Origin of the sequence: Rhizobium sp. R634, assembly GCF_002211305.1 — a bacterium.
Classification (GTDB): domain Bacteria; phylum Pseudomonadota; class Alphaproteobacteria; order Rhizobiales; family Rhizobiaceae; genus Rhizobium.
The window spans coordinates 171,245-398,058 of the sequence record NZ_LOKW01000025.1; the positions used below are offsets into that span (position 1 = coordinate 171,245).

Here is a 226,814-nt window from a genome sequence, read left to right on the forward strand (position 1 = left end):
ACGCCGGAATCCGGCGTCCCCGCTCAGGCCGACATCCGGCTCAACGGCCATGCGCTGCAGTGCCGCATCACCACAGAAGATCCCGAGCACAATTTCATTCCGGATTACGGCCGCATCACCGCCTATCGTTCGGCGTCCGGCTTCGGCATTCGTCTCGACGGCGGCACCTCCTATTCCGGCGCCATCATCACCCGCTATTACGATCCGCTGCTCGTCAAGGTGACGGCCTGGGCGCCGAACCCGTCCGAAGCGATCAGCCGTATGGACCGCGCGTTGCGCGAATTCCGCATCCGCGGTGTGGCCACCAATCTGACTTTCCTCGAAGCGATCATCGGTCACCCCAAGTTCCGCGACAACAGTTACACCACCCGCTTCATCGACACGACGCCGGAGCTCTTCCAGCAGGTCAAGCGCCAGGACCGCGCCACGAAGCTGCTCACCTATCTCGCCGACGTCACCGTCAACGGCCATCCCGAGGCCAAGGACAGGCCGCGACCGCTTGATAACGCCGCCCAGCCGGTGGTGCCCTATTCCAACGGCAACGGGGTGAAGGACGGCACGAAGCAGCTTCTCGACACGCTCGGGCCGAAGAAATTCGGCGAATGGATGCGCAACGAGAAGCGCGTGCTTCTGACCGATACGACGATGCGCGACGGCCACCAGTCGCTGCTCGCGACCCGCATGCGCACCTATGACATCGCCCGCATCGCCGGCACCTATGCGCATGCGCTGCCGAACCTCTTGTCGCTCGAATGCTGGGGCGGCGCCACCTTTGACGTCTCGATGCGCTTCCTGACCGAAGATCCGTGGGAGCGGCTGGCGCTGATCCGCGAGGGGGCGCCGAACCTGCTGCTGCAGATGCTGCTGCGCGGCGCCAACGGCGTCGGCTACACCAACTATCCTGACAATGTCGTCAAATACTTCGTCCGCCAGGCGGCCAGGGGCGGCATCGACCTGTTCCGCGTCTTCGACTGCCTGAACTGGGTCGAGAACATGCGGGTGTCGATGGATGCGATCGCCGAAGAGAACAAGCTCTGCGAGGCGGCGATCTGCTATACCGGCGATATCCTCAATTCGGCCCGCCCGAAATACGACCTGAAATACTATACCGACCTTGCCGTCGAGCTCGAGAAGGCCGGCGCCCATATCATCGCAGTCAAGGATATGGCGGGTCTGTTGAAGCCGGCGGCGGCGAAGGTGCTGTTCAAGGCGCTGCGCGAAGCGACCGGCCTGCCGATCCACTTCCACACGCATGACACATCGGGCATTGCCGCCGCGACCGTTCTTGCCGCCGTCGAAGCCGGCGTCGATGCCGTCGATGCGGCGATGGATGCGCTTTCCGGCAATACCTCGCAGCCCTGTCTCGGCTCGATCGTCGAGGCGCTCTCCGGCTCCGAGCGCGATCCGGGCCTCGATCCGGAATGGATCCGCCGCATCTCCTTCTATTGGGAAGCGGCGCGTAACCAGTATGCCGCCTTCGAAAGCGACCTCAAGGGTCCGGCCTCGGAAGTCTATCTCCATGAAATGCCGGGCGGCCAGTTCACTAACCTCAAGGAGCAGGCCCGCTCGCTCGGTCTCGAGACCCGCTGGCATCAGGTGGCGCAGGCCTATGCCGACGCCAACCAGATGTTCGGCGATATCGTCAAGGTGACGCCGTCGTCCAAGGTGGTCGGCGACATGGCGCTGATGATGGTGTCCCAGGATCTGACGGTCGCCGACGTCGTCAGCCCCGAGCGCGAAATCTCCTTCCCGGAATCGGTGGTGTCGATGCTGAAGGGCGATCTCGGGCAGCCGCCGTCGGGATGGCCGGCAGCGCTGCAGAAGAAGGCGCTGAAGGGCGAAAAGCCCTATACAGTGCGGCCCGGCTCGCTGCTGAAGGAAGCCGATCTCGATGCCGAGCGCAAGGTCATCGAGACCAAGCTGGAGCGCGAGGTCAGTGACTTCGAATTCGCTTCCTATCTGATGTATCCGAAGGTCTTCACCGACTTTGCGCTCGCCTCCGATACCTACGGTCCGGTCTCGGTGCTGCCGACGCCTGCTTATTTCTACGGGCTGGCCGATGGCGAGGAGCTGTTTGCCGATATCGAACGAGGCAAGACCCTCGTCATCGTCAATCAGGCGATGAGCGCCACCGACAGCCAGGGCATGGTCACCGTCTTCTTCGAGCTCAATGGCCAGCCGCGCCGCATCAAGGTGCCGGACCGAGCCCATGGGGCGACGGGTGCGGCGGTGCGCCGCAAGGCCGAGCCCGGCAATGCAGCCCATGTCGGCGCGCCGATGCCGGGCGTCATCAGCCGCGTCTTCGCCTCATCAGGCCAGACCGTCAGCGCCGGCGACGTGCTCGTCTCCATCGAGGCAATGAAGATGGAAACTGCGATCCATGCGGAAAAGGACGGCACGATCTCGGAAGTTCTCGTCAAAGCCGGCGACCAGATCGATGCGAAGGATCTGCTCGTCGTCTACGGCGGATAAACAGTTGGGCTGCCGGAGCGATCGAAGCCGCTCCGGCAGCCAACGGTCGCCGATCACTCGATTGTGTGCGTTCGGCTGATCGGAATAATGGAACTTTCCTTCTTTTCCTTGCCTCGCCCGGCTTGCCCGGCATGCTGCTAATTTCCTAGAAATGGCTGGCGCATAAACCCAAGGCTATGCGCCATTTCAAAGCGAGGAGTATATCGCGTCCGATCGGCCGCGGCGCTCCAGCAAACCCGCCATTCAACAGGAAAGAACCCCATGAGCCAGTTGAAAATCGCCGTCATCGTCGGAAGCACGCGTATCGGCCGCTTCGCCGAGCATCCCGCTCAATGGATCGCCGGCATTGCCAAGGAGCGTTCCGAGCTTGCCGTCGAGGTGCTTGATCTCCGCGATTATCCGCTGCCGTTCTTCGGCGAAGCTCGCGCGACCGAGGCGGAAAACGAGACGGCCGAGCGCTGGAAGAAGAAACTGCGCGAATTCGACGGCTACATCTTTACTGCCGCAGAATATAATCATGCGCCGACCGCGGTCCTGAAGAACGCCATCGATCTCGGCGAATTCATCCACAAGCCGGTCGCCTTCGTCGGTTACGGCGGCGTCGGCGGCGCGCGTGCCGTCGAGCATCTCAGGCTGATCTTCGTGGAAATGGCGGCCGCTTCGGTAAAAACGGGCGTGCACATCGCCTTCAGCGAATATCTGAGCGTGCTCAAGGAAGGCAAAAGCCTCAGCGACTACCCGCACCTCAACGAGGCGGCCAAAAACCAGCTCGACCAGCTCATCTGGTGGGGCAATGCGCTCAAGGCGGCGCGCTCGGTCGTTACCGCGGCCTGAGGCAGATCACACGGAAGCGTCTCACGTGAATTACGATTCACGTGAGAAATTTCAGATATCGTAGGTATGGGCAGCGTTAATCGTCGAGATGAAGCGCTTGGTGCGTTCGCGCTGCGGCGCGCTGAAGATCGCCTTGGCGCTGCCGGTTTCCACCACGCTGCCGGCTTCCAGGAAGACGACGTCATTGGCGATCTTCGAGGCGAGCCGCAGATCATGGGTCGCCATGACCATCGTGGTGCCTTCGCGGGCAAGCTGGCCCAGAACATCGACGACCTCGGCCGAAAGTTCCGGATCGAGCGCCGAGGTTGGCTCATCGCAGAGAAGTACGCGCGGCGACGGCGCCAGCGCCCGGGCAATCGCGACGCGTTGCTGCTGGCCGCCCGAGAGCGTCGAGGGCCAGGCATCGGTCTTGTGCGCCATGCCGACCTTGGTCAAAAGCTCCATGGCGCGGTCGCGTGCTTTCTCCTTCGGCCATTTCAGCACCGTGACGAGGCCTTCCATGACGTTCTCGATCGCGGTTTGATGCGGGAAAAGCTGGAAATTCTGGAAGACCATGCCGGTCTGGCGGCGGATCTTCTGGATCGCCGGCCAGCTCGTTCTTTTACCGGGCGCGAAGGAAAGAGTCTCCTCGCCAAGGCGGATCGTGCCCGCCGTCGGGATTTCGAGCAGGTTGATGCAGCGCAGCAGCGTGCTCTTGCCCCCGCCGGATGGTCCGACCAGGGCGGTGACGCTGCCCTCGGGAATGCGGATGCTGATGTCCTTCAGGATGACGGCGTCGCCGAAGCGCTTTTCGATGTTGGAAAGCTCGATCATGCATTTGCCTCCAGCATGCCGCCGTAACGTGCGAAGCGGCGCTCCAGGCGCACCTGCAACTGCGAAAGAATCGAGCTCAGGACGAGATAGATGAGTGCCGCTTCGATATAGAGGATCAGCGGCTCATAGGTCGTGGCGACGATGCGCTGCGCTGCCTGGAAGAGTTCCGGCACGGTGATGGCGGCGGCCAGCGAAGTATCCTTGACCAGCGAGATGAAGGTATTCGACAGCGGCGGCACGGCGACGCGGGCGGCCTGCGGCAGGATCGTGCGGCTCATTGCCTGACGCCAGCTCATGCCGATCGAATAGGCGGCTTCCCATTGGCCCTTCGGCACGGAGGAGATGACGGCGCGGATGATCTCGGAGCTGTAGGCGCCGATATTCAGGGTGAAGCCGATGAGGGCGGCGGGAAAAGCGTCGAGCAGGATGCCGGCGCTCGGCAGGCCGTAGAAGATCACGAAGAGCTGGACGAGCAGCGGCGTGCCGCGGATGACCCAGACATAGAAGCGGGCGACGGCGGCGACGGGCGCTGGCCCGAAAAGGCGGGCAATCGCGGTGATCAGCCCGAGGATCAGGCCGAAGGCGAAGGACAGCAGCGTGAGGGGGATGGTGAAGATTAATCCCGCCCAAAGGAGCGAGGGGAGCGATTCCGCCATCAGTTGGAGCCAGTGCGGCAAGGGGTAATCCCTCTCGTGGGTTGGTGCGTTCGAGGTTTACCCCTCCCCAACCCCTCCCCACAAGGGGGAAGGGCCTTTGGGTGGAGTGGGACTTACTTCGAAACGTCCTGGCCGAAATACTTGTCGGCGATCTTCTTGTAAGTGCCGTCGGCCTTGATGTCGGCGAGCGCCTTGTTGATTTCGGCCAGAAGCTCCGGCTCGTTCTTGCGGATGATGATGCCGGAATAATCGGCATTCTCCTGCTCGGCGGCGATTTTCACCGGCGCGTCCGGCTTGTGCTTCTTGAAATCGAGGAAGGACAGGCTGTCATTGATCGTCGCGTCGGCGCGCTTGGTCAGCACGAGCTGGATCGACTGGTCGAAGCCATCGGTGCCGACGAGTTCGGCGCCGGCTTCGGTTGCGAGCTTGCCGAAGTTGCTGGTCAGCGACTGGGCGGACTTCTTGCCCTTGAGGTCGGCGAAGGTCTTGATGCTGTCTTCGCCTTCGCGAACGATCAGCACCGCCTTGGAAGCGATATAGGGCTCGGAGAAATCATATTTCTGCTTGCGGGCTTCGGTGATGCCGACCTGGTTGATGACCGTGTCGTAGCGCTTGGCGTCGAGGCCGGCGATCAGCCCGTCCCACTTGCCTTCGACGAATTCGGCCTTGACGCCGAGCTTGGCGGCAATGGCTTCGCCGATCTCGACATCGAAGCCGACGAGCTTGCCGCTTTCGTCGTGGTAGGTGAAGGGCGCATAGGTGCCTTCGGTGCCGATCTTGAAGACTCCGGCCGATTTGATGGCCGCAAGGTTTTCGCCGGCATGGGCAGGCAGGAGGGCCGCAGCCTGAATGAGGGCAGCGGCGGCGACGGTTTTCAACCAGTTCATTGTTCTATCCATCCTTGGGAGGTTGTGATCGGATGAGGGATACTTTGCAGAAAACTAGGGCGGCGAAAGCGAAGAAAACTGCGAATAAAAGCAGCAACCGCAAATATTTTTCTCATGCTGCGCCCCAAGCCATGAATCCTGCAGAAACGGGCATCATGCGGTAATGCGGCGGCGCAATCTTTCGGTGACGATGATGATCAATCCGGCGCCGAGGATCATGGCCGCGCCGGCGACGACATTCGGCGTCGGCATATCGGCCCAGATCAGATGGCCGAGCAGGAAGGCCCAGACGAGGGAGGTGTATTCGAACGGCGCAAGCACGGAGACGGGCGCCAGGCGCATGCCCTCGAAGAGAGCGAATTGCGCCGCGCCGGCGACGACGCCGATGGCGATGAGAAGCGCCAGCTGTGTTATATCAGGGGTCTTCCAGGTGTAGAGGACGGCAACGCCCGTCATCGCAAGGAAGAAGATATTGGAAACGGCAAGCTGGACGACGGTCTTCTCATGCAGGGAGGTCTTGCGCAGCAGCACCATGGCGGCAGCCCAGAGGACGGCCGCCTGCAGCGCCAGATAGACCGGCCAGGAAATCGCCAGGCCAACGGGATTGCAGGCGATCATCACGCCGACGAAACCGACGCCGACGGCAAGCCAGCGCGCCGGCGTAACTTCTTCCTTCAGGATGAGCCAGGCAAGCACTGTGCCGACGACGGGCGCCGCATAATAAAGCGTGGTGACCTCGGCAAGCTGCAGACGGCTTGCAGCGGAATAATAGGAAAGCCAGGCACAGAGGAGAAGAACGCTGCGCGCGATCATCGGCTTGATGATCGGCGATGTCATGACCTGGCGGGCCAGCCTGCCGCGGCCGTAGGCCAGGCAACCGAGAAGGATCGTGAGGCTGCGGAAAAACAGGATCTGCCAGACCGGAATGCTTGAAGTCAGGATCTTGATGATCGCATCATGAAAAGTGAACGCCATATAGGCGGCGCTCGTGAGCAGAATGCCCAGGCTGACGGAGTTTTTCACGGGGAATGCACCAGGGTGGCGGATAGGCCGGCGGGAATCGGGGAATGCCCTTATCGGTATTCCCGGCCTTTGTACTGGTCAATAGCCATAATCGCTGCGGTGGCGGGTTTGTTTCATAACGTCAGAAAACGTGTGATCGTGCATATTGCCTGCACGATCGTAAGTGTTTATGCACGGTTTCATTATTTCAGCTGTTGAGCCGGTAGAAACATGCAGGATTTTCTGTTGCGAGAGCGCCAAGGTGTGATTTCCGAGAGGCTGCGGCTGAACGGCCGCGTGCTGGCGGCGGAACTGGCGCTTGAATTCGGCGTCTCCGAGGACACGGTGCGGCGCGACCTGCGCGAGATGGCGGCGGCAGGGCTTTGCGAACGGGTCTATGGCGGCGCATTGCCGGTATCGCCGGCGCATGGAAGCCTGACGCAGCGCATGGGATTTGCCGCCGACCGCAAACAGGCGCTGGCCCGCGCCGCGGCACAGCAGATCGCTGCCGGTTCGTGCGTGTTCTTCGATGCCGGCAGTACCAATCTGGCGATCGCCAATGCATTGCCGGGCGAACTGGAACTGACGGCCGCGACGAATGCGCCGGTGATTGCCGCAGCGCTGATCGACAAGCCTGCCGTCAACGTCATCCTGATCGGCGGCATGGTGGATCGGCAGACGGGCGGCGCGCTCGGCGCCAAAGCCTTGCGCGATATGGAGCAAATTTCACCCGATCTCTGCATTCTCGGCGCCTGCGGCGTCGACCTGGAAGCCGGGATCACGGCTTTCGGCTTCGAAGATGCGGAATTCAAGCGGTTTGCGGCATCCAGGAGCAGAAAAGTGCTGGCGGCGGTGACCTCCGAGAAATTCGGCACGGCTGCGCCACATAGCATCCTGCCGATCGCACATTGCGAATGCCTCGTCGTCGAGCACGATGCTGATCCGGCCATCCTTGCGGGCTATCGCGAGCGTGGATGCAGGACCGTCATCGCCGAGCAAATGAACTGAGACGCTGTCATAGAGTTTAGGAAAACCGGGTGCATACAAACCCGGCAAAGAGGAAAGACCGAGAAATGGACAGTCATGTGAGTGCACCGCGGGGAGCCAGGAGCGGCTTCATTACCAGAAGCAGGGCCGCGGTTTTCCTGCTCTTTCTCATGAACGGCTTCGTCGTCGGCTGCTGGGCGCCCAAGATCCCCGATTTCGCCGACCGTCTCGGGCTGACCAAGTTCGAACTCGGGCTGATGATCCTGATCTTCGGTGTCGGCTCTCTGGTGATGATGCCGATCGCCGGTGCGCAGATTGCCAAACACGGCTCGCGTGTCGTCGTTCGGGCAACGGCCGTCTGCGTGCTGCCGCTGCTCCTGGCGTTGACGCTCGCCCCGAACGTGATCACCGGGGCGATCGCGCTCTTCCTGTTCGGCGGCTTCATCGGCGCGATGGATGTGGCGATGAATGCCAATGCGGTTTCGGTCGAAAAATCCATGCGCCGCGCCATCATGTCGTCCTGCCACGCTTTCTGGAGCCTTGGCGGCCTGATCGGCTCGGGCCTCGGCGGCATCGTGATCTCCAAGCTCGGCATCCTCGGCCATGCGCAGCTGGCAACGGTGCTGGCCGCGATCTTTCTTGCCGTCGCCTGGCCGATGATTCTCGCCGATCCGCCGCATCCCGATGCCAAGAAGGAAAAGACCAAGCTGCCGATGGTGCCGCTGCCATGGCTGCTGGGCCTGATGGCACTCTTTTCCATGGTGCCGGAAGGCGCGGTGCTGGATTGGGGCGCGCTCTATCTCCGCCAGGAAATGAATGCGTCGGTCGCGCTTTCCGGTCTCGGTTTTGCAGCCTTTTCGGCGACCATGGCGATTATGCGTTTTGCCGGCGACCTGGTGCGTGACCGTTTGGGCGGCGTCAAGACGCTGCGCATCTGCACGCTGTTTGCCATCGCCGGCATGCTGCTTGCCAGCCTCGCGCCGGACGCGGAGATTGCCATCCTGGGCTTTGCCCTTTGCGGCATCGGCATTTCCAACATGGTGCCGATCGCCTTCTCGGCGGCCGGCAACATTCCCGGCCTCAAGCCCGGCATCGGCATCTCGGTCGTCACGACCATGGGGTATTCCGGCATGCTTGTCGCGCCGTCCGTGATCGGATTCGTCGCGGAGCATATCGGCTTTGCCGTCGTCTTCATGGCGCTGCCGGTGCTGCTGCTGTTCGTACTGGCGTTCTCCAAGCTGGCCCATTATGCCGACGGGGTCTCCGGAGGCGGCCACTGAGCGGCCTCCAAGCAAAAGTGATATGGGAGGCGGTTGACAAGAAAGCGGTCATGATCCACCTGAAAGGCACTATTTTTAGGGGTGCAAGAGCTCTTCATGTTGTCAGCCGCCGATTTTGATCCGAAACCGCGCCGTGCTTCCGTCGCCGTCGATGTCGGCGGCGTCATCGTCGGCGGCGGTGCGCCGATCGTCGTGCAATCCATGACGAACACGGATACTGCCGATATCGATTCGACCGTGGCGCAGGTTGCGGCGCTCCACCGGGCGGGCTCGGAACTGGTGCGCATCACCGTCGATCGCGACGAGAGTGCGGCCGCCGTGCCGAAGATCCGCGAGCGGCTGCTGCGGCTCGGCATGGATGTGCCGCTGATCGGCGATTTCCACTATATCGGCCACAAGCTGCTTGCCGATCATCCCGCCTGCGCCGAGGCGCTGGCGAAATACCGCATCAATCCCGGCAATGTCGGCTTCAAGGACAAGAAGGACAAGCAGTTCGCCGAGATCATCGAGATGGCGATCCGCTATGACAAGCCGGTGCGCATCGGCGTCAACTGGGGCTCGCTCGACCAGGATCTGTTGACGGCGCTGATGGACCAGAACGCCGAAGCCGGTTCGCCGCTTTCGGCCCGGCAGGTGACGCGCGAGGCGATCGTGCAGTCGGCGCTGCTTTCGGCCGCCCTTGCCGAAGAGATCGGCCTGCCGCGCAACCGCATCATCCTGTCGGCCAAAGTCAGCCAGGTGCAGGATCTTATCGCCGTCAATTCCATGCTCGCCGACCGTTCCAATCATGCGCTGCATCTCGGCCTGACCGAAGCCGGCATGGGCACCAAGGGCGTCGTCGCCTCGTCGGCGGCGATGGGCTTCGTGCTGCAACATGGCATTGGCGATACGATCCGTGTCTCTCTGACCCCCGAGCCGAACGGCGATCGCACGCGTGAGGTCCAGGTGGCGCAGGAAATCCTGCAGGTCATGGGCTTTCGTCAGTTCGTGCCCGTCGTTGCCGCCTGTCCCGGCTGCGGCCGCACGACCTCGACGGTGTTCCAGGAACTCGCCCAGAACATTCAGAACGATATCCGCAAGAACATGCCGGTCTGGCGCGAGAAGTATCCCGGTGTCGAGGCGCTGAACGTCGCCGTCATGGGCTGCATCGTCAACGGGCCGGGCGAAAGCAAACATGCCGATATCGGCATTTCGCTTCCCGGCACCGGCGAGACGCCGGCCGCGCCCGTATTCATCGATGGCAAGAAGGCGCTGACGCTGCGCGGGCCGAATATCGCTTCCGATTTCGAGGCGCTTGTCATCGATTATATCGAGAAGCGTTTCGGCCGGCGGACGGCCGCGGAATGAAGATCCGCGAGATCAGATGAGCCGGTACTGGTCTGATATCGTCAGCACGCTTCGGCCCTATGTCGCGGGGGAGCAGCCCCGCATCCCCGGCCTCGTCAAGCTCAATACCAACGAGAATCCCTACGGGCCTTCGCCGAAGGCGTTGGAAGCGATCCGGCAAGCGGCGGACGATCGCCTGCGGCTCTATCCCGATCCCGCCGCCACCGAATTGCGCGAAACGATCGCGGCGCGTTTTGGGCTCGCGGCGGAAGAAGTCTTCGTCGGCAACGGCTCGGACGAGGTTCTCGCTCTCACGTTTCAGGCGCTGCTGAAACATGAGCTGCCGCTCCTTTATCCTGATGTGAGCTACAGCTTCTATCCGACCTATAGCCTGCTATACGAGATCGAAGCGATCGAGGTGCCGGTCGATGAGCAGTTCCGAATCCGGCTGTCGGACTACGATAGGCCGTGCGGCGCGATCATCCTTCCCAATCCGAATGCGCCGACCGGTACCGGCCTGCCGCTGACCGGGGTAGAGGCGCTTCTTGCCGCCCATCCGGATGCGGTCGTCGTGATAGACGAGGCCTATGTCGATTTCGGCGGTGAAAGCGCCGTGCCGCTGATTTCCAAATATCCAAACCTGCTCGTGGTCCAGACCCTGTCGAAATCCCGTTCCTTCGCGGGTCTGCGGGTCGGCTTCGCGCTGGGGCAGCGGGATCTGATCGAGGCGCTGGTGCGCGTCAAGGACAGTTTCAATTCCTATCCGCTCGATCAGCTGGCGCAGGTCGCCGCCACGGCGGCGATCCGGGACGAAGCCTGGTTCGAGACATGCCGGCGGAAAATCATCGCCAGTCGGGAAAACCTCGTACGCGAGCTCGAAGCGCTGAATTTCGAGGTCCTGCCGTCGCAGGCGAATTTCATTTTCGCAAGGCATGAAAGCCGGTCCGGCGCGGCACTGAACGCCGCGCTGCGGGAGCGCGGCGTCCTCGTCCGGCATTTCGCCAAGCCGCGCATTTCGGAATTCCTGCGCATCAGCATCGGCACGGATGAAGAATGTGCCCGGCTGGTTTCGGCTCTGAAGGAAATATTGATCGCCTGACTTTCCGATCAGCTCTTCCGGTCGGCGATGAAATGCGCCGCTGCGGTGAGGATCGAGGCACGGGCGCCGTAGGGGGCAAGCAGATCCTCGGCATCGCGGACATGCTGGCGGAGTTCGGTCTCGGCCCAATCCATGCCGTGGAGTGCGACCAGCGTTCCCTTGCCGCGGGCCGCATCCTTGCCGGTCGCCTTGCCCATGGTCGCGGCATCCGAGGTCAGGTCGAGAATGTCGTCGGCGAGCTGGAAGGCCAGGCCGATCTTTTCGCCGAAGGCACGCAGGCGGCGGCGATCTTCCGGCGGGTTTCCAGCGATGATGGCGCCGGCTTCGCAGGCGAAGCGGATCAGCGCGCCTGTTTTCATCGCCTGCAGGCGGATGATGCCCGCTTCGTCGGGCGCCTGTTTTTCCGCCGCCAGGTCGAGCGCCTGGCCGCCGGCCATGCCGCCAAGGCCGGCGGCGCGGGCAAGAGCCAGCACCAGCGCCGCTTTGCTTGTATCGGGAAGAGCCGTTTCCGGCGCTGCGATGATGTCGAAGGCGTAGGTCAGCAGGCTGTCGCCGGCAAGGATCGCGGTGGCCTCGTCGAACTTGATATGCACGGTCGGCTTGCCGCGGCGCAGATCGTCATCGTCCATCGCCGGCAGATCGTCATGCACGAGGGAATAACAGTGAACGCATTCGAGTGCTGCGCCAATGCGAAGAGCGGCCTGCGCGTCGCCGCCGAGGAGGGCGGCACTTTCCGTCACAAGGAAGGGGCGCAGCCGTTTGCCGCCGTTCAGCACGGCATAATGCATGGCGCTGCGCAGCGTATCGGGTCGGGCAATTTCATCGGAAAGGGGGCTCGGTGACAGCAACGTGTCGAGCAGCGCCTCGGTCTCGCGGGCGTTCTTGCTGAGCCTCGTTTCGAAGGTGTCCCGGTTCGCGTCCATGGGCGCTGTTTGGCATGGGGCACCGGGGCTTGCAACGGAATTGTCGATGACTGCAGCAAGATTTCCCATGTGCTCTGGCATAAGCGGCTCACAGGCGTTATGAGAACGACAGGGAGCGAAGTGGACTGGGGACATTGGATATAGCGCCGGAGACAGAGGATATCGCCGACATGCCGGCCCGTCGGCGATGGTTCGAAGATCGGCCTGTGCTCAAGCGCATCGTTCTCGGCTTGGTGGCCGTGCTGGTCCTTCCCTACGTCCTGATCTTCCTCTACCTGCTGCCCTTCATCCATCCCGTCTCGACGCTGATGCTGCGCGATCTCCTCTTGCTGCGCGGCTATGACCGCAGATGGGTCTCCCTGGACGAGGTTGCGCCGGTTCTGGTGCAGTCGGTCATGATGTCGGAAGACGGTCAATACTGTTTCCATGGCGGCGTCGACTGGGCCGAGATGCGCATGCTGGTCGAGGATACGCTCAAAGGTCAGGCGACGCGCGGCGGCAGTACGATTCCGATGCAGACGGCGAAAAACCTCTTCCTGTGGAACAGCCGCTCCTTCGTGCGCAAGGCGATGGAGCTTCCGCTCGCCGTCACCACGGATTTCGTCCTGTCGAAACGGCGGCTGATGGAAATCTATCTCAATATCGCCGAATGGGGTCCCGGCATTTACGGCATCGAGGCGGCCGCCCAGCATCATTTCAAGGTGTCGGCCTCGAAGCTGACGCGGCGCCAGGCATCGCTGCTCGCCGTTTCGCTGCCGAACCCGATCGACCGCAATGCCGGTAAGCCGGGACGCGGCCTTCGCCGGCTGGCGGGTGTCATCGAAAGGCGTGCGCAGGGCTCAGGCGATTACATCAAGTGCATCTATGAATGAGATCAGAACTTGTCGTTAGAAGCGGCAGGCGTCATCTGACATTCTTGGTTCTGCCATATGGGCGAATACAGTCCAACCAGAACCCCCGAGTCGCCCATGACCGCCATGACCTTTTCTCCCGAGCTTCTTCTTTATTCGAAGAGGCACAATCCAAATCCGCCCGCCCATCTCGGCAGCCGTTATCGCAAGGCTGCCGGCTTCCTGCCGGAAGCCGGCAATACCATCGTCTGTCATGTCGAGGAGGCGTCGCGGACGCAGGCGGTGCTGATCGAGGCGCGCGAAAAATATCTGGCGATGCCCGAGGCTCCGCAGTTCCTCTTCACGCCGATTTCGAGCCTTCATATGACGCTTTTCGAGGGCATCATCGAGACCAGGCGGCGGCAGGAGTGCTGGCCGCGCGATCTCCCTCTCGATGCGCCGATTGACGACATGACCGCGCTGCTGGCGGCGCGGCTCGAAGGTTTTTCGATGGCGGAGCCTTTCAAGGTCGCCGTCGTCGGAGCCCGCCCGTCAGGCCTGCTGGTCGACGGGGCGACGGAGAACGACCGTCAGATCATGCGCGCCTGGCGCAATGCCTTCGCCGATCTTCTCGGCTATCGCCAGCCGAACCATCTGGATTACAAATTTCACATCACCTTCGCTTATCCGATCGAATGGCTGGAGGATGAAGCCTTGCCGCGCTGGCAGGCGATGCTCGACGCGGTGGCCGCGGATATCCGCCGCAAGGCACCCGTCCTGGAGCTGACGCCGCCGGCATTCTGCGTGTTTGACGACATGAACCATTTCCACGAACTGCTGATTTTCGATATCGACGCCTGAACGGGAGAAGCCCATGAACAGACCGACGCTTTACATCGGCAACAAGAACTATTCGTCCTGGTCGTTCCGGCCATGGATGGCGCTGACGGGCGCCGGCGTCGATTTCGAGGAAATCCTGATCCCCTTCGACTATCCCGGCGGCAATCCGGATATCAAAGCCATCTCGCCGACCGGCCGCGTACCGCTTCTGCAGCATGGCGGATTGAAGATTTGGGAATCGCTGGCGATCATCGAATATGCCGCCGAGCTTCATCCGGATGCCGGCCTCCTGCCCGCTGATCGCGCCGACCGGGCGCTCGCCCGTTCGGTTTCGATGGAGATGCTCTCGAGCTTCCGGGCCTTGCGCAATGCTTGCCCGATGAATATCCGCAGGCCGAAGGGCAAGATCGCGCTGCCGGAAGGCGTCGAAGCCGATGTCGGCCGTATCGAGACGATCTGGCGCGACCTTCTGCAGAAATCCGGCGGTCCGTTTCTTTTCGGCACGTTCAGCGGCGTGGATGCGATGTTCGCGCCTGTCGTCAACCGCTTCGACATCTATGATCTCGTCAGCCAGGATGATACGCTGGCCTATATGAAGACGATGAAGGCGCATCCGGCCTGGCGGAAATGGGAAGAGGCGGCCCGCGCCGAGTCCTGGATTGTCGCGGAAGACGAGGTCTGAGGCTCGATTCGTCGGCTTCGCAAAAAATGCGCATGGGGACTGGTCAAGGCCGCCCCTTGCATGTATAAGCGCGCAAAATTTCCGAAATCGCGACATGTCCGTTTCGGCCGCCAGTCTGGCCGTGGGAATGTTTTGCCCGCAAGTGGAGTAAGAAAAATGGCTGTACCGAAGAGAAAAACGAGCCCGTCCAAGCGCGGCATGCGCCGTTCGGCAGATGCACTGAAGGCTCCGACCTACGTCGAAGACAAGAACTCCGGCGAACTGCGCCGCCCGCACCATATCGACCTGAAGACCGGTATGTATCGCGGCCGCCAGGTTCTGACGCCGAAGGAAAGCGCATAATTTTCCGATCCGGCTCGTCCGATCGTAAAGTTTCAAGGCCGGCGTCACGCCGGCCTTTTGCATTCCGGCGATATAATCTTTGAGGTCACTTGCGGTGAGCCGACGGTTTGCGGCAGTATTCTTCCAGCCGCTAGAACAGGATGATTTTAGGCCCTTTTGGCCTAAAATATGAATCCTGTTCTAAATTAAAGAGTTAGAGCATGATGTCGCCCGAAAACCGCTCACACTTTTCGGCATCATGCTCTAAGGAGATTGCCGATGATTGCCGCAATGCCGCTGATGATTATCCCGTTTATTCTCTACAATCTGGCGATGCTCGGCATGATGGGCGACGGCGGCATTGCAGCGCTGCAGCATGACATTATCGTATTGTCGATGCTATCGGGCGCGATCTGGAGCATGGCGCTCGGCGATCTCTTCATCGTCATAGCGCTTGTGGTTCTGTTCTTCGAAATCCTGAAGGCAACCAGAACCGGCCCCGGCAACCTGCTCAACCACATCTTGTCGATGCTGGTGTTCATCGCCTTCCTGGTCGAGTTTCTGCTCGTCCAGGATGCTGCGACACAGGTATTCTTCATTTTGATGACGATCGCTCTGATCGATGTGATCGGCGGTTTTGCCGTCTCGATCCGAAGCGCCGGGCGGGATGTCTCTATCGGATTATAGGTTGTCGAGCTTGTTCTGAAGGGCGCGAAGCTGTTCCTTCAGTTCGTCGATATCCTTGGCTTCGGCCTTGCGGCTTTCCTTGGCCGGCGGCGTCATGAAGGGCGAGAACATCTGCATCGCCTGCTGAAACAGCTCGGTGTTGCGGCGTACTTGATCCTCGACCATCTGCATCGGCAATTGCAGGTTCTTGCCGAGCGGCGTTTCGCCGAAGGCACGGTTCACCTGTTCGCGCATCTGGGCCTGCTGTTCGGTAAAGGCGCGCATCGAATGTTCGAGGAAGCTCGGCACGACCATCTGCATCTGATCGCCGTAATAGGTGATGAGCTGGCGCAGGAAGGAAATCGGGAGCAGCGTGTTGCCGGTCTTCGATTCCTGCTCGAAGATGATCTGGGTCAGCACCGAATGGGTAATATCATCTCCGCTTTTTGCATCCTGGACGATAAAATCTTCGCCCTTCTTCACCATTTCCGCCAGATCTTCCAGCGTCACATAAGTGCTGGTGCCTGTGTTATACAGGCGGCGATTGGCGTATTTCTTGATGACAATCTGACCCTCATTCTTCGCCATATCAGTCTCCTGAACCCCCGTCTGATTTATGGATGTTCCTCCACCTCAGACTGTAAACGCAAAAGAAGGCCGGTGACAATCTCTTTGTGCGTTGCGGCAAACCTTTAACAGACCAGATGAATCGGCTTTGGTGGCGTGCCGCCGAAAAATGCCGGCGGCCGGTGTTCGCGTTTGACTTGCGCTCAAAGCTTTGCCAGTTTCCACTTATGTAAGTGGGACGAAAAAAGCGAGGAGCCTCCCCATGAGCAATTCATCCATCGTCATCGCCAGCGCAGGCCGGACCGCCGTCGGTTCGTTCAACGGCGCTTTCGCAACGGTCCCTGCACATGAACTCGGCGCGGCCGCGATCAAGGGTGTGCTCGAGCGCGCCGGCGTCGATGCCGGCGAAGTCGATGAGGTCATCCTCGGTCAGGTGCTTGCCGCCGGCGAGGGCCAGAACCCCGCCCGTCAAGCCGCGATGAAGGCCGGCATTCCGAAGGAAGCGACGGCCTGGGGCGTCAACCAGCTCTGCGGCTCAGGCCTGCGCGCCGTCGCGCTCGGCATGCAGCAGATCGCCACCGGCGACGCCAAGATCATCGTTGCCGGCGGCCAGGAATCCATGTCGATGGCGCCGCATGCCATGCACTTGCGCGGCGGCGTCAAGATGGGCGACGCGAAGATGGTCGACACGATGATCAAGGACGGCCTGACCGACGCCTTCCACGGCTACCACATGGGCATCACCGCCGAGAATATCGCGCGCCAGTGGCAGCTGTCGCGTGACGAGCAGGATCAGTTCGCGGTCGCCTCGCAGAACAAGGCGGAGGCGGCACAGAAGGCCGGCCGCTTCAAGGACGAGATCATTCCCTACATCATCCAGACGCGAAAGGGCGATGTGACCGTCGATGCCGACGAATATATCCGCCACGGCGCCACGCTGGAGGCGATGGGCAAGCTGCGCCCGGCCTTCGACAAGGAAGGCACGGTGACAGCCGCCAATGCCTCCGGTCTCAATGACGGTGCTGCCGCCGCAGTGCTGATGAGCGAAACCGAAGCGACGCGCCGCGGCATCCAGCCGCTCGCCCGCATCGTCTCCTGGGCGACGGCCGGCGTCGATCCTTCGATCATGGGCACCGGCCCGATCCCAGCTTCGCGCAAGGCGCTCGAAAAGGCCGGCTGGTCGGTCGGCGACCTCGATCTTGTCGAGGCCAACGAGGCCTTCGCGGCGCAGGCCTGCGCTGTCACCAAGGATCTCGGCTGGGATCCCTCGATCGTCAACGTCAACGGCGGAGCGATCGCGATCGGCCATCCGATCGGCGCTTCCGGCGCGCGTGTTCTCAACACGCTGCTGTTCGAAATGAAGCGCCGCGGCGCGAAGAAGGGCCTTGCCACGCTTTGCATCGGTGGCGGCATGGGTGTCGCCATGTGCTTCGAAGCACTTTAAATAGCATACGATCCGTCATTGATTGAAAAGCCCGCCGGGAGGCGGGCATAGAACAAGGAGAGGGAGCGGAACATGAGCAGAGTGGCAGTGGTCACAGGGGGTACACGCGGCATCGGTGCGGCAATATCCGTGGCGTTGAAAAATGCCGGATACAGGGTTGCCGCCAATTATGCCGGCAACGACGAGAAAGCCAAAGCCTTCCACGAGACCACCGGCGTGCCGGTCTTCAAATGGGATGTTTCGGATTACGCCGCCTGCGGCGAGGGCATCGCCAAGGTCGAAAGCGAGATCGGGCCGGTCGAAATCCTCGTCAACAATGCCGGCATCACCCGCGATGCAATGTTCCACAAGATGACGCCGCAGCAGTGGCATGAGGTGATCAACACCAACCTCACCGGCCTGTTCAACATGACGCACCAGGTCTGGACCGGCATGCGCGACCGCAGCTTCGGCCGCATCATCAACATCTCGTCGATCAACGGCCAGAAGGGCCAGATGGGCCAGGCGAATTATTCCGCCGCCAAGGCCGGCGATCTCGGCTTCACCAAGGCGCTCGCTCAGGAAGGGGCGGCGAAGAACATCACCGTCAACGCCATTTGCCCGGGTTACATCGGCACCGAGATGGTGCTCGCCGTGCCGGAGAAGGTACTGAACGAGCGCATCATCCCGCAGATCCCCGTCGGCCGTCTCGGCGAGCCTGAGGAAATCGCGCGCTGCGTCACCTTCCTCGCCTCCGACGATGCCGGCTTCATCACCGGTTCGACGCTGACGGCCAATGGCGGACAGTTCTTCGTCTAGCGCATGACGGGCTGGGAAAGCCCTCTCTTCGCCATGCCCGGCCTGTCCCCGAGCATCGGCTCCAGTCGATATGCAGCATCCTCGGCCTTCAACTAGGCCGAGGATGCCAGCAGCGAAATGAGTGCGTCTTGCACATCGTCGGTTTGGGAATTTACCGCGCTCAAACCGATCTGCCAGGCATATGCCGGCGTCGGCGATGCTGTGGGCCTCTGATTTGTTTTCACAAAACCTAAGAGCGGCGGCCAGTCTGATGACGCTTCGCGCGCACTTTGACCGGCACTTTCCGCAACGAGCGATCTTCGCCGCGAAGAGCTGAGATCGCCGTTGTCAGGAAAGCCGAGGCGATAAGGACCGCGACGGCGGAGTTCAGAAAAATCTGGGCCATGGAAGCATTCCTTTCAGAGGCACGGGCCGTTTGGCTGCCCCGGACGGCTCTTGCCTGCCCGGGCGGCTTCTGCCTGCCCTTGTGCTCATGAAAGAATATGTGCCCGTGTCGTGACCAGCGGTAGGTTTGACTTTTGCGACCGATCGTCAACGTCCTGTTGACGGAGGCAACCGGCAAAGAAAAACGGGCGCAGAAGCGCCCGTTGGGAGTCCGATATGCTTTTCGCCGATCAGTAGCGGCAACGGGCCTCGTAGCGGCGGCCGTAGCGGTCGCGATAGATGCAGTAGCCGCGGCGTTCGACCGACTGGCCGATGAGGGCGCCGGTCAGACCGCCGGCAACGGCGCCGACTGCGGCACCACCCCAGCTGTTGGTGACGGCGCCACCGATGACCGCGCCGGTGCCGGCGCCGATCGCCGTGCCTTGCTCGGTCGCCGTGCAGGATGCCAAAGCGCCGACGAGCGCGCCAATAAGAACGATCTTCTTCATCATGTCGTAACTCCCCAGGTTAGGTGGGCCTTAGATGCGGCCCATTAGTACAAGGATAATGATAATCACGAGAACTAGCCCCAAACCGCCAGAAGGTCCATAGCCCCAGCCACGGCTGTAACCCCAATTCGGCAAGGCTCCGATCAGGAGCAGAATGAGGATAATAAGAAGTATCGTGCCAAGCATGGTGTGTTTCCTTCATTTCATCCGCAATTTGGATGGATTGAAAACACGTATTGGCGATTTTTGTTCCCGGTTAAGCCAGTAAATGTGGCGGGTTCCAGCTCCCGTTATCTCGAAAACCCATTCATATGGTTAAAAAGATGTTTAAATACAATATGTTGCGGTGAACAAAGGGAGAAAGTCCCGATGTCGCCGATTCGTCAGCGATTCGTTCCGTTTTTGATCGGTACGCCGATATCGGCCGGTTCGGCTTAACGCCTTCTGAATCCGGCCCTGCAAAGATTAATGCCGATGCCGACATGCGCAACGAGATGATTTCCAGCGATCCGCATCTAGCGCTCCAGCCGAACCCGGCCACCAGATATGGCCGTGAACGAAAGGCGAAAACGGCGCGGTCGGCGATTCGTCGCCGATTCGTTCCGGCTTTGGTCGAGACGTTAATTTCGGGCGCAATTTTCGATTGCCGGCGCGGGACCGAAAATCGTCGAGCGCGGCGGCGAAAATGAGGATGAGCGTGAGTCTCGCGATTCAGCATCTAGTGGGAAAAAGTGATTCAAAATCAATACTTAGCCGTGAACAAAAGCTGAATCAGCGGGAGTCAGCGATTCGTCGCTGATTCGTTCTCAGGGTGTTCCGAATCGCGAAGTCGAGTGTTCCGGACGACTCGCAAAGGTCGTAATTCCGATCAGCATTTTGAAATCTTCCCTTGCGTTTGCGGCGGCGGCTGTCCATGTGTTCTGTGCCTCCATCCGGAGGAGCAGATTTTCCTGGGGCTGCCCGCCTCGTTTGCATGGACCGATGACTCTGACTTCGCAGCCGATGATTCTGAGCGGGCGCGGTGTGACCGCCGTGCTCGGGCCGACCAATACCGGCAAGACCCATTATGCCATCGAGCGCATGGTTGCGCACGGAACCGGCGTGATCGGCCTGCCGCTCCGGCTGCTGGCGCGCGAGGTTTATACGCGGGTGGTGGAGAAGGTCGGCGTACAGAACGTGGCGCTGGTCACCGGCGAAGAAAAAATTTCGCCGCCCAATGCGCGTTTTTCCGTCTGCACGGTCGAGGCGATGCCGCGAGAGACCAAGGCCGCCTTCGTTGCGATCGACGAGGTGCAGCTCGCCGGCGATCTCGAGCGGGGCCATATTTTCACCGACCGTATCCTGCATCTTCGCGGTCGCGAAGAAACGCTGCTGCTCGGTGCGGCGACGATGCGGCCGATCCTGCAGCAGATCCTGCCCGGCATCACGATCGTCGAGCGGCCGCGGCTTTCGCATCTGTTCTACGCCGGGCAGAAGAAGATCACCCGGCTGCCGCAGCGCTCGGCCATCGTCGCCTTTTCCGCCGACGAGGTCTATGCCATCGCCGAGCTCATCCGCCGGCAGCGCGGCGGCGCGGCTGTCGTGCTGGGGGCGCTCAGCCCACGCACCCGCAATGCGCAGGTGGCGCTCTACCAGGCGGGCGACGTTGAATATCTGGTGGCGACCGATGCGATCGGCATGGGCCTCAACCTCGATGTCGACCACGTCGCCTTCGCCCAGGACAGGAAATTCGACGGCTACCAGTTCCGCAATCTCAATCCGGCCGAACTCGGCCAGATCGCCGGGCGCGCCGGGCGGCATGTGCGGGACGGAACCTTCGGCGTCACCGGACAGGTCTCGCCCTTCGACGAGGAGCTGGTGCAGCGCATCGAGGGGCATGAATTCGACAACGTCAAGGTCTTGCAGTGGCGCACGACCGAGATGGACTTCTCCTCGATCCAGTCGCTGCGGGCGAGCCTCGAGGCCGGGCCGCGCGTGCCGGGGCTGACGCGGGCGCTGCCCGCGGTCGACCAGCAGGCGCTCGAGCAGCTTTCGCGCTATCCCGAAGTAATCGACCTCGCCGACAGGCCGGCGCGCGTCGAAAAACTTTGGGAGGCTTGCGCGCTGCCCGACTACCGGCGTATCACTCCCGCACAACATGCCGATCTTATTTCGACCCTCTTTTCCGATCTCGTGCGCTATGGCACGGTGAACGAGCAGTTTCTCGCGGAGCAGGTGCATCGCTCCGATCGGACTGATGGGGAAATTGACACGCTTTCGGCGCGAATCGCGCAGATAAGGACCTGGACCTATGTTTCGAATCGGCCCGGCTGGCTGGCCGATCCGACACATTGGCAGGAAAAGACGCGGGAAATCGAAGATCGATTGTCCGATGCGTTACATGAAAGGTTGACGAAACGCTTTGTTGATCGCAGGACATCTGTGCTCATGAAGCGCCTGAGAGAGAATGCGATGCTGGAAGCTGAAATCAGTGTGAATGGCGATGTCTTCGTTGAAGGACATCATGTAGGGCAGTTGAGCGGATTCCGTTTCACGCCGGTGGCGGGAACGGACGGACCGGATGCCAAGGCGGTTCAGGCTGCGTCGCAGAAGGCGCTCGCGCTCGAATTCGAAGCCCGTGCGGCCCGCTTGCATGCCGCCGGCAATAGCGACCTGGCGATCGGCTCGGATGGGCTGATCCGCTGGCTCGGCGATCCGGTGGCGCGGCTTTCGGGCAGCGATCACGTCATGCGCCCGCGGGTGATTCTGCTCGCCGACGAGCAGCTGACGGGCAATGCCCGCGATCACGTCGCCGCGCGGATCGAGCGCTTCGTCAATCATCATATCAGCACGGTGCTGAAGCCGCTCGACGATCTGTCGCGCGCCGAAGACCTGCAGGGTCTCGCCAAGGGGCTTGCCTTCCAGCTCGTCGAGAATCTCGGCGTGCTCTTCCGCCGCGATGTGACGGAAGAGGTGAAGTCGCTGGACCAGGAAGCGCGCGCCTCCATGCGCCGCTACGGCGTGCGGTTCGGCGCCTACCACATTTTCGTTCCCGCACTTCTGAAGCCGGCCCCGGCCGAACTCATCACGCTGCTCTGGGCGCTGAAGAACGATGGTTTGGACAAGCCCGGCTACGGCGATCTCATTCCGGTGCTTGCGGCCGGGCGCACCTCCGTCGTCACCGATCCGAGCTTCGAGCGGATGTTCTACAAGCTCGCCGGCTTCCGTTTCCTTGGCAAGCGTGCCGTGCGCATCGATATTCTCGAACGGCTGGCGGACATCATCCGTCCGCTGCTGCAATGGAAGCCCGGCCAGAGCAACCGTCCGGAAGGCGCTTATGACGGCCGCCGCTTCACGACGACGACGGCGATGCTGTCGATCCTCGGCGCGACGCTCGAGGATATGGAGGAAATCCTCAAGGGTCTCGGCTATCGCGCCGATGCCGTGAAGGCTGAGGAAGCGTCTGCCCATCTTGCGGCGCAGGATACGGCTTCCGCGCCTGCCGCCTCTGCGGAAGCGCCGGCGGACGAGACGGCCGAAAAAGCCGATCACGACGACGCCGATGCATCGGCGGAGGAGACCGCTGCCGAAGCGCCCGCAACCGAGGCGGCGGCAGCCGCCGATGCGTCGGTCGCGGACACCAGCGAGACCCAGGCGCCCACCGAAGCAGCTGAGGCAGCCGCTCCGGCGGAGGGATCCGCTGCTGAGGAAGCCGGCGAGCCGGTCGAACCGAAGCCTGTTCTTCTGTGGCGTCTCGGCGGCCGCAACGACAACCAGCGCCAGGCGCGCGGCGGTCATGGCGAACGCCGTGGTGGTCAAGGCCAGGAACGCGGCCAGAACCAGGAACGCGGCGACCGAAATCGCCGCCCAGGTGGCGGCGAAGGCAATCGCGGCGGTGACGGCCGCGACAACAATCGCCACAACCGCGCCAAGGACGGCGACGGCCGCGACGGCGGCAGGCCGCAGCAGGCAAGAGGCGATCGCAACAACCAGCCACGAGGTGACCAGCCGCGCGGCGACCGGCAGGACCGTGGCGACCGCAAGGATCGCGGCGAGCGTAATGATCGCAACGATCGCAACAACAATCGCGGCTCGCAGCCGCTGCGCTTCGAGGCCAAGCCGCCGCGCAAGGAGAAGCCGATCGATCCGGATTCGCCTTTCGCCAAGCTCGCTGCCCTCAAGGAGCAGATGAAGAAGTAATCATGAGCGGGGAGACACAGCCGGCAAACGGTTCGCGCCAGCGCATCGATAAATGGCTGTTCTTCACGCGCATGGTGAAGTCGCGCTCGCTGGCGCAGAGCCATGTGCAGTCGGGCCACGTGCGCATCAACGGCGAGCGCTGCAGTCAGCCGAGCCAGATGGTCAAGCCGGGAGACCGCGTCGAGCTGACGCTCGAGCGGCGCGACGTCGTTCTCGTCGTACGCCTTGCCGGCGAGCGGCGAGGGCCTTACGAGGAGGCGCGGCTGCTCTATGAAGACCTGTCCCCGCCAGGTGAGGCAAAACGCCTCACCCCTTACGAGCAGGCAATCAGAGCGACCGGCAGCGGCCGTCCCACCAAAAAGGAAAGACGCGCGATCGACAAGCTGATGTCGGACGAGGATTAGAAAACTCTGCCTGCGGCGGCGGTTTTTGCAGATCGTTTGTCCTTGAAATCCGGCGCCAAAGCCGATACGTGACTGACAACCCGCCGGACCGCGTGCTTGCCTCTCAAGCCTGCCTACGCTGTTCCTCCGGCACGGGGATAGGCGCGACGTTCCAGGTTGCCCGGCCCCATCTGCATGGAAATCCTGGAGTTCTTCATGACCTATGTCGTGACCGACAATTGCATCAAGTGCAAATACACCGACTGCGTGGAAGTCTGCCCCGTCGACTGTTTCTATGAAGGCGAGAACTTCCTCGTCATCCATCCCGACGAATGCATCGATTGCGGCGTCTGCGAGCCGGAATGTCCCGCCGAGGCGATCAAGCCGGATACCGAGCCGGGCCTTGATAAGTGGCTGAAGATCAACACGGAATATGCCAGCATCTGGCCGAATATCACGGTCAAGAAGGATCCGTTGCCCGAGGCCAAGGAAATGGATGGCGAGACCGGAAAGTTCGAGAAGTATTTCTCGGAGAAGCCCGGTTCCGGCGACTGAGGAACCGTCACATTCGGTGCCCGAATTCGGGCGGCCATGCGGTGAAACGTTTTAAATCCTGCGCCTGGCATATGGGTGACGTGTGTTGCCCGCATGACTCAAGCGAAGCAAATTATTGATTTCCTCATATTTTTGTGATAGGTTCCGTGCACTGTTCCATTTGTGGCATGACGCATGCCCAAAACCATCACGAAAGCAAAACAAATCCGTCCCACGGTTTCCGTGACATATCAACGCCTTGAGCGTCGCATCCCAAGATCGCGCGCAAGACATATTTGCTTTTGCCTGATGGGACCAGAGTGAAGTCACCCGACGGATCTACCCGTCTCATCCGGGCCTGACTGACCCGGCTCCGGCCGCCGCCGGAAGCGTAACAGGGAGTTTTTGAATAGAATGACGACTCAGCAGAAAAAGCCTTCTACAGCACGTCACGGCTTCAAGACCGGTGAATCGATCGTCTACCCCGCTCATGGCGTCGGTACCATCACCGCTATCGAAGAGCAAGAAGTCGCCGGCATGAAGCTCGAACTTTTCGTTATCGATTTCGAAAAGGACAAGATGCGCCTCAAGGTGCCGGTCGCGAAGGCCATGAGCATCGGTATGCGCAAGCTTTCGGAAACGGATTTCGTCGAGCGTGCTTTGAAGGTCGTGCAGGGCAAGGCACGCGTCAAGCGCACCATGTGGTCCCGCCGCGCCCAGGAATATGATGCCAAGATCAATTCCGGCGATCTGATTTCCATCGCTGAGGTCGTGCGCGATCTCTATCGTGCCGAGAACCAGCCCGAGCAGTCCTATTCCGAACGCCAGCTCTATGAAGCTGCACTCGACCGCATGGCGCGCGAAATCGCCGCCGTCAACAAGATGTCGGAAACCGAAGCCGTCCGCCTCGTCGAGACCAATCTCAACAAGGGGCCGAAGCGTGGCAAGGCAATCGAAGAAGACGATTCGCAGGACGAAGCCGCATAAGGCGGCCTGTCTACTCCATCAAAAAACCCGGCCTTCGAGCCGGGTTTTTTATTGGAACTTTTTCCGCGCTGGCGCGTTAACACACGTAATTGCGGACTGCTCGCCAGGCAATGCCTCGACGGGCGAACCGCTATTCCGTCAATGTTCGATGAGGAGCGGATCATGCCTTTTCAGTCTTGCCCATCCGGCAGCGTGAAGAAACAGGTCCAGCCCAGCCGTCTTACCGGCACATGATGAGACATAGGGCCTCCCCCTGAAAAGTCCAGGGGCGAGGCCTTTTATGCATTCAGAACCGATTCGGTCCGGACAGCGATGTTCCGGAATGTGAGTTTTATTGTTCATTTTGGGCGAGAGGCCTGTTTCAGGAGATCGAAATGAAGAACATGTCTGCAGATCGGCGCATGATCAAAATCGCGATGGCCGCTCCCTATCTCGCCCGTCAGGAAGAACACGATCTCGCCACCCGCTGGAAGGATCACGACGACCGCGGGGCGCGCAACCAGATCGCCATGGCCCATATGCGTCTCGTCATTTCCATGGCCGGTAAGTTCCGCAATTTCGGCCTGCCGATGAGCGATCTCGTGCAGGAGGGCTATGTCGGCCTGCTGGAGGCCGCCGCTCGCTTCGAGCCCGAACGCGATGTGCGCTTTTCGACCTATGCCAGCTGGTGGATCAGGGCATCGATCCAGGACTATATCCTGCGCAACTGGTCGATCGTGCGCGGCGGCACGAGCTCGGCGCAGAAGGCGCTGTTCTTCAATCTGCGCCGTCTGCGCGCCAAGCTTGCCAAGGGCGACACGCAGCTCACGCTGCAATCCATTCATCAGGAGATCGCCGCGGCGCTGGGCGTCAGCCTCGCCGATGTGCAGACGATGGATGCGCGGCTTTCCGGTAATGATGCTTCGCTGCAGGCGCCGTCGGTCTCCGGCGATGCGGAGAGTGCGGAGAAGATGGATTTCCTCGTCAGTGACGATCCCCTGCCGGACGAACAGGTTTCCAACATGATCGACGGCGAGCGCCGCCGCGTCTGGCTCGCCTCGGCCCTGAAACACCTCAACGAACGCGAGATGAAGATCATCAGCGCAAGGCGTCTGGCGGAAGACGGCGCCACGCTTGAAGAGCTCGGCGCCGATCTCGGCATTTCCAAGGAACGGGTGCGCCAGATCGAAAGCCGGGCGATGGAGAAGCTTCGCAGCGCGCTCGTCAGCGCCGACCCGCATATGGCGGCCTACGCCTGAACGTCTTTACCTTCCAGCAGCACTGACTGGCCCGGCGCGAGCCGGGCTTTTTTATTCGGCGATTATTTTGACGCGATCGCCGGGCGAAACCGCCGCACCCGTCGGCAGGGCGTTGATGAGCTTGAAGAGATCGAGCTTGCGATCGGTGCCCATCATGCGGGCGGCAAGCGTCGAGATGTTCTCGCCCGGACGGACGGTGACGACCCGGATGCGCAGCGGCTTCAGCGAGGCGGTCTCGGCCGGCGTCATGCGCCGGAAGCTTGCGCGCAGGACGTTCGCGGTCGGTTCGAGGGCGTCGCTGCCTTTCGGGACGGCCGTCAGGAAGCGGAAGATCTGCGAATTGTTGCGGATGACGGTAACGTCGAAATCCCAGCGGTCGGCGCTTGCGCGGGCGGTCGCGGCTTCCATGCCGTTGATGGTGACGGGCTGGATGGTCGACGGATCGAGGCCGGTCACCCAGCCGCTGGAGATATAATTGGTCAGGCTCTGATTCTGGTTGTCGGCAACGCCGTCGAAGCGGACGGCGATATCGTTCGGGCCGGTCGCCATGACCGCTTCGACCTTGTTGTCGATCTTGAAGTCCGGCGGCACGTCGAAGCGGATGCCGAGGCCGCCGTGCAGGAAGGTCTGGCCGCGGACATAGCCCTCTTCCGGGCTGTCGCCATAGAGCAGGCCGTCTATGCCGTCGAGATAATAGTCGCGGCCCTTGTCGCCGACGGAACCCTCCTGGCCGAAGGCGCGGGCGTGGGTGCGGGCAAGCTCGATGCGCTGGGCGGAATTCGGATGGCTCGACAGGAAGTCGAGGCTCTGATCGGCCTCTGGGTCGACCGACATGAAGCGGCTGTAGGCCGCCATGGAATCGAGGAAGCGGGCGGCGGCATAGGGATCGTAGCCGGCTTCGCCGAGCATGCGCACACCGATCACATCGGCCTGCAGTTCCTGCTGGCGGGAGAACGCGGCGAGCCGCAGCTTGCCGCGGGCAAGCGCCTGCTTGCCGGCAATATCGCTCGATAGAACCTCGGCGACGACGCGGCTGGCAATGACCTCGGCCTCTTCGCGCTTCTGCCGCTCGATGCCGTGGTTCGCAGTCACGTGGCCCATTTCGTGCGACAATACGGCCGCGACCTCGGAGGCGTCGTTGGCCAGCGCAAGCAGGCCGCGGGTGACGTAGAGATAGCCGCCCGGCAGGGCGAAGGCGTTGATGGCCGGCGAGTTCAGAATAGTGATGCGGTAGGACTGGCTGGGATTTTCCGACACCGCCGTCAGCGCTCCGGCGATGCGGGCGACGAGCCGCTCGGTCTTGGCGTCCTTGTATTCGCCGCCGTAGCTTGCCACGATGCGCGGATGCTCGCGGGCGCCCATCGCGGCGCGCGGATCGTTCTTCTGCACTTCGTCAACGATCTGCGGATTGGAAGACGGCGACACGCTCGGCTGATAGGACTGTTCGATCAGCGACTGACAACCGTTCAGCGCGATTGCCATGGCCGAAAGCAGCATCAGGCGACGCGCGAAGCGGCGCGGCGCGGAAACGGCATCACTGGAAAGCGCAAGCGATGTCCACGTCGTCAAGCAGTCCAGTCTGGTTCTCCGCATCATGTCGCTGTTTTGCCGGTTTGCCGCATGTTCGGACCGGCCGTGGCAAGGGGAATTCAACAGGTGCCTGCCCCTGATCTCGCGCTGCACAAACGGCCGATACGAGTCGTTGCTGTAGCTGATTTACGCATCGGTTGCATAGCGAGACTCTGTTTAAATGTGGCGGCGTTGCATTTTGGCAATGCCTCAGAGGTTGAAGCTCTCCTTCGCTCGGATGAAATTATGGCGAAAGTTCCATCACCAGGATGAGATTCGTCGGCGGCGCGGAAAAAGAACGGGCCGATTGAAGTAACCGGCCCGGCGAAGGCAATCCAGCGGGAATTTTACAACTGAGGATGGATGCGGCGAATTCCCGAACCTCTTCCGATGAAGCATTCCGGCGATTCGGCTATTCCGCAGCTTCCGCGGCCGGCGTTTGCGCCGCCGTCTTGCCGGCGCGAGGCAGTTGCACCGGCTTCAATAGGAATGCGGCGACGAGACCGGGTGAGAGCGATGGCACTGAAAGTCATGAAAAGCGGCGAGAAGGCGGCGGCATAGAGATCGGCGACGGCCTGGCGGCTGGCCTCGGGAAGGGAGGCCATCATCTTCGGTGTCAGCTGCTCTATGTCGGCGACGCCGGGAATGGAGACGCCGACCTTGCCGAGATCGGAGGCGATGATGGCGCCATAGATGGAAATGGCGATCGAGGCGCCTCCCATGCGCGACAGCGTCACCGCGCCGGTCGCGGCGCCGACGTCGCGGGCGGGTGCGGCATTCTGCACGCCGATGACGGGAACCTGCTGCGCGAGACCGATGCCGATGCCATGCAGCATCATGATCGCGCCGATAAAGGCGATGGGCGTTCCCGCATGGACCTGCGACATCAGGGCGAAGGCGACGGCGCTGCAGGTGAGGCTTGCGATGGCGAAGGGCTTGTAGCGTCCGGTCGTCGAGATGATGCGGCCCGCGGACAGCGATCCACAGACGAGGCCGCCGGTCAGCAGAATGAAGAGAAGGCCGGCGGCGGAGGGTGAAAGGCCGGTCGTGGTCTGTAGAAAGAGAGCGAGATAGTTGACCATGCCGATGGCGATGGCGCCGCCCATGACCGAGATCACCAGGAGCAGGCTGAAGGTCGAATTGCGAAAGAGCTGCAGGGGCACGATCGGCTCCGGCGCGCGGCGCTCGACGAGGACCCAGGCGACGGCGCAGACGGCGCCGAAGGCGACGATGCCGATACTCTGCGGCGAGATCAACGAGCCGAACAATTCGCTGCTGTCGGTGGCGAGCACGATGCTCGTTGTGGTCAGTGCGAGCAGGAGCGCGCCGGCATAATCGATCTTGGGACGGCGATGCGGCTTTCGGTAGGGCAGCATGAAGGCGAGGCCGGTGAGCACGATGAAGCCGATCGGCACATTGACCAGAAAGATCGAGCGCCAGCCGAAGAGATCGCTCATCGTGCCGCCGAGCACCGGGCCGATCGCGCCCGATGCCATCAGCACGAGGCTGGAATAGCTTTGGTAGCGCGCCCGCTCCCGCGGCTCGAACAGGTCCGCGTTGACGGAGAAGATCGAGACCATGATGCCGCCGCCGCCGAGCCCCTGCAGCACGCGCGCGGCGATCAGTGTGTTCATCGAGACCGCAAGGCCGCAGACCGCCGAGCCGGCCGTGAAGATCGCGATCGCCGTCATCATCACATATTTGCGGCCGAAGAGATCGCCGAGCTTGCCGTAGAGCGGCATGACGGCGCTGAGCGACAGGAGATAGGCCGAACCGATCCAGCCGAAGCGCTCGAGATGGCCGAATTCGCCGACAATGGTCGGCAGCGCCGTGGAAACGATCTGATTATCAAGCGTCGCCATGAACATGGCCGTCATCAGGAAGAAGAAGAGGATGAGCCGGCGACGGGGATCCGTCACGAGCGGCGCAGGCGCGAGTTGCATGTCCATGGGGATGACATTCCGGTTTGAGATGTCTTTATGTGCTATTAGCATATAATTGTCAATGGCACATGAATGACACCAGCATATTTATTTTCCGAGTCCGCTCTGATATGGTCCTATGATGAATGACGCGATGACGAAGAACCTGTCGAAAAACCCGGCCGATCCGGACGGCGAAAACGTGCCGCGCATCGGCCGGAGCATGGCGCGCATGCGGCTGATGACCGGGCGGCGGCTGATCGGGCGGTTGGCGATCCAGAGTGCTGCGCCGGGCCTCGAACTTTCGCATCTCGATGTGCTCGATGCCGTGCGCAGGGCGCAGCCGGCCGGTGAGGTCACGGTCGGCATGATCGCGGAGATGCTGCGCATCGATCCATCACGGGCAAGCCGCGTGGTGGCCGAGATGGTCGGGCGCAACGTGCTGCGCCGCGAGGCCTCGCAGGCCGACGCGCGGCGGATCGTCGTCGTCATCACGCCGGCCGGCCAGGACCTGCTTGCCGCGATCCTCGCGCAGAAATTAGCGGTCATCTCCGAAATCGTCTCCGACTGGCAGCAGGAGGATGTCGAACGCTTCGCAGCCCTTTTTGAACGCTTCATCGGCGGTTACGAGGCGGTCTTCCTGTCGCGCGACAAGGATACGCCGGGCTGAAAAAACCCGCTGATCCCTAGGCCCCTTCCCCTTGACCCCCCGTTTGCGCTAAGGGCAATGCCCATGAGCCAATCCACCTTCACCATCCTGCTCGGCGGCGAACTCAGCCTGACGGAACGGCTGCGCCATGTCGTCGCCGGCAGCCGTTTCATCGCCGCCGACGGCGGCATGCGGCACGCGGCGGCACTCGGTGTCACGCCGGAGCTCTGGGTCGGCGATTTCGATTCGACGCCTGATGACCTGGACGGCGCATTTCCCCACGTGCCGAAACAGCCTTATCCCACGGCAAAGGCAGCGACGGACGGCGAAATCGCGGTTTCGGAGGCGATCGCGCGGGGCGCCCGGTGTCTTGTCCTCGTCGGCGCGCTCGGCGGCGAACGCTCCGACCATGCGCTTCAGCATCTGCTGTCGGCCGTCAGTCTCGCCGAAGAGGGTTTCGACGTACTGCTGACCTCCGGCAGGGAAGAGGCGGTGCCGCTGCTTGCCGGCACGATCGAACTGGACCTTCCCAAGGGCAGCCTGTTTTCCGTTCCCGGTTTCAGTGAGCTGAAGGGACTTTCCATCGAAAATGCGCGTTATCCGCTGACAGATTTCCATCTGCCGTTCGGCTCGTCGCGCACCATTTCCAATGTCGCGGAAGGCAAGGTTCGCTTCTCGCTCGGCAGCGGCCGGGCGATCGTGCTTGCCCGACCCTATGATCTTTCCGGAGTCTGATTTTTGGCCCCTCCCATTCTGAAACTCGACGATATCTTCCTGAGCTTCGGCGGCGCGCCGCTGTTGGCTGGCGCTTCCCTGCAGGTCGAGCCCGGCGACAAGATCTGTCTCGTCGGGCGCAATGGCTCGGGAAAGTCGACGCTGTTGAAGATCGCCGCCGGCATGGTCGAGGCGCAGTCCGGCGAGGTCTTCCGCCATCCATCCTCGACGGTGCGTTATCTCGAACAAGCGCCCGATTTTGCCGGCTTCAGCACGGTTCAGGCCTATGCCGAGGCGGGCCTCGGGCCGGGCGACGATCCCTATCGCGTCACCTACCTTCTGTCCCATCTCGGACTGACCGGCGAGGAAGATCCGAAAAACCTTTCCGGCGGTGAATCGCGCCGGGCGGCCCTTGCCCGCGTGCTGGCGCCGGAACCCGACATTCTCCTGCTCGACGAGCCGACCAACCATCTCGACCTTCCCACAATCGAATGGCTGGAAGGCGAGCTGCAGAAAACCCGCAGCGCTCTGGTGCTGATCTCGCACGACCGGCGTTTCCTCGAAAAGGTCTCGACGGCGACCGTCTGGCTCGACCGCGGCACGTCACGCCGACTCGACAGGGGGTTTGGGCATTTCGAAGCCTGGCGCGATCAGGTGCTGGAGGCCGAGGAGCTGGAGCAGCACAAGCTCGGCAAGGCGATCGAGCGCGAGGAACACTGGCTGCGCTACGGCGTCACGGCGCGGCGCAAGCGCAATATGCGCCGCCTCGGCGAGCTGCAGACGATGCGTTCGCAATATCGCGGCCACAAGGGGCCGCAGGGCACGGTGCAGGCGACGGCCTCGGATGCGCAGGAATCCGGCAAGCTGGTCATAGAAGCCGACAAGATCACCAAGAGCTTCGGCGACCGCGTGATCGTTGCGCCCTTCTCGATCCGGGTGCATCGCGGCGATTGCATCGGCCTGGTCGGGCCGAACGGCGCCGGCAAGACGACCCTCCTGAAGATGCTGACGGGGCAGCTTTCTCCCGACAGCGGCACGGTGAAGCTCGGCACCAATCTGGAGATCGCCACGCTCGACCAGAAGCGCGAGGATCTCGATCCGGAGGATACGCTCGCCAATTATCTGACCGACGGGCGCGGCGAAAACCTGCTCGTCAACGGCGAGCAGCGCCACGTCACCGGCTACATGAAGGAATTCCTGTTCCAGCCGGAACAGGCGCGGACGCCGATCAGAAGCCTCTCCGGCGGTGAGCGCGCCCGGTTGATGCTGGCGCGCATTCTCTCGCGTCCGGCAAACCTGTTGATCCTCGACGAACCGACCAACGATCTCGACATCGAGACGCTCGACCTCCTGCAGGAAATCGTCGCCGGTTTTCCCGGCACCGTCATCCTCGTCAGCCACGACCGCGATTTCCTCGACCGCACCGTGACGTCGACGATCGCGCCGGCGGTGCCGGATGCGCCCGACGGCCGGTGGATCGAATATGCCGGCGGCTACACCGACATGCTGGCGCAGCGCAAGGGCGCGCTCGAAGAGCGCAGGAAGGCCGAAAAGGCGGCGGAGAAGCCGAAGACGCAGGAGGCAGCACCATCCGGCGGCGGCTCGAAGAGCAAGCTTTCCTTCAAGCAGAAATTCGCGCTGGAAAACCTGCCCAAGGAGATGGCCAAGGCCGAGGCAGAGATCGCCAAGCGCGAACAGGTGATGGCCGATCCCAACCTCTTCACCCGCGACCCCGCCGCCTTCAACCGGCTGGCCGCCGAGATGGAGAAGCTGCGTGCCGGCCTCACGAAGATGGAAGAGGAATGGCTGGAGCTCGAAATGCTGCGGGAGGAACTGGAGGGCTGAGCCTTCCCAGCTTCGACGGCTCACCTTTCCTTGATTCGCCTGTGTATCGCCGTGCGGCATAAGGTGCCGTCCGGCAGCCGGGAACATGCCGATCGCAATGGCGACCAAGGAAGGTCATATGTCTCGCAAGCCCCATTCCCATTTTTACAGAACACTTGCCGCCGGCAGCTTCGTCGCGCTCGCCCTGTTGCAGGCCGCCGAGGCGCAGGATGGCGAGCGCACTCGCGTTCGCGGCGTGATCGAGAGCCTCAGCGGCGATAAGCTCGTCGTCAGGACACGCGAAGGCGGCGATGCGACCATCGCGCTGAAAGCCGGCTGGAAGGTCGCGGGCGTCAGACAGTCCTCGGTCGAGGATATAAAGCCCGGCGATTTCGTCGGCGTGGCCTCGCTTCCGAAGGGCAGCGGCCCGGATGGGGCGATCGAAGTGTTGATCTTTCCGGCGTCGATGAAGGGGACCGGCGAGGGCAACCGTCCCTGGGATGCGCAGCCGAACAGCCAGATGACCAACGCGACCGTCAGCAATGCTGTCAAATCCGTCGATGGCCACACGATCACGCTGACCTATCAGGGCAAGGAAAAGACCATCACCATCGCCGACGCCACGCCGATCGTCACCCTGGCGCCCGCGACCAAGGGCGATCTGAAGGCCGGCGCAGGCGTCATCGTTACCAGGCGAGAAGGCAGTGGATGGCAGCATTTCGGCCAGCCAGGTCGCCGTCGGCCTCAACGGCATCACGCCGCCGATGTGACGGGGCCGGCAAAGGCTCCTGCAGTTCTAGGCGAAGAGGCTTTGCCAGTCTTCTCGCCCGTGCAGCACGCGAACAATCAGGATGTCTTCCTCGCGGATCAGGTAGACGATTATATGCGCATGATGAGGATGAAGCCGCATCGGCGGGTTCAATTCATGGCGCTCACGAGCCATGCGTGGATTGCGGGCGAGCAATTCAAAAGTGCTGAAGAGGTCTTCGATGTATCGTTCTGACTGCCGTACGCCGAACTGGTCGGCACCGAGAACATAAATTTCGACGATGTCCTGATCCGCCTCGACGGTTGTGCGGTATTTCATACGCGGCGCTGAGGCAGCCGTTCACGTGCAATTTGAAGGATATCTTCCTTGGAGCGATCACTGACACCGCTTTCCAACCCGTCCGTGATCAAGCGTTGCAGTTCCGCCAGTTTATCCGAACGCTCTTGGTCGCGTCGTATCAGGTCGCGAACATAGTCGCTCGCATTGCTGTAACGACCAGTTTTGGTTTGAGAATCGACCCATTCCTTCATCGGATCGGGCAGGGAAACATTCATGGTCGCCATATCAATTACCTCGCCCAGCCATTATGGCATAGTTTGCCAAAATTTGCACCGTTTTTGCTATATTGGCGAAGCGCTGTTCTAGAGCGCCGGTGCGGGAACGGCGGCGGTGCCTGCACCGGCGCTGGCGCCGGTCTGGACGACGGGCGGCGCTTCGGATTTTGCCGGCAGCGCCTGCAGATGCAGGACGCGGGGCTGCAGGGTCTCGAGATAGGTTTCCGAGCGGCCGATATAGATCATGCCGGTCTCAGGCATGGAGGTCAGCACGCTGCACATGGTTTCCTGCCATTCCGGCTCCATGCCCTCAAGCACTTCGTCGAAGACGATCCAGCGCGGGCGCACGAGAAGCAGCCGGGCAAAGCCGATCGCCTTCTGTTCGTCGCCGTCGAGCAGCTTGTCCCAGCGGGCGCGGGTGTCGAGCCTTGCGATCAGCGAGTGCAGGCCGGCCTTTTCCAGAGCCGCCTCGACGGCCGCTTTCTCATAGGTATCGGGGCTTTCCGGGAAGGCCAGCGCTTCGCGCAGCGTTCCCCCGGGGACATAGGCGATCTGTGGAACCAACAGCATGTCGTCGGCCGGCGGCAGGCCCATCGTGCCGCTGCCGCATGGCCACAGGCCGGCCATCGCCTGGAACAAGAGCTTGCGATTGACGCTGTGGTCGCCGTTGATCATGATTTTTTCACCGGCCTTGATCACGACATCCGTTTCGCGCAGGCGGAAGCCGCCGCATTCCTCGATGTCTTCGCCGACCTTCGCGTTGATGACCACATTCTTCAGGGTCAGCGTGTCGGGCGCGGTGTTCTCATAGGCGATGCTGTCCTTCACATCGAAGTCCTCGTCCATGTCGAGCAAGGCCTGGCGGAAATCGGTGACGCGCATCAGCGTGGCGCGCCATTCGGCGATCGGGCCGAAATTGGCGACGTACCAGCGCAGCGCCGTGTTGACCTGGTTGAAGGCGCCGACGGACATCATCAGCTGGCCGAGAGTGAGGCCGCCGGAGAAATAGGCGGGGGCGGCGACGATGATCGGGATGACGATGACCAGCCAGCCGTAGCCGGCCGAGACCCAGGTGAGATTGGTATTGGCCATGGCGAGCCGCTTGACGACCCTCAGCACCGAACTGATGTCGGTATTGATGCGCCGGCGCTCGTTCTCCTCGCCGCGGGCGACGGTGATCGCCGGCATGTTTTCGTTGGCATGCATCAGCGTGAAGCGAAGCTCAGCCTCTTTCGAGAAGCGGTCGGCATTGAGCTTCACGAGCTTGCGGCCGACGACCTGGCTCAGCACCGAGGCGGAGGCGGCGTAGAAGATCGCCGCCCAGACCATGTAGCCGGGAATGGAGAAGCTGTGGCCGCTGATATGGAAGATAAAGCCGCTCGACAGCTCCCAGAGCACGCCGATGAAGCTCACCAGAAGAATGGTCGATTGCAGCAAGCCGAGCACGAGGCCTGTCGTGCTTTCGGCGAGATTGCGGGAATCCTCATGCAAGCGCTGGTCCGGATTGACGCCGATCAGGCCGCTGGAGGCGAGCCGCAGCGCCCGCTTGCGCTTCAGCCACTGGTCGACGAGATCGCGTGACAGGCCCTCGCGCATATAGAGTGCGGTCATCTGGTTCAGCCAGGCCTGCAGCACGTTGAGCAGCAACAGCGTGCCGGCGATCATCGCGAAGATTTCGAGCTGATGGAAGAATTCGCCGAGGTCGCGGCGTTCGAGCGAGTCGTAGAATGGGGCGTTCCACTCGTTGAGAATCACCTGGCCATAGGCGGTCGCCAGGATGACAAGGATCAGCACGGTCGCCAAAAACAGCACCTTGCCACGCACTTCAGAATTCCAGAATGCTGAGAACATCACTCCGAGGCGATATGTCAGGCTGAAATCATACCCTACCCCATCCTGCCTTCGGATGCCCGGCCTCCCCTTGCTTTTATCTGCCATCACGCTTTTCCAACACCGCCCATACCCCTCATTATTAACATGGTGGCGTTACCGGTCTATCAACAGATTCTATCAGTCATTAAACTGTGATGATGCTTGCACGGGCCGCTCGCCCATGCATTCGGCAGTTGATTCGTCGCCCGACTGGGGCTAATTAGACACTCCGTGGTGATTTGGCCGGCCGGCTTGCAGCCACGTTAAAAAATTCGCTAAAGGGCCGCGTGCGGACCGGTAGCGATTTTTTGTCGCCGCCGGTTTTTTGTTTTTGATCGAGTGACCGCAATGCCCATCAAGATCCCCGATACGCTGCCTGCCTTCGAAACCCTGGTTCAAGAGGGTGTGCGGGTGATGACCGAGACGATGGCGATCCGTCAGGATATAAGACCGCTGCAGATCGGGCTGCTCAACCTGATGCCGAACAAGATCAAGACCGAAGTGCAGATGGCGCGTCTCGTCGGCGCCTCGCCGCTGCAGGTGGAACTGTCGCTCATCCGCATCGGCGGGCACAAGGCGAAGAATACCTCCGAAGATCACCTGCTTGCCTTCTACCAGACCTGGGAGGAAGTAAAGCAGCGCAAATTCGACGGTTTCATCATCACCGGCGCGCCGATCGAGCTCCTGCCCTATGAGGACGTCACCTATTGGTCGGAGATGCGGGAGATTCTCGCCTGGACGGAAACCAACGTCCATTCGACGATGAACGTCTGCTGGGGCGCGATGGCGGCGATCTATCACTTCCACGGCGTTCCGAAGTACGAGCTCAAGGAGAAGGCCTTCGGCGTCTATCGTCACCGGAACCTCAAGCCCTCCTCGATCTATCTCAACGGTTTCTCCGACAATTTCGAAGTGCCGGTGTCACGCTGGACCGAGGTGCGCCGCGCCGATATCGAGAAATCGGACAGCCTGGAGATCCTGATGGAATCCAGCGAGATGGGCGTCTGCCTTGTGCACGAAAAGCGAGGCCGGCGGCTCTACATGTTCAACCACGTCGAATATGATTCCACCTCGCTCTCCGACGAGTATTTCCGCGACGTCAATGCCGGCGTGCCGATCAAGATGCCGCACAATTACTTCCCGCATAACGATCCCGCCCTTCCGCCGCAGAACCGCTGGCGCAGCCATGCGCATCTCCTGTTCGGCAACTGGATCAACGAGATCTATCAGACGACGCCCTACGACGTCGAAGAGATCGGCATGGACCTCTGAGCGGCGTTTCTTTCCGATCTGCCCGGTTGCGGTTTGGAGCAAATGCGGGCAGGTTCCGGTCCGAACCCTATAGCGCCGCGCGTTTTTATCGAACGCGCATAGAATGGACGGTCGATCATGTCGGATAAGTTGGAGCGGGAAGTTTTCGGGCAGACGAAGGCGGGCGAGACTGTCCACCGTGTCGTCATCAAGGGCGGCGGGCTGACGGCCAAGATCATCACCTGGGGCGCGGTGATCCAGGATCTGCGCCTCGAAGGACATGATGCGCCGCTGCAGCTCGGTTTCGAGGATTTCGACAGCTACCCGCTCTATTCGGCCTATTTCGGCGCGACGCCCGGCCGCTGCGCCAACCGCGTCGGCGGCGGCAGGTTCACGCTCGACGGCACGGATTATCAGCTCGAGCCGAACGAAAACGGCGTCACCCACCTGCATGGCGGCAGCGACAATATCGCCAAGCGCAACTGGACGATCGTCGAGCATGACGTCGACCGCCTGGTGATGAAGATCGTCGATCCCGACGGCCGCGCGGGCTATCCCGGCAATTGCACCATCCAGGCAACGTTCTGGGTGCACGGCAACGGCGAATTGTCGGTCATTTATGAATCGACCAGCGATCAGCCGACGCTCGCCAATGTCTGCCAGCACGCCTATTTCAATCTCGACGGCCGCGAGGACGCGCTCGGCCACGACATCATGATCGCCGCCGACCACTATCTGCCGACCGACGAGAGGCAGGTGCCGACCGGCGAGATTCGTTCCGTCGCAGGCACGGAGTTCGATTTCCGCGAGATGGCGCCGATGAAGCGTTTCGCCGGCGGCGAGCAGGCGCTGTACGATCATAATTTCTGCCTGTCGGCCGAACGTACCGCCAAGCGCAGCGTTGTGCTTGCCCGCAGCCTCTATTCGGGCGTGTCGCTGGAGGTGCGCAGCACCGAGCCGGGCGTACAGTTCTATGCGGGCTTCAAGCTGAATACAGGGGCTCCCGGCCTTGGCGGGCGCAAGTACGGCCCGTTCGCCGGCTTCTGCCTGGAGACGCAGGTCTGGCCGGATGCCATCAATCATGAGGGTTTCCCGAATGCGGTCCTGCGCCCGGGCGAGGTGCTGCGCCAGGAGACGGATTATATCTTCACCAAGAGCTGAGCGTCGTAGGAAGTACGGTTGTCAAATTTGATCGCTATGAACCCTCTCCAGTCCGGAGAGGGTTTTTTCTTGTCAGCAGCCGATTTGGTCTTGCCGATTGGTTCTAAATAGGTTCTATTGTGTCTCCATGGATAGAACCAGTCTGGTAGCGGAATTGAGCAGGCGCGGGCTGCGCGACGAAGCTCTGACCGGCCCGCTCTACAAGCGGCTGGCGCAGGCGCTGACCAGCCTCATTCAGGAAGGCCTGCTGAAGCCCGGCACGGCGCTGCCGGGCGAGCGCGATCTTGCTGAGGCCTTGAAGCTCGGCCGCGTCACCGTGCGCACCGCCTATCGCGATCTCATGGCATCAGGCGCACTGGAATCGCGTCACGGAAGCGGTACTTTCGTATCGAGCAAGGTGGAGCGCATGGAACAGTCGCTCTGGCGGCTCTCCTCCTTCTCCGCCGATATGCGCTCGCGCGGGCGTCTGCCGGCCGCACGGATATTGTCGCGGGAAGTCAACACGCCGTCGCCGGAGGAATCCTTCCTGCTCGGCCTCGGCAGCGACGAGCCGGTTCTGAGGCTCGACCGGCTGCGCCTCGCCGATGGGCTGCCGCTGGCGATCGAGCGGGCCGTGGTGCCGGTCAAGTTCCTCGGCGGCGATGCCGGCGGCGAAGGATCGCTCTATGATGCGCTGGCGGCGAACGGCCATCGCCCGGTGCGCGCGCTGCAGCGGCTGACCGCCGTCACGCTCGATGCGTCCTACGCCGCGATGCTGAACGTCAAGGCTGGCGCGCCAGCGCTCCTGATCGAACGTGTTTCGCGCCTGGAAGATCAGCGCGTCGTCGAATACACCCGCTCGCATTATCGCGGTGATGCCTATGATTTCGTTGCGGAATTGAGAATTGGAGATGAACGATGAGTGAAAACCAGTCGCTGATGCTGCAGGAAGCCGGCCAATCGCCGGAGGTGGTGGCCACGCTTCTCGAAAAGGAAAAGCCGGTCTTTGCCGAGATCGCCCGGCTGTTTTCGTCGACCCGCCCGAGCGTGGTGACGACGGCGGCGCGCGGTTCCTCGGACCATGCCGCCACCTTCTTCAAATATCTCTTCGAAATCAGCTGCGGCGTTCCGGTCGCATCGGTCGGCCCGTCGATCGCTTCCGTCTATGGCGCTGCCCTCCAGCTGAAGGGCGGCGTGCATTTCACCGTTTCGCAGTCGGGTGCGAGCCCCGATATCGTGGCGCTGCAGGAGGCGGCGAAGAAGGGCGGGGCGACGACGATCGCCGTCGTCAACGTCACCGACAGCCCGCTCGCCAAGCAGGCGGATATCGTTCTCGGCCTCAATGCCGGCGCGGAAAAGAGCGTCGCGGCGACGAAATCCTTCATCGCCTCCGTCGCCGCCCTTTCCGGCGTGACGGCTGCGATCGGCGGTGCGTCCGGCCTGCAGGCCGCGCTCGCCAACCTGCCGGAGGCGCTTTCGGCAACCGCCGGGATCGATACGACAGCGGCCGAGGAGGTGCTCTTCAACGCGACCTCGCTCTATACGGCCGGCCGCGGCCCGGCCTTCGCGATTGCGCTCGAAGCGGCGCTGAAGGCCAAGGAAACCTCCGGCCTGCATGCCGAAGCCTTCTCGCTGGCGGAATTGATGCATGGCCCGATGCGTCTGGTGCAGCCGGGCTTTCCGATCGTCGCCTTCGCGCCTGATGATGCGGCCTTCGACAATAACGGCAAGGCGCTGGAGCGGTTGCAGAAACTCGGCGCCACCACCGTCGGCTTCTCGGCCCAGCCGCTTTCCGGCATCAATCTGCGCGTGCCGACGACGGGCAACGGCCTCCTCGATCCGCTGGTATCGCTGCTCGTCTATTACCGGCTGATCGAGTCGGTGACGCGCCGCAAGGGCTTCGATCCCGACCGGCCTGCCAACCTGCTCAAGGTGACGGAGACGGTCTGATGGTCCGCAAGATCTTCATCGGCGCCCGCATCTTCGACGGCGAACGCTTTCATGACGACAAGGCGCTCGTCGTTGCCGGCGGCCGCGTCGAAGCAATCGTCGCAGGCAACGATCTGCCGGTCGGCGAGACGGTGACGCTTGCGGGCGGCATCCTGTCGGCCGGCTTCATCGATGCCCAGGTCAATGGCGGCGGCGGCCGGATGCTGAACGACGAACCTTCCGCCGCCTCGATGGACATTATCGCCGGCGGGCACCGGCCCTATGGCACGACGTCGCTGCTGCCGACGCTGATTACCGATACATCGGAAGCATCGTCGGCCGCCATCGAGGCGGCGAAGGAGGCCGTCAAGGCCAACCGCGGCGTCGCCGGTCTGCATCTCGAAGGCCCGCATCTGGCGCCGGCGCGCAAAGGCGCCCACCTCGCCGAATTGATGCGGCCGGTCGAGGATCGCGACGTCAAAGCCTTCATTCAGGCGCGCGAAGCGATCGGCACGCTGCTCGTCACCATTGCCGCCGAACAGGTGACCGTTGCCCAGGTGCGCGCGCTTGCAGAAGCCGGCGTCACCGTCAGCATCGGCCATTCCGATTGTTCGAGCGAGGCGGCAGAGGAACGTTTCGACGCCGGGGCGCGGGGCGTCACACATCTCTTCAATGCGATGAGCCAGATGGGGCATCGCGCCCCCGGCCTCGTCGGCGCGGCGATCGACCATCCCTCAACCTGGTGCGGCATCATCGCCGACGGCCATCACGTCGATCCCAAGGCCTTGCGCACGGCGCTGCGGGCCAAGCGCGGCGAAGGCAAGCTGTTCTTCGTCACGGATGCGATGTCGCTCGTCGGCTCGGAAAAGGATTCGTTCACGCTGAACGGCCGCACCGTCCGGCGCGAAAGGGGCGGTTTCTGCTCGAAGCTGGTGCTTTCCGACGGCACGCTCGCCGGCTCCGATGTCGATATGATTTCGGCGATCCGCTACGGCGTCACCTATCTCGACCTGACGCTCGCCGAGGCTCTGCGCATGGCGACCCTCTATCCCGCGCGCTTCCTGAGGCTCGCCGATCGCGGCCAGCTTTCGCCGGGCGCGCGCGCCGATCTCGTCCATCTCACCGATGCACTGACCGTTGCTGCCACCTGGCTTGCCGGCGAGGCGGCCTGACATCAAGAGCAGTTCCGCTTTCAACGAAGCGCAGAACCGCTCTAACCTTTTGCTTTTACGCAATTCCGGACGGAAAACCGCTTCGCACTTTTCCTGGAATTGCTTTGGGAGACCTGGGATGACTGCGATCACGGATGCCTATTTCTCCAATCTGATCGGCCGGCTGGAGACGCTGAAGCAGGCACTTGCCGGGCCGATGGCGCAGGCGGCGGCGGTGATCCTCGATGCCGCCCGCGGCGACAAGCGCGTCTATGTCTTCGGCACCGGCCATTCGCACATGCTGGCGGAGGAGGTGCATTATCGCGCCGGCGGGCTCGCCTTCACTGTGCCGGTACTCGTCGGATCGGCCATGCTGCACGAAGGAGCGGTCATCAGCTCGGTCTATGAGCGGACCCAGGGCCTCGTGCGGCCGATGCTGGAGCGATACGGCATGCAGCCGGGTGACGTCATCATCATCGCCTCCAATTCGGGCGTGAACGCCGCACCGATCGAGGCCGCGGACTACGCGCATGAAATCGGCGCGAAAGTGATCGCCATCACCTCGATCGCCTATTCGACGGCGATCGCCAATGGCCGCCGGCGGCTCGCCGAGGTCGCCGATATCGTGCTCGACAACGGACTGCCGCCCGGCGACGCCGTCGTCGATCTCGAAGGCACCGGCCTTCGGGTCGGGCCGGTCTCGACGGCGGTCGGGGTGACGGTCATCAATGCGATCTTCGCCGAAGTCGCCTCGGAGCTTTCCAAGTCAGGCGATGCGCCTGTTTATCTCAGCGCCAACATGCCGGGTGCCGCCGAGATCAACCAGAAGCTCGTCAAGAAATACCGGCCGCGCAACCCGCATCTCTGATATCGGCGGATACAAAAAGGCCGGTCTGAACCGGCCTTTTGCGCGAGATGCAACCAGGGATCAATCCTTGGCGCGTTCGACGTAGGAATTGTCTTCCGTGGCGATGACGACGCGGGTGCCGGCGTCGATATGCGGCGGGACCGATGTGCGGATGCCGTTGGAGAGCATGGCCGGCTTGTAGGACGAGGATGCCGTCTGGCCCTTGACGACCGGTTCGGTCTCGACGATTTCGAGCGTGACGTGGCGCGGCAGTTCGAGCGCCAGCGGAATGCCTTCGTGGATCGACAGGATGCAGGTCATGCCTTCCTGGAGATAGGCCTTCTGGTCGCCCATGGTTTCCTGGCTGACGACCACCTGGTCGTAGTTCGCCGGATTCATGAAGTGGAAGCCTTCGCCGTCTTCATAGAGATACTGGAAGTTCACGTCTTCGACGAAGGCGCGCTCGACCTGCTCGGTGGTGCGCCAGCGCTCGGAGACCTTCACGCCATCGACGATGCGGCGCATGTCGACCTGGGTGACGGGCGTGCCCTTGCCGGGGTGAAAGTTCTGAGCGGTAAGAACGACGTAGAGCTTGCCGTCTACGTCGAGAACGTTGCCCTTGCGGACCGAAGAGGCGATGACCTTGACCATAAGACTTCCTTGTAACTCGGCTTTCGGCGTCGTAGAGGACTGACGAGACGCCCAGAAGACGCAAATGTTTTTCTTTGGGGGCGCAACTAACCTAAAATCCGGGAAATAGCCACCCCCCATGCCGGCTTCTCCGGCGAAGAAAGCTTGGAATGAACTCTTCGGCCAAAGCGTCCCCCTGGTGGACCCCGTCCGTGCATGCCGATCGCCGCCCTTTCCTGATCGGGCGCAATGCGATCCAGGCTGCGTTGCGCGGGTTTTTCGCGCACGAGGATTTCATCGAGGTCGACACGGCGGCGCTGCAGATCTCCCCGGGTAACGAGGCGCATGTGCATGCTTTCGCCACCGAGGCGCTGACGACGGATGGGCAAAAGGCGCCGTTCTACCTGCACACCTCGCCGGAATTTGCCTGCAAGAAGCTGCTTGCGGCGGGCGAGGAACGCATTTCCTGCTTTGCCCGTGTCTATCGCAACCGCGAGCGCGGGCCGTTGCATCATCCCGAATTCACCATGCTGGAATGGTATCGCGCCGGCGAAAGCTATGAGAGCCTGATGATGGATTGCGTGCGCATCCTGGCGCTGGCGGCGGAAACGATGAAGACCAAGACGCTCGCCTATCGCGGCGCCGAGAGCGATCCTTTCGCCGGGCCGGAGCGGCTCAGTGTCGCCGAAGCCTTCGAACGCCATGCCGGCATCGATCTCCTCGCCTCCGTCGCCGCCGACGGCTCGACCGATCGCGATCATCTGGCGGCGGAGCTCAGGCGCACCGGCATGCGCGTTGCCGAGGACGACGGCTGGGCCGATCTCTTCAGCCGGGTGCTGGTCGAAAAGATCGAGCCCCATCTCGGCTTCGGCCGGATCACCATCCTCGACGAATATCCGGTTTCGGAGGCCGCGCTCGCGCGTCCCTCGGCGCGCGATCCCAGGGTTGCCGAACGTTTCGAGCTTTATGCCTGCGGCGTCGAGCTGGCCAACGGCTTCGGCGAACTCACCAATGCTGCCGAACAGCGCCGCCGGTTCGAGATCGAGATGGCCGAGAAGGCGCGGATCTACGCCGAGACCTATCCGATCGACGAGGATTTCCTGGCCGCGCTTTCGCTGATGCCCGAGGCAAGCGGCATCGCGCTCGGCTTCGACCGGCTGGTGATGCTGGCGACGGGGGCCGCGCGCATCGACCAGGTGCTCTGGGCGCCGGTTTCGGAGTACGGAAAATGAATGCCGTCAAAGCGATCAAGAGCGTCGAGGATCTCGTCAAAGCGGGGCTCGCCGCGCCTGCCGGCCGCGCAGCGCTCGAGGCGGTTGCCGCGCGTTACGCGATCGCGCTGACGCCTGCCATCACCAGGCTGATCGACCGCGCCGATCCCGCTGATCCGATCGCGCGGCAATTCGTGCCCGACGCAGGCGAATTGACGATCGCGCCCGAGGAACGCGCCGACCCGATCGGCGATCATGCCCATAGCCCGGTCGAAGGCGTCGTTCACCGCTATCCCGACCGCGTGCTGCTCAAGGCCGTGCATGTCTGCCCGGTCTATTGCCGCTTCTGTTTCCGACGGGAAATGGTGGGGCCGCAAGGCCTTGGCACGCTCGATGCGGCTGCGATGGAAGCGGCCTTCGATTACATCAGAAACCACCAGGAAATCTGGGAGGTCATTCTGACGGGCGGCGATCCGCTGGTGCTTTCGTCGCGCCGGCTCCGCGAGATCATGGCGGCGCTCGCGGATATCGCGCATGTGAAGATCGTGCGTTTCCATACGCGCGTTCCTGTCGTCGACCCCGAGAAGATCGACGCGGCGATGATCGCTGCACTGAAGGCGAGCGGCAAGACAGTCTATGTGGCGTTGCATGCCAACCATGTCAGGGAGCTAACGGCGGAAGCACGCGCCGCCTGCGCCCGCTTCGTCGATGCCGGTATCGCCATGATCAGCCAATCGGTGCTGCTGAAAGGCGTCAACGACGATCCCGATGTGCTGGCGGAGCTGATGAAGGCTTTCGTCGAGATCCGCGTCAAACCCTACTATCTCCATCATCCGGATCTCGCGCCAGGCACCGGACATTTCCGATTGACGATCGAGGAGGGGCAGCGGATCGTGGCGGCGCTGCGCGGCCGGATTTCCGGTCTCTGCCAGCCGACCTACATCCTCGACATCCCAGGCGGCCACGGCAAGGCCGTCGTCAGCGCAAGCACAGTCCGGGCAACGGGCGACGGCTGTTATTCGGTTTCGGATTATCGCGGCGGCGAGCATTCCTATCCGCCTGCTGATTAAGGCAAAGCGGCGCTTTTCCGTGTCATTTCTGTACTCGTTTCACCGCAACCCGTGAAGAACATTGCAGCCGAAATGATGCTAGATCATTGATATAGTGAGAATATTCGCCGCTTATCCGAACGGATCGGTAAAATTCTAACTATGAGCAACAATCATATTTAACCCAACACATTAGCGGAATGTTCTGTTTTCCGCACTAAAAGAACGCTCATGATAAGGCGATGAACGCCGGTTCGGGATCATGAGAATCTTGGAGTGATGGGATGAATAAGACAATCCGCGACCTCGTAGCCAAATTCGGCAAGCTTCCTGTCGCAATCGACCAGGTTGCCGACGACGCCGATCTTTATGCGGCGGGTCTGACGTCCTTTGCCTCGGTGCAGCTGATGCTGGGCATCGAAGAGGCGTTCGACATCGAATTCCCTGACAATCTCCTGAACCGCAAATCCTTCGCGAGCATCTCGGCCATCGCCAAGACGGTCGATATCATCCAGGACAGCCGGAAGGTCGCCTGATGAACTTTCCCGTCAAGATCATGCAGGACGATCTTGTCGCAAGGGTCGCCCGTGTCGCCGAAATTGCGGCCAGACACGCCGATGCCGTCGATATCGAGGGCCGCTTTCCCCGAGAGGCCGTGGATGCGATGAAGGCCGAAAGGCTTCTCGGCATCCAGGTGCCGCGCCAGCTCGGCGGTGAATCGGCGTCGACCACCGAAATCGCCGAATTGTGCTCGATGCTGGGCCAGGCATGCGCGGCAAGCGCCATGGTCTTCGCCATGCACCACATCAAGCTGTCGAGCCTCGTCGAACATGGCGCCGACAGCGATTGGCACCGCAGTTTCATGCAGGCCATCGCTGCCGACCAGCTGCTGATCGCATCGGCCACGACCGAGGGCGGCATCGGCGGCAACCTGCGCAACAGCATCTGCGCGATCGAGGTCGACGGCGACATCTGCCGGCTGGAAAAGGATGCCACCGTCATTTCCTACGGCTCGCATGCCGACGCCATTCTCATCACGTCACGCGCCCACGCGCAGGCAGCCTCCTCCGATCAGGTGCTGACGGCTTTCCTCAGGGATCAGTACACGCTCGAAAAGACGCATGCCTGGAATACGCTCGGCATGCGCGGCACCTGTTCCGACGGCTTCCTCTTCAAGGGCGAAGCGCCGGCGCGACAGATCCTGCCGAAGCCTTTCGCTGAGATCGCCGCGCAATCGATGCTGGCTTCCTCGCATCTGCTTTGGAGCGGCGTCTGGTACGGGATTGCGGTCGATGCCGTCGCTCGCGCCCAGGCCTTCGTTCGCGCCGCCGCCCGCAAGGCGCCGGATGCGCAGCCGCCGGGCGCGCTGCGCCTCGCCGAGGTCTCGAACCTGTTGCAGATGGTAAAATCCAACGTCGTTGCCGGTCTCAAGGCCTATGAGGACGCCAAGGCGGATTCCGACAGGCTGTCGTCGATGGGCTTTGCGGTTGCGATGAACAACGTCAAGATCGCCTCTTCCGAGACGATCCTGGAGATTGTCAATCACGCCATGCTGATCTGCGGCATCATGGGCTACAAGAACGGTACGCCCTTCAGCCTCGGACGCCATCTGCGCGACGCGCATTCCGCACAGCTGATGATTTCGAACGACCGCATCCTCGGCAATACGTCGAGCATGCTTCTCGTCCACAAGCAGGACACTAGCCTACTGGGGTGACAGTCATGGATATGCAGACCTCGTTTCTGGACCGGCTCTTCGAATCCGGCCTGCTGATCGATACCGGCGTTGACGGTCTCTATGGCCGCAGCGGCCAGTTCGAAGATGTCATCACCGCCTTTGAACGGCTGATCGATACGTTCGGCGGCGCCGACGGCGCCGAAGCGATGCGTTTTCCGCCCGGCATGAACCGCGCGCTTTTCGAAAAGAGCGGTTACATGAAGAGCTTCCCGCAGCTTGCCGGCACGGTGCACAGTTTCTGCGGCAGCGAGCTCGACCATATGAGCCTGCTTGAATGCATGGAAGTCGGCGAAGACTGGACCAAGGGCCAGCAAGCGACCGATATCGTGCTGACGCCGGCTGCCTGCTATCCGCTCTATCCGACGGTCGCCAAGCGCGGCAACCTGCCGAAGACGGGCGGCCTGTTCGACCTGCAGTCCTACTGCTTCCGTCATGAGCCCTCGAAGGATCCCGCCCGCCAGCAGCTTTTCCGCATGCGCGAATATGTCTGCATGGGAACGGAAGAGCACGTCACCGATTTCCGCCAGAAATGGATGGACCGCGGTGTCGAGATGATGAAGCAGCTCGGCCTCGATGTGACCATCGATGTTGCCAACGATCCGTTCTTCGGCCGTGCCGGCAAGATGATGGTCAACAATCAGCGTGACCAGAACCTGAAGTTCGAACTGCTGATCCCGATCACATCGGCGGCGAAGCCGACGGCCTGCATGAGCTTCAACTACCATCAGGATTCCTTCGGCCTGAAATGGGGCCTCAATCTCGAGGATGGCAGCGTTGCGCATACGGCCTGCGTCGGCTTCGGGCTGGAACGCATCGCGCTCGCGCTCTTCCACCACCACGGGCTCGACGTGAAGGAGTGGCCGGCCAGCGTACGGAAAACGCTGTGGGGCTGATGACGTCGATGACATCGGTCTTCCCGGGAATCAGCCCGGAAACCTACCGGCAGCACGCGCTGCATTCCGGCGAGCGCGCATGGCCGGAAACCAATTGCTATGTCGATCTCTGGATCGAGGTGCTGGCGACGGCGGGCGTCGCCCCCGAGGCGATGCTGGGTTTCACCCTGGCGCAGGATTTCGAGGGCGATCAGTTCACCTTCTTCAAGGTGCCGCTCGAGGATCTCGAAGCGCTCTACGGCATCCGCGCGACCGAGCTTGCGATCTACGACCGCGTCGAACGGCATGTCGACGTGCAGATCGCGCGCGGCCGCCTCTGCCTGATCGAGATGGATTCCTTCTACATGCCGGATACGCGCGGAACTGCTTACCGGCAGGAGCACGGCAAGACGACGGTTGCGATCAACCGGCTGGATGTCGCAGCAAAGCGGGTCGAGTATTTCCACAATGCCGGCTATTTCCAGCTGGAAGGCGAGGATTTCGACGGGCTGTTCCAGCAGCATCTGGCGGAGAGCGATCCACCTTTTCTGCCCTATACGGAGTTTGCACGGTTTCCGGACAAGCCCGCCGATGAAGCGCATCTGCGCGCAACCGCGCGGCGGCTTGCGGACTTTCACTTCGCCAGGCGTCCGCGCGAAAACCCGATCCGTGCCTTTTCAGCCGTCTTTCCGCGGCAGGTGGAGGCAGTGGCGGAGCGGCCGTTCGGCTTCTTCCACAAATATGCCTTCAACACGCTTCGGCAGGTCGGCGCCAATTTCGAGCTGGCATCCGATTACCTGGCCTGGCTCTCTCCGGAATTCGCGGCGGCTGCCGAGGATGCCCGGCGTATTTCCGACGCGGCGAAATCCGTGCAGTTCCAGCTTGCCCGCGCTGTCGCCCGCAGGAGGTTCGAGCCGCTGCAGGCGGCACTTGATCCAGCCGCCGATGCATGGGATTCCATGATGATATCGCTTGCGGAGCGAATCTGAGGCCGGAGATCAGACCATGCGGGGGCGTTTGGCAAGCATCGGAGCCGAGGAAAGCGTGCTTTCCGAAGGCTGGAACCTGATCCTGACGGAGCCGGGCGCCTGCGCCGTGCCGCACGACATTCACCTTTCCGCGCAGTTCATTCCCGCACCCGTCCCCGGCACTGTTGCCGCGGCGCTCGAAAAAGCCGGACTATTCGACCGGGAAAATCCCGAGCCGCTGAACACGAAAGACGCCTGGTATCTCTGCCGGCTCTTCGATGCCGAGCCCGGTGAAGCGATCCTGCGTTTCGCGGGTCTCGCCACGCTGTGCCATGTCTTCCTTAATGGCGAGGAAATCCTCTTTTCCGAGAGCATGTTCACGGCGCATGAGCTCCCGGTGACGCTTCTGGGCGGCGACGAGCTGGCGCTCTGCTTCCGCGCGCTCGGGCCGCGCCTGTCCGAGCCAGGCCCACGTGCGCGCTGGCGGCCGCAGATGATCACGCCGGCGGGCCTGAAGAATTTCCGCACGACGCTGCTCGGCCATATGCCCGGCTGGTGCCCCGAGATCCATGCCGTTGGGCCGTGGCGGCCGATTTCGCTGGTGCGGCGCAAATCCATCTCGATCGACAATGTCTCCATCCGGGCCGCGCTGGATGAGAGCGGCGCCGGCCGTCTCAGCGTTTCCCTGCACAGCAATGCCGAGAAGCCGGCGATGCTGCTGCACTGCGGCGGCATGGAACAGCCCTTCGAGAAGGTCGGCGACAATCACTATTCCGCCATCCTCAAGCTTTCCGACATCGAGCCCTGGTGGCCGCATACGCATGGCGCTCCACGTCTTTATGATCTGACACTGGTTTCCGATGGGGCGGAATATCCGCTCGGCAAGACCGGTTTCCGGCGCATCGAGGTCGAGCGCGGCGCCGATGGCGATGATTTTGGGCTCGTGATCAACGGCGAGCGCATCTTCTGCCGCGGCGCGGTATGGACGACGGCCGACATCGCGCGATTGCCGGGCAGTCGGGCGGATTACGAGCCGTTCCTGCGGCTTGCGCGTGAAGCCGGCATGAACATGATCCGCATCGGCGGCACCATGGCTTACGAGACGCCCGATTTCTTTGCCCTTTGTGACGAACTCGGCCTGCTGGTGTGGCAGGATTTCATGTTCGCCAATTTCGACTATCCGCGCAACGACAAGGCCTTCCTCGGTCATGTTCATGCCGAGGTCGAGGAATTCCTGCACGGCGTCCAGGGTTCGCCTTCTCTCGCGGTCCTCTGCGGCGGCAGCGAAATCCACCAGCAGGCGGCGATGCTCGGCCTGCCCATGGAATTCTGGAGCGGTCCTGTCACCGACGAAATCATCCCGGCGATCACCGCGCGCATGCGTCCTGATGTGCCCTATGTTCCGAACTCGCCCCATGGCGGAGCGATGCCGTTCTCGCCCAATTCAGGCATTGCGCATTATTACGGGGTCGGCGCCTATATGCGGCCGATCGCGGATGCGCGTCGCGCCGACGTGCGTTTTGCCTCCGAGAGCCTCGCCTTCGCGCATGTGCCGCAGCAAAGGACGCTGCAGCGTCATCTCGACGTGCCCGCCGTGCACAGCCCGCTCTGGAAGGCGCGCGTGCCGCGCGACCGCAGCGCATCCTGGGATTTCGAGGATGTTCGCGACTTCTATCTGGAGCTTCTCTACGGTCTCGATCCGGCCCGGCTCCGCCGCGAAGACCCGGAACGCTATCTCGATCTCTCCCGCGCCGTCACCGGCGAGGTGATCGAGGAGACTTTCGCCGAATGGCGGCGCAAGGGTTCGGCCTGCAACGGAGCGCTCGTCTGGACGCTGCAGGACCTCATGCCCGGTCCCGGCTGGGGCGTGATCGATTCCACCGGCGAGCCGAAACCCGTCTGGTATGCGATGCACCGCGCGTTCCGGCCGATCCAGGTAATCTTCACCGACGAGGGAACCAACGGCCTCGACGTGCATGTCGTCAACGAGACGGACGCCGACCTCGACGTCGAACTCGAAGTTGCCTGCCTGCGCGATGGAAGGCAGCAGGTCGTCAGCGGCAGCTTGGCCTTCAAGTTGGCGGCAAGGGACACGCAGCGTTTTGCCTCGACCGCGCTCTTTGGCGCCTTTTTCGATACGACCTATGCCTTCCGTTTCGGGCCGCCGTCACATGATGCAAGTGTGGCGCGCCTGCGCTCGCTCGCCGACGGTGCGGTTCTGGCGGAAAGCTTCCATTTTCCCTGCGGGCGCGGAAAAGCGCTGCATGACGCAGCCATCGAGGCGTCGCTCGGCAGAGACGGCGACGACTGGGTCGTCGACCTCAGAACCGACCGGCTGGCGCAATCGGTGCATATCGACGTCGAAGGCTATAGGGCCGACGACGACTGGTTCCACCTTGCCCCCGGCGCATTGCGGCGCGTGAGGCTCCACGCGCTGTCCGGTATCGAGAGCGATGTTCCGCCGACGGGCGAAATCAGAAGTCTAGGCAGTTCGCATCGCGTCGCGTTCGCGGGCTAAAGCTTCCGCCGGGCGCCCATCCATTGAGAAAGACCGTGTTTTGAGAACGACATACCGCTTTCTGCGTGCTCACGTCCTGCAGCGGCTGATCCCTCGGTCGCGCCTTGCCTTCAATCCGCGCAAGCCCGTCGAAATCGTCGGCTATCTCTCGATGGCCGTCGGCGTCGGCGAATCGGCAAGGCTCTGCGCCGGTGCGCTTGCGGAGGCGGGGCAGGCAATTTCGCTGTCCGATGTGAGCACGCATCCGGATGAGAAGTCCTTTGCCGGCTGGGCGCCATCGCATCTCTCCACCGTACCGCCGGGGAGCCGGATCTGGCATCTCAATCCGCCGATGCTGCCGCGCGCCATCCTGAAGAAGGGGCTCGCGAACTTCACCCGCGCCTTCAACATCGGCTATTTCGCCTGGGAGCTTGAGGTGGTGCCGGCGGAATGGCGCAACGGATTGCGTTACATGAATGCGATCTTCGTGCCGTCGGAATTCACCAGGCGCACGATTGCCCCTCTCACCAAGGCGCCCGTTATCGTGGTTCCGCATCCCGTCACCGAAAAGGCGGCGACGGAAGGCATGCGAGAGAAATTCGGCATCGAAAAGGACGCTTTTCTGGTCAGCTTCATCTTCAGCGCCGGATCGTCGATCAACAGGAAGAACCCGCAGGCCGTAATCGACGCCTTCAGGATATTTGCCGCCGAATGCCCGCGTGCTTTTCTGCTGATGAAGGCCAGCGGCAATGTCGATAAGGATGCGGACCTGCGCGAGCTGATCGCTTCGGTTGCGGGCGACATCAGGATCAAGATCGTCACCGACAGGCTGTCGGATGCCGATATCAACGGTCTCATCCGCTCTTCCGATGCCTATCTTTCGCTGCACCGCTCGGAAGGTTTCGGACTGACGGTTGCCGAGGCGATCATGCAGGGGACGCCCGTCATATCCACCGCCTGGTCGGGGACAGTGGACTTCTGCGACCCCGACAATAGCTGGCCGGTCGCCTCTCCCCTCATTCCCGTTGTCGATACGCATCCGGAATTTGCCGGGCTCAAGGACGCGGTCTGGGCAGATCCCTCTCCTGAAATCGCGGCCGCGCATCTGGGAGAGATTTTCCGCGCGCCCGAGCTTGCGCGGGAGAAGGCCGGCAAGGCGCGGGAATTCCTGCTGCGCTACCTCGCCGAGAACAGCTACGAGAAGGCGCTCGAGAAGCTGATAGCGATGCAAGCCAGCTAAGGTGAGATCACCGCTCCGCTTTATTTTAACATTTTCGCATTAGAGATGGCGGGTATCCGGCCTTAGGCCGATCCTGGCGGATGGATAGATGTCGAAGGGTATTATCGCAAACTCGGTGATGAATGCGGCGGCGGGCATGCTGCTGCTGCTGACAGGCTTCGTCTCCTCGATCATAACCGCCCGGCTGCTCGGACCTGAGGCAAACGGCATCGTCGCCTTCTCGCTGTGGCTGGTGGTGACGGGCGCCTCGATCGCCGAGCTCGGCTCGAGCATCACGCTGCTGAAGACGCTGCCGCAGCTTTCAGCGGAGGGCTATGATGCCCGCCGCCGGCGGGGCTTTGCCTCCATCCTCGTCAGCTTCATGATGTTTTCGACCGTCGTGCTGCTGGCGCTCTACGCCCTGTTTTTCCTGACGTCCGAGAAGATGCACTGGGCGGAAACCGCGCCTTCCGTCGCTCTGGTCACGGGCGCCCTGTTCTTCGTCCAGGCGATCGGATCCTTCGTCAAATTCTACCTGATCGGCGAAAAGAAGCTTGGCAGCTTCTTCAAGCTGACGGTCGCCGTCTCGATCATCCAGCTCGCCGGGGTCGCCGGCGGCGCTGTTCTCTATGGCGTCGAAGGCGTCCTCGTCGGCTATGCGCTTGGCCAGCTCGTGCTGTTTTTCGCCACGCTGCCGATCCTTCTTGCGCGGCGCGACTGGTGCGGGGTTTCGCTCAAATACCTCGCCTCTTCCTCCGTCATCCTGTCGATCCAGTTCATCATCGATTCGATCTTTCTCAACCGGCTCGAGCTGCTCTTCCTGCAGCAGTTCTGGTCGGTGGAAATGGTCGGCTACTATGCCGTCGGCCTGTCGATCGCGAATATCGCCCTTCAACTGCCGATCCAGATGACCGGCAGCCTGCTGCCCTATTATTCCGAGCGCCGGCACAGCAGCGACGATTCCACCTTGCCGGTCGAAGTCTTCGCCGCCGTCACCCGCAGCATGGCCTATATCGTGCTGCCGATGAGCCTCGGGCTTGCGGCGATCTCCAGCGAGCTGGTGTATGTGGTGTTCGGCGAAGCGTTCCGCCGCAGCGGCACGGTGGTGGCGCTGCTCGCGCTCGTCGCGCCCGCCTATACTTTCATGCAGATCCTCAGCCTCTATCTTCTGTCGATGGACAAGGCCCGCTCCCGCCTGAACATCAGTGTGATAGGTGGCCTCCTCATGGTAGCGGGTTGTTTACTGATCGTACCTAGGCTTGCCGCCGAGGGGGCCGCAATCGTGCGCATTCTCGTGTTCGTTGCGATGTCGGTGATGATGATCAGACAGACCGGGTTCGGGTCCCAGCTTTCGGGTCTCTATGCAAGCCTGACGAAGGTGATGCTCGCCTCCGTATTGTGCGCCTGCGCGGCAATTTCCGTTCTCGAATTCGTCCATGGCCCGGTCGGCCTCGTCTTCGCGATCATCGCCGGCACCTTCGCCCATTTCGCCGCGCTTCGCGTGTTGCGCGCCGTGCCGCGCGAGGATGTGGAAGTGATGCGCTCCATTCTCGAAAAGATGCCGTCCGCGCTGCGGCGGCCGGTCGGCCACATGATCAATTTCATTGCGCCGCGGCTTCCCGACGATCCCGATCGCGCCAAGGTCGCCCCCGGCGAATTCTCGCTGGAGCCTGCCGAGGGCGCGGGGCGCAGCGCTGCCCTGCCCGTCGTCTTCGATGGCACGATCGGCCTGTTCATGCCGGAGAATGCCGACGTGAAGAAGCGTTCGGCCGCCGTGCTCTTCGTCAGCCCCTGGGGTTTCGAGGAGATGTGCAGCCGCAAATTCTTCCGTGTTGCGGCCGAGCATTTTGCCGATATCGGCGTGCCGAGCCTGCGCTTCGACTATCGCGGCACCGGCGATGCGCTCGATTTCGGCGCGCTGCCGGCAAGCCTGGAAACCTGGGAAAATTCGATCCGCGCGGCGGCCGCCAAGCTGAAGTCGCTCACCGGCTGCGATCGCGTCATCCTCATCGGGCAGGGCCTCGGCGGGACTCTCGCCCAGCGGATCGGCTCTTCGATCGACGGTGTCGACAGTCTCGTCATGCTGGCGCCGGTGCTGAGCGGGCGGGCCTATCTGCGCGAACTCAACATGTGGTCGAAGATCATCGATGCCGATCTCGGCCTCGGCAAGGAGCATGTGCAGGCCGCCAAGGTGCAGATCGCCGGGCTCGTCATGCCCGAGGAGATCGCCGCCGAGCTCGGCAAGCTCAACATCGCCTCGCCGCAGGGGCTCGCAGCGTCCCGCTACCTGATCCTCGAACGCCCGATCCGGGCCGAGGATACCGGCTTTGCCGATGCACTGAGGGCGCTCGGGGCCGATGTCGAGCAGACGGCGTTCGAAGGTTATGACGAACTCGTCACCAATCCGCTTTTTGCTAAGACGCCCATGGCCGTTGTCGAGCAGCTGACGGCGTGGCTCGATAGCGCGACGACGGAGACATCCGCCGCGCATTCGCCGGCAACGATCGGCAGCACGCCGCTCGCCGGTGAGGGTTTCGTGGAAATGCCGGTGCGTTTCGGAAGCCACGATCATCTGGTTGGCGTCGTCAGCCGGCCGGTCGGCGAGATCAAGGGCAACGGCGTGCTCTTCCTGTCGACTGCCTATGACCGGCATGCCGGCTGGGGACGGACGACAGTGGATATGGCGCGCGAACTGGCGCGCCAGGGCGTCGTTTCGTTGCGCTTCGATTCTGCCAACGTCGGCGACAGCCCGCCGCGGCCGGATGCGCCAGAGCAGGTGCTTTACTCCAAGACGCAGACCGACGATGCGATCGCCGCGCTCGATCTGCTCGAAAGCGTCGTCGCCGGTCCCGTCATGGTGGCCGGCCGGTGCAGCGGCGGCTACGTCGCCTTCCGCGCCGGCGTCGCCGACGAGCGGCTGAAGGCGGTCGTTTCGATCAATCCTTTCGTCTATTACTGGGATCCCGAGGTGCCGGTGCGCAGGGAACATGTCGTTTCCGTCCCCCGGAGCCTCGACGATTACGGCCAGCGCCTGGCGCGGCTCGATACGCTGAAGCGGCTCGTCAGCGGCCAGGTGGATGTCGTGGCGGCGCTGCAGAATATCGTCATTGCCGGCGGCCGGCGGCTGTCGCCCTTTGTCGCGCCGCTGCTCGAGCTGCTTCCCGACCGGCGCCATATCGCCCGCGAGGTCCGGCATTCCTTCGCGCTGTTCAGCAAGCGCAAGGTGCCGCTGACGCTGATCTACAGCGAAGGCGACGTCGGGCTCGACCACGTCTATTTCCACTTCGGACCGCGCGGCGCCAAGCTTTCCCGTTATTCGAACGTGCGGCTCCTGATGCTGCCGGATGCCGACCACAATCTGACGCCGCCGCAGTCGCGCAAATTCGTGCTCGACGAGATCATCCGCCTCGCCAGAGCATGATCGCAATTTTCAACGAGTGGGTTCAGAGACTTTCGGCAGCGCCGATGTTCAACGATCTGTAGAGATCGATGTAGCGCCCGGCAACGATATCCCAGGAATAGCCGCGAGCGGCGTCGAGAAGTCTCGCGCGGACGATGTCCGGTTCGCCCGAAAGTGCTTCATAGGCTGATACGATCGCCGTGGCGGCTATTTCAGGATTGGTGAAATCGGTGAGCTTGATGGCGGGATGGCGGGCGGCGAGCGTCGCAAAGGCATCGTTGGCGTTCAGCACCGGCTGGAGACCGGCGCTCAGCGCCTCCAGCGCCACCAGCCCGAAACCCTCATATTCCGAGGCGGAGGCAAAGAGCGAAGCCTCGGTGATGATGCGGCGGATGGTATCGTTGTCGGGCGACACATGCAGGGTGACGCGGCCGGTCAGGTTCCGGTTTTCGATCTCGCTTTCGACATCCCTGCGGTTCAGGTCGGATTCGGCGCCGACGATGTCGAGATGCCATTCCGGGTCGCGGGCCTTCAGCACGGCCATCGCATCGAGCAGATGGTCGAGCCGCTTGTTCACCGAGAAACGGCCGATCGTGACGATGCGGCGCCTTGCCCGGCGCGAAGCGGTATCGGCGAATTTGCCGATATCGGCGCCGTTTTCGATCAACAGGCTGTCAGGCACGATCTCGGAAAACTGCTTGAGATCGGAAGCGCTGCAGCAGACGACGCGGCGGTAGGCCATCGCCGAAGCGCGGGTCAACGTGCGGAACCAGATCTTCTTGATCGCCGCATATTTCCTGGTGTGGAAGAAACCGCCATGGGTGGTGACGATCATCGGCTTGCCGTGCAGCAGCCGGCCCCAGGCGAGCGCATCGAAGAAGAAGTCGATGGCATGGACATGCAGGAGATCGGCATCGGCGAGATGGCGGAAAACCTGTGGCGCCAGCGGATAACGGCTGCTGCCGGACCAGGGAATGCGCACGACTTCGATGCCGTCGATATCTTCGCAAGGCGGCAGCTTTTTCTCAGGGGCGGTGAAGAGCGAATCGAGGGTGACGACGCGCACGCGATAACCGCGGCGGAGGGTCTGGCGGCCGAGATTGGCGACGACGTCTTCCAGGCCGCCGCGATTGGGCAGGAACTGGCGCACGACATGGACGATCAGCGGAGCCGTTTCCGGCTGCGGATTCTCGCGCACCCTGTCTGCCTCGATGATCGCCATTTTCCACCTGTCGCTGCGCGTGCCAAGCTCGTGTTGGCGCGGATCTTATAGCAGCGACCAGATATCTCGGGCGTTAAGGCGTGGTTTCAGCCACGTCCTGCGGAGTCGATTCTTCGCGAAAAAGGTTAACCGTCTCTGATGGGAATCAGAAGGCCTTGAAAGTAAGCGTCGTCAGCGAGCGGACGATGCCTGGAATATTGGCGATGTTGTCGTTGATGAACTTGCCGATATCCTGGCCTTCTTCGATGTAGACCTTCAGCAGCAGATCGTAATCGCCGCTTGTGGAATAGAGCTCCGAGACCAGTTCGGTCTGGTAGATGGCGTCGGCGACCTCGTAGGTCTTGCCGGGTGCGCATTGGAGCTGGACGAAGATCGGCTTCATGGGAATTTCCTGAAAGATTTGTTTGCACGCATAATGGTCGAAAGCACCGTACGGATGCAAGCCGTTCGTCACGCCGCCGGGTTGGCGGCGGCTTCCGCGACGATCCAGTCGCGAAAGGCGGTAAGCGGCGCATAGTCGGCGCGCTCGGACGGGAAAGCGAGATAATAGCGCTCGCGGCTTTCCATCTCGCGGTCGACGGCGGCGACGAGATCGCCGCGCCTGAGTTCCTCCTGCATCAGAAATGTCGGCAGCAGCGCGACGCCGAGGCCGGCGGCGGCGGCTTGTGCTGCGGTGGCGAACTGGTCGAAGAGCATGCCGTGCACGCTTTCGAAGGACACGCCGTTGCCGGCGAACCATTGCTCCCAGGCGTCGGGCCGCGTCGTCAGGTGCAGAAGCGGAACGGCAAGCAGGTCTTCCGGCCGCGAGATCACGTATCGCTTGAGAAAATCGGGACTGCAGGCCGGCACCGTGCGCTCCGACATCAGAAAAGCCAGTTCGGCGCCCGGCCAATGCGGATGGCCGAAATGGATGGCGGCGTCGATCGAATCGAGGCGGAAATCGAAGGGCGAAAGACGGGTCACCAGATTGATCGTGACACCGGGATTGGCGGCGAGGAAGCGGCCGAGGCGCGGCGCCAGCCAGCGCGTGCCGAAAGTCGGCAGGATGGCGAGATTGAGCGTGCCGCCATGCGGATTGGCGCGCAGGTTCAAGGAGGCGCTCGATATGCGCCGCAGCGCCTCGCGGATCTCGCGGGCATAGCCGTCGCCGGCAAGCGTCAGCCGCATGGTCTGGCGTTCGCGCAGGAAGAGCTCGACGCCGAGCTGCTCTTCCAGCGCGCTCACCTGGCGGCTGACGGCGCTCTGCGTCAGGTCGAGCTCGCGCGCGGCGGCGGTGACGCTGCCGGTGCGGGCGACCGCCTCGAAGGCGGCGAGATGCGAGATCGATGGCAGAAAACGTCTTGAAGCGAGCATGGTCATTCCGGTTCAGAATGAGCTATTTCCGAAATTTCGATATTTCCGGCTTTCCGGAGCTTGTAAAGAGTTTCATCCTGCAAAAACGGAATGAGCCGGAGCTTCCGGATGCCGAAGGTCTTCGTGTCCCAACGGTGCCAGGCGGCCCTTCAAGTCCTCGTTTTATGCTTTAGAGTACCGTAATTCCATCCGATCGGACCGAGCCATGCTGAATGATCCGCGCTCCCACGGCCTCTGGGAAAAGACCGCCCCCGAAGCGCCGGCGACCTCGTCTCTCAAAGGCGCGGCTACGGCCGATGTCGTCATCGTCGGCGGCGGCTACACCGGTCTTTCCTCCGCCCTGCATCTTGCAGAAGCCGGCTCGAAGGTGGTGCTGCTGGAGGGCAAGGAGATCGGTTTCGGCGGCGCGGGACGCAATGTCGGGCTGATCAATGCCGGCATGTGGGTGATGCCCGACGATCTGCCCGGCGTGCTCGGCCCGGTGCATGGCGAACGCCTGCTCGACCTGCTCGGCGGCGCCCCGAAGCTCGTCATGGAATTGATCGACAGGCATCGGATTGCCTGCGAGCTCGAACGGAACGGCACGCTGCATTGCGCTGTCGGGCCGGATGGGCTGAAGGAGATCGAGGAGCGCGCGGCGCAATGGTCCGCCCGCGGCGCGCCCGTGAGACTGCTCGACGCGGCGGAGACCGCCAAACGCATCGGCAGCGATGCCTATGCCGGTTCGCTGCTCGACATGCGCGCCGGAACGCTGCAGCCGCTTGCCTATGCGCGCGGTCTCGCCCATGCCGCCGTCAAGGCGGGCGTCGCCATCCATACATCGAGCCCGGTCGTTACGACCGAGCGCAGCGGCAGCCGCTGGCGCGTGAAGACGGCCAAGGGCGAAGTCAGCGCGGATTGGATCATCGTCGCGACGGATGCCTACAGCACCGGCCCGTTCGAGCAGGTGCGCAACGAGCAGGTCTATCTGCCCTATTTCAATTTCGCCACGGTGCCGCTCGGCCATAATCTGCGCCAGTCGATCCTGCCGGGGCGGGAGGGTGCCTGGGACACCAAGGACATCCTCTCCTCCTTCCGCACGGACCAGGCCGGCCGCCTCGTTTTCGGCAGCGTCGGGGCGTTGCGCAATACCGGGCTTGCCGTACACAAGGGCTGGGCCAAGCGCGCCTTGAAGCGGCTCTTTCCTATCATCGGCGATGTCGAATTCGAATGCGAATGGTATGGCCAGATCGGCATGACCGACAATGCACTGCCGCGCTTCCACAAATTTGCGCCGGGGATCGTCGGCTTTTCCGGTTATAATGGCCGCGGCATCGCGCCGGGAACGGTCTTCGGCCGCACCTTGGCGGAGCACATTCTGGGCCGGCTTTCAGAGGCCGATCTGCCGCTGCCGCTGACTGCGCCCACCGAACCGAGCTTCCGGGCGCTCAAGGAAATATGGTACGAAGCCGGCGCGCAGGTCGCCCATTTCGCCGATGCCCGCTTCTGACAAAATCAAGATTGGAACCACGACAATGACCATCGCCGTCCTCGATCTCGCCACCGAAACCGCCAAGCTGCTTGCCGAACTCGGCGTCGATGCCGGCCGCTATCAGGGCGGCACGCTGTCCGTCACGTCGCCGGTCACGGGCAAGGAAATCGGCAAACTGAGACAGCACACCGTTTCCGAGACGAAGGCGGCGATCGAGGAAGCGCATAGTGCCTTCCTGGAATGGCGCTCGGTTCCGGCGCCGAAGCGCGGCGAGCTGGTCCGCCTGCTCGGCGAGGAACTGCGCGCCGCAAAGACGGCGCTCGGCCGTCTCGTTTCGATCGAGGTCGGCAAGATCACCTCGGAAGGCCTTGGCGAAGTGCAGGAGATGATCGACATCTGCGATTTCGCCGTCGGCCTTTCCCGTCAGCTCTACGGCTTGACGATCGCCACCGAGCGCTCCGAGCACCGGATGATGGAAAGCTGGCATCCGCTCGGCGTGGTCGGCATCATCTCCGCCTTCAATTTTCCCGTCGCCGTCTGGTCGTGGAATGCGGCGCTGGCGATCGTCTGCGGCAATTCCACCGTCTGGAAACCCTCCGAAAAGACGCCGCTGACGGCGCTCGCCGTGCAGGCGCTGTTCGAAAAGGCGCTGATGCGCTTCGTCACTGAAGGCGGCAAGGCGCCGGCCAATCTGTCGACGCTGATCATCGGCGGCCGCGACGTCGGCGAGGTGCTGGTCGACCATCCCAAGATCCCGCTCGTTTCGGCCACCGGCTCGACGGCGATGGGCCGCGCCGTCGGTCCGCGCCTGTCGCAGCGTTTTGCCCGCGCCATTCTCGAACTCGGCGGCAACAATGCGGCGATCGTCTGCCCGAGCGCCGATCTCGACCTGACGCTGCGCGGCGTCGCTTTCTCCGCCATGGGCACGGCAGGCCAGCGCTGCACGACGCTGCGCCGTCTCTTCGTGCATGAAAGCGTCTACGACCAGCTGGTGCCGCGGCTGCAGAAGGCCTACGGCTCCGTCACCATCGGCAATCCTTTGGAAACCGGCACGCTCGTGGGACCGCTGATCGACGGCCAGGCTTTCGAGAAGATGCAGGCCGCGCTCGGCGAGGCAAAATCGGCCGGCGGCAAGGTGACCGGCGGCGAGCGCGTCGACAATGGTTCGGCCGATGCCTTCTACGTTCGCCCGGCGCTCGTTGAAATGCCCGAGCAGACGGGGCCGGTCGAGCACGAGACCTTCGCGCCGATCCTCTATGTGATGAAATACAGCGATTTCGACGACGTGCTGGCGTTGCACAATGCCGTGCCGCAGGGGCTGTCGTCGTCGATTTTCACCAATGACATGCGCGAGGCTGAGACCTTCGTCTCCGCAAACGGGTCGGATTGTGGCATCGCCAACGTCAACCTCGGTCCCTCGGGCGCCGAGATCGGCGGCGCTTTCGGCGGCGAGAAGGAAACCGGCGGCGGGCGCGAGTCCGGCTCGGATGCCTGGAAGGCCTATATGCGCCGCGCCACCAACACGATCAATTACGGCAGAACCCTGCCGCTGGCCCAGGGCGTCAAGTTCGACGTGGAATAAGCCGCGATACCACAGGGCGGGCGCTCGAGGAGCGCCGCCCTTCTCAGCTGAATTGCGATTTATTCCGTTGTAATATGATATACTTAGTCAAGATATTGTGATGCTCTTTTCCTGACGATCAAACTTGAAATCGTCATTCAAGAAAAATATACGCCTCTCACCACCCCTGGGAGCTTGGGTGGCATCGCCATGGAGGCCATCATGACTGTCGCTCTTAATCATTTTTCCCACGCACTCGCGCTTGCCGCTTCTCTTTTCGCCGCCACGACGCTCGCCGGCGGCGCCCAGGCGCAGGACGAAGGTATCGTTGTTTACAACGCCCAGCACGAGAGTCTGGGCCGCGAATGGATCGATGCCTTCACCAAGGAGACCGGCATCAAGGTCACCATGCGCCAGGGCAGCGACATGCAGTTCGCCAACCAGATCATTCAGGAAGGCGACGCCTCTCCGGCAGACGTATTCCTCACCGAGAACTCGCCGGCGATGACGCTGGTCGACGGTGCGGGCCTCTTCGCCCCTGTCGACAAGGAAACGCTGGATCAGGTTCCGGAGCAGTACCGCCCGGCCGACGGCATGTGGACCGGCATTGCCGCGCGCACCACGGTCTTTGCCTATGACAAGACCAAGCTCACCGAAGACAAGCTGCCGAAGTCGCTGCTCGACCTCGCAGACCCGGCCTGGAAGGGCCGCTGGGGCGCGGCCCCCGCCGGTGCCGACTTCCAGGCTATCGTCGCGGCCCTGTTGCAGCTGAAGGGCGAAGACGCCACCAAGGCATGGCTGAAGGGCCTCAAGGACAACGCCATGCCCTACAAGGGCAACAGCGTGGCCATGAAGGCTGTCAATGCAGGCGAAGTCGAAGGCGCGGTCATCTACCATTACTACTGGTTCGGCGATCAGGCGAAGACCGGCGAAAACAGCAAGAATGTCGGCCTGCATTATTTCAAGAACCAGGATCCGGGTGCTTTCGTCAGCGTTTCGGGTGGCGGTATCCTGAAATCCACGCAGCACATGAAGGAAGCCCAGGCCTTCCTGAAGTTCATCACCGGCAAGGCCGGCCAGGCGGTTCTCAAGGACGGCACGTCCTATGAATATGCCGTCGGCAAGGATGCTCCCTCCAACGACAAGCTGGTCCCGCTTTCCGATCTCAACGCTCCCAAGGTCGAGGCTTCGACGCTGGACAGCAAGAAGGTCGTGGAACTGATGACGGCCGCCGGCCTGATCTGACCTTTCTGCCGCAGGCTTCATCCGGCCAAAACTATTGCTTTTGGCTCAAGAAAACCTTAGGGCATGACGATATCCGGCAACCGCTTTCCGAAAGCGGTTGCCTTCCTTTTTCAGCGTGTGAAGGCATCGGCCTTGCTGCAGGACAACAGATTGCTGGCATCCGGCACCGAGGCGCCGGCCGCGACGGCAGCCGTGCGAATGGTGTTGCCGCGCGGGCGCATGCCGCACGCTTCCGTGGTTCTGCTTGCAACCATCGTGGCGATCTTCAGCCTCGTGCCGCTCGGCTTCATCGGCTGGATCACCTATGATGTCGGCTGGGAAACGGTGAAGGCGCTGGTCTTCCGGCCGCGCGTCGGCGAACTCCTCGTCAACACCGTCCTCCTGGAATCGATCACCATTCCGCTGTCGATCGCGCTTGCCGTGACGCTCGCCTGGCTGACCGAGCGGACCGACATTCCCTTCGCGCGGCTCTGGGCCTGGCTGGCGATCGCTCCGCTCGCCGTGCCCGCCTTCGTGCACAGTTATGCCTGGGTCAGCCTCATTCCCGGCATGCGCGGCCTGCAGAGCGGCGTCTTCGTCTCGGTGATCGCCTATTATCCGTTTTTGTACCTGCCGGTCGCCGCCGCGTTGCGCCGCCTCGATCCGGCGATCGAGGATGCCGCGGCCTCGCTCGGCCTCGATCCCTGGCGCGTCTTCTTCCGCGCCGTGCTGCCGCAACTCAGGTTTGCCATCTGCGGCGGCTCGCTGTTGATCGCGCTGCATCTGCTGTCGGAATACGGCCTGTTCGTCATGATCCGCTTCGATACTTTCGCAACGGCGATCGTCGACCAGTTCCAGTCCTCTTATAACAGCCCGGCCTCCAACATGCTCGGCGGCGTGCTTGTCGCCTGCTGTCTCTTCCTGCTCGGCCTCGAAGTGCTGCTGCGCGGCAATGAACGCTATGCCCGCGTCGGCTCCGGCGCGCCGCGTCCGGCCGATCGCCGGCGGCTCGGCTGGTTTGCCGCGCCGGCTCTCCTGCTGCCCGCAGTGCTCGCGGTGCTCACTCTCGGCGTGCCGCTGGTGACGCTCGGACGCTGGCTCTATCTCGGTGGTCTCGAAATCTGGCGCATCGAGGTCGGCAGCGCCTTTCTGCAGACGATCGTGCTCGCCGTTGCCGGCGGCGTGCTGGCGACGATTGCCGCGGCACCCATGGCCTGGCTTTCCGTGCGCGCGCCCGGCCGCTTCCAGCGCCTGCTCGAAGCCTGCCACTATTATGTCGGCTCGCTGCCTGGCGTCGTCGTGGCGCTGGCGCTGGTGACGATCACCGTGCGTCTCGTGCTGCCGCTCTACCAGACCTTCGCGACGCTGCTCGTTGCCTATGTGATGCTTTTCCTGCCGCGCGCCATGGTGGGGCTGCGCGCCAGCATCGCCCAGGCGCCGGTGGAGCTGGAGCGCGCTGCCATGGGCCTCGGCCGCACGCCGGGCCAGGCGGTGCGGCAGATCACCATGCGGCTTGCAGCCCCCGGAGCGGCCGCCAGCGTGGCGCTCGCCGCCCTCGGCATCACCAACGAACTCACGGCGACGCTGATGCTGTCGCCCAATGGCGTCGATACGTTGGCGACGAAATTCTGGTCGCTGACCAGTGAGATCGACTATGTCTCGGCCGCCCCCTACGCCTTCATGATGATTGTGCTGTCGCTGCCGCTCACCCTCATGCTTTATACGCAATCGAAACGGACCGCCGGCCAATGACGCTGCTTACGATCGACACTATCAGCAAGCGATACGGCCCGGTGCAGGCGCTGAAGGATATCTCGCTCGAAGTGCAGGCGGGCAGCCGCACGGCTGTCGTCGGCCCCTCCGGCTCGGGCAAGACGACGCTGCTGCGCATCGTCGCCGGCTTCGAACAGCCGGATGCCGGCACGGTGACGCTGGATGGCGAAGTGCTGGCGGATGGCCCGGCAGCGGTGCCGGCCCACAAGCGCGGCATCGGCATCGTCTCGCAGGACGGCGCGCTGTTTCCGCATCTCAGCGTTGCCGACAATATCGGCTTCGGTTTCGAGAAAGGGGCTGCGGACCGCGAGAAGCGCATCGTTGAGCTGCTTGATATGGTCGAGCTTGACCGTGGCATGCTGGTCAGGCGCCCGCATCAACTTTCCGGCGGCCAGCAGCAGCGCGTGGCGCTTGCCCGCGCCCTCGGCCGCAAGCCGCGGCTGATGCTGCTCGACGAACCGTTTTCGGCGCTCGATACAGGCTTGCGCGAAAACATGCGCAAGGCGGTCGCGCGCGTGCTGCAGGCGGCCGGCATCACCGCCATTCTGGTGACGCATGATCAGGAAGAGGCGCTGAGCTTTGCCGATCAGGTGGCGGTGCTGAGGGAAGGACGGCTGATCCAGGCCGGCTCGCCGCAATCATTGTATCTACATCCCCGGGATCGCGAAACGGCGCTGTTCCTCGGCGATGCCGTGCTGCTTCCCGCCATCATCCGAAACGGGCTTGCGGATTGCGCGCTGGGCCATGTCGCCGTCGAGGGCAGCCGTCAGGGCAAGGCCGAGATCATGCTGCGGCCCGAGCAGATCCGCGTCGTTGCCGATGACAGCGACCGCAATCATGCCGGACGGGTCGTGGAGGTGGAGTTCGGCGGCGCGGTCTGCACCGTCGCCGTCTCGCTCGACGGCGTCGCATTGCCGCCGATCAGGATCAAGACCTCGAGCGTCGCGCTTCCGGCGCGAGGCGATCTCGTTCGCCTGGATATCTCAGGCAAGGCGCATGTTTTCGAAGGCTGAGGCGCCTCGCATCGATATGCCGGAACCGCTGCGCGCTTCCGAGCGGTATGCGTTGCTCAGCCGAATTTGCGCACCAGCTCTTCCGGCTCGATGCCTTCGAGCCAGCCGCCGGTGAAGCCGGCGCGTTCGAGGCCGAGACGGATCACCGGCGATTGCCGCATCAGCTTCCAGATGAAATCGGAGCGCTCATTCTCGACAGTCATGACGACGAGGCCCTGGTCGATGCCGACGGTGCGGTCGTCGACCCAGCCTTCCGGCCGCTTCGTCTGGACGGTCGGATTGAAGCCGCCGGGGAAGCCGCCTTCCAAGAGCAGGTTCGGATAGGTGGTCAGAAGCGCCTTGGTGCCGTCGAGCGCGGCTTGCCGGTCATAGGGCAGGCAGGCAAGGGCCGCCCAGGGCGCGATCGTGCCGTCATCCGGGCCGAGCGGGGCGCCGCGCGCGGCATAACCCAAAACCTTCGGCTGGCGGCCGCCGCGCATGCGCCGCGTCGGCGGCGGGCCGTCGCAGGCGGTGAAGCCCCAGATATTCCGGTTGTAGCCGACGAAACGGCCGGGATTGCGCTCGGCATAGTCGCGCTGCATGTTGATGACGACCTGCGTGTTGCGGAAATAATCCCAGTTGCGCTCGGCCATCGGCTTGTCCTGGATGCTGCGGAAATCGATCCAGGCGTGGGAGAAGAGATGGATGAAGAGCGGTCCGGCATAGAGATAGGGCTGCTCGTTGAACATCATCCAGGAATAGCTTGATGTAAAGGCGTCGTAGCAGGATTGCGGGATCGGATGCGTCGGCGAGGCGAGCGCCAGCGCGTAGAGGATGATCGCCTCGTCGAAGCCGTGATAGCGCCAGCGCAGGAAGCCGGAAGAGGGCTTCCAGCCCATGGAGATGGTGTCGCCCTTGTTCAGCGCCCAGCGCCAGTCGACGCGCTCGTAGATGAAGGTCGCGAGCTCGCGGATCTCGGTCTCCGTCTCGTCCTCACGATTGAAATATTGCGCCGCCGTCAGCACGCCGGCGAGAAGCAGCGCCGTGTCGATGGTCGAAAGCTCGCTGTTCCAGGCGCGATTGCCGGTATCCATGTGCAGAAAATGGTAGAAGAAGCCGCGATGGCCGGTCGCGTGGCGCTCTTCGCCCTGACGGGCTTCGGCGAAGAAGCGCAGCGTATTGACCGTGCGCTCGGCCGCTTCGCTGCGGCTGATCCAGGAACGCTCGACGCCGACGGGATAGGAGGAAAGCGCAAAACCGACCGCCGCGATGCTCGCCGGCACGCCGCCGATCGAAGTATCTGCCACGAGGCCATTTTCGGGATTGGAATATTTCAGGAAATACTTGAACGCTGAATGCTGCAACCTGTCGATTAGCGCGGCATCAATGTCTTCAATCCGTTGCAGCATAGGCTCCTACCCAACTGTTGCATCGCCCCATGCTTCAACATGAAAGGCGTCCCCCGGCAAATCAACCCTTTTTGATTCGCAGGGATAAGAGAACACAAAAGCGGGAGGGTTGGCGTTAACAATTATCAGTGAAATAGTATCTAGGATAAGTAATATAAGCAGTGCAGCAAAAAGACCACGCTTCACCGGCCTATTTGCGCTGTTTTCTGCAATAATTTCCTACCAGCAGCATGTAAAAGCTATCGGCCGACGGCATAGGCCTGCATCAGGCGCGGCGTCGCCGCAGCGCGCATCAGTCCGTCGGCATCGCGCCGGGCGGCGGTCAGCCGGCCGATGGTCCAGGGATCGGCGACGGTCAGCTTGTGGCCTTTGCGGGCGAGCGCATCGAGCACATCGGCCCCGAAATTCGCCTCCACCATCAGGCTGCCGGGCTCGCGGGTACGCGGATAGAAGGAGCTCGGAAAATGCGCGGTGTGGAACAGCGGCTGATCGATCGCTGCCTGCAGGTTCAGCTTGTGATGCACATGCCGCAGGAAGAAGGAGAGCTGCCATTGGTCCTGCTGATCGCCGCCCGGCGTGCCGAAGGCGAGCGTCGGGCGACCCTCATAGAGGCCGAGCGAAGGCGTCAGCGTCGTGCGCGGCCGTTTGCCCGGCGCCAGTGAGGTCGGCAGGCCTGGCTTCAGCCAAAACATTTGCGCGCGGGAATTAAGGCAGAAGCCGAGACCCGGCACGGTGGGCGAAGATTGTAGCCAGCCGCCGGAGGGCGTGACGGAAACCATGTTACCGTCGCGGTCGATCACGTCGATATGCACGGTGTCGCCGCGTTTTTCCGAGAGATGCGCCATGGTCGGCTCATAGACGATGCCGGTCTTGGAGTCGGCGCCGAGCATCTTCATCGTCAGATCGTGCTGCGCCTCGAAGCCGGCAACGACACCCGGGCGAAGATCGAAGGAAGCCTCCGCGCCGACAAGCTTGCGGCGCTCGGCCGCATAGGTCTCCGACAGCAGATGGGCGACGGGGATTTCAGAAAAATCCGGATCGCCGTAATAGACTTCGCGGTCGGCGAAGGCGAGCTTCATCGCCTCGGTGACGGTATGGACGAAGTCGGCGCCGGCGGGGTTCATCGCGGCCAGATCGAAACCCTTCAGGATCAACAATGCCTGCAGGAAGACGGGGCCTTGGCCCCAAGGCCCCGTCTTGGCGATCGTCCAGCCGTGGTAATCATAGGTCAGCGGTTCCTCGATCGTCGCCGACCAGCCCGCCATGTCATCTGCGGTGAGCACGCCCCTGTGACGATTGCCGCTCGCATCCATCACCTCGGCGGTCTTCAGGTAATCGTCGATCGCCTCGGCGACGAAGCCACGATAGAAAGCGTCGCGCGCCGCCTCCACCTGCGCCTCCCGGCCGCTCGTCGTCTCGGCTTCGGCGATGACGCGTTTCCAGGTTTCGGCCAGCACCGGGTTGCGGAAGTTCGAGTGAGCTTCTGGGACGCTGCCGCCCGGCAACCAGGTTTCATAGGAGGTCGGCCATTCCTTCTCGAAGAAAGCCGCCAGCCCTTTGATGGTGGCTGAAACGCGCGGCAACAGCGGATGGCCGTGTTCGGCATAAAAGATCGCCGGTTCCAGCACGTCGCGAACGCTCATCGTGCCGTAGTCGCGCAGCATCAGCATCCAGCCGTCGAAGGCGCCGGGGATGACGGTCGCGAGCAGACCGTCGCCGGGGATCAGCGACAGGCCTTCCCCGGTATAGTGCTCGATCGTCGCGCCGGCGGGAGCCGGCCCCTGCGCTGAGATGACTTCGACCTTGTCCTTCTTCTTCGAATAGATCAGCGCCGGCAGGTCGCCGCCCGGGCCGCAGAGGTGCGGCTCGACGATCTGCAGCACGAAACCCGCGGCTATTACCGCGTCGAAGGCGTTGCCGCCCTTTTCGAGGATGCTCATGCCCACCGCCGAGCCGATCCAGTGCGTCGAGGTGACGACGCCGAAGGTGCCGAGGATTTCGGGACGGGTCGTGAATGCGGTCATGTCGGCGTTCCTTTCCGGAGGAGCATTCCTTGAGGGATCGGTCTAGGCCGCGCGTGCGGAGAGGAAAACCTGCGGCTCGAAGGCAAAATCCTTGTCGAATGGGTAGGTCTGGCGCTGTTTGCGCAGCCGCGGCAGGCGCTCGACGAACTGATCGACCACGCCGGGCGAGAGCGCCATCAGGTTCGGATTGGCGATCGGCGCCAGCTCCGGCGAGAGATAGCCCGATTTAACGACGATGATCTTCGCCCGGTGCGGATCGAGGCCAAGCCGGGTGAAATCGACAATATTGTGATAGGGCCGGCGCTTGGCCGAAAGCACAAGATCGATGCCGCCGGTCGAAACGACGGCCTGCCGGTCAGAGGGATCGGCGGTCTCATGCAGGAATTTGACAATGAAGCGGGCGGTGACCGGCTGGCTGCCCTGGCTGTCGAGCGAGGCGCCGACGCTGAGGTCGAGCCCGGTACCGATGCCCGCGGCATAGCAGGCCTCGGTCGCCGCCTTGTCGGCAATGCCGGCGAAGACGACGTCTGTCGCGTCCTTGGCGATCAGTTCGGCCAGCACGTCGGCCCGGTCTCCGACGCCACCGCCGGTCGGATTGTCGCCGGATTCGGCGAGCACGACCGGTGCGGTCGGGCTGGCGACGGCTCTCGCCACGCATTCCTCGATCGAGCCGGTTTCGCAGCCGAAGACGAAGTCCCCGCGTGCGTCCCAATAGGCTTGGGCGAGGCGCTTTGCCTCTCGCTCCAGCACCGCGCGGTCGGTGCCGGTCATGATGGCGGCGGCCGTGGCGCGCGGTTCGTCGGCCCAGACATAGCCGACCATCAGCGACGCATCCCAGACGCCGTCCATCGCGTCGATATCAGGCAGCAAGGCATAGAGGCTGTTAGCCGGCTCATCGACGGTGCTGGTGCGCTCGCCGGGCAGGACGACCGGGATCGGCGCCCAGAGAACGACCGGACGCACGCCGGTTTTCAGGCTCTTCACCAGCATGGAGACCGAGCGGCGCATCGTTTCCTCGACATCGATATGCGGCGCGGTGCGATAAGTGGAATAGATATCGAGCGCGTCGATGATGTGCTGCGTGACGTTGCCGTGCAGGTCGTAGCTTGCCGAAACCGTGCATTGCTCCCCGACCAGCCCACGGGCAGCGGAGATCCAGTCGCCTTCCGCATCCTCCATGCCCTCGACATACATGGCGCCGTGCATGGCGAGGTAGAGCCCGTCGAGCGGCAGCATCGGTTTCAGCCGCTCGAGGAATTCGCTCTTGAAGGTCTCATAGGTGGCGCGAGACACCGGGCCGCCGGCGATGGCGCGGGCATGGATGGTCGGCAGGAATTCGGCGTCATAATCCCTGAGAAACGCGAAATAGGGCGATTCCAGCAGCGCGGCGCCGCGCAGCACGCGAAAATCCTTCTCCTCGTTCAGGACGGGATTGTAAGTGCTGCACTCGATATGAATGCCACCGATGGCGATGCGCATGATGAACCTCTGCTGACGTTGGGACCGATCAGGAAATAAGGGCGGCGATGGAGGGTTTCGATTCGAAGAGGCGCCGAATTGTCCGATCCCGATGATAGTTCGCAAAGCGAGCCAATCAACCGCAATAAATTAGAAAATGAAGCCGCTCACCAGGCGCAAAGCGACCGCGATGTCGGCGTGAGACGCGCGACTTCGATCTTCCGCCAGCACTGACCATCCATCGTCGGGTAGATCTCGTCCGTCCAAACGCGGTTCTGCCGCAACCGGTCCTGATAGGCGGTTCGGCTGTCCTGATCCGCGTGGCATTCAAGCCAGACGAACACCGTCTCGCCCTCGCGAACCGGCAGCCTGGGAAAGCCGTTCCTGCTTCGCTCGGTCACGAACAAGCCATCGATGCGCGCACCGGCCTCTTGAATGAGCGGGAGCGCATGGTCGCGGAAGAACCTGGAAAAATCCTCTTCCGTTCCAGGCGCGAGCGAGCAGATATTGACGACGATCAGGCCCTTCGCCCGGGATCGGCCTGCCTCCGCATCCCTTGGCAGGTTATGCGGGAACGGGTCGATCCCGGCAGCCGGCTTCAGGAGCAGGACGTTGTCCGAATTGAGCATCGTCGCATTGGCGGCTGGTCCATGTTCTTTCCAGACGGGGCCTGAATAAAAGGATGCGAGTGCCTCCGTCCGGGCTTCCATGTCCCTGAAGGAGCGAACCCACACGAAGGAATCAGGATCGTCGAGATCGCGGAACTCCGCTTCGACGCGCATGCCCAGCGCCTCCTGGGGTTCGACGAATTCCCGGCCGAACAGATGGATCAATGCTTCCCTGCTCTCGGGCAGAAGCCGGTAGCGGCGAAGCTCGAAGATGGTGTGCGGATTCATGGTTTCCTCAACAGGTCGATCATCCTGTTTTAAGAACAGGGCAATTGACCTGTTTTGTCAAGATGCTATTCTGCGCGCTGACCCGGTTGAGACATCATGAGCGAAAACAGAAGAACCAATGACCCCGAGGGCGTGCGCCGCCGGATCGTCGCTGCCGCCTATGATGCCTTCGTCACCCAGGGTTATCTCGCGACCGGCATGCTGGAGCTGCGCGAAAGGGCTTCCGTCTCCGGCGGCGCGATGGCGCATCATTTCCCCGTCAAGCGCGACCTTGGGCTTGCGGTCATTCGCGACCGCGTATCCGAAGCCGTTCGGCAAACATGGATCGAGCCGTTCCACACCGGCACGAATGCGCCGGCCGCGATCGATTCGATCTTCGAAAGCATCATCGGCGAGCTGACGCAGAACGGCAGGGTTTCCGGCTGCCCGCTCAACAACATGGCGATGGAAATTTCCCAGCATGACGCGGAAATGCGCGGAGCTGTCAGCGCCGTATTCGGCGCCTGGCACGAAGCACTATCCGCCAGTTTCGAGACGGATGTTAAAGAAAACCGCGCGCGGGAACTCAACCCGCAGAGCCTCGCGACCCTTGTGATCGCCAGCTATTCCGGCGCCATGGCGATGTCTAAGGCGCGCCAGGACGTCGGCCCGCTTATCGACTGCCGTGTGGAATTGGCGGCGCTGCTGGCGGCGAAATATCGCTGAAGGGCGCGAAGGAAAGACAATCGACAGCGCGCTCGGCACGAGCTTGTTATCTAAATCGTCGGCATGCACATTGGGAAAACTGGAGCGGGCGAAGGGATTCGAACCCTCGACCCCAACCTTGGCAAGGTTGTGCTCTACCCCTGAGCTACACCCGCTCAATCCGCATCGGTCCGGGGTAGTCGTTGGACCGTGGGCGCCGCCTCGTGGCGACGGGCGCTATATGGCCTAACGGATTTTCAAATGCAACAGGGAAATGACGAAGAGGCGAAGAAAAATTCTCGAGGTCGTGCGAGAGGGGCGAAAAGGCCGCAAATGTGGGGGTAGAGCGTCGGTGGCGAAGATTGCCAAATGCTGTGGACGGACTTAATCAGGACGCCTCGACCTTTTCCTATCCCATACAATGGATTGCCCGATGTCCGAAAACACCCCGAAGACAAGAGAAGAACTGTTCGCCTTCCTCGACGGCCTCGGCATCGCCCATAAGACGGTCGATCATGCGCCTGTTTTCACCGTGGCCGAATCGGTCGCGCTGCGCGACGAGATCCCCGGCGGTCACACCAAGAACCTCTTCATCAAGGACAAGAAGGACAGGTATTTCCTGCTGACCGTGGAGGAAAATGCCGATGTCGACCTCAAGCAGGTGCATAATCTGATCGGCGGGTCCGGTCGCGTCTCCTTCGGCAGGGCGGAGAAGCTGATGGAGTATCTCGGCGTCATCCCGGGCGCGGTCACCGCTTTCGGCGCGATCAACGATACCGCCCAAAGCGTGACCTTCGTGCTCGATGCCGATCTCATGCGCGAGGAGATCATCAATTGCCATCCGCTGGCCAATGATGCGACGACGTCGATTGCAAGCGGCGACCTCGTCCGTTTCATGGAAGCGACGGGACATAAGCCGCTTGTCTTGAAAGTGACGTCCTGACATACGATTTTAGCGCTGAAGCGCGTGGCGGTCTTTCAGATCCGCCAGCCGCGTTTTAGTCTTTGGTTTTGCGCATGTCCTTATCGCAAAACCGCTACATATTTTTACGCGACATGCTTTAGCAGAGATGCCGGCAGGATCGGCGCGGCGGGAGAGACCTATGAGCGGCAGCGACAACCCCTATAACAGTTCCTTCGGCAATCAGATGTCGGCGACGGCAAGCTTCGGCGCCCAGCCTGCGCCCGCGGCCGCTGCGGCCGGCAGCTATATCAAGGACACGACCACCGCCAATTTCTCCAAGGATGTCATCGAAGATTCGCGCAACCAGCCGGTGCTGGTCGATTTCTGGGCGCCATGGTGCGGTCCGTGCAAGCAGCTGACGCCTGTTCTGGAAAAGGTGGTCAATGAAGCACAGGGCCGCGTCAAGCTGGTCAAGATGAATATCGACGACCATCCCTCGATCGCCGGACAGCTCGGCATCCAGTCCATTCCCGCCGTCATCGCCTTCGTCAACGGCCGTCCGGCCGACGGCTTCATGGGCGCGGTGCCGGAAAGCCAGGTGCGCCAATTCATCGACCGGATCGGCGGCCCCGCCGGCGCCGACGAGGCGGCCGAGATCGAAGCCGTGCTTGCGGAAGCGGCCGAGCTGCTTGCCGCCGGCAATATCAACGAGGCCGCCCAGCTTTATGCCGCCGTGATGCAGGCTGCTCCCGAAAATCCCAAGGCGCTTGCCGGGATGGCCGAATGCATGATCGCCGCAAACCAGCATCAGCGGGCGCGCGAAACGCTGACCGATCTGCCGGAGGAGATCGCCAAGGATGCCGGCATTCAGGCGGTGTTGAAGAAGCTCGATCAGATCGAGGAGGCCCGCAAGCTCGGCGATCCCGTCGCGCTCGAAGGTGAGCTGGCGGCGAACCCCGATAATCACGAGGCGCGGCTGAAGCTCGCCAAGATCCTGAATGTCGAAGGCCGGCGCGACGAGGCGGCCGAGCACCTGCTGCAGATCATGCGCAAGGACCGCGCCTTCGACGATGACGGCGCGCGGCGCCAGCTGCTGCAATTCTTCGAGGTCTGGGGATTCAAGGATCCGGCGACGGTTGCTGCCCGGCGCAAGCTTTCGGCGATGCTGTTTTCCTAAGTTTACAATATCTGCCCTTGCGTTTTTGGGCGGGGGCACCACATTCTCGTCAGACGGGCACGCCCGTTACAAGAATGCGGGACGGTTTCATGCAAGTCGGGAATGCCAGATACCTGAAGCCGGGCGATCTGCCTGATGCGATCGCCGTCTTCCCCCTGACCGGTGCCCTTCTCCTGCCGGCCGGGCAGCTTCCTCTCAACATCTTCGAGCCGCGCTATCTGGCGATGCTGGATTCGGCGCTTGCCGGAAACCGGCTGATCGGCATGGTGCAGCCGGCGCTCGGCGAGCACGAGGACAAGGGCGGCGAGCACAGTCTCGCCAGCGTCGGCTGCCTCGGCCGCATCACCTCCTTCGCCGAGACCGGCGACGGGCGCTATATCGTTTCGCTCACCGGCGTTTGCCGCTTCCGGCTGCTGGAAGAGAAAGTGACGGGCGATCCCTTCCGGACCTTCCGCATCGCCCCCTTCATCGCCGACCTTTCGGCCGGGAACGAGGAGGAGGCTGTCGATCGCACGGCGCTTCTGACCGCCTTCAAGGCCTATCTCGATGCCAACAAGCTGGAGGCCGACTGGGAGAGCGTCGAACGGGCGAGCAATCTGACGCTCGTCAATTCGCTCGCCATGATGTCGCCCTTCGGGCCGGCGGAAAAGCAGGCGCTGCTCGAGGCGCCGGATCTGAAGACGCGGGCGGAGACGCTGATCGCCATTACCGAGATCGTGCTAGCGCGGGTCTTCGGTGACTCCGACACGGTTCTGCAGTAAACTCGGCCATGGACGAAAAACTCAGCCGCGTCGATCCGAAACTGCTCGAACTTTTGGTCTGCCCGCTCTCCAAGGGGCGGCTTTCCTATGATCGCGAGCACAACGAACTCGTCTCGGAAAAGGCGCAGCTTGCCTATCCGATCCGCGACGGCATCCCGATCATGCTGGTGTCCGAGGCCAGGCGCCTCGACGAATAGACTGTTCTTCAGATCGCTTAAATCGTCTGGCCGGCCAGCAGGCGCGGATTGTCTTTTGCCGTCGTTCCCGCCGCCTGGCCGATGAAGAAGGATTTGAGGCGCGGCAGGCGGTCGACGATGCCGAGGCCGACATCGCGGGCGATGCGGATCGGCGTCGCATCGTTGGAGAAGAGCCGGTTCAGCACGTCGGTCGTCACCCCCATGCGGAAGGTATCGAAGCGCCGCCAGGTCTGGTAGCGCTCGAGAATGTTGATCGAGCCGATATCGAGGCCGAGGCGGTCGGCCTCCACAATGGTTTCGGCAAGGGCCGCCACATCCTTGAAGCCGAGATTGAGGCCCTGCCCCGAGATCGGGTGAATGCCGTGGGCGGCGTCGCCGGCGAGCGCGAGACGTGGCGCGACGAAGGAGCGGGCGAGCGTCAGGCCGAGCGGGAAGGCGCGCTTGTCGCCGACAAGTTTCAGCGCTCCGAGCTTATGGCCGAAGCGGCGTTCCAGTTCTTCTTCGAAAATCAGATCGTCGGCTCTGACCAACTGGTCGGCATCATGCGTCCGCTCCGTCCAGACGAGCGAGGAGCGGTTGTTGCGGAGCGGCAGGATGGCGAAGGGGCCGGCCGGCAGGAAATGCTCCTCGGCGCAGCCTTCATGCGGCCGCTCGTGTTCGACGGTGGCGACGATGCCGGACTGGCCATAGTCCCAGGTGACGGTCTTGATGCCGGCGAGATCGCGCAGTTTGGAGCGCACGCCGTCGCAAGCGACCAGCAGCCGGGTCTCCAATTGGCTGCCGTCGGAAAGCGTGACAGTCACATGGCTATCGTGCGTCTTCAGTTCGGTGGCGCCCAGCCCGTGGCGGATCTCGATGCCGAGGCGCTCGCAGAGGCCGCGCAGCGCCGCGACCATGGCGACATTCGGGATCATGTGGGCGAAGGGCCTTCCTTCCTCCACCTCGCCGTCGAAGGTCAGGAACACCGGACGCACCGGATCGGAGGTCCTGGAATCGGTGACGATCATCTTGCTGATCGGCTGGGCCTCGGGCTCGATCTCGTTCCAGACGCCGAAGACTTCGAGCATCTTCGACGCCGCGGCGATAATGGCGGAGGCGCGCGTATCGCCTTTCCAGACATGCTCGGGGGCCGCTTCGACGACGGCGACATCGAGATGGGGGGCTGCCTGTTTGACCGCGACCGCGGCGGAAAGGCCGACATAACCCCCGCCCACAACCAGCATATCCAGCATCGCGCCGCTCCCGTACCTTGTGCCTCAGATGTGATCTATATAGATCATCGCAACCTCACTTCCTACCGCCGGGAGGCATACAAAATGACGCGCGAGACATCGGGATCTTCGGCGATGGAGACGTTGCTTTCGACGCTCGATCTGGAGCCGATCGAGGTCGATATCTTCCGCGGCCGCAGTCCGCAGGTCGGCTGGCAGCGGGTCTTCGGCGGCCAGGTGATCGGTCAGGCGCTGATGGCGGCGCAGCGCACCATCGAGGCCGAGCGCTTCGTCCATTCGCTGCATGCCTATTTCATGCGCCCCGGTGATCCCTCGGTGCCGATCATCTATCAGGTCGAGCGCATCCGCGACGGATCGAGCTTCAATACCCGGCGTGTCGTGGCGATCCAGCACGGCAAGGCGATCTTCGCGCTGTCGGCCTCCTTCCAGGGAGAGGAGCCGGGCTTCGAGCACCAGATCGTCATGCCCGAGGTGGCGATGCCGGAGACGCTGCTCGGCGAGCAGCAGATCAAGGAGCAGTATCTCGCGCACGCGCCGGAAGCGATCCGCAAATACTGGCAGCGCGAGCGGCCGATCGAGATCCGTCCGGTTTCGCTGACACATTATTTTTCCGACAAGAAACTCGACCCGAAGCAGGACGTCTGGGTGCGCGCCACAGGCCCGGTCCCCGACGACCGACTCTATCAGGCTGCGGTGCTCGCCTATCTCTCCGACATGACGCTGCTCGATACCTCGCTTTATGCACATGGCAAATCCATTTTCGATCAGAGCCTGCAAGTGGCAAGCCTCGACCATTCCATGTGGTTCCACAGACCCTGCAAACTCGACGACTGGCTGCTCTATACGCAGGACAGTCCCTCGGCCTCGGGCGCCAGGGGCCTGACTCGCGGCAGCCTTTTTACCCGCTCGGGCGTGCTGATTGCCTCCGTCGCTCAGGAGGGGCTGATTCGGAAAAAGGCAAATGATTAAATAGCGTGCATATTTAGAAATTTGCGCATTATTTGTGCGCTTATCGGCCAATCATTTGCCTGTTTATTGGCACTGTTTCACAAATTCTTTATATTTCAATAAGTTACGCCACGTCTCGAATCTGGCACGCCCTTTGAATGTCTATCGCCGGTCGCTGTTCAGGAACGTCAGCGGCAAGGAGAGTCGGCTCCGCGCCGAGGATAACGAAGGATGGGAAACCAGATGAAAATTGTGATGGCTATTATCAAGCCGTTTAAGCTCGATGAGGTCCGCGAAGCGCTTACGGCGATCGGCATTCAGGGCCTGACCGTGACCGAAGTGAAGGGCTACGGGCGCCAGAAGGGGCATACCGAAATTTACCGCGGCACCGAATATGCGGTCAGCTTCCTGCCGAAGCTCAAGATCGAAATCGCCGTTGCATCCGAACTCGTCGATCGGGCTGTCGAAGCCATCGCGGCGTCGGCCAAGACCGGCCAGATCGGTGACGGCAAGATTTTCGTCTATTCGATCGACCATGCCGTGCGCATCCGTACGGGCGAAACCGATTCAGAAGCGCTGTAAAGAACGGCAGACCAAGGAGCTTTTTTCAATGTCGATCTCGAAGTTTTCCTCCACCTTTGCGCGGGTTTGCGCAGCAACGGCTGCGCTTCTCGCGCCGGCCGTCGCTTTTGCCCAGGAGGCTGCGCCTGCCGCTGCTGCCGCCGCTGCTCCTGCTCTGACGATGGAGAAGGGTGACAATACCTGGATGCTCGTCTCCTCGGCGCTCGTCCTTCTGATGACCATTCCGGGCCTCGCGCTCTTCTACGGCGGCCTCGTGCGCGCCAAGAACATGCTCTCCGTGCTGATGCAGGTTTTCATGATCACCGCCGTCGTGGCGCTGATCTGGGTGACCTACGGCTATTCGCTCGCCTTCACCGACGGCGGCTCGCTGAACAGCTTCATCGGCGGCTTCTCCAAGGCGTTCCTCGCCGGCGTCAACCCGTCGTCGCTCGTCGAGACTTTCTCGAAGGGTGTCGCCATCCCTGAATACACCTTCATCGTCTTCCAGATGACCTTCGCCTGCATCACGCCCGGCCTCATCGTCGGCGCATTCGCCGAGCGCATCAAGTTCTCGGCCGTCATGCTCTTCGTCGTGCTGTGGGTGACCTTCATCTACTTCCCGATGGCGCACATGGTCTGGTTCTGGGGCGGTCCGAGCTCCTACACCTCGCCGGCCGGCCTGATCTTCTCCTACGGCGCAATCGACTTTGCCGGCGGTACGGTCGTTCACATCAATGCCGGTATTGCAGGCCTCGTCGGCGCGATCATGCTCGGCAAGCGCACCGGCTACAAGAAGGAGATCATGGCTCCGCATTCGATGACGCTCACCATGGTCGGCGCATCGCTGCTGTGGGTCGGCTGGTTCGGCTTCAACGCCGGCTCCAACCTCGAGGCCAACGGCTACGCATCGCTTGCCATGATCAACACCTTCGTCGCGACGGCTGCGGCCGCCGTTTCCTGGTGCATCGTTGAAAGCCTCGCCCGCGGCAAGGCTTCCATGCTCGGCGGTGCTTCGGGCGCTGTCGCCGGTCTCGTCGCCGTTACCCCGGCGGCAGGCTTTGCCGGCCCGATGGGTTCGATCGTTCTCGGCCTCGTCGTCTCGCCGGTCTGCTACTTCTTCGTCGACGTCGTGAAGAACAAGTTCAACTACGACGACAGCCTCGACGTCTTCGGCGTCCATTGCGTCGGCGGCATCATCGGCGCTCTCGGCACCGGCATTCTCGTCAATCCGGCGCTCGGCGGCGCTGGCATCGTCGATTATTCGACGCCCGATTTCGCAGCCACCTATGCCGGCACGGCAACCCAGGTCTGGAACCAGGCCAAGGGCGTGCTGACGACGCTGCTGTGGTCGGGCATCGGTTCGGCGATCCTCTACAAGATCGTCGACGTCGTCATCGGCCTGCGCGTGAGCGTCGAAGCCGAGCGCGAAGGTCTCGACCTTTCGACCCACGGCGAAGCCGCTTACCACTCCTAATACGAGCTTCGGGCGCCCTGCAGGGCGCCCTCCACAGCCCGTCGCGGCCTATCTAGAGCTTTTCTGGGTTAGACCCGGAAAAGCTGTCATAGACCGCATTTGGCCCGAACCCTCCAAGGTTCGGGCTTTTTTCTTTTTGTCGGCCGGAATGCGCTTCCGGACATGCATGGTTAACATCGCTTTAACCGGGCTCTGATTAGGTGGAGCGGACGCATTTTGGCATGGCGAGTTTCGTGATTCGCGTGCCCAGGCATTGGACGGGTTAGACATATGGCAAGAAGCACGTCGCCGGTAATGGATGGCCGTCCGGATCGGTTCTCCTTCTCGGCATTCATGCTGCGGCAGATCCAGGCGCTGATCGGCTTTGCGATCTTTCTGCTCCTGGCGTTCGGCGTCGCGGCGCTGGCGACATGGAACGTCGCCGATCCCAGCTACTCCTATGCCACCGCCAATCTGCCGACGAATATCCTCGGTTACAGCGGGGCTGCGTTCGCCGATATCGTCATGCAGTTCCTGGGGTTGGCCAGCGTCGTTTCGATGCTGCCGGTCGTCGCCTGGGCGCTGGCGCTGATCTCGGGCCGCCGCTTCAGCCGCATTCCTGCCCGGGCCGGCGCCTGGCTTGCCGGCTCGGTGCTTTCCTCCGCCGTCATCGGCTGTTTTCCGCCGCCGCTCACCTGGCCGATCCCGAACGGTATCGGCGGCGTCGTCGGCGACATGATCCTGCGCTTTCCCGCGCTCTTCGTCGGCGCTTATCCCACAGGCACTTTCGCCATGGTCGTCGGCTGCATCTTCGCCCTGCCGACCGCGTGGATGATGCTGTTTGCATCAGGCCTCGTCGGCCGCAGCGATGCCGAGGACGAAGAAATCGAAGAGGATTATGCCAATACAGCGAGCAAGGCCCGCGTGGTCGGCGACGAGGACGAGGAGGACGAATCCCGCTGGGTCGCTTTCAGCGGTGCCGTGACGCATGCCTGGTATATGAGCCACGGCCGTCTGCGCCGAATCTTCGGCATGGGACCGCGCAAGCGCCGCCAGGGCGATTTCGAATCGCCTTACGATTTCAACGATGACGAGTTCGGCACGCTCAATGAGCCAGTCCGCGCCAAGGCGCCGGCTGGGCGCGGCGAACGCATGGAACCGTCGATGGAGCCATCGATGGGGGCAAGGGCGGCTTCGCCGCGGCGCGTCGTCTCCGCGCCGTCGCTTTCCGTCAACGACGATGATGACGACGATCTGCCCTTCGATGCCGACATGCCGCCGCGCCCGGCCGATATCCTGCCCGACGACGATGACGACGACTGGATGATCCGTGCCCCGGCAAAGGTTGCCGACAAGCCTGAGCCGCGCGTCGTTCCCGCGAGCGCGCGTCCGAAGCCCAGTGCCCGTGTCGAGCGGGAAGCACAGGGTTCGTTCATCCGTCCCGAAGGTTTCCAGCTTCCGTCGATGCACCTGCTCGCCGAGCCGAAGAACGTGGTGCGCGATTCGACGCTTTCGGCCGACGCGCTGGAGCAGAATGCCCGCATGCTGGAAGGCGTGCTCGAGGATTTCGGCGTCAAGGGCGAGATCATCCATGTCCGTCCCGGCCCGGTGGTCACCCTCTACGAACTGGAGCCGGCGCCCGGCATCAAATCGTCGCGCGTCATCGGCCTTGCCGACGATATCGCCCGCTCGATGAGCGCGATCGCCGCCCGCGTCGCCGTCGTGCCGGGCCGCAACGCGATCGGCATCGAGCTGCCGAACCAGACGCGCGAGACCGTCTACCTGCGCGAACTCATCGCATCGCGCGATTTCGAGGGCAGCAAGGCGAAGCTCGCCATGGCGCTCGGCAAGACGATCGGCGGCGAAGCCGTCATCGCCGATCTCGCCAAGATGCCGCACCTGCTCGTCGCCGGCACGACCGGCTCGGGCAAATCGGTCGCCATCAACACGATGATCCTGTCGCTGCTCTATCGCATGACGCCGGAGCAGTGCCGCCTGATCATGATCGATCCGAAGATGCTCGAACTTTCCGTCTATGACGGCATTCCGCATCTGCTCTCGCCTGTCGTTACCGATCCGAAGAAAGCCGTCGTCGCACTGAAATGGACGGTGCGCGAGATGGAAGAGCGCTACAAGAAAATGTCGAAGATCGGCGTGCGCAACATCGACGGCTTCAATACCCGCGTCGAGCAGGCTCTGTCGAAGGGCGAAGTGATCTCGCGCACGGTGCAGACGGGTTTCGATCGTCACACCGGCGAGGCAATGTACGAGACCGAAGAGTTCGACTTGAAGCCGATGCCCTATATCGTCGTCATCATCGACGAGATGGCCGACCTGATGATGGTCGCCGGCAAGGATATCGAAGGCGCCGTCCAACGTCTGGCGCAGATGGCGCGCGCCGCCGGCATCCACGTGATCATGGCGACGCAGCGCCCCTCGGTCGACGTCATCACCGGCACGATCAAGGCGAACTTCCCGACCCGCATCTCCTTCCAGGTCACCTCGAAGATCGACAGCCGCACCATCCTTGGCGAACAGGGCGCCGAACAGCTGCTCGGCATGGGCGACATGCTCTACATGGCGGGCGGCGGGCGTATCCAGCGCGTACACGGCCCCTTCGTCTCGGATGTCGAGGTGGAAGAGATCGTCTCCTATCTGAAGACGCAGGGCGCGCCGCAATATCTCGACGCCATCACCGCCGATGAGGACGAGGACGGCGATTACGGTGGCGGCGGCCCGGCCGGCACGTCGAACCTTTCGGATTCGGAAGATCCCTACGATCAGGCCGTCGCCATCGTGCTGCGCGACGGCAAGGCTTCGACCTCCTATGTCCAGCGCCGGCTCGGCATCGGCTACAACCGCGCCGCTTCGCTGATCGAGCGGATGGAGAAGGAAGGCATCATCGGCCCCGCCAACCATGCCGGCAAGCGAGAAATTCTCGTTCCGACCGAGGCGGACATCCTCGACCGCTGAAATAACAGCCATATATTTCCCATGCGAGCGTTTTCGCGGGGAGCTGATAGCATGGAAGCCATCGCTTCTCGCGGGGATGATCGCGGCGCCTTGAAGACGCCGCCATTCGGCGGCATGCAGATCGCATAAAGGAGATTTAGATGAGTAACTCCGATTCCTTCCTCTCCGGCCTGACGACGCGCCGCGAATTCCTGGGCGCCTTTGCCGTAGCTGCCGTGGCGAGCACCATTCCCCTGGGCGCCCTTGCGCAGGCGGCGGCCCCGGCTTCCGGCACCGCGCAGGCGATCGCCGACCATTTCTCCGGCGTCACGACGATGCAGGGGGAATTCGTGCAGTTCGGCCCGCGCGGCGAGCAGACCGGCGGCAAGTTCTTCATCCAGCGTCCCGGCAAGCTGCGCTTCAACTATGACGACCCATCGCCGATGCGGGTGATCGCAGACGGCAAGAATGTCGCCATCGGCAATATGAAGCTCAAGACCTGGGACCTCTATCCGCTCTCCAAGACGCCGCTCAGCCTGCTGCTGGCGCAGCGGATCGACCTGTCGGCCGGCATGGTGAAGGGTGTGAAGGAGGAGTCGGATCTGACGACGATCGCGCTCGGCAACAATACGGTGTTCGGAAATTCGACCATCACCATGATGTTCGACCCGAAGACCTATGACCTGCGCCAGTGGACGATCACCGACAACCAGGGCAAGGACACGTCGGTGATGATCTTCAACGTCAAGACAGGCGTGCAGTTCGACGACCGCGTCTTCCGGGTGCCTTATGAAAGCATTCCGGGCACGGCAGCCTCGCGCGACTGACGGTTTTCGGTTGATCGCCTCAGGCTTTTGCACGCGGCCGGTTCCCTCCCGTCCGCCTTTGTTCTAAAGCCCTTTCATGAGAGCACGCCGCCTCGAAACCCGGCGTGCGGGAAAGGGCGTGGGCATGGGCTTTTCGATCACCACCTGGAACATCAACTCGGTGCGGCTGCGCATGCCGATCGTCGAGCAGCTTGTTCTCAAGCACAGGCCTGACATTCTCTGCCTGCAGGAAACCAAGGTGCCGAACGAGCTCTTCCCGGCAGCACCCTTGCGGGCCATGGGCTACGACCACATCATCATCCACGGCCAGAAGGGTTATCATGGTGTGGCGATCGCCTCGCGCATTCCGCTGACGGAGGATCACCGGCAGGATTATTGCGGCGTCGGCGATGCCCGCCACATATCGGCGATCTTCGAGCGCGGCAATCGCCGCGTCCGGCTGCACAATTTCTATGTGCCTGCCGGCGGCGACGAGCCGGACCGCACGATCAACCCGAAATTCGGCCACAAGCTCGATTTCATCGAGGAGATGAAGCAGCTGAAAGCCAATGGCGAGACCAACACCTCCGCCATTCTCGTCGGTGACCTCAATATCGCGCCGCTGGAACACGACGTCTGGTCGCACAAGCAGCTCTTGAAGATCGTCAGCCATACGCCCATCGAAACGGACGGGCTGCTGGAGGTGATGAAGCGCGGCGGCTGGCTCGATCTCATGCGTCATCACGTGCCGGCCAGCGAAAAGCTCTACACCTGGTGGAGCTATCGCGCCAAGGATTGGGAAGCTGCCGACCGCGGCCGCCGTCTCGACCACATCTGGTCGTCCTCCGATCTCGGGCCGCATCTCAAGCGGATCGAGATCCTGAAGGAGGCGCGCGGCTGGGACCGGCCTTCGGACCATGTGCCGGTGACGGCGCATTTCGATTTCTGATAGCGATCAGCTGAAGCGGTGGAACTGGCTTGCGGCCTTGGCCGCAAGTTCGGCGAGGTTGTCGCGGATGCGGTTTTCGATCAGGCGTGCCGCGTCGGGATATTCTTCCAGAAGCCGGTGGAAGAGGGCGCGGGTGATGCGGATGATGCTGGTGTCTTCGCGCGCGATCGCGGTGAACTTGCGCTCCACCAGCGTGACCAGTGCAAGCTCCGAAATCAGTGTTCCCGGGCCGGCGACGGCCTCGGCCCGCTGCATGCCGTCGCTGCTCGTCGTGCTCAGCTCCAGGCTCCCGCTGAGGACGACATAGGCGCTCTCGGCCGGCGAGCCCTGGCGAAACAGCAACTGGCCGGCGGCAATCACGCGGCGGTCGGCACCGAAGGCGATCAGCCGCAGCTGGTCCTCGCTCATGTCCTTGAACAGCGGAAGCTGAGAGAGCAGATGAATGTCGTCGGTCAGCGCCATTGGGGCTTTTCGCCTTAGAGCAATTCCAGCAAAAGCGCGGAACAGTTTCGCGTGAAAACAAAGAGATAGAGCATTTCCGTCAATCGGAGAACCGGAAATGCTCTAGGGTATGATCTTGTAGCCGCCATTCTCCGTCACCAGGATTTCGGCATTGGAGGGATCGCGCTCGATCTTCTGGCGCAGCCGGTAGACGTGGGTTTCCAGCGTGTGCGTGGTCACGCCCGAGTTATAGCCCCAGACCTCTTCGAGAAGCACGTCGCGGGTGACGACCTTCTGCTCGGCGCGGTAGAGATAACGGATGATCGCCGCTTCCTTTTCCGTCAGGCGGATCTTCTGGCCGTTGTCGGTAGTCAGCAGCTTCTGGCTCGGTTTGAAAAGATAGGGGCCGACGGTGAAGGTGGCGTCCTCGCTCTGTTCGTGCTGGCGCAGCTGCACGCGGATGCGCGCGAGCAGCACGGCGAAGCGGAAAGGCTTGGTGACGTAATCGTTGGCGCCGGCTTCGAGGCCAAGGATCGTATCGGAATCGGTATCGTGACCGGTCAGCATGATGATCGGCGCCTTGAAGCCGCCCTTGCGCAGGAGCTTCACTGCTTCGCGGCCATCCATATCAGGCAGGCCGACATCCATGATCAAGAGATCGACCGGCGTCGAGCGGGCGGTCGCAACACCCTTGCCGGCGTTGGCTTCCTGCAAAACCGTGAATTCCTCATAAAGCGACAATTGCTCCGTCAGCGTCTGCCGAAGGTCCTCGTCATCATCCACCAGAAGAATGGTGCGTGCGGTCATGCCGTTGCGTCCTCATGTTAGGTCTCCTAGTCCTACGCCAAATTGCGGGTTTGGCAAGGATCAGCCGGCGGAGCTGTTGCCGGCCAGGTTTTCATATGATTTCAATGAAAGCCTCAAGCAATGCAAGACATGCGAGAAAAATGGAAAAAGCAAGGCGGAGCCGGGGGATGAAGCCGTCCACGGTCGTGGTGCGTCCGGCGCCTGGAAAGAAGAGCCGCGCGATCGTCAGCATCGGCGCAATCACCGTTCAAGCTGCCATCGGGCGCTCCGGCCGCACCGTGATGAAACGCGAGGGCGACGGGGCCACGCCGATCACGTCGATGAGGCTGATATCGGGCTTTAGGCGCGGCGAGCGGAACGGCCGGCTCGTGACTTCGCTGCCGCTTCGCCGCATCCGCGCCGATATGCTCTGGTGCGATCAATCCGGCAACGCCAACTACAACCGCCTCGTCAGGGCGCCGTTCGGCGCCGGCCATGAGGAGATGCGGCGCAGCGATGGGCTCTACGATATCTGCCTGGTGATGGACTGGAACATTTCCTCGCGGGCGCGCAACCGCGGCTCGGCGATCTTCTTCCATCTCATCCGGCCGGGCTACGAGCCGACGGCCGGCTGCGTGGCGGTCAGTCTCAGCGATATGCGCCGCCTCCTGCCGCACCTTCGCAAGGGGACGATTGTCCGCGTGCTCTGATTGTTTTGTGAGGGCGGGCGCCTATATGCTTTCGGTGACCGGACGCGCGGGCTGAGATGCGTTCAGGGACGCCTGCAGATTGCGGGTGCAAATCCATGCCTCGTCCAATTCTTCAAACTTCCGGAGACATATTGTGACCGCTCAACCCATCATCACTTTCCATGACGGACATTCCATTCCGCAGGTCGGCCTCGGCGTCTGGCAGACGCCGCAGGAGATTGCCGCGCCGACGGTGCGCACGGCCATTGCCGCCGGCTATCGCCATATCGATACGGCGTCCGGTTACGACAACGAAGAGGGTGTGGGTGAAGGCATCCGCTCCTCCGACCTCGACCGCAAGGATATTTTCGTCACCACCAAGCTCAGGAACACCGATCAGGGTTACGACAATACGCTGCGCGCCTTCGACGGCAGCCTGAAGAAGCTCGGTTCCGACTACGTCGATCTCTATCTCGTTCACTGGCCGTCGCCGCATCGCGGCCTCTACACGGAGACCTGGAAGGCATTCGTGCGCATTCGGGAAGAGGGCCGGGCACGCTCGATCGGGGTCTCCAATTTCTATCCCGAACATCTGGAGCGGATCATCGGCGAAACCGGCGTGGTTCCCGTCATCAACCAGATCGAGCTGCATCCCGACTTCCAGCAGAAGGCGGCGCAGCAGGCGCACAGCAAGCTGAACATCGTCACCGAATCCTGGAGCCCGCTCGGCCAGGGCAAGTTCATCTCGAACAAGGTCATCGGCGAGATCGCCAGGAAACACGGCAAGACGCCGGCCCAGGTTATCATCCGCTGGCACATCGACACCGGTCTCGTCGTCATCCCGAAGTCGGTCACGCCGTCGCGCATCGAGGAGAACTTCCAGGTATTCGACTTCAAGCTCGATGCCGATGACATGGCTGCGATCGCCAAGCTCGACAGCGCCGGCGCCCGCATGGGGCCAGACCCGATGACGGCGTCATTCTGACCGGACGAACCGACCGGCAGTCGTCTGGCACATCAGGAGATATACGAAACCGCCCGATGCGTCCTCAACGCGTCGGGCGGTTTCAATTTCATCCATTGAGACGGATCAGTTCCACTCGCGGATATCGACGAAGTGGCCGGCGATCGCGGCGGCGGCGGCCATGGCCGGGGAGACGAGGTGCGTGCGGCCCTTGAAGCCCTGGCGGCCTTCGAAGTTGCGGTTCGAGGTCGAGGCGCAACGTTCGCCCGGCTTCAGGCGGTCGTCGTTCATGGCGAGGCACATGGAGCAGCCCGGCTCGCGCCAGTCGAAGCCGGCGGCCTTGAAGATCTTGTCGAGGCCTTCGGCTTCAGCCTGTTCCTTCACAAGACCCGAGCCCGGAACGATCATGGCGTTGACGGTCGAGGCAACGGTCTTGCCCTCGACGACCTTGGCGACGGCGCGCAGGTCTTCGATACGGCCGTTGGTGCAGGAGCCGATGAAAACGCGGTCGATGCTGATGTCGGTCATCGGCGTGCCCGGCTTGAGGCCCATATACTCGAGCGCGCGCCACTTTGAGGCACGCTTCGTCTCGTCCTGGATTTCATCCGGGTTCGGTACGATGCCCTGAACGGAAACGACGTCCTCAGGCGAGGAACCCCAGGAGACGATCGGCGGCAATTCGGCGGCGTTCAGTTTGACGACGCGGTCGAAATGAGCGCCTTCGTCCGATTTCAGCGTCTTCCAGTAGGCGATCGCCTGTTCGAGCGCTTCGCCCTTCGGCGCGCGCGGCTTGCCCTTGAGATATTCGAAGGTGATCTCATCAGGTGCGATCAGGCCGGCGCGGGCGCCGCCTTCGATCGACATATTGCAGATCGTCATGCGGCCTTCCATCGACAGCGAGCGGATCGCTTCGCCGGCATATTCGATGACGTAGCCTGTACCGCCCGCCGTGCCGATCTCGCCGATGATGGCGAGAACGATATCCTTGGCGGTGACGCCTGCCGGCAGCTGGCCATCGACCTGCACCAGCATGTTCTTGGCCTTCTTCTGGATCAGCGTCTGGGTGGCGAGCACGTGCTCGACTTCAGACGTGCCGATACCGTGGGCGAGCGAGCCGAAAGCGCCGTGGGTGGAGGTGTGGCTATCGCCGCAGACGATCGTCATGCCCGGCAGGGTGAAGCCCTGTTCCGGCCCGATGATGTGCACGATGCCCTGGCGCTTGTCGTTCTCGGAATAATATTCAACGTTGAACTCGGCGGCATTCTTGGCGAGCTGCTCGACCTGGATGCGGCTTTCCTCGTTCTTGATGCCGAGATGGCGATCCGGCGACGTCGGAACGTTGTGGTCGACGACCGCGAGCGTCTTTTCCGGCGCGCGAACCTTGCGGCCGCTCATGCGCAGGCCTTCGAAAGCCTGCGGCGAGGTGACTTCGTGGACCAGGTGACGGTCGATGTAGAGAAGACAGGTTCCGTCGGCCTGTTCGTCGACCAGATGGTCGTCCCAGATCTTGTCGTAGAGGGTACGCGGTGCGCTCATGGCGTTAAGTCCGTTTTTGGAAGCTTTGGAAAATCGGAAAAAGCGGATCAGGCTCCGCCGGCCGTCATTCGATCAACGAAGTCGGCTGTTGAGCGCACCGGATACGCACGCGAAGAACCGTGCCGGCAGGCGATAATGATCCTGCAGCACGAAAATATGCGCACCAGTGCATCTGAACTTGGATTCCATGGCGCTGGATATAGCGATTTTTGATCGAAACGGCAATTCGAATCGTACGGCGCCCTGAAGCGCATCGCGCTAGCGCCGCGGCATCTGTTTCATCTTCTTCTCGACCCGCCGCAGGAAGAGCGACAGGCCGATCGTCAGGATCAGGTAGATATAGGTGACGATCGAATAGGTCTCGAAGAAGCGGAAGGAGCCGGAAGCATAGACCTTGCCCATCTGCGTGATGTCGGCGACCCCGAGAACGGAGACGAGGGACGAGTCCTTCACCATCGAGACGAAGTCGTTGGAGAGCGGCGGGAAGATGACCCGGATCGCCTGCGGGAAGACGACGAGCCGGAAACGCCGGTAGCGCGAGAGACCGAGCGACTTCGCAGCCTCGATCTGGCCGAGATCGACCGACTGGAAACCGGCGCGGAAGATTTCCGCAATGAAGGAGGAGTAGCCGATCATCAGGGCGAAGATCGCGCGCCACATCAGCGACAGGTCGCGCACGAGGATCGGCTCGGCAATGCCCGCCTTCACGAGGGGCGTGATCATGAAGTTATAAGCCGCAACAAGACCGGGCGCACCGACGAAGGCGATGTAGAAGAGCAGCACCAGGATTGGGATGCCGCGGATGATCTCGATATAGAATCGGGCGATCTGGCGCAGCACGATGCTGTCGGACAGGCCGAGCAGCGCAATGCCGAGACCGAGCACCGTTGCCAGTATGAAGGCGACGAGCGTCACGAAGACGGTAATGCCGGCGCCATTCGCCACGGTCCGGAAGACCTGCGCGTAAATGTCGTTGGTGACGATGACGACGGCGAGAATGATGCCGATCAGGACTAGGACGGCCAGCCACCAGGGGCGGTCGTCCTTCTCTTGTCGCGGGGATGGTTGTGGCGCCATCTGCGATCGCTCGGGGAATTATTCGCCCATCTTATAGTCGAGGAACCACTTCTTGTTCAGCGCATCGAAGGTGCCGTCCGCCTTCAGCGCGGCGATGGCGGCGTTGACCGGGGCGACGAGATCGGACCCTTTCGGGAAGATGAAGCCGAAATCCTCGGTGCCGAGCGGTTCGCCGACCACCTTCAGGGCGCCGTTCGAGGAATCGACATAGCCCTTGGCGGCGACGCTGTCGGTCAGCACGAGATCGACGTCGCCTGTTTTCAGGGCCTGAACGGTTGCGCCGAAGGTCTCGAAAAGCTTGATGCGCGGGTTCTGTTCGTTGCCATCGAGAATTTCATAGACGGCGGTGTAGAAAGGCGAGGTGCCGGGCTGCGCGCCGATCAGACCGTCGCTGAAGGCGCCGAAGGACTTGGCGTCGGTGAAGCGCTTCTCGTCGCCGCGCACCAGCATGAACTGCTGCGAGCGCATATAGGGATCGGAGAAATCCACCTTCTGCTTGCGGTCGTCCTTGATGGTGATGCCGGTCATGCCGATGTTGTACTGGCCGTCGGAAACCGCCTGGATCATCGCGTCCCAGCTGGTGTTCTGGTACTCGACCTTGAAGTTCAGCCGCTTGGCGATCTCGTTCATCGCATCATATTCCCAGCCGATCGCCTTGCCGGATTTCGGATCGACGAACTGCAGCGGCGGGTAGGCATTCTCGGTGACGACGACGACGCTCTTGCCGCCGAGATCCGGCAGCTCGGCAGCCGCTGCGGCGAAGGGCAGAAGAGAAAGGGCGGCAAAGCTCGCAAGAACGGTACGACGAAACAGCATGGAACAGCTCCAGAATTGAAAGCGAAAATTGTCACGGAAAATAGGCTTGAGGCAAGGCCGCCGGCTGCATGGGCGCCGAAAAAATAGAAAAGGCGATCCGAAGACCGCCTTTCCAAGAAACAGAATTTTCTGCAGATCTTATTCTGCTGCCTTCTCGGCTGCTGCGGCGGCTTCGGCAGCGGCCTTGGCTTCCGCAGCTTCTGCTGCTGCCTTCTCGGCGGCGAGCGCCTGAGCTGCTGCAACCTTTTCGGCTTCGATGCGTGCCTTTTCCTCGGCAACGGCGGCGCGCTCGGCGTCGTTGAGCTTGCGGGCGCGGACGCCGGTGTCTTCAACGATACGGGCGGACTTGCCGCGACGGTCGCGGAGGTAATAGAGCTTGGCGCGACGGACCTTACCGCGGCGAACGACGTCGACGCTTTCGATCATCGGCGAGTAGACCGGGAATACGCGCTCGACGCCTTCGCCGTAGGAGATCTTGCGGACCGTGAAGTTTTCCTGCAGGCCGCCGCCGGAGCGAGCGATGCAAACGCCTTCATAGGCCTGAACGCGGGTGCGGTTGCCTTCCGTGACCTTCACGTTGACGCGGACGGTGTCGCCCGGGGAAAATTCGGGAAGCGTGCGCTTGGCTTCGATCTTGGCGGCCTGTTCGGCCTCGAGCTGCTGAATGATGTTCATCGTCTTAACCTTTGGTTCTTCTGAAACAGCCAGAGCGCTCGACACTGATCCTTTGGGATAGCCTCAGGATTTTGCCCTTGCGGACGGGAGCGGATTCGCCATTCTTTGTTTGCTGGCAGACGGGGCTAACCCCATTTCCGCGTGCGCCAATACACGAAAGGCCGGGGCTTGTCATCCCTCGCACGACATTTTTGTGAAAAGGCCGGCGGAATCAGCCGTTTTTCTCGTTTTTCGCCTTTTCGAGCAGATCCGGCCGGCGCTTCTCGGTCAGCTGCATGGCCTGCTGACGGCGCCATTTCTCGATGGCGCCGTGGTTGCCGGAGGTGAGGATCGCGGGAATTTCGCGGCCCTCCCACTCCTGCGGCCTCGTATAATGAGGATGCTCAAGCAGCCCGCCTTCGAAGCTTTCGTGAAGACCGGAAAGATCGTTGCCCATCACGCCGGGCAGGATGCGGATGATCGCGTCGAGCAGGATCAGTGCGGCCGGTTCGCCGCCCGACAGCACGTAGTCGCCGATCGAGACCTCTTCCAGTCCACGCGCCTCGATCACCCGCTGGTCAACGCCTTCGAAGCGGCCGCAGACGATGATGACGCCTTCGCCGGCCGCCAGCGCGCGCACGCGTTCCTGCGTCAGCGGCCGGCCGCGCGGGCTCATCAGCAGGCGCGGGCGGGCATCGTTTTCAGAGACGCTGTCGATCGCACGGGCGAGAACGTCCGGTTTCAGCACCATGCCGGCGCCGCCGCCGGCGGGGGTGTCATCAACCGTTCGGTGTCTGTCGGTGGCGAAATCGCGGATCTGCACGGCATCGAGCGACCACTGGCCGCGCTCCATCGCCTTGCCGGCGAGGGAAAAACCCAGATGCCCCGGAAACATTTCCGGATAGAGTGTCAGCACGCTTGCCCGGAACGTCATCACTTCTTCTTTTTCGGCTTGTCGGGAGCGAATTTCGACAGCTCTTCCGGGTCATCGACCAGTCCTGCTGCCAGCGGGTCGATCAGCAGCGTGCCGGCTTCGAGGTCGATTTCCAGCACTGAGGCTTCCGAGAAGGGGATCAGCACCGGGCGTTTGCCCGGACCTTTCAGTTCAAGCAGATCACCTGCGCCGAAATCGAAGACGCCGGTGACAGTGCCGTAGCTGACGCCCTTGTCGTCGCGCGCCTCGAGCCCTTCGAGATCGGCATAAAAGAACTCGTCGTCCTCCAGCTCCTCGTCGGGCAGGTTGTCGCGCTCGATGTAGAGTTCCAGCCCGTTCAATGCCTCGGCGGCGTTACGGTCGTTGATGCCGCGGAAGCGGACGACGACCATGTTCTTCATCTCGCGGATTTCGAGGACTTCGAAGCTGCGTCCGTCCATGCTGTGCAGATGGCCGTAATCGCCGAGCGCGGCCGGGTCGGCCGTATAGGCCTTGGCGCGCACTTCGCCGCGCAGCCCCTGCGCGCCGCCGACCGTCGCCATCAGAACGGGGTTTTCAAGCTTTGTCATGGGTTCCTTCATGTGAAGCCGGAAAGACAGGCCTCTCATAAACGAAGTGCGGGCGATTGGAAACGAAAACGGGCGGCATGTCGCCATGCCGCCCGCCTGGTAGGGAAAGGTTCCGATTATTCCGCGGCGTCGGCAGCAGCAGCTGCAGCGTCAGCGGCCTTTTGAGCCTTTTCGGCGGCGCGTTCCTGGGCGCGCTTGCCCGGCTTTGCCTTGACCGGGTTGTTCTTGGCTTCGCGCTTGGCAACGCCGGCTTCATCGAGGAAGCGCAGAACGCGGTCGGTCGGCTGGGCGCCGTTGTCGAGCCAGTGCTTGATGCGCTCGGCGTTCAGCTGAACGCGCTTCTCGTCGTCCTTGGCGAGCATCGGGTTCCAGGAGCCGAGGTTTTCGAGGAAGCGGCCGTCACGCGGGCTGCGCGCATCGGCGAGGACGACGTGGTAGTACGGACGCTTCTTGGAGCCACCGCGGGCGAGACGAATTTTCAGTGCCATGTTCTTTACTCCTTAGGCTTTTCTTGACCGCTTCGTGAGGCGGTAATGGTTATCGGGCTGCGGCGCTCTGTTCAGCGTGATCCGCAGCGATCTGCTCATGATGCCGGATGACTTCCTTGATGACGAAGTTCAGGAACTTCTCGGCGAAATCCGGGTCCAGATTGGCGGCTTTCGCCAGCTGGCGAAGGCGTTCGATCTGGTATTCCTCGCGCGCCGGGTCGGCCGGCGGCAGATTGTATTTGGCCTTCAGCACGCCGACCTCTTTGGTGCAGCGGAAGCGTTCGGCCAGCATGTGCACGAGAGCGGCATCGATATTGTCGATCGACTGGCGATAGCTCGCGAGCTGGGCTTTGACGGCTGGATCAATCATGGGGCAAGCGATCCTTTCACTTCTTCTTCGGCAAGCCGGGCAATCCCGGGAAACCACCACCGAGACCCGGCAGCTTGGCGCCGCCAAGGCCCGGCAAACCACCCGGCAGGCCGCCAAGACCGGGCATGCCCCCACCCGGCTTTCCCAAACCCGCCGCTTCCGCCTGCTTCTGCAGCGCTTCAAGCTGCTTCGGGTCGATATTCGAGAGATCGGGCATGCCGCCCATGCCGCCAAGCCCCATCTTGCCGGCAAGGCCGCTCATCATCTGCTTCATCATGCCGCCTTTGCCCTTGCCGCCCATCATCTTCATCATGTCCGCCATCTGGCGGTGCATTTTCAGAAGCTTGTTGATGGCGGCGGCATCGGTACCGGAGCCGGCGGCGATGCGCTTCTTGCGCGAATGCTTGAGCAGGTCGGGATTGGCGCGCTCGGCCTTGGTCATCGACTGGATGATGGCGATCTGGCGGCCGAAAAGCTTGTCGTCGAGGCCGGCGGCGGCCATTTTGTCCTTCATACCAGCCATGCCGGGCATCATGCCCATGATGCCGCCCATGCCGCCCATTTTCTGCATTTGGCGCAGTTGATCGGCGAGGTCGTTGAGATCGAACTTGCCCTTGGCCATCTTGGCGGCCATGGCGGCCGCCTTTTCGGCGTCGATGTTTTCCGCCGCGCGCTCGACGAGCGAGACAATGTCGCCCATGCCGAGAATGCGGTCGGCGATACGGCGGGGATGGAACTCTTCGAGCTCGCTCATCTTCTCGCCGACGCCGATCAGCTTGATCGGCTTGCCGGTGACGGCACGCATCGAAAGGGCGGCACCGCCGCGGCCGTCGCCGTCCATGCGGGTCAGCACGAGGCCGGTGATGCCGACGCGTTCGTCGAAGTTGCGGGCGAGGTTGACGGCGTCCTGGCCGGTCAAGCTATCGGCGACCAGCAGGATTTCGTGCGGGTTCGACTTCTTCTTGATGTCGGCCATTTCGACCATCAAGGGCTCGTCGATATGCGTGCGGCCGGCGGTGTCGAGGATGACCACATCATGGCCGCCGAGCCTGGCCGCCTGTACGGCGCGGGCGGCGATATCGGTCGGCGACTGACCTGATATAACAGGCAGCGTATCGATATTGGCCTGGGCGCCGAGCTGGCGAAGCTGCTCCTGGGCTGCGGGACGGCGCGTGTCGAGCGACGCCATCAGCACTTTCTTCTTCTCTCGCGTCGACAGGCGATTGGCGATCTTGGCTGACGTCGTGGTCTTGCCGGAGCCCTGCAGGCCGACCATCATGACGACGACGGGGGCGGGCGCATGCAGGTCGATGCCGACGCCTTCGCCGCCCAGCATCTCGATCAACTCGTCATGGACGATCTTGACGACCATCTGGCCGGGCTTGATCGACTTCAGGATCTCGGCGCCGACGGCCTTTTCACGCACGCGGTCGGTGAAGGAGCGAACGACGTCGAGGGCGACGTCGGCTTCCAGCAGCGCACGGCGAACCTCACGCAGCGCTGCGGAAACATCGGCTTCCGAAAGCGCGCCACGGCCTGTCAGTCCATTCAGAATGGATCCAAGACGGTCCTGGAGGTTTTCAAACATCGGCTCTTCCTTGATACGTTTCGGGCGGGTTCGATCTGCCCGAAACGTCGTGCTTTTCCTTGACGAAAACAAGACGCAAAGCCAAAAAGCACCCGAGGGCGCATCGCGCTGTCGGGTGTTGACCTCCGGGATCTCGAAGTCCCGGTCGGCGGCTCGGAGTCATGCGGCTCGTCGCGGATTGGGCGCGATAAACAGGAAAGCGCCGGGAAAGTCAAGGCGAATACGCGGAATGACCGCATGCGGGCTTTTCAGACGCCGCACGAAGTGGGCGCGACGCAGTAAAAATTCCAGTCCGCAGTCCAAATTCGCTGTAGCGGCCAGTTGCAAAATATTCTGCTTGTGATTCTACTTTCTACTTAAGTGCATCCTGTAAAATGATTCGTGAATATCCTTGATGCCGGATGATCCGGCGGAGATATCGATGATCAATGCTGATATTGAAAGCTGGGCGCTGGCACGGGCCCATCATATTGTCCTGAACGAAGGCCTGAATCTGGCAAAGGCGGCACAGGATCTGGATCGCAAACGGTCCCGCTCCATGGTCTACGAGCTGAGAAAGGTCATCACCGCCGCGATCGTCGAGGCGCATGCGGCGTCCTTCGAAGCCGAAGGCGGGCAGCGGTAGAAGCCGGGCGGTTTCAAGGCTCAGCCGGCTGCAGCGCCTGCGCGGTACTCACCCACTGGTAATTCCTTCGCATTTCCGCCATATACAGCGGAAAGACGGACGGAATATACGATGAGCGCAACAGTCGAATTCGCAAGGATGAACGGGCTTGGCAACAAGATCTTGGTCGTCGACATGCGAGGGCGGCCGGATAAAGTGACGTCCGCAGCGGCGGTCGCGCTCAATGCGGATCCTGAGACCGAGTTCGATCAGATCATGGCGATCCATGATCCGAAGGCTGACGGCACCGATGCCTTCATCGATATCCTGAATTCCGACGGCTCGAAGGCGCAGGCCTGTGGCAACGGCACGCGCTGCGTCGTGCAGGCGCTTGCCGCCGAGACCGGCCGGAAGGCCTTCACCTTCCAGACCGTCGCCGGCATCCTCAATGCCGTCGAGCACGAGGACGGGACGGTCTCCGTCGATATGGGCCGGCCGGTTTTCGATTGGGACAAGATCCCGCTCTCGGAAGAATTCCACGATACCAGCCGCATCGAGCTGCAGATCGGCCCGATCGACAATCCGGTGCTGCATTCGCCTTCGGCCATGTCGATGGGCAATCCGCATGCGATCTTCTGGGTGGACCGGGACGTAATGTCCTACGATCTCGCCCGCTTCGGGCCGCTGCTGGAAAACCATCCGATGTTTCCGGAGCGCGCCAACATCACACTGGCGCAGGTGACCTCGCCGACATCGATGACGACGCGCACCTGGGAGCGCGGCGCGGGCCTGACGCTTGCCTGCGGCTCTGCCGCCTGTTCTGCCGCCGTCAGCGCCGCGCGCACCGGCCGCACCGGCCGCAAGGTGACGATCAATGTGGCGAGCGCCAAACCGCCGGCGACACTTTCGATCGAATGGCGCGAGCGCGACGATCACGTCATCATGACCGGCCCGGCCGAATGGGAATGGTCTGGCAGGCTCGATCCTTCGACCGGCTTATGGTCGCGCGATGCGGACCGGGGAGCCGAGGCGCAGTGAGCGGCATCGAGGTCATTACCTTCGGCTGCCGCCTCAACACATATGAATCCGAAGTGATGAAGGCGCAGGCCGAAAAGGCGGGGCTCAACAATGCCGTCCTCGTCAATACCTGTGCCGTGACCGGCGAGGCCGTGCGCCAGGCCCGCCAGGCGATCCGCCGGGCGCGGCGCGACAATCCGCATGCGCGCATCATCGTCACCGGCTGCGCCGCACAGACGGAAAAAGAAACCTTCGCCGCCATGGCGGAGGTCGATGCCGTGCTCGGCAACGAGGAGAAGCTTTCGAGCGCTTCCTATCGCAGCCTGCCGGATTTCGGCGTTTCGGCCGAAGAGAAGCTGCGCGTCAACGATATCATGAGCGTCAAGGCGACGGCGCCGCAGATGGTCAGGCACATTGACGGGCACGTGCGCGCCTTCATCCAGGTGCAGAACGGCTGCGACCACCGCTGCACCTTCTGCATTATCCCCTATGGCCGCGGTAATTCCCGCTCGGTGCCGATGGGCGCCGTCGTCGATCAGGCCCGCAGGCTTACCGACAGCGGTTATCGCGAGATCGTGCTGACGGGGGTCGACGCCACCAGCTATGGCGGCGATCTGCCGGGGACGCCGACGCTCGGCCTTCTGGCGAAGACGCTGCTGAAACAGCTTCCGGATATAAGCCGACTCAGGCTTTCGTCGATCGACAGCATCGAGGCCGATGCCCATTTGATGGATCTCATCGCCGACGAGCCGCGCTTCATGCCGCATCTGCATCTGTCGCTGCAGCATGGCGACGACATGATCCTGAAGCGGATGAAGCGCCGGCATTCGCGCGCCGATGCGCTGCGTTTCATCGAAGACGCGCGCCGCCTGCGCCCCGGGATGAGCTTCGGCGCCGATATGATCGCCGGTTTCCCCACAGAAACGGAAGAGATGTTCGGCAATGCCGTGCGGCTGGCCGAAGAGGCCGGCATCGCGCATCTGCATGTTTTCCCTTACAGCCCGCGTCCCGGCACGCCGGCCGCCCGCATGCCGCAGCTTGACCGGGCGCTCGTTAAGGATCGCGCCGCACGGCTGCGCGCCACTGGACATAAGCTCCATCAATTCCATCTCGATGGCATGATCGGAACCCGGCAGTGGCTGCTTGTCGAAAACAACGGCCTGGCGCATACGGAGAACTTCACGCTGGTCGCAGCGGCCGGCCTCCGCCCCGGCGAACTTGTGCCGGCCACCATCACCGGCCACAATGGCAAGCATCTCGACATGCAATTGACGGCCGCAGCGGCCTGACTTTCACGGAATCCCCATGGCGCTCAGTTTCATCAAAAAGGTCTTCACCTTCGGCAAGCCGGCTGAAGAGCCCGTGCCCGAGGCCGTGGAAAGGGAACTCGAGCCGCGCTCGCGCGACGAAGATCTGCCGATCGCGGACGATCCCGTTCTTCCCGAGGAGATGGATACGGCCGGCGGGCCGGCGGCGGATATTGATGAAGCGTCAGTAGAGCCGGAATCTGCCGACGCCGAAACCGAAGTGCTGCCGCCGGCCGATCATCTGGGCGACATGGGCGTCGTGCCGTTGTCGCTGCTGGAGGCCGAGGCGGAAGCGGAGGAAAATACCCTCCCTACCCTGCCGGGCGTCCCCCCCACAGGTGGGGGGACTGAGCAGTTGGATGCCGCTCGCCAATCAATAGATTTAGAGAGTGCGCCCGCAGATGTGGAGAGTGAGCCGGCTGCTGCGGATGATGCCGTCAATGTGGCGGAAGACATCGCCGCTAGTTTCCCCCCACCTGTGGGGGGGATGCCCGGCAGGGTAGGGAGGGAAGCCACAGATCGCGAGCTTTCCGTCGAAACGCCCCTGCCGCCATCGGAGACGATAGAGCCAGCGCCAGTCGTCGAGCCGATTCTCCCAAAAGGCTTCGCCACCGGCCCTGCGATCGTCGAACCGCAACCCATAATCCCGCAGCCGAAACTCAGCTGGTTCCAGCGGCTGCGCAACGGCCTTGCGCGCACCTCCTCGCAGCTGACCGGCCAGATCACTGCGCTCTTTACCAAGCGCAAACTCGACGACGAGACGCTGCAGGATCTCGAAGACCTGCTGATCCAGGCCGATCTCGGCGTCGAGACGGCGCTGCGCGTCACCGATACGCTGGCTTCCGAGCGCTACGGCAAGGACGTCACCGGCGAGGATGTCAGCCGCATCATGGCGTCCGAAATCGCCAAGGTTTTGAAGCCGGTCGCCAAGCCGTTGCAGCTCGACCTCTCGCACAAGCCGCATGTCATCCTCGTTGTCGGCGTCAACGGCACCGGCAAGACGACGACGATCGGCAAGCTCGCGGCGAAGCTTTCCGGCGCCGGGTTGAAGGTGATGCTGGCTGCCGGCGACACGTTCCGCGCGGCGGCGATCGAGCAGCTGAAGATCTGGGCCGAGCGGACCAATTCCGAATTCGTCGGCACCAAGCTCGGCGCCGACGCCGCCGGCCTTGCCTATGACGCCTTCGAGCAGGCGAAGGCCAAGAAGTGCGACGTGCTGATCGTCGACACCGCCGGCCGCCTGCAGAACAAGGCCGAGCTGATGGCCGAGCTCGAGAAGATCGTGCGCGTGCTCGGCAAGCTCGATCCCGATGCGCCGCATACGGTGCTGCAGACGCTCGACGCCACGACGGGGCAGAATGCGCTGAGCCAGGTCGAGATCTTCCGCAATGTCGCCGGCGTCAACGGGCTGATCATGACCAAGCTCGACGGCACGGCGCGCGGCGGCATTCTTGTGGCCATCTCCGCCAAGCACAAGCTGCCGGTCTACTTCATCGGCGTCGGCGAGGGTGTCGACGATCTGGAGCCGTTCGAGGCCGAGGATTTCGCCCATGCCATTGCCGGGCTTCCCCAATGATGCCACAGATAAGCCGCCGAAGGCCTGCAAGGGACGCTCGGGAAACGAATTTTCAGAAATAGCAGGTTCGAAGAACGCATGACCACCGAAAGCGATATCACGCCGAGCGCGGCCGACCGCCATCATCCGATGCTGAAACTGGCGCTGGAACTCGGGCCGCTGATGATCTTCTTCTTTGCCAATCTGCGCGGTCAGTGGCTGGTGGAGAAATTTCCGGCTCTCTCCGAACTGGGCGGCCCGCTCTTCGTCGCGACCGCGCTCTTCATGGGGGCGACGGTCATTTCGCTCTCCGTTTCCAAGGTCGTGCTCGGCCATCTGCCGATCATGCCTTTCGTCTCAGGCATCGTCGTCGTCATCTTCGGCTCGCTCTCGATCTGGCTGCAGAACGAGACCTTCATCAAGATGAAGCCGACTATCGTCAACGCGCTTTTCGGGGTCGTCCTGCTTGGCGGGCTCGCCTTCGGCCGGTCGCTGCTCGGCTATGTCTTCAACGCCGCCTTCCAGCTCGATGCCGAAGGCTGGCGCAAGCTGACCATCCGCTGGGGCGTCTTCTTCCTGTTCCTCGCGGTGCTGAACGAAGTCGTTTGGCGCAATTTTTCGGATGATACTTGGGTCGCCTTCAAGGTCTGGGGCACGATGCCGATCACCATCATCTTCACCCTGGCGCAGATGCCGCTGGTGCTCAAGCATAGCCTCAACCCGGAGACGGACGGCGAAAAATGAGCACTGCAGAAGCCGAATATCGTGTGAGACACCAGAGCTTCTGGTTCGTCGCCTGCCTCGCAGTGCTGGTCGCCCAGATCGTCGCCGAATATATGATGGGCCGCGTGCCGATCTGCGCCTGCGGCTATGTCAAGCTGTGGGAGGGCGGGGTCAATACCAGCGGCAATTCGCAGCATCTGTCGGACTGGTACACGCCGTCGCACATCATACACGGCTTCCTGTTCTACGGGCTCAGCCACCTAGTCCTGCGCCGCAAACCGCTGGCGGCAAAGCTGTTGATGGCGCTGTTCATCGAATCCGCCTGGGAACTCCTGGAAAATTCACCTCTCATCATCGACCGCTACCGGACGGCGACGATCGCGCTGGATTATTACGGCGACAGCATCCTGAATTCGGCAATGGACACCGCCTTCATGTGCCTCGGCTTCTTCTTTGCCTGGCGCGCACCGGTGGCGCTGACGGTGGCGATTGCCATCTTCTTCGAGATTTTCACCGGTTATGTAATCCGGGACAATCTGACGCTCAACGTGGTGATGCTGATTTGGCCGATGGAGGCGATCAAGGTCTGGCAGGGTGGGCTATAGGTGATAATTACGAAGCCGGCTTCCCCAGCGCTTTTTCCATCGCTGGAAACAGCCCTTCCTTCAGGCTGATGTCGTCGAAGGGGCCGACGCGTTTGTAGAGGATCCTACCATCGGGGCCGACGAGGTAGCTTTCCGGAATGCCGTAAACGCCCCAGTCGATCGCCGCCTTGCCATTGGGATCGACGCCGATCGCCTGGTAGGGATTGCCGAGTTCGCCGAGGAAACGCAGGGCGTTCTCGTTCTTGTCCTTGTAATTGATGGCTACGATGTTCAGGCGCCCGTCTTTCGCCAGATCCTTCAGAATAGGATGTTCGTCGCGGCAGGGAACGCACCATGAGGCGAAGACATTGACCAGCGTCAGCTTGCCTTTGACCGCGGCGTCGGTCAGCGCCGGCAGGTTCGAACCGTCGAGCGGCTGAAGGTTCAGCGACGGCGCCTTGGTGCCGATCAGGGCGGAAGGGATTTCGGCGATGTTTTTGCCGTGGAAATCCTGGTCGTAGAGCATCTTGGCGGCCGTCGCCGCAATGCCGCCGAAGACGAGGAGCGGCAGAAGCGCCAGCGCATAGCTGGCAAATCCACGCGGCTTGATCTTGGTTTCACGCGTCTCGCTCATTCGCCATTCCTTGGGCGCGCCGAGCGGCGGCGGATGCCGGCGGCTTCGAGGGCTGCGAGTTCCCGGCGGCGCGCCCGGCCGTCTGCCCAGGTCCACAGGATGACGGCGACCACGACGAGCGCTGCAAAGCCATAGGATGAGTAGACATAAAAGGCATGCGTCACGGCCTATTCCTCCCGGCTGGCCATGCGGGCGGCAAGACGGCGCTGAGCGGCGATGCGGCGGCGCCAGATCTCGTTTCTCATTGCCATGAAGTGCAGCGTGAAGAAGAGCAGCGTGAAGGCGATCGCCATGACGAAGAGCGGGCGCAGAAATTCCGGATCGATCGCCGGTCCGTCGAGGCGCATCACGCTTGCCGGCTGATGCAGCGTGTTCCACCAATCGACCGAGAATTTGATGATCGGGATGTTGACGAAGCCGACGAGGATGAGCACGGCGGAGACGCGCGCGGCCTTCGACGGATCGTCGATGGCGCGGCCGAGCGCAATCAGGCCGAGATACATCAGGAAGAGAATGAAGACGGAGGTCAGCCTGGCATCCCAGACCCACCAGGTGCCCCACATCGGCTTGCCCCAGAGCGAGCCGGTGACGAGCGCGAGCAGGGTGAAGGCGGCGCCGAGCGGCGCTGCGGCCTTGGCGGAGACATCGGCGAGCGGGTGGCGCCACACGAGCGTGCCGATCGCGGAGATGCTCATCACCGTGTAACACATCATCGAAAGCCAGGCGGCGGGAACGTGGACATACATGATACGCACGGTCTCACCCTGCTGGTAATCGCCTTCGGTGGCGAAGCTCAGATAAAGACCCACCGCGAAACAGAGGGCGGTGATGCCGGCCATCCAGGGAATGACGCGGGCCGCCAGCGCCAGAAACCGCGTCGGGTTGGCGAGATCACTGATTTTGCTAATGGCAAGGGTGGTTTGGCTCATGAGCGCTTCCTTACCTTGATCCGGCTTTTCCCGCAATCGAATGGCATTCAATCCGACGTGTTTCGCAATGCGAGCGCAGCGGCGGCCGGGCCGATGACGGCAAAGAAGAGTGTCAGCGCAATCAGGATGAGGAAGGGCGGAAGGAAGGGCGCGGGCTCCTCGACCGCGGCATAGGTGGCGCTGATGCCGAAGATCAGCACGGGGATGGTCAGCGGCAGCACGAGGATCGAGACCAGCAGGCCGCCGCGCGGCAGCGCGACGGCGACGGCGGCGCCGACGGCGCCGATGAAGGTGATCGCCGGCGAGCCGGCGAGCAGCGTCAGCATGGTCGCGCCGATCGCAATCTCGTCCATGTTCATGAAGAGGCCGAGCAACGGCGAGGCGATGACCAGCGGCAGGCTGGTGGCCGTCCAGTGGGCAAAGCATTTGACGAGGATGGTGAGGACGAGCGGCGTTTCCTGCATCAGCATCAGATCGAGCGAGCCGTCGTCGCGCTCGGCCTGAAACAGACGGTCGAGCCCGAGAAGGGCGGCCAGCAGCGCGCCGATCCAGACGATGGCAGGGCCGATGCGGGAAAGCAGCTTGAGATCGGGGCCGACGCCGAAGGGGATGACGGCGACGACCGTGAGGAAGAACAGCACCCCGATCAGCGCACCGCCGCCGGCGCGGATCGAGAGCTTGAGATCGCGGAGGAAGAGGGCGGTCATGCGGAGTGGCTCTCTGCGTGCGTGGTAGCTATCATCCCCACACCCCCTGATCCACACCCGCAAAGCCCGTCATCTTCAATTCCCGCGCATTTTTCAGCCCCAGCGGCTGATGTGTCGCCGCCAGCACGATGCCGCCCTTTGCCAGATGCGCCTCGATCAATCCTGCGAATAGCCGGTCGGCGCTGGCATCCAATGCAGCGGTGGGTTCGTCGAGGATCCAGACGGGGCGGTGGGCGACGAGCAGTTTGGCGAAGGCGAATCGGCGCTGCTGGCCGGCGGAGAGATAGGCGAAGGGGAGATGGGTGATTCCGGAAAGGCCGACGGCCTCGGCGGCGTCCTCCGTGGAGAGGCCGGCATTGCCGAGAAAGCTCCGCCAGAAATCCAGATTCTCTGCAACTGTAAGTTCATTCTTCATCGCATTTCGATGGCCGAGGTAGTGGCTGACCTCGCCGGGATGACGGCCCTGCGGGCTCTCTTCGTCATGCAAAATCACCGTGCCCTTTTCCGGCCTGAGAAGACCGGCGGCAACGCGCAGTAAAGTGGACTTTCCCGATCCATTTTTGCCGGTCAGGACAAGCGCTTCTCCTGCCGCCAAGTAAAAGGAAACGTTAACGAAAATGAGATCTTCACCGCGCCTTGCAGCCAGATTTTCGGCGGTGAGATGCATGCGTCTGCTCTTTCTTCGTTGCGGCTTCCGGCGGGGTCAAAAAATGTCGGATTTTGATCGTTCTCGGGTATGGCAAGTTTTTAGGAAATTATCTATAAGACCGGCAACCACGCCAGCGGTCGGCGTGAATTTCATCCTTGCGCCGAACTTGGAGCGTCTCCTCCACGTGCGGACAGCGGAAATGGCCGTACCCGCATCCTGATGTGCATTAAGTGCATAGGCGTTCGCACGACTGTGTTGGCTATCAGAACGGGGTTTCTCGTGTCTAAATCTCTTGACAGTTTCAATTGTCGTTCCACGCTTTCCGTGAACGGGAAGGACTACGTCTATTACAGCCTGCCCAAGGCTGAGGCAAACGGTCTGGCCGGCGTATCGAAGCTCCCCTATTCGATGAAGGTGCTGCTCGAAAACCTGCTGCGCTTCGAAGATGGCCAGTCGGTCACCAAGGAGCACATCCAGGCCGTTGCCGAGTGGCTGAACAACAAGGGTGCGGTCGAAAACGAAATCGCCTATCGCCCGGCGCGCGTGCTGATGCAGGACTTCACCGGCGTTCCCGCCGTCGTCGACCTTGCCGCAATGCGCGACGCGATGGTGTCGCTCGGCGGCGATCCCGAGAAGATCAACCCGCTCGTTCCCGTCGACCTCGTCATCGACCACTCCGTCATCGTCGACGAATTCGGCACGCCGCAGGCTTTCGCCAAGAACGTCGAGCTGGAATATCAGCGCAACGGCGAGCGCTACCGCTTCCTGAAGTGGGGCCAGCAGGCATTCAAGAATTTTCGCGTCGTTCCTCCCGGCACCGGCATCTGTCACCAGGTCAACCTCGAATATCTCGGCCAGACCGTCTGGACCAAGGAAGAGGACGGCGAGACGATCGCCTATCCCGATACCTGCGTCGGCACCGACAGCCACACGACGATGATCAACGGTCTTGGCGTTCTCGGTTGGGGCGTCGGCGGTATCGAAGCGGAAGCGGCCATGCTCGGCCAGCCGGTTTCGATGCTTCTGCCTGAGGTCATCGGCTTCAAGCTGACCGGCAAGCTCAAGGAAGGCGTCACCGCGACCGACCTCGTTCTGACCGTCGTGCAAATGCTGCGCAAGAAGGGCGTCGTTTCCAAGTTCGTCGAGTTCTTCGGCCCGGGCATGGACAACATGCCGCTCGCCGACCGCGCGACGATCGGCAACATGGGTCCGGAATACGGCGCCACATGCGGCTTCTTCCCCGTCGACGGCGAAACCATCAACTACCTCACCATGTCCGGCCGCACGCATGACCGGATCGCGCTGGTCGAAGCCTATTCGAAGGCCCAGGGCATGTGGCGCGAAGGTGACGGTTCCGATCTCGTCTTCACCGATACACTGGAGCTCGACCTCGGCGACGTCGTGCCGTCGATGGCCGGCCCGAAGCGTCCGGAAGGCCGCATCGCGCTCGAAAACATCGCTTCCGGCTTCGCCGGTTCGATGGATGCCGACTACAAGAAGCCCGGCCAGCTTGCCAACCGCTATGCGGTCGAAGGCACGGATTTCGATCTCGGCCATGGCGACGTGGCGATTGCCGCCATCACCTCCTGCACCAACACGTCGAACCCTTCGGTTCTGATCGCTGCCGGCCTTCTGGCCCGCAACGCCGTTGCCAAGGGCCTGAAGACCAAGCCGTGGGTCAAGACCTCGCTCGCGCCGGGATCGCAGGTCGTCGGTGAATATCTTGCCAAGTCCGGCTTGCAGGCCGATCTCGACAAGCTCGGCTTCAATCTCGTCGGCTTCGGCTGCACGACCTGCATCGGCAATTCCGGCCCGCTGCCGGCGCCGATCTCGAAGACGATCAACGACAAGGGCCTGATCGTATCGGGCGTGCTCTCCGGCAACCGCAACTTCGAAGGCCGTATCTCGCCTGACGTCCAGGCGAACTACCTCGCTTCGCCGCCGCTCGTCGTCGCTTACGCGCTCGCCGGCACGGTGCAGAAGGACCTGACCAAGGAACCGATCGGCGAAGACCAGAACGGCAATCCGGTCTATCTCAAGGATATCTGGCCGACCTCGCACGAGGTGCAGGAGTTCATCCAGAAGTACGTCACCCGCGAACTTTACGAAAGCAAGTATGCCGACGTCTTCAAGGGCGACGTCAACTGGCAGGCTGTTCAGGTTCCGCCGGGCCAGACCTATGCCTGGGATGATAATTCGACTTATGTCCAGAACCCGCCTTACTTCGTCGGCATGGGCAAGAAGGGCACCGGCGTGTCCGATATCAAGGGCGCCCGCGTCCTCGGCCTGTTCGGCGACAAGATCACCACCGACCACATTTCGCCGGCCGGTTCGATCAAGGCAGCATCGCCGGCGGGCGCCTATCTCATCGGCCATGACGTCGCGGTTGCCGACTTCAACCAGTACGGCACGCGCCGCGGCAATCATGAAGTGATGATGCGCGGCACCTTCGCCAACATCCGCATCCGCAACCACATGCTCGGCCCGAACGGCAAGGAAGGTGGCTACACCATCCACTATCCGTCGAAGGAAGAGACCTCGATCTACGACGCTGCCATGCAGTACAAGTCCGAAGGCGTGCCGCTCGTCATCTTCGCAGGTGTCGAATACGGCAACGGCTCGTCGCGCGACTGGGCTGCCAAGGGTACCAACCTGCTCGGCGTCAAGGCGGTGATCGCCCAGTCCTTCGAGCGTATCCATCGCTCGAACCTGGTCGGCATGGGCGTCATCCCCTTCGTCTTTGAAGAGGGCACGACCTGGCAGAGCCTCGGCCTCAAGGGCGACGAGCTCGTCACCATCGAGGGCCTGGACAAGATCAAACCGCGCGAGCGGAAGATTGCCAAGATCACCTATGGCGACGGCTCCGTGAAGGAAGTTCCGCTGCTGTCGCGCGTCGATACGCTCGACGAGGTGATCTACCTCAACAATGGCGGCATCCTGCAGACGGTTCTGCGCGATCTCGCTGCCTGATTGTTAACAGCTTGCTATGATAATGGCCGCCGGAGAGCAATTTCCGGCGGCTTTTCTTTGCGGCAACAGTATTCGGGCAGGCTCACGATGATTTGTTTCAAGCGCATTCCCGCCGAGCTACGTCTCACCCGTTCGTGACTTTTCGTTTGGACCCGGAAGGATTATTCGTACGTTCATATGTCAGGGCCTCCGGCTCCCAACACGCCGGCGACGCTGAAAAAGAGGTGCAGGTGAATGTCCCCCCGTTTTTTGATTCCGCTGATCGCCGGCGTTGTTCTCGCAGGCTCGTTGCATGCCGAAGACGGCACGCCGAAAGGCGTCGTCGAACTCTTCACCTCGCAGGGCTGCTCCTCCTGTCCTCCCGCTGACGCCGCCTTCCGCAAGCTGGTGGACCAGGGCGACGTCATCGCGCTCGCCTACCACATAGACTATTGGAATTATCTCGGCTGGGCCGACACGCTGAGCTCGAAGGAAAACACCGAGCGGCAATATGGCTATGCCAGGGCCATGGGCCGCAGCAACGTCTATACGCCGCAGGCCATCGTCAACGGCCGTAGTCATCTCGCCGGCGCTGATCTCAACGGCATCAACAGCAAGATCGACAGTTACAGCAGCGAAGGCAATGGGCTGACCATTCCGATCAGCGCTGAGATGCGCGGCGACGAGCTGGAAATCAAGATCGGCGCAGGGCAGGGCAAGGCCAATGTGGTGATGGTCTATTTCGACAAGGAAAAGACGATCGACGTCGAAAAGGGCGAGAACAGCGGCAAGAAAATCTCCTACCTGCACAGTGTCACGAATGTCGAAACGGTCGGCATGTGGGACGGCAAGGCGACCAATCTGACGCTGCCGGCCACTGTCCTGCAGCGGCCGCAGCTCGAGGGCTGCGCGATCCTGCTGCAATCGGCGACCGCTGACGGCGATCCGGCCGAGATCCTTGGCGCGACAGTGGTGATGGCGGGAAAAAACATCTGAGATGTCATCCCGATAGGGATGAAGTGCCGGGCGGCCCGGCCGAGCGTATTCGGGGCTGGGGTTAAGGTCGATACGCTCCGCCGGGCCCTTTGGCGCGCTGGCGCCAAACCGGGATGCATAAATCCCCCGCAAATGAGGCGCTGTTTTGACTGAAATGCGGCGCTGCCGAGAAAGCGTCGGCTCTCCCCCAGGACATGTGCTGCATGCGCCGCGCTGCGGTGCGGCCGAATGTGACGGGCAGCGGTCTTGCAATTTGTGACGGCTCGGGCAAACTGTCACTCTCCTGTCACAAGCGGAGGCCTTGGGAGACTGATGACAGATCAGCCGGATTTGCGACACGGCGAAAGCCGCTCCGTCGACAATAGTTCCTCAGTCGTCGTCGATCTCAGGGAATACAAACAAAGCAAGGATCCGCTTCCGGTGACCTTCCACCGGCGCGAGCTGGACGCGATCCTCTGGATCTACGGCCGCATGGTCGGCGAGGGTGAATGGCGCGACTACGCCATCGATCACCTGAAGGACAGGGCAGTGTTTTCCGTCTTCAAGCGCGCCGGCGAAATGCCGCTTTTCCGTATCGAAAAGAACCCGAAGCTCGCCGCCAAGCAAGGCGCCTATTCCGTTATCAACATCAACGGCATGATCCTGAAGCGCGGGCACGAGCTGAACCAGGTGCTCAAGGTGTTCGACAAGGCCTTGAAGCTGGTCGACAAGTAAGTCCTCAGCCTGCGAACAGCGTGCCGGGATAGGCGGACGGATCCGGATCGGTCGTCATGCCCTCGCCGAGGCTGCGCTGCATGAGCATCGTGTCGAGCCAGCGGCCGTGCTTGTAGCCTGTGCCCTTCATCAGGCCGACCTCCACAAAACCCGCCTTGAGATGAAGCGCGATCGAGGCAGGGCTTGCGCCGCCGATGACGGCCACCATCTGACGGAAACCGAGGGCAGTGCAGCGGTCGATCAGCTCATTCATCAGCGCCTTGCCGATGCCGCGGCCGCGAGCTTCAGGCGCCAGGTAAATCGAATCCTCCACCATCCAGCGATAGGCGGGGCGGGTGCGGAAGGCCGAAGCATAGGCGTAGCCAAGGAGGTTTCCGTTCGTATCGGCTGCGGCGATGTAGGGATAGTGCTGGCCGACGATCGCTGCGAAACGCTGCATCATCTCGGCCTTGGAGGGTGGTGCGATCTCGTAGCTCGACGTGCCGTTCAGGACGGATTCACGATAGATATCGGTAATGGCGGGGATATCGGCTTGCGAGGCGTCGCGCAGAAAGAAAGACATCGGGCGGCTGGTCCAGCGGCGGGGCAGGCTCCTCTAAAACCATTCCTGCGAAACCAGTGCAACAAAAAAGCCGACGCAAACCGAGGTGCGATATGCCCATTCTGCGGCTATTCGAGAATCTTGATCCTCAAGCTTTCGGCTTGCTTGCGCGCCTTGCGCCTCACATACATGATCAGCAATGGCGACAAGACGAAAGCCATGACGACGTGCACCACACCAGAGAGCACCAGGTCATTTCCCGTATGCGGGTCGATCGGTACCAGCTGCCAATAGCCGATTGCCAGAACCCCTAAAATTGCGCCGGCCAAGGCGGCAATGACGGCGCTGAGCCAAGCAATGACCGAATAGATCAGGCTATCCGGCAACCCTTTCGCCAACAGTACGGCAACGACAAAGCACGGGATGAAAACAAATCCTTGAAGCAGCATGCCTAACCCCTTCGACATTCGTCACGACAAAAAAGGCGGCCGAAGCCGCCTTTTCGATCTCGATCTGCCCCTGCTTATTTACGGTTGCCCATGAACTGCAGCAGGAACATGAAGAGGTTGATGAAGTCGAGATAGAGCGTCAGCGCACCCATGATCGCCTTGCGGCCGGCCACAGCGACATCATCGGCTTCGTAGTAAAGCTCCTTGATCCGTTGCGTATCGTAGGCGGTGAGGCCTGCGAAGATCAGCACGCCGATCACCGAGATCGCGAACTGCAGAGCGGACGAAGCCAGGAAGATGTTGACGATCGAAGCGATGATCAGGCCGAAGAGGCCCATGATCAGGAACGAGCCCATCGCCGACAAGTCACGCTTCGTCGTGTAGCCGTATAGCGACAGCGCGCCGAAGGAGGCGGCGGTGACGAAGAACGTCTGAACGACGCTTTCGCCCGTATAGACCAGGAAAATCGACGAGAGCGACAGGCCGACCAGGGCTGCATAGACCCAGAAGGTCGTCTGCGCGGCGGCCACGCTCATGCGATTAATGCGGAAGCTCAGGAAGAAGACGGCCGCAAGAGGCGCAAGGATCACGACCCAGCGCAAAGGCGACCGGAACAGAAGCTCGCCGAACTGGGTGAGGTGACCGTCCTGAACGGCGAAGTTGAATCCGAGATATGCGGCCACACCGGTGATCGCCAGACCCAGCGCCATCAGGTTGTAGACCTTGAGCATATATGCGCGCAGGCCTTGATCAATCATCTCGCCGGTCTGAGCGCGGCTTTGATAGTTACGAAGATCAGCCATAGTTTCCTCTTACAAGCTCCGATGAAGATACGGTGTCGGGTTTTCGACCCGGGCGCCGCTGCGGAGCTCCAGCATGCCTGCAGACAATATGAGGCCTTCGCCCATTGTAAACAAGGGGCTTGCAGAGGGTCGGCCGGGTTAAATCGCCGTAAGGTGAAGGGCTTCTGGAGACCGCTGCCTCGTCAAAGTTCGCGCAGAACGGGCGCTGCCTTCTGCCCCAGGATGCGCCAGGTGCCGATGAGGCCGATGCCGACAGTCAGGACGAGCGCGGTGACGAGCGTCAGCCCCGCCACATCGGGCAGGAAGGTGGAAGGCAGGCGCATGATGCGGGCGACGATGAACCAGGCGGCGGCCGCGCCGGCGATCAGCGAGAAGATCGCGGTCGCCAGTCCGAGGATCAGATACTCGTAGCTGAAGGCGCGGATCAGCATGGCGCGGGTGGCGCCGAGCGTCTTCAGCACCACCGCGTCATGGGTGCGCGCCCGGTTGCCGGCGGCGAGCGCACCGGCAAGGACGAGGATCGAGGCGATGAGGGCCACCGACGCTGCGGCACGGATCGCCGTCGCAAGCTGGGCGACGAGCTGGTTGACGATATCGATCGCATCCTTGACGCGGACGCTGGTGATCGTCGGATAGCTGTTGGTGACGGATTTCAGGATCGCCGCATCCTCGGCCGGCGTCGAGGAGGGATCGGTCAGCGTCGCGAGCCAGGCATGCGGGGCGCCGCGGAAGGTATTGGGCGAGAAGACCATGACGAAATTGATCGACAGCGATTCCCACTCGACACGGCGCAGATTGGCGATCTTCGCTGTGATATTTCGTCCGAGCACGTTGACGGTGACGGTATCGCCGATCTTGAGGCCAAGCTCGTGCGCCTCTTCGGAGGAGAAGGAGACAAGCGGTTCGCCGCTGTAGTCCTTGTCCCACCAGCTGCCTTCGGTCAGCGCCGCATTTTCCGGCAAGGTTTCGGCATAGGTGATGCCGCGATCACCGTTCAGCACCCAGCGGCCGGCCGCCGGCACGTTCATCCTGCTCACGTCTTCCCCGTTGAAGGCGACGATCCGGCCGCGCAGCATCGGCACTTCCATCAGCTTGCCGTTCGGCGCCTGCGCCTGGACGAGATTCCGGAAGGCGGCGACCTCGGCGCTCTGGATATCGACAAAGAAGAAATTCGGCGCGCCGTCGTTCATGCGGCCGGTCAATTGCCGGCGCAGGTTGCCGTCGATCAAGGTCAGCGTCACCAGCAATGCCAAGCCGAGACCGAGCGAAAGCACGACCGAGGGCGTCAGCGCACCTGGCCGGTGGATGTTGCCGATCGCAAGTCTCAGCGCCGGCGAGTTGACGCGCGGGCTGCGGCGCGCAAGCCAGCCGATCAACGCGGCGACGAGGCGCAGGACGACAAAAGCGAAGACAATCGCACCGACGAAGACGACGGCGATGAAGCGGTCATAAGCCGTGAGGATGGCGAGGCCGGCAAGGGCTGCCATGAAGAGGGCGGCCAGCAGGATATAGGGCCAGGACGGCAGGTGGCGGGCCTCGAAGCCCTGCTCTCGGAAGAGTGCCGTCGCCGGCACTTCACGGGCATGGCCGAGCGGCAGGATGGCGAAGGCGAGCGTCGTCAGGATGCCGAAGAGGGTCGCGAGCAGCAGGGCGCCGGGGTAAAGGGCCGGTGCGGTCGAGACCGGCAGGAACTGGGCGAGGAACTGCGCCGCAAATATTGGCGAGAGGGCGCCGATGACGAGGCCGGCTATGATGCCTGCGAAAGCGATGATAGCGATCTGGAAGAGATAGATCAGAACGACGGTGGCAGCGGGCGCGCCGAGACATTTGAAGGTGGCGATGGTGGTGCGCTTGGAATCCAGGAAGGCGCGCACGGCATTGGCGACGCCGACGCCGCCGACGATCAGCGCGGTCAAGCCCACAAGGGTCAGGAATTGCGAGAAGCGGGTGATGTTTTCCGTGAGCGAGGGTGCGGCGCGGTCGCTGGTGCGGATCGCCCATCCGGCGGAGGGAAATTCCCGGGAGGCGCGCGCCTGGATGTCCGACATCGCGCCCCTGTCTTCCAGCCGGATCTTGTAGGCATGTTCCACCAGGCTTCCGGTCTGGATCAGCCCCGAGGCTTCGAGCGCTTGGCGGCTGACGAGCAGGCGCGGCGCAAAGCCGAAACCTTCCGACAGCGCATCCGGCTCGGTTTTAACGGTGCCGGTGATGCTGAGCTTGACGTTGCCGAGCAGCAGCTCGTCGCCGACCGAAATGCCGAGCCGGTCGAGAAGCAGCGGTGCTGCCACCGCGCCGTAAGTGCCGCCTTCGCCGGACAAAAGCGCCGCGAGGGGGTAGTTCGGCTCCGCTTCGAACCGGCCGTAAAGCGGATAGGCGTCGTCGACCGCCTTGACCTCGACCAGCGCCTGGTCCGAACCGTCGGGCTTGCGGGCCATCGAACGCAGGCCTGTGGAAACCGAGACCTTGCCGAGACCTTCGAGGAAATTCATTTCCTCAGGCGTGGCCTCGCGGTTGTTGAGCTCGAAGCGGACATCGCCGGCCAACAGCTCCTGGCCCTGCGAAGCGATCGTATCGGTGATCGACTGCGAAACGGAATTGACGGCTGCGATCGCCCCCGTGCCGAGCGCGATGCAGGCAAGGAAGATGTAGAAGCCGCGAACGCCGCCGCGCAGCTCGCGGAGCGCCAGGCGAAAAGCGAGCGAAACACGCGGCGTGATGATCCTCATGCGAATGCCGCCTCGCTGTGGCGGGCGGCGCTGTCGCCTTCGATCCTGCCGGAGCGAACGCGGATCTGGCGCGAGCAGCGGTTTGCCAGCGACACGTCATGGGTGACGAGAAGCAGGGTCATGCCGCGCTCGGCCTGCTTGGCAAACAGCAGGTCGGCGATCTGGCGGCCGGTCTCGGTGTCGAGATTTCCTGTGGGTTCGTCGGCGATCAGCAGAGCGGGCGAGGGGGCGAGCGCCCTGGCGATCGCTACGCGCTGCTGTTCGCCGCCGGAAAGCTGGCCGGGATAATGGTTCAGCCGCTGCCCGAGGCCGACCGAATTCAGCTCGCGATGGGCGATGTCGAAGGCATTGGGAACATTGGCAAGTTCCAGCGGCACGGCGACGTTTTCCAGCGCCGTCATGTTGGCGATCAGGTGGAAGGACTGGAAGACGATGCCGATATTGCGGCCGCGGAAATCGGCGACCTGATCCTCGCTCAGGCTGTGGAGCGGCGTGTCGTTGATGTTGATTTCGCCGCTATCGAGCTTCTCCAGCCCGGCAAGCACCATCAGCAGGGTCGACTTGCCGGACCCGGAAGGGCCGACGATGCCGACGGATTCGCCTGCTGCTATATCGAGATCGATACCCTTCAGCACATGGACGGAGGCCGCGGCGCTGCCAAGGGTCAGATCGGCGCTCTTCAACTCGATGATGGTTTTTGCCAACGGAAATCGCCCTATATAAGCCCGTAATCAAATTGCCGCATAACGGCACCCCGCCAATCTAGGGAAAGCAGGATGAGATTTAAAGTTGCCGTCCTTCAATTCACCGTCATTGCGCTTTCACTGATCTTTGCCGGCGGCGCCAATGCGCGGACGATCAATCTCGTCGGATTTGGGGACAGCCTGATGGCAGGTTATCAGCTGCCGCCCGGCGACGGCTTTCCCGAAAAGCTGCAGGCGGCTCTGAAAGCGAAGGGGCTCGACGTTGCCATCACCAATGCCGGCGTCTCGGGCGACACGACGACCGGCGGCCTCGCCCGCATCGACTGGTCGGTGCCAGACGGCACCGACGGCGTCATCCTGGAACTCGGCGCCAACGATGCGCTGCGCGGCATCCCGCCCGAAGAGAGCGAGAAGAATCTCGACCAGATGATAACGCGGCTCAAGGAACGCGGCATTGCCGTGCTCCTCGTCGGTATGATGGCGCCGCCCAACATGGGCGCGGATTATGCCGAACGCTTCAATCCGATTTACCGGAAACTTTCGGAGAAACACGGAGTTCGGCTTTATGCCTTCTTCCTTGACGGTGTGGTGCTCGATGCGGGGCTCAAACTCGGCGACGGCATGCATCCGAATGCGAAGGGCGTGGATGTCATGGTTCAGAAGATGGAAGCCGATGTCACAAATTTCGTCGGGACGATTTCTTCTGTGAAGAAATAGGGGCTTGCGCGGTCATTGATTGCGTGATTCCGTGTAAGCACCTGCAAAAGATTCGGGGAGTGCTCGTTATGCCGAGACTGTTTACCGCCCTCGAAATTCCGCGCAATGCGGCAATGAGCCTTTCATTGCTGCGCGGTGGCCTCCCCGGAGCACGATGGATCGATGTGGAGAATTACCACATCACGCTGCGCTTCATCGGTGATGTCGACGGCCGCACGGCCGATGAAATCGTCGAACGGCTCGACCGGATCGACCGGCCAGAATTCCAGTTCCGCCTCGAAGGCATCGGTTCCTTCGGCTCGAAGAAGCCGCATTCGGTCTGGGCCGGCGTTTCGCAATCGCCTGAGATGTACGCCCTGCAGGGTGAGATCGAGCGCATCTGCCAGCGCATCGGGTTGCCGCCGGACCCCCGCAAATTCACCCCGCATGTGACGCTCGCAAGGCTCAAATCCTCGCGGCTCGACGATGTCGTGCAATATCTGGCCGGACGCGGCAATTTCCATACTGCGACCTTCACGGCGCCGCGCTTCGTGCTGCTGTCGTCGCGCGAATCGGTCGGCGGCGGCCCTTACCTCACCGAGGAAGTGTTCCCGCTGCACGAGGCGCGCTCGACGCCGAGCGTCTCGAGCAGGCTGCTGCAGCCGGTCAAGAGCCTGGTGTAGACCAGCTCGAAACCATCAGCGCCGCCATAATAGGGATCGGGAATATCCTCTCCCGTTGTAAGTGCGGCATCGCCGAAGAGCCGGATATTGGCCTCGGGCGGCGCGACCTTGCCGAGCGCCGCCAGATTGTCGCGGTCCATGGCGAGGATCAGATCGAAACTGTCGAAATCACTTGGCCGGATGCGGCGAGCGCGCTGTCCTGATATGTCGACGCCGTGGCTTTTCGCGATGGCGATCGAACGGCGATCGGGTTGCGCGCCTTCATGCCAGCCGCCGGTGCCGGCGGAATCGATCGTGAAATGGCCGGCCAGGCCCGCCTCGGCGACCAGATGGCGAAAAATTCCCTCGGCGAGCGGAGAACGGCATATATTGCCCATGCAAACGAAGAGGATGCTGATGCGTTTCATCGGTAGGCCTGTCGGATAGATAAGAGGACCATGGCATGAAACGGGAAAGACTGGAACGGGCGGCGGCAGAGGCAGAACTAAGGGCGCTTCCGGGCTGGACGCTCAATGACGCCGCCTCCTCCATATCGAAAACGTTCAAGTTTTCGAATTTCATCGACGCCTTCGGTTTCATGACGGAGGCCGCGATCACGGCCGAGAAACTCAACCACCATCCCGAATGGTTCAACGTCTATTCCAAGGTGGATGTGACGCTGAACACGCACGACGCCGGCGGACTGACGGAACTGGATTTCAAGCTCGCCACAGCGATGGAAAAGGCGGCCGCGCGACGCGCCGGCTGAAGGCGTACCGATTGAAAGCGGAACCGCCATCACCATATGTTCGCTGGGACGGAAAGGGAATCAGGGATGGACGACGTCAAATTCGGGGAAATCCTGCTGCCGGGCGACGAAGATACGCAGAGCCGACGGGAGAAGACGGTGCGGCAGAAATTCTGGCCGACCTTCCGGCGGGCGGTGCGGCAGATTCCGTTTTCGCGCGATGTCGTCGCCGGTTTTTACTGCGCGCTCGATCCGCAGACGCCGACCAAGGTGCGGGGCGTGCTGCTCGCAGCTCTCGCCTACTTCGTCATGCCGGTCGATATCGTCCCGGATATTTTCGCCGTCATCGGCTTTTCGGATGACATCGCCGTGCTCTCGGCCGCCTTCGCCATGGTGCGCGGCAATATCCGGCCGCGCCACTATGAATCGGCCGACCGTGTTCTTGCCGATGGGCCTGATGAAGCGATGAAGACGATCTGACGTACGCCGCGGCCTTTCAGATTCGCTGCTGTGCTTTGGGTCTTTTTTACGCGTGTCGTTATCGCAAAACCGCGCCCACTTTTGGGCGACACGCTTCAAGCGTTCTCCTGCTCCAACACCTTGCGAAGCTTGGCGAAAGCAAGCCGGATACGCGATTTCACCGTGCCGAGCGGCAGCCCGGTCGCCTCGGCGATCTCGGAATGCGATTGGCCGAGGAAGAAGGCGGCGCGCAGCATGTCGCGCTGCTCTTCCGGCAGTTGGCCGACGGCGGCGCGTATCTTGGCGTCACGGTCGTCATTGGCGATTATTTCGTCCGCGCCGATCCCGGCCGGCGGCTGCAGGGTCGGATCGGTTTCGTCGAAGACGCGGATGCTGGTGCGGCGCTGCAGATCGATCCGGCGGTTGCGGGCGATTCGGAAAAGCCAGGTCGAAAGCGAAGATCGCGTCGCGTCGTAGAGGTGAGCCTTGTGCCAGAGCACGATCATGATCTCCTGAACCAGTTCCTCGGCCTCGCCTGCCGTCATTCTCTGGCGCATCAGCCAGGCCTTCAGGCGGGGCGCGAAATAGTCGAACAGGACGGAAAAGGCCTGCTGGTCGCGGTTGTCCGCGACGGCCTTCGCGAGGGCAGCGAAACGCTGTCTTTCCTCGGCATCCATGTCCTCTCACGAGCCCCCTGCGGCGAAAATTTTGTCCCGAATTTCCAAGTGTTAATGAGGTACAACGGAATTGAGAAAGGTCAAACTCTTGCCTGAATCTTTGTGTCTTAAATTCAGCCGAACGCACGGCGGGTGTCATCAGGACATGGTGTCACGAACGAGACCGTCAAAGGGGCGAAAGTTGATACCCGAGCTGAAATGACACAGGCCAATACAAATTGCAGCTATTGTTGACCATTTGGTAACCTGAATTAAGTCAAAATAAAGCAGATCGTGATTATGCGGCGCCCGCTATGATCGCTTCGGGCCTTGAATCGCAAGAACCGGCAGGAATCCATGTTTGTAAAAAGTATCGTATCCGCCCTCGCACTCACCCTTGGTATGGCCGGAGTGGCGGCAGCGCAGCAGGCCGCGCCGAACCGCATCCAGCAGTTCCAGGCCTGGGGTGCTTATTCCTACAAGTCAGGCAACAGCACCGTCTGCTACGTGCTGTCCGTTCCGACGGCAAAGCAGCCGGCAAGCGTCGATCACGGCGACAATTTCTTCATCGTCTCGCAGCGTCCAGGCCAGAACATCTCCTACGAGCCGCAGGCGATGATGGGCTATACGGTGAAGGAAAATTCGAAGATCAACGTCGTCATCGACAACAAGACCTTCGTGATGTTCACCAAGGACAAGGCTGGCTGGGTCGAGAACGCGGCACAGGAGCCGGCGCTCGTCGCCGCGATGAAGACCGGTCACTCGATGACGGTGAACGCCACTTCGCGCAAGGGCACGGGCACCTCCTACAGCTATTCGCTCTCGGGCATTTCGGCTGCGCTGAAGCAGATCGAAACCTGCAAGTAAGCGACATCTCGTCTGAGAAGTTTCAGAGGGCCGGCCTTGCGCCGGCCCTCATCATTTCTATCTCTAGTGACGCGCGGGCAAAATGATGCTAAAGCCCGCGCCAACAGCGGACAGATCGCGATATCAGTCGCCGTTCCGCCATTCAATTTCTGCCAATGTGCCGTCATGCGCCCCACGTCTTCCGGCTTAGCCCTGAGGTCCGCGGCTTGCGGAACGGTTACGTGTTCGAATTCGGGATGAATGCCTATGTCCGTCATGGATGCGATCGTTGTCACCAAGCCTGAGACGCCGCGCGCCTCTTCCGGCGTCGAGAAGCCGTCCCTGATCGGGCTTTCCCGCGAGGAGATGGCGGCGGCGCTCAGGGAAAAGGGCGTGGCCGAGAAGCAGATCAAGATGCGCGTCGCGCAGCTCTGGAACTGGATCTATGTGCGCGGCGTCTCCGATTTCGATCACATGACGAATGTCGCCAAGGACATGCGTGAAATGCTGAAGCAGCATTTCACCATTGCGCGTCCTGAGATCGTCGAGGAGCAGGTTTCCAACGACGGCACCCGCAAATGGCTGCTGCGCTTTCCTGCGCGGGGCGCAGGCCGCCCGGTCGAGATCGAAGCCGTCTACATTCCGGAAGAGGGCCGTGGGACGCTCTGCATTTCCAGCCAGGTCGGCTGCACGCTCACCTGTTCCTTCTGTCACACCGGCACGCAGCGGCTGGTGCGCAACCTGACGGCGGAGGAAATCCTGTCGCAGCTGTTGCTCGCCCGCGACCGGCTCGGCGACTTCCCCGATCGCGAAGCGCCGCAGGGCACGATCATGCCGGCCGAAGGCCGCAAGGTCAGCAATATCGTGATGATGGGCATGGGCGAGCCGCTCTATAATTTCGATGCGGTCAAGCAGGCGCTGCTGATCGCCACCGATGGCGACGGCCTGTCGCTGTCCAAGCGCCGCGTGACGCTGTCCACCTCGGGCGTCGTGCCGGAGATCTTCCGCACCGGCGAGGAGATTGGCGTGATGCTGGCGATCTCGCTGCATGCGGTGCGCGACGACCTGCGCGACATTCTGGTGCCGATCAACAAGAAGTATCCGCTGAAGGAACTGATCGATGCCTGCAAGGCCTATCCCGGCCTTTCCAATGCGCGACGCATCACCTTCGAATATGTGATGCTGAAGGATGTCAACGACAGCCTGGAAGATGCCAAGGGGCTGATCAAGCTCCTGAAAGGCGTGCCGGCTAAGATAAACCTTATTCCGTTCAATCCCTGGCCCGGCACCAACTATCAGTGTTCCGACTGGGAGCAGATCGAGAAGTTCGCCGATTTCATCAATTCGGCGGGTTACGCTTCGCCGATCCGTACGCCGCGCGGCCGCGACATTCTTGCCGCCTGTGGCCAGCTGAAATCCGAATCCGAACGCATGCGCAAGACCGAGCGCCTGGCCTTCGAGGCGATGATGATCGCCAATCACGGCGCCGACGACTGATCAGCAAGTTTGATCCACGCTACAATTCTCCTGCATTGATTTAAGCATGCGCTTTTCCTAATAGTGCCGCCAAAATCAATCAGGAGGACACCCATGCGCCCGATTCTGCTCGCTCTTGCCGCCACTTTAGCGCTTTCCCTGCCCGCCAAAGCCGATAACGTGACCGTTGCCGTAACGGCCATCGTCGAGCATCCGGCGCTGGATGCCGCCCGCAAGGGCGTTCTCGATGTGCTGACGGCCGCCGGTTACAAGGAAGGCGAGAACCTGAAATTCGTGTTCGAATCGGCGCAGGGCAATCCCGCGACGGCAGCCCAGATCGCCCGCCAGTTTGCCGGCGACGAGCCGAATGTCATCGTGCCGATCTCCACGCCGTCGGCCCAAGCCGTCGTCTCCGCAACGCGCGACATTCCCGTCGTCTTCACGGCCGTCTCTGATCCGCTTGGCGCCCAGCTCGTCAAGAACATGGGCAAGCCCGGCGGCAACGTCACCGGCCTTTCCGATATGTCGCCGGTCGCCGAGCACCTGGCGCTGATCAAGGAAATCCTGCCTGACGTGAAGACGATCGGCTATCTCTACAATTCAGGTGAGGCGAATTCGGTTTCGCTGCTGGCCGTGCTGAAGACCGAAGCCGAAAAGGCCGGCCTGACGGTTGTGGAATCGGCTGCCACCAAGTCGGCCGAAGTTCAGGGTGCGGCCCGCGCCCTCGTCGGCCGCGCCGATGCGATCTACATTCCGACCGACAATACGATCATCTCGGCGCTCGAAGGCGCCGTCGCGGTCGCCGAGGAGAGCAAGCTGCCGCTCTTCACCGCCGATACGGATTCGGTTTCGCGTGGTTCGGTCGCTGCCCTCGGCTTCAATTACTATGATGTCGGCAAGCAGACGGGCGAAATCGTCGTGCGCGTGCTGAAGGGTGAAAACCCTGGCGATATCGCGGTCAAGACCGCCGCCGGCAGCGATCTCGTCGTCAACAAGGCTGCTGCGGCAAAGATGGGCGTTACCCTGCCTGAGAGCGTGCTTTCGCGCGCCAACAAGGTCATCGAATAGTCGGCCGCAGGTCCATCGACCATTCACATTCAGCCGCTCCCGTTTGCGCGGGGGCGGCTGAAGTATTACAAGGCTGCGGTTTCGCGACGGGCGGAACGGTAACAAAAAGGGGCTGAAAGCCTTGAGCCAAATCGCATTCTGGGGGGCCGTCGAGCTCGGCCTGGTCTATTCCTTCGTCGCTCTCGGCGTCTATCTCGCCTTCCGCGTCCTCGACTTTCCCGACTTGACGGTCGACGGTTCCTTTCCGCTCGGCGCGGCGGTGACCGCGGTGCTGATCATCGCCGGCGTCAATGCCTGGCTTGCGGCGCTGATTGCGATGGCGGCGGGTGCGGGCGCGGGCATGGTGACGGCGCTGCTCAACGTGCGCTTCAAGATCCTCAACCTGCTCGCCTCGATCCTGACGATGATCGCGCTGTTTTCCGTCAATCTGAGGGTGATGGGCAAGCCCAATGTCGCCCTCATCAATGCCGATACGATGATCAGCCCGTTCTTCGGCCATGGCCTTCGCGATTTCTACGTGCGGCCGCTCTTTGTCGGCGTTCTCGTTGTCGTCGCGCTCATCCTGGTCTGGCGCTTCCTGGAAAGCGATGCCGGGCTTGCCATGCGCGCGACCGGCGCCAATGCACGGATGGCCCGTGCCCAGGGCGTCGATACCAGCCGGCAGATCTACCTCGGCATGGCGATCTCGAATGCGCTGGTGGCCTTCGGCGGCGCCTTGTTTGCCCAGACGAACGGCTTTGCCGACGTCACCTCGGGTGTCGGCACGATCGTCGTCGGTCTTGCCGCCGTCATCATCGGCGAGACGCTGCTCGGGCGTCGCGGCCTGTTGATCGCGCTCATCGGCTGCGTGCTCGGCTCGATCCTCTATCGCATCGCGATCCAGCTGGCGCTGTCGAGCGACGTCATCGGCCTGCAGGCCTCCGACCTCAATTTCGTGACGGCGGTGCTGGTGACCTTCGCGCTCATTCTTCCCCGCCTTCGCAGAGGTGCCGCATCATGATCAGCGTCAAGGACATCAAGGTCGTCTTCGGACGCGGCACGCCGCTGCAGAAGCAGGCGCTGAACGGCGTCAGCCTGACCATCGAGCAGGGCTCCTTCGTCACCGTCATCGGCTCCAACGGCGCCGGCAAATCGACGCTGCTCGGCGTGCTCGCCGGTGACGTCCTGCCGAGCGAAGGGCAGGTGCTGATCGGCAAAAGCGATGTGACGCGCAAATCGACGGCGGCGCGCGCCGGTCTGGTGGCGCGCGTCTTTCAGGATCCTCTGACGGGGAGCTGCGGTTCGCTGTCGATAGAGGAAAATCTCGCTCTGGCCGCCCGGCGCGGCGAGAGGCGCGGACTCGTGCCGGCGCTCGGTGGCAAGCGGCGCGACTATTTCAAGGAGCGGATCGCCGAACTCAATCTCGGGCTGGAAAACCGGCTGAAGGACCGCATGGATCTGCTCTCCGGCGGGCAGCGGCAGGCCGTTTCGCTGGTCATGGCGACACTTGCCGGTTCGGAAGTGCTGCTGCTCGACGAACATACGGCCGCGCTCGATCCCGGGATGGCCGAGTTCGTGATGAACCTGACGCAGAAGATCGTTGCCGAGCGCAAGCTGACGACGATGATGGTGACCCATTCCATGCGCCAGGCGCTGGATTACGGCCACCGCACGATCATGCTGCATGGCGGCGAGATCGTTCTCGACGTGGCGGGTGACAACAGGAAGAACCTGCAGGTCGAGGACCTGATCGCCATGTTCCGCAAGATGCGCGGACAGACGCTCGATGATGATGCTTTGCTGATCGGCTAGCGCCGACAGCGTGCTGATCGGCTAGCCCGCGGCCGGTTTTGCCGGTCCGCCGGCGTGTGGATCGGGTACGCCGACCGATTATTTCGCCTGGGTGAGCAGGATCTTGGCTGCGAAGAGCGAGAAGACGCCGGCAAAGGCATAGTCGATGCCGCGCAGCACCTTCCTGTTGTTCTGGAGCCAGGAGGAAAGCCAGTCGGCGGCGAGGATCACGCCGGCATTGACGGGCATACCGATCACGATGAAGCAAAACCCCAGGAAAAGCAGCTTCTGCGTCACGGCGGGATCGCCGGCGCTGACGAATTGCGGCAGGAAGGTCATGAAGAAGATGATGACCTTCGGGTTCAGAAGATTGACCCAGAAGCCCGACGAAATGTTCGCAAGCGCCGTGCCCTTCTGCGTCTCGACCTTGGCGACGGTGAGCTTCGAGCCGAAGCGGATCGCCAGCACCGCCAGCCAGAACAGATAGGCGGCGCCACCGGTTTTCAGGATCAGGAAGGCGGTCGGCGAGGCGGTGATCAGCGCCGATATGCCGAAGGCGACCAGCATGGTATGGACAACGATGCCGAGGCTGGTGCCGACGACGACGAAGAGGGCGGCATTCTTGCCCTGGGCGAGCGCGCGGCTGATCGACAGCGTCATATCGGGACCGGGGGTCGCCGCGAGCAGCAGCGTGGCGGCGGCAAAGCCGAGAAGCGTCGGCAGGCTGGGCAGGAAATCCATGGCACACTCCGAAAGCCGGAAAGACCTGACGATCTCTTATCCGGCTTTCGAAAAATTACCAATCAAACCTTCTCATGCCAGTCGCACTAAACTTGATTCATGCGACGCGCATTCGCTGTCTGTTTTGTGCATGCCGTCATCCTGGAACCGCTGCAGGCTGTCGGGCGACATGCAGTGTCAGCCATTACTTCTGGCCCAGGAAGGCCTTGAACTTGTCGGCATAATCCTTGTGCCAGCGCGAGAGCGGCGGGCGGTTCTCGATTATGTCGCCGGCAGCCCAGGCCATGCGGCGTTCGTCGACCGGTCGGGCAACGTCATTGTCGGGGCAGAGGATGTAGAAATCGCCGCGCTCGAGGCTTTCGACCATGAAATCGACAGTCTGCTCCGGCGTCCAGGCGCCCGCGGGCTTTTCCGCGCGGTCGCCCTTGGTGAGACCGGTGAAGACGAAGCCGGGGATAAGAAGATGCGCCGAGATCTTCCCGCCTTCGATGTTGCGAAGCTCATGTTCCAGGGCTTCGGTAAAGACCTTCACGCCTGATTTGGAGATGTTGTAGGCGGGGTTGCCGGGCGGAGTGGTGATGCCCTGCTTGGAGCCGGTATTGATGATGAGGCCGGGCTCGCCATGCGACAGCATCTTCGGGCCGAAGGTGCGGGTGCCGTTGATGACGCCCATCAGGTTGACGGCGAAGATATGGTCCCAGTTGGCCTGCGGGCTGAAGATCGAAGTTTCCGGGCCGATGCCGGCATTGTTCATCAGCACGTGCACGCGGCCGAAACGCTGCAGCACGGCGCGTTCGAGCGCTTCCAGGGAATCGCGGCTCGCGACGTCGGTCTCGACAGCCATCACGTCCTCTTCGCCGGCAATGGCCTTGAGTTCGTCCGCGGCAGCTGCCAGCCGGTCGCCACCGAGGTCGGCGATGGCGACGCTCATGCCACGGCCGGCGCAATATTTCGCTGCGGCAAAGCCGATGCCGGAGGCGCCGCCGGTGATGACGGCGACATTGGACTTCTTGAAGATGTCTTGAATATTCGTCACGGGCAGCCCCTCCTCGGACATTGTGCGGACGCAGCCGAATATGGGTTGCGCATTCGCGCTGTCAAACGCTATCGCCGCCGTCAGCCGCTGCACTTGCCCTTGCGTCACGCGTCAATCTCGCTAAAAGTGCCGCGACACCGGGTTTTCGCCGGGTTTATGTAACGGACCTCATCACCATGGCATCATACAAAGACGTGAAGAAAGTCGTGCTCGCCTATTCCGGCGGCCTCGACACCTCGATCATCCTGAAGTGGCTGCAGACGGAACTCGGCGCCGAAGTCGTCACCTTCACCGCCGATCTCGGCCAGGGCGAAGAGCTGGAGCCGGCGCGCAAGAAGGCCGAGATGCTCGGCATCAAGGAGATCTATATCGAGGACGTGCGCGAGGAATTCGTGCGCGATTTCGTCTTCCCGATGTTCCGCGCCAATGCCGTCTACGAAGGCGTCTATCTGCTCGGCACCTCGATCGCCCGGCCGTTGATTTCCAAGCATCTGATCGACATCGCCCGCAAGACCGGCGCGGATGCGATCGCCCATGGCGCGACCGGCAAGGGCAACGACCAGGTTCGTTTCGAGCTGTCCGCTTATGCTTTGAACCCCGACATCAAGATCATCGCGCCGTGGCGCGACTGGGCGTTCAAGAGCCGCACCGACCTGCTGGCCTTCGCCGAGCAGCATCAGATCCCGGTCGCCAAGGACAAGAAGGGTGAAGCGCCGTTCTCCGTCGACGCCAACCTTCTGCATTCCTCCTCCGAGGGCAAAGTTCTCGAGGATCCCGCCCAGGAGGCGCCGGAGTATGTGCATATGCGCACGATCTCGCCCGAGGCCGCGCCCGACAAGGCGACGGTGATCAAGGTCGGCTTCCGCAAGGGCGATGCCGTCTCGATCAATGGCGTCGAGATGTCGCCGGCGACGTTGCTGGCCACCCTCAACACCTATGGCCGCGACAACGGCATCGGCCGTCTCGACCTCGTCGAGAACCGCTTTGTCGGCATGAAGTCGCGCGGCGTTTACGAAACGCCCGGCGGCACGATCCTGCTCTCGGCGCACCGCGCTATCGAATCGATCACGCTCGACCGCGGTGCCGCCCACCTCAAGGACGAGATCATGCCGCGCTACGCGGAGCTCATCTACTACGGCTTCTGGTTCTCGCCGGAGCGCGAGATGCTGCAGGCCCTCATCGACAAGAGCCAGGATCATGTCGAAGGCGAAGTGACGCTGAAGCTCTATAAGGGCAACGTCATGGTCATCGGCCGCGAAAGCGAAAAGTCGCTCTATTCCGACAAGCTCGTCACTTTCGAGGACGACCAGGGCGCCTACGACCAGAAGGACGCGGCCGGCTTCATCAAGCTCAACGCGCTGCGCCTACGCACGCTCGGCAAGCGGAACCTCGCGAAGTAATCGCGTTTCGCTTTCGAACAGAGATGAGCCCGCCGGCATCGCCGCGCGGGCTTTTTCGTGTCTCTTAAGAACATTCGAGATGACCGCAGAGGTCACTCCTGTGCAAGCAATGTCCTGCCCGATGCAAATTGACGATCGTAGAAAATTCGCACCGACAGAACGACGCCGGCGATCAGCACAGCCACCCCAGCGATTTCGATCGGGGTTGGCCAGCGGGCGTGCACGACAAGTCCTCCGATGACGCCGAAGACTGTTTCCGAAACGATCAATTGCGCGGCGAGGGCGACGGGCAGGCTGCGTGACGCAATGTTCCAGGCCCAGACGCCGCCTACGGTCGCCAGCAGCGCGAGAGATGTACCCCAAACATACAAGCTGCCGGCGGCACTCCAGCCAAATCCCAATGCCGGGAGCTTGAAGAGGTCCATCGCGGCACCGAGGGGATAGAAGGCCAGCATCAAGACGCCACCTCCCACCAGTATCAGCGCCGACCACACACCGGAAGGCATTTCCGGCCGGGCGGCGAGTGCAGCCTGATTGGCAAGAGCGAACCAGACCCAAAGTCCCACGGCAGCGAGCGCCAGCGGTATGCCGACCCATAAGGATCCGACCGAATTCAGTCCTTCAGCCGTGAATGCCGTGCCATTGATCAGAACAAGGCCGATCAGCACCAGCGCCAAAGGTGGCATAAGGGACCGCCATGGCAAGGAGCCCTGCCGCTGATTGCCAATGACCATCAAGACGATCGGTACCAGACCGAGAAAGGCCGGCGCGATGACGGGGCCGGCAAAGATGGCCGCTCCGGTTACCGTGAGGAAGTAACCGACATATCCGACGAAGGCGAGCCAGAGGGCCTGCAGAACGTTCCGAAGCGTGAGATGGCGTGCGACGTGCTTCTCCGAAAACAGGATGAACAGGCCGACGAGAGCTGAGACGAGATGACGGATGAGAGCAAAATCGAAGGTGGAATAGTCGCCGATGATGAAGGGCACGACAAAGTTGAGCGAAAAGGCAAAGGCCGCAAAGAGAGCGGCCGACACGCCGATATAGAAGGATCTGTCCATAATCTTCACCCCTTTGACGTTGCGCGCGCGCCCCGAGCTTTTGCCTCCGTGACGCCGAACGTTTTGATCGAGTAGCCGAAACTTACTTGCCGAGAGCCTTGGCCGGTACTCGGTGAAAATGAGAGCCACCCTCTCGATGCTCATCGATTTCTCGAGGCCTTGCGCAACGCCCGAGCGGCCATCGCGTCGCCGAGACAGCTGTACCGCCTATTCAGCAGAACCGATTTTTCATATCCTCCGACATCGCGGCTTCTAATCGTCGGGGCGTTATGGATCGGCTTGATGCAATGCGGGTTCTGCTTGCGGTGGTGGACGCCGGAAGCTTGTCGGCGGGCAGCCGGAAGCTGAACGCGCCGCTGCCGAGCGTCAGCCGCAAGGTCGCAGATCTGGAGCGATATCTCGGCACCAACCTCATCATCCGAACGAGCCGCAACCTTCAGCTCACCGATGCCGGGCGCGACTATGTCGAGGCGGCGCGAAAGATCATCGCCGATCTGGAGGAGGTCGAACGCAGGGCGTCGGGCGAATATCAGATGCCGCGGGGGCTGCTGACCATCACGATGCCGATCGAGTTCGGCCACCGCTATGTTCTGCCGATCGCACTCGACTTCGTGAACAGGCATCCGGAGGTAACGCTGAACGTTCTTTCGCTCGACCGCTCCGTTCATCTGGTCAATGAGCAGGTCGATGTCGCCATCCGGCTTGGTGAGTTGATCGACAGTTCGCACTACGCCGTCAAGGCCGGCGAGTTCCGTCTGCTGACCTGCGCAAGTCCGGCCTATCTGGAACGGCATGGCGTTCCGCAACATCCCACCGAGCTCGCCAATCATGATGGGATCATGTTTCACAAGCGGTCGTTCTTCTGGAGTTTCGAGATCGAGGGAAAGCCCGTCGAGGTCATGCCACGGAGCCGGATCGAGGTGAACACGGCCGCCAATTGCGTTGCCGCCGCGCTGAATGGGGTCGGGATTGCCCGCCTCTTCGATTACCAAGTTCCGGAGGAGGTGTCCTCGGGCGCGCTCGTGCAGATTTTGAAGGACTACGACGGCGAACCTAAGCCGATCCACATCGTCTATTCGCGTCAGGGCTTACTCGCTTTGAAGGTGCGCGCCTTCATCGATTGGACGCTCCCCCGGCTTCGCGCGGCTTGCGGGAGCTATGGCGATGCGCCCTCGCCGGAATGAAGCGCCCCATCTTTGTAAAATCATCCTGTTCTAGACGTCACGGATGACGCGATCGATCTGCGCCTGAAGGCGAGGACCGATCAGCAGGATGGCGGGGATGACGATGAGATAGGCGATGCTCCACGAGCGGAGCCATGTCAGGACGAACCCCTTCGAGAAGCCCAGATTAAGCGCGAGCAGCGTGAAAGAGATCAGTCCTGTCGTTACGACGCCCATCGACAGAGCGAAGACAATCTTGCGTTTGAAATGCGTGTTCATGGCGGTCTCCCGGACGGATGTGAAAGCGGATCGCTTCAGCGGTCGCGATTTCGGTTGATGCCCTGAAGATCGCGTAACTCCGGCACCGGCGGTAGCGAGAGAAAATGAGAGGCTCACTCTTGCTTCTGCTCGCTACCGGACCGGCCTTGCGAAGCTCATCTTCCCGTCATCGCAGCCCAAAGCCCCATTGATCCTGGGCGGCGCGTGCCAGCCGCGGCTATCTCAGCCGGCTGAAATCCTACAAGGAGTATCCGAATGTCGACAGTCATCTACACAGGCAAAACCAGTACCACCGGCGGGCGTGACGGCGCGTCGCGCAGTTCCGATGGACGTCTCGACGTGACATTGTCCCCGCCCGGTTCCTCGGGTGCAGGCACCAATCCCGAGCAGCTCTTCGCCGCGGGCTGGTCCGCCTGCTTCCTCGGCGCTATCGGAAGAGCGGCCGCGGAGCGTCAGCTTCGCGTGCCCGCCGACGCTGCCATCCATGCCGAGATCGACCTAGTCTCGAATGACGGCGGCTATGTGCTGCAGGCACGGCTGAATGCGAAGCTGCCGGGCATCGAGGCAAATCTCGCCAGGTCCCTGGTCGAGCGGGCTCATCAGCTCTGCCCTTATTCCAAGGCCACCCGCGGCAATATCGCCGTCGAACTCAACGTCGCCTGATCGGTCTCCGATCAAGGCCTTCCAACCCGATATCGCGCCGGCGTCCGGAGGAGATGCCGGCCAGGACCGGCGCGAACACCAGAGGATATTGTCATGACCACGATCGCAAGAGCCCTCGCGGCGGCAGCTTTATTGCTTGCCGCTGGCACGCCCATCCACGCGGAAACGGCGACGCAGTTCCTTCCCATCAAGAACGAGCCCGCACCGAAACTCGTCGTGGATCAGCCCCTTGCCGGACCGCTCGCGAGCCGAGCGGTGGCCATCATTCCCTATCGAACCGAGAATTTCCGCATCCTGCCGATCTTCGGCGCCAGCGCCAGCGACGTCTCGCCGAGGGCCGGTCACCTTCATGTCAGCATCGACGACCTGCCCTGGCGGTGGGCCGATGCGGGCGGCACCGGCGCTATCGTCCTCACCGCGCTGCCGCCAGGCGAGCACAAGGTGCTCATCGAAATGGCCACGCCGGAACATGAAGTACTCGGCGGAAAGGTCGTGACGTTTACCGTACCGGCAATCGGCAGCGCGCACCACTAAAGGGCCAACTCGGCAACTTCCGCTTTGAGCCGGAAGCCGCCGCCATGCCCTTGACGGATACCGGGGATGACTTACTCTGCCGCGATTATCCTCGGAGCTTTTCCATGACGCAGTCCCTGCTCTTCGGCGCCTTTCTGGCGGCGCTCTTCTACGTGCTCATTCCCGGGCCTGCCTTCCTGCAGCTTCTCGGCATCGGCGCCGGGCAGGGCCGCAAGGCCGGCGCCCTCTTCATGATGGGGCATCTTGTGGGTGACATCATCTGGTCGTCGCTGGCGCTGATCGCGATCGTCGGGGCGAAGACGATCGGAACCTTCGTCTTCGATCTGCTCGGCCTTGCCTGCGGCTTTTATCTCGCCTGGATCGGCTGGAGCGCCGTCAATGCCAAGCCGAAAGCGGATGGGCAGGCGCTCGTCATGGTCGAGCGGCCGTTTCGCCGCGGCCTGATTTTCGGCGTCACCAATCCGAAGGGTTATCCGGTCGCTCTCGCCACCTTCACCGCGCTGGTCGCAGGCTCTGCCGGCGCGCTCGATTTCGAGGCGCTGCCGGTGCTTCTCGCCGTGTCCTTTCTGGGCTTCGTCACCGCCGACATTATCCTGATCGGCGTCATCGGCGCGGGTGCGGTGCGCCGCTTCTATCGCGCCCATGAGCGGCTGATCGTGCGCACCTCCGGCGTGCTTTTCATGGGTTTCGCGGTCCAGGCGCTATGGCACGCGACGCCCGGCCTGCTCGGCTGGCGCAAGGCTTAACTCAGCCATCCAGGAAATTGACGATCGATTTCAGGGTCTGGACTTCATGAGGATCGCCGATCGACATGGCGATCTGAAGCTGGTTTCGGTAATAGTCGAGGAAATTGAAGCTCGTGCCGTCGGTGACGCTGGAGAGGTCGATCACGTTACCGAGCGGATCGATCGCATGCATCGGCAATGGCTCGGAGATCGCGGCGTAGGTGGTCTGATCGATCACGCCGCTGTCGAAGCTTTGGCGCGCGTAAGTGCGCAGCTCTCCGGGGCTGACCGCAGTAAAATCAGGCCCTTCATCGAGGCTGTCTTCGATCTGGAACGAGACGGGGGCCGGAGCCTTGGTCTCGATGTGAATATCGGCAGTCTTCGAATTTTTTGCGTTATTAGGGTTGTTTTTAAATAGCAAACTCTGAGAAGACCGCAGGGAAAAAATTTCCATGACGCATGTCCCCTGGCAGGAAGATCACCAGGAAACTAGCGCTTGTGCCTGATTCGCGTCAATCGTTAACAAATGGTTAATTTTCACGCGTCAAAATTTGTCCACCAGATTTTACGGATGTCCACCGGATTTGGCGGGCGAGGCAAAAGGCCCTGCCTGCGACATACCAATTCCGCGGCCGTTCTCCTATATTGACGATCCATTCGCATGCCAAAAAGGATTTTCCGATGCCTTCTCCACATGATTTCAATCCGGCGCTGGTCAACTGGGACGGCCTCCACGGCCTGCCGCGTTTCGATGCCTTGAACGACGGCGATTTTGCCGCCGCCTTCGAGGCCGCGCTCGCCGAGCATGAAAGGGAGATCGACGAGATCGCCGGAAACAGCGATGCGCCGACATTCGAGAATACGATCGTCGCGCTCGAGATCGCCGGCGATGCGCTTTCGCGCGTCTCGTCGCTATTCTGGAACAGGGCGGGAGCCCACACCAACGACGTGATCCAGGCGCTGGAGCGGGAGATCTCGCCGAAAATGTCGCGCCATTATTCGAAGATCGGAATGAACGCAGCGCTGTTTGCCCGTATCGATACGCTCTGGGAGAACCGCGAGAACCTTGGACTGACGCTCGAACAGACGCGCGTGCTGGAACGCCATTGGAAAGGCTTCGTCAAATCGGGCGCCAAGCTTGAGAAGGCTGAGCAGGAGCAGCTCGCCGCGATCAACGAGAAGCTCGCCGGTCTCGGCACGCAATTCGGCCAGAACGTGCTGGCCGACGAGAAGGCGTGGGCGCTCGTGCTCTCCGAAGGCGCCGAGCTCGACGGCCTTCCGGAATTCCTGCGCGATGCGATGGCGGCGGCGGCGCGTGAACGGGGCGAAGAAGGCAAATATGCCGTAACGCTGTCGCGCTCGATCATCGAGCCGTTCCTGACTTTCTCTGAGCGCCGGGACCTGCGCGAACAGGCCTTCAAGGCATGGGTGGCGCGCGGCGCAAACGGCGGGGAGACGGACAACCGCGGCGTCATCAAGGAAACGCTCGCCCTGCGCCACCAGGTGGCGAAGCTGCTCGGCTACGGGAATTTCGCCGAGCTGAAGCTCGACAATACGATGGCCAAGACGGCCGATGCGGTGAACGACCTGCTCAAGGCCGTATGGGCGCGGGCGGTGAAGCGCGCCGGCGAAGAAGAGATCGACATCGCGGCGCTGATCGCCGAAGAGGGGCGGAACCATGAGGTGATGCCCTGGGACTGGCGCCACTACGCCGAAAAGATCCGGGCGCGGAAGTTCGATTTCTCCGAGGCGGAACTGAAGCCCTATCTGCAGCTCGAGAAGATCATCGACGCCTGCTTCGATGTGGCGGGCCGGCTGTTCGGCATTCGCGCGGTCGAGAAGAAAGGCGTGCCGGCCTATCATCCCGATGTCAGGGTCTTCGAAATCAGGGACCGCGACGACAGGCTGGTCGCCCTCTTCCTCGGCGACTATTTCGCCCGCAGTTCGAAACGGTCCGGCGCCTGGATGAGCTCGCTGCAATCGCAGCACCGGCTGGAGCTCAAGAACGGCCGCCGCGGCGAATTGCCGATCATCTACAATGTCTGCAATTTCGCCAAGCCCGCCGAAGGCAAGCCGGCGCTGCTGTCGCTCGACGATGCGCGCACGCTGTTCCACGAATTCGGCCATGCGCTGCACGGCATGCTTTCTGATGTCACCTACCCCTCGGTTTCCGGCACCGGCGTCTCGCGCGATTTCGTCGAATTGCCCTCGCAGCTCTACGAGCACTGGCTGACGGTTCCCGCCATCCTCAAGGAATATGCCGTGCACTTCGAAACCGGCGAGCCGATGCCCGAGGCCCTGCTCGACAAGGTGCTGGCGGCGCGCACCTTCAATGCCGGCTTCAACACCGTCGAGTTCACCTCGTCGGCATTGGTCGATATGGCGTTTCACACGCGCGAGGCCGTCGAAGACCCGATGGCGGTGCAGGCCGAGGTGCTGGCCGAGATCGGCATGCCGAAATCGATCGTCATGCGCCATGCCACGCCGCACTTCCAGCACATCTTTTCCGGCGGCTATTCGGCCGGCTACTATTCCTACATGTGGTCTGAGGTGCTTGATGCCGATGCCTTCGCCGCCTTCGAGGAGACGGGGGACGCCTTCAATGGCGAGATGGCGCGCAAACTCAAGGAGAATATCTATTCCGTCGGCGGCTCGGTCGATCCGGAGGACGCCTACAAGGCCTTCCGCGGCAAGCTGCCGAGCCCGGATGCGATGCTGGTCAAAAAGGGACTTTCGACCTTCGAGGAATTGACAGGCAGCGACGCCTAAGACAATTTGATGACACGCTTCGATGCGGCATGGCGACGGCCTTGCCGCAGCTTTTGCGCGTTCCCCTCTTTCGCAAACGCAAAAAAAAATGTATGGACGCCCCAAACCAATAGGCGCGTCCTCAAGAGCGTGCGCCGCAGCCTCAGAGATTTCACATATGGCACTCCGCAATATCGCGATCATCGCGCACGTTGACCATGGCAAGACGACCCTGGTGGATGAGCTTCTCAAGCAGTCCGGCTCGTTCCGCGAAAATCAGCGCGTTGCCGAACGCGTGATGGACTCGAACGATCTCGAAAAAGAACGCGGCATCACCATTCTCGCCAAGGCGACTTCGGTCGAGTGGAAGGGTGTCCGCATCAATATCGTCGACACCCCCGGCCACGCCGACTTCGGCGGTGAAGTCGAGCGCATCCTCTCGATGGTGGACGGTGCGATCGTTCTCGTCGATGCCTCGGAAGGCCCAATGCCGCAGACGAAGTTCGTCGTCGGCAAGGCGCTGAAGGTCGGCCTTCGCCCGATCGTCGCGATCAACAAGATCGACCGTCCGGACGGCCGCCACGAAGAAGTCATCAACGAAGTCTTCGATCTCTTCGCCAATCTCGACGCGACCGACGAGCAGCTCGACTTCCCGATCCTCTACGGTTCGGGCCGCGACGGCTGGATGAACGTCAATCCGGAAGGTCCGAAGGATGAGGGTCTTGCGCCGCTTCTCGACCTGGTGCTCAAGCACGTTCCGGAGCCGACCGTCGAGGAAGGCCCGTTCCGCATGATCGGCACGATCCTCGAAGCCAACCCCTTCCTCGGCCGTATCATCACCGGCCGTATCGCCTCGGGCTCGATCAAGCCGAACCAGGCCGTCAAGGTTCTCGGCCAGGACGGCAAGTTGATCGAAACCGGCCGAATCTCCAAGATCCTCGCCTTCCGCGGCATCGAGCGCACGGCGATCGACGAGGCGCATGCGGGCGACATCGTCGCGATCGCCGGCCTCTCCAAGGGTACTGTCGCCGATACTTTCTGCGATCCGGCCGTCTCGGAAGCCATGAAGGCGCAGCCGATCGATCCGCCGACCGTCACCATGTCCTTTATCGTCAACGACAGCCCGCTGGCGGGCACCGAAGGCGACAAGGTGACGAGCCGCGTCATCCGTGACCGTCTCTTCAAGGAAGCCGAAGGCAATGTCGCCCTGAAGATCGAAGAAGCCGAAGGCAAGGATTCGTTCTACGTCTCCGGCCGCGGCGAACTTCAGCTCGCCGTTCTCATCGAAACCATGCGTCGCGAAGGCTTCGAGCTTGCCGTATCGCGTCCGCGCGTCGTGATGCACAAGGATGAAAGCGGCCAGCTTCTGGAGCCGATCGAGGAAGTCGTCGTCGACGTCGACGAAGAACATTCCGGTGTCGTCGTGCAGAAGATGTCGGAGCGCAAGGCCGAAATGGTCGAGCTGCGCCCGTCGGGCGGCAATCGCCTTCGCCTGCGCTTCTACGCCCCGACCCGTGGCCTGATCGGCTACCAGTCGGAACTGCTGACGGATACGCGCGGCACGGCGATCATGAACCGCCTGTTCCACGACTACCAGCCCTACAAGGGTGCGATCGGCGGCCGCGTCAACGGCGTGCTGCTCGCCAACGCTTCCGGCGAAGCCGTCGCCTATGCGATGTTCAACCTGGAGGATCGCGGCCCGATGATCATCGAGCCGGGCGAAAAGGTCTATGCCGGCATGATCATCGGCATCCATTCGCGTGACAACGACCTTGAAGTGAACGTCCTGAAGGGCAAGCAGCTCACCAACATCCGCGCCGCCGGCAAGGATGAAGCGGTGAAGCTGACGCCGCCGATCCGCATGACGCTTGACCGCGCTCTCTCCTGGATCCAGGACGACGAGCTGATGGAAGTGACGCCGAAGAATATTCGTCTGCGCAAGATGTATCTCGACGCAAACGACCGCAAGCGTTTCGAAAAATCCAAAGCGGCCCTCTGAGAATTCGGAGATACTCTTTGAGAACCCCGGCCTTCGAGCCGGGGTTTTTTTTATTGTGCGCTGCGCTGATTCCGACTTGTGACAATCGTTAAAAAAGCGTTAAAATTTGACCATCGTCCACATGTTAAGTCTGTGGGCAATCGAGCCGAATGCGTCATCGCATATGGTTAATTGCCCCCGGCAGGACCAGAGTAAACGTTATGAAGACGTTGTCGATCGATGTCCGGCGGGCCGAGCCGCATGATGCCCGAGCCATTTCGGAGACCCACAGGCTCGCCTGGCAGCACACCTATGCGGGGATCATTCCGCATCGCGCCCTGACGCAGATGATCGAGCGGCGCGGCGAAAACTGGTGGCGCAAGGCGACGCGCGGACCTGCGACATTGCTGGTTCTCGATGTCGCAGGCACGGTCGCCGGTTATGCGACGCTCGGTCTCAACCGCGCCCGCGCCTTGCCGCAGGAAGGCGAAATCTACGAGCTTTATCTGCGCCCCGAATATCAGGGCATCGGCCTCGGCAGGATGCTGTTCGGCGAGGCGCGCCGGCTCTTGAAGTCGCTCGGATGCAATGGTTTGGTCGTCTGGTGCCTTGAGGACAACGAGAATGCCAGCCGGTTCTATCGCAGTCACGGCGGCATGGATTTCTGCGAGGGCATGGAAAATTTCGACCACAAGCAGTTGAAGAAAATCGGCTTTATCTGGAACTGAAACCGACTGGCGGGCAGTTCGCTCATCTCTCGCTAGAATTTTGATGTGGCTGCGCGCCGATGCCATCACGCATTGGTGATGTCAAATGTTGCGTTGCCGCATGAAACTGATTATCTGGCTGCGAGCAATTCAACCTCGCAGGAGTTTCGTATGCGCATCGACGCCGTTTCAATCGGTAAGAATCCCCCTGAAGACGTCAACGTTATTGTCGAGGTTCCGGTCGGCGGTCATCCAATCAAGTATGAAATGGATAAGGAAGCCGGCACGCTCGTCGTCGACCGCTTCCTCTATACGCCGATGACCTATCCGGGCAATTACGGCTTCGTGCCGCATACGCTCTCGGAAGACGGCGACCCGATCGACGTTCTAATCGCCAGCACCCGTCCGCTGGTCCCGGGCTGCGTCATCAACGTGCGCCCGATCGGCGTCCTGAAGATGGAAGACAATTCCGGCAAGGACGAGAAGATCATCGCCGTACCGTCGCCGAAGCTGACGCTGCGCTACGAGAAGGTCAAGGAATACACGGACCTTCCGGAAATCACGCTGAAGCAGATCGAGCACTTCTTCGAGCACTATAAGGATCTGGAGCCCGGCAAGTGGGTGAAGATCTACGGCTGGGGCAGCGCCCAGGAAGCCGGCGCCCTCATCCTCGAAGCCATCGAGCGTGCGAAGACGACGAAGGGCTGATCATTCAGCCGAAAAAGAGGCCTCGAGCTTTCTTGCCAAATCCTCCGGATCGCCATCGATCCGGAGGATTTTTTTACGTGCGGTTTCGCCGGAGACGAGGCTGACGGACGATTGGGGAATATGCAGGGAGTCTGCGACGAGAAGGATGAGAGCCTTGTTGGCCCTGCCTTTCTCAGGCACCGCGGTGACGCGTGCCTTGAGAAGCGTTCCGCCTTCACCATCGGCCTCGATGCCGTCGAGCGAGTCTCGCCCGGCATTCGGCGTCAGCCGAATGGCCAGGCGCAGATGATCAGCGAACAGCCTCCAGGGAGGGCTCAAGAGACCAGCGGGTAAAGCGTGGTCCAAAGGAAGGTGCGCAGGAAGAAGATGATCACCAGCAGGATGATCGGAGAAATGTCGATGCCGCCGAGATTCGGCAGCAGCCGACGGATCGGCTTCAGCGCGGGTTCGGTGACATTGTAGAGGAACATGCCCACCGAATTGACGAACTGGTTGCTGGAATTGATGACGTTGAACGCATAGAGCCAGGAGAAAACGGCACTGGCAATCAGTATCCAGGTGTAAATATTCAAAACCAAATCAATGGTTTGAAACAAGGCAAACATCGTCGTCTCCAATTGGTTGTTGACAGACATGTAGACATTGGCGACTAAACGGGCAAGTGCCGTGTCGAAACGCATGGCAGATCATGTTTAACGGGCGGCTTCGCAGCCATTCCGGCGCCCGCTTCCTCGGACAAGGCTCATGTCGTTTTCGCCCACCGGAGACCGTTTTGCCGCGTTCCGGCATTCGTCTTACACCCGCTTCTTCTTCGCGCGCTTTCTGCTTTCCTTCTCGCAGCAGATCGTCAGTGTCGCCGTCGGCTGGCAGATGTACGATCAGACGGGCAAGGCGATCTATCTCGGCCTGATCGGCCTCGTGCAGTTCCTGCCGTCGCTGCTGCTCATCCTGGTCACCGGCTCGGTGGCCGACCGGCACAATCGCCGGGCCATCGCCGCGCTGTGCTCGCTGGTGAGCGCGCTCTGCACGCTGGCGCTGCTCGTCATGACGGCGACGGAGGCTTTCGCGCCCTGGCCGGTCTTTGCGGTGCTGCTGATCTTCGGCATCGAACGCGCCTTCATGTCGCCGGCGGTGCAGTCGCTCGCGCCCAATCTCGTGCCGGAGCATGCCCTTTCCAACGCGATCGCCTGGAACTCTTCCTCCTGGCAGCTGGCGGCGATCACCGGGCCGGTGCTCGGCGGTCTGCTTTATGGCATCAGCGCCTCGACGGCCTATACGGTTGCGGTGGTCTTTTCCATCCTCGGCGCAGCCCTTCTCTATATGATCCCGAAGCCGGAACAGAAAACGACAGGCGAGGCGAAGAGTTGGGCGATGATCCTCGGCGGTTTCAGTTTCATCCGCGCCGAGAAAGTCGTGCTCGGGGCGATCTCACTCGATCTTTTCGCCGTGCTGCTCGGCGGCGCCACCGCGCTGATGCCGATCTTCGCACGCGATATCCTGACGCTCGGGCCCTGGGGCCTCGGATTGCTGCGCGCCGCCCCCGGGCTCGGCGCCATCGTCATGGCGGTCTTCCTGGCCGCCTATCCGCTGAAGCACCGCGCCGGCCTCTATATGTTCATCGGCGTTGCCCTGTTCGGTGTCGGTACCATCATCTTCGGTGTCTCGACCAGCACCGAAGTCTCCATCGCCGCCCTCGCCCTGATGGGGGCGGCCGACATGATATCGGTTTATGTGCGTGAGAGCCTGATCGCGCTGTGGACGCCGGATCATCTGCGCGGCCGGGTCAATGCCGTCAACATGGTCTTCGTCGGCGCGTCGAACGAGCTCGGCGAATTCAGGGCAGGCACGATGGCATCGATCTTCGGCGCGGTGCCGGCAGTCGTCATCGGCGGTATCGGAACGCTCGCGGTCGCGGCGATCTGGGCTTCGAGTTTCCCGAAACTACGCCGGATCGATTCCCTCGACGCGCCCAGCGGATCAGCATAACGGTCTGGCCTGCCGGGCCGCGGCGGTCTATGCGGAAAGCGTGATCGGGGAGGCTGCTTTCGCCGTCTTGCCTTCGAAGACGATATCGAGAAATTCGGTCAGCCAGGCTCTCAGCGGCGCGTCGAACAGCATGCGGCCTTCAAGATGTTCGCGGCCCTGCTGGGCGTTCGGCAGGATGAAGCGGTGCGCGCCATGCACGACCCAGCGATGCATCATCACCCGGGTGAGCTCGGCATGGAACTGCAGGCCCCAGGCATTGCCGTCATAGCGGAAGGCCTGGTTCGGATAGGCATCGCCTTCGGCCAGGAGATCGGCGCCATGCGGCAGCTCGAAGCCTTCGCGGTGGAAATGATAGACCATCTTCGGCCAGTGCATCAGCAACCTGCCTCTCTCCGTCGGTCTCAGCGGATACCAACCGATCTCCGTCGAGCCGTCGGCATTCGGCTGCACCTTGCCGCCGAGCTGATGGACCAGCATCTGCGCGCCGAGGCAGATGCCGAGATAGGGGCGCTTTTCCCGCAGCGGAATTTTGATCCAGTCGATCTCTTTCTTGACGAAGTCATCGGGATCGTTGGCGCTCATCGGCCCGCCGAAGACGACGACACCGGCATGATCGGCAAGCGTCGCCGGAAGCGGCTCGCCGAGAACCGGGCGACGAATATCGAGGCGGTAGCCCTTTTCGACGAGCAACTGGCCGACGCGGCCGGGGCTCGACCGCTCCTGATGCAGGACGATGAGGATGGGACGCCAGTCGCGGTTCGGATCTTGCTCAGTCGCTGTCATCTTGCAAAACCTGGACATCGGTCACCCTGGCGGCGGCCTCCTGCCGCTTTTGGATGCGCTCGCGCGAGGAGACGCCGAGCAGGTCGGCGATCCGCCAGATCACGTGGTCTTCCATCTCGCTGCGTTCGCCATCGGCATAGACGATGTCCCAGAGGACGCCGATCAGCTCCAGCCGCTGCTCGGTGTTGAGGTGGCGCTTGAGATCGGAGGTGAAGCGGTAATAGTCGACCGCGGTGCTTTCGGCCTCTAGGCCGGCGGCCATCAGGGCGTCGAGCTGTTTGCCGTCGAGCGCGTATTGCTCCTTCAGGAGCTTGCGCAGCCGTTTCTTTTCGCTGGTCTTGATCTGGCCGTCGGCTTCCATGACCTGCATGCAAAGCGCCGCCACCGCGATGCGCGGATCGTCGGGGGCAAAGCCCTTCCTGGCGTGATCGGAGGTCAGATTATGGAAGAAGGCCTGGAAGCGTTCGAACATGCGGTTGTCGTTCCATTTCAGAAAAGGCGGAGCCGTGTCCTGGATTCCGGTTCCGTCCTGGGATCGCGAACGCCCGGATCGTCGGGCAATCCACCGAAGAAGGGCTTGGCCTCGCTCGGCGCGGGCACCTTATCGCCGGCCGCCGGTTCGGGCTTCGGTTTCGTCGGCGCCGGCTTGGGCGCCGGCCGGACCGCCTCGGCAATGGTTGCCGCGCGTTCGAGCTCGATGATGCGATGGTCGTTGACCGGGCTTTCCGGCTTGACGTCGCGCAGAGGCGGCAGCGTCTTCAGCGCGGTTTCGATCGAAGCAGGCGCCGAACCGTCCTCGAGCGGACCCTCGATCTGACCGAAGGGTGCTTTCCATTCGAAGGCGTCGATGCGGCCGGTCACCGGCGATACCGGCAGCCACTTGTCGGAGACGAAGCCGTCGGCCACCCAGGCCGGATCGCGCGGGGCTTTCAGCGCCTGGGCGAGCCAGTGGCGCACGCGGCCCTGGTCGCCGGTTTCGGCTTCCTCGATGTCGGCCAGCAGCAGGAAGGCAGCTTCGCGTGGCTCTATGCGCGCGGCCGCTTCCGCCTTGGCGCGGGCCTTGGCGAATTCCTGCGCGTCGAGAGCGGCCTGCGCGACGACGAGAAGGGATTCGACATTGTTGGGACGCATTCCTTCCAGCCGTTCGGCTCGCTTCAGCCGGTCGAGGGTGGAATCGCCGCTGCGCGCCTTGACATAGGTGCGGCCGATCTCGGGATGAGGCGCCGATTTCCATGCCTGCTCGAGGATCGAGGCGGCCTTGCGCAAGCCGCCTTCGCGGAAGAGAGCCTTGGCGGCGATGAGGGCGGCCGGGATGAAATCGGCGGCGAGCTTCAGCGCCTGCAGGGCGTCGTCACGGGCGCCGGCCGGGTTGCCTTCCAGCCTTTCGTCTGCGCGCGCCGTCAGGAGGACGGCATGCAGGCGGTTGGCTTCGGCCTTTTCGACGACGCGGGCCGCCTTCTGCTGTTCGAGCAGGCGGATTGCATCGTCCCAGCGGCCGGCCTGGCTGCGATATTCGAGCGTCGCCTGTGCGGCCCAGGGCAGGTAAGGCGCATTGTCGGCAGCCTTCTCGGCATATTGGCGGGCGGCCTCGTTGGCGCCGAGGCGGCGGGCTTCCAGATAGAGACCGCGCAGTCCGAGTTCGCGCGTCTCGGGGTCGTTGGCCATGGCTTCGAACTTGGCGCGCGCCTCATCATGGCGGCCTTCGATCAGCGCAGCCTGAGCCTCGAGCAGATTGATCAGCGGTTCCTGATCGGCGCGGATGAGGCCGCGCGAGCGAGCGGCCATCTTGCGTGCGAGCAGCGCGTTGCCGGCGCCGGCGGCAATCAGGCCGGTGGACAGCGCCTGATAGCCGCGGTCGCGCTTGCGGGCGCGGAAATAGCGGGTCACGGAATGCGGCGAGGTCCAGATCAGGCGAACGAACCACCAGACGATCATCACGGCGGCGATGAGAGCGATGATCGCGCTCACGGCGACGATCAGCTTCGTCTGATAGATCTGACCCTCCCAGATCAGCGAGATGTCGCCGGGACGATCGGCGAACCAGGAGAAGCCATAGGCGAGAAGCAGCACCAGGACGGCGAAGACGACGAGTCTGATCATGGTCTCACCCCTCCTTGCCGGTGCCGGTGACGGCCTTCGACAGTGCCCCGCCGACCAGTTCCTCGACGCGGATGCGCGCTTCCAGCGACTGCTTGAAGGCGGCGGAGGCCTGCTTGGCGGGAGCGGGCAGATTGATCCATTCGGAAGACGCGCCGGGCAGGTCGCCGTTCTTCACCTTGTCCTCCATGCGGGCGGCGATCGCTTCGACGCTCTCGCCTTCGATATTGCCGACGGGTCGGACGGTCACCAGCGATTTCGCGCTCGCCATCAGACGGTCCGACCAGCTCTGGTTCGGGTCCGGCTGGTTGACGGCTTCGACGATCGTGGTCGCAACGTCGGGAGCCTGACGCATCAGCTCTGCGCGCGAGGGAATGCCGGTCTCGGCAAAGGCGCGCAGGTCGGCGACGGCAGGATCGTCGGGCGCCACACCGGCGAAAGTATCGAGTTCGGCAAGGAAGGGGCCGCCGCGATCGATCGCCGCCTTGAGTGCGGCTGCCGCGATCGCCCGGGCGACGGCGACATCCTCGCGCGGCTCGTTGAGCTTCTTTTCAGCCTCGGCGAGGCGCTTGGCAATATCGGCGTCGCTGCTCGTCTGCTGGTCGGAGGACTGGGCGAGCATCGAACGCAGCTGATCGACCTGACCGCTCAACTCCGCAATCTTCTGGCTGAGCGCATCGACATTCGCCGAATCGGCCGGTGCACCGGCTGCGGGAGCCTTGGCCGCCGTTTCCAGCGCGGCGATACGCTGTTCAAGCGCCGCGTCATCCGTGCTTGCCGGGTTGGCGGCCAGATTGGCGACGGCCTGTTTCAGCCCGTCGATCTCGCCGGAAAGATTGGCGGTCTCCGCCGAGGAGGTCTGTTGCGAGGAGGAACCCGGGAGGTAACCGGCATATTGAATGGCGCCTGCACCGAGCAGAGCGACGAGGCCGCCGAAGATGCCGGCGGCGATGAGGCCCGAGGTGCCGCCCCGCGGAGCCGGCTGTTCGGGAGGGGGCGTGAAGGCAGGCTCCGGTGCTGCCGGCTCTTCTTCCCGCGCGTCCATCACGGGCTCGCCTTCATGTTCGGCAGGCGGCACGGGGTCCGTTTCGGGCTGCGCACCCAGATCTGCGGTGGTGCTGTCCGCGTCGCCGGCATCCTTCTCCACCGGCTTTTCGGCATCGTCAGCAGAGGCGAAATCCTGAGATTCGAGGTCGATCGTGACCGGCTCTTCGGCGCTCTTGGAATGGCGTGGCGGATTTCCCGATACCATGAGGTCCTCTTTATCCTGCATTGCAACGAAACTAGACAGTGATGCCAGTTAAGGGAAGAGGTTAGATCAAATTTGGGCGGCTAAAGCATTCAAAGCAGCGACAAAAGACTTTTCTCATCCGGCATCGGCGCAATCGTCGCCTTGTCTTTCAAATCCGCCGGAATGGCTTGCGCCACCACCTCGCTGAGGCAGAGAAGGCGGATTTCTCCGGCTTCCGGCAAGGCTGCCCGGAAATCGGGCAGACGAAAAAAATCGTCGGCCGTCTGCCGGGAATAGAACAGAATGGCTTCGGGCCGGCCGGCCGAGAAAAGCGCTTCGATCGCGGCGGGGCCGGGGGCGGCCGGCTGCATGCGATAACATTCGGCGACGGAAAAGCGGATGCCGAGATCGCGCAATCCCCGTTCGAAAGTTTCCGCTCGCGGCAGTCCGGCAAGGTAGAGCAAGCCGTCCGCTTTCTGCGCCGCGATCAGGTCCGCGAGATCGCGGCCGTTGCCTAGGGATGAGGAGACCGATCGGAAGCCAAGGCTTTCGGCCTCTTTCGCCGTCGCCTCGCCGACCGCAAAAAGCGGGCGGGCAAGATGAGGACGAAGCGTCTCGCCGAGATCGGAAACGACCCTGAGGGCTTCGGCGCTGGTCACGGCGATCGGGCCGCTGCCGGCTGCAAGCGCGCGCGCGGCGGCGGCACTGTCGTGCAGCGGCTGGCGCAGCGGCAGCAGCAGCGGCTCGTGGCCCATATCGCGCAGACGTTGAGCGGTTTTCTCGGCCGAATGCGCGGGGCGGGTGACGAGCACGCGCATGGCTGCTTCAGTGCCAGTCGTCGAAGAAGGCGCTGCCGGCCCTGGCGCGCACGTCCTGCCCGGCGCGGGTGCCGAGGGCGGCCGCATCGCGGCGGTGGCCGTCGATCGTCACCGCATGCTGGCTGCGGCCGTCGGGCGTGATGATGAGGCCGGAAAAGCGGATGAGGTCGCCCTCGCAGACGGCATAACCGCCGATCGGCGTGCGGCAGGAGCCGTCGAGCGCGGCGAGAAAGGCGCGTTCGCAGGAGACGGTGTCGAAAGTGGGCGCGTCGTTGACCGGCGCCAGGAGATCGTCGATCCTGGTGTCGCCGATGCGGCTTTCGATGCAGATCGCGCCCTGGGCCGGCGCCGGCGGGAAGGTGTCCGGGTCGAGAATATCGGTAAGCACCTCGACCTTCCCAAGCCGTTTCAGGCCGGCAAGCGCCAGCAGGGTCGCATCCACTTCGCCCTCTTCCAGCTTGCGCAGGCGCGTTTCGACCAGGCCGCGGAAGGTGATGACCTTGATGTCGGGCCGCATGCGGCGGATCAGCGCCTGGCGGCGCAGCGACGAGGAGCCGACGGTTGCGCCATGCGGCAGGTCGATCAGCTTGGGCGCGGTGCGGCCGATGACGGCGTCACGGACATCCTCGCGCGGAAGGTAGGCGGAGAGATGAAGGCCGTCGGGCAGCTTCGTCGGCATGTCCTTGGTGGAGTGCACGGCGAAATCCAGCTCGCCCGCGGCAAGCTTCTGTTCGAGCTCTTCCGTAAAGAGGCCCTTGCCGCCGATCTCGGCGAGCGACCGGTCGGTGATGCGGTCGCCCTTGGTCGAGAGTACGACGATCTCGAACATCTCCTCAGGCAGGTGATGCGCCGCCATCAGCCTGTCGCGGGCCTCATGCGCCTGGGCAAGCGCCAGCGGGCTGCCTCGCGTGCCAATCCGGAAAGGTTTTGTTTGCATCCGCTCTGTTCCGTTGTTACCGGAGTTCTCGTAAACGGGTTTCGGCCCCATCGCAATCAACGAACAGGCCTTATGGTTCCCTTTCTGCGCATCCTTGGCATCGAAACGAGCTGCGACGAAACCGCCGCGGCGGTCGTCGAGCGCGATGCGGAAGGGCGCTCCAGGATACTCTCCGACGTGGTGCTTTCCCAGCTCGACGAGCACAGCGCCTATGGCGGCGTGGTGCCGGAGATCGCCGCGCGCGCCCATGTCGAGGCGCTGGACGAACTGATAGAGCAGGCCTTGGCGCGCGCCAATGTGTCGCTTGATGATGTCGACGCCATCGCCGCCACATCGGGGCCGGGGCTGATCGGCGGGCTGCTTGTGGGGTTGATGACCGGCAAGGCGATCGCGAGAGCTGCCGGCAAGCCGCTCTATGCGGTCAACCATCTCGAAGGGCACGCGCTGACGGCGCGGCTGACCGACGGGCTATCCTTTCCCTATCTGATGCTGCTCGTTTCCGGCGGCCATACGCAATTGATCCTCGTGCGCGGCGTCGGGCAGTATGAGCGCTGGGGCACGACGATCGACGATGCGCTCGGCGAAGCCTTCGACAAGACGGCAAAGCTGCTCGGCCTGCCCTATCCCGGCGGCCCGGCGGTGGAGCGGATGGCGCGGGACGGCAACCCCGATCGTTTCGCTTTTCCGCGCCCGCTCGTCGGTGAGGCACGGCTCGATTTTTCCTTTTCCGGGTTGAAGACGGCGGTGCGGCAGGCCGCACAGGAGATCGCGCCGCTCAGCGATCAGGACGTCGCGGATATCTGCGCCTCGTTCCAGAAGGCGATTTCGCGCACGTTGAAGGACCGCATCGGCCGCGGCCTGCAGCGGTTCAAGACGGAATTTCCTTTAACCGGCGAGAAGCCGGCGCTCGTCGTTGCCGGCGGTGTCGCCGCCAATCTCGAACTGCGCGGCACGCTGCAGGCGCTATGCGACAAGAACGGTTTCCGTTTCATTGCACCGCCGCTCAGCCTCTGCACCGACAATGCCGTGATGATCGCCTGGGCGGGACTGGAGCGCATGGCGACAGGCGCAGCGCCTGACACACTCGACGTGCAGCCGCGTTCGCGCTGGCCGCTCGATTCCAAGGCGGAGACGCTGATCGGTTTCGGAAAAAGAGGGGCCAAGGCATGAGCGAAAAGATCGCCGTCGTTGGATCAGGGGCTTTCGGCACGGCGCTCGCCGCCGTTATCGCTCTTACCGGGCGGAGCGCGGTGACGCTCGTCGGGCGCGATCCGTCGCTCATCGCCGATCTGAAGGCCGAACGCCTGCATGACGCGGTGCTGCCCGGCATCCCGTTGCCCGAGTCGCTGGAGTTTTCGGCCGAGGCGGATGCGATCGCCGGGGCCTCCATCGTGCTCTTTGCCATGCCCTCGCAAGCCCAGGCCGACGCCGCGCGGCAATATGGCCCTTGCCTCTCCAAGGATGCCGTCGTCGTCAGCTGCGCCAAGGGCATCGAGCGGGCAACGGGCAATCTTTTGACCGACATGCTGGAGCGGGAGCTGCCGGACCATCCGGTCGCCGTACTTTCCGGTCCGGGCTTCGCCGCCGATATCGCCAAAGGCCTGCCGACGGCGATGGCGATCGCGGCTGGTGACATGGAGACCGCGGAGCGGCTGGCGCAAGCGATCTCCGGCCGGACCTTTCGGCTCTATGCCTCCGACGACCGGGTCGGCGTACAGCTCGGCGGCGCCCTGAAGAACGTTCTGGCGATCGCCTGCGGCATCGTCGAAGGCGGCGGTATCGGCGATTCGGCGCGTGCGGCGCTGATTGCGCGCGGACTTGCGGAAATGTCGCGCTTCGTCGTCGCCAAGGGCGGGAAGGCGGATACCGTGCGCGGGCTTTCCGGCCTCGGCGATCTGGTGCTGACGGGAACGAGCCATCAATCGCGAAACCTGCGCTTCGGCATCGCGCTCGGGCGCGGCGAAAAGGTCGATCCCCTGCAAGGGGCACTGGTGGAAGGCGCGCTTGCCGCCTCCGTCGCCTCGCGGCTTGCGGCGGAACTTTCGATCAGCATGCCGATCACCGATGCCGTTTCCGCCATCATCGACGGCAAGCTCGACATATCGGACGCCATCGAGCAGTTAATGACGCGTCCAATCACCACCGAATAGGAGAATAGACATGCTGTTCGCCCTTCTCTGCAAGGACAAGCCGGGACATTTGAACGTCCGCATGGAGACGCGGCCGACGCATCTCGAATATCTGAACGGCCTGAACGCTGCGGGCACGCTGAAAATCGCCGGCCCATTTCTCGATGACGAGGGCAAAGCCTGCGGCAGCCTCATCGTCGTCGAAGCGGAAACGAAGGACGCTGCGCGTGCGCTTGCCGATGCCGATCCTTACGCCAAGGCCGGCCTGTTCGAAAGCGTGGAGGTCAAGGCCTTCAACTGGGTCTTCAACAAGCCGGAGGCGTGAGCATGGCGCACTGGCTCTATAAATCCGAACCCGCCTCCTGGTCCTGGGAGCAGCAGAAGGCTGCCGGCGAAAAGGGTACGGAATGGACCGGCGTTCGCAACTATCTGGCGCGCAACAACATGCGGGCGATGCAGATCGGCGACAAGGGTTTCTTCTACCACTCCAATGATGGGTTGGAGATCGTCGGCATCGTCGAGGTCTGCGCCTTGTCGCATCCCGATTCCACTGCCAAGGGCGATCCGAAGTGGGATTGCGTCGATATCCGCGCCGTCATGGACATGCCGAAGCCGGTGACGCTGAAGGATGTGAAGGCGAGCGAGAAACTCGCCAAGATGTCGCTCGTCACCTCCATGCGGCTTTCGGTGCAGCCGGTGACCGATGACGAATGGGCCGAAGTCTGCCGCATGGGCGGGCTGGACAATCCGCCGCGTTGAAAACCGATCCCGAAGCCTTCATCCGTGCCAATACCAGCGTCATGGCGCCGCCGCACGTGCCGGAGATTTCACTCCATCTCGCGAGCGAGGCGCATGACCTCTGGCTGAAGACGGAGGAGGAGCTGGAAGCGATCGGTCTGCCGCCGCCCTTCTGGGCTTTCGCCTGGGCGGGCGGGCAGGGATTGGCGCGCTATATCCTCGATCATCCGGAAACGGTGCGGGGCAAGCGCGTGCTGGATTTCGCCAGCGGTTCCGGTCTCGTCGGCATTGCGGCTGTCATGGCCGGCGCCCGGGAGGTCACGGCGAGCGATATCGATCCCTGGGCGGAGACGGCGATCCGGTTGAACGCGGAGGTCAATTGCGTTTTAGTCGAATTTACGGGCGCAGATCTGATCGGAGAGACCGTCGATGCGGATATCCTGCTTGCCGGCGATGTCTTTTACGACCGCACTTTCGCAGATGCGCTCATCCCCTGGTTCTCGCGGCTCGCGCAGCAGGGCAAACTGGTTCTGGTCGGTGACCCAGGCCGAAGCTACCTGCCGCGGGAGCGGCTGGAATTCCGCGCGGTCTATCAGGTGCCGGTGACGCGGGCGCTGGAGGACAGCGAAATCAAGAAGACGACGGTCTGGCGTTTCACCTGAGATTTCACGGCCGGATGACGCAGACATTGGCCTCGTAGCTGCAGGGGTCGTCCTGCACGGCGACGTGGATGACCTTCGCCTTCGGCATCAGCGGCTCCGGCCGCGCCGCCGGATAGAAGCCGTAGCCATTGCCGCCGACATAGGTTCCGCCATCGACCTGATAGACATAGGTCGAGCCGGAATAGGTGCCACCGCCATCCCAACCCGGCGCTTGCGGCGCGAAAATGACGAGACTGCGCGCCGTGCGATGCGTCGTCCCCGACGAGAAACGCGTCAGTGTCGGCATCCTATTCCTGCCGGGCCGATGGCCGTAAGCATGGCGGAAACGGATGCCGCGATCGCGCCAGCTCGCCCGTTCGCCGAGAAACAATCCGTTGTGAAGCGCGTGGCGATGGCCGGCAAAGCGATAATCATGACGGCGCTCGCCTGCTGTGGCCGGCAGTGCGGCAAGTGCGGCAAGCGCAAGCAGGGTGACTGCGGACAGACTGCGGAACATGGGCGCCGGACTCCGGAAATCCAACCGTTAACAAATCGTTAACGCCAGATTGCGCCAAAAGCCGCGGCTTGTCCATTCATCCGGGAGGAGCGGCTTAAATATTGAGCGTGAAAGGCCAGTTTCGGTAGGCCGCAAACTTCCCGGTAACCCGAATCGATTAAATTAAAAGCAGACAGCGATTGTGCTTGTCGTCGGGCTTTCCGGTGAGTAAACGTCGCAATTGATGCAACGCACACAGAGAATTTTGTCATTCGTGTGGTTGACTGAGCATGCTCCGAAATCCGGGAGCGCAGAGAAGCCGCCGCGAGGTTCTGATGGCGAACGTGACAAATAACCGGCCCCTGTCGCCGCATTTGCAAGTCTACAAGCTTATTCCCACCATGGTCATGTCCATCGTCCACCGCATTACCGGCGGTGCGCTCTATGTCGGCACGCTGCTCATCGCCTGGTGGCTGATCGCGGCGGCAAGCGGCCAAGCGTCGTATGATTGGGCCAACTGGGTGCTCGGCAGCCTTCTCGGCAAGCTCGTGCTGCTCGGCTACACCTGGGCATTGCTGCACCACATGCTCGGCGGTTTCCGCCATCTCATGTGGGACCTCGGCTATGGTTTCGAGAAGGAAGTCTCGACCAAGCTCGCCATCGCCAATGTCGTCGGGTCGCTCTGTCTGACCGTACTGGTCTGGGTGATCGGCTTCCTCATTCGTTTCTGAAGGTCCTCTCATGGATATGCGCACCCCCCTCGGCAAGGTTCGCGGGCTCGGCTCCGCCAAGGAAGGCACGAGCCATTTCTGGCGTCAGCGGCTGACAGCCGTCTCCAACATTCCGTTGATCCTGTTCTTCGTCATCTTCATGATCGCCTATGCCGGCGCGCCCTATGCGGATGTGGTCCGCGCGCTGTCGAACCCGTTCGTCGCCGTGGTCATGGGTCTGATGGTGATCTCGGGCGTCATCCATATGAAGCTCGGCATGCAGGTCATCATCGAGGATTACGTGCGTGGGGAGTTCGGGAAGATCGCGCTGCTGATGCTGAACACGTTCTTTGCGATCGTGATCGCCGGCCTCTGTCTCTTCGCCATTCTGAAAATCGCATTCGTAGGATAAGCTCGCTATGGCACCGACTTCACCCGCCCAGAATGGCAAGGCCTACAACTATGTCGACCACTCCTATGACGTGATCGTCGTCGGCGCCGGCGGCGCCGGGCTGCGCGCGACACTCGGCATGGCCGAACAGGGTTTCCGCACCGCCTGCATCACCAAGGTTTTCCCGACCCGCTCGCACACGGTCGCCGCACAGGGCGGCATCGCCGCCTCGCTGCGCAACATGACGCCGGACAGCTGGCAGTGGCACCTTTACGACACGGTCAAGGGTTCCGACTGGCTCGGCGATGTCGACGCCATGCAGTATCTGACCATGGAAGCGCCGAAGGCGGTCTATGAGCTCGAACATTACGGCGTGCCGTTCTCGCGCAACGAGGAAGGCAAGATCTACCAGCGTCCGTTCGGCGGCCATATGCAGAATTACGGCGAAGGCCCACCGGTGCAGCGCACCTGCGCCGTCGCCGACCGGACCGGCCACGCCATCCTGCACACGCTCTACGGCCAGTCGCTGCGCCACAACGCCGAATTTTTCATCGAGTATTTCGCGCTCGACCTGATCATGTCTGAAGACGGCAGCCGTTGCACCGGCGTCGTCGCCTGGTGCCTCGATGACGGCACGATCCATCGCTTTGCCGCCAAGATGGTGGTGCTGGCGACCGGCGGCTACGGCCGCGCCTATTTCTCGGCGACCTCGGCCCATACCTGCACCGGCGACGGCGGCGGCATGGTGGCGCGCGCCGGCCTGCCGCTGCAGGACATGGAATTCGTCCAGTTCCACCCGACCGGCATCTACGGTTCGGGCTGTCTGATCACCGAGGGCGCGCGCGGCGAAGGCGGCTACCTCGTCAACTCCGAGGGCGAGCGCTTCATGGAGCGCTACGCGCCTTCGGCCAAGGACCTTGCCTCGCGCGACGTCGTTTCGCGCTGCATGACGCTGGAGATCCGCGAAGGCCGCGGCGTCGGCAAGAACAAGGATCACATCTTCCTGCATCTCGACCACCTCGACCCGGCCGTTCTGCATGAACGCCTGCCGGGGATTTCGGAGAGCGCGAAGATCTTCGCCGGCGTCGACGTCACGCGCGAGCCGATCCCGGTTCTGCCGACCGTTCACTACAATATGGGCGGCATTCCCACGAACTACTGGGGCGAAGTGCTGAACGCCGACGGCGCCAATCCGGAGCGGATCATCCCCGGTCTGATGGCGGTGGGCGAGGCAGGCTGCGCCTCGGTGCACGGCGCCAACCGCCTCGGCTCCAACTCGCTGATCGACCTCGTGGTCTTCGGCCGCGCCGCCGCGATCCGCGCCGGCGAGGTCATCGACCGCGCGGCGCCGATCCCGCATCTCAACGTCGCGGCCTGCGACAAGATCATGGATCGCTTCGACGGCCTGCGCCACGCCAGCGGCAGCACGCCGACGGCTGACCTGCGCGAGAAGATGCAGCGCGCCATGCAGGAAGACGCGGCGGTGTTCCGCACGCAGGAATCGCTGGAATCCGGCTGCCGCCGCATCTCGGCGATCTGGCAGGAAATGCGCGACATCAAGGTCACTGACCGCTCGATGGTCTGGAACTCGGACCTCGTGGAAACGCTCGAGTTGCAGAACCTGATGGCCAACGCCATCACGACGATCTACGGCGCCGAGGCCCGCAAGGAGAGCCGCGGTTCGCATGCCCGCGAGGACTATACCGAGGGCGCATTCGCCGGCCGCGACGACGTCAACTGGCGCAAGCATACGCTTGCCTGGGTGAACGAGGCGGGCGACGTGAAACTCGATTACCGGCCAGTTCACACCGAGCTGATCGCGGAAGGCATCGATCCGCACAAGATCGAGCCAAAAGCTCGCGTATACTGATTTCAAGAGGAACCTATCATGGTTGAACTCGCTCTCCCCAAGAACTCTCAGATGCGCGAAGGCAAGGTGTGGCCGAAGCCGGCGGGTGCGACGAACACCCGCGAGTTCCGCGTCTACCGCTGGAGCCCGGACGACGGCCAGAACCCGTCGATCGACACTTTCTACATCGATGTCGACGATTGCGGCCCGATGGTGCTCGATGGTCTGCTCTACATCAAGAACAAGATCGATCCGACGCTGACCTTGCGCCGCTCCTGTCGCGAGGGCATCTGCGGTTCCTGCGCGATGAACATCGACGGCACGAACACGCTCGCCTGCACCAAGGGTCTCGACGATATCAAGGGCGCGGTGAAAATCTACCCGCTGCCGCACTTGCCGGTCGTCAAGGATCTGGTTCCGGATCTCACTAACTTCTACGCCCAGCATCGTTCGATCGAGCCCTGGCTGAAGACGGTGTCGCCGGCGCCGGCCAAGGAATGGAAGCAGAGCCATGAGGACCGGCAGAAGCTCGACGGCCTCTATGAATGCATCCTCTGCGCCTGCTGCTCGACCTCCTGTCCGAGCTACTGGTGGAACGGCGACCGTTACCTCGGCCCGGCCGTTCTGCTGCAGGCCTATCGCTGGCTGATCGACAGCCGAGACGAGGCGACCGGCGAGCGCCTGGACAATCTCGAGGATCCGTTCCGCCTCTACCGCTGCCACACGATCATGAACTGTGCGCAGACCTGCCCGAAGGGCCTCAACCCGGCTAAGGCGATCGCCGAGATCAAGAAGATGATGGTCGAACGCCGGGTTTGACCAGCGCGCATGCCGATAGTGCGATGGACGGCTTCGACCCCGAAGCCGTCTCGGTGGCGGTACGATCTTTCCGGGACATTGCGGGAGTTCGGCAAGGATCCTTGCAGAGATGAACCGCACAACACCTTGCTGACAAATTCTATGTGCAGGAAGTTTTGCAGCGAGACAGTTGAACTGTATCGTTTTTCGATTAGGTGTTGTCATCGGCAATTTATGCTGTGCGACTTGATTAACCAAAGCGAATTACGGTAATCGAACTTGTCTCACGCCCGTTTCTCTGCGGCGATAGCCGAATTCAGGAGTATGATGATGCAGTTGCGATATGCGATGACAGGTCTGGTGTTGGCTCTCGCGCTAGCCGGTTGTGATCGGACGGCATATAATTACAACTCCAACTCAAACTCGGTGCCGACGCCATTGACGGCGCAGCCGGTTCCCTCGGTGCAAGGCGGGCAGCTTCCGCCGCCGAGCGGCAGCTCGCAGTTTCCGGCCGCGCCGGCGTCCGCTTCGCCGATGCCGGGTGCGCAGCCGGGCGCGGTCGCCGCGAATGCGCTCGACGTCACCAAGGAATCGATGGTCGGGAGCTGGCGCGTCAACGGCAGCTGCGACATGTTCCTAACGCTCACCAATCTCGGCAGCGGTTCGCGCGGCGGCACGCGCGGCTGCGTCGGCGAGCTGACGGCGATGGGCTCCTGGGAGGTTGCAGGCAAGCAGGTTCTGCTCAAGGACCGTTCCGGTAACCAGATCGGCAGCGTCTACAAGACGGCCGACAACCGCTTTGAGGGACAGACCAGCACAGGCCAGCAGATCAGCCTCAGCCGGTAATCAACCGGCGCGGTAGACGATCCGGCGGATCGCCGCCGATGACTGACAGGCGGATATGCCCTCATGCAGCCAATGCCAGATTATGCCCTCAGCGTCTGCGAACAGCTCAAGTCGCTGACGCTTGCTGGTGCGCTGCAGGTAGATGCCGCCCAGATGGACGTGGCGAGAAGCCTGGACCGGGTGCTGGCCGGGCTGAAGCAGCAGCGGCCGGCGGCAAAATCGAGCGCGCTCGGCTGGCTGTTCGCCTCCAAGAAGAAGGCCGCGGGCGGCATCAAGGGTCTCTATATCCACGGCAGCGTCGGACGCGGCAAGACCATGCTGATGGACATGTTCTTCTCGATGGCGCCGTGCAGGAAGAAGCGGCGAGCGCATTTCCACGAATTCATGGCCGACGTGCACAACCGCATCGCGGCGCACCGACTGAAGCTCAAGAACGGCGAGACGAAGCAGGCCGACCCGATGCCGCCGGTCGCCGCAGCGCTTTACGAAGAAGCGGAACTGCTCTGTTTCGACGAGTTCACCGTCACCGACATTGCCGATGCGATGATCCTGTCGCGGCTGTTCTCCGAGCTTTTTGCGCGGGGATGCGTACTGGTCGCGACCTCGAACGTCGAGCCCGACAATCTCTACAAGGACGGTCTCAATCGCGGTCTCTTCCTGCCCTTCGTCGCTTTGCTCAAGCAACATGTCGATATCGTCACGCTGGATTCGCCGACCGACTACCGGATGGAAAAGCTGAACAGCCAGCCCGTCTATCTCGTGCCGATCAACGAACATAACGACATGGCGATGGAGGCGTCCTGGACGCAGGCGCTGCACGGGCGCAAGGCGCAGCCGTTGGATATCCCGATGAAGGGGCGCTCCATCCACGTGCCGCTCGCCGCCGACCGCATGGCCCGCTTCTCCTTCGCCGATCTCTGCGACAAACCGCTCGGCGCGGCCGATTTTCTCGCCATTGCCGAGCGTTTCGATACGGTCTTTGTCGATCACGTTCCGTTGCTCGGGCCGGAGAAACGGAACCAGATCAAGCGTTTCATCATTCTGGTCGATACGTTCTACGATCATGCGGTGCGGCTTTACATATCCGCGGCGGCAATGCCCGAGGAGCTGCTCGTCAACCGCCGGGGCACGGAAGGCTTCGAATTCGACCGCACGACATCGCGCCTGTTCGAAATGCGGAGCGCAGAATATCTTGCGCTGCACCATGAAAAACGGGCTGCGGAGTAACAATCCGGTGACAAAATATCTTACGTTTACGTAAGAATTTTAGTATCTAAACGATTGAAAACGCTGCATCAAAATTAATGGATTGCCATTTTTAGGCTTTGGGTCTATGCGATTGCGTCATTGAGCGGTGCCTCAGCGTCGTTCGACGAATTTGATCGCAAAGGAAACAGCGAAATGGCGCGTAACAAGATCGCACTCATTGGTTCTGGCATGATTGGTGGCACGCTGGCGCATCTCGCCGGCCTGAAGGAGCTGGGCGACATCGTCCTCTTCGACATTGCCGACGGCATTCCCCAGGGCAAGGGCCTCGATATCGCACAGTCCTCTCCGGTCGAAGGCTTCGACGCCAATCTGACCGGCGCCAGCGACTATTCCGCAATCGAAGGCGCCGATGTGTGCATCGTCACCGCCGGCGTTCCGCGCAAGCCCGGCATGAGCCGCGACGATCTTCTCGGCATCAACCTCAAGGTCATGGAGCAGGTCGGCGCCGGCATCAAGAAGTATGCGCCGAACGCCTTCGTGATCTGCATCACCAACCCGCTCGACGCCATGGTCTGGGCACTGCAGAAGTTCTCCGGCCTTCCGGCCAACAAGGTCGTCGGCATGGCCGGCGTTCTCGACTCCTCGCGCTTCCGCCTCTTCCTCGCCAAGGAATTCAACGTCTCCGTTCAGGACGTGACGGCTTTCGTTCTCGGCGGTCACGGCGACACGATGGTGCCGCTCGCCCGCTACTCGACGGTCGGCGGCATTCCGCTCACCGATCTCGTCACCATGGGCTGGGTCACCAAGGAGCGCCTCGAAGAGATCATCCAGCGCACCCGTGACGGCGGCGCCGAAATCGTCGGACTGCTGAAGACCGGCTCGGCCTATTATGCGCCGGCTGCCTCGGCGATCGAAATGGCCGAATCCTACCTCAAGGACAAGAAGCGCGTCCTGCCTTGCGCTGCCCATCTCACCGGCCAGTACGGCGTCAAGGACATGTATGTCGGTGTTCCCACCGTCATCGGCGCCGGCGGCGTCGAGCGCGTCATCGAGATCGACCTCAACAAGACCGAGAAGGAGGCCTTCGACAAGTCGGTGGCCGCCGTTGCCGGTCTCTGCGAGGCCTGCATCAATATCGCGCCTGCCCTCAAGTAATCGGCGCTGAAGCAATCCAAACAGGGATAGACCCATGAACATTCATGAATATCAGGCCAAGGCTCTGCTGAAGGGCTATGGCGCGCCGGTCGCAGAAGGCGTGGCTATTCTCAAGGCCGAAGAGGCCGAGGCTGCCGCCAAGTCGCTTCCCGGCCCGCTTTACGTGGTCAAGAGCCAGATCCATGCGGGCGGCCGCGGCAAGGGCAAGTTCAAGGAACTGTCACCCGAAGCCAAGGGCGGCGTGCGTCTCGCCAAGTCGATCGAAGACGTCGTCGCCAACGTCAAGGAAATGCTCGGCAACACGCTGGTGACCGCACAGACCGGCGAAGCCGGCAAGCAGGTCAACCGCCTCTACATCGAGGACGGCGCCGACATCGACCGCGAACTCTATTGCTCGCTGCTGGTTGACCGCTCGGTCGGCAAGGTCGCCTTCGTCGTCTCCACGGAAGGCGGCATGGACATCGAGGCCGTCGCCCACGACACGCCCGAGAAGATCCAGACGATCGCCATCGATCCTGAGACCGGCGTGACGGCTGCCGACGTCGCCAAGATCTCCTCGGCCCTCAAGCTCGAAGGCGCTGCCGGAGAAGACGCCAAGTCGCTCTTCCCGCTGCTCTACAAGGCCTTCAACGAGAAGGACATGTCCCTTCTCGAAATCAATCCGCTGATCGTCATGAAGAATGGCCACCTGCGCGTTCTCGACGCGAAGATGTCCTTCGACGGCAACGCGCTCTTCCGTCACGACGACGTCCGGGCGCTGCGCGACGAGACCGAAGAAGACGCCAAGGAAATCGAGGCTTCCAAGTGGGACCTCGCCTATGTCGCGCTCGACGGCAATATCGGCTGCATGGTCAACGGCGCAGGCCTTGCCATGGCGACGATGGATATCATCAAGCTCTACGGCAAGGAGCCGGCCAACTTCTGCGACGTCGGCGGCGGCGCCGGCAAGGAGAAGGTTGCTGCAGCCTTCAAGATCATCACCGCAGATCCCAAGGTCGAAGGCATTCTCGTCAACATCTTCGGCGGCATCATGAAGTGCGACGTCATCGCCGAGGGCGTCATTGCCGCGGTCAAGGAAGTCGGCCTCAAGGTTCCGCTCGTCGTGCGCCTTGAAGGCACCAATGTCGAGCTCGGCAAGAAGATCCTGAACGAGTCGGGTCTCGCGATCACGGCGGCTGACGACTTGGACGATGCGGCCAAGAAGATCGTCGCGGCGATCAACGGCTAATTTTGAAGGATCGGAAAGAATGTCTATTCTCGTCAATAAAGACACCAAGGTCCTCGTTCAGGGTCTGACCGGCAAGACCGGCACGTTCCACACCGAACAGGCGCTCGCTTATTACGGCACCCAGATGGTTGGCGGTATCCATCCGAAGAAGGGCGGCGAAACCTGGACAGGCGCAAAGGGCGAAAGCCTGCCGATCTTCGCGACCGTCGCCGAGGGCAAGGAAAAGACCGGCGCCGACGCGACCGTCATCTACGTTCCCCCGGCCGGTGCAGCGGATGCGATCATCGAGGCGATCGACGCCGAGATCCCGTTCATCACCTGCATCACCGAAGGCATTCCCGTCATGGACATGGTCCGCGTCAAGGCTCGCCTCGACCGCTCCAAGTCGCGCCTGCTTGGCCCGAACTGCCCCGGCATTCTGACGCCGGAAGAGTGCAAGATCGGCATCATGCCGGGATCGATCTTCCGCAAGGGTTCGGTCGGCATCGTTTCCCGCTCGGGCACGCTGACCTATGAAGCCGTCTTCCAGACCTCCAACGAGGGCCTCGGCCAGACGACGGCCGTCGGCATCGGCGGCGACCCGGTCAAGGGCACCGAGTTCATCGACGTGCTCGAGATGTTCCTGGCCGACGAAGCCACGCAGTCGATCATCATGATCGGCGAAATCGGCGGCTCGGCCGAAGAAGACGCCGCGCAGTTCCTGAAGGACGAAGCCAAGAAGGGCCGCAAGAAGCCGATGGCCGGCTTCATCGCAGGCCGCACGGCACCGAAGGGCCGCACCATGGGCCATGCCGGCGCGGTTGTCTCCGGCGGCAAGGGCGACGCGGAATCGAAGATCGCGGCAATGGAATCGGCCGGCATCAAGGTGTCGCCGTCTCCGGCCCGCCTCGGCAAGACGCTGGTTGAAGTCCTCAAGGGCTGAAACCACCTATAACCGGGCGGAGGAACGGCATCTGCGCCTTCCGCCCGGCCTTATGCACGAGACAAGCAGATGCGCCGCGGACAGGCGGCAATCGGAATGCGGCAGCCGGCGATCAAGCCGGCAAATTCATCAAAGTCAGGAGGCGGACGGAAGCGTTCGCATATCACCATGGCACGGCAAGAAGCCAACGAGCAGTTTCAGATCACCTCGTTTCTGGATGGCGCCAACGCAGCCTATATCGAGCAGCTGTATGCGCGCTACGAAGAGGATCCCGCGTCGGTGGACGATCAGTGGCGCACCTTCTTCAAGGCGCTGGAAGAAGATCCTGCCGATGTGAAGAAGGCGGCCAAGGGTGCTTCCTGGCGCAGGAAGAACTGGCCGCTGGCAGCCGCCGGCGATCTGGTATCGGCTCTCGACGGCGACTGGGGCATCGTCGAGAAGGTGATCGAGACCAAGGTGAAGGCGAAGGCCGCAGCCGAGGGCAAGCCCGCCGACACCACCGACGTGCTGCAGGCGACACGCGACTCCGTGCGCGCCATCATGATGATCCGCGCCTACCGCATGCGCGGCCACCTGCATGCCAAGCTCGACCCGCTCGGCATCGCCGCTGCCGTCGACGACTATCGCGAGCTGTCGCCGGAAAATTACGGCTTCACATCAGCCGATTACGACCGCAAGATCTTCATCGACAACGTTCTCGGCCTCGAATACGCGACGATCCGCGAAATGATCGAGATCCTCGAGCGCACCTACTGCTCGACCCTCGGCGTCGAATTCATGCATATCTCCAACCCTGAGGAGAAGGCCTGGATCCAGGAACGCATCGAAGGGCCGGACAAGGGCGTCGCCTTCTCCGCTGAAGGCAAGAAGGCGATCCTCGCCAAGCTGATCGAAGCCGAAGGCTACGAGCAGTTCCTCGACGTCAAGTTCAAGGGCACCAAGCGCTTCGGCCTCGACGGCGGTGAATCGCTGATCCCGGCGCTCGAACAGATCCTGAAGCGCGGCGGCCATCTCGGTCTCAAGGAAGCCGTCTTCGGCATGGCCCATCGCGGCCGCCTGAACGTGCTGTCTCAGGTCATGGGCAAGCCGCACCGCGCCATCTTCCACGAGTTCAAGGGCGGCTCCTACGCGCCTGACGAGGTCGAAGGCTCCGGCGACGTCAAGTACCATCTCGGCGCCTCCTCCGACCGCGAATTCGACGGCAACAAGGTGCACGTCTCGCTGACGGCAAACCCGTCGCATCTCGAAATCGTCGATCCGGTCGTCATGGGCAAGGCCCGCGCCAAGCAGGACATGAGCGCGACGGTTTGGGATGGCGACATCATTCCTCTTTCCGAACGCGCAAAGGTGCTGCCGCTGCTGATCCATGGTGACGCAGCTTTTGCCGGCCAGGGCGTCATTGCCGAAATCCTCGGTCTTTCCGGTCTGCGCGGTCACCGCGTCGCCGGCACGATGCACGTCATCATCAACAACCAGATCGGCTTCACCACCAACCCGGCCTTCTCGCGCTCGTCGCCCTATCCGTCCGACGTCGCCAAGATGATCGAAGCGCCGATCCTGCACGTCAACGGCGACGATCCGGAAGCCGTCGTCTATGCGGCCAAGATCGCAACCGAATTCCGCATGAAGTTCCACAAGCCTGTGGTGCTCGATATGTTCTGCTACCGTCGCTACGGCCATAACGAAGGCGATGAACCGTCCTTCACACAGCCGAAGATGTACAAGGTCATCCGTGGTCACAAGACGGTCCTGCAGCTCTACGCGGAACGTCTGGTTCGCGAAGGCCTGCTGACGGACGGCGAAGTCGAAAAGATGAAGGCCGACTGGCGTGCCCATCTCGAGCAGGAGTTCGAGGCTGGCCAGCATTACAAGCCGAACAAGGCCGATTGGCTGGACGGCGAATGGTCCGGCCTGCGCACGGCCGACAATCAGGACGAACAGCGCCGCGGCAAGACCGCCGTGCCGATGAAGACGCTGAAGGAGATCGGCCGCAAGCTTTCCGAGATCCCGGCGGGCTTCAACGCCCATCGCACGATCCAGCGCTTCATGGAAAACCGCTCCAACATGATCCAGAGCGGCGAAGGCCTCGACTGGGCGATGGCGGAAGCGCTTGCGTTCGGCTCGCTCGTCGTCGAAGGCCATAAGATCCGTCTGTCCGGACAGGATTGCGAACGCGGCACCTTCTCGCAGCGTCACTCGGTTCTCTACGATCAGGAGACCGAAGAGCGCTACATCCCGCTCGCCAATCTGGCGCCGACGCAGGCCCGTTACGAAGTCATCAATTCGATGCTTTCGGAAGAGGCCGTGCTCGGTTTCGAATATGGCTATTCGCTCGCCCGCCCGAATGCGCTGACCCTCTGGGAAGCCCAGTTCGGCGACTTCGCCAACGGCGCGCAGGTGGTCTTCGACCAGTTCATCTCGTCGGGCGAACGCAAGTGGCTGCGCATGTCGGGCCTCGTCTGCCTGCTGCCGCACGGCTATGAGGGCCAGGGTCCGGAGCACTCCTCGGCTCGCCTGGAACGCTTCCTGCAGCTCTGTGCGGAAGACAACATGCAGGTCGCCAACGTCACGACGCCGGCGAACTACTTCCACATCCTGCGCCGGCAGCTGAAGCGCGACTTCCGCAAGCCGCTGATCCTGATGACGCCGAAGTCGCTGCTGCGCCACAAGCGGGCGGTCTCGACGCTTTCCGAACTGGCCGGCGAATCCTCCTTCCATCGCCTGCTCTGGGACGATGCCGAGGTGATCAAGGACGGTCCGATCAAGCTGCAGAAGGACAGCAAGATCCGCCGCGTCGTCATGTGCTCCGGCAAGGTCTACTACGATCTGCTGGAAGAGCGAGAAAAGCGCGGCATCGACGACATCTATCTCCTGCGTCTCGAGCAGCTCTATCCGTTCCCGGCAAAGGCGCTCATCAACGAGCTCTCGCGCTTCCGCAACGCCGAGATGGTCTGGTGCCAGGAAGAGCCGAAAAACATGGGCGCATGGTCGTTCATCGACTCGTTCCTCGAATGGGTGCTCGCCCATATCGATGCGAAATACCAGCGCGTCCGCTACACCGGCCGCCCGCCGGCAGCCTCGCCGGCAACAGGTCTGATGTCCAAGCATCTGTCGCAGCTTTCGGCATTCCTCGAGGATGCGTTGGGCAGCTAAAACAAGGGAGGGCGTGATGGCTTACTTCTTTCTGAGACTGCAGCCGCCGCGCCCTACTTTCCCGCATGACGGGACTGGGGAGGAAATGGCGGCGATGAAACGCCATGTCGAATACTGGCATCGCAATGCCCTTGCGGGATCGGCCGTGACGGTCGGCCCCGTCTTCGAGGGGGAAGGCGCCTGGGGCATGGCAGTCGTCGAGGTCGAGGATCAGGCGGCGGCGCAGGCTCTTGCCGATAACGATCCGATCATCGCTTCCGGCTTCGGCTTCCGTTTCGATATCCTGCCGATGCCCTCGATCATCTTGCGGCCGCCCGCCGTCTGAAACGTTTAAACGAAAACACACGAAATCAGGATTTGAACAATGGCCACAGAAATCCGCGTTCCAACTCTCGGTGAATCCGTCAGCGAGGCAACCGTCGGCACCTGGTTCAAGAAGGTCGGCGACGCCATCAAGGCCGACGAGCCGATTCTGGAGCTTGAAACCGACAAGGTGACCATCGAAGTTCCCGCGCCCACCTCCGGCACCCTTTCCGAAATCGTCGCCGCTGCCGGCGAAACCGTTGGCCTCGGGGCGCTGCTCGGCCAGATCGCCGAAGGTGCCGTCGCTGCCGCCGCGCCGGCTGCTGCCGCACCGGCCGCCGCTCCTGCTGCTCCGGCACCTGCCGCGCCCGCCGCTGTGGCTGCGGCATCGTCGTCGTCCAGCGCCTCCGTCTCCACCATGCCGCCGGCGCCGGCGGCTTCGAAGATGCTGGCCGAAAACAATCTTTCCGCCGATCAGGTCGACGGCAGCGGCAAACGCGGCCAGGTGCTGAAGGGTGACGTCATCGCGGCCGTCGCCAAGGGCATTTCCGCTCCGGCACCCGCAGCAGTGCCTGCCGCTGCGCGCGGTCCGTCGACGGTCGAGGATGCCTCGCGCGAAGAGCGGGTGAAGATGACGCGCCTGCGCCAGACGATCGCCAAGCGCCTCAAGGACGCGCAGAACACCGCCGCCATGCTGACCACCTATAACGAGGTGGACATGAAGGCGGTCATGGACCTGCGCAACAGGTACAAGGACGTCTTCGAAAAGAAGCACGGCGTCAAGCTCGGCTTCATGGGCTTCTTCACCAAGGCCGTGACGCATGCGCTGAAGGAACTGCCGGCTGTCAACGCCGAGATCGACGGCACCGACATCATCTACAAGAACTACTGCCACATCGGCGTCGCCGTCGGCACCGACAAGGGCCTCGTGGTTCCGATCGTGCGCGATGCCGACCAGATGTCGATCGCAGAGATCGAAAAGGAAATCGGCCGCCTCGGCAAGGCAGCCCGCGACGGCCAGCTTTCTATGGCCGACATGCAGGGCGGCACCTTCACCATCTCGAACGGCGGCGTCTACGGCTCGCTGATGTCCTCGCCGATTCTCAATGCACCGCAGTCCGGCATTCTCGGCATGCACAAGATCCAGGAGCGGCCGGTCGCGATCGGCGGCCAGGTGGTCATCCGTCCGATGATGTATCTGGCGCTGTCCTACGATCACCGCATCGTCGACGGCAAGGAAGCGGTCACCTTCCTCGTGCGCGTCAAGGAAAGCCTCGAAGATCCGGAACGTCTGGTTCTCGACCTCTAAGGAGTTTTTCGATGCGGAACCGGATGATGCGAGCGGCACGCCTTCTTCTTTGTGCTGCCACCGCGCATGTCCCGGTTTCCGCGTCGGCGGCCGGTTGGGACATCAGCAAGGCCAGCAGCAATTTCGAGCTGGTGGCGCTTGGCGATGCCGAACTCTCCGGACGGTCGATCACTGTGATCCATATGGGCAATGTCGAGCTGACCTCGGGGCGCATCGTTGCTGCCGACCCGCTCGCCCAGCCGGATCGGCCGGCGCTCGCCAGGACGGTTGCGCCGGGCGACTATCCTGTCACGCTCTACCGGGCATTCGGGCGTATTGCCGCTGCCAGCATGCGGTTTGCCGAGGGCAAGCCGGATCATTGGGAGCTTGCCGTCCTTCCCGGCCAGGACCCCGCGACGCTGAAAGACGGCGAGATCTTCGGCTATCCCGTCGATGCCGGCCTCGGCTGCTACATGGATGCCGATACGCTTGATCTGATCGGAGAGCGTCAAGCGCAGGTTCAGGCGCAAAAGCCCGACGCGGACATCAATTATTACGACGACGTGCTGGCGTCTGACCTCGATGCCAACAAGGGCGCCTATGCGCTGCACCGGCCGGTCGCCGGCAAGAAGGGCAATGTCGCGGTGTTCTGGAGCGGCTGGGGCGACGGCTTCTATCCGGTTTTCTGGGGGCTCGACAAGGACGGCCATCCGCTGGTGCTGCTGACGGATTTCGGCGTGATCGAGGATGCCGACGGGCGGAGAGAGCAACAAGGACAATGAGCGAGGGGATCGGCATCATGACGGGATGGAAAAGCGTGGCTGCAATTGCGGCCGCCATGCTTTTTGCCGTTCCGGCCGCCGTGTCCGGCGCCGACTGCAAGCAGGAGCGGGCGGTTTATATCGATCGCGACGGCGCCTATGAACTGCGCTTTGCGCCGCTGAATTCTTCGTCGGCTGCCGCCAGCAACCAGTTCAAGGTCAGTGCGCTGAAGACATCCGTCGTGATGGAAGGCTATGTCATGCCGTCGGAAGATCCGGTGCGCGCCATCGGCATCCTGATGTTCAACTGCCCCGAGGGCGACGTGACCGGCGCCGATCTCGATGCCTGCACGGTCTGGCAGGGCGCCGTCTACGGCATGGATGAGAAGGGCGAGATGGACAATCTGCAGCCTGAGGGCGCTGCCGCCGCCGAAAGGCTGGTGCTGCCCGGCCTTGGTCCTGCCATTCGCGAATCCAGCGCCTGGGGTGAAGGCAAGGCCTCCGTGGCGCCATGGGACGTGCTGACATTCAAGGAATGCGCAACATGAGCGGTGCACCTGTCGTTCTCGTGACCGGCGGCAGCCGGGGTATCGGCGCTGCCGCCTCGCGCCTTGCCGCGCGCCAGGGCTGGCGTGTCGCGGTGAACTACGCCTCCAACCGCGCGGCTGCCGATGCCGTCGTCGCGGCGATCGTCGCAAGCGGCGGCGAGGCGATAGCGATCGAGGGCGATGTCGGCAGGGCCGGCGATATCGTTGCGATGTTTACTGCCGTCGATCGCCATTTCGGCCGGATCGACGGGCTCGTCAACAATGCCGGCATCGTCGATTATCCGCAGCGGATCGACGAGATGACAGTGGAGCGCATCGAGCGCATGCTGCGCGTCAATGTGACCGGCTCCATCCTCTGCGCGGCGGAAGCGGTTCGCCGCATGTCGAGCCGGCATGGCGGGCAGGGCGGGGCGATCGTCAATATCTCGTCGATGGCAGCGGTCCTCGGTTCGCCGACGCAATATGTCGATTATGCCGCCTCGAAGGCTGCCATCGATACGTTCACCGTCGGGCTGGCGCGCGAAGTGGCGGCGGAAGGCATTCGTGTGAACGCCGTCAGGCCGGGCATCATCGAAACCGACATCCATGCTTCGGGCGGGTTGCCGGACCGGCCGCGCGACATGGCGCCGTCGATCCCGATGCAGCGCACCGGTTCGGCCGAAGAGGTGGCGGACGCGATCCTCTATCTTCTCTCTCCATCGGCTTCCTATATAACCGGCGCGATCCTCAACGTCAGCGGCGGCCGTTAGAAGACAGGGCGAAAACAGCATGCAATATATTCTCGAATTCATGGGCCTGATGGCCGTTTTCTCGATCTTCATCGTCGTGCCGGGCGCCGATTTCGCCGTCATCCTGCGCCAGAGCATTGTGCATGGGCGCCGCGCCGCCATCATGACCGGGATCGGCATGGGCTTTTCCCTGCTCTTCCATATCAGCTACACCATCCTCGGCCTCGGCCTCATCGTGTCGAAATCGCTGATGCTGTTTTCGATGATCAAATGGGCGGGTGTCGCCTATCTGGTCTATCTCGGCATCAAGTCGTTCCGCGAGCCCGGTTTCAACGTGCGGGAGATCGAGGTGACGGCCGAAGACCGCAAGCCGGTCTCGATGCTGAAATGCCTCGGCATGGGCTTCATCACCAATGCGCTGAACCCGAAGCCGGTGCTGTTCTTCCTGTCGCTGTTTTCGACGCTGGTGCATCACGATACGCCCGCGCTCATTCAATTCTCCTACGGCATCGGCATGGCGGCGGCGCTGGTCGCCTGGTTTGCCGGCGTCTCCTATTTCTTCACGGTCAAGGCAATCCGTGACCGCTTCATCGCCAGCGGCAAATGGTTCAACCGCATCACCGGAGCGGCACTCGTCGGCTTCGGCTTCCGCCTCGCTCTGTCGCGCGCGGCCGACTAAACGAAAAATCCAAAGGGAAAAAAGCAATGTCCTACGATGTGATCATTATCGGAACTGGCCCGGGCGGCTATGTCTGCGCAGTCAAAGCAGCTCAGCTCGGCCTCAAGGTCGCCGTCGTCGAAAAGCGCGCGACCTATGGCGGCACCTGCCTGAATGTCGGCTGCATTCCGTCGAAGGCGCTGCTGCATGCTTCCGAAATGTTCCACCAGGCCGGCCACGGACTGAGCGCCCTCGGCATCGACGTGCCGGCACCGACGCTCAATCTCACCAATATGATGGCGCATAAGGATGCGACGGTGAAGTCGAATGTCGACGGCGTCGCCTTCCTGTTCAAGAAGAACAAGATCGACGCCTTCCAGGGCACCGGCAAGGTCGTCTCGGCCGGCAAGGTTTCCGTCACCGCCGAAGACGGCAAGGTGCAGGAGATCGAGGGCAAGAACATCGTCATCGCCACCGGCTCCGACGTCGCGGGCATTCCTGGCGTGCAGGTCGAGATCGATGAGAAGACCATCATCTCGTCCACCGGCGGCATTGCGCTGGAGAAGGTTCCGGAAACGCTGATCGTCGTCGGCGGCGGCGTCATCGGCCTCGAACTCGGCTCGGTCTGGGCGCGTCTCGGCGCCAAGGTCACCGTCGTCGAATATCTCGACACCATCCTCGGCGGCATGGACGGCGAAGTCTCCAAGCAGTTCCAGCGTATGCTCGCCAAGCAGGGCATCGATTTCAATCTCGGCGCCAAGGTCACCGGCGTCGAAAAGGGCGGCAAGGGCGCCAAGGTCACCTTCGAGCCGGTCAAGGGCGGTGATGCCGTCACGCTCGACGCCGAAGCCGTGTTGATCGCCACCGGCCGCAAGCCTTATACGGCAGGTCTCGGCCTCGAAGAGGCAGGCGTTGCGCTCGACAATCGCGGCTGCGTCGAGATCGACGGTCACTTCAGGACCAATGTCGCCGGCATCTATGCGATCGGCGACGTGGTGAAGGGGCCGATGCTAGCGCACAAGGCGGAAGACGAGGGCGTGGCGCTTGCCGAATTCCTCGCCGGGCAGCATGGCCATGTCAATTACGAGGCCATTCCGAGTGTCGTCTATACGCAGCCGGAAGTCGCCTCGGTCGGCAAGACCGAAGAAGAGCTGAAGGCGGCGGGTGTGGCCTACAAGGTCGGCAAGTTCCCGTTCACGGCGAACGGCCGCGCCCGCGCGATGCTGGCGACCGATGGTTTCGTCAAGATCCTCGCCGACAAGGAAACCGACCGCGTGCTCGGCGGCCATATCGTCGGCTTCGGCGCCGGCGAAATGATCCACGAGATCGCCGTGCTGATGGAGTTCGGCGGTTCGTCGGAAGATCTCGGCCGGACCTGCCATGCGCATCCGACGATGTCGGAAGCGGTGAAGGAAGCGGCGCTCGCGACCTTCTTCAAGCCGATCCACATGTAAGCTTTAAATATTCCTGGCCAAGCGCGCAGCCGCTCACTGTGAGGTGAGCGGCTGTTTTAGTTGCGGCCCATCTGCCGATGCAGAAGAAGGTTTAGTTTACGGCAGTCACTGTAAAACCCTGCTTACGCAGCAGTTCGATAACGCCGCGCTCGCCGGGCAGATGCAGGGCGCCGACGGCCATGAAGACGTTGCCACCGTCGAGAATGGGCGCGGCGCGTTCGGCCATCACCTTGTTGCGGTCGAGGATGACGCGCTGCTCGAAGGCGGCGTAATCGCTGGTTTCGCCTTCGTCTTCCGGCGTCACGGTCTTCAGCATCGGCATGGTCATGCCGATATCGCCGGAGAGATAGAGATCGGTCATCGTTTCGACGACGTCGTTCATCTTGTCGCCGAGCTCCAGGGTCTCGATCAGCGACTTCATATGGAATTCGACCGGCAGGTCGGCCATGGCCTGGATCTGCTCGGCAAGGGTCTCCAGCCCCTTGACCTGCTTGCCTTCGGCTGCGGCATCGGCGGCGATCTTCTGGTCGAGGAATTTTACGCCTTTCGCCTTGCGGGCAATTTCGCAGGCCGGCAGGGCGACGGCGCTCGAGATCATCCAGGGCCGCATGCGGGAGACGGCGCCGAGCGGAATGCCGCGCTGCTTGAGGCCGGCTTCGAGGCGCTGGTAATCCTCGGAGGAAAGCAGCTTGTCGATCGTCGTGCCGTCGGTGAACATCGTCAACTCCGGTTTCGCGAGCAGGGCAGCGGTCGCCTTGCGCTCATCGAGGATCTCGTCGGATTCGATGATGATCGTGCCGGCCGCGTCATAGGCGGCCTGGGCGCGCGGCGGCAGGGCAAGCACGCGCGGATCGGTGACATGCATGCTGCCGAGCAGCCAGGAAGGCTGGACGCCCGGCTTCTCGATCTTCCAGAAGATACCCTTGCCGTTCGGCGTGGCGTTGGCTTCCTTCTGAGCCTCGGCATAGCGGGCTGGGTCGTTCTGCTGCAGCTCGGCCATCAGGTTGCGGCCGGTGCAGGTCTCATCGCCCGCGGCTGCCGGCCGAGCCGTCAGAAAGGCGACAAAAAGGGCTGCGAGAAGCAGCATGTGAAAGGCTGCGATCAACCAGAGCAGCAGATTGCCCGGCGCGATGAAGTGGAACGTCCGGCGGCCGATTGATGTCGTCATAGGGGGTTTCCCATCATGCCTTATATCAGTCACGCTCTACATCCGGCTTGCGCATATTCCTTTAAGAAAATGCGTTAACGAACGGTTGAAACTTCATGCATCTCGTCGGTCCACGCTTTTTGGGCGACCTGCATCAGGCTCGCGGATGCGCGCGATCATACACCTCCAGCAGCCGCGATGCATCGACGCCGGTATAGACCTGCGTGGTCGACAGGCTGGCATGGCCGAGCAGTTCCTGAATGGTGCGCAGGTCGCCGCCGCCGGCAAGCAGGTGCGTGGCGAAGGAATGGCGCAGTGCATGGGGTGTGGCGGTCTCCGGCAGGCCGAAGGCGCTGCGCAGCTTCTGCATGGCGCGCTGAATGATCGCCGCCTGCAGCTTGCCGCCGCGGGCGCCGCGAAACATCGGTTCGCCGCTTTCCAGATGGTAGGGGCAAAGCGTGCGATATTTCTCGACGGCATCGAAAACCACGGGCAGCAGCGGTACCAGCCGCGTCTTGTTGCCCTTGCCGGTGATGCGCAGCGCGGTGGCGCCCTTCTGTAGATCGGCGGGAACGAGATCCAGCGCCTCGGAGATGCGTAGCCCGCAGCCGTAAAGCAGGGTCATGACGGCTGCATCGCGCGCGGCGATCCAGGGTTCGTCATGGAGCTGGGCCTCGTCGCTGACGACGGTGATCGCCTGCGTGTCGGAAAGCGGCTTGGGCAGCGATTTCGGCTGCTTCGGCGAGCGGATTGCGGCAGCACCCGCGGCATTGACCAAGCCCTTCTTTTCGAGGTGGCGCAGCAGCGAGCGGAGGCCGGCGAGATTGCGGCCGAGCGAGCGGGCGCCGGAGCCCTGCTTGCGACGGGCCGCCAGGAAGGCGCGGAAGTCGGCGGGGCGCAATTCCCTGATATCGGCAAGTGTCGCCGGTCCTGCGAGATGGCCGGTCAGGAAGGTCAGAAACTGGCGGGTGTCGCGCTCGTAAGCGTCGAGCGTATGCTCGGAAAGACGGCGCTCGCGGGCGAGGTTGTCGAGCCACGCAGCCCGTTCCGCCATCAGGCGCGGATCGGCGATGATCAACAGTTCATTCACGTGGCAGGGCCTTGAATTTGCCTTCAAGCTCGCCAATTTGAAGCAGGAACGGTTATGGAATTGCTAATGCCGGCCAAACCTTTGTCATCCCTAGATCATATTCTACTGCGATAGCTTTATACCCCATAGACAGGATCTTTCATGGCACGGCGCGATTCCATGACGGCTTTCGGACAGCTCGCGGAAGCGATCGCCCTCGTTTCACATGGAAAACCCGGTCATATCGTCGATACGCTGATTGCCGAACGCGGCCAAAGGATCGTCAAACACCCGCTCTGGCCGGCGATGCGGCCATTCCTCTACACGCTCCTGCGCTACAGCAAGGCAATCGAATTCGCCAATGCGGTTGCCAAGATGCCGGGCTTCCAGTCGTTCGAATATCTGAGCAACGTGCTGAAACTCGATATTGGCATCGCCAACGGCGAACGCATTCCCGATAAAGGCGGCTTCATTCTCGTCAGCAATCACCCGACCGGCATTGCCGATGGCGTCGCTGTCTTTGATCTCCTGAAAGCGCGCCGGCCCGACATGATGTTCTTCGCCAACCGGGACGCGATCCGCGTCAATCCGCGCTTTGCCGAGATGATCATTCCCGTCGAATGGCGGGAGGAGCACAAGAGCAAGCTCAAGGCGCGCGAGACGCTGCAGCTGACCAACCATGCGGTCAGGGAAGGCAAGGCGACAGTGCTCTTTCCCTCGGGCCGCATCGCCTATTGGGCGAATGGACGGCTGAACGAGCGCCCATGGAAGACCTCGGCCGTCGGGCTGGCGCGCAAATACAATCTGCCGATCCTTCCCGTCCATATGACGGCGCGCAATTCCGGCTTATTTTACTGGCTGGCGAAATGGTCGACGGAACTTCGCGACATGACCGTGTTCCACGAGCTCTTGAACAAGCGCGGCGACCGTTTCGATTTCGTCATCGGCAATCTCATTCCGGCCGAACATCTGGACGGCGACCTCAATGATGTGACGAAGGCGCTGGAGAAGCATACGGTGCATGATCTCGCGGCGGATGGTGACGCGGCCTTCGTGCCGGTCGGCCTGCCGGCTGCAGCAGCGTCTGACCGCGACCTGCCGGTTCCTGCGGTTTAGATAGCAGCATCGTTATGATGATCGATATCCGGGTAATACGCGATCGACTGCCACAGGAGATCGTGGCTCTCGGGAGCGAGGCCCGGTGCGAAGGCCATCTCCATATCACCCGGCTCATTCAAGAATGGTCCGCTGGCGAAGTCAGGTTTGACGATGTTGGCGAAAAGCTGCTCGGCGCTTATGCCGATCAGGCGCTCGCCGGTGTCGGAGGCATGACCGTCGAACACGCCGTGGCGGGGGCGTTGCGGATGCGGCGTTTCTATGTCCAACCTGCAATGCGCGGGCACGGCATCGGCCGGATGCTCGCCCAGGCTCTGCTGGACCATGGGCGATCCTTCTGCACGCTCGCCACCGTTCACGCGGGAAATGATCGCGCGGCGAAGTTCTGGGAGTCGTTAGGGTTCCAGCCCCGCAAGCATCACCGTTATACGCATAGTCTTGAGCTGCGTTGATCCGGCCTCATGCGCCGATCTCCTTGAGGCGGATGGCCTGGCGGGCGAGCAGCCGTTCGACATCGGCAATGTCGGGCGCCGAGAGCCGGGCGCCGGGCTTGCGCAGAGCGGCGGACTTGATGACCCCGCGCTTGGCAAGGACGTATTTGCGGCAGGCCAGGCCGATGCCCTGCTGCTGTTCATAACGGGCGAGCGGCAGATAGGCGTCGAAGATTTCATGGGCACGATCGGGATTTCCGGCGGCATAGGCCTCGACGACGCCGACCATCATCTCGGGATAGCAGAAGCCGGTCATCGCGCCGTCGGCGCCGCGGCCCATCTCCTCTGGCAGGAAAAGCCCGCCATTGCCGCAAAGGATCGAAATGCGCCGCATGGCGCCGCTGCCGCTGGCGGCGCGAAGCGCGGTGATCTTGGCAAGGCCCGGCCAATCCTCATGCTTGAGCATGACGCAATTGGGCACTTCCCTGACGATGCGCTCGATGACGCCAGCGGCGATCGTCACATTGGTGGTCAGCGGATAGTCCTGCAGCACGAAGGGCGTGTCACCCAACGCCTCGCCGACCGACTGATAAAAGGAGAAGGCCTGATCGTCGGTCCTAACAGTCCAGGGCGGCGCGACCATGACGCCGGCCGCACCCGCGCCCATGACGGCTTCGGCGAGTTCGCGCATCGGCGCGAGCCCTGGCGCCGAAACGCCGACGACGACGGGAAGGCGTCCATCCAGGCGCTTCAGCACACGCTCGACGACCACCCGTGATTCCTCGGCCGTCAGCTTCGGTGCTTCGCCGAGCTGGCCGAGGACCGTCAGGCCGGTGACACCGGCACCCTCGTAGAAATCGACCATGCTGTCGATGCTGGCAAGATCGAGCGCGCCGTCGTCGGTAAAGGGCGTGACGGCAATCACATAGACGCCCTTGGCATCTTCGGTCAGTCGGGCCATTCGTTCTTCTCCGGTTCCGCGATCGAACAAAGCGTTCCGGTAATCTATGCGGCCAATCGTTCGTCCGGCAACCCTTTCCCGAGGGGACCGTCAATTCTGGCCGCGTCTCGCAGCCATAGTCCTCGCCCGATGCGCCGCCTCCTCTTTGCGGTTCCAATTCCATTGATTTGCGGGCATGGTCTCGCGCGATGAGCACAGATTCGTCCGATCTCTTTGGCGCGCTTTTCGAGGCACCGCCCGCGAACCGAACGGTTCCCGTGCTGGTGCCGATGCCGGCGCCGAAACCCTATTCCTATTCGGTGCCGGAGGGCATGGCGGTCGAGCCCGGCTCGGTCGTGCAGGTGCCGCTCGGACCGCGTCAGGTGATCGGCGTCGTCTGGGACGGCGGCGAAGATGGCGTCGATCCGAAGAAGCTCCGGCCGATCAGCCATGTCTTCGACTGCCCGCCGCTCTCCCGCGAGATGCGGGATTTCATCGATTGGGTTGCGACCTACACGCTTTCGCCGCCTGGGCTCGTCGCGCGCATGGCGCTCAGGGCGCCGAACGCCTTCGAGCCGGAACCGATGGTGGAAGGGCTGAAGCTAGTCGGCGGCGAGCCGGAGCGGATGACGCCGGCGCGCGCCCGGGTGCTCGATGCCGCCGCGGACGGCTTGTCGTGGACGCGTAGCGGCCTCGCGCATGCTGCGGGTGTCTCGACGAGCGTCGTCGACGGGCTGATCACGCTTGGCATTTTCGAGACGATATTCCTGCCGCCGCCGCCGGTGGTGGCGAAACCCGATCCCGATTTCGCCGCCGCGCGGCTGGAAGGGCCGCAAAAGCAGGCGGCTGAGGAGATCGTCGGCGACGTTCGCAAGGGCGAATTCGCGGTGTCGCTGATCGACGGAGTAACCGGCTCGGGCAAGACGGAGGTTTATTTCGAGGCGATCGCCGAGACGCTGAAGCGCGGCAAGCAGGTGTTGATCCTGCTGCCGGAAATTGCGCTGACGGCAAGTTTCCTCGAACGCTTCCAGGACCGTTTCGGCGCAAAGCCCGCCGAATGGCACTCCGATCTGCCGCCGCGCATGCGCGAAAAGGTCTGGCGCCAGGCGGTAACAGGCGAAGTCAGGGTCGTGGCGGGCGCGCGCTCGGCACTCTTCCTGCCCTTTGAAGATCTCGGCCTCATCATCGTCGACGAAGAGCACGATCCTGCCTACAAGCAGGAAGACCGCGTTTTCTACAATGCCCGCGATATGGCGGTGGTGCGCGGCCGCATCGGCGACTTTCCCGTCATCCTGGTGTCGGCGACGCCTTCGGTCGAAAGCCAAGTCAACGGGCAGAGCGGGCGTTACAGCACCGTCCATCTGCCGACGCGGTTCGGCGATGCCGCGCTGCCGGACCTGCATCTCGTCGATATGCGCAGGCATGCGCCGGAGCGCGGCGGCTTCCTGTCGCCGGTCTTGATCCGGGCAATCGGCAAGACGGTGGAGAGGCGCGAACAGGCGCTGCTCTTTCTGAACAGGCGCGGCTACGCACCGCTGACGCTCTGCCGGGTGTGCGGCCACCGTTTCCAGTGCCCGCAATGTTCGAGCTGGCTGGTGGAGCATCGCTTCCGCAAACAGCTGCAATGCCATCAATGCGGCCATGCCGAGCGCACGCCGGAGGCATGCCCGGAATGCGGCACGCTCGACCATCTGGTCGCCTGCGGGCCGGGGGTCGAGCGCATCGCCGAAGAGGTGGAACGGCATTTCCCCGAGGCCCGCACGATCGTTCTCTCCTCCGATATCATGGGCGGCGTGAAGCGGCTGCGGCTGGAGCTGGAGGCGATCGCCAAGGGGGAGGCCGATATCGTCATCGGCACGCAGCTCGTCGCCAAGGGCCATAATTTTCCGCTGATGACGCTGGTCGGCATCGTCGATGCCGATCTCGGCCTTGCCAATGGCGATCCGCGCGCGGCCGAGCGCACCTTCCAGCTTCTGTCGCAGGTGACCGGCCGGGCCGGGCGCACGGGCCTCAAGAGCCATGGGCTGCTGCAGACCTACCAGCCGCAGCATCCGGTCATGCAGGCGATCGTCTCAGGCGATTCCGGTGCCTTCTACGAGCGCGAGATCACCGAGCGCGAACGCGCCGCACTGCCGCCCTTCGGCCGGCTCGCCTCGGTCATCGTTTCGGCCGAAACCCGCCATGACGCTGAAAACCATGCGCGCGGCATGCGCAATGCGGCGCCGCAGGTTTCGGGCATTTCGGTGCTCGGACCGGCGGAAGCGCCGCTGGCGCTGGTGCGCGGCCGCCATCGCTTCCGTCTTCTGGTGCACGGGCGGCGGAACTCCGACATGCAAGGCTTCCTGCGGGCGATGCTGTCGCAATCGCCGAGGGAGCGCGGATCGGTGCAGGTGCAGCTCGATATCGATCCGCAGAGTTTCCTTTAGCTTGCTGCGTATCGCCCACCGGCGTTTTCTGGCGCCGCCGCCATTTCATCCTTTTCCGGCCCATGCCATAAAACAGCGATTCGCGAGTGATTTGGGGCTGAAGCATGGAGTTTTATTTTCCGACCGAGCTTGGCGAGCAGCTGGCGTTCTGCTCCGCGGCCTTCACCGCGCTGGCGGGCTTCGTCATGATGTTCGCGCCGGGCCACGCCTTGCGTCTTCTCGGCCTGCAGGCGCGCGAGGGGCGGCCGGAAGGCTATGGCGAGGCGCGCTCGATGGGCGGTTTCTATCTCGGCTTCGGAGCCTCGGCGATCATGCTCGCCCAGGACTGGATCTATATGGCGCTCGGCGCTTCCTTTGTGATGGCCGCCTTTGCCCGTATCATCTCGATCCTGTCCGATAAGGGGAGTAATATCGTCAACTATTTACTCTTGGTTGTGCAGATCGCTTTGGCTGCATTGCCCCTGCTTTATGTTTTCGGCTTCATCCAGGCGTGAATTTCGCCACCTGCGGACGGCCTCTTCGGCCGGCCTCCAAGTCATTGCGCAATTTTGCGGACAGAAATTCATGTGAAAGGCGTATTCGGGCATTACGCGTGTTGCGAGTCCGAACATCCTATGTTAGACGGACCCCGAATTTCGGAAGAAGCAAGAGGCTTCTCTTGTGATTTCTGGGGGAAATCAAAACGAATTCAAAGTCATAGGCTCGGCGCCCGCCGAAAGCCGGATTTTGGATTGAAATCAGGGAAATTTGTGCCAGTGGCAGACACGTCCCAGCTTACTTCTGGTGTTGCAGAGCGCTATGCCTCGTCGCTTTTCGAGCTGGCGCTCGAAGAAGGCGCCGTAGACAGGGTAACCGCCGATCTCGACCGTTTTCAGGCGATGCTGGATGAGAGCGACGACCTGAAGCGCTTCATCCTGAGCCCGGTTTTCTCCGCCGAAGACCAGCTGAAGGCGATCGTCGCCGTCAGCGAAAAGGCCGGCATCTCCGGTTTCTTCGCCAATTTCCTGAAGGTCGTGGCGCGCAACCGCCGCCTGTTCGCCCTGCCGGGCATGATCAAGGCCTTCCGGGTGATTGCCGCCAACCATCGCGGCGAAATTTCTGCCGAGGTTATCTCGGCCCATGCTCTGACCGCAGAGCAGGAAAATGAATTGAAGGCGGCGCTGAAGGGCGTCACCGGCAAAGACGTGGCGATTGCCGTCACGGTTGATCCGTCAATTCTTGGTGGTCTGATCGTCAAGGTCGGGTCCCGTCAGATTGATACGTCTCTTCGTACCAAACTCTCTACCCTTAAGCTTGCATTGAAAGAGGTCGGCTGATGGATATCCGCGCCGCGGAAATTTCCGCAATTCTCAAAGACCAGATCAAAAATTTCGGCAAAGAGGCAGAAGTCTCGGAAGTCGGCCAGGTTCTCTCCGTCGGTGACGGTATCGCTCGCGTTTACGGTCTGGACAACGTCCAGGCCGGTGAAATGGTCGAGTTCCCCGGCGGCATCCGCGGCATGGCCCTGAACCTTGAATCTGACAACGTCGGTGTCGTTATTTTCGGCTCCGACCGCGACATCAAGGAAGGCGACACCGTCAAGCGTACGGGCGCCATCGTTGACGTTCCAGTCGGTCCGGAACTGCTCGGCCGCGTCGTCGACGCGCTCGGCAACCCGATCGACGGCAAGGGTCCGATCAACGCGACCCGCCGTTCGCGCGTCGACGTCAAGGCTCCCGGCATCATTCCGCGCAAGTCGGTTCATGAGCCGATGTCGACCGGCCTCAAGGCCATCGACGCGCTGATCCCGGTCGGCCGCGGCCAGCGCGAGCTCGTCATCGGCGACCGCCAGACCGGCAAGACCGCCATTCTTCTCGATGCCTTCCTCAACCAGAAGGCCATTCACGATAACGGTCCGGAAGGCGAGAAGCTTTATTGCGTCTACGTCGCCGTCGGCCAGAAGCGCTCGACCGTCGCGCAGTTCGTCAAGGTGCTCGAAGAGCGCGGCGCGCTGAAGTACTCGATCATCGTCGCCGCGACCGCTTCCGATCCGGCTCCGATGCAGTTCCTCGCTCCGTTCGCCGGCTGCGCCATGGGCGAATACTTCCGCGACAACGGCATGCATGCGCTGATCGGTTACGACGACCTGTCGAAGCAGGCCGTATCCTACCGCCAGATGTCACTGCTGCTGCGCCGCCCGCCGGGCCGCGAAGCCTATCCGGGCGACGTTTTCTACCTGCACTCTCGCCTGCTCGAGCGCGCTGCGAAGATGAACGACGACAAGGGCGCCGGTTCGCTGACCGCTCTGCCTGTCATCGAAACGCAGGGCAACGACGTGTCGGCCTTCATTCCGACCAACGTGATCTCGATCACCGACGGCCAGATCTTCCTTGAGACCGACCTGTTCTATCAGGGTATCCGTCCGGCCGTTAACGTCGGTCTGTCGGTTTCCCGCGTCGGTTCCTCGGCTCAGATCAAGGCCATGAAGCAGGTCGCCGGCTCGATCAAGGGCGAGCTCGCCCAGTACCGCGAAATGGCCGCCTTCGCCCAGTTCGGTTCGGACCTCGACGCTGCGACGCAGCGCCTGTTGAACCGCGGTGCACGCCTGACCGAACTCCTGAAGCAGCCGCAGTTCTCGCCGCTGAAGACGGAAGAGCAGGTCGCGGTGATCTTCGCCGGCGTCAACGGCTATCTCGACAAGCTTCCGGTCGCTTCGGTCGGCAAGTTCGAGCAGGGCTTCCTCTCTTATCTGCGTTCGGAAGGCTCCGCCATCCTCGACGCGATCCGCACGGAAAAGGCAATCAGCGACGATACCAGGGGCAAGCTCACCGCTGCTCTCGATAGCTTCGCAAAGTCTTTCTCGTAATCAGGCCCTAAGTTAGGACGGATCACGGATGCCTTCACTTAAGGATCTGAAAAACCGGATCGCCTCCGTCAAGGCGACGCAGAAGATCACCAAGGCGATGAAAATGGTCGCCGCGGCGAAGCTTCGGCGTGCGCAGGAGGCGGCCGAGGCCGCCCGGCCGTATTCGCAGCGCATGGGTGCGGTTCTGGCGAACATCGCCAAGGCCGTCACCGATGCGGACGGCGCGCCGGCGCTGATGACCGGCACCGGCAAGGGCCAGGTCCATCTGCTGGTGGTCTGCACGGCGGAGCGCGGTCTTTGCGGCGGTTTCAACTCGCAGATTGCGCGCTTTGCGCGTGACCATGTCCGCAAGCTGCTGGCCGAAGGCAAGACGGTGAAAATCTTCACCGTCGGCAAGAAGGGCTACGACATCCTGCGCCGTGAATATGCGTCGCTGATCATCGAGCGCAAGGAACTGCGCGAAGTCAAGAAGATCGGTTTCGAGAATGCCGACCAGATCGGCAAGCGCATCATCGACATGTTCGCCGCCGGTGAGTTCGACGTCTGCACGCTGTTCTACTCCGAGTTCAAATCGGTGATCAGCCAGGTTCCGACCGCGCAGCAGCTCATCCCGGCCAAGGCTCCCGAGGCCGTTGCCGAAGATGCGGAACATGCAGGCGCCGTCTACGAATACGAGCCGGATCCGGCGTCGATCCTCGACGATCTGATCCCGCGCAACATCTCCGTCCAGATCTTCCGTGCTCTCCTCGAGAACGTCGCGGGCGAGATGGGCGCCAAGATGAGCGCTATGGACAATGCGACGCGCAATGCCGGTGAGATGATCAACAAGCTGACGCTGAGCTACAACCGTCAGCGTCAGGCTCAGATCACCAAGGAACTGATTGAAATCATTTCGGGCGCGGAAGCGCTCTGAGTTAGGGAAAGAGGGTAAGAATATGGCTGAGGCAGCTACCCGCTCTGTCGGCAAAGTCACCCAGGTTATCGGCGCCGTCGTCGACGTTGCTTTCGAAGGCGAACTGCCGGCGATTTTGAACGCGCTTGAAACCGACAACAACGGCAACCGCCTGGTTCTCGAAGTCGCTCAGCATCTGGGCGAAAACGAAGTCCGCACCATCGCGATGGACTCGAGCGAAGGTCTCGTCCGCGGTCAGCGGGTCGTCGATACCGGCGCTCCGATCTCGGTTCCTGTCGGCGATGAAACGCTCGGCCGCATCATGAACGTCATCGGCGAGCCGGTCGACGAAGCAGGTCCGCTGACCACCGCTCACAAGCGCGCCATCCACCAAGACGCTCCGGCTTATGTCGAGCAGTCCACGGAAGCGCAGATCCTCGTCACCGGCATCAAGGTCGTCGACCTTCTCGCGCCTTACGCAAAGGGCGGCAAGATCGGCCTGTTCGGCGGCGCCGGCGTCGGCAAGACCGTTCTGATCATGGAACTGATCAACAACGTCGCCAAGGCGCACGGTGGTTACTCGGTTTTCGCAGGCGTGGGTGAACGTACCCGCGAAGGCAACGACCTCTACCATGAAATGATCGAATCGGGCGTCAACAAGCATGGCGGCGGCGAAGGCTCCAAGGCTGCGCTCGTTTACGGCCAGATGAACGAACCGCCGGGCGCCCGCGCTCGCGTCGCTCTGACCGGTCTGACCGTCGCAGAACACTTCCGCGACCAGGGCCAGGACGTTCTGTTCTTCGTCGACAACATCTTCCGCTTCACGCAGGCAGGTTCGGAAGTGTCGGCTCTGCTCGGCCGTATTCCTTCGGCTGTGGGCTACCAGCCGACGCTGGCAACCGACATGGGCCAGATGCAGGAGCGCATCACCACAACGACCACGGGTTCGATCACCTCGGTGCAGGCCATCTACGTTCCGGCCGACGACTTGACCGACCCGGCGCCGGCAACCTCGTTCGCCCACTTGGACGCAACGACCGTTCTGTCGCGCTCGATCGCCGAAAAGGGCATCTACCCGGCCGTCGACCCGCTCGACTCCACCTCGCGCATGCTCGACCCGATGGTCGTCGGCGAAGAGCACTATGAAGTCGCTCGTAAGGTTCAGTCGACGCTGCAGCGCTACAAGGCCCTGCAGGACATCATCGCCATCCTTGGCATGGACGAACTGTCCGAAGAGGACAAGATCGCCGTTGCCCGCGCCCGCAAGATCGAGCGCTTCCTGTCGCAGCCGTTCTTCGTCGCCGAAGTCTTCACCGGTTCGCCGGGCAAGCTCGTCGCCCTCGAAGACACGATCAAGGGCTTCAAGGGTCTCGTCAACGGCGAATACGACCACCTGCCGGAAGCCGCCTTCTACATGGTCGGCTCGATGGACGAAGCTGTCGAGAAGGCCAAGAAGCTCGCTGCTGCCTGATGAGCGATGCTCAGGACGAGATATTCTGCTGCGACTCCCTGAAAGGGGTCGTGGCGGAACTTCCGGAACCGGCAGCACCCACCGTCTACCGTGCCGATAACGGCGTGATCATGATGGTCGTGGGGTTGGTTCAGACCGAGGAGGGCCTCGGATATCTCGACCAGGCGATACTGCACTGCCCGTTCTGCGGGACCAAATTGCAAGATGCAAAAGCCATAGCCGAGAAGGTAAGTCACTGATGGCTGACAATTTCAACTTTGAGCTCGTTTCGCCGGAGCGTCTGCTGCTGTCGGAGATGGTGACGGAGGTCGTCATTCCCGCGACCGAGGGCGAAATGACCGTCATGGCGCACCATGCGCCGACGATGACGACGATCAAGCCGGGTGTTGTGAGCGTGCGTTCGGCTTCCGGCAAGAAGCAGGACTATGTCGTGTTCGGCGGCTTTGCCGATATTCTGCCGACCGGCTGTACGCTGCTCGCCGAATCCGCGGTACCAGTGGAAGAGCTCAACAAGGACGAACTGACCCGCCGCATCGAAGCTGCGAAGAAGGAACTCGAGGATGCCGAGCATCACGAACACAAGTCGAAGCTCGAGCATTTCATCATGGAACTGACGCATCTGCGCGGCATCGTCCAGCAAGACTGATCGCCATTCAACGGCATCGATCGAAGGCGGCCTCTACGGCCGCCTTTTTCGTTTCTGCTTTTCTCTCGGATATGGGAATGGCGTCATAGAACGGCTGAAATGAATGAACGGCCGTGGGTGGCCGTTCTGCGGTAGTCGTGATGAGGTCCGTCTTAGAAACCGGTGCCGCCGCGCAGTTCGATGACCAGGGTCTTGAACAGGATCTTCATGTCGAGCAGCAGGCTGAAATGTTTGACGTAGAAGATATCGCAGGCGATGCGGGCGCGGGCTTGCAGCGGCCGCGCCGTCGGGCCGCGCCAGCCGCGTGTCTGCGCAAGACCGGTGATGCCGGGGCGCATGATGTGGCGGTGGTGGTAATCCGGCACGAGCTCCTCGTAGAGCCTGCCGGCTGCCCGCATATTGATGGCATGGCAGCGCGGGCCGACCAGCGACATGTCGCCTTGGAGGACGTTCAGAAGCTGCGGCAATTCATCGATATTGGTCTTGCGGAGGATCGCGCCGATGCCGGTGACCCTGACGTCGCCTTTAACGGTCTGCTGAATACCACTGGGATCGCAGGCTTCCGTGCGCATCGACCGGAACTTGAGGACCGTGATCTTCCGGCCGTTCAGCCCCCAGCGGATCTGGCGGAAGAACACCGGGCCGCCATCGTCGAGTTTGATGAAAAGCGCGATTGCCAGAAAAAGAGGAGCCAGCACGATCAGGGCGCTGGCCGATACGATGATGTCGATGAATCGTTTCACGACCAGTCGGAACACCATCTCTCTTTTCGGATCGGGAAAGCTATCCGGCTGGCGAATATTGGAATTCGCTATAACCAGTGCCTTGATTTTGTCCTGACGCCGAGACGCATCGAAGCGCGCGTTCCTCTTCGAAGGAAAAGCATTCATTACAGAATGTCCACAAGATTATTCTAACACTGAACCGCAGCGAAACAAATACATGCTCAGCTATCGTTTGTCATCGGTATAAATAAGAAATTAGTAAGCATGAAGGCGCCAAAAATGGGAGTATTTCCCGTTAACCTTAATGCCTGTAGTTGAGGTGACGGGGAATTTATACTTTGAAAGGAGTAGCCCGATTGGGTTGGCCGCTCGCAAGCCGGCTGCCAAAATGGATCGCCGGCCTTTCCAGGAGATAGTAGCTGAGGGTCGCAACCAGGAAGAGGAGCACCAACGCCAGCCCGCAAGATTGAAGCCAGCCGGTCACGACGTTTTCGGTGGAAGCACCGAAGGAGCCGGGATCGAGCCTTTGGATCAATATCAGGATGATCTCCTGCCAGATGTAGATGCCGAAGGAGATCTTTGCCGTGTAGCGGACAGGAGCATTGTCGAGCAGCCTGCCCAGGACCAGTGAACGCGTCAATGATACCAAGGCGGTCGCGACCGCAAGCGGGAAGACCGGAAAGCCGTAAGGAATATCGAGCCAGCCGAAAGCTTCCGGCGTGCCGCCAGGCGATATGACCAACCGGTAAGCGGCAACGACGAGGGCGAGAAGTGCAGCGGCATCGAACCAGGCGGAGCGCCTCAAGGGCAGCATGACCTCGATGCCGGCGGCAAGCGCGCCGATCGCGAAGACGGCGAAAAAGCCGATCGGATTATATTTGGGCATCCATTCCTTCGCCCCGCCCTGCAGGCCGTACTGCCAGCCGCGCCCGATGTCGTCGAGCGCAAAGAAGGTCAGGATCAGCACATGGGCAACGAGCACGCCGCCGATGATGCAAAACCAGGCGGAGCGGGCAAGCAAGGGGCGCTTTCTCAAGGTCGGGGAACGAAACAGCAGGAAGAAGCAGGCGGGCAGCAGCACATAGCTGGTGACCTCGAAAGGAATGGACCAGAGCGGCCCATCGGCATCGACGGGAAAGAGGGTTCGCCAATGCCACTGGCTCATGAACAGCATGCCGGAGACGTAGCGGAGCGCAAGCTCCGGCGTCAGCGGCAGGGCAAGCAGCGTCAGGCTAAGGGCGAAGCTGACGGTGGCGGCGACCCAGAAGCCGGGGGCAATACGTGCCGCCCTGCGGATCGCATACTGCCGCAGGTTCGGCATATCGCCGCCCGCGTCGAGCGCGCGCCAGAAGGGACGAGCCAGAAGAAAGCCGCTCAACACGAAGAAAATGGCAACGCCGAAATTGCCGAAGCGGGCGATATGAGCGGCCGGCGCAAGCTCGTCGGGAATCCTGCGCATATCCAGCCGCAGCACGAGATGGTGGGCAAGCACCAGCAGACAGGCCGTCGCGCGCAGAAAGTCCGCCCCGGCCAGTCTTTCCTCTTGTCTCATCGCGCCCCCTCGCCTTGCCCGGCGATTGTGACGTGGAACGCCGCGCCGGGCAAGGCTGGGATTGGGTTCAGCCAAGGAGTTCGTTGGTATAATAGGCGGAAAAGTCCGGCTTCTCCTTGAGTGCGGCGCCGTTCGCATCGACCAGAATGCCGTTTTCGAGGAGGAAGCCGCCGATGGCTTCGGCCTTTGCCGGGTCGAGGTTGCCGATCACGCCCGCCTCCGATTTCAGGAAGTGCCCTTCGATCAGAGCCTTCTGAGAGGCCTTCACCAGTTCCGTATTCATCAATGCGCCATTGCTGCCTGACATCAGCAGGTCGCAGGCTTCGTCGGGATGGTCGATGGAATAGGCGTAGCCCTGGCGCGTCGCCTGGATGAAGGCGCGGGCATGTTCCCAGCTCGCTGCGAGATAGGCGTCGCTGGAGACGATCACCGTCGTCTGTTCGTCGGGAATGGCATAATCGGAATAGTGGAAGCGGCTGATCTTCCGGTTTTCCAGTTCGGCGGCGATGCCTTCCCAGGTGTAGATCTCCAGCGTGAAATCGATCGAGCCATTGTCCAGCGCCTCATAGGCAGAAGTGCCGAGGGTGACGGTCTTGACGTCGCCCTTGCCGCCGTCGTTGCGGATCATCGCGGAGACCAGCGCGCTCTCCCAGGTGCCGCCGAAGCCGCCATAGGTCTTGCCGTCGAGATCCTTGGGACTCTTGATGTCGTCGCGTCCGCCCTTGAAGATCAGGCGTGCGGTTTCCGTCTGGACGACGCCGTAGACCATCTTCACGTCGCCGCCGCCGGCGCGCTGCGTGATGGCTTCGATCTCGCTGCTGATGCCGAAATCGGCGACACCGTTGGACACCAGCGTTCCGGCGCTGGTGTCGGTGAAGGGAAGAATTTCGACATCGATGCCGGCGGCGGCATAGATGCCCTTCGCCTGGGCGACATAGATGCCGATATGGTTGGTGTTGGGCGTCCAGTCGAGCGCGATGCGAACCTTTGCCGGCGCCGACTGGGCGAAGGCGGCGCGGCCGGCGAGGCTTGTTGCGATGGCGGCGAGGATCGTCTGGCGACGGGTGAGAAGCGGCATGGTGACCTCCTCAGGTCTGTGGAGCGTGAGGCCGAAAAACGTGCGGTTTTTGGACGACATCATGCTCTAACTCTTTAAATGAGAATAGGATTCAGATTTTAGGCCGCCTGGCCTAAAATCATCCTGTTCCAGCGGATGAAGCAGGGTTTGCAGGATTTCAGTCTCGATCGCCTGGGCCGCCGGCGATCCGAGATCGGCGATGCTTCTCGGGCGGGGCAGGGGAACGCGGAATTCGCGGATGACGCGGGCGGGGCGGGCAGAGAGCACATAAATTCGGTCGGAAAGAAAAACGGCCTCGCGGACATCGTGGGTGATCAACAGCGCCGTCCAGCGGTGCTCGGTCCACATGCCCTGCAGCCATTCCTGGATCTGCGTGCGCGTCAGGGCGTCGAGTGCGCCAAAGGGCTCGTCGAGCAGCAGCATGTCCTGGGTCTGGACGACGGTGCGCAGCAGTGCCGCGCGTTGCCGCATGCCGCCGGAAAGCGCGGAGGGATAGTGGTGCTCGAAGCCGGCAAGGCCGAACCGCTCGAACAGAGGCGCGACGGCGGCGCGGGCGGCGCGGCGGCTCATGCCCTTTACCTCCAGGCCGAGCGCGGCATTGTCGATGATCCGGCGCCAGGGCATCAGCGCATCGCGCTGCGGCATGAAGGCGAAGGAATGTGGCGCCTGTTCCAGCGGTACGCCATTGAAGAGCATGGCGCCGGAATCGGGCTGAAGCGCCTGCGTCAGCAATCTCAGCACCGTCGATTTTCCGGAGCCGGACGGGCCGACGATCGACACGAACTCGCCGTTTGCGACGCTCAGGGAAATGTCGCCCAGAACCTTCATGCCGTCGAAGGTTTTCGAGATGTTGCGCAGTTCAAGCATATCGGTCATCGGCGCCGCTCCCGGGGTGGCTGCCAGGGCATGGCGAGACGCTGGATCATCAGCGTCAGCCCGAAGAGGCAGAGCGTCAGCACGGCGCTGACGATGACGGCGGCGAGCACCAGATCGGGCCGGAAATTGTTCTTGGCGTTGAGGATATAAATGCCGAGGCCGCTCGCGGCGCCAGCATATTCGGCAAAGATCGCGCCGACGACGGCGTAGGTGATCGAAATCCTGAGGCCGGCGAAGAAATAGGGCAGGGCGGAGGGGAGCCGGGCGAGGCGGAAAATGCGCCAGCGGCTCGCCTTCATCGAGTTCAGGAGTTCGGCGATGTCGCGGTCGGTCGATTCATAGCCCTGCAGCAAGGCGACGAGCAGAGGGAAGAAGGTTACCAGCGCCACCAGCAGGATCTTCGGCAGCAGGCCGAAGCCGAACCAGAGCACGACGAGGGGCGCGATCGCTACCAGCGGCAGGGTCTGGCTGGCGATGAAGATCGGCAGCAATGCGCGGCGCATGAACGGAACGAAATCCATGAGGATCGAGGAGACGAAGGCGAAGGCCAGCGACAGCGCGAAGCCGCCGAGCGTCGCGCTGAGCGTCGGCCAGGTATTGGCGGCCAGCGCCTCGCGGTTCAGCCAACCCTGGATGAGAATGCGGGAGGGGGCCGGCAGGATGGAAGGCTTAATACCGGAAAGATCGACATAGAGTTCCCAGGCCGCCAGGAAGGCGCAGCCGGCGAGCAAGGCGGGCATGCCCCGGTAGAGAGCGGCGCGGAGCGCGGGAAGGCGCCAATCCGATGGTTGCGGCGATGTCGTCACGTTCGATTTCAGGCTTTCGTCGGGCTGTTGGCGGAAATCGTGATGTCGAGGGTCACATGTCCCTCGGGATCGCCGAAGCGATGGAAAGCCTCGCGGATGGTCGCGAAGATAGCGCCGGCATCGCCGCTCAGCCTGGTGCAGAAATTCTTCGAGCGATCGAAGGTTCCGGAGCGCTTCAGGAAGTCGATGCAGCCATAGATCTCGTCCATATGGGTTCCGCTTCCCATGACGTAGAGCGAGAATTGGGCGGCGGTCGGCTGACCGGTTTCACCGGCGGCTTCGACGGCGGCCAGTGCAGCGTCTATGCGCCTGGCAAGCGGTTTCGCCTGTCCGGAGGAAGAATTGACGCCGCAGATGGCGTCGTCGGGCTCGCCCGGGCAGCCGCGTGAGACCGCGGCGGAGAGCACGCAATGCTCGCCGGTTTTTGCGGCGGCGACGAACAGATCGCGCAGGGCGGAAAAGAGGATGTCGGGCGGGCCGACCAGCAGCGTGGAGATATCGTCGGTCTCGATGCGCAGCCGGTCACGATAGGGATCGAGCGCCTTGACGGCATCAAGGATGATGCCGACGAAATTGCCGGACATCGGATAGAGCGACACTTGTGCGCCGGAAAACATTTGGACCTCGCTCCGCTGGCATTACCCAGATCAGCTTTGAAGGGTCCAGAAGCTTGCGCCTCACATCTCAGCCCCGGCAATACGGAGCTCCCCTGTAATCGGCGCGGAAATTATCACCGGGGGTCTCCTCCCGCAACCGCAAAGTTCGCAACCCGTCCGTGTGGTCGGGATGAGCCGAATGTAAAGGAAAAACACCCGGACGGAGGTCCTGTCCGGGTGTTTCTCGAGGTTCCGTACCTGCCGGGAACGGAACCGAAGCCTGATATTTCGACGGGCGAGGCAGGTATGCCTCCTTCCGGCGGCCGGGCTTTACGGCTGCAGGAGCAAGATTTATAAAACCTCAACTAATATTGAGGTCAACAGGCGATGGATAGATTTTCTCCGGCCGCGCTTGGCAGGCTGCTTACGGTCGGCGAAGTGGCGGAGCGCAGCGGCCTTGCCGTCTCGGCGCTGCACTTCTACGAGACCAAAGGGCTGATCTCGAGCATTCGCACCCGCGGCAATCAGCGGCGCTACGGCCGCGATGTGCTGCGACGCCTCGGCATCATCAAGGTGGCCCAGCGCGTCGGCATTCCGCTTTCGGAAATCCAGGCGGCGTTCGAATCGCTGCCGCAGGGGCGCACGCCGACAGCCGCCGATTGGCAGACGCTGTCGGGGCTGTGGAAGGACGATCTCGACGAGCGAATCAGGCAATTGAGCCTGCTGCGCGACAGGCTGGCCGGCTGCATCGGCTGCGGCTGTCTGTCGATCGAAAGCTGTCCGCTGCGCAATCCCGGTGACCGGCTCGGCAGGGAAGGACCGGGTGCTCGGCTTCTGGAGGACGAGAGCTAGTTTGCCCGGGGAAGTCTCCCCAGTAAGATTTCTCCCGTGAAGATCGATGCGCGCCTTTCTTTCGGTCTGCGCACTCATATGTTAACAGCGAATGGCGCAACCGGCGGCCATGTCCGCGAGGAGGACGGCTTCGTGTTTCATCCCAGACTGTTTGAAAATCGCAATGTCGTCGTGACCGGCGCCGGTCGCGGCATTGGCCTCGAAGTGGCCCGCCAGTTTCTGGATTGCGGCGCGAAGGTGATCGTCCATACCGGGCGCAAGCCCGGACGGGATCTGCCGGATTTCCTGCTGACGGCCGAATCCGAAAGGCGGGCGCTGTTGCTGAATGCCGATTTCTCGGCTGTCGGCGGCGCGGCGCAGTTTGCCGAAGACGCTCTCGCCTTCTTCGACAAGGTGCATGTGCTCGTCAACAATGCCGGCACCATGCTCGGCCGTTTTCCGGCCGGCACGCTTACCGATGCGGATTATGAGGCGGTCGTGCGGCTCAACCAGACATCGGTGGTGGCGCTGACACGCGCACTGCTGCCGGCATTGAAGGCGGCTCAGGGGGCGACCATCGTCAACACGGTTTCGATCTCGGCGCTGACCGGGGGCAGCCCCGGTTCCTCGATCTATTCGGCTTCGAAAGCTTTCGTGGCGACCTATTCCAAGGCGCTCGCCCGCGAGCTCGCGCCCGACGGGATCCGCGTCAACTGCGTCTCGCCGGGAACGATCGAGACCGATTTCCATGAGCGCTATTCCTCCCGCGAGAAGCTGGAGCAGACCAAAAAATCGATCCCGCTGCAGCGGCTCGGCACGGCGGAGGATTGTGCGCCGGCCTATCTCTTCCTGGCGGCTCCTTCGTTGTCCGGATACATCACCGGCCAGGTGATCGAAATCAACGGCGGTCAGCTTATCTGCTGATTTGTTTGGACCTTTTTTGGCATTTCATGACTTTTGGCCAATTCGTTTCTGCGAATATGCTATTGTACTGATCTACCTCATCGCTTCCCTTCCGAGATTTCGAATGCCGTTGCCTAAACCGGAGCCGGGGATGACCGGCCAGGAGTTGCACAAACTCGCTGGAAAAGCCCATGAAGCGAGCGATCTTCTAAAAGCGCTGGCGCACCAGACACGCCTTCTGATCCTCTGCATATTGGCGAATGAGGAGCGGACGGTGGGCCAAATCGAAACCATCCTCGGCATTCAGCAGGCGATGGTTTCGCAGCAGCTTGCGCGTTTGAGGCTCGAAGGCTTGGTCAATACGCGCCGCGAGGGCAGGATGGTCTATTACAGCATCGGCAATGTCAGCGTGCTTGCCTTCCTCGAAACGCTGTTCGAACTTTTCCCGGCTGCAGAAAACAGTTAGCTCCCGCCCTTGCGGAGTGCGGCTGCTATGTCGAAGATAAGGGGATGATCGACAAGCTGGAATTCTTTATCGCCCTTGCCAATGAAAAGCATTTTGGCCGCGCAGCCGAGGAGTGCGGAATTTCGCAGCCGACGCTTTCGGCTGGCATCCGGCAGCTCGAAGACCAGCTCGGCGTCATGCTGGTGCAGCGCGGCTCCAGGTTTCAGGGGCTGACGCCGGAGGGGCAGCGCGTGCTCGAATGGGCCCGGCGCATCGTCGGCGACACCCGCACCATGCGCGAGGAGATGCGCGCCGCACGACGCGGTCTTTCCGGCCACATCCGCCTTGCCGCCATTCCGACGGCGCTCGCCATGCTCTCGCGCATCACCACGCCCTTTCAGGAGCGGCATCCCGGCGTCACCTTCTCGATCGTCTCGCGCAATTCGCTGCAGGTGCTGAGCATGCTCGAAAATCTCGAAATCGACGCCGGCATTACCTATCTCGAAAACGAGCCTCTCGGCCGCGTCACCACCGTTCCTCTCTATGCCGAGCGCTACAATCTGATCACGGCGGCGGGCAGCCCGCTCTCCGATCGAGACAGCGTCACCTGGCGGGAGGTCGGCGATCTTCGGCTTTGTCTATTGACCGCGGACATGCAAAACCGCCGCATCATCAACCGGCACTTGATCGAAGCCGGCGCCACGGTGCATCCGACACTCGAATCCAACTCGATGATCGTGCTGTTCTCGCATGTCCGGACCGGCCGCTGGGCGAGTATCATGCCGCGCAATGTGGCGAAATCCTTCGGATTTCCCGTCGAAATCCGCATGATCCCGATCGTCGAGCCGGAGGCGCATCATCTGGTCGGCCTTGTGGCGCCTTATCGCGAGCCTTTCACGCCACTGGTGTCGGCACTGCTGCACGAAGCCAGAGTGCTGGTCCAAGAGGAAGAACTTCAATAGGAAAAAGCTATCAAGCAACGAGATAGCTTTATTGATTGCCAGCTGCTTCCTTGAGATGCTGCTTGCGAAAATGACACTCAGGCTGGGGGAGGCCGTCATTTTGCAACGAGCAAGCCGTGGGAGGGCTGCCTTATGACCATTCATATCGCCGAAGGCGATATTGCAGCGCGTACCCGTTCCATCGTCGCCGATCTTCGCTTCCTCGAAGGGCCGCTGCTCCCCATTCTGCACGAAGTTCAGGAAGAATTCGGCTATGTGCCGCAGGAAGCCCTACCGGTCATTGCAGAGGAACTGAACCTCTCGCGCGCCGAAGTGCATGGGGTCGTGACCTTCTACCACGATTATCGCAATCACCCCGCCGGACGGCATGTGCTGAAGCTCTGTCGCGCCGAGGCTTGCCAGTCTATGGGCGGCGATGCGGTGGCCGAGCGCGTGAAAAGGCTGCTCGGCATCGATTTTCACCAGACGACGCTTGATGGCAGCGTGACGCTGGAGCCGGTCTACTGCCTCGGGCTCTGCGCCTGCGCGCCGTCGGCAATGCTCGACGGCGAGGTCTATGGCCGTGTCGATGATCAGATGGCGGCGGAACTCGTCGCGGAGGCACGTCGATGACAGTAAAGATTTATGTTCCGCGCGATGCCGCTGCGCTGGCGCTCGGGGCCGAAAAGGTGGCAAAGGCGATTGCCCAGGAGATCGCCGCCCGCGGCCTCGACGCAGAGATCGTGCGCAACGGCTCGCGCGGAATGTTCTGGCTGGAGCCGCTGGTCGAAGTCGAGGTTGCCGGCAAGCGCATCGGCTACGGGCCGGTGACGGCGAAGGATGTGCCTGTTCTCTTCGAAGCCGGCATGATGAGCGGCGGAGAGCACCCGCTCTGTCTCGGGGAGGTTGAAGACCTCCCGTTCCTGAAGGAACAGACCCGCCTGACCTTCGCCCGCTGCGGCATCACCGATCCGCTGTCGCTCGCCGATTACGAGGCGCATGGCGGCCTTGCCGGCCTTCGCCGCGCCGTTTCGATGACGCCTGCCGAGATCGTCAAGGAGGTCACCGATTCCGGCCTGCGCGGACGCGGCGGCGCGGGTTTCCCCACAGGCATCAAGTGGAAGACCGTTCTCGATGCCGCCGGCGACCGCAAATATATCGTCTGCAATGCCGATGAGGGCGACAGCGGCACCTTTGCCGACCGGATGATCATGGAGGGCGATCCCTTCGTGCTGATCGAGGGCATGGCGATCGCTGGACTTGCGACCGGGGCGACCAAGGGTTTCGTCTATACGCGTTCGGAATATCCGCATGCGATTGCGGCGATGACCGAGGCTGTCGGCATCGCCCGGCAGGCCGGTATTCTCGGCCTTTCGGTGCTCGGCTCGGGCCGCGCCTTCGACATCGAGGTGCGCACCGGCGCGGGAGCCTATGTCTGCGGCGAGGAAACGGCTCTGCTGAACAGCCTCGAAGGCAAGCGCGGCATCGTGCGCGCCAAGCCGCCGCTGCCCGCGCATAAGGGCCTGTTCGACTGTCCGACCGTCATCAACAATGTGATCTCGCTGGCCTCGGTGCCCGTCATCATGGAAAAGGGCGCTGCCTTCTACCGCGATTTCGGCATGGGCCGCTCTCGCGGCACAATCCCGCTGCAGATCGCGGGCAATGTCAGGTATGGCGGTCTCTATGAGACCGCTTTCGGTCTTTCGCTCGGCGATATCGTCGACAGGATCGGCGGCGGTACGGCCACGGGGCGGCCGGTCAAGGCCGTGCAGGTCGGCGGTCCGCTCGGCGCTTATTTCCCGCGGGCGCTGTTCGACACGCCTTTCGACTACGAAGCCTTCGCCGCCAGGGAAGGGCTGATCGGCCATGCCGGCATCGTGGTCTTCGACGATACGGCCGACATGCTGAAGCAGGCGCGTTTCGCCATGGAATTCTGCGCCGTCGAAAGCTGCGGCAAGTGTACGCCCTGCCGCATCGGCTCGACGCGCGGTGTCGAGACGGCCGACAAGATCGCCCAAGGCATCGAGCCGGAGAAAAACCGGGTGCTGCTTGCCGATCTCTGCAACACGATGAAATTCGGCTCGCTCTGCGCGCTCGGCGGTTTCACGCCTTATCCCGTCATGAGCGCCATGACGCATTTCCCGGAAGATTTTTCGCCGGCGCCGATCGTGGAGGCTGCGGAATGATGACTTTCTACCCGTCAACTTCCTCCGAATCGCTCATCTCCACGTCCATACAGGAGGCCGACCATGTCTCTCATCCATGAAATCGACTACGGCACTCCCGCTTCCAAATCCGAGGCGATGGTGACGCTGACCATCGACGGGCAGCAGATCAGCGTGCCGGAGGGCACCTCCATCATGCGCGCCTCGATGGAGGCCGGCATCCAGGTGCCGAAGCTCTGCGCCACCGATATGGTCGATGCGTTCGGCTCCTGCCGGCTTTGTCTCGTCGAGATCGAGGGCCGGGCCGGAACGCCGGCCTCCTGCACGACGCCGGTGGCCGCGAATATGGTGGTGCACACGCAGACGGGGCGGCTGAAGGATATCCGCCGCGGCGTGATGGAGCTCTACATTTCAGATCACCCGCTCGACTGTCTCACCTGCGCCGCCAATGGCGATTGTCAATTGCAGGACATGGCGGGCGCTGTCGGCCTGCGCGACGTGCGCTACGGCTATGAGGGCGACAACCACGTCAAGGCGCGTAACAACGGCGACATCAATCTGAAATGGATGCCGAAGGACGAGTCCAATCCCTATTTCACCTATGATCCCTCCAAATGCATCGTCTGTTCGCTTTGCGTGCGCGCCTGCGAGGAAGTGCAGGGCACGTTTGCGCTGACGATCGAGGGGCGTGGTTTCGGCTCCCGCGTGTCATCCGGCATGCATGAGAATTTCATCGATTCCGAATGCGTCTCCTGCGGTGCCTGCGTGCAGGCCTGTCCGACAGCGACACTGACGGAGAAGTCGGTGATCCAGATCGGCCAGCCCGAACATTCGGCCGTCACTACCTGCGCCTATTGCGGCGTCGGTTGCTCCTTCAAGGCGGAAATGCGCGGCGAGGAGCTGGTGCGCATGGTGCCGTGGAAGGATGGCCAGGCCAATCGCGGACACTCCTGCGTCAAGGGCCGCTTCGCCTACGGTTATTCCACCCATAAGGACCGTATCCTCAATCCGATGATCCGCGAAAAGGTCAGCGACCCCTGGCGGGAGGTGAGCTGGGACGAAGCCTTCGCGCATGTGGCGTCGGAGTTCCGGCGCATTCAGTATCAGTATGGCCGCGAGTCGATCGGCGGCATCACCTCCTCGCGCTGCACCAACGAGGAAACCTATCTGGTGCAGAAGCTGGTCCGCGCCGGTTTCGGCAACAACAATGTCGATACCTGCGCCCGCGTCTGCCATTCGCCGACCGGCTACGGTCTCGGCCAGGCCTTCGGCACCTCGGCCGGCACGCAGAACTTCGACAGTGTCGAGTATTCCGATGTCGTCGTCATCATCGGCGCCAATCCGACGGACGGGCACCCGGTGTTCGCCTCGCGGCTGAAGAAGCGGCTGCGCCAGGGCGCCAAGCTGATCGTCATCGATCCGCGCCGCACCGATATCGTCCGTTCGCCGCATGTCGAGGCGTCCTACCATCTGCCGCTGAAGCCGGGCACCAATGTCGCCGTCATGACGGCGCTGGCGCATGTGATCGTCACCGAAGGTCTCTATGACGAGAAATTCATCCGCGAGCGCTGCGACTGGTCGGAGTTCGAGGATTGGGCCGCCTTCGTCGCCGAGCCGCAGCACAGCCCCGAAGAGACCGAGATCTTCACCGGCGTGCCGGCGGCGGATCTGCGCGGTGCGGCGCGGCTCTATGCCAAGGGCGGCAACGGCGCGATCTATTACGGCCTCGGCGTCACCGAACACAGCCAGGGCTCGACCACCGTCATCGCCATCGCCAACCTTGCCATGGCGACCGGCAATATCGGCCGTCCCGGCGTCGGCGTGAACCCGCTGCGCGGCCAGAACAACGTGCAGGGCTCCTGCGACATGGGCTCTTTCCCGCACGAGCTGCCGGGCTACCGGCACATTTCCGACGATGCGACGCGCGACATCTTCGAAAAGCTCTGGGGCGTGAAGATCAACAACGAACCGGGCCTGCGCATTCCGAACATGCTGGATGCGGCGGTCGACGGCTCCTTCAAGGGCATCTACATCCAAGGTGAGGACATTCTCCAGTCCGATCCCGATACCAAACATGTCGCGGCCGGGCTTGCGGCCATGGAATGTGTCGTCGTGCAGGATCTCTTTCTCAACGAGACCGCCAATTACGCCCATGTCTTCCTGCCGGGCTCGACCTTCCTCGAGAAAGACGGCACCTTCACCAATGCCGAGCGGCGCATCAACCGCGTTCGCAAGGTCATGTCGCCGCGCAACGGCTATGGCGATTGGGAAGTGACGCAGAAGCTTGCCCAGGCGATGGGGCTCGACTGGAACTATACCCATCCATCCGAGATCATGGACGAGATCGCCGCGACGACGCCGAGTTTCGCGCTTGTGACCTACGACTATCTCGAAAAGATGGGTTCGGTGCAGTGGCCCTGCAACGAAAAGAACCCGCTCGGCTCGCCGATCATGCATGTCGACGGTTTCGTCCGCGGCAAGGGTAAGTTCATCCGCACCGAATATGTGGCGACCGACGAACGCACCGGCCCGCGCTTCCCGCTGCTGCTCACCACCGGCCGCATCCTCAGCCAGTACAATGTCGGGGCGCAGACCCGCCGGACCGAGAATGTCGCCTGGCATGCGGAAGATCGGCTGGAAATCCATGCGCACGATGCCGAGCAGCGCGGCATTCGCGACGGCGACTGGGTGAAGCTCGTCAGCCGCTCCGGCGACACGACGCTGAGGGCCCTGATCACCGATCGCGTGGCGCCGGGTGTCGTCTACACGACCTTCCATCACCCCACGACGCAGGCGAACGTCATCACCACCGACTTCTCCGACTGGGCGACGAACTGCCCTGAGTACAAGGTGACGGCGGTGCAGGTCTCGCCCTCCAACGGGCCGACCGACTGGCAGATGGAATATGACGAGCAGGCGCGGCAATCGCGCCGCATCGCCGGCAAGCTCGAGGCGGCGGAGTGACGATGGGGGTGCGGGCTGGCGTCGACGGCAAGATCCTCCCTTCCCCCCTCGGGGAGAAGGTGCCCGAAGGGCGGATGAGGGGGCGTATGCCATGAGCTTTCCGACCACCGCCCGCGTTCCCGAAACCGCCCGCCGCAACGGGATCATGCAGACCGGCTCGCGCATCGTGCCGGAAGAAGTGCCGGTCGCCTTTTCCTATGGCGGCAGCACGCATGCTGTCATGATGGCGACGCCTGATGATCTCGAAGATTTCGCCGTCGGCTTCAGCCTGACCGAGGGGATCATCACCGAGCGGGCGGAGATATCGGCGATCGAGATCGTCGAAGGCGAGCAGGGCATCGACGTGCAGGTAAGCCTTGTCGACGATGTCGCCGATCGGTTGCGGGCGCGGCGGCGCAGCATGGCGGGACCGGTCGGCTGTGGGCTCTGCGGCATCGAATCGATCGAGCAGGCGGTGCGGCAGGTGCCCGATGTCTCGGCATCGCCGTTGTCGCTGTCGCATGCCGATATCGTGCGCGCCGTTTCGCTGCTGAACGAGGCGCAGCCGCTGCATCGGGAGACGCGGGCGGTGCACGGCGCCGGCTTCTATCTTCCGGCCAGAGGATTGCTTGCGGTGCGCGAAGATGTCGGACGGCACAATGCGCTGGACAAGCTCTGCGGGGCCGTCATCCGCGCCGGCGAAAGCGGCGGTAGCGGCGCCGTTGCCGTGACCAGCCGGCTCTCGGTCGAGATGGTCCAGAAGGCGGCAATCCTCGGCAGTCCCGTGCTCATCGCTATTTCAGCGCCGACCGCTCTTGCCATCCGCACGGCCGAAGAGGCCGGCATGACGCTCGTCGCGTTGGTGCGCGGCGAGGATTTCGAGATTTTCACACACCCGCACCGCATCTCGCCCGGAAGCATCGCCGATGTCGCATGATACCAAGACCAAGCTCGTCTACATGGCGAACCAGATCGCAACCTTCTTCAAGAGCCAGCCGGCAGACGAAGCCGTGCAGGGGGTGGCTACCCATATCAACAAATTCTGGGAGCCGCGCATGCGGCGGCAATTGTTCGAAATTATCGAAAAGGAGGAAAACGGCCTGGATGCCCTCGTGCTGCAGGCCGCTCCGATGATCCGCAAACCGGAGGCGGAAGCACAGCAGATCCGGTAATCCAAAGTGGCGTGTGCAGAGGGAGGCAGAAGCACACTCCCTGCATGCGCCATCGCATAGCTGGAATTTAAATCGATTTAAATGTAAATTAGACAGAAATTCAAAGTGTTACAGCGTCCTTTGCGCTCCTGAAAAGACGGCAGCGCTCCAATCACAGCAAGGTCTGAAACAAGGAGGAGTTGTTCATGACTGCAGCGGAAACACGTACCGACGGAGCGGTGGCGGGCTCAGGCCTGCTCGATCGCGAAAGAATTGTCGCAAGGCCCGGTTTCAACAGGTGGCTGGTGCCGCCGGCAGCGCTTGCCATCCATCTCTGCATCGGCATGGCCTATGGTTTCAGCGTGTTCTGGCTGCCGCTTTCCAAGTCGCTCGGCATTACGGCCCCGACGGCCTGCCCCGACCTGACGCTCGCTTCGGCGCTCTTCACCACGACCTGCGACTGGCGCGTTGCCGATCTCGGCTGGATCTATACGCTGTTCTTCGTTCTGCTCGGTTCGTCGGCCGCCATCTGGGGCGGCTGGCTGGAGCGGGCCGGCCCGCGCAAGGCGGGTGTCGTTTCCGCCTGCTGCTGGTGCGGCGGCATCGTGCTTGCTGCTATCGGCGTCATCACCCATCAACTCTGGCTGATGTGGCTCGGCGCCGGGGTGATTGGCGGCATTGGTCTCGGCCTCGGTTATATCTCGCCGGTCTCGACGCTGATCAAGTGGTTTCCGGACCGTCGAGGCATGGCGACCGGCATGGCGATCATGGGCTTCGGCGGCGGCGCGATGATCGGTGCTCCGCTTGCCAACTTGCTGATGAATGCTTTCAAGACCGATACGTCGGTGGGCGTCTGGCAGACCTTCATCGTCATGGCGGCGATCTATTTCGTGTTCATGATGGGCGGCGCCTTCGGCTACCGCATTCCGCCGGCCGGCTGGCGTCCCGATGGCTGGACCCCGCCTGTTGCCAAGAGCACGATGATCACCACCCGGCATGTGCACTTGCGTGACGCCCACAAGACCAAGCAGTTCTGGCTGATCTGGGCCGTGCTTTGCCTCAACGTTTCGGCCGGTATCGGCGTCATCGGCATGGCCTCGCCGATGTTGCAGGAAATCTTCGCCGGTTCGCTGATCGGCCTGCCTGATGTTGGCTTTGCACAGCTCGATGCCGCACAGAAGGCATCGATCGCGACGATCGCCGCCGGTTTTGCCGGCCTGCTGTCGCTCTTCAATATCGGCGGACGGTTCTTCTGGGCGTCGCTCTCCGACAAGATCGGCCGCAAGAATACTTACTACAGCTTCTTCATCATCGGTATCGCGCTCTATGCGCTGGCGCCGACCTTCGCCGGCATGGGCAACAAGGCGCTGTTCGTTCTTTCGTTCGGCATCATCCTGTCGATGTATGGCGGCGGCTTTGCGACTATCCCGGCCTATCTTGCCGATATCTTCGGCACCCAGTTCGTCGGCGCCATCCATGGCCGGCTGCTCACGGCCTGGGCAACGGCCGGCATCGTCGGCCCTGTTGTGGTGAACTATATCCGCGAAGCGCAGATCGCCGCCGGCGTCGCACCGGGTCCGGCCCTTTATACCGGAACCATGTATATCCTCGCCGGCATGCTGGCGCTCGGCCTCGTCGCCAACGCGCTTGTCAGGCCGCTTCCGGACAAATGGTTCATGAGGGATGACGAGGTTGCGGCGCTGCAGGCGAAGTCGGCGGCCGTCAATACCGGTCCGACCGGTTCCTTCGGCATCGGCACCGGCGGGCTGGACGGCAAGGCCATGCTCGCTTGGGCCGTGGTCGGCATTCCGCTGCTCTGGGGCGTTTGGGTGACGCTGAAGGCGACTTTCGCCCTCTTCGGGTGACTGGTGAAAAGCGCGCCGCCTAGTTCCAGGCGGCGCGCTCTAAAGCGCATCGCGATCTTTCAGATTCGCTCCTTGCGCTTTGGGTTTTTGTTTTGCGCATGTCGTTGCCGCAAAACCGCTGCACACTTTTGGGCGACATGCGTTACATCAGAATTCTTCCCAACTTTGGGCAGTTGGCGCGGCAGCGCCGTGGGCCTTGGCGACGCGTGCGACGAGATGCAGCGCCGGTGATCCCGCCTGTCGCGTTTCGGGCCTGCTGACAGGCTGGGTCTGGCCCGGGAGCCGGAATTTCGACAAGAGGACACGCAGCGTTTCGGCCTCCCTCGCAAGGCTGTGGCTGGCGGCCGTGCTCTCCTCGACCATCGCGGCATTCTGCTGCGTTGCCTGGTCCATCGTGTTGACCGCCTGGTTTATTTCCTTGAGACCGACGGCCTGTTCTTTCGACGCCTTGACGATCGCCTCGACATTGCCGTCGATATCGCCAACCTGGGCAACGATCTCTTCAAGCGCCTGGCCGGTCTCGCCGACGAGGCCGACGCCGTTCCTGACGAGTTCGCTCGACGTGTTGATCAGCGCCTTGATCTCCTTGGCGGCCTTGGCGGAGCGTTGGGCGAGTTCCCTGACCTCCTGGGCCACGACCGCAAAGCCCTTGCCGGCTTCGCCGGCGCGTGCCGCCTCGACGCCCGCATTCAGCGCCAGAAGATTGGTCTGGAAGGCGATATCGTCGATCACGCCGATGATGTTGTTGATCTCGCGCGAGGACTGCTCGATCTGGCCCATGGCCGCGACGGCATTGCGGACCACGACGCCGGATTGCTCGGCGCCTTGCTTGGTCTTGGCGACCAGCCGGCCTGCTTCGTCGGCGCGGCGGCTGGAATCATTGACGGTGGTAGTGATCTCCTCCAGCGCGGCAGCCGTCTCCTCGATCGAGGCGGCCTGCTGTTCCGTCCGCTTGGAGAAGGTATCGGCCGATGCGCCGATTTCGCGCGAGCCGGCGGCGATCGCGCCGGCGTTTTCGCCGATCGTCTTCATGGTTTCGGCAAGGTCGCCGATGGCGGTATTGAAATCGTGGCGCAGCTGTTCCATCGACGGAACGAAAGGCGTATCCACCGTCCGCGTCAGGTTGCCTTCGGAGAGGTCGCGCAGCGCGGTGCCGAGCTGAGCAATGGCACTCATGCGTTCGGTGACGTCGGTTGCGAATTTTACGACTTTGTTGACCTTGCCGTCGGCATCGAGGATCGGGTTATAGGCTGCCTGTATCCAGATCTGCCGGCCGCCCTTGCCGAACCGGACGAATTCGTTGGCGATGAATTCGCCCCGCGCCAGCCGCTTCCAGAAATTGGCATAGTCTTCTGTCCTGGCATAGGCGGGATCGCAGAACATGCTGTGGTGCTTGCCGGCGACCTCGGCGAGCGAATATCCCAGCGCATTGCAGAAATTCTCGTTGGCGGTCAGGATTTCGCCCGTGGGCGTGAATTCGATTACCGCCTGCGAGCGTGAGATCGCTTCCAGCTTGCCGGCATCATCGACGGCCTTCCGTTTCGCCGCTGTGATATCGGCTGCAAACTTTACGACCTTGAACGGTCTGCCGCCCCTGAAAACCGGGTTGTAGGACGCCTGAATCCATATTTCTCTGTTGCCCTTGGCGAAACGCTTGTAGGCGCCGGCATCATATTCGCCGCGTCCGAGCCGTGCCCAGAATTCGCGGTAATCGGCAGTCGCCGTATAGGCCGGTTCGCAGAACATGCTGTGATGCTTGCCGAGGATTTCGTTCAGGTTATAGCCAAGCGCACGGCAGAAATTCTCGTTCGCCGCCAGGATATTACCCTTGAGATCGAATTCGATGATTGCCTGCGATTTGGAGATGGCATCGAGAATGTATTTTGAATCGGAGGATAGCCCAAACATATCCGTCTCTCTGAAGTCCACAGCTGTCGCTGTTTCGGCCTGATAGAAGCGAAGCGGGGCATTCCGAGGACCGGAGACATGTCATCCGTAGGCTTCGTCACCCATAGTGGTGGCGCGTGGTTAATATTGCGTATAAAAGCGATCGCTAATTTTAAAGTATCGCACACTAACGGCAAGCATAGACTGCGCTGTGACCGATAACAAAAACCGCCCGGAGAGGCGGTTTTTCATTGCCGAATTGTTTTGGAAGATCAGGCGGCCAGTTCGTCCGTCTCGTTTTCCTTGAACATCTTGGCGAGGTTCAGGAAGCAGATCATGCCATTTTCCGAAGCGATGATGCCTTCGCAATAGGCGCGGTCGAAGGAGGCGGTTACCTCGGGCACCGGCTGGACCTGGCTGGAGGAGATGGTGAGAATGTCCGAGACGCGGTCGACCAGCATGCCGATGACCATGCTGTGGACTTCGGCGACGACGATGGCGCTCCGCTCATTGGCTACCGTGCTCTTCATGCCCAGCTTATAGGCGAGATCGATGATCGGGATGACCGAGCCGCGCAGGTTCATGACACCGATGACGTCGGCCGGCGAATGCGGGATCGGCGTCGACGGCGCCCAGCCGCGGATTTCGCGGATGGTCGTGGTCTTGACGCAGAATTCCTGGTCATGCAGGCGGAAGGCGATGATTTCGAGCGTGTCGCCGCTGAAGCTAGTGGAATTGATCGTGGCCATTAGAATTCTTCCCAACTGTCGTAAGCCAAAGCAGAAGCGGGTGCGCCACCATTGGCGCTGACAAGCCTTGCCTTCACACCACGCGATGGCTTGGCGCTTGGCGAAGCATCGTTACGGTTACGACGACATTAGCGAAAGAGTGTTGCCCAAATCTAAATCGGCAGACGCGTTTATGAAGGTTTTCGGCCTGGATTTACTTCAGCTGATCGTCTTTTCGATCTGTGAGACCGCCCAATCCACCTGTTCCAGCGTGATGATCAATGGCGGGGCGAGGCGAATCGTATGGTCATGGGTGTCCTTGGCGAGAAGGCCGCGTTCCTTCAGCGCATGGCAATATTGCCGCGCGCCGCCGGCTTCGGGCTCGAGTTCGATCGCCATCATCAGGCCGCGGCCGCGCACGTCCCTGACGATGTTCGAGCGGATCGAGCGGAGGCCTTCGAGAAAATAGTCGCCCATGGCAGCGGCGTTCTCGATCATGCCCTCCTCCACGAGCACCTTGAGCGCCGTGCGCGCCACCGCACAGGCGAGCGGATTGCCGCCGAAGGTCGAGCCGTGCTGGCCGGGCTTCAGCACGCCCAGCACCTCGGAATTCGAAAGCACGGCCGATACCGGGTAGAAGCCGCCGGACAGCGCCTTGCCGATCAGCGTCACATCGGCCTCGATGCCTTCGTGCTCCTCGGCCAGCAGCTTGCCGGTGCGGCCGAGACCGGTCTGGATCTCGTCGAGGATCAGGGTGACGTTGTTATCAGTGCAGAGCTCGCGGATGCGGGTGAAATAACCGGCCGGCGGGATGATGACGCCGGCTTCGCCCTGGATCGGCTCGATCAGGGCGGCAACCGTATTGCCATTGATCGCGGCCTCGAAGGCCTCGGCATCGCCGAAGGGAATGGTGCGAAAGCCGGGCGTGTAGGGGCCGAAGCCGGTGCGGGCGTCGGGATCGGTGGAGAAACTGATGATGCTCAGCGTCCGGCCGTGGAAATTGTCGGCGCAGACGATGATCTCCGCCTTGCCCTCGGGCACGCCCTTGACCTCGTACCCCCATTTGCGCACAGCCTTGATGGCGGTCTCCACGGCTTCGGCGCCGGAATTCATCGGCAGGATCTTATGGGAGCCGGTGAGCGCCGCAAGCTCTTCGTAGAGATAGGCGAGCTGGTCGTTGCGAAAGGCGCGGGAGGTCAGGGTCAATCTTCCCGCCTGCTCGACCATGGCGGCCAGGATCTTCGGGTGACAGTGGCCCTGGTTGACGGCGGAATAGGCCGAGAGGCAATCGAGATAACGATTGCCGTCGGTATCCCAGACATGAACGCCTTCGCCGCGCGTCAGCACGACATCAAGCGGTTTATAATTGTTGGCGCCGAGCCGCTGTTCCGTGGCGATCAGTTTTTCCGACGTGTTCATGGCTTTCTCCCCTCTATGCTGCGCGTGTCGGGCGGTCGAAGATGCGGCGGCCGAAGAGGCTTGCCGTCAGCTCCACGAGGATGCGGGCGCTCTTGCCGCGATCGTCGAGAAACGGATTGAGCTCGACGAGATCCAGCGACGAAACGAGGCCGCTGTCCGAAAGCATTTCCATAACGAGATGGGCCTCGCGGAAGGTGGCGCCGCCGGGTACCGTCGTGCCGACGCCAGGGGCGATATCGGGATCGAGGAAATCGAGATCGAGGCTGACATGCAGCAGGCCGTTCGCCTTGGCGACGACGTCGAGAATATGCCGCATGATGGCGCCGATGCCCTGCTCGTCGATCGCCCGCATATCGAAGACGTTGACGCCGTGTTCATGGATTTCCTCGCGCTCGCGCGCATCGACCGAACGGATACCGACCTGGAAGACATGCTTCGGGTCGACGAAGGGACGGTCCTTCGGCAGGATTTCGGCGAACTCCGCCTCGCCGCAGAAGAAGGCGACAGGCATGCCGTGAATATTGCCGGAGGGCGAGGTGGCGGGAGAGTTGAAATCGGCGTGCGCATCGAGCCAAAGCACGAAGAGCGGCCGGCCTTTGCTGGCGGCATAGCGGGCCATGCCGGAGACGCTGCCCATGGAAAGGCTGTGGTCTCCGCCGAGAATCAGCGGAAAGCGGCCGGCGGCGGCAACCTCATAGACGCTGCTTTCGAGCGCGCGGGTGAAAGCGCCGACGATCCTCAGATTATGGGCTTTGGGATGATTCGGCAGATCCATCGCCGGCACGATGCTGAGATCGCCGTTGTCCGCGACATCATGGCCGAGATCGATCAGCGTCTGGTCGACGCCGGCAATGCGGAGCGCCGCAGGGCCCATGGCGGCGCCCCGGCGGCCGGAGCCTTCTTCCAGCGGTGCGCCGATGAGGGTGACAGATCGCGATTGGACATTCATTCGGGGGGCTCCGGATTGAGGCCTGTTTTGGCCGATAGTGGGATAATGGGTTGCCGGCAAAAAGATGGAAAAGTGTCAGAAATGAATTATGATTGCGCAGATTGATAAAGCTATTTTGACAAAGTGATCATCGTGGACGATCTCGATACCGAACTTCTGAGCGCCCTTCGCCACAACGCCCGAATTTCCGTTTCATCGCTTGCGGCGATTACGGGCGCATCGCGGGCGACGGTGGCCGCCCGCATCGACCGGCTGGTGGCCAGTGGCACCATTGTCGGTTTCACCATTCGGACCAGCCACGAGACCCGGTCCGCCGGCGTGCGCGCCATCGTGATGATCGAGGTGCTCGGCAAGCTCGCTGACAGGGTCGCCGATCAGCTCAGGGGCCTGCCGCAGGTCCGCGCCCTTCACAGCACCAACGGCAAATGGGATTTCGTCGCCGAACTCGAGGATCGCGACCTTGCTTCCTTCGACGAGACCCTGCGCCGCATCCGGCTGATCAACGGCATCAACTCGACCGAGACCAATATTCTTCTGAAGACGAGCAAGACCGGTTTCTAAGCAGTCCCAGCCGGCTCAGTATTCTCGTTCATAGACGATACCGGCTTCGCCGTCGCCGTTGCCGCCGGCTGCGCCGCGCAGTTTGACGCCGCGGCCGACATCGAGGTTGATGATGGCCTTGGCGCCGGCCGCGCCACCCTGCTGCAGTTCGAAATAGGTGCGGTCGTTGAGATAGCGGCCGACACTGACGCTCGTCTGGCCCTTCTCGTCGGTGCTGATGTCGAGGTCGTCGACGCCGAGCTGGTTGCGCAGGCCTTCGAACAGCGAGGTGGAGCGGTTGCCGGCCAGTTGGCTGACGGCGTCGGCGAGCTGGGCGATCTGCACCGGCGAGAGTTTCGACATCGACTGGCCGAATATCAGCTGCGCCAGCACCTCGTCCTGCGGCAGCTGCGGCGAGGAGGAGAAGGTGATCGAGGGATCGGTGGCAAGGCCGGCGACATCGACGGTCAGAGTCGTCGTGCCGGAGGTGGAGGTCGCTTCCATGTCGAGCGCCGGCGTCAGGTCGCCGGCAAAGGTGATCCTGCTCTTGTCGGAGAAATCCAGGCGGCGGTTGAGGATGGTCAGCCGGCCGCGGCGCATGGTGAAACCGCCGGTCACGATCGGTGCAGCCGCCGTTCCGCGGATCGTGACGCTGCCGCCGACTTCCGCATCGATGCCGCGGCCGCGCACGAAGATATGCGAGGGCGCGTCGATCTGGAGATCGAGGGTGAGAACCGAGGATTTCTCTCCCGGCTTCCGCTCGCCCTCGTCGCGCAGCTGCGCAAGCACCGCACGCGGCGCATTCTTGTGGCGGATGTCGATTTCCCGCAGCGAGGTCGGCAATTTTTCCGGAATGGTGATCGAGGTCTTTTCCAGCTGAAGCTTGCCGTTCAGCGTCGCGCTCATGATCGGTCCGCGCAGCCCGAGGTTTCCGCTGACGGTCGAGACGACGAGCGTTCCATCGACATAGACCGCCTTGTCGAGCTTGATCGAAACATCGGCGGGGAATCCGCCGGCCGGTTGGATGCCGATGGTGCCGCTTGCCGAAATCGTACCGCCGCCGCCGAGATTGCCACTGAGGCGGGAGATGACGGCCTGGTTGCCATTGAAGGTCACGGTTACCGCGAGATTGTTGACGGCGAGATTACGTCTGACATCGACGAGTTTTGCGCCTGACGTCGCGACCGTGCCGTTGATAACGGGTGCTGCGGCCGTTCCGCCGATCCGGAGATCGACGGTGGCGACGCCGTCGGCGACGAAGCCCTGCTCGGCCAGCGGCGTGCCGAGTACGGCGAAGGGAAGATTGCCGTTGAAGCGCATGTCGAGGGCGCGATTGCCAGATATCATCACGCTGCCGCCGCCTTTCAGCGACATGCCGGCGTCACCGGCGAGGCTGGTGTCGACCGTCAGCTTGTTGTCGGCAAGCTTGCCTGATGCGCCGATGGTGAAAGGCGAGAGGCCGGCGCCTTTCGTCTGGCTCGTCGCGGCGTTCTTCCAATCGACCTTGAAGTCGACGGAGGGCGCCGATAGCGCCCCCGCCGCCTTTGCGGTTGCCGAGACAGTGCCTTCGGCGGCAAGACCGGGAACGAAGCCATTGGCGATGCCGGCCGGGACATTCTCGGCATTGGCCGTGACGTCGACCGAGCGGATCGAGGTGCCTGCAATGGCGAGGTTGCCGGCTGCCTTCACGGCAATCCCGCCGCTGCCGCTGAGATTGGCATCGAAATCCAGCCTGTCGCCGGCGTATTTTCCGGTCGCCGCCAGCGCGAGGCGGGAAAGGCCGGCAGCCTTGGTGTGGCTGGTCGCGGCATCCTTCCAGTCGAGCTTGAAATCGACGATCGGATCGGTCGGGGTTCCCGACGTGATCGCGCTTGCCGAAATCATGCCCTCGGCGCCGAGACCGGGGACGAAGGCATTCGCGATATTTGCCGGCAGCGCAGGGATATCCGCATTGATCGAAAGATCGCGGATGGCGGTCCCCGCGATTGTTACGCCGCCCTTCGCCTTGGCCAGCACGCCGTCCCTGCCGGTGAGGTTGGCATCGAAATCGACCCTGTCGTTGACGAATTTGCCGGATGCCGCAGCACTAAGGCCGGAAAGGCCGCTGCTCTTGGTCTGTGCGGTTGCGGCATTCTTCCAGTCCAGCTTAAAATCGACCGCCGGCTTCGGCAGCGCTCCGGAAGCAGATGCCGTTCCCGATACGGTGCCTTCTGCGGCGAGACCCGGCACGAAACCATTGGCAAGGCCCGCGGGCAGATTGGCGAGATCGGCCTTGACGTCGAGATTGCGAACCGAGGTTCCCTCTATCGCGAGATTGCCGGCGGCCTTCAGGGAGAGGCCGCCCTCGCCGCCGAGATTGGCGTCGAAATCCAGCCGGTTATCGGCGAAACGTCCGGATGCGGCCAGCGCGAGGCCGGAGAGACGGGCGCTTCTGGTGTGGCTGGTCGCAGCGTCCTTCCAGTCGAGCTTGATGTCGGCCTTCGGTGCGGCAGGGGTGCCGGCGGCCGACATAGTGCCCGAAATCGTACCGCCGGCGGCAAGATCCGGAACGAAGGCGTTTGCGAGGCTGGCGGGAATATTGGCGATCTCGGCATCGACCTTCATGTTGTCGACCGCCGTGCCGGCAAGAGTGACATTGCCCACGGCCTTCAGCGAGAGGCCCTTCTCGCCGCTCGCCGCCGCGTTGAAATCAAGTTTGTTGTCGGCGAATTTTCCCGACGCAGTCACGCCGAGGCCGGCAAGGCCGGCGCGTCTGGTGTGGCCGACCGCAGCGTTCTTCCAATTGAGGTCGAAATTCGCGGTGGGCGCCGAAAGAGAGCCTGCGGCCGCGAGTTTGCCCGAGATCAGGCCTTCTGCGGCGAGATCGGGAACGAAGCTGTTTGCGATGCTGGCCGGGACATTGTCCAGCGCCGCATCGACCCTGACGTCGCCGACCGTCGTGCCGATGATGCCGATATTGCCGTTCGCCTTCAGCGACAGCCTGTCGGCGCCTGTGACCGCCGTGTCGAAATCGAGCTTGCTGTTTGCGAAGCGCCCCGATGCCTTCACGGCGAGACCGGCAAGGCCGGCGCGCTTGGTATGGCTGGTCGCAGCACCCTTCCAATCGAGATCGAAATCGGCGGTGGGAGCGTTGACCGAGCCGGAGGCGGCCAGTTTTCCTGTTATCGTGCCTTCTGCGGCGAGGTCGGGAACGAAGCCATTGGCGATGCGGGCCGGCAGGTTGACGATATCGGCGTTGACATCGAGGACCGGGGCCGCCGGATCGGCGAGTCCAACATTGCCGCCGGCCTTGAGCGAAAGACCGTCAGCACCGCCGACCGTCGTATCGAAATCGAGCCTCTTGTCGGCGAATTTGCCGCCGGCTGTGATGCCGAGCGGCGCAAGGCCTGCCCCCTTGGTCTGGCCCGTCGTTGCGTCCTTCCAGTCAAGCTTGAAGTCGGCCACGGGTGCGGCGGGCGTTCCCGTTACGGCAATCGTGCCGGAAATCGTGCCACCAGCTGACAGGTTCGGTACGAAACCGTTGGCGAGGGCTGCGGGCAGCTCCCTGATATCGGCGTTGAGTTTCAGCGTTTCGCCGGCCGAGCCAGTAACCGAGACGGAGCCGGCTCCAGTCTTCAATGTCAGCCCGTTCAGATTGGCGGTGCCGCCGGTGACCGTGACCCGCGTTGGTGCGGCAAGCTCGATCGGAATGTTGCGCGGGCTTGCCGAGAAGCGATCGAGGTTCAGCCCGATATTGCCGTCCGCCGTCTCGATATTGCCGTCCGCCATGACGGGATTGCCGTCATAGGCGGCATCGAGGTCGAAGTCGGTACGGTCCTGCTGCTTGGTAAAGCCGAGCGAGAGGCCGGCAAGCCTGTTGGTTCCGGCGCTCAGTTCTTCAGCCTTCACCGTGCCGTTTGCAGCAAAGGCGCCGAGGTCGCTGATCGTGACGTCGATATCCGGCTTAACGATCAGAATCGTATCGCGACGGATCGCGTTGCCTGACGCAAGCAGCTTGAGCCCGGTCCTGCCGCTATCGCTGCTGACGTCGATCGAACCTTTAAGATCGCCTTCGGCCTTCTGACCGCCGAGCGCGGCGAGCAGGCCGATATTGGGGAAATCGAAGGTCAATGCGCCGGTCGGCTCCCGGGAAGGCGACACTTCGAAATTGCCGGTCAGCCGGTTGCCGCCGATTTTGGCGGTCAGTGCCGGAATTCTCGTCTTGCCGTTCTCCGAGAGAATGTCGCCGTTGATGCCGATCGGCTGGCCGTCGATCGCCCCGGTGGCGGCGATCTTGCCCTGCGGCGCCTTGGGATCGGCGATGCCTGAAAGGTCGACATTGAGGTTGGTAAGCTCGCGGCCGGCCATCTCCAGGCGGGGGGCCTTGAGATTGGCCGTCACGGAGATGGCCGGCAGCTCGCCGCCCATTCTCAATGCATAGCCTGCGCTGCCGCTGGCGCCCGCCATCAGCTTGCCGATATCGGGCAGCCGGCCGGAAAGATCCGCGTTCAACGCCGAGCCGTCGAGCGCCACGTTGCCGGCGGCTTCGAGCGTCGTCGATGTGAGGGCGATGTTGCTGAAGGCGAATTTCGACGGGATGATCCCGGCCAGCTGGCTTTCGAGCGAAATCGGCCCATCGAATTTGCCCGTCAGCGCAACCGGCAAAGCTGCCGGTTCGATGGTCAGCTTGACGTTGCCGGTCAGCGCCTGATCCGCCTGCCGGTAGGAACCGTTGAGGGTGCCGTTGATATTGGCGCTTTCGACAGTGGTGCCGTTGAAGCCGATGCCGTCGCGCGAGATCTGCAGGGGCGCGGCGATCGTCACCGGCCCTTGAACCGCGCGATTGAGGTTCGGGTCGGTGAAGGTCGCGTCGCCGGCAACGAGGCGCAATTGAACGCTGCCGGAGCGGGCGGCGAGATTGAAGGCGTCGCTCTTGGCCGTCAGCTTGACGTTGCCGATATCGGCCTGCGGAAGCCTGGCGGAATCGAGGGAGCCGCTGACGTTCAGCCGGGCCGCCTGCGCGTCGCCTGTCAGCGCCAGGTTGAGACCCGATATCAGGAAGCGCGCTTCGCCCTCGGCGAGCGGCCAGCGAAAATCGACAGGACCGGATGTGCCGAGCAGATTGGCGTTCAGGCTGTTGTTGCCGGACGGATCGAGCGTGCCCGATGCGGCAATCACGACGCTGCCGGTCGCAAGGTTGCCGGTCTGGATATCGATCTTGCCGCGGTTATCGAAGGTGGCGGCAAGATCGATATTGGTCTGGCCGGCAAAAAGCGGCCGGAACGCCGCCGGCAGAAGCGAGCTCAGATCGCCGCCGCCCTTGAGGTCGAGATGGTGGAGCCCGTCCGCAGCGATGGCATGCCGGCCCTCGATTGCGGCGCGCTGCTGTCCGTCGAGCGCGGCCTGCAATTTGCCCGTCCAATTGGAGATCGGTCCCTGGCCGTCGAGAGTGATGTTGACCGCGGGATCACCCGGCAGGCCGAGAAAGCCGGCCACCAGCCCTCCCTTCGGCTCGGAAAGATTGGCTTTCAACTGCAGCCTGTTTTCGGCCGGTGCATAGGCGATGTCGGCGGTTAGCCGGGCATCCGGGACGGCGTGGCGGCTGACGTTGATGGCGCCCTCGCCACCGTTGGCGTCCGCCGACAGGTTTCCTTCGGCGGCAAGTGCGAAGGCGCGGCCGGCGAAGGGTTCGGCAAGTTTGATATCGGGCAGGGTCACGCGGTCTATATCGACCTTGATCGGCAGGCTGAAGCCGCCGGAATTTTCAGCCGCGGGCCGCGAGGGCAGGGTGCGCACCGGTTTGCGCAGCACGTTGACCGAATCGATCTCGAAGCGTTTGGCGTGGAAGGTTCCGGTTAGCAGCGCCAACGGATTCCAGTCGATCGCGATGCCGTGAATTTCGGCGAAGACGCCCTTGGTGTCGGAAAGGGAGATCTCGGCGGCGCGAAGCCCGCCGGTCAGGAGGCCCTCCGGTTCGCGAACTTCGATCGTCATGTCGCGGTTGGAAAGGGTGGAGGCGATCCTTTCGGTGACGATGCGGGCGCCGAAACTGGTGAAGCCGAAGATCGCAAGCGCTGCGACCGCGAGAATCAAAATGGCGCCCACGGCATAGCCGGTGAGCCGAATGATCCAGTTGACGATTTTTGCCAGCGTTTGCATCGGCGCGGACACTACCCCGTTTTCATGACGGCCCACAGGTTGGAAAACAAAGCGGTAACGGCAATCCTAGAAGGATTGGCCTATGCCGGCGTAAATTCCGTAATCTGTGCCATCTTCGTACTTGTTCAGCGGCATGGCAAAATCAAGCCGCAGCGGGCCGAAAGGCGTTGCATATCGTATTCCTGCGCCGGCGCCGGCGCGGATGTCGGAAAAACCGGGGAAGGTGCTGTCCGATACCGTACCGACATCGACGAAGGGCACGATGCCGATCGTATCGGTGATCTTGATGCGGGCTTCCAGCGACGCGGTCACATAGGAGCGGCCGCCGGTGGCCTCGCCCTCGTCATTATAGGGCGAGATTTCCTGATAGCCGTAGCCGCGCACCGAGCCGCCGCCGCCGGCAAAAAAGCGCTGCGTGGCGGGAATATCCTCGATCCCGCCGCCACCGATCAGCACACCGGCGGCAACCTTGCCGGCGAGCACCAGACGGTCTTCGGCGCCGAACGGCAGGTAGCCGGAGATCGAGCCCTCGAAGGCCGCATAGGGCGTGGCGTTGAAGATCTCGTAGCCGGGCTTTGCCGAGAGCGTGGCGCGATAGCCCTCCGTCGGGTTGAACTTGTCGTCGCGCGCGTCGCGATCATACTGGATCGGCAGGGTAATGGTGAGATAGTCGTTGGTACCGAAGGCATCGTCGTCACGCTCCCAGCTGACCTCGCCGCTCGCCGAGATCGTGTCCTGATCGGTCAACTCGTAGGAAAGGCCCAGCGAAGCGGTGATCAGCGTCGCATTATAGGCGTCCGGATTCTCGGTCTTGGCGACGATGCCGGCTTTCAGCGTGGCGGCCGGAAAGAAGGCGCCGGGTTTGGTGAAGAGGATGCCGGCGGAATAATCGAGGCTGCCGACATCCGTCGTTTCCCCGAGCCGCGAGACCGATCCCTCGATCCTCAGCGTTTCGGCTTCGCCGAACAGATTGCGATGGCCCCAATAACCCTGGACGCCGAAGCCATCGATGGTGGAATATTGCGCGCCGACGCCGAAATAGCGCCTCTTGCCTTCCGAAACCTCGATCGTCATCGGCAGCGTGCCATCCGGCGCCAGCGCGTCGCCTTCATGAATGGTGACGCTCGAAAAGACGCCGAGGGCGCGCAGGCGTTCGCCGGCCTTCTTCAGCGCTTCCGGGGAGTAGGCCTCGCCCTTGTTCAGCCGGGAATATCGCTGGATGAAGCCGGGCTTGACGGTCTTTTCGCCGGTGACGCCGACATCGCCGATCGGAGCGATGGGCCCGCCTTCCGCGGCAAGCACGATATCGACGGTGTCGCTCCTGTGATCGGCGACGACCCTGCGTTCCGTCAATTTGGCGAAGGGCCGGCCCTCGCTCTTCAATTGTTCGACGATCTTGTCGCCGGCCTTGATGATGGCGAGCGAGCCGGCTTGAGCGCCCGGGGCGAGATCGTAATCGGCCGGATTGCGGCTTGCGGCGTCGCCGCCGAACTGAACCTCCTTGACCGTGAAGACGGGGCCGGGAGTGATATCGACGGTCACGGGGATCGGTCCGGAGCGGTCGAAGGTCGGGTTGGGCGGCAAATCGTCGATGTTCTTGCCGTCGATGGTGATCGTCACCACGCCGCCGTAGCGGGCCTTTTCATATAAGGCGGCAATCAGCCGTTCACGGTCGTCGCGCGCCTTGACGACGACACCGAGATCGCCGGACACCGGCTGCTTCTGGTCGCTGACGAGGCGGGAACTGTTTTGTAAGGCTTCCCTGAGGTCGGGATCGGCGGTATCGGCCTTGAGATCGACCTGGTAGCGCACAGGATCGGGCACCTGCTCGCCTTCGTCTTCCTCTTTGCCGAAGATGGTGATGCCGAAAAGCTTGAAGGCGTAAGCATCGCCGATCAGGACCGGTGAGAATGCAGCTGCCGCTGCAACCACCATCATGGTGCCTGTTCGCCGATACGCAATACCTGTTTTCGGGCCTGTCCCTCTTATCCGCATCCGCTGCTTTTGGTTACGCCTACAATGAAGCTTCGTTGCCCAGCCGTGAACAGCTTAGCGGCAAAATCGCGCGGGGTGTACCATTTTAAATTGCTGGCGCGCTAATTTAGCACAAAAAATCCCGGATGTGTGTCCGGGATTTCCTGATTTGGCCGCTGTGCAAGCGCTCTCAGCGCGGGCAGGCGTCGATGTAGCGGCGGCCGTAGCGGTCGCGATAGTAGCACTGGCCCGGCTGTTCGGCGACGCTGCCGATGAGGGCGCCGGACACGCCGCCGATAGCGGCGCCGACGGCCGCGCCACGAACGTCACCGGTGACCGCACCGCCAATGACGGCACCGGATGCAGCGCCGATGCCGGCACCCTGCTGGGTCGGCGTGCAGCTTGCGATCGACAGGCCGATCAATGCGAGTATGACAGCTTTCTTCATTACTTTTCTCCTGGGTTGTCGCCCAATGGGCATAGGCCGTCCCTAGTCTTTTTTGCCACGCTAGTGCGAAAACTATGTCGGAAGAAAGGGTTGTCCACTCTTGTGCCGATTTTTTTGCAATGGGGACATTGTCGTCGCCGGGTGGTTTTCGCGAATTTCGATGGGGTTATGCCGCATCGATTCATTCATCCCAGCTTGCGTATTTTTTTATCTGGAATCATTCAAAAAACTGGGCCTTTTGCCGCAGTTGATGTTAAAGCAAAGGGTAAGCATTGACGCGCGGACGTCCGGTCGGCAAGAACGGCCGCGCGATACTGGAGCATATGATGGATTTCGAAGCGTTTTTCAAAAACGAGCTGGACGGGCTTCACGCCGAGGGCCGTTACCGCGTTTTTGCCGATCTCGAGCGTCACCGCGGCAACTTTCCGCGCGCGACGCGCCATACGGCCGATGGCGAAAAGGAAGTCACGGTCTGGTGCTCCAACGACTATCTCGGCATGGGCCAGAACCCCAAGGTGATCGAGGCGATGAAGAACGCCATCGACCACTGTGGCGCGGGTGCGGGAGGCACCCGGAATATTTCTGGCACCAACCACCATCACGTCATGCTCGAGCGTGAGCTTGCCGATCTCCACGGCAAGGAATCGGCACTGATCTTCACCTCCGGCTATGTCTCCAACTGGGCAGCCCTCGGCACGCTCGGCGCCAGGATCCCGGGGCTCATCATCTTTTCCGACGCGCTGAACCATGCCTCGATGATTGAGGGCATCCGCTACGCCAAATGCGACAAGGTGATCTGGAAGCACAACGACATCGCCGATCTCGAGGCCAAGCTTAAGGCCGCAGATCCGAAGGCGCCGAAGCTGATCGCCTTCGAGAGCGTCTATTCGATGGATGGCGATATCGCCCCGATCAAGGAAATCTGCGATCTCGCCGACAAATACGGCGCGATGACCTATCTCGACGAAGTGCATGCGGTCGGCATGTACGGCCCGCGCGGCGGCGGCATTGCCGAGCGCGAGGGGCTGATGGACCGGCTGACCGTCATCGAGGGCACGCTCGGCAAGGCCTTCGGTGTCATGGGCGGCTATATCGCTGCTTCGGCGGCTCTTTGCGATTTCATCCGCTCCTTTGCCTCCGGCTTCATCTTCACCACCGCGTTGCCGCCGGCGCTCGCCGCCGGGGCGGTCGCTTCGATCCAGCACCTGAAGGTCAGCCAGTTCGAGCGTGCCCGCCATCAGGACCGGGTGCGCAAGCTGCGCTCGCTGCTCGATCAACGCGGCATTCCGCACATGCAAAATCCCAGCCATATCGTGCCGGTGCTGGTCGGCGATGCGGCCAAGTGCAAGTGGATCTCCGACCTGCTGCTCGACAATTGCGGTGTCTACGTCCAGCCGATCAACTATCCCACGGTGCCGAAGAAGACCGAGCGGCTGCGGATTACCCCGACGCCGTTGCACTCCGATGCCGACATCGCCCATCTCGTCGAAGCGCTGCATTCGCTCTGGTCGCGCTGTGCGCTGGCAAGGCACGTCGCCTGATTCTCTCAATATCGTCCGGTTCGAATCGCGGCCAGAATCTCGATCGGGTTCTGGCCGCGATTGTTTTGCAGCCGTAAGAGCTCGTCTTAAGCCTTTCTCCAACTGAACAGCATCATCCGGCGCTGGCGTGTGGGAACATGCCTACCGCATCGGCAGGTTCCGTACGCGTGCTTTTCATCGCGCAGAACTCTTCGATCAGATCTTCCGACTTAAATGAGAAAACCTTTTCTCACTTGACAATGAAGTTGGTAAAAGCTTTTCTCAGTCCAACTTCAGAAGGAGGACATGCCTGAACATATCGGGAGGAAAGAGAGGCAGGATCACCATCCATGAGGTGGCGTCCGCTGCCGGGGTGAGCATCTCGACGGCGTCGAAGGCGCTCAACGATACCGGCCGAATGGGCGCGGAAACGCGCGAGCGGGTGAAGCGGATTGCCGGCGAAATCGGCTATCGGCCGAATGCGCTGGCGAGAGGCCTTCTCAGCAAGCGCAGTTTCACCATCGGACTGCTGACGAACGATACCTATGGCCGTTTCACGCTGCCTGTCATGGCGGGCATTTCCGACGCCCTCGTCGATCATGGGGTTTCGGTTTTCCTCTGCGCTATCGAAGACGATCCGGCGCTCGCCCAGACCCATGTCGATGCGATGCTGGATAAACAGGTCGATGGCATCATCGCGACCGGAAAGCGCCTGGACAGGCGTCTGCCGGTCGATCTGTCGAATTTGCATGTGCCTGTCGTCTATGCCTTCACGGAGGGGACGCAGAACAGCGTTACGTTTCGTTCGGACGACGAACAGGGTGCGAGACTGGCCGTCGAATGGCTGGCGAAGATCGGGCGGCGGCGGATCGCGCATATCACCGGACCGGAGGACTTCTTTTCGGTGCGGGAGCGTGCGGGCGCCTATCATCAGGTGGCGGGTCACCGCGAGCCGGTGCTCTATGGCGTCTGGTCGGAAAGCTGGGGCCATGACGCGGTGGAGCAGCTTTGGAGGCGGCCGGGAGAAAAGCCGGATGCGCTCTTCTGCGGCAACGACCAGATCGCCCGCGGTGCGGTGGATGCGCTGCGCGAGCGCGGCATCAAGGTGCCGCAGGACGTTTCGGTGATCGGCTTCGACAATTGGGAGATTGTCGCAGCCCAGACGCGACCGCCGCTGACGACGGTGGACATGGAGTTGAAGGAGCTCGGGCGGCAGGCCGGATTGACGGTGCTGGCGCTTGCGGAGGGACGGGCCGTCGAGCCCGGCGTGCGGAAATTGCCCTGCCGGCTCGTCGTCCGGCAGTCATGCGGGGGATAAGGCCCCGGGATGGGAATGAGGAAATGAGCAAAGGCGCGAGGAGATGCGCCATATTGGGAGGAGTGTCATGATCAAGCGTCTATTGGCGGCGACCGGCATCGCTACCTTGTGCCTCGTGTCGGCCGCATCGGCCGCCGAAAATGTTGAAATGTGGGTTCGCTCGGGGATCGGCGACGCCTTCAAGAAGGTCGTCGAAGCCTATAATTCCAGCCATGAGAACAAGGTCGTGATGACCGAAGTGCCGTTCTCCGAACTGGTGCAGAAATATGCCACCGCGATTGCCGGCGGGCAGGCGCCGGATGCGCTGTCGATGGACCTCATCTACAATCCCGCCTTTGCCGCGGCCGGCCAGCTGGAAGACCTGACGGACTGGGCAAAGTCACTTCCCTATTTCAACTCGCTTTCGCCCTCGCATGTCCGTCTTGGCACCTATCAGGACAAGATCTACGGCCTGCCGCTCTCGGTCGAGACATCGGTCTTCGCCTGGAACAAGGATCTCTACAAGAAAGCCGGTCTCGACCCGGAAAAGGCGCCGGCGACCTGGGAGGAGATCACCGCCAATGCGGAGAAGATCCGGGCCTTGGGTGACGACACCTACGGCTTCTATTTCTCCGGCGGCGGCTGCGGCGGCTGCATGATCTTCACCTTCACGCCGCTCACCTGGGGCGCAGGTGCCGACATCCTGTCGGCCGACAGCAAGACGGCGACGCTCGATACGCCTCAGATGCGCAAGGCTGTCGACATCTACCGCAACATGGTCAAGAAGGACCTCGTGCCGGCAGGTGCGGCCAGCGATAACGGCACGAACTTCCTGACCTTCACCAACGGCAAGATCGGCCAGCAAAGCCTCGGCGCCTTCGCCATCGGCACGCTGGTGACCCAACATCCCGAGATCAATTTCGGCGTGACTCTCATCCCCGGCGTCGACGGAAAGCCGTCGTCCTTTGCCGGCGGCGACAATTTCGTCATCACCAAGGGCACGAAGAAGATCGACGCGGTGAAGGAGTTCCTCGGATATATCTATTCGGAAGACGGCCAGAAGGTCATGGCTAAATATGGCAGCCTGCCGACACGCGGCGACATCGCCGACAAGGTGCTCGAAGGTCTCGACCCGCGCATGCAGGTCGGCCTCAAGGCGATCAGCGTGGCCAAGACGCCCTATACGCTGCAGTTCAACGACCTGATCAACAGCGCCAACGGCCCTTGGGCGACCTTCACCAATGCCGCGATCTTCGGCGACGACGTCGATGGCGCGTTTTCGAGCGCCCAGTCGGAAATGCAATCGATCATCGATAGCGGCCAATAACTCTCCCACGGCCGCGGCCGGGGAGCGGTGGCAGCTTCCCGGCCAATTTCAAATTGACAGATGCGGAGCGTTTCGATGACCGGTTCCGGTTCGGATATCCTATTGCCTCGGCGAAAGCGACGGCGCAGATCGAACTGGCGCGGCCTTCTCTATATCGCGCCTGCCATGGCGCTGGTCATCGTCTTCTTCGTCATGCCGGTTCTGTTCACCGGATGGATGAGCCTTCACAACTGGCCGCTGATGGGCGCGTCCCGCTGGATCGGCTTCAACAATTATTTTCGCATGGTCAACGATACGCGTTTCATGGCGGCGCTGAATTTCACCGCCTATTACACCGTGATCGTCACCATCGCGATCTTCGCGGTCGCCTTTCCGCTGGCGATCTTCGTCGAAAAGGAGCGGCAGTTCGTCAGCGCCTACCGCACGATCATCTTCCTGCCCGTCGTTGTCGGCCTTGCGACCGCCTCGCTGCTCTGGGTCTGGCTCGCCAATGTCGACAGCGGCTTCATCGGCCCTGCTCTGAGAGCGCTCGGTCTCGTCGAAAAAAGCCCCAATCTGCTGGCCACCTTCGACACGGCGTTTCTGACGATCGTGGTGATGGTCGTCTGGAAGATCGCCGGCTTCACCATGATCATTCTTCTGACCGGGCTGCAGGCCATTCCGTCCGAGCTGACGGAGGCGGCCCGGATCGACGGCGCCGGCCGCTGGCAGCGCTTCCGGCACCTGACGCTGCCGCTGATGCGCAAGACGATCGCGCTGGCGCTGATCGTTTCCGTCACCGGCTCGATCCTCGCCTTCGACCAGTTCTACATCATGACGTCGGGGGGACCACAGAACAAGATGATCTCGGTGGTCTACTACATCTTCAACCAGTCCTTCGTCTCCTTCAATCTCGGTTACGGCGCCGCACTCTCGATCGCCCTTCTCGCCATCCTGGTTGCCATCAGCATCGTGCAGCTCTGGCTGCTGCGGGTCGGGGAGGAGCGCTGATGAGCACGTCAAAGGAACGGCGCAAGCGCAAGGCCATCCGCGCGAAATCGGCCTATCATCTGACCGGCGTCGCAATCTCGATCTTCTTCCTCGCCCCTTTCGTCATCGCGATCCTTGCCTCCTTCCGTCCGGGCGCCGAATCCAGCCTGCCGCCCTTGCCGCCATGGCCGACATCGGGCGTCAGCTTCGATGCCTACGCGCTGCTCGATACGTTCGGCGCAGGCATCTGGCGGCACATGATCAATTCGCTGTTCGTTTCGGTCGCCACAGTCGTGCTGACCGTTCTCGTCAGCCTGCTCGCCGGCTATGGTTTCTCGCGTTACCGCTTTCCGATGAAGAACGTGCTCTTCGTGCTGATCATCGCCACGCTGATGATCCCGTTCCAGTCGATCCTGACGCCGCTCTTCATCATCCTCGCAAAGCTCGGCCTCAACAATTCGCTCATCGGGCTGACGCTCGTCTATGTGACGCTGCAACTGCCTTTCTCGGTTTTCATGATGCGCAACGCCTTCGACGCCGTGCCGAAGGAAATCGAAGAGGCGGCGCGCATCGACGGTGCGCGTGACCTGAGGCTGCTCGCGCGGGTTCTCCTGCCGCTGGTGCTTCCCGGCGTTGCCACCGTCGCGATCTTTGCCTTCCTCAATGCCTGGAACGAGTTCCTCGCCGCTCTCGTGCTGCTCTCCAGCAATGAGAAATACACCCTGCCGGTGCTGATGACGGCGGTTCGCGCCGGGCGGCTCGGCGCCATCAACTGGGGAGCGGTGCAGGCCGGTGTCGTCGTCATGACGATCCCCTGCCTGATCGTCTTCCTGCTCTTGCAACGCTACTACATGCGCGGGCTGATGGCCGGCGCGGTGAAATGAGAGAAAGTCGAGCCCATGACTACATCAAACAATGACCGCCAGTTCCGCCCCGTCGCCGTTCCCGATGTCGAACTCGGCGGGTTCTGGGGCAAATGGCAGGACGCCGTCTGCAATTCGACCGCCGAGACCCTGCTCGACCGCTGCGTCGAGGCCGGCATGCTGAAGGCGATCGATGTCAGCCAGCCGAGCCCCGGCGTCGTCATTCCCATCCAGCCCTGGGGCGGGACGACGCAGATGTTCTGGGATTCCGATCTTGGCAAATCGATCGAGACCATCGCCTATTCGCTCTATCGCCGACCGAACGCGAAGCTGGAAGCGCGCGCCGACGAGATCATCGACATGTATGAGAGGATGCAGGACGAGGATGGCTATCTGAACGCCTGGTTCCAGCGCGTCGAGCCATCCCGCCGCTGGACCAATCTGCGCGATCATCATGAACTTTATTGCGCCGGCCATCTGATGGAAGCCGCGGTCGCTTATTATCAGGCGACCGGCAAGCGCAAGCTGCTCGACATCATGTGCCGCTATGCCGACTACATGATCAAGGTTTTCGGTCATGGCGAAGGCCAGATCCCGGGCTATTGCGGCCATGAGGAAGTGGAGCTGGCGCTGGTCAAGCTCGCCCGCGTCACCGGCGAAAAGAAATATCTCGACCTGTCGAAATTCTTCATCGACGAGCGCGGCACCGAGCCGCACTTCTTTACGGCGGAGGCCGTTCGCGACGGCCGCAGCCTGTCGGACTATCACCAGAAGACCTATGAATATGGGCAGGCGCACCAGCCGGTGCGCGAGCAGAAGAAGGTCGTCGGCCATGCCGTGCGCGCCATGTACCTCTATTCCGGCATGGCCGACATCGCCACCGAATATAAGGACGACAGCCTGACGGCGGCGCTGGAAACGCTCTGGGACGACCTGACGACCAAGCAGATGTACATCACCGGCGGCATCGGGCCTGCCGCCTCCAACGAAGGCTTCACCGATTACTACGACCTGCCCAACGACACGGCCTATGCGGAGACGTGCGCTTCCGTGGGCCTCGTCTTCTGGGCGAGCCGCATGCTTGGACGCGGGCCGGACCGGCGCTATGCCGACATCATGGAGCAGGCGCTTTATAACGGCGCGCTGCCCGGCCTTTCCACAGACGGCAAGACCTTCTTCTACGACAATCCGCTCGAAAGTGCCGGCAAGCACCATCGCTGGAAGTGGCACCATTGCCCCTGCTGCCCGCCCAACATCGCCCGTCTGGTGACGTCGATCGGCTCCTACATGTATGCGGTTGCCGACGATGAGGTCGCTGTCCATCTCTATGGCGAAAGTACCGCCCGGTTGAAGCTTGCCAATGGCGCCGAGGTGGAGCTGGAGCAGGCCACAAACTATCCCTGGGACGGCGCCGTCGCCTTCACGACCAGGCTGAAGAAGCGGGCCCGGTTTGCGCTGTCGCTGCGCATTCCCGATTGGGCGGAGGGCGCGACCCTCAGCGTCAACGGTGCGATGCTCGACCTTAATGCACATGTTCGCCAGGGATATGCACGGATCGATCGAGAGTGGGCCGATGGTGACCGCATCGCGCTTTTCCTGCCGCTGGCGCTTCGCCCGCAATATGCCAATCCGAAGGTGCGCCAGGATGCTGGCCGCGTTGCCTTGATGCGCGGCCCGCTCGTCTATTGCGTGGAAACGACTGACAACGGCGAAGGCTTGAACGCCATCGTTCTGCCGCGCGAACTCTCGGCAGCCGAAACCGTCGTGCTGAAGGACCTCAACGATGCTGTTGCCCTCGATCTCAAGGTCGAGCGCGAGGAAACGTCGGACTGGGGCACGCCGCTCTATCGCAAGGCGCCGGCTGCAAGGCAGGTCGCCACGGCACGCTTCGTGCCCTATCATCTCTGGGACAACCGTGCGCCCGGAGAGATGCTCGTCTGGGTTCAGTCGGGCAGATAGGTCGCTTGGGGATGACGAACGGTATGGGTAACAAGAGCGTCGTGCTCCAGGACGTGCGGAAAAGCTATGGCAGTCTGCAGGTGGTCCACGGGATCGACCTGACGATTGCCGAAGGCGAATTCGTCGTCTTCGTCGGTCCCTCCGGCTGCGGAAAATCGACGCTGCTTCGCATGATCGCCGGCCTGGAGGACGTGACCGACGGCGAGATCGAGATCAAGGGGCGCATCGTCACCGATCTCGATCCGTCCGAGCGCGGCATCGCCATGGTCTTCCAGTCCTATGCGCTCTACCCGCATATGAGCGTGCGCGACAACCTGGCCTTCGGGCTGAAGATGGCGCGCACCAGCCCCGCCGACATAGAGACGCGCGTCAAGGCGGCGTCCGCGATTCTGAAGATCGACCATCTGCTCGATCGGCGGCCGGGACAGCTTTCCGGCGGCCAGCGCCAGCGGGTGGCCATCGGCCGAGCGATCGTGCGCAAACCCGACGTCTTCCTGTTCGACGAGCCGCTCTCCAATCTCGACGCCGAACTGCGCGTTTCCATGCGCATCGAGATCGCCCGCCTTCACCGCGAGCTCGGCAATACGATGATCTATGTTACCCACGACCAGACCGAGGCGATGACGCTCGCCGACAAGATCGTCGTGCTGCGCGACGGCCGCGTCGAGCAGGCCGGAACGCCGCGGGAAATCTACGAGGATCCCGCCAATACGTTCGTGGCAGGCTTCATCGGCTCTCCCCGGATGAACCTGCTGAATGCCCGCTGGGGCGAGGCAGGCCTAGTCGAAGTCGCCGGCTCGCGCATCGAAAGCGGCCTAGCCGGAACAGACAGGCCGGCCGGCAGCGCGGTGACGCTCGGCCTGCGGCCGGAGCATCTGAAAGTGGCATCTGGCCATCAGGGCAAGCTGACGGCGACGGTCGATTTCTCGGAATATCTCGGGGGAACGCAATATCTCTACTGCCAACTGGCCGATGGCCAGTCGCTGACGGTCGAGCATCGTTCGCCGGTCAGCATCGCGGCGGGCGAAGAGGTCAGTCTGCTGTTCGAACCGGCGGACTGCAGATTGTTCGACGAGGCCGGCGGCCGGCTGCGGTAAGCGCGGCCTTCAGCCGGCGGCGTCCAGCTTCATGAGCTCGGCTGCCCTTTGTCGGGCCTGCCTGTCAGCCGCAAAGACATCGTCCATGGCGGAAGCCGGCGGCAGGTCGGCGAGATCGTCCATGACCCTTTCGGTGATGTCGGCCATGGCGAGGAAGGACAGCCGCCTTTCGATGAAGGCTTCGAGCGCCACTTCCTTGGCGCCGTTCAGCACCGCGCCCTGAACGCCACCGCGTGTCATTGCCAGTCGCGCCAGCCGCAAGGCCGGGAATCGCCGCTCGTCCGGCGCCTCGAAATCCAGTCGCGCGAGCCTAGCGAAATCCAGCCGCTCGACCGGGAGGTTCGGCCGGCGCGGGAAGGAGAGCGCATATCCGATGGCGGTGCGCATGTCCGGCGCGCCGAGCTGCGCCAGCACCGAACCATCGGTATAGCCGACCATGGAATGAATGATCGATTGCGGATGGAAGATGACTTCGATCTGTTCGGGCTTCAGCCCGAAAAGATGCCGGGCCTCGATCATCTCCAGCGCCTTGTTGAACATCGAGGCGCTGTCGATCGAGATCTTCAAGCCCATCGACCAGTTCGGATGGGTACGCGCGGTCTCGACCGTCACACCGGCCATTTCTTCCAGAGATGCGGTGCGGAAGGGACCGCCCGAGGCAGTCAGGATGACGCGCTCGATGGCATGGCGCTGGTTTTCTTCCAGCACCTGGAAGATTGCATTGTGCTCGCTGTCGACAGGAAGCAACCTGCCGCCGCCTTCGTGGATCGCCTTGATGAAGAGATCGCCGGCCGAGACCAGGCATTCCTTGTTGGCAAGGGCGATATCGGCGCCGCGGCGGGCGGCTGCGAGCGTCGGCGCAAGGCCCGCTGTGCCGACGATCGCCGCCATCACCCAGTCCGCTTCGCGGTCCGCCGCTTCCATCAGGCCGGATTTTCCGGAGGCGACCGCGATGCCGCTGCCTGACAATTCGTTTTTCAGGGATTGGTAATGCCGGTCGTTCGCCGTAACCGCCATCCGCGCGCCGAACGACCTGGCCTGCCGGGCGAGCAGTTCGATATTGCCGTTGCCTGTCAGCACGGAGATTTCGAAGTTTTCCCGGCCAGCCAGATGGTCGACGACATCGAGGGTGTTGCGGCCGATCGATCCGGTCGAGCCGAAGATGCTGAGGCGCCGCGGCGCGGTGTTGCCGGTCATCATGGAATTTCGCGAAAATCTCTCTCGTTAAGCTCTGGCTCTACTAGGCTTTGGAGGGAGCGGCAAGTGTGCGGTGCAGGAGATTTCAGCCCTCGAGGGGTTTACAGGGTACCGCCGGAATGTGATCCTTATAACACCCCGAGCGAATCGGGATCTGCCGCAGCCGTTCGCGGTCGCAGGCAATACGAGGACGCTGCCGTGTCCAACAGGCGCTTCGGTGCCGACGGCCTTTCCGGCCAAAAATTGAAACAAGAAGAATCGGGATCGCAGCTTGGCCGCATTCCCGCGCGCGTTCGCTGCGAGCACTTCATATGCCGCCGGCGGTTCTCGGGGCTGCTGCGGCCCTATGTCAGGTGAAAACGACCGGATCTCATGACGACATTCAAAACAGCATGCATTCTTTTCTCCATTCTGTCCTTTGCCGCTGCTGCGGCGAAGGCGGACGACCTGGTGATCTGGACGCCGGCCAAGCTATCGGACCGGTCCTACAAGGCGACGATGGGTTTTCGCCTGCCGGCGGAGTGGGAAACGAGCGCCGGCGCCGATCTCGCCCTTGCCTCGACCAAAGGCGGAGCGCTGCTGCCCGATTCCGAACAGGCGATGCTGTGGGGCAGGATCAGCAAGACGACCGTCACCCCGGCAGGCCAATCGCAGCGAGGCGCCAGGGTCAGCGTCGATACGCTGCGCGGCAGCGGCGCCCTGACCCTTAGCCGCTCGCGCAGCTGGATCCTGTCGGATTCGCTCGATATGCAATCGAGCCGTTCCGTCAGCGTTCGCTACGACCCGGTCGATGCCAGGCAGTCCTCGGTGACGGCGTCGCAGGCATTGAAACTGATCCATCCCTGGACGGGAACCACGCTTTCGGCGAGCGCGGGTGTCACCAACGCCAGCGGCGACTTCTCCAGCACGGTGGCGCTTAAGCAGGCCATCCTGCCGAACCTCAACCTCGATGCCTCGATGAGCAATCCGTTTTCACCGGATGAGGCCGGCAGCGTCAATCTGCGCTATCGCGTCACGTGGTAAGGGCACGAAACCAAAACGGGATCGGTGGCGTTTCTCCCTGAGGTTTCAAGGAGGAACGGAACATGGTTTTCAAAGAGCCGACATTTCATGGGCTCGAGCCTGAAACAGAAGCAGAAGTGGCCAACCGCGCATCGGTCGAGGCGGCCGTTGCCAATGCGCTGGCGATTGCCGGCGGCATCGACGCATCGGATGTTGAGGTGACGATGGAGGAGGATCAGATCGTGCTGACAGGCACCGTCGGCACGGTCGGCGAGATCGAAAGGGCAACGGCGATCGCCAGGGCTGTAGAGGGCGTGCGTGCGGTACAGAACCGGATTCTGCTGGGTGGCCCCTCTGCGGGCGAGCCACATTGATATCAGCTTAAGTCTATTTCAAAGCGCCGGCTGCCGGCGCTTTCTGTTGAGCCGGCGCTCGGCGATCAACCGGCGAAACGCTCGACCAGGAAGGAAGAGCCGGCCATCCGGTCGGTCTTTCCAGTGGTCACCGGCCCCTGCGGCTGATGGGCGATGGCAAGCAGCAGGGCGCTGACGGCGACATAGCCGATCGCCAGAAGAGTCATCTTGATACGCATGATCGATACTCCTGTTTCGCGATAAACGCGGCTGATATTGCGAAGTTCCTCATGGCGAAATCAGATGAAAGCCCGGCCGGGGAGGAGCGGCCGGGCTGTTCAAGCATGAGATTGCCTTATCGGCAGATCCGGGTTTCCTTGACGACCGTATGGCCATGACGGCGGATCTTTTCCGTCTTGGTGAAGCAATCACGCGACACGCGATGCGACATGTGATGGCGGTAGGAGGGACGGTGGCGGTAGTAGGGCCGTTCGGATTCGCCGTAATAGGGACGGGGATTGTCCGTGGTGATGGTGACGCTGGCCGCCTGAGACGGCGCGGCTGACAAAACGGATGCTGCGGCGAGCGTGCAGGCGAGGATAAGCTGTTTCATGACGAGCCTCTCTTTCTCAGTTGCTCACGGGAGCAACTTGTTGGGTCACGCCATCAACTCGCCGGAAGCGTTGCCGGTTCAATCACATAGGGTTACCGATTGTGTCGAAGGGAGAAACCTTTGGCTCGCCGGCTCGTTAGCGCAGAGGGATAGCCGGAGGCACCGATCATGGGACCGATTGCCAGAATAGTCGCCATTATTGCCGGGCTTGCCGGCGGTACGGTCTTCTCGCAGGCGCCTGAATTCGCCCAGCAATACCGCCAGCGGATCGGCGGCGCGCTCGACGAATTGCGCGTCATCGTCGAGGACTTCAACAGGCAGGCGGCCGCGCACCAGCTCGATCGCCAGCAGGCGCTCAACGCCTATGCCCAATCCCCCGACGATTTTTTGCGCGACCGCGGCGTTTCCATGCAGAGCACGATCACACGCTACGAAACGCTGCTTTCGCAACAGCTGAAACTCGGCATCGCCGCGCCCGTCGCCAAGCCCTTCGTGCTGATGCGGAATGCCGATGATGTGGTTTTCGCCAATACCTGGCGCGACTTCGTGCCCGGCGTACCCGTCAGTTTGGCCGGTCTCGCTTGGGGCGCGATCGGGTTTATCGGCGGGTGGATCATGGCTGCGCTGCTGGGGATCGGGACGCGCCGCGTCGTGCGCAGACGACGAGCCTATCGTCAGGTGCCGTGAAGGGGTACAGAGGCATCCGTTCGCCGGTTTACAAAACGAGACCGGCCATTCTAACTGCTCCCGCAGCACGTAAGGCAGGCAGAGACAATGCAAACCATTTGGAAAAAGCCGGTGACGATCGCCCTCGAAGGGCCGGACCAATGGGTGGTGATCCAGACCACCCAGGCTGCAACATGGGCGCTGATCGAAGACTGGCCGACAGACGAGGGTCCCGCCCTGGACCGGGCTTGCGCCGTATGCGCGGATGTCATGTCAGGCAAGCGAAGCCGGGAAGAGGCGCGGCAGGCTTTCATCGAGGCTGCGATTGAGGCAGGGATACCCATTAAGGAATAAGCCATGCCGTGATGGCGATCTGGTTTCATCTGCCAAGCGCTTGAAGGCTGGTGATCCCGGCGCGATTCGAACGCGCGACCCCCAGATTAGGAATCTGGTGCTCTATCCTGCTGAGCTACGGGACCACTTGACGCCATGCATACAAAAGGCTTGGCGCGAAGCCAAGCCTTAATTGTTGCCAAAGCATGTCGCGCAAAAGTGTGCGGCGGTTTTGCGATAACGACATGCGCAAAAAACAAGAAACCTAAAGCGAGGAGCGATCTGAAGATCGCGATACGCTTTAGACACCGAGGCGTTGTTCGGCGAGGCGGACCCAGTAGGAGATGCCGTGGGCGATGGCTTCGTCGTTGAAGTCGTAGGCCGGGTTGTGCAGGCCGGCGCTGTCGCCGTTGCCGATGAAGATGAAGGCGCCGGGGCGGGCGTTCAGCATGTAGGAAAAATCCTCGCCGCCCATCATCGGATCGATCTCCGGATTGACGTTGGCTTCGCCGGCTATGGCGCCGGCGACGGCGACGGCATGTTCGGTCTCGTCGGGGTGGTTGATGGTGACGGGATAATTGCGGTGGAAGCTGATCTCGGCTTCGGCGCCGTGGGCTGCGACCACGCCTTCGATGACCTGCCGCAGCCGGGTCTCGGCGAGCGTGCGTATCTCGGGATCGAGGGTGCGGACGGTGCCGGCGAAGGTCGCATCGTTCGGGATGACGTTATGGGCGAAGCCGGCATTGAACTTGGTGACGGATATGACGACCGAGGCCAGCGGATCGATGGTGCGCGAGGCGATCATCTGCAGGTTGGTGACGATCTGGGCGCCGATGGCGATCGGGTCGATCGTCCGGTGCGGCTGGGCGGCATGGCCGCCGCGGCCCTTGATGGTGACGGTGAATTCGTCGGTCGCCGCCATGATGGCGCCCTTGCGGATGGCGAACTGGCCGACCGGCAGGCCCGGCAGGTTGTGCATGCCGTAGATCTCTTCGATGCCGAAGCGTTCCATCATGCCGTCCTGGACCATCAGGTTGCCGCCGCCGCCGCCTTCTTCGGCGGGCTGGAAGATGACGGCGATATTGCCGTTGAAATTGCGGGTCTCGGCCAGGTATTTCGCCGCGCCGAGCAGCATGGCGGTGTGGCCGTCATGGCCGCAGGCATGCATCTTGCCCGGCGTCTTCGATGCCCAGGGCTTGCCGGTGATTTCGGTGAGCGGCAGCGCATCCATGTCGGCGCGCAGGCCGACCGTGCGGCGGCCTTCGCCCTTGCCCCTGATCAGGCCGACGACGCCGGTGCGGCCGATGCCGGTGACGATCTCGTCGACGCCGAATTCCTTGAGCTTTTCGGCAACGAAGGCGGCCGTGTTTTCCACCGCGAAAAGAAGCTCGGGCCGGGCGTGGATATGGCGGCGCCATTCGGCGACTTCGTCCTGCAATTCGGCGGCTCTGTTCAAAATCGGCATATTGGCGTTCCTGTTATCAATCCCGGCAATCGTTGATCGCTTCACAAGGGCGTGAGGCTGTACAAATTACTTCGTCAATGACCTTTGCCATGTCATAGCCATATAGGCTAGATAGGTGAAGCTTTCGAGATTTCCTGATATCTGAAGGATGAGCCGTGTCGACGAGCCACTTTGGTTTATTTGCCGCATTGCGGCCACTTAGCTTCATAGTCGCCGCGACTGCCGGTTTTCTTGCTTCCGTTCCGCTTGCCCAGGCCAATCCGCATATTCTCGTCGACGTGCAGACCGGCCGTGTACTCGAGCACGAAGAAGCCTTCCGCAAATGGTATCCGGCCTCGCTCACCAAGCTGATGACCGTCTATACCGTGTTCGACGCGATCCGCGCCGGTCAGATCAGCCTCGACACGCCTATTGTCATCAGCAAGCGCGCCGCCGCGCAGCCGGCCGCCAAGATGTACTTCAAGCCGGGCCAGAAGCTGACGCTCGACAGCGCGCTGAAGATCCTGCTGGTGAAATCGGCGAACGACGTCGCGGTTGCGGTCGCCGAAGCCGTCGGCGGCACGCAGGAAGGCTTCGTGACGCGCATGAACGGCGCGGCGCTGAAGCTCGGCATGACGGATTCGCATTTCGTCAACCCGAACGGCCTGCCCGGCAAGGGCCAATATACGACGGCGCGCGATCTCGCGGTGCTGACGGTGGCTCTGCGCCGCGATTTTCCGCAATATGCCGGCTATTTCTCGCTCGAAGGCTTCACGACGGGCCAGCAGAACGTGCCGAACCTCAACATGCTGATCGGCCGTTTCGCCGGCGCTGATGGTATGAAGACCGGTTTCATCTGTGCCTCGGGCTTCAACCAGATCGGTTCGGCGACGCGCAACGGCCGCACGCTGGTTTCCGTCGTGCTCGGCACGGACAGCCTTGCGGCGCGCGCCGATGCGACGGCGAACCTCTTGCAGAAGGGCTTCACCACCCAGATGCCCGCTCCCGACACGCTCGGTTCGCTGCGGCCATATGGGCCGGGCCAGGACCAGGTGACCGATATCAGCGCCGATATCTGCAGCGCCAAGGGCGCTAAGATACGCAGCGAAACGCGCGATGAGGTCGGCCGCATGAAGGTGCAGTCGCCCTATATCCGGGAAATGGACCATGAGCCGCAATTCGTCTTTGCCGGCCTCATTCCAGGACAGGACCCGCAGCCGGCCGAGAAGCCGGAAAAGGTGGCGCGCGGTGATACGGCGGGAACGATCGCCAATATTCCGGTGCCGATGCCGCGCCCGACAGCTTTCTAAAGGCGAAGTGAGATGAGTGCGCTCAACGACAGGATTCCGGTCACCATCCTGACCGGCTTTCTCGGCGCCGGAAAATCGACGCTGCTCAACCGCATCCTCAAAGATCCCCTGATGAAGGACGCGGCTGTCATCATCAACGAGTTCGGCGATGTCGGGATCGACCATCTGCTGGTCGAAAGCTCCGGCGATTCGATCATCGAGCTGTCGGATGGCTGCCTGTGCTGCACCGTGCGCGGCGAACTTGTGGATACGCTGGCGAACCTGATGGACGCCGTGCAGACGGGCCGCGTCAAGCCGGTGAAGCGCGTCGTCATCGAAACGACGGGCCTTGCCGACCCGGCGCCGGTGATGCAGGCGATCATGGGCAATCCCATCATCGCCACGAATTTCGAGCTCGACGGCGTCGTCACGGTCGTGGATGCGGTGAACGGGCTGCAGACGCTCGGAAATCACGAGGAAGCGCGCAAGCAGGCAGCGGTCGCCGACCGGCTGATCGTCTCGAAAAGGTCGATGGCCGGTGAGATGGACGCGTTGGAAACGCGTCTCAGAGTACTCAATCCGCGCGCTGCGATAATGGATGCTGACAGCGCCGAGGCAGGCACGGCAGCGGTGCTGGTGAACGGGCTCTACGATCCGGCGACGAAGATTGCCGATGTCGGCCGCTGGCTGCAGGACGAGGATGCGCATGAGGCGCATCATCACGGTCATGATCATCATCACAGCGATCATGGGCATCACCATCACCACGACCACCATCACGGCCAGGCGGACCAGGATCCGCATGACGTCAACCGCCATGACGCGTCGATCCGATCCTTCTCCATCATCGAGGAAAAGCCGATCGATCCGATGGCGCTCGACATGTTCATCGATCTCCTGCGCTCGGCCCATGGCGAGAAGCTGCTCAGGATGAAGGCGATCGTTTCCGTCTCCGACCGGCCGGAGCGACCGCTGGTTCTGCATGGCGTGCAAAGCATTTTCCATCCGCCGGTGCGTCTTGCCGCCTGGCCGGACCCGCAGGACCGGCGCACGCGC

Annotated in this window: 216 protein-coding genes, 2 tRNA genes, 2 pseudogenes and 2 riboswitches (2 of these 222 running past the window's edge); of the genes and pseudogenes, 139 read left to right on the forward strand and 81 right to left on the reverse strand. The window is 62.3% G+C overall.

Translation table 11 applies throughout. The features are described 5' to 3' along the window. Positions 1 to 2,472 carry the 3' portion of a pyruvate carboxylase gene (gene pyc / locus ATY77_RS23775; RefSeq protein ID WP_088689103.1) on the forward strand. The gene continues 993 nt to the left of window position 1, outside the view, so 2,472 of the gene's 3,465 nt are visible here — the last part of the coding sequence; its start codon lies beyond the left edge, outside the window; it ends in the stop codon at positions 2,470 to 2,472. 261 nt (positions 2,473 to 2,733) lie between these two features. Next, positions 2,734 to 3,306 carry an NAD(P)H-dependent oxidoreductase gene (locus tag ATY77_RS23780; protein WP_088689104.1) on the forward strand — a complete coding sequence of 191 codons (573 nt, stop codon included), beginning with the start codon at positions 2,734 to 2,736 and terminating at the stop codon, positions 3,304 to 3,306. 51 nt (positions 3,307 to 3,357) lie between these two features. On the opposite strand, the gene ATY77_RS23785 is transcribed toward ATY77_RS23780, so the two are convergent. The 4 genes from ATY77_RS23785 to ATY77_RS23800 all read right to left on the reverse strand — a co-directional run bounded on the left by ATY77_RS23785 (position 3,358) and on the right by ATY77_RS23800 (position 6,685). After that, positions 3,358 to 4,119 (reverse strand): amino acid ABC transporter ATP-binding protein, encoded by a 762-nt coding sequence (locus tag ATY77_RS23785; protein ID WP_088689105.1) that lies wholly within the window; start codon positions 4,117 to 4,119, stop codon positions 3,358 to 3,360. Continuing rightward, complete coding sequence (locus tag ATY77_RS23790) at positions 4,116 to 4,796, reverse strand: amino acid ABC transporter permease (RefSeq protein WP_088677448.1); 681 nt, start codon at positions 4,794 to 4,796, stop codon at positions 4,116 to 4,118. The genes ATY77_RS23785 and ATY77_RS23790 overlap by 4 nt, the downstream gene beginning before the upstream one ends. A gap of 92 nt (positions 4,797 to 4,888) precedes the next feature. Beyond that, on the reverse strand, positions 4,889 to 5,662 hold the full coding sequence (locus ATY77_RS23795; RefSeq protein ID WP_088677449.1) for an amino acid ABC transporter substrate-binding protein: 774 nt from the start codon (positions 5,660 to 5,662) through the stop codon (positions 4,889 to 4,891). Positions 5,663 to 5,815: 153 nt separating this feature from the next. Beyond that, positions 5,816 to 6,685 (reverse strand): DMT family transporter, encoded by an 870-nt coding sequence (locus ATY77_RS23800; RefSeq protein ID WP_088689106.1) that lies wholly within the window; start codon positions 6,683 to 6,685, stop codon positions 5,816 to 5,818. 210 nt (positions 6,686 to 6,895) lie between these two features. On the opposite strand from ATY77_RS23800, the gene ATY77_RS23805 reads away from it, so the two are divergent. From ATY77_RS23805 to hisC, 4 genes are all read left to right on the forward strand, one after another. Further along, positions 6,896 to 7,672: a DeoR/GlpR family DNA-binding transcription regulator gene (locus tag ATY77_RS23805; protein ID WP_088677451.1), complete on the forward strand. Its 777-nt coding sequence runs from the start codon at positions 6,896 to 6,898 to the stop codon at positions 7,670 to 7,672. A gap of 65 nt (positions 7,673 to 7,737) precedes the next feature. Then, complete coding sequence (locus ATY77_RS23810; protein WP_088689107.1) at positions 7,738 to 8,931, forward strand: MFS transporter; 1,194 nt, start codon at positions 7,738 to 7,740, stop codon at positions 8,929 to 8,931. Positions 8,932 to 9,027: 96 nt separating this feature from the next. Next, entirely contained in the window at positions 9,028 to 10,278 is a 1,251-nt protein-coding gene (ispG, locus tag ATY77_RS23815; RefSeq protein WP_088677453.1) for a flavodoxin-dependent (E)-4-hydroxy-3-methylbut-2-enyl-diphosphate synthase, read from the forward strand. Between the two features lie 16 nt (positions 10,279 to 10,294). After that, complete coding sequence (hisC, locus tag ATY77_RS23820; protein ID WP_088689108.1) at positions 10,295 to 11,356, forward strand: histidinol-phosphate transaminase; 1,062 nt, start codon at positions 10,295 to 10,297, stop codon at positions 11,354 to 11,356. Between the two features lie 8 nt (positions 11,357 to 11,364). Here the strand turns inward: hisC and ATY77_RS23825 are convergent, their stop codons facing one another. Beyond that, positions 11,365 to 12,279 carry a polyprenyl synthetase family protein gene (locus ATY77_RS23825; RefSeq protein WP_088689109.1) on the reverse strand — a complete coding sequence of 305 codons (915 nt, stop codon included), beginning with the start codon at positions 12,277 to 12,279 and terminating at the stop codon, positions 11,365 to 11,367. Positions 12,280 to 12,413: 134 nt separating this feature from the next. Here ATY77_RS23825 and mtgA point away from each other — a divergent pair, with 134 nt between their 5' ends. From mtgA to ATY77_RS23850, 5 genes are all read left to right on the forward strand, one after another. Beyond that, complete coding sequence (mtgA, locus tag ATY77_RS23830) at positions 12,414 to 13,151, forward strand: monofunctional biosynthetic peptidoglycan transglycosylase (RefSeq protein ID WP_190237690.1); 738 nt, start codon at positions 12,414 to 12,416, stop codon at positions 13,149 to 13,151. 96 nt (positions 13,152 to 13,247) lie between these two features. Beyond that, on the forward strand, positions 13,248 to 13,970 hold the full coding sequence (locus tag ATY77_RS23835) for a DUF1868 domain-containing protein (protein WP_088689110.1): 723 nt from the start codon (positions 13,248 to 13,250) through the stop codon (positions 13,968 to 13,970). Positions 13,971 to 13,983: 13 nt separating this feature from the next. Next, a complete protein-coding gene (locus tag ATY77_RS23840) occupies positions 13,984 to 14,631 on the forward strand; it encodes a glutathione S-transferase family protein (RefSeq protein ID WP_088689111.1) in 648 nt (215 codons plus the stop codon). 156 nt (positions 14,632 to 14,787) lie between these two features. Beyond that, positions 14,788 to 14,973, forward strand: coding sequence for a 50S ribosomal protein L32 (gene rpmF, locus ATY77_RS23845; protein ID WP_003543812.1), 186 nt, complete (start codon positions 14,788 to 14,790; stop codon positions 14,971 to 14,973). Between the two features lie 258 nt (positions 14,974 to 15,231). Continuing rightward, positions 15,232 to 15,639, forward strand: a complete 408-nt coding sequence (locus tag ATY77_RS23850) for a hypothetical protein (RefSeq protein ID WP_088689112.1) — start codon at positions 15,232 to 15,234, stop codon at positions 15,637 to 15,639. On the opposite strand, the gene phaR is transcribed toward ATY77_RS23850, so the two are convergent. After that, positions 15,634 to 16,206 carry a polyhydroxyalkanoate synthesis repressor PhaR gene (gene phaR, locus ATY77_RS23855; RefSeq protein WP_088677459.1) on the reverse strand — a complete coding sequence of 191 codons (573 nt, stop codon included), beginning with the start codon at positions 16,204 to 16,206 and terminating at the stop codon, positions 15,634 to 15,636. The genes ATY77_RS23850 and phaR overlap by 6 nt on opposite strands. A gap of 241 nt (positions 16,207 to 16,447) precedes the next feature. On the opposite strand from phaR, the gene ATY77_RS23860 reads away from it, so the two are divergent. Together ATY77_RS23860 and ATY77_RS23865 are read left to right on the forward strand one after the other, a co-directional pair. Further along, positions 16,448 to 17,629: an acetyl-CoA C-acetyltransferase gene (locus tag ATY77_RS23860; protein ID WP_088689113.1), complete on the forward strand. Its 1,182-nt coding sequence runs from the start codon at positions 16,448 to 16,450 to the stop codon at positions 17,627 to 17,629. Positions 17,630 to 17,701: 72 nt separating this feature from the next. Beyond that, a complete protein-coding gene (locus ATY77_RS23865) occupies positions 17,702 to 18,427 on the forward strand; it encodes a beta-ketoacyl-ACP reductase (protein ID WP_088677461.1) in 726 nt (241 codons plus the stop codon). 614 nt (positions 18,428 to 19,041) lie between these two features. Here the strand turns inward: ATY77_RS23865 and ATY77_RS23870 are convergent. Both ATY77_RS23870 and ATY77_RS23875 read right to left on the reverse strand, forming a co-directional pair. Further along, the gene (locus ATY77_RS23870; RefSeq protein WP_009991900.1) at positions 19,042 to 19,302 is read right to left on the reverse strand and encodes a glycine zipper domain-containing protein; all 261 of its coding nucleotides are present in this window, start codon (positions 19,300 to 19,302) and stop codon (positions 19,042 to 19,044) included. 27 nt (positions 19,303 to 19,329) lie between these two features. After that, positions 19,330 to 19,485 (reverse strand): DUF3309 family protein, encoded by a 156-nt coding sequence (locus tag ATY77_RS23875; RefSeq protein WP_017962528.1) that lies wholly within the window; start codon positions 19,483 to 19,485, stop codon positions 19,330 to 19,332. Positions 19,486 to 20,280: 795 nt separating this feature from the next. On the opposite strand from ATY77_RS23875, the gene ATY77_RS23880 reads away from it, so the two are divergent. The 5 genes from ATY77_RS23880 (at position 20,281) to ATY77_RS23900 (ending at position 26,620) form a co-directional block, all read left to right on the forward strand. Continuing rightward, positions 20,281 to 23,478, forward strand: a complete 3,198-nt coding sequence (locus ATY77_RS23880) for a helicase-related protein (protein ID WP_088689317.1) — start codon at positions 20,281 to 20,283, stop codon at positions 23,476 to 23,478. 2 nt (positions 23,479 to 23,480) lie between these two features. After that, positions 23,481 to 23,882, forward strand: a complete 402-nt coding sequence (locus ATY77_RS23885; protein ID WP_088689114.1) for an RNA-binding S4 domain-containing protein — start codon at positions 23,481 to 23,483, stop codon at positions 23,880 to 23,882. Positions 23,883 to 24,077: 195 nt separating this feature from the next. Then, positions 24,078 to 24,416 (forward strand): ferredoxin FdxA, encoded by a 339-nt coding sequence (gene fdxA / locus ATY77_RS23890; RefSeq protein ID WP_049733327.1) that lies wholly within the window; start codon positions 24,078 to 24,080, stop codon positions 24,414 to 24,416. Positions 24,417 to 24,809: 393 nt separating this feature from the next. After that, positions 24,810 to 25,382, forward strand: coding sequence for a CarD family transcriptional regulator (locus ATY77_RS23895; protein ID WP_003543775.1), 573 nt, complete (start codon positions 24,810 to 24,812; stop codon positions 25,380 to 25,382). Between the two features lie 374 nt (positions 25,383 to 25,756). Then, entirely contained in the window at positions 25,757 to 26,620 is an 864-nt protein-coding gene (locus ATY77_RS23900; RefSeq protein ID WP_018244054.1) for an RNA polymerase factor sigma-32, read from the forward strand. A gap of 51 nt (positions 26,621 to 26,671) precedes the next feature. On the opposite strand, the gene ATY77_RS23905 is transcribed toward ATY77_RS23900, so the two are convergent. Then, positions 26,672 to 28,216 carry a M48 family metalloprotease gene (locus ATY77_RS23905; protein WP_088689115.1) on the reverse strand — a complete coding sequence of 515 codons (1,545 nt, stop codon included), beginning with the start codon at positions 28,214 to 28,216 and terminating at the stop codon, positions 26,672 to 26,674. A 385-nt stretch (positions 28,217 to 28,601) separates the two neighbouring features. After that, positions 28,602 to 30,138, reverse strand: a pseudogene (locus ATY77_RS23910) (MDR family MFS transporter). Between the two features lie 112 nt (positions 30,139 to 30,250). On the opposite strand from ATY77_RS23910, the gene ATY77_RS23915 reads away from it, so the two are divergent. The 4 genes and pseudogenes from ATY77_RS23915 to ATY77_RS23930 all read left to right on the forward strand — a co-directional run bounded on the left by ATY77_RS23915 (position 30,251) and on the right by ATY77_RS23930 (position 34,068). After that, positions 30,251 to 30,781, forward strand: coding sequence for a MarR family winged helix-turn-helix transcriptional regulator (locus ATY77_RS23915; RefSeq protein WP_190237691.1), 531 nt, complete (start codon positions 30,251 to 30,253; stop codon positions 30,779 to 30,781). A gap of 57 nt (positions 30,782 to 30,838) precedes the next feature. After that, on the forward strand, positions 30,839 to 31,495 hold the full coding sequence (locus ATY77_RS23920; RefSeq protein ID WP_190237692.1) for a thiamine diphosphokinase: 657 nt from the start codon (positions 30,839 to 30,841) through the stop codon (positions 31,493 to 31,495). Between the two features lie 3 nt (positions 31,496 to 31,498). Further along, positions 31,499 to 33,319 (forward strand): ABC-F family ATP-binding cassette domain-containing protein, encoded by a 1,821-nt coding sequence (locus ATY77_RS23925; protein ID WP_088689117.1) that lies wholly within the window; start codon positions 31,499 to 31,501, stop codon positions 33,317 to 33,319. Between the two features lie 85 nt (positions 33,320 to 33,404). Further along, positions 33,405 to 34,068, forward strand: a pseudogene (locus tag ATY77_RS23930) (hypothetical protein). A 26-nt stretch (positions 34,069 to 34,094) separates the two neighbouring features. On the opposite strand, the gene ATY77_RS23935 reads toward ATY77_RS23930, so the two are convergent. From ATY77_RS23935 to ATY77_RS23945, 3 genes are all read right to left on the reverse strand, one after another. Then, complete coding sequence (locus tag ATY77_RS23935) at positions 34,095 to 34,385, reverse strand: type II toxin-antitoxin system RelE/ParE family toxin (protein ID WP_088689118.1); 291 nt, start codon at positions 34,383 to 34,385, stop codon at positions 34,095 to 34,097. Continuing rightward, a complete protein-coding gene (locus ATY77_RS23940) occupies positions 34,382 to 34,630 on the reverse strand; it encodes a type II toxin-antitoxin system ParD family antitoxin (RefSeq protein WP_088689119.1) in 249 nt (82 codons plus the stop codon). The genes ATY77_RS23935 and ATY77_RS23940 overlap by 4 nt, the downstream gene beginning before the upstream one ends. A gap of 78 nt (positions 34,631 to 34,708) precedes the next feature. Then, positions 34,709 to 36,559: an ABC transporter ATP-binding protein/permease gene (locus tag ATY77_RS23945; RefSeq protein WP_088689120.1), complete on the reverse strand. Its 1,851-nt coding sequence runs from the start codon at positions 36,557 to 36,559 to the stop codon at positions 34,709 to 34,711. A gap of 155 nt (positions 36,560 to 36,714) precedes the next feature. Further along, a riboswitch (SAM riboswitch) is annotated at positions 36,715 to 36,792 on the forward strand. 49 nt (positions 36,793 to 36,841) lie between these two features. Between ATY77_RS23945 and metA the strand changes: the two genes are divergently transcribed. The 6 genes from metA to ATY77_RS23975 all read left to right on the forward strand — a co-directional run bounded on the left by metA (position 36,842) and on the right by ATY77_RS23975 (position 42,832). Continuing rightward, positions 36,842 to 37,765: a homoserine O-succinyltransferase gene (metA, locus tag ATY77_RS23950; protein WP_088689121.1), complete on the forward strand. Its 924-nt coding sequence runs from the start codon at positions 36,842 to 36,844 to the stop codon at positions 37,763 to 37,765. A 117-nt stretch (positions 37,766 to 37,882) separates the two neighbouring features. Beyond that, positions 37,883 to 38,905 (forward strand): aldose epimerase family protein, encoded by a 1,023-nt coding sequence (locus tag ATY77_RS23955; protein ID WP_088689122.1) that lies wholly within the window; start codon positions 37,883 to 37,885, stop codon positions 38,903 to 38,905. A gap of 127 nt (positions 38,906 to 39,032) precedes the next feature. Beyond that, a complete protein-coding gene (locus ATY77_RS23960; RefSeq protein WP_088689123.1) occupies positions 39,033 to 39,806 on the forward strand; it encodes a GntR family transcriptional regulator in 774 nt (257 codons plus the stop codon). Then, positions 39,803 to 40,834: an SIS domain-containing protein gene (locus ATY77_RS23965; RefSeq protein WP_088689124.1), complete on the forward strand. Its 1,032-nt coding sequence runs from the start codon at positions 39,803 to 39,805 to the stop codon at positions 40,832 to 40,834. The genes ATY77_RS23960 and ATY77_RS23965 overlap by 4 nt, the downstream gene beginning before the upstream one ends. Continuing rightward, positions 40,834 to 41,985, forward strand: coding sequence for an N-acetylglucosamine-6-phosphate deacetylase (gene nagA / locus ATY77_RS23970; protein WP_088689125.1), 1,152 nt, complete (start codon positions 40,834 to 40,836; stop codon positions 41,983 to 41,985). The genes ATY77_RS23965 and nagA overlap by 1 nt, the downstream gene beginning before the upstream one ends. A gap of 118 nt (positions 41,986 to 42,103) precedes the next feature. Further along, positions 42,104 to 42,832, forward strand: a complete 729-nt coding sequence (locus ATY77_RS23975) for an SIS domain-containing protein (RefSeq protein WP_088689126.1) — start codon at positions 42,104 to 42,106, stop codon at positions 42,830 to 42,832. A gap of 60 nt (positions 42,833 to 42,892) precedes the next feature. On the opposite strand, the gene efp is transcribed toward ATY77_RS23975, so the two are convergent. Next, positions 42,893 to 43,462: an elongation factor P gene (efp, locus tag ATY77_RS23980; protein WP_008528334.1), complete on the reverse strand. Its 570-nt coding sequence runs from the start codon at positions 43,460 to 43,462 to the stop codon at positions 42,893 to 42,895. Positions 43,463 to 43,611: 149 nt separating this feature from the next. Between efp and epmA the strand changes: the two genes are divergently transcribed. The 9 genes from epmA (at position 43,612) to ATY77_RS24025 (ending at position 56,416) form a co-directional block, all read left to right on the forward strand. After that, positions 43,612 to 44,673, forward strand: coding sequence for an EF-P lysine aminoacylase EpmA (gene epmA, locus ATY77_RS23985; RefSeq protein WP_088689127.1), 1,062 nt, complete (start codon positions 43,612 to 43,614; stop codon positions 44,671 to 44,673). Next, entirely contained in the window at positions 44,670 to 45,722 is a 1,053-nt protein-coding gene (locus ATY77_RS23990) for a lysine-2,3-aminomutase-like protein (RefSeq protein WP_088689128.1), read from the forward strand. Before epmA ends, ATY77_RS23990 begins: the two co-directional genes overlap by 4 nt. A gap of 263 nt (positions 45,723 to 45,985) precedes the next feature. Further along, positions 45,986 to 46,237 carry an acyl carrier protein gene (locus tag ATY77_RS23995; protein ID WP_003567517.1) on the forward strand — a complete coding sequence of 84 codons (252 nt, stop codon included), beginning with the start codon at positions 45,986 to 45,988 and terminating at the stop codon, positions 46,235 to 46,237. Beyond that, positions 46,237 to 47,418 carry an acyl-CoA dehydrogenase family protein gene (locus ATY77_RS24000; protein WP_088689129.1) on the forward strand — a complete coding sequence of 394 codons (1,182 nt, stop codon included), beginning with the start codon at positions 46,237 to 46,239 and terminating at the stop codon, positions 47,416 to 47,418. The genes ATY77_RS23995 and ATY77_RS24000 overlap by 1 nt, the downstream gene beginning before the upstream one ends. Positions 47,419 to 47,423: 5 nt before the next feature. After that, positions 47,424 to 48,332: an amino acid--[acyl-carrier-protein] ligase gene (locus ATY77_RS24005; RefSeq protein ID WP_088689130.1), complete on the forward strand. Its 909-nt coding sequence runs from the start codon at positions 47,424 to 47,426 to the stop codon at positions 48,330 to 48,332. A gap of 8 nt (positions 48,333 to 48,340) precedes the next feature. Next, a complete protein-coding gene (locus tag ATY77_RS24010; RefSeq protein WP_088689319.1) occupies positions 48,341 to 49,300 on the forward strand; it encodes a DUF1839 family protein in 960 nt (319 codons plus the stop codon). A 16-nt stretch (positions 49,301 to 49,316) separates the two neighbouring features. Further along, positions 49,317 to 51,797, forward strand: a complete 2,481-nt coding sequence (locus ATY77_RS24015) for a glycoside hydrolase family 2 protein (protein WP_088689131.1) — start codon at positions 49,317 to 49,319, stop codon at positions 51,795 to 51,797. Between the two features lie 40 nt (positions 51,798 to 51,837). After that, positions 51,838 to 53,016, forward strand: coding sequence for a glycosyltransferase family 4 protein (locus ATY77_RS24020; protein WP_088689132.1), 1,179 nt, complete (start codon positions 51,838 to 51,840; stop codon positions 53,014 to 53,016). 88 nt (positions 53,017 to 53,104) lie between these two features. Further along, positions 53,105 to 56,416 (forward strand): alpha/beta fold hydrolase, encoded by a 3,312-nt coding sequence (locus ATY77_RS24025; protein ID WP_088689133.1) that lies wholly within the window; start codon positions 53,105 to 53,107, stop codon positions 56,414 to 56,416. A 22-nt stretch (positions 56,417 to 56,438) separates the two neighbouring features. Here the strand turns inward: ATY77_RS24025 and ATY77_RS24030 are convergent, their stop codons facing one another. The 3 genes from ATY77_RS24030 to ATY77_RS24040 form a co-directional block, all read right to left on the reverse strand. Continuing rightward, positions 56,439 to 57,617, reverse strand: a complete 1,179-nt coding sequence (locus ATY77_RS24030) for a glycosyltransferase family 4 protein (RefSeq protein ID WP_088689134.1) — start codon at positions 57,615 to 57,617, stop codon at positions 56,439 to 56,441. Positions 57,618 to 57,762: 145 nt separating this feature from the next. Continuing rightward, complete coding sequence (locus ATY77_RS24035) at positions 57,763 to 57,999, reverse strand: Lrp/AsnC ligand binding domain-containing protein (RefSeq protein WP_003567502.1); 237 nt, start codon at positions 57,997 to 57,999, stop codon at positions 57,763 to 57,765. Between the two features lie 68 nt (positions 58,000 to 58,067). Continuing rightward, on the reverse strand, positions 58,068 to 58,976 hold the full coding sequence (locus ATY77_RS24040) for a LysR family transcriptional regulator (RefSeq protein WP_088689135.1): 909 nt from the start codon (positions 58,974 to 58,976) through the stop codon (positions 58,068 to 58,070). Positions 58,977 to 59,175: 199 nt separating this feature from the next. Between ATY77_RS24040 and ATY77_RS24045 the strand changes: the two genes are divergently transcribed. The 5 genes from ATY77_RS24045 to ATY77_RS24065 all read left to right on the forward strand — a co-directional run bounded on the left by ATY77_RS24045 (position 59,176) and on the right by ATY77_RS24065 (position 66,012). After that, the gene (locus ATY77_RS24045) at positions 59,176 to 60,459 is read left to right on the forward strand and encodes an FAD-binding oxidoreductase (RefSeq protein ID WP_088689136.1); all 1,284 of its coding nucleotides are present in this window, start codon (positions 59,176 to 59,178) and stop codon (positions 60,457 to 60,459) included. Between the two features lie 25 nt (positions 60,460 to 60,484). Next, positions 60,485 to 62,023, forward strand: a complete 1,539-nt coding sequence (locus tag ATY77_RS24050) for an aldehyde dehydrogenase family protein (RefSeq protein ID WP_088689137.1) — start codon at positions 60,485 to 60,487, stop codon at positions 62,021 to 62,023. 201 nt (positions 62,024 to 62,224) lie between these two features. Further along, positions 62,225 to 63,247 (forward strand): iron ABC transporter substrate-binding protein, encoded by a 1,023-nt coding sequence (locus ATY77_RS24055; protein ID WP_088689320.1) that lies wholly within the window; start codon positions 62,225 to 62,227, stop codon positions 63,245 to 63,247. 63 nt (positions 63,248 to 63,310) lie between these two features. Beyond that, the gene (locus ATY77_RS24060) at positions 63,311 to 64,978 is read left to right on the forward strand and encodes an iron ABC transporter permease (protein WP_088689138.1); all 1,668 of its coding nucleotides are present in this window, start codon (positions 63,311 to 63,313) and stop codon (positions 64,976 to 64,978) included. Further along, positions 64,975 to 66,012, forward strand: a complete 1,038-nt coding sequence (locus ATY77_RS24065) for an ABC transporter ATP-binding protein (protein WP_088689139.1) — start codon at positions 64,975 to 64,977, stop codon at positions 66,010 to 66,012. The genes ATY77_RS24060 and ATY77_RS24065 overlap by 4 nt, the downstream gene beginning before the upstream one ends. 56 nt (positions 66,013 to 66,068) lie before the next feature. On the opposite strand, the gene ATY77_RS24070 is transcribed toward ATY77_RS24065, so the two are convergent. The 4 genes from ATY77_RS24070 to ATY77_RS24085 all read right to left on the reverse strand — a co-directional run bounded on the left by ATY77_RS24070 (position 66,069) and on the right by ATY77_RS24085 (position 71,778). Continuing rightward, entirely contained in the window at positions 66,069 to 67,400 is a 1,332-nt protein-coding gene (locus ATY77_RS24070; protein ID WP_088689140.1) for a glucoamylase family protein, read from the reverse strand. Between the two features lie 239 nt (positions 67,401 to 67,639). Beyond that, positions 67,640 to 69,424 carry a gamma-glutamyltransferase family protein gene (locus tag ATY77_RS24075; protein ID WP_088689141.1) on the reverse strand — a complete coding sequence of 595 codons (1,785 nt, stop codon included), beginning with the start codon at positions 69,422 to 69,424 and terminating at the stop codon, positions 67,640 to 67,642. A 42-nt stretch (positions 69,425 to 69,466) separates the two neighbouring features. Continuing rightward, a complete protein-coding gene (locus tag ATY77_RS24080; protein ID WP_088689142.1) occupies positions 69,467 to 70,903 on the reverse strand; it encodes a M81 family metallopeptidase in 1,437 nt (478 codons plus the stop codon). A 146-nt stretch (positions 70,904 to 71,049) separates the two neighbouring features. Further along, entirely contained in the window at positions 71,050 to 71,778 is a 729-nt protein-coding gene (locus tag ATY77_RS24085) for an NIPSNAP family protein (protein ID WP_088689143.1), read from the reverse strand. Positions 71,779 to 71,874: 96 nt separating this feature from the next. Between ATY77_RS24085 and ATY77_RS24090 the strand changes: the two genes are divergently transcribed. Beyond that, positions 71,875 to 72,483, forward strand: a complete 609-nt coding sequence (locus ATY77_RS24090; RefSeq protein WP_088689144.1) for a TetR/AcrR family transcriptional regulator — start codon at positions 71,875 to 71,877, stop codon at positions 72,481 to 72,483. 80 nt (positions 72,484 to 72,563) lie between these two features. On the opposite strand, the gene ATY77_RS24095 is transcribed toward ATY77_RS24090, so the two are convergent. Further along, positions 72,564 to 72,638, reverse strand: a tRNA-Gly gene (locus ATY77_RS24095). Positions 72,639 to 72,895: 257 nt separating this feature from the next. Between ATY77_RS24095 and ATY77_RS24100 the strand changes: the two genes are divergently transcribed. From ATY77_RS24100 to ATY77_RS24115, 4 genes are all read left to right on the forward strand, one after another. Beyond that, positions 72,896 to 73,405, forward strand: a complete 510-nt coding sequence (locus ATY77_RS24100) for a prolyl-tRNA synthetase associated domain-containing protein (protein ID WP_088677498.1) — start codon at positions 72,896 to 72,898, stop codon at positions 73,403 to 73,405. Between the two features lie 160 nt (positions 73,406 to 73,565). Continuing rightward, complete coding sequence (gene trxA, locus ATY77_RS24105) at positions 73,566 to 74,543, forward strand: thioredoxin (RefSeq protein ID WP_088689145.1); 978 nt, start codon at positions 73,566 to 73,568, stop codon at positions 74,541 to 74,543. A gap of 74 nt (positions 74,544 to 74,617) precedes the next feature. Further along, on the forward strand, positions 74,618 to 75,304 hold the full coding sequence (locus ATY77_RS24110; protein WP_190237693.1) for an LON peptidase substrate-binding domain-containing protein: 687 nt from the start codon (positions 74,618 to 74,620) through the stop codon (positions 75,302 to 75,304). Between the two features lie 8 nt (positions 75,305 to 75,312). Then, the gene (locus tag ATY77_RS24115; protein WP_003567459.1) at positions 75,313 to 75,501 is read left to right on the forward strand and encodes a Trm112 family protein; all 189 of its coding nucleotides are present in this window, start codon (positions 75,313 to 75,315) and stop codon (positions 75,499 to 75,501) included. Between the two features lie 17 nt (positions 75,502 to 75,518). Here ATY77_RS24115 and ATY77_RS24120 read toward each other — a convergent pair whose 3' ends face one another. Further along, on the reverse strand, positions 75,519 to 76,733 hold the full coding sequence (locus ATY77_RS24120; RefSeq protein WP_088689147.1) for a ubiquinone biosynthesis hydroxylase: 1,215 nt from the start codon (positions 76,731 to 76,733) through the stop codon (positions 75,519 to 75,521). Between the two features lie 84 nt (positions 76,734 to 76,817). Here ATY77_RS24120 and tesB point away from each other — a divergent pair, with 84 nt between their 5' ends. The 6 genes from tesB to ATY77_RS24150 all read left to right on the forward strand — a co-directional run bounded on the left by tesB (position 76,818) and on the right by ATY77_RS24150 (position 84,402). Further along, positions 76,818 to 77,702, forward strand: coding sequence for an acyl-CoA thioesterase II (gene tesB, locus ATY77_RS24125; RefSeq protein WP_088689148.1), 885 nt, complete (start codon positions 76,818 to 76,820; stop codon positions 77,700 to 77,702). A gap of 210 nt (positions 77,703 to 77,912) precedes the next feature. Continuing rightward, positions 77,913 to 78,263, forward strand: a complete 351-nt coding sequence (locus ATY77_RS24130) for a P-II family nitrogen regulator (protein WP_003543684.1) — start codon at positions 77,913 to 77,915, stop codon at positions 78,261 to 78,263. Positions 78,264 to 78,291: 28 nt separating this feature from the next. Continuing rightward, positions 78,292 to 79,716, forward strand: coding sequence for an ammonium transporter (locus ATY77_RS24135; protein WP_088677502.1), 1,425 nt, complete (start codon positions 78,292 to 78,294; stop codon positions 79,714 to 79,716). Between the two features lie 270 nt (positions 79,717 to 79,986). Continuing rightward, positions 79,987 to 82,668, forward strand: a complete 2,682-nt coding sequence (locus tag ATY77_RS24140) for a DNA translocase FtsK (protein WP_088689149.1) — start codon at positions 79,987 to 79,989, stop codon at positions 82,666 to 82,668. Positions 82,669 to 82,808: 140 nt separating this feature from the next. Next, complete coding sequence (locus ATY77_RS24145) at positions 82,809 to 83,474, forward strand: outer membrane lipoprotein carrier protein LolA (RefSeq protein ID WP_088689150.1); 666 nt, start codon at positions 82,809 to 82,811, stop codon at positions 83,472 to 83,474. A 124-nt stretch (positions 83,475 to 83,598) separates the two neighbouring features. Then, positions 83,599 to 84,402, forward strand: a complete 804-nt coding sequence (locus ATY77_RS24150) for an exodeoxyribonuclease III (protein WP_088689151.1) — start codon at positions 83,599 to 83,601, stop codon at positions 84,400 to 84,402. A 6-nt stretch (positions 84,403 to 84,408) separates the two neighbouring features. Here the strand turns inward: ATY77_RS24150 and ATY77_RS24155 are convergent, their stop codons facing one another. Together ATY77_RS24155 and ATY77_RS24160 are read right to left on the reverse strand one after the other, a co-directional pair. Next, positions 84,409 to 84,864: a cyclic nucleotide-binding domain-containing protein gene (locus ATY77_RS24155; protein WP_088677507.1), complete on the reverse strand. Its 456-nt coding sequence runs from the start codon at positions 84,862 to 84,864 to the stop codon at positions 84,409 to 84,411. Positions 84,865 to 84,966: 102 nt separating this feature from the next. Next, positions 84,967 to 85,650 (reverse strand): response regulator transcription factor, encoded by a 684-nt coding sequence (locus ATY77_RS24160; RefSeq protein WP_011427159.1) that lies wholly within the window; start codon positions 85,648 to 85,650, stop codon positions 84,967 to 84,969. A 167-nt stretch (positions 85,651 to 85,817) separates the two neighbouring features. On the opposite strand from ATY77_RS24160, the gene ATY77_RS24165 reads away from it, so the two are divergent. Next, on the forward strand, positions 85,818 to 86,339 hold the full coding sequence (locus tag ATY77_RS24165; protein WP_088689152.1) for a L,D-transpeptidase family protein: 522 nt from the start codon (positions 85,818 to 85,820) through the stop codon (positions 86,337 to 86,339). A 133-nt stretch (positions 86,340 to 86,472) separates the two neighbouring features. Beyond that, complete coding sequence (locus tag ATY77_RS24170) at positions 86,473 to 87,303, forward strand: aldo/keto reductase (protein WP_088689153.1); 831 nt, start codon at positions 86,473 to 86,475, stop codon at positions 87,301 to 87,303. 105 nt (positions 87,304 to 87,408) lie between these two features. Here the strand turns inward: ATY77_RS24170 and leuC are convergent, their stop codons facing one another. The 9 genes from leuC to ffh form a co-directional block, all read right to left on the reverse strand. Next, the gene (gene leuC, locus ATY77_RS24175; protein WP_088689154.1) at positions 87,409 to 88,818 is read right to left on the reverse strand and encodes a 3-isopropylmalate dehydratase large subunit; all 1,410 of its coding nucleotides are present in this window, start codon (positions 88,816 to 88,818) and stop codon (positions 87,409 to 87,411) included. A 258-nt stretch (positions 88,819 to 89,076) separates the two neighbouring features. Next, on the reverse strand, positions 89,077 to 89,895 hold the full coding sequence (locus ATY77_RS24185; RefSeq protein ID WP_088689155.1) for an amino acid ABC transporter permease: 819 nt from the start codon (positions 89,893 to 89,895) through the stop codon (positions 89,077 to 89,079). Between the two features lie 18 nt (positions 89,896 to 89,913). Next, positions 89,914 to 90,711: a basic amino acid ABC transporter substrate-binding protein gene (locus ATY77_RS24190; protein ID WP_088689156.1), complete on the reverse strand. Its 798-nt coding sequence runs from the start codon at positions 90,709 to 90,711 to the stop codon at positions 89,914 to 89,916. Positions 90,712 to 90,849: 138 nt separating this feature from the next. Further along, positions 90,850 to 91,386 (reverse strand): 50S ribosomal protein L19, encoded by a 537-nt coding sequence (rplS, locus tag ATY77_RS24195; RefSeq protein ID WP_088677514.1) that lies wholly within the window; start codon positions 91,384 to 91,386, stop codon positions 90,850 to 90,852. Positions 91,387 to 91,597: 211 nt separating this feature from the next. Beyond that, positions 91,598 to 92,299, reverse strand: a complete 702-nt coding sequence (gene trmD / locus ATY77_RS24200) for a tRNA (guanosine(37)-N1)-methyltransferase TrmD (protein ID WP_088689157.1) — start codon at positions 92,297 to 92,299, stop codon at positions 91,598 to 91,600. Beyond that, entirely contained in the window at positions 92,299 to 92,868 is a 570-nt protein-coding gene (gene rimM, locus ATY77_RS24205; protein WP_088689321.1) for a ribosome maturation factor RimM, read from the reverse strand. The genes trmD and rimM overlap by 1 nt, the downstream gene beginning before the upstream one ends. A gap of 116 nt (positions 92,869 to 92,984) precedes the next feature. Then, positions 92,985 to 93,356, reverse strand: a complete 372-nt coding sequence (gene rpsP / locus ATY77_RS24210) for a 30S ribosomal protein S16 (RefSeq protein WP_037116834.1) — start codon at positions 93,354 to 93,356, stop codon at positions 92,985 to 92,987. Positions 93,357 to 93,405: 49 nt separating this feature from the next. After that, entirely contained in the window at positions 93,406 to 93,726 is a 321-nt protein-coding gene (locus ATY77_RS24215) for a chorismate mutase (protein WP_088677516.1), read from the reverse strand. Between the two features lie 16 nt (positions 93,727 to 93,742). After that, the gene (gene ffh, locus ATY77_RS24220) at positions 93,743 to 95,314 is read right to left on the reverse strand and encodes a signal recognition particle protein (RefSeq protein WP_088689158.1); all 1,572 of its coding nucleotides are present in this window, start codon (positions 95,312 to 95,314) and stop codon (positions 93,743 to 93,745) included. Between the two features lie 421 nt (positions 95,315 to 95,735). Here ffh and ATY77_RS24225 point away from each other — a divergent pair, with 421 nt between their 5' ends. The 6 genes from ATY77_RS24225 (at position 95,736) to ATY77_RS24250 (ending at position 101,125) form a co-directional block, all read left to right on the forward strand. Continuing rightward, positions 95,736 to 95,939, forward strand: coding sequence for a hypothetical protein (locus ATY77_RS24225; protein ID WP_088689322.1), 204 nt, complete (start codon positions 95,736 to 95,738; stop codon positions 95,937 to 95,939). Positions 95,940 to 96,050: 111 nt separating this feature from the next. After that, entirely contained in the window at positions 96,051 to 96,956 is a 906-nt protein-coding gene (gene dapF / locus ATY77_RS24230; RefSeq protein WP_088689159.1) for a diaminopimelate epimerase, read from the forward strand. Further along, positions 96,953 to 98,224 (forward strand): tRNA (N(6)-L-threonylcarbamoyladenosine(37)-C(2))-methylthiotransferase MtaB, encoded by a 1,272-nt coding sequence (gene mtaB, locus ATY77_RS24235; protein ID WP_088689160.1) that lies wholly within the window; start codon positions 96,953 to 96,955, stop codon positions 98,222 to 98,224. The genes dapF and mtaB overlap by 4 nt, the downstream gene beginning before the upstream one ends. Before the next feature lie 16 nt (positions 98,225 to 98,240). After that, on the forward strand, positions 98,241 to 99,818 hold the full coding sequence (ftsY, locus tag ATY77_RS24240) for a signal recognition particle-docking protein FtsY (protein ID WP_088689161.1): 1,578 nt from the start codon (positions 98,241 to 98,243) through the stop codon (positions 99,816 to 99,818). Positions 99,819 to 99,896: 78 nt separating this feature from the next. Further along, on the forward strand, positions 99,897 to 100,541 hold the full coding sequence (locus ATY77_RS24245) for a septation protein A (protein WP_088677521.1): 645 nt from the start codon (positions 99,897 to 99,899) through the stop codon (positions 100,539 to 100,541). Further along, the gene (locus ATY77_RS24250; RefSeq protein ID WP_088677522.1) at positions 100,538 to 101,125 is read left to right on the forward strand and encodes a DUF2585 domain-containing protein; all 588 of its coding nucleotides are present in this window, start codon (positions 100,538 to 100,540) and stop codon (positions 101,123 to 101,125) included. The genes ATY77_RS24245 and ATY77_RS24250 overlap by 4 nt, the downstream gene beginning before the upstream one ends. A 7-nt stretch (positions 101,126 to 101,132) precedes the next feature. Here ATY77_RS24250 and ATY77_RS24255 read toward each other — a convergent pair whose 3' ends face one another. The 5 genes from ATY77_RS24255 to ccmA are packed head-to-tail and all read right to left on the reverse strand — an operon-like array spanning position 101,133 to position 104,041. Continuing rightward, positions 101,133 to 101,738, reverse strand: a complete 606-nt coding sequence (locus ATY77_RS24255; RefSeq protein WP_088689162.1) for a DsbE family thiol:disulfide interchange protein — start codon at positions 101,736 to 101,738, stop codon at positions 101,133 to 101,135. Then, a complete protein-coding gene (gene ccmD / locus ATY77_RS24260; protein WP_088689163.1) occupies positions 101,735 to 101,902 on the reverse strand; it encodes a heme exporter protein CcmD in 168 nt (55 codons plus the stop codon). Before ccmD ends, ATY77_RS24255 begins: the two co-directional genes overlap by 4 nt. A gap of 3 nt (positions 101,903 to 101,905) precedes the next feature. Further along, positions 101,906 to 102,667 carry a heme ABC transporter permease gene (locus ATY77_RS24265; RefSeq protein WP_088689164.1) on the reverse strand — a complete coding sequence of 254 codons (762 nt, stop codon included), beginning with the start codon at positions 102,665 to 102,667 and terminating at the stop codon, positions 101,906 to 101,908. A 47-nt stretch (positions 102,668 to 102,714) separates the two neighbouring features. Further along, a complete protein-coding gene (gene ccmB, locus ATY77_RS24270) occupies positions 102,715 to 103,374 on the reverse strand; it encodes a heme exporter protein CcmB (RefSeq protein ID WP_088689165.1) in 660 nt (219 codons plus the stop codon). A gap of 31 nt (positions 103,375 to 103,405) precedes the next feature. Beyond that, positions 103,406 to 104,041 (reverse strand): heme ABC exporter ATP-binding protein CcmA, encoded by a 636-nt coding sequence (ccmA, locus tag ATY77_RS24275; protein ID WP_088689166.1) that lies wholly within the window; start codon positions 104,039 to 104,041, stop codon positions 103,406 to 103,408. Between the two features lie 261 nt (positions 104,042 to 104,302). Between ccmA and acnA the strand changes: the two genes are divergently transcribed. The 3 genes from acnA to ATY77_RS24290 all read left to right on the forward strand — a co-directional run bounded on the left by acnA (position 104,303) and on the right by ATY77_RS24290 (position 108,682). After that, positions 104,303 to 106,993 carry an aconitate hydratase AcnA gene (acnA, locus tag ATY77_RS24280; protein WP_088689167.1) on the forward strand — a complete coding sequence of 897 codons (2,691 nt, stop codon included), beginning with the start codon at positions 104,303 to 104,305 and terminating at the stop codon, positions 106,991 to 106,993. Between the two features lie 234 nt (positions 106,994 to 107,227). Beyond that, complete coding sequence (locus tag ATY77_RS24285; RefSeq protein ID WP_088689168.1) at positions 107,228 to 107,968, forward strand: thioredoxin family protein; 741 nt, start codon at positions 107,228 to 107,230, stop codon at positions 107,966 to 107,968. 312 nt (positions 107,969 to 108,280) lie between these two features. Next, complete coding sequence (locus tag ATY77_RS24290; RefSeq protein ID WP_088689169.1) at positions 108,281 to 108,682, forward strand: DUF2794 domain-containing protein; 402 nt, start codon at positions 108,281 to 108,283, stop codon at positions 108,680 to 108,682. A gap of 4 nt (positions 108,683 to 108,686) precedes the next feature. Here ATY77_RS24290 and ATY77_RS24295 read toward each other — a convergent pair whose 3' ends face one another. From ATY77_RS24295 to ATY77_RS24315, 5 genes are all read right to left on the reverse strand, one after another. Further along, the gene (locus ATY77_RS24295; RefSeq protein ID WP_088677530.1) at positions 108,687 to 109,244 is read right to left on the reverse strand and encodes a GNAT family N-acetyltransferase; all 558 of its coding nucleotides are present in this window, start codon (positions 109,242 to 109,244) and stop codon (positions 108,687 to 108,689) included. Positions 109,245 to 109,351: 107 nt separating this feature from the next. Further along, positions 109,352 to 109,672, reverse strand: coding sequence for a hypothetical protein (locus ATY77_RS24300; RefSeq protein ID WP_088677711.1), 321 nt, complete (start codon positions 109,670 to 109,672; stop codon positions 109,352 to 109,354). Between the two features lie 74 nt (positions 109,673 to 109,746). Beyond that, positions 109,747 to 110,475, reverse strand: a complete 729-nt coding sequence (locus ATY77_RS24305) for a Bax inhibitor-1/YccA family protein (protein WP_088689170.1) — start codon at positions 110,473 to 110,475, stop codon at positions 109,747 to 109,749. Positions 110,476 to 110,657: 182 nt separating this feature from the next. Beyond that, positions 110,658 to 113,201, reverse strand: coding sequence for an ABC transporter permease (locus ATY77_RS24310; protein WP_088689171.1), 2,544 nt, complete (start codon positions 113,199 to 113,201; stop codon positions 110,658 to 110,660). Then, positions 113,198 to 113,905 (reverse strand): ABC transporter ATP-binding protein, encoded by a 708-nt coding sequence (locus ATY77_RS24315; RefSeq protein WP_088677533.1) that lies wholly within the window; start codon positions 113,903 to 113,905, stop codon positions 113,198 to 113,200. The genes ATY77_RS24310 and ATY77_RS24315 overlap by 4 nt, the downstream gene beginning before the upstream one ends. A gap of 72 nt (positions 113,906 to 113,977) precedes the next feature. Between ATY77_RS24315 and ATY77_RS24320 the strand changes: the two genes are divergently transcribed. Further along, positions 113,978 to 114,622 carry an arylesterase gene (locus ATY77_RS24320; RefSeq protein ID WP_088689172.1) on the forward strand — a complete coding sequence of 215 codons (645 nt, stop codon included), beginning with the start codon at positions 113,978 to 113,980 and terminating at the stop codon, positions 114,620 to 114,622. Between the two features lie 68 nt (positions 114,623 to 114,690). Next, entirely contained in the window at positions 114,691 to 115,284 is a 594-nt protein-coding gene (gene thpR / locus ATY77_RS24325; protein WP_088677535.1) for an RNA 2',3'-cyclic phosphodiesterase, read from the forward strand. Here thpR and ATY77_RS24330 read toward each other — a convergent pair. Beyond that, a complete protein-coding gene (locus ATY77_RS24330; RefSeq protein WP_088689173.1) occupies positions 115,191 to 115,691 on the reverse strand; it encodes a low molecular weight protein-tyrosine-phosphatase in 501 nt (166 codons plus the stop codon). The genes thpR and ATY77_RS24330 overlap by 94 nt on opposite strands. Before the next feature lie 35 nt (positions 115,692 to 115,726). Here ATY77_RS24330 and ATY77_RS24335 point away from each other — a divergent pair, with 35 nt between their 5' ends. Both ATY77_RS24335 and ATY77_RS24340 read left to right on the forward strand, forming a co-directional pair. Continuing rightward, positions 115,727 to 116,032 carry a 4a-hydroxytetrahydrobiopterin dehydratase gene (locus ATY77_RS24335; protein WP_088689174.1) on the forward strand — a complete coding sequence of 102 codons (306 nt, stop codon included), beginning with the start codon at positions 115,727 to 115,729 and terminating at the stop codon, positions 116,030 to 116,032. Positions 116,033 to 116,098: 66 nt separating this feature from the next. Beyond that, entirely contained in the window at positions 116,099 to 116,491 is a 393-nt protein-coding gene (locus ATY77_RS24340; RefSeq protein WP_088689175.1) for a YkvA family protein, read from the forward strand. A gap of 95 nt (positions 116,492 to 116,586) precedes the next feature. Here the strand turns inward: ATY77_RS24340 and ATY77_RS24345 are convergent, their stop codons facing one another. Continuing rightward, complete coding sequence (locus ATY77_RS24345) at positions 116,587 to 117,147, reverse strand: sigma-70 family RNA polymerase sigma factor (protein WP_088689176.1); 561 nt, start codon at positions 117,145 to 117,147, stop codon at positions 116,587 to 116,589. A 336-nt stretch (positions 117,148 to 117,483) separates the two neighbouring features. On the opposite strand from ATY77_RS24345, the gene ATY77_RS24350 reads away from it, so the two are divergent. The 5 genes from ATY77_RS24350 (at position 117,484) to ATY77_RS24370 (ending at position 122,307) form a co-directional block, all read left to right on the forward strand. Continuing rightward, positions 117,484 to 117,993 (forward strand): invasion associated locus B family protein, encoded by a 510-nt coding sequence (locus tag ATY77_RS24350; RefSeq protein WP_088677540.1) that lies wholly within the window; start codon positions 117,484 to 117,486, stop codon positions 117,991 to 117,993. 246 nt (positions 117,994 to 118,239) lie between these two features. Next, positions 118,240 to 119,469, forward strand: a complete 1,230-nt coding sequence (gene rlmN / locus ATY77_RS24355) for a 23S rRNA (adenine(2503)-C(2))-methyltransferase RlmN (RefSeq protein ID WP_088677541.1) — start codon at positions 118,240 to 118,242, stop codon at positions 119,467 to 119,469. 93 nt (positions 119,470 to 119,562) lie between these two features. After that, the gene (locus ATY77_RS24360; protein ID WP_088689177.1) at positions 119,563 to 120,516 is read left to right on the forward strand and encodes an ABC transporter substrate-binding protein; all 954 of its coding nucleotides are present in this window, start codon (positions 119,563 to 119,565) and stop codon (positions 120,514 to 120,516) included. Positions 120,517 to 120,637: 121 nt separating this feature from the next. After that, positions 120,638 to 121,516: an ABC transporter permease gene (locus ATY77_RS24365; protein WP_088677543.1), complete on the forward strand. Its 879-nt coding sequence runs from the start codon at positions 120,638 to 120,640 to the stop codon at positions 121,514 to 121,516. After that, positions 121,513 to 122,307, forward strand: coding sequence for an ABC transporter ATP-binding protein (locus ATY77_RS24370; protein ID WP_088677544.1), 795 nt, complete (start codon positions 121,513 to 121,515; stop codon positions 122,305 to 122,307). Before ATY77_RS24365 ends, ATY77_RS24370 begins: the two co-directional genes overlap by 4 nt. 78 nt (positions 122,308 to 122,385) lie before the next feature. Here ATY77_RS24370 and ATY77_RS24375 read toward each other — a convergent pair whose 3' ends face one another. Together ATY77_RS24375 and ATY77_RS24380 are read right to left on the reverse strand one after the other, a co-directional pair. Continuing rightward, positions 122,386 to 123,027 carry a LysE family translocator gene (locus ATY77_RS24375; RefSeq protein ID WP_088689178.1) on the reverse strand — a complete coding sequence of 214 codons (642 nt, stop codon included), beginning with the start codon at positions 123,025 to 123,027 and terminating at the stop codon, positions 122,386 to 122,388. A 184-nt stretch (positions 123,028 to 123,211) separates the two neighbouring features. Further along, on the reverse strand, positions 123,212 to 124,063 hold the full coding sequence (locus ATY77_RS24380; RefSeq protein WP_088689323.1) for an SDR family NAD(P)-dependent oxidoreductase: 852 nt from the start codon (positions 124,061 to 124,063) through the stop codon (positions 123,212 to 123,214). Between the two features lie 176 nt (positions 124,064 to 124,239). On the opposite strand from ATY77_RS24380, the gene ATY77_RS24385 reads away from it, so the two are divergent. Further along, complete coding sequence (locus ATY77_RS24385) at positions 124,240 to 125,463, forward strand: argininosuccinate synthase (protein WP_088677547.1); 1,224 nt, start codon at positions 124,240 to 124,242, stop codon at positions 125,461 to 125,463. A gap of 92 nt (positions 125,464 to 125,555) precedes the next feature. On the opposite strand, the gene ATY77_RS24390 is transcribed toward ATY77_RS24385, so the two are convergent. Then, a complete protein-coding gene (locus tag ATY77_RS24390) occupies positions 125,556 to 126,524 on the reverse strand; it encodes a DMT family transporter (protein ID WP_141103964.1) in 969 nt (322 codons plus the stop codon). 269 nt (positions 126,525 to 126,793) lie between these two features. On the opposite strand from ATY77_RS24390, the gene ATY77_RS24395 reads away from it, so the two are divergent. Beyond that, the gene (locus ATY77_RS24395) at positions 126,794 to 127,708 is read left to right on the forward strand and encodes a LysR family transcriptional regulator (RefSeq protein WP_088689179.1); all 915 of its coding nucleotides are present in this window, start codon (positions 126,794 to 126,796) and stop codon (positions 127,706 to 127,708) included. 30 nt (positions 127,709 to 127,738) lie between these two features. Here ATY77_RS24395 and ATY77_RS24400 read toward each other — a convergent pair whose 3' ends face one another. After that, complete coding sequence (locus ATY77_RS24400; protein WP_088689180.1) at positions 127,739 to 127,966, reverse strand: DUF2798 domain-containing protein; 228 nt, start codon at positions 127,964 to 127,966, stop codon at positions 127,739 to 127,741. A gap of 255 nt (positions 127,967 to 128,221) precedes the next feature. Between ATY77_RS24400 and ATY77_RS24405 the strand changes: the two genes are divergently transcribed. The 3 genes from ATY77_RS24405 (at position 128,222) to ATY77_RS24415 (ending at position 129,909) form a co-directional block, all read left to right on the forward strand. Beyond that, entirely contained in the window at positions 128,222 to 128,629 is a 408-nt protein-coding gene (locus ATY77_RS24405; RefSeq protein ID WP_088689181.1) for an organic hydroperoxide resistance protein, read from the forward strand. Positions 128,630 to 128,722: 93 nt separating this feature from the next. After that, a complete protein-coding gene (locus ATY77_RS24410; protein WP_088689182.1) occupies positions 128,723 to 129,163 on the forward strand; it encodes a DUF6130 family protein in 441 nt (146 codons plus the stop codon). A 104-nt stretch (positions 129,164 to 129,267) separates the two neighbouring features. Continuing rightward, positions 129,268 to 129,909 carry a LysE family translocator gene (locus ATY77_RS24415; protein ID WP_088677552.1) on the forward strand — a complete coding sequence of 214 codons (642 nt, stop codon included), beginning with the start codon at positions 129,268 to 129,270 and terminating at the stop codon, positions 129,907 to 129,909. 1 nt (position 129,910) lies between these two features. Here ATY77_RS24415 and ATY77_RS24420 read toward each other — a convergent pair whose 3' ends face one another. Further along, entirely contained in the window at positions 129,911 to 130,342 is a 432-nt protein-coding gene (locus tag ATY77_RS24420) for a hypothetical protein (protein WP_088689183.1), read from the reverse strand. Positions 130,343 to 130,569: 227 nt separating this feature from the next. On the opposite strand from ATY77_RS24420, the gene ATY77_RS24425 reads away from it, so the two are divergent. From ATY77_RS24425 to ppa, 4 genes are all read left to right on the forward strand, one after another. Continuing rightward, on the forward strand, positions 130,570 to 132,657 hold the full coding sequence (locus tag ATY77_RS24425; protein WP_088689324.1) for a M3 family metallopeptidase: 2,088 nt from the start codon (positions 130,570 to 130,572) through the stop codon (positions 132,655 to 132,657). A 157-nt stretch (positions 132,658 to 132,814) separates the two neighbouring features. Further along, positions 132,815 to 134,635: a translational GTPase TypA gene (gene typA, locus ATY77_RS24430; protein WP_088689184.1), complete on the forward strand. Its 1,821-nt coding sequence runs from the start codon at positions 132,815 to 132,817 to the stop codon at positions 134,633 to 134,635. Between the two features lie 200 nt (positions 134,636 to 134,835). Beyond that, the gene (locus ATY77_RS24435; RefSeq protein WP_088677555.1) at positions 134,836 to 135,342 is read left to right on the forward strand and encodes a GNAT family N-acetyltransferase; all 507 of its coding nucleotides are present in this window, start codon (positions 134,836 to 134,838) and stop codon (positions 135,340 to 135,342) included. A 150-nt stretch (positions 135,343 to 135,492) separates the two neighbouring features. After that, positions 135,493 to 136,029, forward strand: a complete 537-nt coding sequence (gene ppa, locus ATY77_RS24440) for an inorganic diphosphatase (protein WP_088677556.1) — start codon at positions 135,493 to 135,495, stop codon at positions 136,027 to 136,029. On the opposite strand, the gene ATY77_RS24445 is transcribed toward ppa, so the two are convergent. Both ATY77_RS24445 and ATY77_RS24450 read right to left on the reverse strand, forming a co-directional pair. Then, a complete protein-coding gene (locus ATY77_RS24445; protein ID WP_088689185.1) occupies positions 136,030 to 136,347 on the reverse strand; it encodes a DUF167 domain-containing protein in 318 nt (105 codons plus the stop codon). It lies immediately after the preceding gene. After that, positions 136,344 to 136,634, reverse strand: a complete 291-nt coding sequence (locus ATY77_RS24450) for a YggT family protein (protein ID WP_088677558.1) — start codon at positions 136,632 to 136,634, stop codon at positions 136,344 to 136,346. Before ATY77_RS24450 ends, ATY77_RS24445 begins: the two co-directional genes overlap by 4 nt. 139 nt (positions 136,635 to 136,773) lie before the next feature. Here ATY77_RS24450 and ATY77_RS24455 point away from each other — a divergent pair, with 139 nt between their 5' ends. After that, positions 136,774 to 138,015 carry an MFS transporter gene (locus tag ATY77_RS24455; RefSeq protein WP_088689186.1) on the forward strand — a complete coding sequence of 414 codons (1,242 nt, stop codon included), beginning with the start codon at positions 136,774 to 136,776 and terminating at the stop codon, positions 138,013 to 138,015. 27 nt (positions 138,016 to 138,042) lie between these two features. Here the strand turns inward: ATY77_RS24455 and ATY77_RS24460 are convergent, their stop codons facing one another. The 6 genes from ATY77_RS24460 to hemC form a co-directional block, all read right to left on the reverse strand. Beyond that, the gene (locus ATY77_RS24460; RefSeq protein WP_190237694.1) at positions 138,043 to 138,798 is read right to left on the reverse strand and encodes a glutamine amidotransferase; all 756 of its coding nucleotides are present in this window, start codon (positions 138,796 to 138,798) and stop codon (positions 138,043 to 138,045) included. Beyond that, a complete protein-coding gene (locus ATY77_RS24465; protein ID WP_088689188.1) occupies positions 138,785 to 139,270 on the reverse strand; it encodes a TerB family tellurite resistance protein in 486 nt (161 codons plus the stop codon). The genes ATY77_RS24460 and ATY77_RS24465 overlap by 14 nt, the downstream gene beginning before the upstream one ends. 17 nt (positions 139,271 to 139,287) lie before the next feature. Next, positions 139,288 to 140,898 (reverse strand): heme biosynthesis protein HemY, encoded by a 1,611-nt coding sequence (locus ATY77_RS24470; RefSeq protein ID WP_088689189.1) that lies wholly within the window; start codon positions 140,896 to 140,898, stop codon positions 139,288 to 139,290. 4 nt (positions 140,899 to 140,902) lie between these two features. Then, entirely contained in the window at positions 140,903 to 142,168 is a 1,266-nt protein-coding gene (locus tag ATY77_RS24475; RefSeq protein ID WP_190237695.1) for a COG4223 family protein, read from the reverse strand. 68 nt (positions 142,169 to 142,236) lie between these two features. Next, on the reverse strand, positions 142,237 to 142,944 hold the full coding sequence (locus ATY77_RS24480; RefSeq protein ID WP_088689191.1) for a uroporphyrinogen-III synthase: 708 nt from the start codon (positions 142,942 to 142,944) through the stop codon (positions 142,237 to 142,239). 7 nt (positions 142,945 to 142,951) lie between these two features. Then, complete coding sequence (gene hemC / locus ATY77_RS24485; RefSeq protein ID WP_088689192.1) at positions 142,952 to 143,881, reverse strand: hydroxymethylbilane synthase; 930 nt, start codon at positions 143,879 to 143,881, stop codon at positions 142,952 to 142,954. Positions 143,882 to 143,953: 72 nt separating this feature from the next. Between hemC and tsaD the strand changes: the two genes are divergently transcribed. Genes tsaD through ATY77_RS24510 form a run of 5 tightly spaced genes read left to right on the forward strand, consistent with a single transcriptional unit; the run spans position 143,954 to position 147,410 of the window. Next, a complete protein-coding gene (tsaD, locus tag ATY77_RS24490; protein ID WP_088689193.1) occupies positions 143,954 to 145,051 on the forward strand; it encodes a tRNA (adenosine(37)-N6)-threonylcarbamoyltransferase complex transferase subunit TsaD in 1,098 nt (365 codons plus the stop codon). Further along, positions 145,048 to 146,031, forward strand: coding sequence for an NAD(P)H-dependent glycerol-3-phosphate dehydrogenase (locus ATY77_RS24495; RefSeq protein ID WP_088689194.1), 984 nt, complete (start codon positions 145,048 to 145,050; stop codon positions 146,029 to 146,031). Before tsaD ends, ATY77_RS24495 begins: the two co-directional genes overlap by 4 nt. Before the next feature lie 10 nt (positions 146,032 to 146,041). After that, a complete protein-coding gene (locus ATY77_RS24500; RefSeq protein ID WP_077992145.1) occupies positions 146,042 to 146,335 on the forward strand; it encodes a YciI-like protein in 294 nt (97 codons plus the stop codon). A gap of 2 nt (positions 146,336 to 146,337) precedes the next feature. After that, positions 146,338 to 146,769, forward strand: coding sequence for an EVE domain-containing protein (locus tag ATY77_RS24505; RefSeq protein WP_064683804.1), 432 nt, complete (start codon positions 146,338 to 146,340; stop codon positions 146,767 to 146,769). Beyond that, positions 146,766 to 147,410 (forward strand): methyltransferase, encoded by a 645-nt coding sequence (locus tag ATY77_RS24510; protein ID WP_088689195.1) that lies wholly within the window; start codon positions 146,766 to 146,768, stop codon positions 147,408 to 147,410. Before ATY77_RS24505 ends, ATY77_RS24510 begins: the two co-directional genes overlap by 4 nt. A 4-nt stretch (positions 147,411 to 147,414) precedes the next feature. Here ATY77_RS24510 and ATY77_RS24515 read toward each other — a convergent pair whose 3' ends face one another. Further along, a complete protein-coding gene (locus ATY77_RS24515) occupies positions 147,415 to 147,906 on the reverse strand; it encodes a hypothetical protein (protein WP_088689196.1) in 492 nt (163 codons plus the stop codon). A 314-nt stretch (positions 147,907 to 148,220) separates the two neighbouring features. Here ATY77_RS24515 and sdhC point away from each other — a divergent pair, with 314 nt between their 5' ends. From sdhC to lpdA, 17 genes are all read left to right on the forward strand, one after another. Next, positions 148,221 to 148,616: a succinate dehydrogenase, cytochrome b556 subunit gene (sdhC, locus tag ATY77_RS24520; RefSeq protein ID WP_088689197.1), complete on the forward strand. Its 396-nt coding sequence runs from the start codon at positions 148,221 to 148,223 to the stop codon at positions 148,614 to 148,616. Between the two features lie 10 nt (positions 148,617 to 148,626). Then, positions 148,627 to 149,007 carry a succinate dehydrogenase, hydrophobic membrane anchor protein gene (gene sdhD, locus ATY77_RS24525; protein WP_088689198.1) on the forward strand — a complete coding sequence of 127 codons (381 nt, stop codon included), beginning with the start codon at positions 148,627 to 148,629 and terminating at the stop codon, positions 149,005 to 149,007. Between the two features lie 7 nt (positions 149,008 to 149,014). Beyond that, positions 149,015 to 150,856 (forward strand): succinate dehydrogenase flavoprotein subunit, encoded by a 1,842-nt coding sequence (gene sdhA, locus ATY77_RS24530; RefSeq protein WP_088689199.1) that lies wholly within the window; start codon positions 149,015 to 149,017, stop codon positions 150,854 to 150,856. 18 nt (positions 150,857 to 150,874) lie between these two features. Further along, complete coding sequence (locus ATY77_RS24535) at positions 150,875 to 151,654, forward strand: succinate dehydrogenase iron-sulfur subunit (protein ID WP_088677571.1); 780 nt, start codon at positions 150,875 to 150,877, stop codon at positions 151,652 to 151,654. Positions 151,655 to 151,963: 309 nt separating this feature from the next. Then, a complete protein-coding gene (locus ATY77_RS24540; protein WP_088689325.1) occupies positions 151,964 to 152,479 on the forward strand; it encodes a protease inhibitor Inh/omp19 family protein in 516 nt (171 codons plus the stop codon). A 63-nt stretch (positions 152,480 to 152,542) separates the two neighbouring features. Then, positions 152,543 to 153,706 carry a cell division protein ZapE gene (gene zapE / locus ATY77_RS24545; RefSeq protein WP_088689200.1) on the forward strand — a complete coding sequence of 388 codons (1,164 nt, stop codon included), beginning with the start codon at positions 152,543 to 152,545 and terminating at the stop codon, positions 153,704 to 153,706. A 174-nt stretch (positions 153,707 to 153,880) separates the two neighbouring features. After that, positions 153,881 to 154,843, forward strand: a complete 963-nt coding sequence (gene mdh / locus ATY77_RS24550; RefSeq protein WP_004679265.1) for a malate dehydrogenase — start codon at positions 153,881 to 153,883, stop codon at positions 154,841 to 154,843. Positions 154,844 to 154,877: 34 nt separating this feature from the next. Next, positions 154,878 to 156,071, forward strand: coding sequence for an ADP-forming succinate--CoA ligase subunit beta (sucC, locus tag ATY77_RS24555; RefSeq protein ID WP_088689201.1), 1,194 nt, complete (start codon positions 154,878 to 154,880; stop codon positions 156,069 to 156,071). A gap of 19 nt (positions 156,072 to 156,090) precedes the next feature. Beyond that, complete coding sequence (gene sucD / locus ATY77_RS24560; RefSeq protein ID WP_088689202.1) at positions 156,091 to 156,993, forward strand: succinate--CoA ligase subunit alpha; 903 nt, start codon at positions 156,091 to 156,093, stop codon at positions 156,991 to 156,993. Between the two features lie 168 nt (positions 156,994 to 157,161). Next, a complete protein-coding gene (locus ATY77_RS24565; RefSeq protein WP_088689326.1) occupies positions 157,162 to 160,146 on the forward strand; it encodes a 2-oxoglutarate dehydrogenase E1 component in 2,985 nt (994 codons plus the stop codon). Between the two features lie 16 nt (positions 160,147 to 160,162). Then, positions 160,163 to 160,471, forward strand: a complete 309-nt coding sequence (locus tag ATY77_RS24570; RefSeq protein WP_088689203.1) for a YciI family protein — start codon at positions 160,163 to 160,165, stop codon at positions 160,469 to 160,471. A 39-nt stretch (positions 160,472 to 160,510) separates the two neighbouring features. Beyond that, the gene (gene odhB / locus ATY77_RS24575) at positions 160,511 to 161,758 is read left to right on the forward strand and encodes a 2-oxoglutarate dehydrogenase complex dihydrolipoyllysine-residue succinyltransferase (RefSeq protein ID WP_088689204.1); all 1,248 of its coding nucleotides are present in this window, start codon (positions 160,511 to 160,513) and stop codon (positions 161,756 to 161,758) included. Positions 161,759 to 161,769: 11 nt separating this feature from the next. After that, complete coding sequence (locus ATY77_RS24580; RefSeq protein WP_088689205.1) at positions 161,770 to 162,519, forward strand: DUF4241 domain-containing protein; 750 nt, start codon at positions 161,770 to 161,772, stop codon at positions 162,517 to 162,519. Beyond that, on the forward strand, positions 162,516 to 163,046 hold the full coding sequence (locus tag ATY77_RS24585) for a hypothetical protein (RefSeq protein ID WP_088689206.1): 531 nt from the start codon (positions 162,516 to 162,518) through the stop codon (positions 163,044 to 163,046). The genes ATY77_RS24580 and ATY77_RS24585 overlap by 4 nt, the downstream gene beginning before the upstream one ends. Then, entirely contained in the window at positions 163,043 to 163,795 is a 753-nt protein-coding gene (locus ATY77_RS24590) for an SDR family oxidoreductase (protein WP_088689207.1), read from the forward strand. The genes ATY77_RS24585 and ATY77_RS24590 overlap by 4 nt, the downstream gene beginning before the upstream one ends. Before the next feature lie 19 nt (positions 163,796 to 163,814). After that, complete coding sequence (locus tag ATY77_RS24595) at positions 163,815 to 164,453, forward strand: LysE family transporter (RefSeq protein ID WP_088689208.1); 639 nt, start codon at positions 163,815 to 163,817, stop codon at positions 164,451 to 164,453. 26 nt (positions 164,454 to 164,479) lie between these two features. Continuing rightward, the gene (lpdA, locus tag ATY77_RS24600; RefSeq protein WP_088689209.1) at positions 164,480 to 165,886 is read left to right on the forward strand and encodes a dihydrolipoyl dehydrogenase; all 1,407 of its coding nucleotides are present in this window, start codon (positions 164,480 to 164,482) and stop codon (positions 165,884 to 165,886) included. A gap of 91 nt (positions 165,887 to 165,977) precedes the next feature. Here the strand turns inward: lpdA and ATY77_RS24605 are convergent, their stop codons facing one another. Further along, positions 165,978 to 167,054 (reverse strand): TraB/GumN family protein, encoded by a 1,077-nt coding sequence (locus ATY77_RS24605; protein WP_088689210.1) that lies wholly within the window; start codon positions 167,052 to 167,054, stop codon positions 165,978 to 165,980. A 133-nt stretch (positions 167,055 to 167,187) separates the two neighbouring features. Continuing rightward, positions 167,188 to 168,123 (reverse strand): tyrosine recombinase XerC, encoded by a 936-nt coding sequence (locus tag ATY77_RS24610; RefSeq protein ID WP_088689211.1) that lies wholly within the window; start codon positions 168,121 to 168,123, stop codon positions 167,188 to 167,190. Between the two features lie 141 nt (positions 168,124 to 168,264). Between ATY77_RS24610 and ATY77_RS24615 the strand changes: the two genes are divergently transcribed. Together ATY77_RS24615 and ATY77_RS24620 are read left to right on the forward strand one after the other, a co-directional pair. Beyond that, positions 168,265 to 169,218: a GNAT family N-acetyltransferase gene (locus tag ATY77_RS24615; protein WP_088689212.1), complete on the forward strand. Its 954-nt coding sequence runs from the start codon at positions 168,265 to 168,267 to the stop codon at positions 169,216 to 169,218. Between the two features lie 14 nt (positions 169,219 to 169,232). Beyond that, entirely contained in the window at positions 169,233 to 169,670 is a 438-nt protein-coding gene (locus ATY77_RS24620) for a GNAT family N-acetyltransferase (RefSeq protein ID WP_088689213.1), read from the forward strand. Between the two features lie 7 nt (positions 169,671 to 169,677). Here ATY77_RS24620 and ATY77_RS24625 read toward each other — a convergent pair whose 3' ends face one another. Beyond that, positions 169,678 to 170,610, reverse strand: a complete 933-nt coding sequence (locus ATY77_RS24625; RefSeq protein ID WP_088689214.1) for a dihydrodipicolinate synthase family protein — start codon at positions 170,608 to 170,610, stop codon at positions 169,678 to 169,680. A gap of 188 nt (positions 170,611 to 170,798) precedes the next feature. On the opposite strand from ATY77_RS24625, the gene ATY77_RS24630 reads away from it, so the two are divergent. The 8 genes from ATY77_RS24630 (at position 170,799) to ATY77_RS24665 (ending at position 178,869) form a co-directional block, all read left to right on the forward strand. Beyond that, the gene (locus ATY77_RS24630; RefSeq protein ID WP_088689215.1) at positions 170,799 to 173,015 is read left to right on the forward strand and encodes a primosomal protein N'; all 2,217 of its coding nucleotides are present in this window, start codon (positions 170,799 to 170,801) and stop codon (positions 173,013 to 173,015) included. A 104-nt stretch (positions 173,016 to 173,119) separates the two neighbouring features. Next, positions 173,120 to 173,509 (forward strand): DUF4345 family protein, encoded by a 390-nt coding sequence (locus ATY77_RS24635; RefSeq protein ID WP_088689216.1) that lies wholly within the window; start codon positions 173,120 to 173,122, stop codon positions 173,507 to 173,509. Positions 173,510 to 173,764: 255 nt separating this feature from the next. Continuing rightward, positions 173,765 to 174,331, forward strand: a complete 567-nt coding sequence (locus ATY77_RS24640; RefSeq protein ID WP_088689217.1) for a F0F1 ATP synthase subunit delta — start codon at positions 173,765 to 173,767, stop codon at positions 174,329 to 174,331. Next, positions 174,331 to 175,860: a F0F1 ATP synthase subunit alpha gene (gene atpA, locus ATY77_RS24645; protein WP_088677590.1), complete on the forward strand. Its 1,530-nt coding sequence runs from the start codon at positions 174,331 to 174,333 to the stop codon at positions 175,858 to 175,860. The genes ATY77_RS24640 and atpA overlap by 1 nt, the downstream gene beginning before the upstream one ends. A gap of 28 nt (positions 175,861 to 175,888) precedes the next feature. After that, on the forward strand, positions 175,889 to 176,773 hold the full coding sequence (locus ATY77_RS24650; RefSeq protein ID WP_088689218.1) for a F0F1 ATP synthase subunit gamma: 885 nt from the start codon (positions 175,889 to 175,891) through the stop codon (positions 176,771 to 176,773). A 22-nt stretch (positions 176,774 to 176,795) separates the two neighbouring features. Continuing rightward, positions 176,796 to 178,223, forward strand: coding sequence for a F0F1 ATP synthase subunit beta (gene atpD / locus ATY77_RS24655; protein WP_088689219.1), 1,428 nt, complete (start codon positions 176,796 to 176,798; stop codon positions 178,221 to 178,223). Continuing rightward, the gene (locus ATY77_RS24660; protein ID WP_004679291.1) at positions 178,223 to 178,462 is read left to right on the forward strand and encodes a hypothetical protein; all 240 of its coding nucleotides are present in this window, start codon (positions 178,223 to 178,225) and stop codon (positions 178,460 to 178,462) included. Before atpD ends, ATY77_RS24660 begins: the two co-directional genes overlap by 1 nt. Next, entirely contained in the window at positions 178,462 to 178,869 is a 408-nt protein-coding gene (locus ATY77_RS24665) for a F0F1 ATP synthase subunit epsilon (protein ID WP_088689220.1), read from the forward strand. Before ATY77_RS24660 ends, ATY77_RS24665 begins: the two co-directional genes overlap by 1 nt. A gap of 152 nt (positions 178,870 to 179,021) precedes the next feature. On the opposite strand, the gene ATY77_RS24670 is transcribed toward ATY77_RS24665, so the two are convergent. From ATY77_RS24670 to ATY77_RS24695, 6 genes are all read right to left on the reverse strand, one after another. Next, positions 179,022 to 179,759, reverse strand: coding sequence for a sugar transferase (locus ATY77_RS24670; protein WP_088689221.1), 738 nt, complete (start codon positions 179,757 to 179,759; stop codon positions 179,022 to 179,024). Between the two features lie 166 nt (positions 179,760 to 179,925). Further along, entirely contained in the window at positions 179,926 to 181,146 is a 1,221-nt protein-coding gene (locus ATY77_RS24675; protein ID WP_088689222.1) for an acyltransferase, read from the reverse strand. A gap of 67 nt (positions 181,147 to 181,213) precedes the next feature. Beyond that, positions 181,214 to 182,224 (reverse strand): ABC transporter substrate-binding protein, encoded by a 1,011-nt coding sequence (locus tag ATY77_RS24680; protein WP_088689327.1) that lies wholly within the window; start codon positions 182,222 to 182,224, stop codon positions 181,214 to 181,216. A gap of 66 nt (positions 182,225 to 182,290) precedes the next feature. Then, complete coding sequence (locus tag ATY77_RS24685) at positions 182,291 to 183,100, reverse strand: ABC transporter ATP-binding protein (RefSeq protein ID WP_088689223.1); 810 nt, start codon at positions 183,098 to 183,100, stop codon at positions 182,291 to 182,293. Continuing rightward, a complete protein-coding gene (locus ATY77_RS24690; protein WP_088689224.1) occupies positions 183,097 to 183,906 on the reverse strand; it encodes an ABC transporter permease in 810 nt (269 codons plus the stop codon). Before ATY77_RS24690 ends, ATY77_RS24685 begins: the two co-directional genes overlap by 4 nt. Before the next feature lie 8 nt (positions 183,907 to 183,914). Next, a complete protein-coding gene (locus ATY77_RS24695) occupies positions 183,915 to 184,523 on the reverse strand; it encodes a YkoF family thiamine/hydroxymethylpyrimidine-binding protein (RefSeq protein WP_088689225.1) in 609 nt (202 codons plus the stop codon). Beyond that, positions 184,514 to 184,627: riboswitch (TPP riboswitch) on the reverse strand. It overlaps the preceding gene by 10 nt. Positions 184,628 to 184,889: 262 nt before the next feature. Between ATY77_RS24695 and soxR the strand changes: the two genes are divergently transcribed. From soxR to ATY77_RS24745, 10 genes are all read left to right on the forward strand, one after another. Further along, a complete protein-coding gene (soxR, locus tag ATY77_RS24700; RefSeq protein WP_088677599.1) occupies positions 184,890 to 185,354 on the forward strand; it encodes a redox-sensitive transcriptional activator SoxR in 465 nt (154 codons plus the stop codon). Positions 185,355 to 185,486: 132 nt separating this feature from the next. Further along, entirely contained in the window at positions 185,487 to 186,257 is a 771-nt protein-coding gene (locus tag ATY77_RS24705; RefSeq protein ID WP_088689328.1) for an SDR family oxidoreductase, read from the forward strand. 103 nt (positions 186,258 to 186,360) lie between these two features. After that, complete coding sequence (locus ATY77_RS24710; RefSeq protein WP_088682114.1) at positions 186,361 to 186,702, forward strand: metalloregulator ArsR/SmtB family transcription factor; 342 nt, start codon at positions 186,361 to 186,363, stop codon at positions 186,700 to 186,702. 44 nt (positions 186,703 to 186,746) lie between these two features. Next, positions 186,747 to 187,643, forward strand: coding sequence for a LysR family transcriptional regulator (locus ATY77_RS24715; protein WP_088689226.1), 897 nt, complete (start codon positions 186,747 to 186,749; stop codon positions 187,641 to 187,643). Between the two features lie 132 nt (positions 187,644 to 187,775). Then, positions 187,776 to 188,255: a formate dehydrogenase subunit gamma gene (locus ATY77_RS24720; RefSeq protein ID WP_088689227.1), complete on the forward strand. Its 480-nt coding sequence runs from the start codon at positions 187,776 to 187,778 to the stop codon at positions 188,253 to 188,255. Next, a complete protein-coding gene (locus ATY77_RS24725; protein WP_088689228.1) occupies positions 188,252 to 189,808 on the forward strand; it encodes an NADH-quinone oxidoreductase subunit NuoF in 1,557 nt (518 codons plus the stop codon). The genes ATY77_RS24720 and ATY77_RS24725 overlap by 4 nt, the downstream gene beginning before the upstream one ends. A 63-nt stretch (positions 189,809 to 189,871) precedes the next feature. Next, the gene (fdhF, locus tag ATY77_RS24730; protein WP_088689229.1) at positions 189,872 to 192,751 is read left to right on the forward strand and encodes a formate dehydrogenase subunit alpha; all 2,880 of its coding nucleotides are present in this window, start codon (positions 189,872 to 189,874) and stop codon (positions 192,749 to 192,751) included. A gap of 91 nt (positions 192,752 to 192,842) precedes the next feature. Beyond that, on the forward strand, positions 192,843 to 193,667 hold the full coding sequence (fdhD, locus tag ATY77_RS24735; RefSeq protein WP_088689230.1) for a formate dehydrogenase accessory sulfurtransferase FdhD: 825 nt from the start codon (positions 192,843 to 192,845) through the stop codon (positions 193,665 to 193,667). After that, positions 193,657 to 193,902: a formate dehydrogenase subunit delta gene (locus ATY77_RS24740; protein ID WP_088689231.1), complete on the forward strand. Its 246-nt coding sequence runs from the start codon at positions 193,657 to 193,659 to the stop codon at positions 193,900 to 193,902. The genes fdhD and ATY77_RS24740 overlap by 11 nt, the downstream gene beginning before the upstream one ends. 185 nt (positions 193,903 to 194,087) lie before the next feature. After that, positions 194,088 to 195,746: an OFA family MFS transporter gene (locus ATY77_RS24745; protein WP_088689232.1), complete on the forward strand. Its 1,659-nt coding sequence runs from the start codon at positions 194,088 to 194,090 to the stop codon at positions 195,744 to 195,746. 147 nt (positions 195,747 to 195,893) lie between these two features. On the opposite strand, the gene ATY77_RS24750 is transcribed toward ATY77_RS24745, so the two are convergent. From ATY77_RS24750 to rocF, 4 genes are all read right to left on the reverse strand, one after another. Further along, positions 195,894 to 197,654, reverse strand: a complete 1,761-nt coding sequence (locus ATY77_RS24750; protein WP_088689233.1) for a PAS domain-containing methyl-accepting chemotaxis protein — start codon at positions 197,652 to 197,654, stop codon at positions 195,894 to 195,896. A gap of 251 nt (positions 197,655 to 197,905) precedes the next feature. Further along, positions 197,906 to 198,382 (reverse strand): chemotaxis protein CheW, encoded by a 477-nt coding sequence (locus ATY77_RS24755; RefSeq protein ID WP_088677608.1) that lies wholly within the window; start codon positions 198,380 to 198,382, stop codon positions 197,906 to 197,908. A gap of 198 nt (positions 198,383 to 198,580) precedes the next feature. Beyond that, on the reverse strand, positions 198,581 to 199,780 hold the full coding sequence (gene rocD / locus ATY77_RS24760; RefSeq protein ID WP_088689234.1) for an ornithine--oxo-acid transaminase: 1,200 nt from the start codon (positions 199,778 to 199,780) through the stop codon (positions 198,581 to 198,583). Positions 199,781 to 199,793: 13 nt separating this feature from the next. Beyond that, positions 199,794 to 200,729, reverse strand: coding sequence for an arginase (rocF, locus tag ATY77_RS24765; RefSeq protein WP_088677610.1), 936 nt, complete (start codon positions 200,727 to 200,729; stop codon positions 199,794 to 199,796). 123 nt (positions 200,730 to 200,852) lie between these two features. On the opposite strand from rocF, the gene ATY77_RS24770 reads away from it, so the two are divergent. After that, positions 200,853 to 201,290 (forward strand): Lrp/AsnC family transcriptional regulator, encoded by a 438-nt coding sequence (locus ATY77_RS24770; RefSeq protein ID WP_190237696.1) that lies wholly within the window; start codon positions 200,853 to 200,855, stop codon positions 201,288 to 201,290. Between the two features lie 15 nt (positions 201,291 to 201,305). On the opposite strand, the gene ATY77_RS24775 is transcribed toward ATY77_RS24770, so the two are convergent. From ATY77_RS24775 to ATY77_RS24785, 3 genes are all read right to left on the reverse strand, one after another. Further along, positions 201,306 to 207,407 (reverse strand): translocation/assembly module TamB domain-containing protein, encoded by a 6,102-nt coding sequence (locus tag ATY77_RS24775; protein WP_088689329.1) that lies wholly within the window; start codon positions 207,405 to 207,407, stop codon positions 201,306 to 201,308. 66 nt (positions 207,408 to 207,473) lie between these two features. Next, positions 207,474 to 209,402, reverse strand: coding sequence for an autotransporter assembly complex family protein (locus tag ATY77_RS24780; RefSeq protein WP_190237697.1), 1,929 nt, complete (start codon positions 209,400 to 209,402; stop codon positions 207,474 to 207,476). A 169-nt stretch (positions 209,403 to 209,571) separates the two neighbouring features. Next, a complete protein-coding gene (locus tag ATY77_RS24785) occupies positions 209,572 to 209,829 on the reverse strand; it encodes a YMGG-like glycine zipper-containing protein (RefSeq protein WP_088677611.1) in 258 nt (85 codons plus the stop codon). Between the two features lie 326 nt (positions 209,830 to 210,155). On the opposite strand from ATY77_RS24785, the gene hemA reads away from it, so the two are divergent. The 7 genes from hemA to ugpC all read left to right on the forward strand — a co-directional run bounded on the left by hemA (position 210,156) and on the right by ugpC (position 218,861). Further along, on the forward strand, positions 210,156 to 211,370 hold the full coding sequence (gene hemA / locus ATY77_RS24790) for a 5-aminolevulinate synthase (protein ID WP_088677720.1): 1,215 nt from the start codon (positions 210,156 to 210,158) through the stop codon (positions 211,368 to 211,370). 334 nt (positions 211,371 to 211,704) lie between these two features. Further along, positions 211,705 to 212,667 carry a LacI family DNA-binding transcriptional regulator gene (locus tag ATY77_RS24795; RefSeq protein WP_088689235.1) on the forward strand — a complete coding sequence of 321 codons (963 nt, stop codon included), beginning with the start codon at positions 211,705 to 211,707 and terminating at the stop codon, positions 212,665 to 212,667. A gap of 67 nt (positions 212,668 to 212,734) precedes the next feature. Further along, complete coding sequence (locus ATY77_RS24800; protein ID WP_088689236.1) at positions 212,735 to 213,973, forward strand: sugar ABC transporter substrate-binding protein; 1,239 nt, start codon at positions 212,735 to 212,737, stop codon at positions 213,971 to 213,973. A 75-nt stretch (positions 213,974 to 214,048) separates the two neighbouring features. Further along, complete coding sequence (locus tag ATY77_RS24805) at positions 214,049 to 214,963, forward strand: sugar ABC transporter permease (protein WP_088689237.1); 915 nt, start codon at positions 214,049 to 214,051, stop codon at positions 214,961 to 214,963. Beyond that, a complete protein-coding gene (locus ATY77_RS24810; RefSeq protein WP_088689238.1) occupies positions 214,963 to 215,826 on the forward strand; it encodes a carbohydrate ABC transporter permease in 864 nt (287 codons plus the stop codon). The genes ATY77_RS24805 and ATY77_RS24810 overlap by 1 nt, the downstream gene beginning before the upstream one ends. Before the next feature lie 15 nt (positions 215,827 to 215,841). After that, positions 215,842 to 217,764, forward strand: coding sequence for a glycoside hydrolase family 127 protein (locus ATY77_RS24815; RefSeq protein ID WP_088689239.1), 1,923 nt, complete (start codon positions 215,842 to 215,844; stop codon positions 217,762 to 217,764). Between the two features lie 11 nt (positions 217,765 to 217,775). Beyond that, a complete protein-coding gene (gene ugpC, locus ATY77_RS24820; RefSeq protein ID WP_088689240.1) occupies positions 217,776 to 218,861 on the forward strand; it encodes a sn-glycerol-3-phosphate ABC transporter ATP-binding protein UgpC in 1,086 nt (361 codons plus the stop codon). Between the two features lie 9 nt (positions 218,862 to 218,870). Here ugpC and dxr read toward each other — a convergent pair whose 3' ends face one another. Next, on the reverse strand, positions 218,871 to 220,061 hold the full coding sequence (gene dxr / locus ATY77_RS24825; protein WP_088689241.1) for a 1-deoxy-D-xylulose-5-phosphate reductoisomerase: 1,191 nt from the start codon (positions 220,059 to 220,061) through the stop codon (positions 218,871 to 218,873). Between the two features lie 369 nt (positions 220,062 to 220,430). Between dxr and ATY77_RS24830 the strand changes: the two genes are divergently transcribed. After that, entirely contained in the window at positions 220,431 to 221,081 is a 651-nt protein-coding gene (locus ATY77_RS24830; RefSeq protein ID WP_088689242.1) for a hypothetical protein, read from the forward strand. Between the two features lie 62 nt (positions 221,082 to 221,143). After that, complete coding sequence (locus ATY77_RS24835) at positions 221,144 to 221,434, forward strand: BON domain-containing protein (RefSeq protein WP_088689243.1); 291 nt, start codon at positions 221,144 to 221,146, stop codon at positions 221,432 to 221,434. A gap of 65 nt (positions 221,435 to 221,499) precedes the next feature. Here ATY77_RS24835 and ATY77_RS32970 read toward each other — a convergent pair whose 3' ends face one another. Both ATY77_RS32970 and ATY77_RS24840 read right to left on the reverse strand, forming a co-directional pair. Then, entirely contained in the window at positions 221,500 to 221,652 is a 153-nt protein-coding gene (locus tag ATY77_RS32970) for a hypothetical protein (protein ID WP_176539072.1), read from the reverse strand. Positions 221,653 to 221,768: 116 nt separating this feature from the next. Next, positions 221,769 to 222,026 (reverse strand): hypothetical protein, encoded by a 258-nt coding sequence (locus ATY77_RS24840; RefSeq protein ID WP_088689244.1) that lies wholly within the window; start codon positions 222,024 to 222,026, stop codon positions 221,769 to 221,771. A gap of 168 nt (positions 222,027 to 222,194) precedes the next feature. Here ATY77_RS24840 and ATY77_RS24845 point away from each other — a divergent pair, with 168 nt between their 5' ends. Then, the gene (locus ATY77_RS24845; RefSeq protein ID WP_088689245.1) at positions 222,195 to 222,713 is read left to right on the forward strand and encodes a DUF2937 family protein; all 519 of its coding nucleotides are present in this window, start codon (positions 222,195 to 222,197) and stop codon (positions 222,711 to 222,713) included. Positions 222,714 to 222,800: 87 nt separating this feature from the next. Then, a complete protein-coding gene (locus ATY77_RS24850) occupies positions 222,801 to 223,046 on the forward strand; it encodes a DUF982 domain-containing protein (RefSeq protein ID WP_088689246.1) in 246 nt (81 codons plus the stop codon). Between the two features lie 48 nt (positions 223,047 to 223,094). On the opposite strand, the gene ATY77_RS24855 is transcribed toward ATY77_RS24850, so the two are convergent. Together ATY77_RS24855 and ATY77_RS24860 are read right to left on the reverse strand one after the other, a co-directional pair. Then, positions 223,095 to 223,171, reverse strand: a tRNA-Arg gene (locus ATY77_RS24855). Between the two features lie 155 nt (positions 223,172 to 223,326). Further along, a complete protein-coding gene (locus ATY77_RS24860) occupies positions 223,327 to 224,490 on the reverse strand; it encodes a M20 aminoacylase family protein (RefSeq protein ID WP_088689247.1) in 1,164 nt (387 codons plus the stop codon). Positions 224,491 to 224,645: 155 nt separating this feature from the next. On the opposite strand from ATY77_RS24860, the gene ATY77_RS24865 reads away from it, so the two are divergent. Continuing rightward, positions 224,646 to 225,779, forward strand: coding sequence for a D-alanyl-D-alanine carboxypeptidase family protein (locus tag ATY77_RS24865; protein WP_088689248.1), 1,134 nt, complete (start codon positions 224,646 to 224,648; stop codon positions 225,777 to 225,779). Positions 225,780 to 225,791: 12 nt separating this feature from the next. Further along, positions 225,792 to 226,814, forward strand: partial view of a GTP-binding protein gene (locus ATY77_RS24870; RefSeq protein WP_088689249.1) — the 5' portion only. Its footprint extends 141 nt past the window's final position; 1,023 of the gene's 1,164 nt are visible here — the first part of the coding sequence; it begins with the start codon at positions 225,792 to 225,794; its stop codon lies beyond the right edge, outside the window.

Coding starts and splice junctions, on each gene's coding strand:
- ATY77_RS23780 (WP_088689104.1), top strand. CDS start 2,734: ATGAGCCAGTTGAAAATCGCCGTCATCGTCGGAAGCACGCGTATCGGC.
- ATY77_RS23785 (WP_088689105.1), bottom strand. CDS start 4,119: ATGATCGAGCTTTCCAACATCGAAAAGCGCTTCGGCGACGCCGTCATC.
- ATY77_RS23795 (WP_088677449.1), bottom strand. CDS start 5,662: ATGAACTGGTTGAAAACCGTCGCCGCCGCTGCCCTCATTCAGGCTGCG.
- ATY77_RS23805 (WP_088677451.1), top strand. CDS start 6,896: ATGCAGGATTTTCTGTTGCGAGAGCGCCAAGGTGTGATTTCCGAGAGG.
- ATY77_RS23810 (WP_088689107.1), top strand. CDS start 7,738: ATGGACAGTCATGTGAGTGCACCGCGGGGAGCCAGGAGCGGCTTCATT.
- ispG (WP_088677453.1), top strand. CDS start 9,028: ATGTTGTCAGCCGCCGATTTTGATCCGAAACCGCGCCGTGCTTCCGTC.
- hisC (WP_088689108.1), top strand. CDS start 10,295: ATGAGCCGGTACTGGTCTGATATCGTCAGCACGCTTCGGCCCTATGTC.
- ATY77_RS23825 (WP_088689109.1), bottom strand. CDS start 12,279: ATGGACGCGAACCGGGACACCTTCGAAACGAGGCTCAGCAAGAACGCC.
- ATY77_RS23835 (WP_088689110.1), top strand. CDS start 13,248: ATGACCGCCATGACCTTTTCTCCCGAGCTTCTTCTTTATTCGAAGAGG.
- ATY77_RS23840 (WP_088689111.1), top strand. CDS start 13,984: ATGAACAGACCGACGCTTTACATCGGCAACAAGAACTATTCGTCCTGG.
- rpmF (WP_003543812.1), top strand. CDS start 14,788: ATGGCTGTACCGAAGAGAAAAACGAGCCCGTCCAAGCGCGGCATGCGC.
- ATY77_RS23850 (WP_088689112.1), top strand. CDS start 15,232: ATGATTGCCGCAATGCCGCTGATGATTATCCCGTTTATTCTCTACAAT.
- phaR (WP_088677459.1), bottom strand. CDS start 16,206: ATGGCGAAGAATGAGGGTCAGATTGTCATCAAGAAATACGCCAATCGC.
- ATY77_RS23860 (WP_088689113.1), top strand. CDS start 16,448: ATGAGCAATTCATCCATCGTCATCGCCAGCGCAGGCCGGACCGCCGTC.
- ATY77_RS23865 (WP_088677461.1), top strand. CDS start 17,702: ATGAGCAGAGTGGCAGTGGTCACAGGGGGTACACGCGGCATCGGTGCG.
- ATY77_RS23870 (WP_009991900.1), bottom strand. CDS start 19,302: ATGATGAAGAAGATCGTTCTTATTGGCGCGCTCGTCGGCGCTTTGGCA.
- ATY77_RS23875 (WP_017962528.1), bottom strand. CDS start 19,485: ATGCTTGGCACGATACTTCTTATTATCCTCATTCTGCTCCTGATCGGA.
- ATY77_RS23880 (WP_088689317.1), top strand. CDS start 20,281: ATGACTCTGACTTCGCAGCCGATGATTCTGAGCGGGCGCGGTGTGACC.
- ATY77_RS23885 (WP_088689114.1), top strand. CDS start 23,481: ATGAGCGGGGAGACACAGCCGGCAAACGGTTCGCGCCAGCGCATCGAT.
- fdxA (WP_049733327.1), top strand. CDS start 24,078: ATGACCTATGTCGTGACCGACAATTGCATCAAGTGCAAATACACCGAC.
- ATY77_RS23895 (WP_003543775.1), top strand. CDS start 24,810: ATGACGACTCAGCAGAAAAAGCCTTCTACAGCACGTCACGGCTTCAAG.
- ATY77_RS23900 (WP_018244054.1), top strand. CDS start 25,757: ATGAAGAACATGTCTGCAGATCGGCGCATGATCAAAATCGCGATGGCC.
- ATY77_RS23905 (WP_088689115.1), bottom strand. CDS start 28,216: ATGATGCGGAGAACCAGACTGGACTGCTTGACGACGTGGACATCGCTT.
- ATY77_RS23915 (WP_190237691.1), top strand. CDS start 30,251: ATGATGAATGACGCGATGACGAAGAACCTGTCGAAAAACCCGGCCGAT.
- ATY77_RS23920 (WP_190237692.1), top strand. CDS start 30,839: ATGCCCATGAGCCAATCCACCTTCACCATCCTGCTCGGCGGCGAACTC.
- ATY77_RS23935 (WP_088689118.1), bottom strand. CDS start 34,385: ATGAAATACCGCACAACCGTCGAGGCGGATCAGGACATCGTCGAAATT.
- ATY77_RS23940 (WP_088689119.1), bottom strand. CDS start 34,630: ATGGCGACCATGAATGTTTCCCTGCCCGATCCGATGAAGGAATGGGTC.
- ATY77_RS23945 (WP_088689120.1), bottom strand. CDS start 36,559: ATGGCAGATAAAAGCAAGGGGAGGCCGGGCATCCGAAGGCAGGATGGG.
- metA (WP_088689121.1), top strand. CDS start 36,842: ATGCCCATCAAGATCCCCGATACGCTGCCTGCCTTCGAAACCCTGGTT.
- ATY77_RS23955 (WP_088689122.1), top strand. CDS start 37,883: ATGTCGGATAAGTTGGAGCGGGAAGTTTTCGGGCAGACGAAGGCGGGC.
- ATY77_RS23960 (WP_088689123.1), top strand. CDS start 39,033: ATGGATAGAACCAGTCTGGTAGCGGAATTGAGCAGGCGCGGGCTGCGC.
- ATY77_RS23965 (WP_088689124.1), top strand. CDS start 39,803: ATGAGTGAAAACCAGTCGCTGATGCTGCAGGAAGCCGGCCAATCGCCG.
- nagA (WP_088689125.1), top strand. CDS start 40,834: ATGGTCCGCAAGATCTTCATCGGCGCCCGCATCTTCGACGGCGAACGC.
- ATY77_RS23975 (WP_088689126.1), top strand. CDS start 42,104: ATGACTGCGATCACGGATGCCTATTTCTCCAATCTGATCGGCCGGCTG.
- efp (WP_008528334.1), bottom strand. CDS start 43,462: ATGGTCAAGGTCATCGCCTCTTCGGTCCGCAAGGGCAACGTTCTCGAC.
- epmA (WP_088689127.1), top strand. CDS start 43,612: ATGAACTCTTCGGCCAAAGCGTCCCCCTGGTGGACCCCGTCCGTGCAT.
- ATY77_RS23990 (WP_088689128.1), top strand. CDS start 44,670: ATGAATGCCGTCAAAGCGATCAAGAGCGTCGAGGATCTCGTCAAAGCG.
- ATY77_RS23995 (WP_003567517.1), top strand. CDS start 45,986: ATGAATAAGACAATCCGCGACCTCGTAGCCAAATTCGGCAAGCTTCCT.
- ATY77_RS24000 (WP_088689129.1), top strand. CDS start 46,237: ATGAACTTTCCCGTCAAGATCATGCAGGACGATCTTGTCGCAAGGGTC.
- ATY77_RS24005 (WP_088689130.1), top strand. CDS start 47,424: ATGGATATGCAGACCTCGTTTCTGGACCGGCTCTTCGAATCCGGCCTG.
- ATY77_RS24010 (WP_088689319.1), top strand. CDS start 48,341: ATGACATCGGTCTTCCCGGGAATCAGCCCGGAAACCTACCGGCAGCAC.
- ATY77_RS24015 (WP_088689131.1), top strand. CDS start 49,317: ATGCGGGGGCGTTTGGCAAGCATCGGAGCCGAGGAAAGCGTGCTTTCC.
- ATY77_RS24025 (WP_088689133.1), top strand. CDS start 53,105: ATGTCGAAGGGTATTATCGCAAACTCGGTGATGAATGCGGCGGCGGGC.
- ATY77_RS24030 (WP_088689134.1), bottom strand. CDS start 57,617: ATGGCGATCATCGAGGCAGACAGGGTGCGCGAGAATCCGCAGCCGGAA.
- ATY77_RS24035 (WP_003567502.1), bottom strand. CDS start 57,999: ATGAAGCCGATCTTCGTCCAGCTCCAATGCGCACCCGGCAAGACCTAC.
- ATY77_RS24040 (WP_088689135.1), bottom strand. CDS start 58,976: ATGACCATGCTCGCTTCAAGACGTTTTCTGCCATCGATCTCGCATCTC.
- ATY77_RS24045 (WP_088689136.1), top strand. CDS start 59,176: ATGCTGAATGATCCGCGCTCCCACGGCCTCTGGGAAAAGACCGCCCCC.
- ATY77_RS24050 (WP_088689137.1), top strand. CDS start 60,485: ATGACCATCGCCGTCCTCGATCTCGCCACCGAAACCGCCAAGCTGCTT.
- ATY77_RS24055 (WP_088689320.1), top strand. CDS start 62,225: ATGACTGTCGCTCTTAATCATTTTTCCCACGCACTCGCGCTTGCCGCT.
- ATY77_RS24060 (WP_088689138.1), top strand. CDS start 63,311: ATGACGATATCCGGCAACCGCTTTCCGAAAGCGGTTGCCTTCCTTTTT.
- ATY77_RS24065 (WP_088689139.1), top strand. CDS start 64,975: ATGACGCTGCTTACGATCGACACTATCAGCAAGCGATACGGCCCGGTG.
- ATY77_RS24070 (WP_088689140.1), bottom strand. CDS start 67,400: ATGCTGCAACGGATTGAAGACATTGATGCCGCGCTAATCGACAGGTTG.
- ATY77_RS24075 (WP_088689141.1), bottom strand. CDS start 69,424: ATGACCGCATTCACGACCCGTCCCGAAATCCTCGGCACCTTCGGCGTC.
- ATY77_RS24080 (WP_088689142.1), bottom strand. CDS start 70,903: ATGCGCATCGCCATCGGTGGCATTCATATCGAGTGCAGCACTTACAAT.
- ATY77_RS24085 (WP_088689143.1), bottom strand. CDS start 71,778: ATGAATCCGCACACCATCTTCGAGCTTCGCCGCTACCGGCTTCTGCCC.
- ATY77_RS24090 (WP_088689144.1), top strand. CDS start 71,875: ATGAGCGAAAACAGAAGAACCAATGACCCCGAGGGCGTGCGCCGCCGG.
- ATY77_RS24100 (WP_088677498.1), top strand. CDS start 72,896: ATGTCCGAAAACACCCCGAAGACAAGAGAAGAACTGTTCGCCTTCCTC.
- trxA (WP_088689145.1), top strand. CDS start 73,566: ATGAGCGGCAGCGACAACCCCTATAACAGTTCCTTCGGCAATCAGATG.
- ATY77_RS24110 (WP_190237693.1), top strand. CDS start 74,618: ATGCGGGACGGTTTCATGCAAGTCGGGAATGCCAGATACCTGAAGCCG.
- ATY77_RS24115 (WP_003567459.1), top strand. CDS start 75,313: ATGGACGAAAAACTCAGCCGCGTCGATCCGAAACTGCTCGAACTTTTG.
- ATY77_RS24120 (WP_088689147.1), bottom strand. CDS start 76,733: ATGCTGGATATGCTGGTTGTGGGCGGGGGTTATGTCGGCCTTTCCGCC.
- tesB (WP_088689148.1), top strand. CDS start 76,818: ATGACGCGCGAGACATCGGGATCTTCGGCGATGGAGACGTTGCTTTCG.
- ATY77_RS24130 (WP_003543684.1), top strand. CDS start 77,913: ATGGGAAACCAGATGAAAATTGTGATGGCTATTATCAAGCCGTTTAAG.
- ATY77_RS24135 (WP_088677502.1), top strand. CDS start 78,292: ATGTCGATCTCGAAGTTTTCCTCCACCTTTGCGCGGGTTTGCGCAGCA.
- ATY77_RS24140 (WP_088689149.1), top strand. CDS start 79,987: ATGGCAAGAAGCACGTCGCCGGTAATGGATGGCCGTCCGGATCGGTTC.
- ATY77_RS24145 (WP_088689150.1), top strand. CDS start 82,809: ATGAGTAACTCCGATTCCTTCCTCTCCGGCCTGACGACGCGCCGCGAA.
- ATY77_RS24150 (WP_088689151.1), top strand. CDS start 83,599: ATGGGCTTTTCGATCACCACCTGGAACATCAACTCGGTGCGGCTGCGC.
- ATY77_RS24155 (WP_088677507.1), bottom strand. CDS start 84,864: ATGGCGCTGACCGACGACATTCATCTGCTCTCTCAGCTTCCGCTGTTC.
- ATY77_RS24160 (WP_011427159.1), bottom strand. CDS start 85,650: ATGACCGCACGCACCATTCTTCTGGTGGATGATGACGAGGACCTTCGG.
- ATY77_RS24165 (WP_088689152.1), top strand. CDS start 85,818: ATGAAGCCGTCCACGGTCGTGGTGCGTCCGGCGCCTGGAAAGAAGAGC.
- leuC (WP_088689154.1), bottom strand. CDS start 88,818: ATGAGCGCACCGCGTACCCTCTACGACAAGATCTGGGACGACCATCTG.
- ATY77_RS24185 (WP_088689155.1), bottom strand. CDS start 89,895: ATGGCGCCACAACCATCCCCGCGACAAGAGAAGGACGACCGCCCCTGG.
- ATY77_RS24190 (WP_088689156.1), bottom strand. CDS start 90,711: ATGCTGTTTCGTCGTACCGTTCTTGCGAGCTTTGCCGCCCTTTCTCTT.
- rplS (WP_088677514.1), bottom strand. CDS start 91,386: ATGAACATCATTCAGCAGCTCGAGGCCGAACAGGCCGCCAAGATCGAA.
- trmD (WP_088689157.1), bottom strand. CDS start 92,299: ATGACGTTCCGGGCAAGCGTGCTGACACTCTATCCGGAAATGTTTCCG.
- rimM (WP_088689321.1), bottom strand. CDS start 92,868: ATGACAAAGCTTGAAAACCCCGTTCTGATGGCGACGGTCGGCGGCGCG.
- rpsP (WP_037116834.1), bottom strand. CDS start 93,356: ATGGCACTGAAAATTCGTCTCGCCCGCGGTGGCTCCAAGAAGCGTCCG.
- ATY77_RS24215 (WP_088677516.1), bottom strand. CDS start 93,726: ATGATTGATCCAGCCGTCAAAGCCCAGCTCGCGAGCTATCGCCAGTCG.
- ffh (WP_088689158.1), bottom strand. CDS start 95,314: ATGTTTGAAAACCTCCAGGACCGTCTTGGATCCATTCTGAATGGACTG.
- ATY77_RS24225 (WP_088689322.1), top strand. CDS start 95,736: ATGATCAATGCTGATATTGAAAGCTGGGCGCTGGCACGGGCCCATCAT.
- dapF (WP_088689159.1), top strand. CDS start 96,051: ATGAGCGCAACAGTCGAATTCGCAAGGATGAACGGGCTTGGCAACAAG.
- ftsY (WP_088689161.1), top strand. CDS start 98,241: ATGGCGCTCAGTTTCATCAAAAAGGTCTTCACCTTCGGCAAGCCGGCT.
- ATY77_RS24245 (WP_088677521.1), top strand. CDS start 99,897: ATGACCACCGAAAGCGATATCACGCCGAGCGCGGCCGACCGCCATCAT.
- ATY77_RS24250 (WP_088677522.1), top strand. CDS start 100,538: ATGAGCACTGCAGAAGCCGAATATCGTGTGAGACACCAGAGCTTCTGG.
- ATY77_RS24255 (WP_088689162.1), bottom strand. CDS start 101,738: ATGAGCGAGACGCGTGAAACCAAGATCAAGCCGCGTGGATTTGCCAGC.
- ATY77_RS24265 (WP_088689164.1), bottom strand. CDS start 102,667: ATGAGCCAAACCACCCTTGCCATTAGCAAAATCAGTGATCTCGCCAAC.
- ccmB (WP_088689165.1), bottom strand. CDS start 103,374: ATGACCGCCCTCTTCCTCCGCGATCTCAAGCTCTCGATCCGCGCCGGC.
- ccmA (WP_088689166.1), bottom strand. CDS start 104,041: ATGCATCTCACCGCCGAAAATCTGGCTGCAAGGCGCGGTGAAGATCTC.
- ATY77_RS24285 (WP_088689168.1), top strand. CDS start 107,228: ATGTCCCCCCGTTTTTTGATTCCGCTGATCGCCGGCGTTGTTCTCGCA.
- ATY77_RS24290 (WP_088689169.1), top strand. CDS start 108,281: ATGACAGATCAGCCGGATTTGCGACACGGCGAAAGCCGCTCCGTCGAC.
- ATY77_RS24295 (WP_088677530.1), bottom strand. CDS start 109,244: ATGTCTTTCTTTCTGCGCGACGCCTCGCAAGCCGATATCCCCGCCATT.
- ATY77_RS24300 (WP_088677711.1), bottom strand. CDS start 109,672: ATGCTGCTTCAAGGATTTGTTTTCATCCCGTGCTTTGTCGTTGCCGTA.
- ATY77_RS24305 (WP_088689170.1), bottom strand. CDS start 110,475: ATGGCTGATCTTCGTAACTATCAAAGCCGCGCTCAGACCGGCGAGATG.
- ATY77_RS24310 (WP_088689171.1), bottom strand. CDS start 113,201: ATGAGGATCATCACGCCGCGTGTTTCGCTCGCTTTTCGCCTGGCGCTC.
- ATY77_RS24320 (WP_088689172.1), top strand. CDS start 113,978: ATGAGATTTAAAGTTGCCGTCCTTCAATTCACCGTCATTGCGCTTTCA.
- thpR (WP_088677535.1), top strand. CDS start 114,691: ATGCCGAGACTGTTTACCGCCCTCGAAATTCCGCGCAATGCGGCAATG.
- ATY77_RS24330 (WP_088689173.1), bottom strand. CDS start 115,691: ATGAAACGCATCAGCATCCTCTTCGTTTGCATGGGCAATATATGCCGT.
- ATY77_RS24335 (WP_088689174.1), top strand. CDS start 115,727: ATGAAACGGGAAAGACTGGAACGGGCGGCGGCAGAGGCAGAACTAAGG.
- ATY77_RS24340 (WP_088689175.1), top strand. CDS start 116,099: ATGGACGACGTCAAATTCGGGGAAATCCTGCTGCCGGGCGACGAAGAT.
- ATY77_RS24345 (WP_088689176.1), bottom strand. CDS start 117,147: ATGGATGCCGAGGAAAGACAGCGTTTCGCTGCCCTCGCGAAGGCCGTC.
- ATY77_RS24350 (WP_088677540.1), top strand. CDS start 117,484: ATGTTTGTAAAAAGTATCGTATCCGCCCTCGCACTCACCCTTGGTATG.
- rlmN (WP_088677541.1), top strand. CDS start 118,240: ATGTCCGTCATGGATGCGATCGTTGTCACCAAGCCTGAGACGCCGCGC.
- ATY77_RS24360 (WP_088689177.1), top strand. CDS start 119,563: ATGCGCCCGATTCTGCTCGCTCTTGCCGCCACTTTAGCGCTTTCCCTG.
- ATY77_RS24370 (WP_088677544.1), top strand. CDS start 121,513: ATGATCAGCGTCAAGGACATCAAGGTCGTCTTCGGACGCGGCACGCCG.
- ATY77_RS24375 (WP_088689178.1), bottom strand. CDS start 123,027: ATGGATTTCCTGCCCAGCCTGCCGACGCTTCTCGGCTTTGCCGCCGCC.
- ATY77_RS24385 (WP_088677547.1), top strand. CDS start 124,240: ATGGCATCATACAAAGACGTGAAGAAAGTCGTGCTCGCCTATTCCGGC.
- ATY77_RS24390 (WP_141103964.1), bottom strand. CDS start 126,524: ATGGACAGATCCTTCTATATCGGCGTGTCGGCCGCTCTCTTTGCGGCC.
- ATY77_RS24395 (WP_088689179.1), top strand. CDS start 126,794: ATGGATCGGCTTGATGCAATGCGGGTTCTGCTTGCGGTGGTGGACGCC.
- ATY77_RS24400 (WP_088689180.1), bottom strand. CDS start 127,966: ATGAACACGCATTTCAAACGCAAGATTGTCTTCGCTCTGTCGATGGGC.
- ATY77_RS24405 (WP_088689181.1), top strand. CDS start 128,222: ATGTCGACAGTCATCTACACAGGCAAAACCAGTACCACCGGCGGGCGT.
- ATY77_RS24410 (WP_088689182.1), top strand. CDS start 128,723: ATGACCACGATCGCAAGAGCCCTCGCGGCGGCAGCTTTATTGCTTGCC.
- ATY77_RS24415 (WP_088677552.1), top strand. CDS start 129,268: ATGACGCAGTCCCTGCTCTTCGGCGCCTTTCTGGCGGCGCTCTTCTAC.
- ATY77_RS24420 (WP_088689183.1), bottom strand. CDS start 130,342: ATGGAAATTTTTTCCCTGCGGTCTTCTCAGAGTTTGCTATTTAAAAAC.
- ATY77_RS24425 (WP_088689324.1), top strand. CDS start 130,570: ATGCCTTCTCCACATGATTTCAATCCGGCGCTGGTCAACTGGGACGGC.
- typA (WP_088689184.1), top strand. CDS start 132,815: ATGGCACTCCGCAATATCGCGATCATCGCGCACGTTGACCATGGCAAG.
- ATY77_RS24435 (WP_088677555.1), top strand. CDS start 134,836: ATGAAGACGTTGTCGATCGATGTCCGGCGGGCCGAGCCGCATGATGCC.
- ppa (WP_088677556.1), top strand. CDS start 135,493: ATGCGCATCGACGCCGTTTCAATCGGTAAGAATCCCCCTGAAGACGTC.
- ATY77_RS24450 (WP_088677558.1), bottom strand. CDS start 136,634: ATGTTTGCCTTGTTTCAAACCATTGATTTGGTTTTGAATATTTACACC.
- ATY77_RS24455 (WP_088689186.1), top strand. CDS start 136,774: ATGTCGTTTTCGCCCACCGGAGACCGTTTTGCCGCGTTCCGGCATTCG.
- ATY77_RS24460 (WP_190237694.1), bottom strand. CDS start 138,798: ATGACAGCGACTGAGCAAGATCCGAACCGCGACTGGCGTCCCATCCTC.
- ATY77_RS24465 (WP_088689188.1), bottom strand. CDS start 139,270: ATGTTCGAACGCTTCCAGGCCTTCTTCCATAATCTGACCTCCGATCAC.
- ATY77_RS24470 (WP_088689189.1), bottom strand. CDS start 140,898: ATGATCAGACTCGTCGTCTTCGCCGTCCTGGTGCTGCTTCTCGCCTAT.
- ATY77_RS24475 (WP_190237695.1), bottom strand. CDS start 142,168: ATGCAGGATAAAGAGGACCTCATGGTATCGGGAAATCCGCCACGCCAT.
- ATY77_RS24480 (WP_088689191.1), bottom strand. CDS start 142,944: ATGCGCGTGCTCGTCACCCGCCCCGCGCATTCGGCCGAGAAAACCGCT.
- hemC (WP_088689192.1), bottom strand. CDS start 143,881: ATGCAAACAAAACCTTTCCGGATTGGCACGCGAGGCAGCCCGCTGGCG.
- tsaD (WP_088689193.1), top strand. CDS start 143,954: ATGGTTCCCTTTCTGCGCATCCTTGGCATCGAAACGAGCTGCGACGAA.
- ATY77_RS24495 (WP_088689194.1), top strand. CDS start 145,048: ATGAGCGAAAAGATCGCCGTCGTTGGATCAGGGGCTTTCGGCACGGCG.
- ATY77_RS24500 (WP_077992145.1), top strand. CDS start 146,042: ATGCTGTTCGCCCTTCTCTGCAAGGACAAGCCGGGACATTTGAACGTC.
- ATY77_RS24505 (WP_064683804.1), top strand. CDS start 146,338: ATGGCGCACTGGCTCTATAAATCCGAACCCGCCTCCTGGTCCTGGGAG.
- ATY77_RS24515 (WP_088689196.1), bottom strand. CDS start 147,906: ATGTTCCGCAGTCTGTCCGCAGTCACCCTGCTTGCGCTTGCCGCACTT.
- sdhC (WP_088689197.1), top strand. CDS start 148,221: ATGGCGAACGTGACAAATAACCGGCCCCTGTCGCCGCATTTGCAAGTC.
- sdhD (WP_088689198.1), top strand. CDS start 148,627: ATGGATATGCGCACCCCCCTCGGCAAGGTTCGCGGGCTCGGCTCCGCC.
- sdhA (WP_088689199.1), top strand. CDS start 149,015: ATGGCACCGACTTCACCCGCCCAGAATGGCAAGGCCTACAACTATGTC.
- ATY77_RS24535 (WP_088677571.1), top strand. CDS start 150,875: ATGGTTGAACTCGCTCTCCCCAAGAACTCTCAGATGCGCGAAGGCAAG.
- ATY77_RS24540 (WP_088689325.1), top strand. CDS start 151,964: ATGCAGTTGCGATATGCGATGACAGGTCTGGTGTTGGCTCTCGCGCTA.
- zapE (WP_088689200.1), top strand. CDS start 152,543: ATGCAGCCAATGCCAGATTATGCCCTCAGCGTCTGCGAACAGCTCAAG.
- mdh (WP_004679265.1), top strand. CDS start 153,881: ATGGCGCGTAACAAGATCGCACTCATTGGTTCTGGCATGATTGGTGGC.
- sucC (WP_088689201.1), top strand. CDS start 154,878: ATGAACATTCATGAATATCAGGCCAAGGCTCTGCTGAAGGGCTATGGC.
- sucD (WP_088689202.1), top strand. CDS start 156,091: ATGTCTATTCTCGTCAATAAAGACACCAAGGTCCTCGTTCAGGGTCTG.
- ATY77_RS24565 (WP_088689326.1), top strand. CDS start 157,162: ATGGCACGGCAAGAAGCCAACGAGCAGTTTCAGATCACCTCGTTTCTG.
- ATY77_RS24570 (WP_088689203.1), top strand. CDS start 160,163: ATGGCTTACTTCTTTCTGAGACTGCAGCCGCCGCGCCCTACTTTCCCG.
- odhB (WP_088689204.1), top strand. CDS start 160,511: ATGGCCACAGAAATCCGCGTTCCAACTCTCGGTGAATCCGTCAGCGAG.
- ATY77_RS24580 (WP_088689205.1), top strand. CDS start 161,770: ATGCGGAACCGGATGATGCGAGCGGCACGCCTTCTTCTTTGTGCTGCC.
- ATY77_RS24585 (WP_088689206.1), top strand. CDS start 162,516: ATGAGCGAGGGGATCGGCATCATGACGGGATGGAAAAGCGTGGCTGCA.
- ATY77_RS24590 (WP_088689207.1), top strand. CDS start 163,043: ATGAGCGGTGCACCTGTCGTTCTCGTGACCGGCGGCAGCCGGGGTATC.
- ATY77_RS24595 (WP_088689208.1), top strand. CDS start 163,815: ATGCAATATATTCTCGAATTCATGGGCCTGATGGCCGTTTTCTCGATC.
- lpdA (WP_088689209.1), top strand. CDS start 164,480: ATGTCCTACGATGTGATCATTATCGGAACTGGCCCGGGCGGCTATGTC.
- ATY77_RS24605 (WP_088689210.1), bottom strand. CDS start 167,054: ATGACGACATCAATCGGCCGCCGGACGTTCCACTTCATCGCGCCGGGC.
- ATY77_RS24615 (WP_088689212.1), top strand. CDS start 168,265: ATGGCACGGCGCGATTCCATGACGGCTTTCGGACAGCTCGCGGAAGCG.
- ATY77_RS24620 (WP_088689213.1), top strand. CDS start 169,233: ATGATGATCGATATCCGGGTAATACGCGATCGACTGCCACAGGAGATC.
- ATY77_RS24625 (WP_088689214.1), bottom strand. CDS start 170,610: ATGGCCCGACTGACCGAAGATGCCAAGGGCGTCTATGTGATTGCCGTC.
- ATY77_RS24630 (WP_088689215.1), top strand. CDS start 170,799: ATGAGCACAGATTCGTCCGATCTCTTTGGCGCGCTTTTCGAGGCACCG.
- ATY77_RS24635 (WP_088689216.1), top strand. CDS start 173,120: ATGGAGTTTTATTTTCCGACCGAGCTTGGCGAGCAGCTGGCGTTCTGC.
- atpA (WP_088677590.1), top strand. CDS start 174,331: ATGGATATCCGCGCCGCGGAAATTTCCGCAATTCTCAAAGACCAGATC.
- ATY77_RS24650 (WP_088689218.1), top strand. CDS start 175,889: ATGCCTTCACTTAAGGATCTGAAAAACCGGATCGCCTCCGTCAAGGCG.
- atpD (WP_088689219.1), top strand. CDS start 176,796: ATGGCTGAGGCAGCTACCCGCTCTGTCGGCAAAGTCACCCAGGTTATC.
- ATY77_RS24660 (WP_004679291.1), top strand. CDS start 178,223: ATGAGCGATGCTCAGGACGAGATATTCTGCTGCGACTCCCTGAAAGGG.
- ATY77_RS24665 (WP_088689220.1), top strand. CDS start 178,462: ATGGCTGACAATTTCAACTTTGAGCTCGTTTCGCCGGAGCGTCTGCTG.
- ATY77_RS24670 (WP_088689221.1), bottom strand. CDS start 179,759: ATGAATGCTTTTCCTTCGAAGAGGAACGCGCGCTTCGATGCGTCTCGG.
- ATY77_RS24675 (WP_088689222.1), bottom strand. CDS start 181,146: ATGAGACAAGAGGAAAGACTGGCCGGGGCGGACTTTCTGCGCGCGACG.
- ATY77_RS24680 (WP_088689327.1), bottom strand. CDS start 182,224: ATGCCGCTTCTCACCCGTCGCCAGACGATCCTCGCCGCCATCGCAACA.
- ATY77_RS24685 (WP_088689223.1), bottom strand. CDS start 183,100: ATGACCGATATGCTTGAACTGCGCAACATCTCGAAAACCTTCGACGGC.
- ATY77_RS24695 (WP_088689225.1), bottom strand. CDS start 184,523: ATGTTTTCCGGCGCACAAGTGTCGCTCTATCCGATGTCCGGCAATTTC.
- soxR (WP_088677599.1), top strand. CDS start 184,890: ATGGATAGATTTTCTCCGGCCGCGCTTGGCAGGCTGCTTACGGTCGGC.
- ATY77_RS24710 (WP_088682114.1), top strand. CDS start 186,361: ATGCCGTTGCCTAAACCGGAGCCGGGGATGACCGGCCAGGAGTTGCAC.
- ATY77_RS24715 (WP_088689226.1), top strand. CDS start 186,747: ATGATCGACAAGCTGGAATTCTTTATCGCCCTTGCCAATGAAAAGCAT.
- ATY77_RS24720 (WP_088689227.1), top strand. CDS start 187,776: ATGACCATTCATATCGCCGAAGGCGATATTGCAGCGCGTACCCGTTCC.
- ATY77_RS24725 (WP_088689228.1), top strand. CDS start 188,252: ATGACAGTAAAGATTTATGTTCCGCGCGATGCCGCTGCGCTGGCGCTC.
- fdhF (WP_088689229.1), top strand. CDS start 189,872: ATGTCTCTCATCCATGAAATCGACTACGGCACTCCCGCTTCCAAATCC.
- fdhD (WP_088689230.1), top strand. CDS start 192,843: ATGAGCTTTCCGACCACCGCCCGCGTTCCCGAAACCGCCCGCCGCAAC.
- ATY77_RS24740 (WP_088689231.1), top strand. CDS start 193,657: ATGTCGCATGATACCAAGACCAAGCTCGTCTACATGGCGAACCAGATC.
- ATY77_RS24745 (WP_088689232.1), top strand. CDS start 194,088: ATGACTGCAGCGGAAACACGTACCGACGGAGCGGTGGCGGGCTCAGGC.
- ATY77_RS24750 (WP_088689233.1), bottom strand. CDS start 197,654: ATGTTTGGGCTATCCTCCGATTCAAAATACATTCTCGATGCCATCTCC.
- ATY77_RS24755 (WP_088677608.1), bottom strand. CDS start 198,382: ATGGCCACGATCAATTCCACTAGCTTCAGCGGCGACACGCTCGAAATC.
- rocD (WP_088689234.1), bottom strand. CDS start 199,780: ATGAACACGTCGGAAAAACTGATCGCCACGGAACAGCGGCTCGGCGCC.
- rocF (WP_088677610.1), bottom strand. CDS start 200,729: ATGAATGTCCAATCGCGATCTGTCACCCTCATCGGCGCACCGCTGGAA.
- ATY77_RS24775 (WP_088689329.1), bottom strand. CDS start 207,407: ATGCAAACGCTGGCAAAAATCGTCAACTGGATCATTCGGCTCACCGGC.
- ATY77_RS24780 (WP_190237697.1), bottom strand. CDS start 209,402: ATGCGGATAAGAGGGACAGGCCCGAAAACAGGTATTGCGTATCGGCGA.
- ATY77_RS24785 (WP_088677611.1), bottom strand. CDS start 209,829: ATGAAGAAAGCTGTCATACTCGCATTGATCGGCCTGTCGATCGCAAGC.
- hemA (WP_088677720.1), top strand. CDS start 210,156: ATGGATTTCGAAGCGTTTTTCAAAAACGAGCTGGACGGGCTTCACGCC.
- ATY77_RS24800 (WP_088689236.1), top strand. CDS start 212,735: ATGATCAAGCGTCTATTGGCGGCGACCGGCATCGCTACCTTGTGCCTC.
- ATY77_RS24805 (WP_088689237.1), top strand. CDS start 214,049: ATGACCGGTTCCGGTTCGGATATCCTATTGCCTCGGCGAAAGCGACGG.
- ATY77_RS24810 (WP_088689238.1), top strand. CDS start 214,963: ATGAGCACGTCAAAGGAACGGCGCAAGCGCAAGGCCATCCGCGCGAAA.
- ATY77_RS24815 (WP_088689239.1), top strand. CDS start 215,842: ATGACTACATCAAACAATGACCGCCAGTTCCGCCCCGTCGCCGTTCCC.
- ugpC (WP_088689240.1), top strand. CDS start 217,776: ATGACGAACGGTATGGGTAACAAGAGCGTCGTGCTCCAGGACGTGCGG.
- dxr (WP_088689241.1), bottom strand. CDS start 220,061: ATGATGACCGGCAACACCGCGCCGCGGCGCCTCAGCATCTTCGGCTCG.
- ATY77_RS24830 (WP_088689242.1), top strand. CDS start 220,431: ATGACGACATTCAAAACAGCATGCATTCTTTTCTCCATTCTGTCCTTT.
- ATY77_RS24835 (WP_088689243.1), top strand. CDS start 221,144: ATGGTTTTCAAAGAGCCGACATTTCATGGGCTCGAGCCTGAAACAGAA.
- ATY77_RS32970 (WP_176539072.1), bottom strand. CDS start 221,652: ATGCGTATCAAGATGACTCTTCTGGCGATCGGCTATGTCGCCGTCAGC.
- ATY77_RS24840 (WP_088689244.1), bottom strand. CDS start 222,026: ATGAAACAGCTTATCCTCGCCTGCACGCTCGCCGCAGCATCCGTTTTG.
- ATY77_RS24845 (WP_088689245.1), top strand. CDS start 222,195: ATGGGACCGATTGCCAGAATAGTCGCCATTATTGCCGGGCTTGCCGGC.
- ATY77_RS24850 (WP_088689246.1), top strand. CDS start 222,801: ATGCAAACCATTTGGAAAAAGCCGGTGACGATCGCCCTCGAAGGGCCG.
- ATY77_RS24860 (WP_088689247.1), bottom strand. CDS start 224,490: ATGCCGATTTTGAACAGAGCCGCCGAATTGCAGGACGAAGTCGCCGAA.